Annotated in this window: 197 protein-coding genes, 4 tRNA genes, 3 rRNA genes and 2 riboswitches (1 of these 206 cut by a window edge); of the genes, 46 read left to right on the forward strand and 158 right to left on the reverse strand. The window is 32.5% G+C overall.

The genetic code is table 11. The features are described 5' to 3' along the window. Positions 1-423: 423 nt before the first annotated feature. The 3 genes from EQM05_RS13095 to EQM05_RS13105 all read right to left on the reverse strand — a co-directional run bounded on the left by EQM05_RS13095 (position 424) and on the right by EQM05_RS13105 (position 3,676). On the reverse strand, positions 424-1,359 hold the full coding sequence (locus EQM05_RS13095) for an SPFH domain-containing protein (RefSeq protein WP_128750442.1): 936 nt from the start codon (positions 1,357-1,359) through the stop codon (positions 424-426). A 15-nt stretch (positions 1,360-1,374) separates the two neighbouring features. Beyond that, positions 1,375-1,803 (reverse strand): NfeD family protein, encoded by a 429-nt coding sequence (locus EQM05_RS13100; RefSeq protein ID WP_128750443.1) that lies wholly within the window; start codon positions 1,801-1,803, stop codon positions 1,375-1,377. Positions 1,804-2,329: 526 nt separating this feature from the next. Then, entirely contained in the window at positions 2,330-3,676 is a 1,347-nt protein-coding gene (locus tag EQM05_RS13105) for an ISNCY family transposase (RefSeq protein WP_243108075.1), read from the reverse strand. 198 nt (positions 3,677-3,874) lie between these two features. Between EQM05_RS13105 and EQM05_RS13110 the strand changes: the two genes are divergently transcribed. After that, positions 3,875-5,806, forward strand: coding sequence for an NAD(+) synthase (locus tag EQM05_RS13110; protein ID WP_128750444.1), 1,932 nt, complete (start codon positions 3,875-3,877; stop codon positions 5,804-5,806). A 44-nt stretch (positions 5,807-5,850) separates the two neighbouring features. Here the strand turns inward: EQM05_RS13110 and EQM05_RS13115 are convergent, their stop codons facing one another. Both EQM05_RS13115 and EQM05_RS13120 read right to left on the reverse strand, forming a co-directional pair. Beyond that, the gene (locus tag EQM05_RS13115; protein WP_128750445.1) at positions 5,851-6,273 is read right to left on the reverse strand and encodes a YaaR family protein; all 423 of its coding nucleotides are present in this window, start codon (positions 6,271-6,273) and stop codon (positions 5,851-5,853) included. A 334-nt stretch (positions 6,274-6,607) separates the two neighbouring features. Then, on the reverse strand, positions 6,608-7,198 hold the full coding sequence (locus tag EQM05_RS13120; RefSeq protein ID WP_128750446.1) for a type II toxin-antitoxin system PemK/MazF family toxin: 591 nt from the start codon (positions 7,196-7,198) through the stop codon (positions 6,608-6,610). 403 nt (positions 7,199-7,601) lie between these two features. Here EQM05_RS13120 and EQM05_RS13125 point away from each other — a divergent pair, with 403 nt between their 5' ends. Continuing rightward, positions 7,602-10,268: a calcium-translocating P-type ATPase, PMCA-type gene (locus EQM05_RS13125; RefSeq protein WP_128750447.1), complete on the forward strand. Its 2,667-nt coding sequence runs from the start codon at positions 7,602-7,604 to the stop codon at positions 10,266-10,268. 57 nt (positions 10,269-10,325) lie between these two features. Here the strand turns inward: EQM05_RS13125 and EQM05_RS13130 are convergent, their stop codons facing one another. The 3 genes from EQM05_RS13130 to EQM05_RS13140 form a co-directional block, all read right to left on the reverse strand. Then, complete coding sequence (locus EQM05_RS13130; RefSeq protein ID WP_128750448.1) at positions 10,326-11,171, reverse strand: S1-like domain-containing RNA-binding protein; 846 nt, start codon at positions 11,169-11,171, stop codon at positions 10,326-10,328. 51 nt (positions 11,172-11,222) lie between these two features. Next, positions 11,223-11,726: a gamma carbonic anhydrase family protein gene (locus tag EQM05_RS13135; RefSeq protein ID WP_128750449.1), complete on the reverse strand. Its 504-nt coding sequence runs from the start codon at positions 11,724-11,726 to the stop codon at positions 11,223-11,225. Between the two features lie 106 nt (positions 11,727-11,832). Continuing rightward, positions 11,833-12,042 carry a (2Fe-2S)-binding protein gene (locus tag EQM05_RS13140; RefSeq protein WP_128750450.1) on the reverse strand — a complete coding sequence of 70 codons (210 nt, stop codon included), beginning with the start codon at positions 12,040-12,042 and terminating at the stop codon, positions 11,833-11,835. Between the two features lie 285 nt (positions 12,043-12,327). Between EQM05_RS13140 and EQM05_RS13145 the strand changes: the two genes are divergently transcribed. After that, on the forward strand, positions 12,328-15,399 hold the full coding sequence (locus tag EQM05_RS13145; protein ID WP_128750451.1) for a vitamin B12-dependent ribonucleotide reductase: 3,072 nt from the start codon (positions 12,328-12,330) through the stop codon (positions 15,397-15,399). Positions 15,400-15,718: 319 nt separating this feature from the next. Here EQM05_RS13145 and EQM05_RS13150 read toward each other — a convergent pair whose 3' ends face one another. Then, positions 15,719-16,234, reverse strand: a complete 516-nt coding sequence (locus EQM05_RS13150) for a hypothetical protein (RefSeq protein ID WP_128750452.1) — start codon at positions 16,232-16,234, stop codon at positions 15,719-15,721. Between the two features lie 654 nt (positions 16,235-16,888). Between EQM05_RS13150 and EQM05_RS16360 the strand changes: the two genes are divergently transcribed. Beyond that, entirely contained in the window at positions 16,889-17,020 is a 132-nt protein-coding gene (locus tag EQM05_RS16360) for a hypothetical protein (RefSeq protein WP_279222119.1), read from the forward strand. A gap of 105 nt (positions 17,021-17,125) precedes the next feature. Here EQM05_RS16360 and map read toward each other — a convergent pair whose 3' ends face one another. Both map and EQM05_RS13160 read right to left on the reverse strand, forming a co-directional pair. Further along, positions 17,126-17,875 (reverse strand): type I methionyl aminopeptidase, encoded by a 750-nt coding sequence (gene map, locus EQM05_RS13155; protein ID WP_128750453.1) that lies wholly within the window; start codon positions 17,873-17,875, stop codon positions 17,126-17,128. Between the two features lie 128 nt (positions 17,876-18,003). After that, the gene (locus EQM05_RS13160; protein WP_128750454.1) at positions 18,004-18,360 is read right to left on the reverse strand and encodes a hypothetical protein; all 357 of its coding nucleotides are present in this window, start codon (positions 18,358-18,360) and stop codon (positions 18,004-18,006) included. Positions 18,361-18,614: 254 nt separating this feature from the next. Here EQM05_RS13160 and EQM05_RS13165 point away from each other — a divergent pair, with 254 nt between their 5' ends. The 3 genes from EQM05_RS13165 (at position 18,615) to EQM05_RS13175 (ending at position 20,325) form a co-directional block, all read left to right on the forward strand. After that, positions 18,615-19,079: an Lrp/AsnC ligand binding domain-containing protein gene (locus EQM05_RS13165; RefSeq protein ID WP_128750455.1), complete on the forward strand. Its 465-nt coding sequence runs from the start codon at positions 18,615-18,617 to the stop codon at positions 19,077-19,079. A 145-nt stretch (positions 19,080-19,224) separates the two neighbouring features. Then, entirely contained in the window at positions 19,225-19,434 is a 210-nt protein-coding gene (locus EQM05_RS13170; protein ID WP_128750456.1) for a DUF378 domain-containing protein, read from the forward strand. Between the two features lie 135 nt (positions 19,435-19,569). Then, positions 19,570-20,325: a SagB/ThcOx family dehydrogenase gene (locus EQM05_RS13175; protein ID WP_128750457.1), complete on the forward strand. Its 756-nt coding sequence runs from the start codon at positions 19,570-19,572 to the stop codon at positions 20,323-20,325. A 41-nt stretch (positions 20,326-20,366) separates the two neighbouring features. Here EQM05_RS13175 and murQ read toward each other — a convergent pair whose 3' ends face one another. The 4 genes from murQ to EQM05_RS13195 form a co-directional block, all read right to left on the reverse strand. Further along, entirely contained in the window at positions 20,367-21,278 is a 912-nt protein-coding gene (murQ, locus tag EQM05_RS13180) for an N-acetylmuramic acid 6-phosphate etherase (RefSeq protein ID WP_128750458.1), read from the reverse strand. 71 nt (positions 21,279-21,349) lie between these two features. Then, entirely contained in the window at positions 21,350-22,438 is a 1,089-nt protein-coding gene (locus tag EQM05_RS13185) for a MupG family TIM beta-alpha barrel fold protein (RefSeq protein WP_128750459.1), read from the reverse strand. 96 nt (positions 22,439-22,534) lie between these two features. Beyond that, complete coding sequence (locus EQM05_RS13190; protein WP_128750460.1) at positions 22,535-23,890, reverse strand: PTS transporter subunit EIIC; 1,356 nt, start codon at positions 23,888-23,890, stop codon at positions 22,535-22,537. Between the two features lie 171 nt (positions 23,891-24,061). Beyond that, positions 24,062-24,901: a PRD domain-containing protein gene (locus EQM05_RS13195; protein WP_128750461.1), complete on the reverse strand. Its 840-nt coding sequence runs from the start codon at positions 24,899-24,901 to the stop codon at positions 24,062-24,064. A gap of 155 nt (positions 24,902-25,056) precedes the next feature. Here EQM05_RS13195 and EQM05_RS13200 point away from each other — a divergent pair, with 155 nt between their 5' ends. Together EQM05_RS13200 and EQM05_RS13205 are read left to right on the forward strand one after the other, a co-directional pair. Continuing rightward, on the forward strand, positions 25,057-26,526 hold the full coding sequence (locus EQM05_RS13200) for an aldehyde dehydrogenase family protein (protein ID WP_128751123.1): 1,470 nt from the start codon (positions 25,057-25,059) through the stop codon (positions 26,524-26,526). After that, on the forward strand, positions 26,513-27,370 hold the full coding sequence (locus EQM05_RS13205; RefSeq protein WP_128750462.1) for a ComEC/Rec2 family competence protein: 858 nt from the start codon (positions 26,513-26,515) through the stop codon (positions 27,368-27,370). Before EQM05_RS13200 ends, EQM05_RS13205 begins: the two co-directional genes overlap by 14 nt. Before the next feature lie 12 nt (positions 27,371-27,382). Here EQM05_RS13205 and EQM05_RS13210 read toward each other — a convergent pair. The 11 genes from EQM05_RS13210 to EQM05_RS13260 form a co-directional block, all read right to left on the reverse strand. Continuing rightward, a tRNA-Asn gene (locus EQM05_RS13210) sits at positions 27,383-27,457 on the reverse strand. Between the two features lie 33 nt (positions 27,458-27,490). Further along, positions 27,491-27,607, reverse strand: a 5S ribosomal RNA gene (rrf, locus tag EQM05_RS13215). Positions 27,608-27,666: 59 nt separating this feature from the next. Beyond that, positions 27,667-30,570: ribosomal RNA gene (locus EQM05_RS13220) — 23S ribosomal RNA — on the reverse strand. A 336-nt stretch (positions 30,571-30,906) separates the two neighbouring features. Next, positions 30,907-30,983 (reverse strand) — tRNA-Ile (locus EQM05_RS13225). A gap of 3 nt (positions 30,984-30,986) precedes the next feature. Beyond that, positions 30,987-31,062: transfer RNA gene (locus tag EQM05_RS13230), tRNA-Ala, on the reverse strand. 157 nt (positions 31,063-31,219) lie between these two features. After that, a 16S ribosomal RNA gene (locus EQM05_RS13235) occupies positions 31,220-32,731 on the reverse strand. Together the 16S, 23S and 5S rRNA genes with 3 tRNA genes alongside form the textbook arrangement of a ribosomal RNA operon. A 1,261-nt stretch (positions 32,732-33,992) precedes the next feature. Then, a complete protein-coding gene (locus tag EQM05_RS13240) occupies positions 33,993-34,835 on the reverse strand; it encodes an undecaprenyl-diphosphate phosphatase (protein WP_128750463.1) in 843 nt (280 codons plus the stop codon). 84 nt (positions 34,836-34,919) lie between these two features. Next, a complete protein-coding gene (locus EQM05_RS13245) occupies positions 34,920-35,765 on the reverse strand; it encodes an aromatic acid exporter family protein (protein WP_128750464.1) in 846 nt (281 codons plus the stop codon). Positions 35,766-35,920: 155 nt separating this feature from the next. Further along, complete coding sequence (gene pckA / locus EQM05_RS13250; RefSeq protein WP_128750465.1) at positions 35,921-37,492, reverse strand: phosphoenolpyruvate carboxykinase (ATP); 1,572 nt, start codon at positions 37,490-37,492, stop codon at positions 35,921-35,923. Between the two features lie 201 nt (positions 37,493-37,693). Then, positions 37,694-38,557: a DMT family transporter gene (locus tag EQM05_RS13255; RefSeq protein WP_128750466.1), complete on the reverse strand. Its 864-nt coding sequence runs from the start codon at positions 38,555-38,557 to the stop codon at positions 37,694-37,696. Positions 38,558-38,634: 77 nt separating this feature from the next. Further along, positions 38,635-40,353: a tetratricopeptide repeat protein gene (locus EQM05_RS13260; protein ID WP_128750467.1), complete on the reverse strand. Its 1,719-nt coding sequence runs from the start codon at positions 40,351-40,353 to the stop codon at positions 38,635-38,637. 257 nt (positions 40,354-40,610) lie between these two features. On the opposite strand from EQM05_RS13260, the gene EQM05_RS13265 reads away from it, so the two are divergent. Both EQM05_RS13265 and EQM05_RS13270 read left to right on the forward strand, forming a co-directional pair. Beyond that, positions 40,611-41,936, forward strand: coding sequence for a Mur ligase family protein (locus EQM05_RS13265; protein ID WP_243108177.1), 1,326 nt, complete (start codon positions 40,611-40,613; stop codon positions 41,934-41,936). Positions 41,937-41,960: 24 nt separating this feature from the next. Next, positions 41,961-42,689: a type 1 glutamine amidotransferase gene (locus EQM05_RS13270; RefSeq protein WP_128750469.1), complete on the forward strand. Its 729-nt coding sequence runs from the start codon at positions 41,961-41,963 to the stop codon at positions 42,687-42,689. Positions 42,690-42,715: 26 nt separating this feature from the next. Here the strand turns inward: EQM05_RS13270 and EQM05_RS13275 are convergent, their stop codons facing one another. The 7 genes from EQM05_RS13275 to EQM05_RS13305 all read right to left on the reverse strand — a co-directional run bounded on the left by EQM05_RS13275 (position 42,716) and on the right by EQM05_RS13305 (position 51,454). Next, a complete protein-coding gene (locus tag EQM05_RS13275; protein WP_128750470.1) occupies positions 42,716-43,573 on the reverse strand; it encodes a polysaccharide deacetylase family protein in 858 nt (285 codons plus the stop codon). Between the two features lie 109 nt (positions 43,574-43,682). Continuing rightward, positions 43,683-44,669, reverse strand: coding sequence for a UDP-glucose 4-epimerase GalE (galE, locus tag EQM05_RS13280; protein ID WP_128750471.1), 987 nt, complete (start codon positions 44,667-44,669; stop codon positions 43,683-43,685). A 52-nt stretch (positions 44,670-44,721) separates the two neighbouring features. Then, a complete protein-coding gene (gene clpB / locus EQM05_RS13285; RefSeq protein WP_128750472.1) occupies positions 44,722-47,322 on the reverse strand; it encodes an ATP-dependent chaperone ClpB in 2,601 nt (866 codons plus the stop codon). A gap of 151 nt (positions 47,323-47,473) precedes the next feature. Continuing rightward, positions 47,474-48,727, reverse strand: a complete 1,254-nt coding sequence (locus EQM05_RS13290) for a helix-turn-helix transcriptional regulator (RefSeq protein ID WP_128750473.1) — start codon at positions 48,725-48,727, stop codon at positions 47,474-47,476. A 20-nt stretch (positions 48,728-48,747) separates the two neighbouring features. Further along, entirely contained in the window at positions 48,748-50,052 is a 1,305-nt protein-coding gene (locus EQM05_RS13295; RefSeq protein ID WP_128750474.1) for a helix-turn-helix transcriptional regulator, read from the reverse strand. A 151-nt stretch (positions 50,053-50,203) separates the two neighbouring features. Then, the gene (locus tag EQM05_RS13300) at positions 50,204-50,380 is read right to left on the reverse strand and encodes a YtxH domain-containing protein (RefSeq protein ID WP_128750475.1); all 177 of its coding nucleotides are present in this window, start codon (positions 50,378-50,380) and stop codon (positions 50,204-50,206) included. 105 nt (positions 50,381-50,485) lie between these two features. Further along, complete coding sequence (locus EQM05_RS13305; protein WP_128750476.1) at positions 50,486-51,454, reverse strand: YkvA family protein; 969 nt, start codon at positions 51,452-51,454, stop codon at positions 50,486-50,488. Between the two features lie 234 nt (positions 51,455-51,688). Here EQM05_RS13305 and EQM05_RS13310 point away from each other — a divergent pair, with 234 nt between their 5' ends. Beyond that, positions 51,689-53,428 carry an FtsH/Yme1/Tma family ATP-dependent metallopeptidase gene (locus tag EQM05_RS13310; protein WP_128750477.1) on the forward strand — a complete coding sequence of 580 codons (1,740 nt, stop codon included), beginning with the start codon at positions 51,689-51,691 and terminating at the stop codon, positions 53,426-53,428. A gap of 456 nt (positions 53,429-53,884) precedes the next feature. Here EQM05_RS13310 and EQM05_RS13320 read toward each other — a convergent pair whose 3' ends face one another. The 3 genes from EQM05_RS13320 to EQM05_RS13330 form a co-directional block, all read right to left on the reverse strand. After that, entirely contained in the window at positions 53,885-54,868 is a 984-nt protein-coding gene (locus EQM05_RS13320; RefSeq protein ID WP_243108076.1) for a rhomboid family intramembrane serine protease, read from the reverse strand. Positions 54,869-55,014: 146 nt separating this feature from the next. Then, positions 55,015-56,073, reverse strand: coding sequence for an HD-GYP domain-containing protein (locus EQM05_RS13325; protein WP_128750480.1), 1,059 nt, complete (start codon positions 56,071-56,073; stop codon positions 55,015-55,017). Between the two features lie 231 nt (positions 56,074-56,304). Further along, positions 56,305-56,703: a DUF6762 family protein gene (locus tag EQM05_RS13330; RefSeq protein WP_128750481.1), complete on the reverse strand. Its 399-nt coding sequence runs from the start codon at positions 56,701-56,703 to the stop codon at positions 56,305-56,307. Between the two features lie 151 nt (positions 56,704-56,854). On the opposite strand from EQM05_RS13330, the gene EQM05_RS13335 reads away from it, so the two are divergent. Beyond that, positions 56,855-57,205, forward strand: a complete 351-nt coding sequence (locus EQM05_RS13335; protein WP_128750482.1) for a hypothetical protein — start codon at positions 56,855-56,857, stop codon at positions 57,203-57,205. A 15-nt stretch (positions 57,206-57,220) separates the two neighbouring features. Here EQM05_RS13335 and EQM05_RS13340 read toward each other — a convergent pair whose 3' ends face one another. From EQM05_RS13340 to EQM05_RS13395, 12 genes are all read right to left on the reverse strand, one after another. Continuing rightward, the gene (locus EQM05_RS13340) at positions 57,221-57,655 is read right to left on the reverse strand and encodes a Fur family transcriptional regulator (RefSeq protein WP_128750483.1); all 435 of its coding nucleotides are present in this window, start codon (positions 57,653-57,655) and stop codon (positions 57,221-57,223) included. 284 nt (positions 57,656-57,939) lie between these two features. Next, positions 57,940-58,491: a manganese efflux pump gene (locus tag EQM05_RS13345; protein ID WP_128750484.1), complete on the reverse strand. Its 552-nt coding sequence runs from the start codon at positions 58,489-58,491 to the stop codon at positions 57,940-57,942. Between the two features lie 21 nt (positions 58,492-58,512). Continuing rightward, a complete protein-coding gene (locus EQM05_RS13350) occupies positions 58,513-59,904 on the reverse strand; it encodes a hypothetical protein (protein ID WP_128750485.1) in 1,392 nt (463 codons plus the stop codon). A 6-nt stretch (positions 59,905-59,910) separates the two neighbouring features. Beyond that, complete coding sequence (locus tag EQM05_RS13355) at positions 59,911-60,459, reverse strand: prepilin-type N-terminal cleavage/methylation domain-containing protein (protein WP_128750486.1); 549 nt, start codon at positions 60,457-60,459, stop codon at positions 59,911-59,913. A 5-nt stretch (positions 60,460-60,464) separates the two neighbouring features. Next, positions 60,465-61,010 (reverse strand): prepilin-type N-terminal cleavage/methylation domain-containing protein, encoded by a 546-nt coding sequence (locus tag EQM05_RS13360; protein WP_164917301.1) that lies wholly within the window; start codon positions 61,008-61,010, stop codon positions 60,465-60,467. 16 nt (positions 61,011-61,026) lie between these two features. Beyond that, a complete protein-coding gene (pilO, locus tag EQM05_RS13365) occupies positions 61,027-61,692 on the reverse strand; it encodes a type 4a pilus biogenesis protein PilO (protein WP_128750488.1) in 666 nt (221 codons plus the stop codon). A gap of 30 nt (positions 61,693-61,722) precedes the next feature. Beyond that, entirely contained in the window at positions 61,723-62,262 is a 540-nt protein-coding gene (locus EQM05_RS13370; protein ID WP_128750489.1) for a PilN domain-containing protein, read from the reverse strand. Between the two features lie 3 nt (positions 62,263-62,265). Next, a complete protein-coding gene (pilM, locus tag EQM05_RS13375; RefSeq protein ID WP_128750490.1) occupies positions 62,266-63,294 on the reverse strand; it encodes a pilus assembly protein PilM in 1,029 nt (342 codons plus the stop codon). A 30-nt stretch (positions 63,295-63,324) separates the two neighbouring features. Further along, positions 63,325-64,080, reverse strand: coding sequence for an A24 family peptidase (locus tag EQM05_RS13380; protein ID WP_128750491.1), 756 nt, complete (start codon positions 64,078-64,080; stop codon positions 63,325-63,327). Between the two features lie 143 nt (positions 64,081-64,223). Then, positions 64,224-64,631, reverse strand: a complete 408-nt coding sequence (locus EQM05_RS13385) for a prepilin-type N-terminal cleavage/methylation domain-containing protein (RefSeq protein WP_205694141.1) — start codon at positions 64,629-64,631, stop codon at positions 64,224-64,226. Positions 64,632-64,746: 115 nt separating this feature from the next. Continuing rightward, entirely contained in the window at positions 64,747-65,949 is a 1,203-nt protein-coding gene (locus EQM05_RS13390; protein ID WP_128750493.1) for a type II secretion system F family protein, read from the reverse strand. A 16-nt stretch (positions 65,950-65,965) separates the two neighbouring features. Then, entirely contained in the window at positions 65,966-67,672 is a 1,707-nt protein-coding gene (locus EQM05_RS13395; RefSeq protein WP_128750494.1) for an ATPase, T2SS/T4P/T4SS family, read from the reverse strand. Between the two features lie 235 nt (positions 67,673-67,907). Here EQM05_RS13395 and EQM05_RS13400 point away from each other — a divergent pair, with 235 nt between their 5' ends. Both EQM05_RS13400 and EQM05_RS13405 read left to right on the forward strand, forming a co-directional pair. Continuing rightward, entirely contained in the window at positions 67,908-68,498 is a 591-nt protein-coding gene (locus tag EQM05_RS13400; RefSeq protein ID WP_243108077.1) for a class D sortase, read from the forward strand. Between the two features lie 131 nt (positions 68,499-68,629). Continuing rightward, positions 68,630-70,618: a fructose-1,6-bisphosphatase gene (locus EQM05_RS13405; protein WP_128750495.1), complete on the forward strand. Its 1,989-nt coding sequence runs from the start codon at positions 68,630-68,632 to the stop codon at positions 70,616-70,618. Positions 70,619-70,639: 21 nt separating this feature from the next. Here EQM05_RS13405 and EQM05_RS13410 read toward each other — a convergent pair whose 3' ends face one another. The 4 genes from EQM05_RS13410 to EQM05_RS13425 are packed head-to-tail and all read right to left on the reverse strand — an operon-like array spanning position 70,640 to position 74,665. Then, a complete protein-coding gene (locus tag EQM05_RS13410; RefSeq protein WP_164917302.1) occupies positions 70,640-71,371 on the reverse strand; it encodes a lysophospholipid acyltransferase family protein in 732 nt (243 codons plus the stop codon). A 54-nt stretch (positions 71,372-71,425) separates the two neighbouring features. Beyond that, complete coding sequence (locus EQM05_RS13415) at positions 71,426-72,790, reverse strand: VWA-like domain-containing protein (RefSeq protein WP_128750496.1); 1,365 nt, start codon at positions 72,788-72,790, stop codon at positions 71,426-71,428. Positions 72,791-72,808: 18 nt separating this feature from the next. Further along, on the reverse strand, positions 72,809-73,942 hold the full coding sequence (locus tag EQM05_RS13420; RefSeq protein WP_128750497.1) for an AAA family ATPase: 1,134 nt from the start codon (positions 73,940-73,942) through the stop codon (positions 72,809-72,811). A gap of 18 nt (positions 73,943-73,960) precedes the next feature. Next, a complete protein-coding gene (locus EQM05_RS13425; protein ID WP_128750498.1) occupies positions 73,961-74,665 on the reverse strand; it encodes a DUF4116 domain-containing protein in 705 nt (234 codons plus the stop codon). A 212-nt stretch (positions 74,666-74,877) separates the two neighbouring features. Here EQM05_RS13425 and EQM05_RS13430 point away from each other — a divergent pair, with 212 nt between their 5' ends. From EQM05_RS13430 to EQM05_RS13450, 6 genes are all read left to right on the forward strand, one after another. Then, entirely contained in the window at positions 74,878-75,582 is a 705-nt protein-coding gene (locus EQM05_RS13430) for a response regulator transcription factor (protein WP_128750499.1), read from the forward strand. A gap of 19 nt (positions 75,583-75,601) precedes the next feature. After that, positions 75,602-76,990, forward strand: coding sequence for an ATP-binding protein (locus EQM05_RS13435; RefSeq protein WP_128751126.1), 1,389 nt, complete (start codon positions 75,602-75,604; stop codon positions 76,988-76,990). Positions 76,991-77,002: 12 nt separating this feature from the next. Continuing rightward, positions 77,003-78,538 carry a hypothetical protein gene (locus EQM05_RS13440; RefSeq protein ID WP_128750500.1) on the forward strand — a complete coding sequence of 512 codons (1,536 nt, stop codon included), beginning with the start codon at positions 77,003-77,005 and terminating at the stop codon, positions 78,536-78,538. A gap of 118 nt (positions 78,539-78,656) precedes the next feature. Further along, entirely contained in the window at positions 78,657-79,532 is an 876-nt protein-coding gene (locus tag EQM05_RS13445) for an SDR family oxidoreductase (protein ID WP_128750501.1), read from the forward strand. 28 nt (positions 79,533-79,560) lie between these two features. Next, positions 79,561-79,704, forward strand: a complete 144-nt coding sequence (locus EQM05_RS15915) for a hypothetical protein (protein ID WP_164917303.1) — start codon at positions 79,561-79,563, stop codon at positions 79,702-79,704. Positions 79,705-79,880: 176 nt separating this feature from the next. Further along, positions 79,881-80,019: riboswitch (cyclic di-AMP (ydaO/yuaA leader) on the forward strand. A 3-nt stretch (positions 80,020-80,022) separates the two neighbouring features. Beyond that, complete coding sequence (locus EQM05_RS13450) at positions 80,023-80,793, forward strand: LysM peptidoglycan-binding domain-containing protein (protein ID WP_128750502.1); 771 nt, start codon at positions 80,023-80,025, stop codon at positions 80,791-80,793. Between the two features lie 350 nt (positions 80,794-81,143). On the opposite strand, the gene EQM05_RS13455 is transcribed toward EQM05_RS13450, so the two are convergent. Continuing rightward, positions 81,144-82,055 carry an IS1595 family transposase gene (locus EQM05_RS13455; protein WP_128750503.1) on the reverse strand — a complete coding sequence of 304 codons (912 nt, stop codon included), beginning with the start codon at positions 82,053-82,055 and terminating at the stop codon, positions 81,144-81,146. A gap of 357 nt (positions 82,056-82,412) precedes the next feature. Beyond that, positions 82,413-82,835: a hypothetical protein gene (locus tag EQM05_RS13460; protein WP_128750504.1), complete on the reverse strand. Its 423-nt coding sequence runs from the start codon at positions 82,833-82,835 to the stop codon at positions 82,413-82,415. 322 nt (positions 82,836-83,157) lie between these two features. Between EQM05_RS13460 and EQM05_RS13465 the strand changes: the two genes are divergently transcribed. Continuing rightward, positions 83,158-84,315, forward strand: a complete 1,158-nt coding sequence (locus tag EQM05_RS13465) for an MFS transporter (RefSeq protein ID WP_128750505.1) — start codon at positions 83,158-83,160, stop codon at positions 84,313-84,315. A 9-nt stretch (positions 84,316-84,324) separates the two neighbouring features. After that, entirely contained in the window at positions 84,325-84,597 is a 273-nt protein-coding gene (locus tag EQM05_RS13470) for an acylphosphatase (protein ID WP_128750506.1), read from the forward strand. On the opposite strand, the gene EQM05_RS13475 is transcribed toward EQM05_RS13470, so the two are convergent. The 14 genes from EQM05_RS13475 to EQM05_RS13540 form a co-directional block, all read right to left on the reverse strand. Further along, the gene (locus EQM05_RS13475; protein ID WP_128750507.1) at positions 84,587-85,948 is read right to left on the reverse strand and encodes an MATE family efflux transporter; all 1,362 of its coding nucleotides are present in this window, start codon (positions 85,946-85,948) and stop codon (positions 84,587-84,589) included. The two genes, EQM05_RS13470 and EQM05_RS13475, sit on opposite strands and share 11 nt — an antisense overlap. A gap of 49 nt (positions 85,949-85,997) precedes the next feature. Further along, a complete protein-coding gene (locus tag EQM05_RS13480) occupies positions 85,998-86,756 on the reverse strand; it encodes a hypothetical protein (protein ID WP_128750508.1) in 759 nt (252 codons plus the stop codon). Between the two features lie 78 nt (positions 86,757-86,834). After that, positions 86,835-87,455 carry a DNA-3-methyladenine glycosylase gene (locus EQM05_RS13485; RefSeq protein ID WP_128750509.1) on the reverse strand — a complete coding sequence of 207 codons (621 nt, stop codon included), beginning with the start codon at positions 87,453-87,455 and terminating at the stop codon, positions 86,835-86,837. 87 nt (positions 87,456-87,542) lie between these two features. Then, positions 87,543-88,436: an AraC family transcriptional regulator gene (locus EQM05_RS13490; RefSeq protein ID WP_128750510.1), complete on the reverse strand. Its 894-nt coding sequence runs from the start codon at positions 88,434-88,436 to the stop codon at positions 87,543-87,545. A gap of 1 nt (position 88,437) precedes the next feature. Then, the gene (gene hydE / locus EQM05_RS13495) at positions 88,438-89,490 is read right to left on the reverse strand and encodes a [FeFe] hydrogenase H-cluster radical SAM maturase HydE (RefSeq protein ID WP_128751127.1); all 1,053 of its coding nucleotides are present in this window, start codon (positions 89,488-89,490) and stop codon (positions 88,438-88,440) included. A gap of 315 nt (positions 89,491-89,805) precedes the next feature. Beyond that, complete coding sequence (locus tag EQM05_RS13500; protein WP_128750511.1) at positions 89,806-91,692, reverse strand: LTA synthase family protein; 1,887 nt, start codon at positions 91,690-91,692, stop codon at positions 89,806-89,808. Positions 91,693-91,907: 215 nt separating this feature from the next. Beyond that, a complete protein-coding gene (locus EQM05_RS13505; RefSeq protein ID WP_128750512.1) occupies positions 91,908-92,594 on the reverse strand; it encodes a response regulator transcription factor in 687 nt (228 codons plus the stop codon). A gap of 15 nt (positions 92,595-92,609) precedes the next feature. Further along, positions 92,610-94,082: a HAMP domain-containing sensor histidine kinase gene (locus tag EQM05_RS13510; RefSeq protein ID WP_128750513.1), complete on the reverse strand. Its 1,473-nt coding sequence runs from the start codon at positions 94,080-94,082 to the stop codon at positions 92,610-92,612. A 649-nt stretch (positions 94,083-94,731) separates the two neighbouring features. Continuing rightward, positions 94,732-95,736, reverse strand: coding sequence for an electron transfer flavoprotein subunit alpha/FixB family protein (locus EQM05_RS13515; RefSeq protein ID WP_128750514.1), 1,005 nt, complete (start codon positions 95,734-95,736; stop codon positions 94,732-94,734). 19 nt (positions 95,737-95,755) lie between these two features. Beyond that, positions 95,756-96,535, reverse strand: coding sequence for an electron transfer flavoprotein subunit beta/FixA family protein (locus EQM05_RS13520; RefSeq protein ID WP_128750515.1), 780 nt, complete (start codon positions 96,533-96,535; stop codon positions 95,756-95,758). A 14-nt stretch (positions 96,536-96,549) separates the two neighbouring features. After that, the gene (locus tag EQM05_RS13525) at positions 96,550-97,689 is read right to left on the reverse strand and encodes an acyl-CoA dehydrogenase (protein WP_128748660.1); all 1,140 of its coding nucleotides are present in this window, start codon (positions 97,687-97,689) and stop codon (positions 96,550-96,552) included. A 186-nt stretch (positions 97,690-97,875) separates the two neighbouring features. Further along, positions 97,876-99,051 carry an acetyl-CoA C-acetyltransferase gene (locus EQM05_RS13530; protein WP_128750516.1) on the reverse strand — a complete coding sequence of 392 codons (1,176 nt, stop codon included), beginning with the start codon at positions 99,049-99,051 and terminating at the stop codon, positions 97,876-97,878. A 17-nt stretch (positions 99,052-99,068) separates the two neighbouring features. Continuing rightward, positions 99,069-99,914 (reverse strand): 3-hydroxybutyryl-CoA dehydrogenase, encoded by an 846-nt coding sequence (locus EQM05_RS13535; protein ID WP_128750517.1) that lies wholly within the window; start codon positions 99,912-99,914, stop codon positions 99,069-99,071. 23 nt (positions 99,915-99,937) lie between these two features. Next, entirely contained in the window at positions 99,938-100,717 is a 780-nt protein-coding gene (locus EQM05_RS13540) for a short-chain-enoyl-CoA hydratase (RefSeq protein ID WP_128750518.1), read from the reverse strand. A 329-nt stretch (positions 100,718-101,046) separates the two neighbouring features. On the opposite strand from EQM05_RS13540, the gene EQM05_RS13545 reads away from it, so the two are divergent. From EQM05_RS13545 to EQM05_RS13555, 3 genes are all read left to right on the forward strand, one after another. Further along, positions 101,047-102,759, forward strand: coding sequence for a sigma 54-interacting transcriptional regulator (locus tag EQM05_RS13545; RefSeq protein WP_128750519.1), 1,713 nt, complete (start codon positions 101,047-101,049; stop codon positions 102,757-102,759). Positions 102,760-102,995: 236 nt separating this feature from the next. Further along, positions 102,996-103,712, forward strand: a complete 717-nt coding sequence (locus EQM05_RS13550; protein ID WP_128750520.1) for a CoA transferase subunit A — start codon at positions 102,996-102,998, stop codon at positions 103,710-103,712. A 15-nt stretch (positions 103,713-103,727) separates the two neighbouring features. Further along, the gene (locus tag EQM05_RS13555) at positions 103,728-104,381 is read left to right on the forward strand and encodes a 3-oxoacid CoA-transferase subunit B (protein WP_128750521.1); all 654 of its coding nucleotides are present in this window, start codon (positions 103,728-103,730) and stop codon (positions 104,379-104,381) included. 110 nt (positions 104,382-104,491) lie between these two features. Here the strand turns inward: EQM05_RS13555 and EQM05_RS13560 are convergent, their stop codons facing one another. The 3 genes from EQM05_RS13560 to EQM05_RS13570 all read right to left on the reverse strand — a co-directional run bounded on the left by EQM05_RS13560 (position 104,492) and on the right by EQM05_RS13570 (position 107,526). Further along, positions 104,492-104,701 (reverse strand): copper ion binding protein, encoded by a 210-nt coding sequence (locus EQM05_RS13560; RefSeq protein ID WP_128750522.1) that lies wholly within the window; start codon positions 104,699-104,701, stop codon positions 104,492-104,494. 91 nt (positions 104,702-104,792) lie between these two features. Further along, on the reverse strand, positions 104,793-107,237 hold the full coding sequence (locus EQM05_RS13565; RefSeq protein ID WP_128750523.1) for a heavy metal translocating P-type ATPase: 2,445 nt from the start codon (positions 107,235-107,237) through the stop codon (positions 104,793-104,795). Between the two features lie 19 nt (positions 107,238-107,256). Then, positions 107,257-107,526: a metal-sensing transcriptional repressor gene (locus EQM05_RS13570; protein ID WP_128750524.1), complete on the reverse strand. Its 270-nt coding sequence runs from the start codon at positions 107,524-107,526 to the stop codon at positions 107,257-107,259. 324 nt (positions 107,527-107,850) lie between these two features. On the opposite strand from EQM05_RS13570, the gene EQM05_RS13575 reads away from it, so the two are divergent. Continuing rightward, complete coding sequence (locus EQM05_RS13575; RefSeq protein ID WP_128750525.1) at positions 107,851-108,138, forward strand: hypothetical protein; 288 nt, start codon at positions 107,851-107,853, stop codon at positions 108,136-108,138. A gap of 434 nt (positions 108,139-108,572) precedes the next feature. Here the strand turns inward: EQM05_RS13575 and EQM05_RS13580 are convergent, their stop codons facing one another. From EQM05_RS13580 to EQM05_RS13610, 7 genes are all read right to left on the reverse strand, one after another. Next, the gene (locus EQM05_RS13580) at positions 108,573-108,845 is read right to left on the reverse strand and encodes a hypothetical protein (RefSeq protein ID WP_128750526.1); all 273 of its coding nucleotides are present in this window, start codon (positions 108,843-108,845) and stop codon (positions 108,573-108,575) included. Between the two features lie 268 nt (positions 108,846-109,113). Further along, positions 109,114-110,367, reverse strand: a complete 1,254-nt coding sequence (locus EQM05_RS16295) for a transposase (RefSeq protein WP_128750527.1) — start codon at positions 110,365-110,367, stop codon at positions 109,114-109,116. A gap of 324 nt (positions 110,368-110,691) precedes the next feature. Continuing rightward, positions 110,692-112,035 carry a PTS cellobiose transporter subunit IIC gene (gene celB / locus EQM05_RS13590; RefSeq protein WP_128750528.1) on the reverse strand — a complete coding sequence of 448 codons (1,344 nt, stop codon included), beginning with the start codon at positions 112,033-112,035 and terminating at the stop codon, positions 110,692-110,694. 24 nt (positions 112,036-112,059) lie between these two features. Beyond that, the gene (locus tag EQM05_RS13595) at positions 112,060-112,386 is read right to left on the reverse strand and encodes a PTS sugar transporter subunit IIB (protein ID WP_128750529.1); all 327 of its coding nucleotides are present in this window, start codon (positions 112,384-112,386) and stop codon (positions 112,060-112,062) included. A gap of 96 nt (positions 112,387-112,482) precedes the next feature. Further along, complete coding sequence (locus tag EQM05_RS13600) at positions 112,483-113,904, reverse strand: 6-phospho-beta-glucosidase (RefSeq protein ID WP_128750530.1); 1,422 nt, start codon at positions 113,902-113,904, stop codon at positions 112,483-112,485. 35 nt (positions 113,905-113,939) lie between these two features. Beyond that, the gene (locus EQM05_RS13605) at positions 113,940-114,470 is read right to left on the reverse strand and encodes a glycine/betaine/sarcosine/D-proline family reductase selenoprotein B (RefSeq protein ID WP_128750531.1); all 531 of its coding nucleotides are present in this window, start codon (positions 114,468-114,470) and stop codon (positions 113,940-113,942) included. Positions 114,471-114,485: 15 nt separating this feature from the next. Beyond that, the gene (locus EQM05_RS13610) at positions 114,486-114,734 is read right to left on the reverse strand and encodes a PTS lactose/cellobiose transporter subunit IIA (protein WP_128750532.1); all 249 of its coding nucleotides are present in this window, start codon (positions 114,732-114,734) and stop codon (positions 114,486-114,488) included. A 427-nt stretch (positions 114,735-115,161) separates the two neighbouring features. Between EQM05_RS13610 and EQM05_RS13615 the strand changes: the two genes are divergently transcribed. Further along, entirely contained in the window at positions 115,162-116,436 is a 1,275-nt protein-coding gene (locus EQM05_RS13615; RefSeq protein ID WP_128748367.1) for an IS110 family transposase, read from the forward strand. A gap of 106 nt (positions 116,437-116,542) precedes the next feature. Here the strand turns inward: EQM05_RS13615 and EQM05_RS16055 are convergent, their stop codons facing one another. From EQM05_RS16055 to citG, 3 genes are all read right to left on the reverse strand, one after another. Then, positions 116,543-116,665: a PTS lactose/cellobiose transporter subunit IIA gene (locus EQM05_RS16055; protein ID WP_205694142.1), complete on the reverse strand. Its 123-nt coding sequence runs from the start codon at positions 116,663-116,665 to the stop codon at positions 116,543-116,545. A gap of 365 nt (positions 116,666-117,030) precedes the next feature. After that, positions 117,031-119,751, reverse strand: a complete 2,721-nt coding sequence (locus tag EQM05_RS13620; protein ID WP_164917306.1) for a sigma-54-dependent transcriptional regulator — start codon at positions 119,749-119,751, stop codon at positions 117,031-117,033. Positions 119,752-119,828: 77 nt separating this feature from the next. Further along, positions 119,829-120,707: a triphosphoribosyl-dephospho-CoA synthase CitG gene (gene citG / locus EQM05_RS13625; protein ID WP_128750534.1), complete on the reverse strand. Its 879-nt coding sequence runs from the start codon at positions 120,705-120,707 to the stop codon at positions 119,829-119,831. A 202-nt stretch (positions 120,708-120,909) separates the two neighbouring features. Between citG and EQM05_RS13630 the strand changes: the two genes are divergently transcribed. Next, positions 120,910-121,896: a biotin--[acetyl-CoA-carboxylase] ligase gene (locus EQM05_RS13630; RefSeq protein WP_128750535.1), complete on the forward strand. Its 987-nt coding sequence runs from the start codon at positions 120,910-120,912 to the stop codon at positions 121,894-121,896. 40 nt (positions 121,897-121,936) lie between these two features. On the opposite strand, the gene EQM05_RS13635 is transcribed toward EQM05_RS13630, so the two are convergent. From EQM05_RS13635 to yeiL, 13 genes are all read right to left on the reverse strand, one after another. Next, positions 121,937-122,494, reverse strand: a complete 558-nt coding sequence (locus EQM05_RS13635) for a biotin transporter BioY (RefSeq protein WP_128750536.1) — start codon at positions 122,492-122,494, stop codon at positions 121,937-121,939. Positions 122,495-122,615: 121 nt separating this feature from the next. Beyond that, positions 122,616-123,491, reverse strand: a complete 876-nt coding sequence (locus tag EQM05_RS13640; protein WP_128750537.1) for a DMT family transporter — start codon at positions 123,489-123,491, stop codon at positions 122,616-122,618. A 50-nt stretch (positions 123,492-123,541) separates the two neighbouring features. Next, positions 123,542-124,537 (reverse strand): LacI family DNA-binding transcriptional regulator, encoded by a 996-nt coding sequence (locus tag EQM05_RS13645; protein WP_128750538.1) that lies wholly within the window; start codon positions 124,535-124,537, stop codon positions 123,542-123,544. A 173-nt stretch (positions 124,538-124,710) separates the two neighbouring features. Then, positions 124,711-125,637: a ribose ABC transporter substrate-binding protein RbsB gene (rbsB, locus tag EQM05_RS13650; RefSeq protein WP_164917307.1), complete on the reverse strand. Its 927-nt coding sequence runs from the start codon at positions 125,635-125,637 to the stop codon at positions 124,711-124,713. A gap of 19 nt (positions 125,638-125,656) precedes the next feature. Next, the gene (locus EQM05_RS13655) at positions 125,657-126,586 is read right to left on the reverse strand and encodes a ribose ABC transporter permease (RefSeq protein WP_128750540.1); all 930 of its coding nucleotides are present in this window, start codon (positions 126,584-126,586) and stop codon (positions 125,657-125,659) included. A 13-nt stretch (positions 126,587-126,599) separates the two neighbouring features. Continuing rightward, entirely contained in the window at positions 126,600-128,099 is a 1,500-nt protein-coding gene (locus EQM05_RS13660; protein WP_128750541.1) for a sugar ABC transporter ATP-binding protein, read from the reverse strand. A gap of 12 nt (positions 128,100-128,111) precedes the next feature. Then, entirely contained in the window at positions 128,112-128,507 is a 396-nt protein-coding gene (rbsD, locus tag EQM05_RS13665; protein ID WP_128750542.1) for a D-ribose pyranase, read from the reverse strand. Between the two features lie 2 nt (positions 128,508-128,509). Beyond that, positions 128,510-129,439, reverse strand: coding sequence for a ribokinase (gene rbsK / locus EQM05_RS13670; RefSeq protein WP_128750543.1), 930 nt, complete (start codon positions 129,437-129,439; stop codon positions 128,510-128,512). A 164-nt stretch (positions 129,440-129,603) separates the two neighbouring features. After that, positions 129,604-132,954 (reverse strand): FtsX-like permease family protein, encoded by a 3,351-nt coding sequence (locus EQM05_RS13675; RefSeq protein ID WP_128750544.1) that lies wholly within the window; start codon positions 132,952-132,954, stop codon positions 129,604-129,606. Positions 132,955-132,956: 2 nt separating this feature from the next. Continuing rightward, the gene (locus tag EQM05_RS13680) at positions 132,957-133,661 is read right to left on the reverse strand and encodes an ABC transporter ATP-binding protein (protein WP_128750545.1); all 705 of its coding nucleotides are present in this window, start codon (positions 133,659-133,661) and stop codon (positions 132,957-132,959) included. Between the two features lie 84 nt (positions 133,662-133,745). Beyond that, positions 133,746-134,348 carry a TetR/AcrR family transcriptional regulator gene (locus EQM05_RS13685; RefSeq protein WP_128750546.1) on the reverse strand — a complete coding sequence of 201 codons (603 nt, stop codon included), beginning with the start codon at positions 134,346-134,348 and terminating at the stop codon, positions 133,746-133,748. A gap of 146 nt (positions 134,349-134,494) precedes the next feature. Next, the gene (locus EQM05_RS13690; RefSeq protein ID WP_128750547.1) at positions 134,495-135,340 is read right to left on the reverse strand and encodes a patatin family protein; all 846 of its coding nucleotides are present in this window, start codon (positions 135,338-135,340) and stop codon (positions 134,495-134,497) included. 132 nt (positions 135,341-135,472) lie between these two features. Beyond that, complete coding sequence (gene yeiL, locus EQM05_RS13695) at positions 135,473-136,168, reverse strand: transcriptional regulator YeiL (RefSeq protein WP_128750548.1); 696 nt, start codon at positions 136,166-136,168, stop codon at positions 135,473-135,475. A 124-nt stretch (positions 136,169-136,292) separates the two neighbouring features. On the opposite strand from yeiL, the gene EQM05_RS13700 reads away from it, so the two are divergent. Both EQM05_RS13700 and EQM05_RS13705 read left to right on the forward strand, forming a co-directional pair. Next, the gene (locus EQM05_RS13700) at positions 136,293-136,715 is read left to right on the forward strand and encodes a DMT family transporter (RefSeq protein WP_128750549.1); all 423 of its coding nucleotides are present in this window, start codon (positions 136,293-136,295) and stop codon (positions 136,713-136,715) included. 12 nt (positions 136,716-136,727) lie between these two features. Then, on the forward strand, positions 136,728-137,186 hold the full coding sequence (locus EQM05_RS13705) for a DMT family transporter (protein WP_128750550.1): 459 nt from the start codon (positions 136,728-136,730) through the stop codon (positions 137,184-137,186). Between the two features lie 219 nt (positions 137,187-137,405). Here EQM05_RS13705 and EQM05_RS13710 read toward each other — a convergent pair whose 3' ends face one another. Together EQM05_RS13710 and EQM05_RS13715 are read right to left on the reverse strand one after the other, a co-directional pair. Further along, a complete protein-coding gene (locus tag EQM05_RS13710; protein WP_128751128.1) occupies positions 137,406-137,603 on the reverse strand; it encodes a PspC domain-containing protein in 198 nt (65 codons plus the stop codon). Positions 137,604-137,623: 20 nt separating this feature from the next. Next, positions 137,624-138,073 (reverse strand): GNAT family N-acetyltransferase, encoded by a 450-nt coding sequence (locus EQM05_RS13715; protein WP_128750551.1) that lies wholly within the window; start codon positions 138,071-138,073, stop codon positions 137,624-137,626. 234 nt (positions 138,074-138,307) lie between these two features. Here EQM05_RS13715 and EQM05_RS13720 point away from each other — a divergent pair, with 234 nt between their 5' ends. Beyond that, a complete protein-coding gene (locus EQM05_RS13720; RefSeq protein ID WP_128750552.1) occupies positions 138,308-140,455 on the forward strand; it encodes a bifunctional diguanylate cyclase/phosphodiesterase in 2,148 nt (715 codons plus the stop codon). A gap of 38 nt (positions 140,456-140,493) precedes the next feature. On the opposite strand, the gene EQM05_RS13725 is transcribed toward EQM05_RS13720, so the two are convergent. Further along, positions 140,494-141,675, reverse strand: a complete 1,182-nt coding sequence (locus EQM05_RS13725) for a DUF4317 family protein (RefSeq protein WP_128750553.1) — start codon at positions 141,673-141,675, stop codon at positions 140,494-140,496. 260 nt (positions 141,676-141,935) lie between these two features. Between EQM05_RS13725 and EQM05_RS13730 the strand changes: the two genes are divergently transcribed. After that, positions 141,936-142,982, forward strand: a complete 1,047-nt coding sequence (locus tag EQM05_RS13730) for a glyceraldehyde-3-phosphate dehydrogenase (protein WP_128750554.1) — start codon at positions 141,936-141,938, stop codon at positions 142,980-142,982. A gap of 68 nt (positions 142,983-143,050) precedes the next feature. Here the strand turns inward: EQM05_RS13730 and EQM05_RS13735 are convergent, their stop codons facing one another. From EQM05_RS13735 to EQM05_RS13905, 35 genes are all read right to left on the reverse strand, one after another. Continuing rightward, entirely contained in the window at positions 143,051-143,992 is a 942-nt protein-coding gene (locus EQM05_RS13735) for a ribonuclease Z (protein WP_128750555.1), read from the reverse strand. Between the two features lie 213 nt (positions 143,993-144,205). After that, positions 144,206-145,132, reverse strand: a complete 927-nt coding sequence (locus tag EQM05_RS13740; RefSeq protein ID WP_128751129.1) for a transposase — start codon at positions 145,130-145,132, stop codon at positions 144,206-144,208. Between the two features lie 109 nt (positions 145,133-145,241). Continuing rightward, on the reverse strand, positions 145,242-146,996 hold the full coding sequence (pyk, locus tag EQM05_RS13745; RefSeq protein ID WP_128750556.1) for a pyruvate kinase: 1,755 nt from the start codon (positions 146,994-146,996) through the stop codon (positions 145,242-145,244). Between the two features lie 63 nt (positions 146,997-147,059). Next, a complete protein-coding gene (gene pfkA / locus EQM05_RS13750) occupies positions 147,060-148,019 on the reverse strand; it encodes a 6-phosphofructokinase (RefSeq protein ID WP_128750557.1) in 960 nt (319 codons plus the stop codon). 225 nt (positions 148,020-148,244) lie between these two features. Further along, positions 148,245-151,733: a DNA polymerase III subunit alpha gene (locus EQM05_RS13755; RefSeq protein ID WP_128750558.1), complete on the reverse strand. Its 3,489-nt coding sequence runs from the start codon at positions 151,731-151,733 to the stop codon at positions 148,245-148,247. A gap of 33 nt (positions 151,734-151,766) precedes the next feature. Beyond that, positions 151,767-153,071: a DRTGG domain-containing protein gene (locus EQM05_RS13760; RefSeq protein ID WP_128750559.1), complete on the reverse strand. Its 1,305-nt coding sequence runs from the start codon at positions 153,069-153,071 to the stop codon at positions 151,767-151,769. A 10-nt stretch (positions 153,072-153,081) separates the two neighbouring features. Further along, entirely contained in the window at positions 153,082-154,035 is a 954-nt protein-coding gene (gene whiA / locus EQM05_RS13765) for a DNA-binding protein WhiA (RefSeq protein ID WP_128750560.1), read from the reverse strand. 2 nt (positions 154,036-154,037) lie between these two features. Beyond that, complete coding sequence (locus tag EQM05_RS13770; protein ID WP_128750561.1) at positions 154,038-155,375, reverse strand: gluconeogenesis factor YvcK family protein; 1,338 nt, start codon at positions 155,373-155,375, stop codon at positions 154,038-154,040. Continuing rightward, the gene (rapZ, locus tag EQM05_RS13775; RefSeq protein ID WP_128750562.1) at positions 155,372-156,256 is read right to left on the reverse strand and encodes an RNase adapter RapZ; all 885 of its coding nucleotides are present in this window, start codon (positions 156,254-156,256) and stop codon (positions 155,372-155,374) included. Before rapZ ends, EQM05_RS13770 begins: the two co-directional genes overlap by 4 nt. 164 nt (positions 156,257-156,420) lie before the next feature. Continuing rightward, a complete protein-coding gene (gene hisC / locus EQM05_RS13780) occupies positions 156,421-157,509 on the reverse strand; it encodes a histidinol-phosphate transaminase (protein WP_128750563.1) in 1,089 nt (362 codons plus the stop codon). A 158-nt stretch (positions 157,510-157,667) separates the two neighbouring features. Further along, entirely contained in the window at positions 157,668-158,579 is a 912-nt protein-coding gene (gene murB / locus EQM05_RS13785; protein ID WP_128750564.1) for a UDP-N-acetylmuramate dehydrogenase, read from the reverse strand. A 56-nt stretch (positions 158,580-158,635) separates the two neighbouring features. Then, positions 158,636-159,367, reverse strand: a complete 732-nt coding sequence (locus tag EQM05_RS13790) for a phosphatase (RefSeq protein WP_128750565.1) — start codon at positions 159,365-159,367, stop codon at positions 158,636-158,638. A gap of 23 nt (positions 159,368-159,390) precedes the next feature. Beyond that, positions 159,391-161,256 (reverse strand): excinuclease ABC subunit UvrC, encoded by a 1,866-nt coding sequence (gene uvrC / locus EQM05_RS13795; RefSeq protein WP_128750566.1) that lies wholly within the window; start codon positions 161,254-161,256, stop codon positions 159,391-159,393. Between the two features lie 14 nt (positions 161,257-161,270). Next, positions 161,271-161,873 carry a metal-dependent hydrolase gene (locus EQM05_RS13800; RefSeq protein WP_128750567.1) on the reverse strand — a complete coding sequence of 201 codons (603 nt, stop codon included), beginning with the start codon at positions 161,871-161,873 and terminating at the stop codon, positions 161,271-161,273. A gap of 140 nt (positions 161,874-162,013) precedes the next feature. Beyond that, positions 162,014-163,441, reverse strand: coding sequence for a penicillin-binding protein 2 (locus EQM05_RS13805; RefSeq protein ID WP_128750568.1), 1,428 nt, complete (start codon positions 163,439-163,441; stop codon positions 162,014-162,016). 1 nt (position 163,442) lies between these two features. Beyond that, positions 163,443-164,717 carry an FtsW/RodA/SpoVE family cell cycle protein gene (locus tag EQM05_RS13810; RefSeq protein ID WP_128750569.1) on the reverse strand — a complete coding sequence of 425 codons (1,275 nt, stop codon included), beginning with the start codon at positions 164,715-164,717 and terminating at the stop codon, positions 163,443-163,445. 12 nt (positions 164,718-164,729) lie between these two features. Beyond that, positions 164,730-165,161, reverse strand: coding sequence for an FHA domain-containing protein (locus EQM05_RS13815; RefSeq protein WP_128750570.1), 432 nt, complete (start codon positions 165,159-165,161; stop codon positions 164,730-164,732). Positions 165,162-165,251: 90 nt separating this feature from the next. After that, positions 165,252-168,074, reverse strand: a complete 2,823-nt coding sequence (gene uvrA / locus EQM05_RS13820; RefSeq protein WP_128750571.1) for an excinuclease ABC subunit UvrA — start codon at positions 168,072-168,074, stop codon at positions 165,252-165,254. Between the two features lie 39 nt (positions 168,075-168,113). Beyond that, positions 168,114-170,093: an excinuclease ABC subunit UvrB gene (gene uvrB, locus EQM05_RS13825; RefSeq protein ID WP_128750572.1), complete on the reverse strand. Its 1,980-nt coding sequence runs from the start codon at positions 170,091-170,093 to the stop codon at positions 168,114-168,116. Position 170,094: 1 nt separating this feature from the next. Next, complete coding sequence (locus EQM05_RS13830; protein WP_128750573.1) at positions 170,095-171,384, reverse strand: PDZ domain-containing protein; 1,290 nt, start codon at positions 171,382-171,384, stop codon at positions 170,095-170,097. Positions 171,385-171,427: 43 nt separating this feature from the next. Further along, a complete protein-coding gene (locus EQM05_RS13835; protein WP_128750574.1) occupies positions 171,428-172,633 on the reverse strand; it encodes a S41 family peptidase in 1,206 nt (401 codons plus the stop codon). A 287-nt stretch (positions 172,634-172,920) separates the two neighbouring features. Continuing rightward, on the reverse strand, positions 172,921-173,811 hold the full coding sequence (gene ftsX / locus EQM05_RS13840) for a permease-like cell division protein FtsX (RefSeq protein ID WP_128750575.1): 891 nt from the start codon (positions 173,809-173,811) through the stop codon (positions 172,921-172,923). After that, a complete protein-coding gene (gene ftsE / locus EQM05_RS13845) occupies positions 173,801-174,487 on the reverse strand; it encodes a cell division ATP-binding protein FtsE (protein ID WP_128750576.1) in 687 nt (228 codons plus the stop codon). The genes ftsX and ftsE overlap by 11 nt, the downstream gene beginning before the upstream one ends. Before the next feature lie 219 nt (positions 174,488-174,706). Next, positions 174,707-175,561 (reverse strand): YitT family protein, encoded by an 855-nt coding sequence (locus tag EQM05_RS13850; RefSeq protein WP_128750577.1) that lies wholly within the window; start codon positions 175,559-175,561, stop codon positions 174,707-174,709. A 53-nt stretch (positions 175,562-175,614) separates the two neighbouring features. After that, positions 175,615-175,962 carry a hypothetical protein gene (locus EQM05_RS13855; RefSeq protein WP_128750578.1) on the reverse strand — a complete coding sequence of 116 codons (348 nt, stop codon included), beginning with the start codon at positions 175,960-175,962 and terminating at the stop codon, positions 175,615-175,617. A gap of 178 nt (positions 175,963-176,140) precedes the next feature. Beyond that, positions 176,141-176,488: a type II toxin-antitoxin system PemK/MazF family toxin gene (locus EQM05_RS13860; protein ID WP_128750579.1), complete on the reverse strand. Its 348-nt coding sequence runs from the start codon at positions 176,486-176,488 to the stop codon at positions 176,141-176,143. Next, entirely contained in the window at positions 176,448-176,768 is a 321-nt protein-coding gene (locus EQM05_RS13865; RefSeq protein ID WP_128750580.1) for a CopG family transcriptional regulator, read from the reverse strand. Before EQM05_RS13865 ends, EQM05_RS13860 begins: the two co-directional genes overlap by 41 nt. A gap of 137 nt (positions 176,769-176,905) precedes the next feature. After that, positions 176,906-178,066, reverse strand: a complete 1,161-nt coding sequence (gene alr / locus EQM05_RS13870) for an alanine racemase (protein WP_128750581.1) — start codon at positions 178,064-178,066, stop codon at positions 176,906-176,908. A 60-nt stretch (positions 178,067-178,126) separates the two neighbouring features. Then, on the reverse strand, positions 178,127-178,732 hold the full coding sequence (locus EQM05_RS13875; protein WP_128750582.1) for a germination lipoprotein GerS-related protein: 606 nt from the start codon (positions 178,730-178,732) through the stop codon (positions 178,127-178,129). A 168-nt stretch (positions 178,733-178,900) separates the two neighbouring features. Then, positions 178,901-180,397, reverse strand: a complete 1,497-nt coding sequence (locus EQM05_RS13880) for an NAD(P)H-hydrate dehydratase (protein WP_128750583.1) — start codon at positions 180,395-180,397, stop codon at positions 178,901-178,903. A gap of 20 nt (positions 180,398-180,417) precedes the next feature. Further along, on the reverse strand, positions 180,418-180,789 hold the full coding sequence (locus tag EQM05_RS13885; protein ID WP_128750584.1) for a holo-ACP synthase: 372 nt from the start codon (positions 180,787-180,789) through the stop codon (positions 180,418-180,420). 79 nt (positions 180,790-180,868) lie between these two features. Continuing rightward, on the reverse strand, positions 180,869-181,216 hold the full coding sequence (locus tag EQM05_RS13890; RefSeq protein WP_128750585.1) for a DUF6514 family protein: 348 nt from the start codon (positions 181,214-181,216) through the stop codon (positions 180,869-180,871). Between the two features lie 356 nt (positions 181,217-181,572). Next, positions 181,573-182,811 carry a hypothetical protein gene (locus EQM05_RS13895; RefSeq protein ID WP_128750586.1) on the reverse strand — a complete coding sequence of 413 codons (1,239 nt, stop codon included), beginning with the start codon at positions 182,809-182,811 and terminating at the stop codon, positions 181,573-181,575. After that, positions 182,798-183,865 (reverse strand): DUF58 domain-containing protein, encoded by a 1,068-nt coding sequence (locus EQM05_RS13900; RefSeq protein WP_205694143.1) that lies wholly within the window; start codon positions 183,863-183,865, stop codon positions 182,798-182,800. The genes EQM05_RS13895 and EQM05_RS13900 overlap by 14 nt, the downstream gene beginning before the upstream one ends. Before the next feature lie 67 nt (positions 183,866-183,932). Beyond that, positions 183,933-184,883, reverse strand: a complete 951-nt coding sequence (locus EQM05_RS13905; RefSeq protein ID WP_128750588.1) for a MoxR family ATPase — start codon at positions 184,881-184,883, stop codon at positions 183,933-183,935. Positions 184,884-185,185: 302 nt separating this feature from the next. Between EQM05_RS13905 and pgmB the strand changes: the two genes are divergently transcribed. Both pgmB and EQM05_RS13915 read left to right on the forward strand, forming a co-directional pair. Beyond that, positions 185,186-185,827 carry a beta-phosphoglucomutase gene (gene pgmB, locus EQM05_RS13910; RefSeq protein ID WP_347560235.1) on the forward strand — a complete coding sequence of 214 codons (642 nt, stop codon included), beginning with the start codon at positions 185,186-185,188 and terminating at the stop codon, positions 185,825-185,827. A 109-nt stretch (positions 185,828-185,936) separates the two neighbouring features. Beyond that, positions 185,937-188,234, forward strand: coding sequence for a glycoside hydrolase family 65 protein (locus tag EQM05_RS13915; RefSeq protein WP_128750590.1), 2,298 nt, complete (start codon positions 185,937-185,939; stop codon positions 188,232-188,234). 76 nt (positions 188,235-188,310) lie between these two features. Here EQM05_RS13915 and cysS read toward each other — a convergent pair whose 3' ends face one another. Further along, the gene (gene cysS / locus EQM05_RS13920; RefSeq protein WP_128750591.1) at positions 188,311-189,720 is read right to left on the reverse strand and encodes a cysteine--tRNA ligase; all 1,410 of its coding nucleotides are present in this window, start codon (positions 189,718-189,720) and stop codon (positions 188,311-188,313) included. A gap of 365 nt (positions 189,721-190,085) precedes the next feature. On the opposite strand from cysS, the gene EQM05_RS13925 reads away from it, so the two are divergent. Next, positions 190,086-192,638: an FAD-dependent oxidoreductase gene (locus EQM05_RS13925; RefSeq protein WP_128750593.1), complete on the forward strand. Its 2,553-nt coding sequence runs from the start codon at positions 190,086-190,088 to the stop codon at positions 192,636-192,638. A gap of 38 nt (positions 192,639-192,676) precedes the next feature. On the opposite strand, the gene EQM05_RS13930 is transcribed toward EQM05_RS13925, so the two are convergent. Genes EQM05_RS13930 through EQM05_RS13940 form a run of 3 tightly spaced genes read right to left on the reverse strand, consistent with a single transcriptional unit; the run spans position 192,677 to position 195,708 of the window. Continuing rightward, positions 192,677-193,516: a YihY/virulence factor BrkB family protein gene (locus EQM05_RS13930; RefSeq protein WP_128750595.1), complete on the reverse strand. Its 840-nt coding sequence runs from the start codon at positions 193,514-193,516 to the stop codon at positions 192,677-192,679. 36 nt (positions 193,517-193,552) lie between these two features. After that, positions 193,553-195,034, reverse strand: a complete 1,482-nt coding sequence (locus EQM05_RS13935; RefSeq protein ID WP_128750596.1) for a HAMP domain-containing sensor histidine kinase — start codon at positions 195,032-195,034, stop codon at positions 193,553-193,555. Further along, positions 195,031-195,708: a response regulator transcription factor gene (locus EQM05_RS13940; protein WP_128750598.1), complete on the reverse strand. Its 678-nt coding sequence runs from the start codon at positions 195,706-195,708 to the stop codon at positions 195,031-195,033. Before EQM05_RS13940 ends, EQM05_RS13935 begins: the two co-directional genes overlap by 4 nt. 191 nt (positions 195,709-195,899) lie before the next feature. Between EQM05_RS13940 and EQM05_RS15920 the strand changes: the two genes are divergently transcribed. After that, positions 195,900-196,076 (forward strand): hypothetical protein, encoded by a 177-nt coding sequence (locus EQM05_RS15920; protein WP_164917308.1) that lies wholly within the window; start codon positions 195,900-195,902, stop codon positions 196,074-196,076. 97 nt (positions 196,077-196,173) lie between these two features. On the opposite strand, the gene EQM05_RS13945 is transcribed toward EQM05_RS15920, so the two are convergent. After that, the gene (locus EQM05_RS13945; protein ID WP_128750600.1) at positions 196,174-196,815 is read right to left on the reverse strand and encodes an undecaprenyl diphosphate synthase family protein; all 642 of its coding nucleotides are present in this window, start codon (positions 196,813-196,815) and stop codon (positions 196,174-196,176) included. A 177-nt stretch (positions 196,816-196,992) separates the two neighbouring features. Here EQM05_RS13945 and EQM05_RS13950 point away from each other — a divergent pair, with 177 nt between their 5' ends. Both EQM05_RS13950 and EQM05_RS13955 read left to right on the forward strand, forming a co-directional pair. Next, complete coding sequence (locus EQM05_RS13950; RefSeq protein WP_128750601.1) at positions 196,993-197,412, forward strand: DUF3842 family protein; 420 nt, start codon at positions 196,993-196,995, stop codon at positions 197,410-197,412. Positions 197,413-197,534: 122 nt separating this feature from the next. Next, entirely contained in the window at positions 197,535-197,864 is a 330-nt protein-coding gene (locus EQM05_RS13955) for a hypothetical protein (protein WP_243108078.1), read from the forward strand. 47 nt (positions 197,865-197,911) lie between these two features. On the opposite strand, the gene EQM05_RS13960 is transcribed toward EQM05_RS13955, so the two are convergent. Further along, positions 197,912-198,499: a DUF1836 domain-containing protein gene (locus tag EQM05_RS13960; protein ID WP_128750603.1), complete on the reverse strand. Its 588-nt coding sequence runs from the start codon at positions 198,497-198,499 to the stop codon at positions 197,912-197,914. A 279-nt stretch (positions 198,500-198,778) separates the two neighbouring features. Between EQM05_RS13960 and EQM05_RS13965 the strand changes: the two genes are divergently transcribed. Then, the gene (locus EQM05_RS13965; RefSeq protein WP_128750605.1) at positions 198,779-199,429 is read left to right on the forward strand and encodes a hemolysin III family protein; all 651 of its coding nucleotides are present in this window, start codon (positions 198,779-198,781) and stop codon (positions 199,427-199,429) included. Between the two features lie 36 nt (positions 199,430-199,465). On the opposite strand, the gene EQM05_RS13970 is transcribed toward EQM05_RS13965, so the two are convergent. The 10 genes from EQM05_RS13970 to EQM05_RS14015 all read right to left on the reverse strand — a co-directional run bounded on the left by EQM05_RS13970 (position 199,466) and on the right by EQM05_RS14015 (position 214,021). Beyond that, positions 199,466-202,744 (reverse strand): DEAD/DEAH box helicase, encoded by a 3,279-nt coding sequence (locus EQM05_RS13970; RefSeq protein ID WP_243108079.1) that lies wholly within the window; start codon positions 202,742-202,744, stop codon positions 199,466-199,468. A 168-nt stretch (positions 202,745-202,912) separates the two neighbouring features. Continuing rightward, positions 202,913-203,314 (reverse strand): hemerythrin domain-containing protein, encoded by a 402-nt coding sequence (locus EQM05_RS13975; protein WP_128750606.1) that lies wholly within the window; start codon positions 203,312-203,314, stop codon positions 202,913-202,915. A gap of 674 nt (positions 203,315-203,988) precedes the next feature. After that, a complete protein-coding gene (lgt, locus tag EQM05_RS13980) occupies positions 203,989-204,744 on the reverse strand; it encodes a prolipoprotein diacylglyceryl transferase (RefSeq protein ID WP_128750608.1) in 756 nt (251 codons plus the stop codon). Between the two features lie 91 nt (positions 204,745-204,835). Next, positions 204,836-205,753: a metal ABC transporter substrate-binding protein gene (locus tag EQM05_RS13985; RefSeq protein WP_128750610.1), complete on the reverse strand. Its 918-nt coding sequence runs from the start codon at positions 205,751-205,753 to the stop codon at positions 204,836-204,838. A 236-nt stretch (positions 205,754-205,989) separates the two neighbouring features. After that, on the reverse strand, positions 205,990-207,819 hold the full coding sequence (locus tag EQM05_RS13990) for an ABC transporter ATP-binding protein (protein ID WP_128750611.1): 1,830 nt from the start codon (positions 207,817-207,819) through the stop codon (positions 205,990-205,992). A gap of 21 nt (positions 207,820-207,840) precedes the next feature. After that, entirely contained in the window at positions 207,841-209,643 is a 1,803-nt protein-coding gene (locus EQM05_RS13995) for an ABC transporter ATP-binding protein (protein WP_128750613.1), read from the reverse strand. A 787-nt stretch (positions 209,644-210,430) separates the two neighbouring features. Then, positions 210,431-211,393 carry a transposase gene (locus tag EQM05_RS14000; RefSeq protein ID WP_128750614.1) on the reverse strand — a complete coding sequence of 321 codons (963 nt, stop codon included), beginning with the start codon at positions 211,391-211,393 and terminating at the stop codon, positions 210,431-210,433. A 173-nt stretch (positions 211,394-211,566) separates the two neighbouring features. Then, the gene (locus EQM05_RS14005; protein WP_128750616.1) at positions 211,567-212,361 is read right to left on the reverse strand and encodes a MetQ/NlpA family ABC transporter substrate-binding protein; all 795 of its coding nucleotides are present in this window, start codon (positions 212,359-212,361) and stop codon (positions 211,567-211,569) included. A gap of 45 nt (positions 212,362-212,406) precedes the next feature. After that, positions 212,407-213,063 carry a methionine ABC transporter permease gene (locus EQM05_RS14010; protein WP_128750618.1) on the reverse strand — a complete coding sequence of 219 codons (657 nt, stop codon included), beginning with the start codon at positions 213,061-213,063 and terminating at the stop codon, positions 212,407-212,409. Then, on the reverse strand, positions 213,056-214,021 hold the full coding sequence (locus EQM05_RS14015; RefSeq protein ID WP_128750620.1) for a methionine ABC transporter ATP-binding protein: 966 nt from the start codon (positions 214,019-214,021) through the stop codon (positions 213,056-213,058). Before EQM05_RS14015 ends, EQM05_RS14010 begins: the two co-directional genes overlap by 8 nt. 91 nt (positions 214,022-214,112) lie before the next feature. Further along, positions 214,113-214,217: riboswitch (SAM riboswitch) on the reverse strand. A gap of 194 nt (positions 214,218-214,411) precedes the next feature. Here EQM05_RS14015 and EQM05_RS14020 point away from each other — a divergent pair. Continuing rightward, positions 214,412-215,620 (forward strand): HD domain-containing phosphohydrolase, encoded by a 1,209-nt coding sequence (locus tag EQM05_RS14020; RefSeq protein WP_128750622.1) that lies wholly within the window; start codon positions 214,412-214,414, stop codon positions 215,618-215,620. 292 nt (positions 215,621-215,912) lie between these two features. Here EQM05_RS14020 and EQM05_RS14025 read toward each other — a convergent pair whose 3' ends face one another. Beyond that, the gene (locus EQM05_RS14025) at positions 215,913-217,295 is read right to left on the reverse strand and encodes a transposase (RefSeq protein WP_128749681.1); all 1,383 of its coding nucleotides are present in this window, start codon (positions 217,293-217,295) and stop codon (positions 215,913-215,915) included. A 75-nt stretch (positions 217,296-217,370) separates the two neighbouring features. Next, positions 217,371-217,595 carry a hypothetical protein gene (locus EQM05_RS16060; RefSeq protein WP_205694144.1) on the reverse strand — a complete coding sequence of 75 codons (225 nt, stop codon included), beginning with the start codon at positions 217,593-217,595 and terminating at the stop codon, positions 217,371-217,373. A 239-nt stretch (positions 217,596-217,834) separates the two neighbouring features. Between EQM05_RS16060 and EQM05_RS14030 the strand changes: the two genes are divergently transcribed. From EQM05_RS14030 to EQM05_RS14045, 4 genes are all read left to right on the forward strand, one after another. Next, positions 217,835-219,307 carry an IS66 family transposase gene (locus EQM05_RS14030; RefSeq protein ID WP_128750624.1) on the forward strand — a complete coding sequence of 491 codons (1,473 nt, stop codon included), beginning with the start codon at positions 217,835-217,837 and terminating at the stop codon, positions 219,305-219,307. A gap of 240 nt (positions 219,308-219,547) precedes the next feature. Next, a complete protein-coding gene (locus EQM05_RS14035; protein WP_128750626.1) occupies positions 219,548-221,041 on the forward strand; it encodes a spore germination protein in 1,494 nt (497 codons plus the stop codon). Next, complete coding sequence (locus EQM05_RS14040) at positions 221,022-222,107, forward strand: GerAB/ArcD/ProY family transporter (protein WP_128750628.1); 1,086 nt, start codon at positions 221,022-221,024, stop codon at positions 222,105-222,107. Before EQM05_RS14035 ends, EQM05_RS14040 begins: the two co-directional genes overlap by 20 nt. A 2-nt stretch (positions 222,108-222,109) precedes the next feature. Then, a complete protein-coding gene (locus EQM05_RS14045; RefSeq protein WP_128750630.1) occupies positions 222,110-223,228 on the forward strand; it encodes a Ger(x)C family spore germination protein in 1,119 nt (372 codons plus the stop codon). Between the two features lie 114 nt (positions 223,229-223,342). On the opposite strand, the gene EQM05_RS14050 is transcribed toward EQM05_RS14045, so the two are convergent. Both EQM05_RS14050 and EQM05_RS14055 read right to left on the reverse strand, forming a co-directional pair. Continuing rightward, positions 223,343-223,708, reverse strand: coding sequence for a phage holin family protein (locus EQM05_RS14050; RefSeq protein WP_128750632.1), 366 nt, complete (start codon positions 223,706-223,708; stop codon positions 223,343-223,345). 116 nt (positions 223,709-223,824) lie between these two features. Then, positions 223,825-225,156 carry an amino acid permease gene (locus EQM05_RS14055; protein WP_128750634.1) on the reverse strand — a complete coding sequence of 444 codons (1,332 nt, stop codon included), beginning with the start codon at positions 225,154-225,156 and terminating at the stop codon, positions 223,825-223,827. Between the two features lie 199 nt (positions 225,157-225,355). On the opposite strand from EQM05_RS14055, the gene EQM05_RS14060 reads away from it, so the two are divergent. Then, positions 225,356-225,432: transfer RNA gene (locus EQM05_RS14060), tRNA-Val, on the forward strand. Positions 225,433-225,594: 162 nt separating this feature from the next. Here EQM05_RS14060 and EQM05_RS14065 read toward each other — a convergent pair. The 6 genes from EQM05_RS14065 to EQM05_RS14090 all read right to left on the reverse strand — a co-directional run. After that, a complete protein-coding gene (locus EQM05_RS14065; protein ID WP_128750636.1) occupies positions 225,595-226,737 on the reverse strand; it encodes a serine/threonine-protein kinase in 1,143 nt (380 codons plus the stop codon). Positions 226,738-226,867: 130 nt separating this feature from the next. Continuing rightward, positions 226,868-227,536: a hypothetical protein gene (locus EQM05_RS16300; protein ID WP_243108080.1), complete on the reverse strand. Its 669-nt coding sequence runs from the start codon at positions 227,534-227,536 to the stop codon at positions 226,868-226,870. 173 nt (positions 227,537-227,709) lie between these two features. Beyond that, entirely contained in the window at positions 227,710-228,993 is a 1,284-nt protein-coding gene (locus EQM05_RS14075) for a zinc-binding dehydrogenase (protein WP_128750638.1), read from the reverse strand. Between the two features lie 19 nt (positions 228,994-229,012). Continuing rightward, positions 229,013-229,948 carry a 1-phosphofructokinase gene (gene pfkB, locus EQM05_RS14080; protein ID WP_128750640.1) on the reverse strand — a complete coding sequence of 312 codons (936 nt, stop codon included), beginning with the start codon at positions 229,946-229,948 and terminating at the stop codon, positions 229,013-229,015. Between the two features lie 11 nt (positions 229,949-229,959). Next, entirely contained in the window at positions 229,960-230,394 is a 435-nt protein-coding gene (locus tag EQM05_RS14085) for a PTS sugar transporter subunit IIA (RefSeq protein ID WP_128750641.1), read from the reverse strand. Then, positions 230,395-230,686 carry the final stretch of a BglG family transcription antiterminator gene (locus EQM05_RS14090; protein ID WP_128750643.1) on the reverse strand. Its footprint extends 1,763 nt past the window's final position, so the window shows 292 of its 2,055 coding nt (coding positions 1,764-2,055); its start codon lies beyond the right edge, outside the window; the stop codon is at positions 230,395-230,397. It abuts the gene before it with no gap.

Genomic DNA, 230,686 nt, shown 5'->3' on the forward strand with positions numbered 1-230,686 from the left:
TTATAAGTTTATATTTAAATCTCTAATAATATCTCCATATATCTAATATTATATTGAAGTTTTGTTTCTAATAGTGACATATTATGACTACTTTCTCCAATATTTTATATACTTTTTAGTTACATATTTACTTTTTTTGTTTTGTAAACGATGTAATCCTTTATTTGATTCTGAAACTTTATTTCATTTAGCTTTCAATATTTTAAGAAGTCCTGCTTTAAGAATATTGCCTAAAGGATTTTTGGGATTGCTGCGGTGATTAGATATTTACTTTCTATAGACATATGGCTCTTTTAAATAATAATGTTGATGTGAATAGGACTTTAGCAAAAGAACAAAGATTAAAGAAGGAGCCTTGCATCAGCAATTTTAACTGCTAATGCGAAAGCCCCTATTTATATCAGTATTTTATAGTGTATATAATTATTTCTTAAGCATTTCTCCTATTGCAGCTATGCTGCCAAGAGAAGAAAGAGTTTCATTTGGTAAAATTAATTTATTAGCTGGGTTCTTAGCCATTTCTTGTAGTGCCTCTACCTGCTTAAGGGCAATAACAGTTTCATTTGTTCCTGATTCCAATATAGCTTTATTAACCATTCTGATTGCCTGGGCCTGAGCTTCAGCTACAGCCTCAATAGCCTTAGCTTTACCTTCTGCTTCAAGGAGCTGAGATTCTTTTAAGCCTTCAGCATGTCTGATATTGGCTTCCTTTTCTCCTTCTGCCTGCAGTATTTTTGCCTGTTTTTCACCTTCGGCTCTGGTCATATCGCTCTGTTTTTCTCCTTCTGCCTGTAGTATAACGGCTCTCTTGTCTCTTTCTGCCCTCATCTGTTTCTCCATTGCCTGCTGAATTTCTGCAGGTGGAATAATATTCTTAATTTCAACTGAAAGTATCTTTATGCCATAAGCATCTGTTATTTCATCAACAACCAATAGTAATTCATTATTGATTTTATCTCTTCCTGACAAAACCTCATCCAGTGTCATGTTACCAACTATATTTCTCATATTTGTTATTGTAGAATAAATAATACCTGACTTAAAACTTTCAATATTATAAACTGCATCTTTTGCATTCATTACTTTGAAAAAGATAACATTATCTATGGATATCTTAACATTATCCTTTGTAATAACATTCTGAGGATCGATATCCAGGATCTGCTGCTTTGTTGAAACCCTTTTTCTTACAAAGTCTGCAAAAGGAATGGTAAAATGCCATCCTGGCTCCAGCACCTTGTAAAATTGCCCCAATCTCTCAAGAATAAAGACATAACCTGTGTTTACAACTTTAATACAAGATAATAGCATTAATAGAATAAAAACTAATAAGATTAAAAAGACTATTTTAGTAATCATAAATTTACCCCCTGATTATTTAATTTTTTTTATTAATAATTTATTTCCTTCAATATCGCAAATCTCAACAGAATCACCTTTTTTTACTGGTTCACCAATATTTTTTACAGTCCAGTATATACCATTTATTTTAATTATAGCTTTTTCCATTACTTCCTCATCTACTGTAACTTTTCTGCCAATATAACTTTGTTCCATAGTTGGAGTTTTCTTTACTGTTTTTTTTATGGTTTCTTTAATCAATGGATAACCTACAGCCATAAATACTGCACTTACTGATACAAAGGTTATCACCTGTACAGTGGTGGAATATCCTAATGACATTGCAATAATTGCTGCAATTGAACCAATGGTGAACCAGACAAATAAGAAAACACTTGTTATCAGATCAGCAACTAAGGCTACGGCACCAATAATAATCCATAAAATCAATGAATTGTTCATATATACCTCCCTCCTCCTAAATTAATCTGTTAAATCACCCTATTATAATTATACATCATAATAAGATGTATTAACACACTTTACTGCTAATATATTTAATATGCATTAATATATTGTAAGCTTACAAATTGATTTTATGAATATATATTATCCTATTTTTATGAAATAATAAAGTTTAATAATATTCCTTAAAACGTTAATTATTATCACATTAAGTATTTTACGTTATTCCATTATGTGTTATCTTATTGAATCTCTTATTTTCTTCAATATACACATTTGCAATTTTTATAATGATTGTCAAGCATTTTTGAAAATGTCCCAAAATATTTAAAACATTAGCACCAGTTTTCTGGTGCTTTTTAGTTAGGTTTTACTTCTAAAATAAATAATGAGGCTTTCCTGGATTTTGGGTATGCTTAATAAGCCTTCTGAGTTTTATACTTAAAAGGAGGAATAGTAATATTATGGCATTTACTTTTATGCTATATTTTCCTGCCTATGTTTCTGCTTTTTAAGATAACGTTCAAAAGAAGCTTGTTTCCAAGGATGACTCATTGGAGGAATATAACGTTTTTTTTGGTTGCCCCGCAGGAGCTGCAAGGTCAAAGCTTTTTGATGTAAGTTCATGTTCTGGTAATAGATCTAGAGCATATACCTTTTCATCAACACAAAAGAACATTCCACCATCAAAGGCTTGAATTACCATACCTGAAGTACCTTTTCGGTAATGTACAGCATATCCATTACAATCCATAGGGAGGTAATAACTTTTCTTGAATTTGATGCAGCTTCCGTTATCAACCTTCCTACTGGTTAATACGGCAAGTGTTAAATTTATTTTTTCAATATCTAGTTGTTTTTCAAAGACAGATTTGATATTATCAACTGGTAAAGCAAACTGGGCATTGAATTCTTTTATGTATGAGTTTAAGAATTCATTTGCTTGCTCAATTGTGCTGATACAAGCTAGCCTCATTTCTAAAGGGAGGCGTGATTGTAACGTCTGAAACATTCTTTCTACGCGCCCTTTAGCTTGGGCAACACTGCTTGTCTTAATTCCTATGCCTAACTGTTTACAGGCATAGCTAAACTGAGTGAAAGTATCCTCTTCAACTGAAGGGGACTTTTTCTTTTTGTATTCAAATACAGTACGTCTATCTGTAAATAACATATAAGGGATACCGTGTTCCGTGAGTACCTGGTGTAACACATGGTAATACCCGTTTAGGGTCTCTTGTGAGTCAAAATAAGCTCCCATAATAGCACCTGTAGCATCATCTACAGCAATGTGTAATTGGGTTTTATTCTTACCGAACCAAAGATGCTGTGAAGCATCCATCTGGAGCATCTCACCTATGTAAGCACATCTAGGGCGCCTCGGGTGTGCATCTTCAGCTGCAATAATTGCATTCTGAATGTTAGAAACCTCTTTTGGAGATTTGGCTACATTCTTCAATTCCTCTAATTGAGCTTTAACCTTTTTCCTTGTAGCACGCTTAGCCTTAGGAGACAGGATGAATTCCTGCATAAGGATTGAACGGATGGTGCTAATGGATACTTTGATATGCTCATGCTTCTCTAATAACTCAGAATAGTGGGTGAGATTAGCATCAGAGTATTTGGTACGATAAAGGTCAATAATTAATTGTCTTGTCTCATCATCAAGTGTATGGACTGGTTTTCTCCCATGATTACCATGAATAAAATAAGCCTTTCCCTGTTCCTGATATCCTTTGATCATTCTATTAATATGTCTAATAGAGCAGCTTAGATAAAGGGATGCCCTCTTCTTGTTTCCATTTGTTTCGACCAATTTCTTTATAGTTGTATATTTATCATTTTCTTTCATAGTTAAATTTACCTTTCTCATTATGTCCACCTCAATTCTCTTGAGGTATCATTATACTATATTTTTTGCATTTGGGACATAATCATATGTGGTATATTAAGACATTATCATAAATCAATCATATACACATTTGCAATTTTTATAATGATTTGACTTTTAGATTAAATTAAATGATAATTGCTTTATAAAACATAAAATTAATTTTATTTGGAGGTTGCCATGAATGAATTTAATTACATAAGAGTTTCAGCTGCATGTCCTCTAACAAATGTGGCTGATATAAGTTATAATTTAGAAAATATTAAATGCTGTATTGATGCAGCCATAGATCAGAAATCTAAGTTGGTAGTTTTTCCAGAGCTGTGCATTACTTCTTATACCTGTGGTGATTTATTTTCTCAGCAGCTTCTCATTGATGAAGCTTTAAATGGTATAAATAATTTATGTAAATATACAGAGGGAAAAGATATATTAGTTGCAGTAGGAGCACCTTTAGTTTATAACTCAATACTGTATAACTGCGCTTTTATATTGTTCAATGGTAAAATCTTAGGTATAGTTCCAAAAAGTTATATCCCAAATTACACAGAATTTTATGAAAAGCGCTGGTTCACTGAGGGCATTGGAGTGATAAACAGGAATACAGACTTATTTTTTCAAAATGACATCCCATTTGGAACGGATTTAATATTTCAATGCGGTAAATTTAAGTTTGGATTTGAGATCTGTGAAGATCTATGGGTGACAATTCCCCCAAGCAGTATTTTGTCGTTGGCAGGGGCAAATATTATTGGCAATCTTTCTGCATCCAATGAAGTTGTCAGCAAAACTGATTATAGAAGTGATTTAGTAAAATCACAAAGTGCAAGATGCATAAGCTCATACATATATTCATCTGCAGGAGTGTATGAATCCTCAACTGATTTAGTTTTCAGCGGTGATTTAATTATTGGAGAAAACGGAGCTATCTTAAAGTGCAATGACAGATTCCAAAGACATAATGAGGTAATATCTTCAATTATTGATGTAGATAAGCTGCAAAATGAAAGAATAAAAAATGTGAGCTTTAGAGATAGTGCAAAAATAGTACCTATAAACATAAGAACAGTCAATTTTAATTTTGCTTCCACTGAATATGGAACTTTTGACAGGTTTGTTGATAAGCATCCATTTGTTCCTTCAAATGAAAATTTAAGAGAAACAAGATGCCAGGAGATTTTTAATATACAAACCGCTGCACTTGCCAAGCGCTTTACCCATACAGCACTAAACAAAGCTGTTATTGGTATATCAGGTGGTTTAGACTCAACACTTGCACTTTTGGTTATTGTTAAAACATTTGATATGCTTAATATCCCCAGGGAAAATATAATAGCTGTTACTATGCCTGGCTTTGGAACAACAGACAGGACATATAACAATGCAGTTGACTTATGCAGAAATCTTGGCACAGAATTAAGGGAAATCAATATTACAGCTGCTTGTATACAACACTTTAAAGATATAAATCATCCTATAGAAAAACTTGATGTTACTTATGAAAATGTTCAGGCCAGGGAAAGAACTCAAATACTTATGGATATTGCAAATAAAGAAGGCGGACTTTTAATAGGCACAGGAGATTTGTCTGAGCTGGCGCTTGGATGGTGTACATATAATGGTGATCATATGTCCATGTACAGCGTTAACTGTTCCGTTCCTAAAACTCTGGTTAGATATTTAGTTCTTTATGTAGCGGAAAAGTTAGTGGATAAAACAGTGTCCTCCATACTTTTGGATATATTAGATACACCTGTAAGTCCGGAACTGCTTCCTAAGGATAAACAAGGAAACATAGCTCAAAAAACAGAAGATATAGTTGGCCCCTATGAGCTGCACGATTTCTTCCTATATCATTTTATAAGGGAAGGTGCAGCCCCTGAAAAGATTCTTTTCCTTGCTGCAGAGGCATTTAAAAATGATTATAACATAGAAGTAATAGAAAAATGGCTGAATAAGTTTATAACACGGTTCTTTTCACAGCAGTTTAAGCGTTCTGCACTGCCTGATGGACCTAAAGTAGGAACAATCAGCCTATCTCCAAGAGGAGATTGGAGAATGCCTTCAGATGCCAGCTGTAAGCTTTGGATGAATTCAAATAAACACATTTAAATATAAATAACCAAGGCTCTTCGTAATAAAAATTGAAGAGCCTTTTACTTATATATATCCACAATTAATCCTGTAATTTCATCAATAGTACTTGCTATATCCAGGTTTTCTTTTTCATCTTTGAGAAGCATTTCTGTAATCTCTTCTAATTTTTTGTCAACTGTATCCACAGTAATGAAATACTGAGTCTGCCAGAAACTTATGTCCTTATTTACGCTGTACATATAGTTCAATACAGATTTTAAATACTGCTGTATTAGCTTTTTATATGCCCTTACATCTGCATAACACTTTGTTATTGCCAGTCTATTTCCCTTTTTTCGTATATCTCCCATCATTTCTTTTAATTGTTCTTCTGATTTCTGCTGTCTTGCAAAGCTGAAATTTTGAGAAAAATCTTTTTTATTTGAGACTATTTTTTTTTCTGATGAAACAGGCATATTTCTTCCAAGTCTGTTAATCTCCAAAATTATCACCCTATTTTTAATATAATATATAACTATATTATAAACTAATTTATTATTTATGGATATCTAAATTATTTTTTATAGAAATTCAGGCAAAACAAAAAGGCTGACAAGTTCTGCCAGTCCCTCCACTTTGTTATGATATATTATCTCTCGACCATTGTCGAGTATGTTCGCAATAAAAAAAGCAGATATGAGATATGATCTCCTAACCTCTGCTAGGTATGTTTACCTCAGTTCCATAGATATTATAGCATTTAACTTTACGAAGTACAAGTAATAATCACTAAATTTCTTTAATTTGTTTAGTATTATGCCCATATTTTTAAAAAAATTATAAATCCAATGAAATTTTTATTTTAGAATCAAGAAGTTTCATAAACTTGTCGCTTAATGTTGCAACGTGTCTCCCTAATCTTGCTTTGGAAACCACTCTGATCTGCTCAGCTAATACAGTGCCTGTAATCTCCATTTTCTCACCCTCAACCAATATAAAATCCCCGCTTCTCAAAGCTATATGTACAGCTATCCTCTTTGGCCTGTTTGATATAGGCACAACAATAGTAGTTGGTGCGTTTACGTTACCTGTGTCATTTTGAAGTATAATTACAGGTCTGATTTTATTTTCTTCAGATCCAATGTTTTGTCCAAGCTCACAGGTCCATATCTCACCCCTTTTAGGTATAACTTTTGATCTGTTAGGCACATTATCATTCATTTTAATTGCTTCATTAGTCCATTCTACATATTTATATAGTTTTTTTATCATTAATGCCTGCTGAATCAATTCCTTTTTATTTTTTGTTTCATCTATTTTATTCTCAATTTTATCTATGTACTCTTTAGACAAATTACTGATACTTAATTTTGTCTCCTCTATGTATTCTTTTAATTCCTGCCCGCTCATGGTTTCTAGATTTTTCATATAATACATTCACCCCCCAGTGTATATAATACCAAATTTTGTGAGTTAAATAAAATCTAATAAATGATTAAGTGCTTATATATTAATTGATTAAATGCAATTATTCTGCAATTTACTGAATATTACATCATTTTAAGGGTATCATATTTATTTATTTTACACTGTTATATGAAAAAACTCAAATTCTTCTTGATATAAATGTTTTTATATGGTAGGATTTATTATATAAAGGGGAGTAGCATAAGTTATACGCTTTTAACTATTCGTCAGTACGGCTTTTGCCCGGATAGTTTACTCTTTAATGAGTTTGCAAGACCTTTGTCATTAATATGGCAAGGGTCTTTTTATATTCTAATGTAATAATAGGATTTTCTTTGTTAATAATATGAAAGAGGTGGTTTTAATGTGGTTTGACAAGGATATTGATTACACTATTAATGAATTTTCCGTTAATCCCAAAGCGGGATTATCATCTGAGGAAGCTGACAGAAGAAAAGAAAAATATGGTCCTAATAAACTGGCAGGTAAAAAACAAAAAAATATCTTTCAACTGATTTTTGAGCAGTTAAATGATGTGCTGATTTATATATTAATAGCAGCAGCTGTTGTTTCTGCCCTGCTTGGTGAAGTAAGTGATGCAATTATTATAGCCGTTGTAATTTTTATTAATGCATTTGTGGGAGTAGTTCAGGAGTCAAAAGCTGAAAAGTCCCTTGAAGCTTTAAAGAAACTTTCCACTCCAAAAGCAGTGGTTAAAAGAGATGGTGAATTAAAGGAAATTCCCTCTGAAGAAGTTGTTCCAGGTGATATTGTTATAATAGATGCGGGAAGATATATTCCCTGTGATCTAAGATTAATTGAAAGTGCTAATTTAAAAATTGAAGAATCTGCATTAACTGGTGAATCTGTTCCCTCTGAAAAGGATGCTCAATTAATTTTAGAAGGAGAAGATACAGCATTAGGTGATAGAAAGAACATGGCATTTATGTCCACTCTGTCAACCTATGGAAGAGGAGTAGGAGTTGCTGTTAGTACCGGTATGGATACAGAAATTGGTAAAATAGCTAAAATGCTTGATACTCAGGAGAGAGAATTAACACCGCTTCAGAAAAAACTTGAAGAGCTTGGAAAGGTTCTTGGGTTTGCAGCACTGGGAATTTGTGCCCTGATGTTTGTTGTAGCTGTAATTCAGAAAAGGGACATATTTGAAATGTTCTTAACTGCTATAACACTGGCTGTTGCTGCTATTCCTGAAGGACTTCCAGCCATAGTTACTATTGTTCTGGCTATGGGTGTTCAAAAGATGATAAAAGAAAATGCTATCATAAGAAAACTCCCTGCCGTGGAGACACTTGGCTCTGTAAATGTTATATGTTCAGATAAAACAGGAACATTAACACAAAACAAGATGACAGTTACAAAGTTCTACTGTGATAATTATTTGGGAAGCATAAATTCTCTGGATATAAAGAATCCATTTCATAAACTGCTTCTTGAAAACTTAGTACTGTGTAATGATGCTACTTTCAGTGAGGATTCAAAAACTGGTGATCCTACAGAAATAGCCCTGCTTGAGGCAGGAGTTTTATATAATATGTTTAAAAAAGAAACTGATGATTCGCATAAGAGAGTAAATGAAGTTCCATTTGATTCTGACAGAAAATTAATGACAACAGTAAACAAATATGAAAATCAATACTATGTAATGACTAAAGGTGCCATAGATAACCTGCTGAAGATTTGTTCCAAAGCTGTGGTAAATGGTAATGTAGTAAATTTAACTGATGAAATAAAGCATAATATTATGGAAGCTTCAAATTCCATGTCTGATGATGCTTTAAGAGTTCTTGGATCAGCATATAAAATAATTAATGATGAACATGTTGAAGTGGATTCACTGGAATGTGACCTGATTTTCATAGGATTAGTGGGTATGATCGATCCTCCAAGAGAAGAGGTCAAAGATTCCATAGCAGTGTGCAAAGCTTCAGGAATCAATACTATAATGATTACTGGTGATCATAAAAATACTGCTTATGCCATTGCAAAAGAACTTGGAATTGCAGAAAATGAATCACAGGCAGTTTTTGGTTATGAAATAGATAAAATGTCTGATGAAGAATTGTCTGATAAAATTGATAACCTTAGAGTTTTTGCAAGAGTTTCCCCTGAACATAAGGTTAAAATTGTTAAAGCTCTAAAGGCAAAGGGTAATATTGTTTCCATGACAGGTGATGGTGTTAATGATGCTCCTTCACTTAAAGCTGCAGATATTGGTGTGGCAATGGGAGTCACAGGAACAGATGTGGCAAAGGGTGCTTCTGATATGATTTTAACTGATGATAACTTTTCTACAATAGTAAAAGCCATTGAAGAAGGCAGAAATATATATAATAATATTAAAAAGTCCATAATATTTCTTTTATCCTGCAATACAGGTGAGATATTATCTCTATTTATGGCCATACTTTTAGGCTGGGCAGCTCCCCTGAAACCAATACATTTGTTATGGGTTAATTTGATTACAGATAGTTTTCCTGCCTTAGCATTAGGCGCTGATCCAGGTGATAAAGAAGTAATGAAGGAAAAGCCTCGTAATTCTTCGGATAGTCTGTTTGCACATGGAACAGGTGTCGCACTGATATTAAATGGAATTTTGATAGGATTTCTCACTCTTTGTGCATTTGTAGTTGGAGTAAAAGTTTATACAGGATCTACCACATTATTTCCTTTAATGCCTGAAAAACTTTCAAAAGATGCCTTAACTCATGCTCAGACAATGGCATTTGTGGTACTGAGTGTATCACAATTATTTCATGCACTTAACATGAGACACCCTGAAAAATCCATATTCCAATTAGGTTTATTCAGCAATAAATACCTAATTGCTGCTATACTGTTTGGAATATTCCTTCAGGATGCTATCATAACAGTCCCAGCTTTAAACTCTATATTTGAGGTATGGAATCTATCCATGAGAGACTGGGGATTTGTTGGAATTTTATCAGTAATGCCTTTGGTAATCAATGAAATTGTAAAAATATTTATCAGGGCTGGAAAAAAGCATTAAAAAGATTAAAAGAAGCAGTTTTGCATTTTAGCAAAACTGCTTCTTTTTTAAGCTTTTTTATTTAATGAGATATGTACCTGTTTCATCCTGTTTAATGAGCTGCTTTTTCATTAAACCTCCTAATGCATTTTTAAAATAGTTTTTACTTTCATGGAATACAGCTTTAATGTCTTCAGGAGAACTCTTATCATTATACTCCATAAATCCATTATGTTCTTTTAAATAATCCAATATATCATCTTGAAGCTGTGTTCTTTCTTCTTTTGGAGACTTTCTTGGAGTCAATCCTAATTTTCCATCCTCATCATATATTTTTTTAACCCTTAAGTTTAGCTTTTCACCAGGCACAACTCTTTCAAAGTATTCATTTTTTAAAACCACACCTCTGTACTTATCATCCACAGCAACCATTATACTGCCGTTAGTCTGGAATCCATACACCGTTGCGCTTACTTCATCTCCAATTGAGTATGGTGCATCATCCTCTAAATATCTGTCAATAAATGTTGTTGCTGCCAGTCTGTCTGTTTTGTCTACATAAATATAAAATAAATAACTGGCCCCTACTGTAATCATATAATTTTCTTCTTTTTTGGGCACCAGAACATCTCTTTCCAGGCCAATATCAATGAAGCTTCCAAAATCAGCTTCTCCAACTACCTTTAAATATGCCATTTCTCCTACCTGTGCTAAGGGAGCCCTTAATGTTGCTACAAGTCTATCCTTGGAATCCCTATAGATAAATGCATTTACTTCATCCTGTTCATTTAATTCCATACCGTTTAAATTGCCATTAGGAAGAAGTATATCATCACTCATATTTCCTGTACCGGCATCTAAAAACAATCCAAAATCAACTTCTCTGGCTACTTTCATTTTATTAAATTTTCCTATGTTTATCACTGTTATCACTCCTTATTGCTTTACTATATTATTACCAATTACAATACAATTTTATTTATATTCTTTAGATAGATGTACATAATGAATAGCATTATCCATATTTGCTTTAATTTCACCTTCAGTTAAGTTTCTTATTACTTTTGCAGGAGAACCCATACATAGAACACCTGATGGTATTTTTTTATTGTGTGTTACAAGGCTTCCTGCTCCTATAATTGTATTTTCTCCTATTTCTGCTCCATCTAAAATAATTGAACCCATGCCTATTAAACAATTATCATGAATTTTGCAGCCATGAAGAACCACATTATGACCTATTGTAACATTATCTCCTATGTCTGTGGCAGGACCGCTGCGATAAACATGAATTGTTGAATTATCCTGTATGTTAGTGCCCTTACCTATAAATATTTTGTTCACATCTGCTCTTACAACAGCACCAAACCATATGCTTGAATCCTCACCTAATGTTAAATCTCCTATAACCTGAGCATTTTCAGCTATGAAGCAGCTTTCGCTTATGCATGGCTTTTTTCCTTTAAAATTTATAATCATAAAAATTCACCTTATTATTTATTTATTTTATATCTGTATTATAAGTCTAATAGCAATAAATGACAATAAAAATAATGGTTACCGCATTTTGCAGTAACCATTATTTTTATAAAGAATTTTTTAATAGTTCTTCTATTTTAGGGGTGCATCTTCTCCCCTTGCAGGATCCTGACCCTGCACCTGTTGCTTTTCTTACCTGCTCTACTGTCCTTGCTCCGTTTTGTATAGCCTTTTTCATAGTTGCTCTTGATATTCCTCTGCATAAGCAGACTTTTGTCAATTTATCTAATACTTCATTATTTAAGTTTTGTTCCATTATTAAAATTTTCCTCCTATATATGGATTAATAATCATTCTACATTACATGGTAATATTTATTTTTTAAAAGTCAATACTTATTTTTTTCAATAATTAGTTGTATATTAGAAAGTAATGGTGTAAAAATTGAAAATATAGCTATTATGTGAAGGTTACTCAATATTACTACATATTGTAGTTTTAATATTTACACTGTACTACATATGGTAGTATAATTTACTTATGTTAATTATATACTTTAATAAAAACTAGATTTTGAATTATTTAATTTAGGAGGAAATGCATGAAATCGCTAGATAAATTATTTGTAAGATATTTTACAAAGGAATTGGAAAAGGACACATCTAAAACTGTATATGACTTATTTAAGTGGAAAACCGTAGACGTTTTTCTAAAGGATCATAAAACAGGTAAAGTACTTGTGGACATGAAGAACCTGGAGTTTCCGGAACACTATTCTCAAAATGCCTGTGATATTATTGCCTCAAAGTATTTTAGAAGAGCCGGGGTTCCAAATAAATTAGGTTATGAAAACAGTATGAAAATGCTTGCCCACAGAATGGTGGACTTTTGGGCAGCTTCCCTAATGGATGAAGGGCTTATAGAAAATGAAGATGAAAAGTCAATTTTTTATGACGAAATGGTATATGCATTATTAGCTCAAATGTATGCTCCTAACTCCCCACAATGGTTCAACACTGGCCTTAAAAGAAGCTATGATATCAAGGGAATGCCCCAAGGGAATTTTTATTATGATGAAAATCTAAAATCAGTTGTAGAAAGTAAGGATACATACTCAAGAACTCAGGCTTCAGCTTGTTTTATATTGTCCATTGAGGACAAATTATTAGGCCCTCATTCTATTTCTGAACAATTTATCACTGAAACAAAATTGTTTAAGGGTGGATCTGGTACTGGCTCTAATTTTTCAAATATAAGAGCAAAGGGAGAAAAACTTTCCGGCGGAGGGGTTTCTTCAGGTTTAATGAGCTTTTTAAAAGCTTTGGATAGGAATGCAGGGGCCATAAAGTCAGGTGGTACAACCAGACGTGCTGCCAAAATGGTCTGCCTGGACATTGATCACCCTGAAATAAAGGATTTTATAACCTGGAAGGCAAATGAAGAAAAAAAAGTAAGAGCTCTTGGAAAAATGGGCTATAATACTGATTTTGACGGTGAAGCTTATGAAACTGTATCAGGTCAGAACAGTAACAATTCCATAAGATTTTCTGATGAATTTATGAATAAAGTAGCTAATTTAGATAAAAATGAAGATGAAGAAATTGTTTTAAAAGGCAGAGTAGATAAAAAAGTTAATACATCAGTAAAGGTTAAAGATCTTTGGGATACATTTAATATTTCTGCATGGCAGTGCGCCGATCCTGCGCCTCAGTTCATAGATACATTCAATGCATGGCATACATGTCCTGCTGGAGAAGACGGCGTATATAATGCCAAATATAATAAAATAAACTCCACAAATCCATGCGGTGAATATGCATTTTTGGATGATACTTCATGTAATCTGGCTTCTATAAATGTTTATAAATTTTACAATTTTGCCGAAAAGTCCTTTGATGTAAAAGCATATCTGCACGTTATTGGATTAGTTCAGTTAATATTGGAAAGCTCAATACACTGGGGTCAGTTTCCAACCAAAGATATTGCACGTAAAACATATATGTTTAGAACAACAGGACTAGGTATCTCAAATTTAGCATCACTTTTTATGGTTATGGGATTCCCATATGATTCTGATGAAGCAAGAGCACTTGCAGCTTCACTTGCAGGTATTTTAACTGGATATTCATATTATGTATCTGCACTGATGGCAGAGAAAATCGGTACATTTGAAAAGTTTGAAACAAACAAGAAATATATGATGAGAGTTATAAGAAATCATGCAAGAGCTGCCGGCGTTACTTCAAGGGATGTTAAAAATATAATAAAAGGTTCTTTCCAAGATTCATTTGAGGGACTAAATTACAAGCCTATGACAGTTAATCATGATTTATTAAACAAACTAGGTCTTGGCGAAATTAGTGAAACATTGAAAAAAAGCTGGATAAACGCCTTGGACAATGGTGATAAATTTGGATATAGAAATGCTCAGGTAACTGTAATGGCTCCAACAGGAACCATATCATTTGCCATGGACTGTGGAGCAACTTCAATTGAACCTTTTTTCAGTCATATTGTTTATAAAAAACTATCTGGCGGTGGATTTATGACCATAATAAATCCTGTTATGGAATTAGCTTTAAAGAACTTAAACTATAGTGATGATGAAATAAGTGACATACTGGAATATGTTTTAAGAAAAGAAAAGGTAGAGGAAAACGGCTATGAATATGAGAAAGTAATAGACGGTAAATTAGAGGGTGCGCCACATTTAAAAAAAGAGCATCTTCCTATTTTTGATACGGCCAATAAATGTGGAACAGGTGAAAGATTTATTGCAGCTATGGGTCATGTATTAATGGTTGCTTCAATTACACCACTTATATCCGGAGCTGTTTCTAAAACTGTAAATCTGCCAAAAACAGCAACAGTGGATGATTTTAAGAAGGTGGTATTATCCTCATGGAAACTTGGCATAAAGGGAATAACTTTATATAGAGATGGTTCAAAGGCAAGTCAGCCTCTAAACATAAATTTATCAAATGATATTGATTTAAAGCTTGAGGATCTACCCTATGACAAGCTTTTAGCTAAAGCTAAGGAACTTCAGAAGGGTTACAAATATTCAGAAAGGGAGAAGCCTGTTGGTATTAGAAAAGGTACCACACATCCTGCACAAATTGAGGATGTTAAAATATACACTACAGTTAACAGAAGAGAAAATGGCGAGATTTCAGAAATTTATATAACTACTGACAGAGAAGGTACAATTATAACAGGACTGCTTAACTCACTTTCTAAAGCACTGTCAGTAATGCTTCAGTATCATGTTCCACCAAAAGACATTGCCAGAATGCTGCGGGGACAAAAGTATGAACCATATGGCTTTGTACAAAAGCATCCTTATATAAAGTATGTTTCTTCTATTTCAGACCTGGTAAGTAAAATTATTGATATAGAAACAGGAGATTACAGCAGATGCCAGGTAAAACCTGAAAACTACTGTGATCCCGATTCAGCCCCAGACCAGGCTGCTGCTATTGAAGAATCATTAGCCTCTGGTAACCAATTAAGCAAGGACATGGAGCCAATAAAAGTTGAAGATGTAGACAATAATATTAAAGGTGAACGGGTATATGGAAGTACATGCCCCAACTGCTCCTCCACAAGAATGGTAAGAAACGGAACCTGCATGGTATGCCTTGACTGCGGATCAACAACTGGATGCTCGTAAAACTATGCTGCATTTATTTAGTACATCTTTTGTGTGGAATGCAGCTGTTCTGCAGAGAGAACACAACTATAGATGTACTTTAAATGCAGCTTAGTTAGTATTTCGTCATGACTTATCGCCAGTACATCTTTTGTGTGGAATGCATCTTAGTTAGTATTTCGTCATGGTAAAATATAGTATAATTACAATTATAAGGGGCTGTTGCATTAGCAGTTAAAACTGCTGGTGCAATACTCCTCCTTTAATCTTTCCTTCTTTAGGTATATGGCTCTTTTATTCAATAGTGTTGATAAAGTAACAAACTCCCGTTAGGGACAGGCTAATTAAAACATATTTCAGCATTTCTCATATTTATATATGTATTTTCCATATTAATTTTACTTATTGCTTCTATAAATTTATTTATCGCAGATAAGATATTATTAAAATTACCGTTCTTTAATAATTTGAATAAGCTTAAATAATTATTTAAATACTTTGTTGCTACTCCTCTAAAACGGTACATCCATTCCATGCAGTCACATCTATATTTTACTGCTTCAGAGCTATTATCAAGGTATTTATTTATCTCCCTTATTTTCTTTCTCTTAAAGAACAAGGCAAAAAAGCTTTTCGGCCTTGAGATTGCCTGCCTATTTTTATTTAATATTTTTCCAATATAATTTTCCATATCCATTGCATTCATACGTCCTGTGCCAACTGCCCTGGAATAAATATTTTTATGTGAATCCAATGCTGTAATAACGCAGACTTTATTATTGCTGATATTAATGTAACTTACGCTTTGATCATGTACTCTTTTTTTATTATCTAATAAAACTATAATTGAAACCATTTTTAGTTATTAAAACTTATGATTCACTTAATCAATTGAGTTTTTGGTTTTTCTGCAAAGAAAAACTACCTTATTTAATCTTTGTTCTTTAATCTTTGTTCTTTTGCTAAAGTCCTATTCACATCAACATTATTATTTAAAAGAGCCATAGGTGTCTGTTAGAAAATAAATATCTAATCACCGCAGCAGTCCCAAAAATCCTTGAGGATTGGATATTTTAAATGATGTAACATACTTCTATATATTGAAATATATGACACCACATGGTAAAATACACATATATTTAGCTAAGTAAATTAAAAAAAATTGGAGGGAATTTAATTGAGAAAAAAACAAATAATTATCACAATTCTTTTCATGATAATTATTACGTGCCTTGCTTTATATTTTCAATGGGCGGAATTTTACAAAGGGTATAGTCTATCAAATTTTAATTATTTCATTTCAATAACATTTTTATTAATATGGGCAATATTTAGCTTCTATTGGGGACTAATTCAAGAAAAAAAATATAAGAGATTTATTATGATATATTGGGGCGGAAATATCATTATATCTATCATTATTTGGATTTTTGCTAGCAATAAACTCATTCAATCATTGTTATTTCCATTTTATATCTGGTACGTTGGACCATTATATGGGTTTAAACATATGCTGTTAAACATAGATGTACAAGAGTTAATACTAATAACATCACCATTAGGTATGTTATCCAGTTTTATAGGATATTGGCTTGGCAGCTGGGTATCAAAATTTTCCGAAAGTAAAATCTCCAATACATAACAAAAAGCATCATAAGAAAAAATACCCAATAGATCAATAAATACAAATTCATTTTATTATCTATTGGGTATTAGTAATTATATGACCTATTTAATACAGGATCTATTAATCCTGTTCGGTTAGAACCAATGGACCATCCTTAGTAATAGCAAGTGTATGCTCATATTGAGCTGACAGGCTTCCATCTAAAGTTCTGGCTGTCCATCCGTTATTATCAATTTTTAATCTAAAAGAACCAGCATTAATCATGGGTTCAATGGTGAATACCATTCCTTCACAGAGTTTTATTCCTCTGTTTGGAGAACCAAAGTGAAGTACCTCTGGGTCTTCATGCATACTTTGGCCTATACCATGTCCTGTGAAATCACGTACAACGGAAAATCCGTGAGACTCAGCGTGAACCTGAATTGCATGTGAAACATCACCAAGCCTGTTTCCAATAACAGCTTTCTCAATACCTATATAAAGACATTCTTTTGTTACCTTAAGGAGATCTTCAGCTTGTTTGGATATTTTACCTACTGGATAAGACCAGGCAGAATCAGCCATCCATCCATTGAGATTTACAACCATATCAATTGTAACAATATCACCCTCATGGAGATGAGTATGGCTTGGGAATCCATGGCATATTTCATCGTTCACAGATGCACAGGTTGCGTAGGGATATCCCTCAAAACCCTTTTGCTCTGCTATTGCTCCATGAGATCGTATAAAGTCATCTGCAAATTTATCAATTTGCAGAGTGGATATACCAGGACGGATTATCTTTCTAAGTTCTCTATGGCATGCAGTTAATATTTTACCTGCCTCAGCCATGTTATTAATTTGTTCTTGATTTTTAATTATAATCAATGTATATCACCCTTTGCATTTAAAAATTATATTTACATATATACTTTACCACTTCTGAATTATCAATTAAACATATTTCTTAATAGTGAAAAATGACCCCCATATTATAAAGGAATCATCTTCTTAATTTAATCTTTTTTATGTTGATTTTTAACTCTGTTTGGTTTTGCTTTTGGTTTAATAACATAATCGTCTTTTTTGTTTACTTTTCTGTTTCCTCCAAGCCCGGACAAATCCATAAACCATAAAAACAAGATAATAAAAACTCCTGATTGTATAACCTGCCAGATTGTACCCTCCATATTATATTTATAATATCCTGCAATAAGAGATGGTACAAAAAATATGGCTATACCAACAGCTAAAACAACCCATTTATTTGGTTTAAATCTGTAAAGTACATATTTTCTCAAAATATTATATGCAATTAGCAAAACTGTTGCATATATTACTACTCTTAAAACAAATGTTAACCAAGTAGGCATAATTATTTTTCCCCCTCATAACTTAATTTATCTATAGACATTTACTTTCTATATATTTATTATTATATATTTTATGTAATATATCAATACCTTATTTAATATCCATTTTTTGTTATATCAATTTAAAAATAATTGAATTATTATTATTTTGATAAAAAATTTGCTATTTAATTATAAGCATGATAAAATATACGTGTTGAAAACGTTTAGAAATGCTATCATGACAACTATACTTTATTTTAGGAGTGATTTTTATGAATTTATGCATAAGTGGATTAGATGAACTTGATCTTCAGATATTGGATATTTTAATTAAGGATTCCCGTACCCCATATTTAGAGATTGCCAGGAACTGCCACGTCAGCGGGGGAACTATACATGTAAGAATGAAAAAGATGCAGGATATGGGAATAATAAAGGGAACTAAACTTATTGTTGATAACTCTAAATTAGGATATGATATTTGCTGCTTTATAGGAATTTATTTAGATAAATCATCATCATTTACAAATGTCCTTGCTCATATGAAAGCAATTAAAGAAGTAGTTGAATTACATTATACCACTGGGGATTATTCATTATTTGTGAAAATACTATGTAAAAACATGTCTGATCTTCAAAACTTACTTATGACTAAAATACAGACTATTGATGGAATACAAAGAACAAATACATTCATTTCTTTATATCAGCCTATTGATAGAAATATTGAACTTTAAATTATATTTATACATAATAAAAGAGGGAAGCATATGTTTCCCTTTTTTATTATATATTTTTCTAAAATAATTTTACAAATTACTTATATTTTATATAAAAATGTCAATAATAATGGTATAAGCTTTGAAAGGAGATGTAATTTTAATGAAAGCATTAGATATTACCGCACTTGTATTAGTTATTATAGGCGCTATAAATTGGGGTCTTATTGGTTTTTTCCAGTTTGATTTAATAGCTACATTGTTTGGAAGTATGTCTGCATTCACAAGAATTGTATATGCTATTGTTGGCATAGCAGGATTATATGCCATTTCATTCCTTGGAAAAGATAGAGAAACAAGAGAAGTTAAATAGTAATTTAACATTACAAACCCCTGATATTATTATTGGGGGTTAATTTTATGCTGCATATATCTTAAAATAAATTTAGTGTTATAATTAAATTATATAATTTTAGTATATATTTTGATTTAAAAGGGGATGCATATTATGAACAAGAATGATAATTGCAGAGACTTTTTAAAAGCCAACGCATTTATTGACCTTGAAAGCATAGAAACAGATCAAAATAAGGAAATGCCTGAACCTCCCATTCAAAAGCAGTGTCCTGAAAATGTAAAGCTTATAGATTTAGTTTCTCCCGATTTGTTTACCTGTGGGCAGATGGACATTCTTTCTACATTGAGAAAAAGAAAAACCAGACATGCCTATAGCGATGTTCCTCTTACTTTAGAAGAATTTTCTTTTTTACTTTGGAGTGTACAGGGAATAAAAAAGATAGTTAAAAATGGTTATGCAACTTTGAGAACAGTTCCTTCAGCAGGTGCCAGACATTGTTTTGAAACTTATATTGCAGTATTTAATGTAGAAGGACTTAAAAAGGGGATTTACAGATATCTGCCTCTGGATCATAAAATATACTTTATAGACTGCCCTGACAATTTAGAAGAACTGCTAAGTGATGCCTGCTTAAAACAGGACTTTGTATCCAAGGGAGCAGTGACTTTTATATGGTCAGTAATTCCTTATAGAATGGAATGGAGATATGATATTGCATCATATAAACTGATCTGCCTGGATGCAGGACATTTATGCGAAAACTTATATTTAGCATCCGAGTCAATTGGAGCAGGTACCTCTGCAATAGCAGCCTATGACCAGAAAAAGATTGATAATTTACTTCATTTAGATGGTGAAGATGAATTCTGCATATATATAGCACCTGTTGGTAAGCTTCAGAAATAATAAATTGCAGGTGAGCCTTTATTAAAGTTCACCTGCATAATTTATTTATTAATGCTATCTATTGCCTTTTGTATATATCCATTATTATCATTTAATATTTTCTCTGCTTTTTCTTTATCTAAATTAGTCTGAATCATAAATATACTTAATTTAACATCATACTCAGTTTCTTTTAAATACTTTTCTGCTGTAGTAATATCCACTCCTGTAGCAAGCATGATTATTCTTTTAGCCCTTGTAATTAATTTCTCATTAGTAGACTGAACATCCACCATTAAATTTCCATATACTTTTCCAAGCTTAACCATAGTACCAGTAGTAAGCATATTTAAAACCATTTTTTGTGCAGTTCCTGCTTTCATTCTGGTAGAACCCATAATAACCTCAGGGCCTACTACTACAGATATTGGTACATCTGCAATTGCAGCCATTTCACTGTTTGGATTCATGGTAACACAAATAACAGCGGATCCAATGTCCTTACCATATTTCATTGCTCCAATTACATAAGGTGTTCTGCCAGATGCAGCTATTCCGCAGATTACATCATTTTTATTGATATTTCTGCTGATTAAATCTTTCTTCCCCAGTTCAGTATTGTCTTCTGCTCCTTCTACAGCCTTAAATATTGCAGTATTACCTCCTGCTATTATGCCCTGAACCAATTGGTCATCTACCCCGAAAGTTGGAGGACATTCTGATGCATCAACAATTCCAAGCCTTCCGCTGGTGCCTGCACCAACATATATAAGCCTTCCTCCATTTTTCAGTCTGTAAGCAATTACATCTACAGCTTTTGCAATATGGCTCTTTTCCTTTTCCACTGCAAAAGCCACTTTTTTATCCTCTTCATTTATCATAGTTATTATTTCTTCTGTAGATACACTGTCAATATTTAATGTATTTGGATTTCTTTCTTCCGTTACCAATGATTCTAATTTATTCAGATTCATAATGTCCTCCCCTGTATATAATTTTTAAAGCCTATAATTATATTAACATAAACTTTCATTAACTTCAATATCTAATGAAAGTTACTTTCAGATATAAATTTAAATTTTGTTTCATCTTTGATAAAATCCAATAGGAAAACTTCATCCTTACTAATATGTCCAACCACATTTACCCTTGGATCTGCAGGCAGGTCTTTTTTACATATCTGAACTTCACCACAATACCTTAAATATTTTTCATTATCAATAGTAACGCTTCCCTTAACCCTTTCAATATTGTTTCTTTGCTCTATTTTTCTTCCATTTAATGTTTCCCTGGACATGGTTGATCTAATAACATCTTCTGCAGGATCCGGCCTATTTTTATGGCTGCCTTTAAAAAGTATTTCTCTTTCTATTTCACTGCAGTTTAATTCTTCTATATTAAATTCTAATATATGTTCTTCTAATTTCCCCACGCTAATAAGCTCTTCATCTGAAGGTATGCTGTCTCCAAATATAACATTATCTAATCCCAGTGCAAATAAATGTTTGGCGCAAACTTCAGGCTTCATATTTCTATGGACTTCAAGTGTAGGCAGTGCTTCAAATATAGGTCCCCTTTTCCCTGATTTAGATGGAATGAAAGCTGATAATTTTATACCATATTTTTTTAACATATTATTTTTCTTTAACAAAGTTTCTTCAGAAATACCTGTATTCATTCTTGGATAGTAATTATGGCATGCCTGAAGCATTTTGTAATTAGGATTATGTTTATCGAATTCATTTAAAAATCTTTCGGTAACTGTTGATGCATTAATTTCAATTTTTAATCCATATTTATTATTAGTAAATTCAGCTATTTCCTTTGGTGAAAATCCAAAATCCACCCTTACACCATAAATATCCATATCCTTTAAAACACTTAAATCCTTTATACTTGCTCCTAAATATTTAAATGCTCTGGGAGATATATCAGCAATAATTTTCATGTGTAAATCTTTTGATAATTCAACTACTTTCTTGAAGTCTTCAATAATCTTACTGTAATCTGCCTCTGGAATATGAAGAGATGTAAAAACATTGTCAAATCCATATTCCTTAGCTTTCTTTATATATCTGATATTTTGTTCTATGGGGTAATTCATTCCTAAATATATTGAAATACCTTTGGACATAACAAAATCAGCTCCTTATAATTTTATTATTATGTAATTGTATGTAAAGTTAAAATTGAGAATCAGGATTTACATCCCAATTCTCAATTATTCATATTATACTTCCGGGTCCTCAAAACCTATGAACCAAGTTGCTATGAAGCCGCCTATATATGCTAACAGGACACCAGTTAAATAGAATAATACTGATCCTGGTTTAATTAATAATGCTAAAGGCAATCCTGAAAGTCCCATGCTTAAGCATGCAACCTTAGTAGCAGCATTAAATGCACCTCCTACGGCTCCTCCAATGCAGGCACCAATAAATGGCTTTCCAAGTGGTAATGTTACACCATATATTAATGGTTCTCCTACGCCAAGTATACCTACTGGTAAAGCTGACCAGATTGTCTTCTTTAATCTTTTGTTTTTTGTCTTTGCTAATACTGCTATGGCTGCTCCAACTTGTCCTGCACCAGCCATGGCTAATATTGGAAGAAGTAAATTCTGACCAGTTGTTTTAAGTAAATCTGCATGAATTGGAGTAAGTCCCTGATGAAGTCCTGTCATTACTAATGGAAGGAATGTTCCTCCTAAAATAAATCCAGTGAAAGCTCCTCCTGATTTAATTGATACTTTTACTGCTGATCCTATTGCATCAGATATCATTCCACCCAAAGGCTGCAGAACTAACAAAGCTACAAAACTGGAAATCAAAACTGTAAGTAAAGGTGTTATAAATAAATCCAAAACATCTGGAATTACCTTTCTTATGTTTTTTTCAACCCATGAGCTGAATGCAACTACAAGCAATACTGCAATTACACCGCCACGACCTGGTACCAGCGGCATTCCTCCAAACTTAACCTTTGCAAGATCAGGATGAGAAATTACTGCTGCCATAACTCCACCAAGCATTGGTGATCCGCCAAATTCCTTAGCAGCATTTACACCAACAAATAAACTTAAACCATAAAATACTGAATTACCAATAATTTTTAATATACCGCCGGTTGCTCCTGCTCCAAAACCCGGATTAAACTTTAAAACAATATTTAAAATTCCTGTTACAAGACCGCAGGCAATAAATGCTGGTATTAATGGAATGAAGATATTTGAAATTTTCTTCAGAACCAATTTAAATGGAGTAGCATTCTTTGCCTTAATTTCTTCCTTTCTTACTTTTGCCTCATCAAGCTCACCAACTTTAATGCCCGATATTTCCCCAAAAGCTGTAGCTACCTTAGCCACTCTTCCTGGTCCAAGAATAATTTGTAATTGTCCTCCTTGTTCAACCAGGCCAAGTACTCCTTCAATTTTCTTAATCTCCTCTTTACTTACTTTGCTGTCATCTACAATTCCCATTCTTAATCTGGTCATACAGTAAGCAACAGAAGAAACGTTTTCTTTTCCGCCAACCTTATCAAGTATGTTTTCTGCAATAACTTTAGGCGACAAATTTGAAGTAGACATAAATAATTCCTCCTTTAAAAATAATATATAAAAAAATAAGAGCCAAAAAAAACCTTTAGTTAGTTTTCTTTAGCTCATGCCTGCTTAAGCAGTAACACGCTTTAATATTTCTTTGTAATTTTATTTTATACTATTAATCTTTTTATGTCAATAACTTTCAAGAATATATTATTAATTATTCAATCTTATTTTCTCCAGATGAATGGCAAGGTATCCTATTTCATCTTCTGTAAATTCAATATTATAATCCTGCTTTATTTTATCTGCTAATTTTTTTGATACATTATATGATATTTTAAATTTTCTCTTTATACTGGATAAAAGCAGATTTTCAATGGGTATATGCTTTTCAGCTCTGTCTAATGCAAATCTTAAGTGTGTTATCAGCCTGGAATAATTTATGCTGTCAGAATTGATTTTTATCTCCAGAGTTTCCTCAATAAATTTAATCATTTCATTTATAATAGCAGCATTTAAACTTGTTTTTGAAATACTTCCATGGGTAAAAGCCGCGTGAATATGAAGCGCTATAAATCCTATTTCGTCCTCAGGTAAATCAATATTTAACCTGCTATTAATTATATTCAAGGCCTTTGATGCTAATTCATATTCCTCTGGATATAATGTTCTTTCTTCTACAATAAATGGATTTGCTATATTTATGCCGCTTCTGTGCCTCTCTATAGCAAAAGAAATATGATCTAATAAAGTTATATGGATTTTTTCGTCCAGTTTACCCTTTGATGAATTATGAATCATGGCAATAACTTCCTCTGTTACTCCAACAATATCCTTATCTATAGTCTTAGTCAGTCCCTTAAATTTATCCTTGTTTGCTTCATTAGATATATAAAATACCTTTTCGGCTTTTTTATTGTCTATAATATCATTTTCCTTTTTGCCAAACCCTATGCCCCTTCCAATTAAAATACACTCTTTTGATAATTCTCTATCTATACAAAAAACTACATTATGATTAAAAGTCTTTATAATTTTATATTGTTTCTCCAAATATACTGCACCTCTCCCCGATAAAATAATATGTAAAAAACATACTACTAGAATTATACCAAAGTTATAAAATTTTTAAAGTATACAAAATTCAACATTCAATGTGAATTGATATGCCAATAGATGACTATACTATGGATAAAGAAGGTGATAATATGTTTGAAAATATCAGGCAGCAAAATATTTATAAAAATCTATTAGATGGCAAATGGGTACAAAGCAGCAGCAATAAAAACATTAAAATCCATTCTCCCAGAAATAACTCCGTTGTTGGTATGATTCAGGCTATGACAAAGGAAGAGGTGGATCTTTCCATAGCAAGCTCTAATGCAGCTGCAAAGGTCTGGAGGGATGTACCTATTAATGAAAGAGCTGTAATTTTAAATAAAGCAGCTTTATTATTAGAAGAAAATATGCTTGAACTATATAAGGTACTCCAATATGAAATAGGCAAAGATAAAGAATCCTCTATTTCAGAAATCACAAGATCTGCTGATTTTATAAGGTTCACTGCAGATGAAGGAAAGCATATGGAGGGTAAGACAATATTAGGAGACAGTTTTCCTGGATTTAATAAGAATAAAATTTCCCTGGTTACAAGAGTTCCTCTGGGAACTGTGCTGGCCATTTCTCCCTTTAATTATCCAATTAATCTGTCTGTTTCAAAAATTGCACCTGCTTTAATTGCCGGCAATAGTGTTATTCTTAAGCCGCCAACATCAGGCTCTATTAGCGCTCTTCATATGGCAGAAATATTTAATAAAGCAGGACTGCCAAAAGGTGTATTAAATACCGTTACAGGTAAAGGAAGCGACATAGGAGATTATCTAGTTACACATAAGGGAATTGATTTTATCAACTTTACAGGAAGCACAGAAGTTGGCAGACATATTGCCTCTATGGCAGGCATGGTTCCCACTCTTTTAGAACTGGGAGGTAAGGATGCTGCATTGGTTTTAGATGATGCAGATCTGGATTTAGCAGCAAAAGAAATAGCTTCTGGTGCCTTTAGTTATTCAGGACAGAGATGTACAGCAATTAAACGTGTAATTGTTTTAAATAGTATTGCTCCAGCTTTAATATGCAAAATTAAGGCCATTGCAGAAAATTTAAGGGTTGATGCCCTTAGGGAGGATTGTGAAATAGTACCATTAATAAATATGAAAGCTGCAGATTTTGTTCAGGAATTAATTGACGATGCAATTAACAAAGGAGCTAACCTTATCTTAGGGAATAAGCGTATAGATAATTTAATTTATCCTACTATATTTGACAATGTTACCAGTGATATGAGAATTGCCTGGGAGGAGCCTTTTGGTCCAATACTTCCAATCATAAGAGTAAACAGCATGGAGGAAGCTGTAAAGGTTACTAACAGCTCAAAGTATGGTCTCCAAGCTTCTATTTTCACAAATAATATTAATAAGGCATTTTTTATTGCAGATAAACTTCAGGTTGGAACAGTTCAAATTAACGGAAAAACTGAAAGAAGCCCTGATCATTTTCCATTCTCAGGATTCAAATCCTCTGGAATGGGCACCCAGGGTATACGATATAGCATTGAAGCTATGAGCAAAATCAAAAGTATAGTACTGAACCTGGAGGATTTTAATGAAATTAAATAAAAAGTTTATTGGTATATTATCCTCTGCTGTTTTAATAATTATATTGTTAATACCATTATTTAATGTAAAATCAACTCACCCTGAAGCTGACAATAATAAAATTAAAATTCATTATATTGATGTTGGCCAGGGTGACAGCATTCTTGTGCAGGTTAACAATATAAACTTATTAATTGATGCTGGTCCATATGAAAATACGTCTAAATTAATTTCATATCTGAACAAGCAGCATATAAAAAAGCTTCATTACATAATTGCTACACACCCTCATGATGATCATATTGGGGCAATGTCAGAAGTTATAAAGAAATTTAATATTGGTGAATTCTATGCACCAAAGAAAGCTGAAAGTACAACAGCATTTCAGAATATGGTACTGGAATTAAAAAATAAGAATAAAAAAATAAATATTGCCAAGGCTGGAGTTTCTATAGATCTTGGAAACAAAGCAAATTGTGAAATACTTGCCCCAAATAATTCTGAATATAAGGAGACAAATAATTATTCTGCAGTTATTAAAATAACATATGGAAATTCAAAATTCATATTTACAGGGGATGCAGAAAAATTAAGTGAAAAAGAAATGCTGGAAAAGAATTATGACTTATCCAGTGAAGTTTTAAAAGTTGGTCATCATGGGAGCACCACCTCTTCTTCAACTGAATTTTTAGATAAAGTAAACCCTGAAATTGCAATAATCAGCTGTGGTAAAGGCAACATGTATGGTCACCCAAATAAAGGAACTATATTAAATCTTAAATATAGAAATATTCAAATTTACAGAACTGATATAGATGGGAATATAGTTATTGTAAGTAATGGAAATTCAATAGAAAAACAATAAAGCAAAAAAAAATGGCTCCGCGAAAAGGATTCGAACCTTCAACCCTTCGGTTAACAGCCGAATGCTCCACCGTTGAGCTATCGCGGAACAATTTGTTAGTTAAATAAAATATTTAACTGAACCTGGCAACTACCTACTCTCCCACAGAGCCTCCCCTGCAGTACCATCAGCGCAATAAAGCTTAACCTTCGTGTTCGGAATGGGAACGGGTGTTACCTTTACGCCATTATCACCAGATTTAAACTAAAGAACAAAGATTAAAATCTTGTTCTTTCAAAATTGCACAGTATAATTATTTGGTCAAGCCCTCGACCTATTAGTATTAGTCAGCTGAACATGTTGCCATGCTTACACCTCTAACCTATCAACCTAGTGTTCTTCTAGGGGTCTTACTAGCTTACGCTATGGGAAATCTAATCTTGAGGTGGGTTTCACGCTTAGATGCTTTCAGCGTTTATCCCGTCCCGACATAGCTACCCAGCCATGCTCCTGGCGGAACAACTGGTACACCAGAGGTCAGTCCATCCCGGTCCTCTCGTACTAAGGACAGCTCCTCTCAAATTTCCTACGCCCGCGACGGATAGGGACCGAACTGTCTCACGACGTTCTGAACCCAGCTCGCGTGCCGCTTTAATGGGCGAACAGCCCAACCCTTGGGACCTACTTCAGCCCCAGGATGCGACGAGCCGACATCGAGGTGCCAAACCTCCCCGTCGATGTGGACTCTTGGGGGAGATCAGCCTGTTATCCCCGAGGTAGCTTTTATCCGTTGAGCGATGGCCCTCCCACGAGGAACCACCGGATCACTAAGCCCGACTTTCGTCCCTGCTCCACTTGTATGTGTCGCAGTCAAGCTCCCTTCTGCCTTTGCACTCTTCGCGCGATTTCCAACCGCACTGAGGGAACTTTTGGGCGCCTCCGTTACATTTTAGGAGGCGACCGCCCCAGTCAAACTGCCCACCTAACAATGTCCCGTGACCAGTTTCATGGCCACCGGTTAGAATCTCAGTACTGTCAGGGTGGTATCCCAAGGGTGACTCCACAGAAGCTGACGCCCCTGCTTCGCAGTCTCCCACCTATCCTGTACAGACAATACCGAAACTCAATGCTAAGCTACAGTAAAGCTCTACGGGGTCTTTCCGTCCAATCGCGGGTAGCAAGCATCTTCACTTGCACTACAATTTCGCCGGATTTGTTGTCGAGACAGTGCCCAAGTCATTACGCCATTCGTGCGGGTCGGAACTTACCCGACAAGGAATTTCGCTACCTTAGGACCGTTATAGTTACGGCCGCCGTTTACTGGGGCTTAAGTTCACCGCTTCACTTACGTTAACGGATCCCCTTAACCTTCCAGCACCGGGCAGGCGTCAGCCCCTATACTTCAGCTTTCGCTTTAGCAGAGACCTGTGTTTTTGCTAAACAGTTGCTTGGGCCTATTCTCTGCGACCTCTTGCGAGGCACCCCTTCTCCCGAAGTTACGGGGTCAATTTGCCGAGTTCCTTGACAACAATTCTTCCGATGGTCTTAGGATTCTCTCCTCACCTACCTGTGTCGGTTTGCGGTACGGGCACCAACTTCCTCCATAGAGACTTTTCTCGGCAGCGTGGAATCGGATACTTCGCGACGATAATTTCGCTCCCCATGACACCTCATCATTGATCAGACGGATTTGCCTGTCTGACCTGACTAAGTGCTTAGACGCACATCCAATAGTGCGCACATCCTATCCTCCTGCGTCATCCCATTTGTAATAACGTCAGTTGGCGGTATCGGAATATCAACCGATTGTCCATCACCTACGCCTTTCGGCCTCGGCTTAGGTCCCGACTAACCCTGAGCGGACGAACCTTCCTCAGGAAACCTTAGGTTTTCGACCAATAAGATTCTCACTTATTTCTCGCTACTTATGCCAGCATACTCACTCCTGTACAGTCCACCGCTCCTTTCGGTACGACTTCAACCCATACAGGAAGCTCCTCTACCACGTACACGTAGTGTACATCCATAGCTTCGGTGGTAAGTTTTAGCCCCGGACATCTTCGGCGCAGGACCTCTCGACTAGTGAGCTATTACGCACTCTTTAAATGAGTGGCTGCTTCTAAGCCAACATCCTAGTTGTCTTAGAAATCCCACATCCTTTTCCACTTAACTTACACTTTGGGACCTTAGCTGATGATCTGGGCTGTTTCCCTTTTGACCACGGATCTTATCACTCGTAGTCTGACTGCTGAGATTCAAGTATATGGCATTCGGAGTTTGATAGGGTTCAGTAACTGTTGTCAGCCCCTAGCCCATTCAGTGCTCTACCTCCACTACTCATTCTCAACGCTAGCCCTAAAGCTATTTCGAGGAGAACCAGCTATCTCCGAGTTCGATTGGAATTTCTCCGCTATCCACAGCTCATCCCATGATTTTTCAACACCAATGTGGTTCGGTCCTCCACGGAATTTTACTTCCGCTTCAACCTGTCCATGGATAGGTCACCCGGTTTCGGGTCTACAGCATGCAACTAGTCGCCCTATTCAGACTCGGTTTCCCTTCGGCTCCGTACCTTAAGTACTTAACCTTGCTACATACCGTAACTCGCTGGCTCGTTCTACAAAAAGCACGTCATCACACGTTAAAGTGCTATGACCGGTTGTAGGCACACGGTTTCAGATTCTATTTCACTCCCCTTCCGGGGTTCTTTTCACCTTTCCCTCACGGTACTTCTTCACTATCGGTCACCAGTTAGTATTTAGCCTTGGGAGGTGGTCCTCCCTGCTTCCCACAAGGTTTCACGTGTCTCGTGGTACTCTGGAATAGATCTTTAAGACTTCCTTTTTCACTTACAGGACTGTTACCTTCTGCGGTGGTCCTTTCCAGAACCTTCAGTTAAATGATGTCTCACATAATGATCTATCCACAACCCCAGGAACAAGTTCCTGGTTTGGGCTCTTTCCCTTTCGCTCGCAGCTACTCAGAAAATCGATTTTTCTTTCTCTTCCTCCGGGTACTTAGATGTTTCAGTTCCCCGGGTCTAGCCCTATAAACCTATGAATTCAGTTTATAGTACATACCGTTAGGTATGTGGGTTTCCCCATTTGGAAATCTCCGGATCACAGGCTATTTGCGCCTACCCGAAGCTTATCGCAGCTTATCGCGTCCTTCTTCGCCTACTGGTGCCAAGGCATTCACCATGCGCCCTTTGTAGCTTGACCTTTAAAATCTCTATAAGCTTCGCACTACTGCGTCAGCTGCCTTCACTGCGGTGCTCATTTACCTTGAGTAAACTCTGCTCCTCGTTCAGTTGCTTCCTTGTATTGCTCGCTTCTACAGACTTTTAAAAAATCTCTATAAGCTTCGCATTACTTCTTCAGCGTCGTCGCTGCAGTGCTCATTTACCTTGAGTAAATTCCGCGCTTCGCTCCTAGCTTCATCGTACTGCTCGCTTCTATAGATTTTCCTTTAAATAAAGTAATCTTAATACAAAGGTATTTTTGTATACCTTAACTTTAATGTAAACTTTTTTATACTGTGCAATTTTCAAAGAACAATGGTGGGCTTAAATGGACTCGAACCATCGACCTCACGCTTATCAGGCGTGCGCTCTAACCAGCTGAGCTATAAGCCCTCTTGGTGGAGAATAAGGGATTCGAACCCTTGACCCCCTGCGTGCAAGGCAGGTGCTCTCCCAGCTGAGCTAATCCCCCACATAAAAAGAGAGACATTTTCCTGAGTAATTCTTTATACAAATCGCAGATTTGCTAAATTATTCATTAAATGCCTAAATGACATTTAATCTCTCAAAATTAAACAGAGAAATAAACCAAGCTGTATGTAAGTTATCCTTACATATCGACTCCTTAGAAAGGAGGTGATCCAGCCGCAGGTTCTCCTACGGCTACCTTGTTACGACTTCACCCCAATTACTAATCCCACCTTCGGCCGCTGACTCCTTACGGTTATCTCACGGACTTCGGGTGTTACCAGCTCTCATGGTGTGACGGGCGGTGTGTACAAGGCCCGGGAACGTATTCACCGCGACATTCTGATTCGCGATTACTAGCAACTCCAGCTTCATGTAGGCGAGTTTCAGCCTACAATCCGAACTGGGATGGGTTTTAGAGTTTGGCTCCACCTCGCGGTATTGCATCTCTCTGTACCCACCATTGTAGCACGTGTGTTGCCCTGGACATAAGGGGCATGATGATTTGACGTCATCCCCACCTTCCTCCCGGTTAACCCGGGCAGTCTCACTAGAGTGCTCAACTTAATGGTAGCAACTAATGATAAGGGTTGCGCTCGTTGCAGGACTTAACCTAACATCTCACGACACGAGCTGACGACAACCATGCACCACCTGTCTCCCTGCCCCGAAGGGCTTCGCCTATCTCTAGGTTATTCAGGGGATGTCAAGTCCAGGTAAGGTTCTTCGCGTTGCTTCGAATTAAACCACATGCTCCGCTGCTTGTGCGGGCCCCCGTCAATTCCTTTGAGTTTTAATCTTGCGATCGTACTCCCCAGGCGGAATACTTATTGTGTTAACTGCGGCACAGAAGGGGTCGATACCTCCTACACCTAGTATTCATCGTTTACGGCGTGGACTACCAGGGTATCTAATCCTGTTTGCTACCCACGCTTTCGTGCCTCAGCGTCAGTTACAGTCCAGAGAATCGCCTTCGCCACTGGTGTTCTTCCTAATCTCTACGCATTTCACCGCTACACTAGGAATTCCATTCTCCTCTCCTGCACTCTAGATATCCAGTTTGAAATGCAGTACCCAAGTTAAGCCCGGGTATTTCACATCTCACTTAAACATCCGCCTACGCACCCTTTACGCCCAGTAAATCCGGACAACGCTTGCCACCTACGTATTACCGCGGCTGCTGGCACGTAGTTAGCCGTGGCTTCCTCCTTTGGTACCGTCATTATCGTCCCAAAAGACAGAGCTTTACAATCCGAAGACCTTCATCACTCACGCGGCGTTGCTGCATCAGGGTTTCCCCCATTGTGCAATATTCCCCACTGCTGCCTCCCGTAGGAGTCTGGACCGTGTCTCAGTCCCAATGTGGCCGATCACCCTCTCAGGTCGGCTACGCATCGTTGCCTTGGTGAGCCGTTACCTCACCAACTAGCTAATGCGCCGCGGGCCCATCTCAAAGCGGATTACTCCTTTGATTAGAACATCATGTGATGCTCTAATGTTATGCGGTATTAATCTCCCTTTCGGGAGGCTATCCCCCTCTTTGAGGCAGGTTGCCCACGTGTTACTCACCCGTCCGCCGCTAATCCGTCCCCGAAGGGACTTCATCGCTCGACTTGCATGTGTTAAGCACGCCGCCAGCGTTCGTCCTGAGCCAGGATCAAACTCTCAATTTAAAAGTTTGATTGCTCATTACTTTATACTCTATAAAAGAATTGCTGGTTTATTTAACAAGTTTTTACCTGTTATCTTCTCTGTTTAATTTTCAAAGATCGAAATGTCAAATACTGACGTATTATATATTATCATTAACATATATAATTGTCAATAGCTTTGAATAAGCTTTGTTAATTTTTGTCGCATTCATAAGCGACATGTGTTATTCTATCACAATTATACTAATCAATATAAAGTTTTATCTTAATATATTTAAATTATTCCTTAATTACTCTCATTTACTTATTTTTTTTTATTTTTTCTTATAATGATACACCAGAACAAGTATACGTTGATATGTGTACTTTTTAACTGTTACCAAGTAATCTATGGCTCTTTTAAATAATAATGTTGATGCAAATAGGACTTTATCTAAAGATTAAAGATTAAAGAACAAAGATTAAATAAGGTAGTTTTTCTTTGCAGAAAAACCAAAAACTTAATTGATTAAGTGAATCATAGGTTTTAATAACTAAAAATGGTTTCAATTATAGTTTTATTAGATGGTAAAAAAAGATTTGTAAAAATCCTGTGCCAGTAGGCAGCCAATTAAATAGATTTCAAAGTAAAGCAACTATTCAAAACTGCATTGCACATCAAATTAGAAATTCTCCCGGACGGGACAGAAAAGCATTGAACATAATGAAAAGGGGGTTCATGATTAAAGCATAAGTTACATTAATATCAGCAATAATAAAGTCTACGCTATTACAACACTGGATTCACACAAAAATATTTATTCCAGAGCAGTTGGCACAGGACATATGAATGCAATGTATATGTAAAATACATATACAAATATGAGAAATACTGGAATATACTTTAATTGACTTGTCCCTAACGTGAACTTGTTAACGTATCAACACTATTGAATAAAAGAGCCATATACTTATACTAAAGCAGGAAAGATTAAAGAACAAATAACAAATATTGTTGTTTTGCCTCCTGGCAAAACTTAAATCTAAAGATTTTCTGCCAGGGCAGAAAATCTACATTATTTAATCTTTGTTCTTTAATCTTTAATCTTTGTTTTTAAAGGGCAGCCTACCGGCTTTGGATTTTTCAAATCCTTTTTTAATCCCACCTGGTAAACTATAATTGAAATCATCCTTGATTATTAAAACACATGATTCACTCAATCAATTAAATTTAAAGATTTTCTGCCAGAGCAGAAAATCCACATTATTTGTTCTTTATTCTCTAATCTTTAATCTTTGTTTTTTATAGTATCTTGAAGAATGCCAGCACTAATATAAGTAATCCAAATCCTAATCTATATACTGCAAAAATTCTCAGCGGTCTCTTCTTTAAAAATTTAATGAACTTATCAACAACAACAAGTGCTACTATAAAAGAAACAACAAATCCAACTGCCAGTGCAATAATTTCCGAAGTAGAACAGGTTGCTAATATATTGTGTTTAAATAAGGATACTCCTGATGCTCCTACCATAATAGGCATTGCCAGAAAAAATGAAAATTCTGCGCCAGCCACAGTTGATAATCCTGCAATCCATGCTCCTATAATAGTTGAAGCTGACCTAGACATACCCGGCCATAAAGCCAAGCACTGAAATGCTCCAATAATTATAGCTTGTTTAGCATTTATATCAAAAATACCACTTCTTGCCGAATTATTTCTGTATCTTTTTTCTGCATAGATCATCCATATGGCGCCTACTATTAAAGCTGCAGCCACTGGAACCGGATAGAATAATTTTGCTTCTATTTTATCCTGTAATGGCAGTCCTATTGCAGCCATTGGTATACATGCTATTATAACAATTATCCAAAATCTCAGGCCTGATTTTTTTGCAGGTAAATTTTTACTTGGAAAAAAGTTTTTCAATGTTAGCAATATTTTATCCCAATACAGCACAACTATTGATAATATTGCACCCAGCTGAATAACAACCATAAACATGTCAGTATATGGCTTTCTGTAAAAGCCGTTAAATTTAATGAGTTTGCCTATAACTATCATATGTCCTGTAGAGGAAATTGGTAAAAATTCAGTAATACCTTCTACAATGCCGACTATAATAGCTTTGATTATTAAAAGCATATCTTCACTCTCACTCTCTATTTATTATTACTATTTGATTATACTATCTTTTAATTTTCATAACAATTAAAATAGGATTAAAAATTATATCCTGTCTAATATCTGCTTTATAATATAATTATATATTATATTATTATTATTTATTTTCATGTCAATTTTAGTTTGAAATTTCTCTTCTATTATAATTGCATTATTATAGTCCGGCTCAACACTGCCCTCATAGTTATTCAGTAGCTTAAAACAGGAAAATATCATTTTATAATTTTCCAAATCAACAAGTATTTCTTTAATTACATCTTCATTAATTTCATCTTTCATTAATTCCTTAGATATTAATATTAATTTCTCCTCAAGCTTTAGTATTTTTTTATTAATCTCACCAAAATTAATAGCTTTATTGTTAATTAAATACTCCTTAATAGAAATTTTTATGCTGCTTTTTAACAAATTATTTTTTCTTTCTATATCTTCCATAATTTTGGGAGGAAAAATAAAGTAGTTAACAAATATGGCCACTACAATACCTAAAAGTGTATCAATAATTCTGTTTATGCTGTAAGACATGGGGCTTCTTCCATTAAGATTCAGCATTATTGCCATGAACACTATACATGCAATGGTTACGGACTTATTCCAGTTGAATGAATCACAAATATATACAACAACAATAAGGCCGGCAGCACATAGAAACGCATTCCCAGGCTGAATTAGTGCACATAAAAATCCTATAAATGCACCAACTATTGTTCCAAGTATTCTGTTTCTTCCAACTGTAAAGGACTCTACTACAGAACTCTGCATTGAAATAATTGCGGCAATTGCTGCATAAAAAGGATACTCAAACTTTAATGCCCAGGAAATAATTACGCATAAAAAAACTGCTATAGCTGTTTTTATATTTCTTAACCCGACTTTTTTTAGTTTAATCATTAAAATCACTCCACATTAAGTAGTAAATATTAAATAATTATGAATAATTCATTATGTATTGTCAAGTTTATAAATTCCCTTAAGACATTATTAAAACTTTTACATTTAATCATATAACTAAAAAAGAGCCTGAATTTATCAGACTCTTATATTAACTATGGAATAACAGGACCTGCACTTCTAATTGCATCATCCACATTTTTAAATTTCTTAAAGTTTTCATTGAATTTACCGGCCAGTTCATAAGCTTTAACGTCATAGGCTTCCTTATCATCCCAGGTATTTCTAGGATTCAGGAGTTCATCAGGTACATTTTTACAGTGAGCAGGCATTAAAACCTTAAATACAGGATGTTCTGTGTACTCTGCATTCTTTAGCTCTCCGCTAAGTGCTGCCTTAATCATTGCTCTTGTATATTTAAGCTGGATCCTGCTGCCTTTACCATAGCCTCCATATAGCCAGCCTGTGTTTACAAGATATACATCTGTGTTTTGCTGCAGAATCTTTTTTCCTAAAAGTTCAGCATATACAGATGGGTTCATCAGCATAAATGGTTCTCCAAAGCAGGCAGAAAAAGTGGCTTTAGGCTCAGTAATTCCTCTTTCTGTTCCTGCTACCTTACTTGTATACCCTGACATAAAATGATACATTGCAGCTTCCTTTGTTAACTTTGAGATAGGAGGCATAACTCCAAATGCATCTGCAGTTAAAAAAATCAAAGTATTTGGATTTCCGCCAACCCCTGACAATTCAGCATTCTCTATGAAATTAATAGGATATGCTGCTCTTGTATTTTCTGTATATCTTCCATCATCGTAATCTGCTTCTCTCTTTTCATTTAAAACTACATTTTCTAAAACGCAGCCAAATTTTATTGCATTATAAATTTCTTTTTCCTTTTCTTTATCCAATTTTATTGTTTTTGCATAGCAGCCGCCTTCAAAATTGAAAACTCCCTTATCACACCATCCATGCTCATCATCTCCAATAAGCTTTCTTTCAGGATCTGCTGATAATGTGGTTTTACCTGTTCCTGAAAGTCCGAAAAATACTGCTGTGTCACCAGCTTCACCAATATTTGCAGAGCAGTGCATTGGCATTATTCCCTTATCAGGCAGCAGGAAGTTCATAACAGAGAAAATAGATTTTTTTATTTCTCCTGAGTAGTGAGTTCCCCCAATTAAAATAATTTTTTTATCAAAGTTAATTATTATAAATGCTTCTGAATTTATTCCATCTTCAATTCCTTTTGCTTTAAATCCTGGTGCTGAAATAACATTAAATTCAGGTAGAAAATCCTGCAGATCACTATGTGAGGGTCTTATTAACATCTGATTTGAAAACAGTGCCTGAGAAGCATATTCACATATTACTCTTATTGGAAGAGTATATTTCTTCATTGCACCAACAAATCCATCGAAAACAAATAAATCTTTATTTTCAAGATAATTAATTACATCAGAATATAACTTATTGAAAACATTTTCATCGATTGGTAAGTTTATGCTTCCCCAATTTACCTTGTTATCTATACTTGATTGTTTAACTATGTATCTATCCTTTGGAGATCTTCCAGTATATTTCCCAGTATTTATTACTAAAGCTCCTGTACTTGATAATATGCCTTCATTTCTCATAATAGCTTTTTCTACTAATTCAGGTACTGGCAAATTTCTATAGAGTTTATTATATTTTTTAATTTTTAAATATTGTAAATCAATAGACATAAAAATCCCCCCCAAATGTTATACCTTAATTTTACACCTTTTTGTGTAAAATGCAATAAATATTTTATTTTTAGGGTAAAATGAATTTTTTTGAATAATATCCTGCAAAATTATATCACATTTATCTTATTATTAATTATTTGTGCTATATTAATATGTGCATTGTAAATATAACAGAATGCGGGAAAACTAAGAAGTATTTCAATCTCTCAGAAGGTATACTGCATAAATTATACACATTGCCCCAATTATCTGTATAATAGATACCTTTTCCTGCAAAAATAAAAATCCCACAATCATAGATGTTGGTATTTCCAAGTTACTAATTATAGAAACTTTCAGGGCACCAATATATGATATAGCCGCATACAAAAGAGTCAATGGTATGATTTCACAGAAAAATGCTAAGCACAATATATTTATTAATCCATTAACATGTATTTCTCCTCTGAACAAAAATGTTGGAAAGCTGTATATACATAATGAGATTAGAGAAAATAATGTAGAATATGCATTAATAGTTAACGGTTCCACATTGCTAAGCTTTTTTTCAGCAAAAATGTTCATAAATGCGTAGAAAACAGCACTTAACAACCCAATAATTATACCTTTGTATGAATAACTAAGTTTACCGCCTAATAAATTTAATGTTAAAATACAGCCTGTAAATGCAAGTAATAATGCCATTAGTTTTCTAGGTTTAACTTTGCGTTTATTAAACACCGTTGTATATATAAAAACCATTATTGGATAAGTGTATAAAAGCATTGTTACCATAGCCATTGGTAAATATTCAAAAGCCATATAGTAAAATACAGTCATAAATGTATTGCCTATAATGCCTAAAACAGCTAAATCTTTTAACTGTTTTTTAGATACCTTTAAAGTCTCTTTGTTCTTTATGAAAGCTACTATAAACATTAAAATTACAGCAAAAATATACTGCACTGTTAAAAGTGATACTGCACTTAGACCTGTTTCATAAGCAGATTTTATAAATAAACCTGCAGTGCCAAATAATATTGCTCCTATTATAGAATATATGTAACCCTTAGTATTTTTCATATTATCACCGCCAAAATTATTGGCGGTATAATCTGATTTTTACTGTAAAACCAGATATACCGCCATATTTTCATTAATTAATAAAACATAATAAAATCTGGAACCTTTAGAGTCTTTGAACTAGAACTTGTGTAATCATCATATAATTTTTTAGCCTTGTTATAATTTTCAGTAATAGTATCCTTAGTATATTTATCGGTATCTTTAGTGATACCTTCATAGGCTTTTTTCAGATTAAACATTCCACGGTCTAAATTGGCATCAACTGTTATATAATAACATCCTGCATTGTTAAGAGTTAAAATATCATTTTCATCTCCATTATATGCATATCTTATTTGCTGAAGTGCCTCTTTTGTATTACCCTTTAAAAAGTATACAGTTCCTAATGTCCTATGATATTCCGGCACTGCATCTGCTAATTTGATACATTCATTGAGAAGTTTTACTGCATCATCATCTTTTTTATTATTTAAGTCTATCAAAGCCATATTATATTTAATATCTGCATCATCAGGTTTAACAATTTCAGCCATTTTGAAATATTCCATTGCCTTATCAGTATTTTTATTAGTATACCAGTAAAAGTTGGCTATATTTAACATTATATTATAATTATAAGGTTCCTTCATCATGGCAGTTCTGAAATATGGTTCACCCTCTATACTTTTTCCTTCATCCTTTAATATTTCAGGCATTAAAAAGCCGTAATTATCAGGATAATCCCTATTCTTAAGTATAGATTCCTTACAGTACTTTTCAGCTTTATCATATTCCTTCTTATTTAGATAATACCACCCAGCTGTATGAAGTATAGTATAACTGTCTTTATTTTCTTTTATTAAGGTATTCATTAATTCATCAGCTTCTTTAGTTTTATTTGTATTTTGAAGAACTGATGCTTCAATGAGCTTAAATTCTATTTTCCCTATGTCTCTATCTTTTATGCTGTCTAAAATCTGACCTGCCTGATCCGCAGTTTCTTTTTGAAGAGAGTATATTTTGGCAAGCCACATCTTATATGCCGGCTCCTCTTTATTCTTGTCTGACAAGTTTGTTATAAGCTCTAAAATTTTATCCTTATTATATACGGATATCTGGGCCAGTACATCATAAACCTTATATTCATCTTTATTCTTATCCCATGCCAGCTTTAGATTTTTAAATCCATTATCCATATCGCCCTGAACCATGAGCATTCTCCCATACTCAGCCATATCGTAGGATGAATTTGAATCAACAGGATAAATGTTCATTAAAGATTTTGCCTTGTCCAACTCATTGTTAGCCATATAAACTGTAAACATGGTTTTAATGAGCTTTTTATCATGAGGATAATCCTTAAGAGCTTTTTCTCCATCTAAAAGAGCAGTTTTATAATCTTTATTCATAAATTCAGTAAAAATTATATAATTTAATAATTCTGCTGTTTTTCTATCACCTTTAGCCTTTGTAATATATTTTTTAGAATCTTCAATATCACCTTTAACAGAATATACTTCAGCAATTTTTACATTCAGTAAATTTGAGGTATTATCTATGTTTTGAATATTAATATACTCATTAATAGCATCATCATATTTTGCACTATAAAAGTATTCCTCAGCTTTGTTTGTTGTAATAGTTACCTTTGGCTGAGGCTGAACTCTTTCCCTAAAATAAATAATAGAACCTGTAATCACCAAAGCACCTGCAATGCCAATCAGTGAGGTTATACATCTATGTTTAAAAAACTTTTTATATCCTTTGCTTTTTAATTTAGTAAATTCATCTTTCTTCCAAAAATCGTTTACCATACTTTTTCTCCATTTCTAAATATAATAAAATATATTTATATTTTAACAAATAATACAAGAAAAAGCCAGGACTATACAGTTCTAAGTTAAGAGTTTTAAGTTAAGAGTCTGAGTTGGAAGTTTTGAGTTTTGAGTCTGAGTTGACAGTTTGCGGTTTTGCGGTTGACAGTTAAGGGGAGAGAGTTTATAGTTTAATATTATAGAAACTTTTAATATTCAAGGTGGTGTGAGAAATTAATATTAAGGCATTTTTCGGCATAATTATTTCAAAAGCTGTAATTAAAACCTCCCATTTTTTCAAAAAAGGAGGCAGCAATTTTCCTGGTAAAGTAGCTCTTAAAATAGCTCCTGAAATATTGAAAACTGTTGCAAAAGATTACAGCATTATTTTAGTTACAGGTACAAATGGGAAAACTACAACTACCAGCATGATATATAATATGATAAAAGATAATAAGAAGAAAGTAATTACAAATAATACAGGTGCTAACCTATTCCCAGGCATAGTAACCTGCTTTGTTGAAAATTATAAATTTAAAAACACTGCAGAGGATAAATATGCAGTAATTGAAGTTGATGAGGCAAATCTGAAGTTTATAACACAGCTTGTGTCTCCCAAAATTATTACAGTGACAAACCTATTTAGAGATCAGCTTGACAGATATGGTGAAGTTTATACCACCTTAAAGAAAATTCTGGAAGGAATACAAAAGGTTCCTGAAGCAGCATTAGTTTTAAATGGAGATGAATCTCTTCTTGGTGATTTAGGCTTAAAGAACAAAACATATTATTATGGTTTTACATGCTCATTAGAACAGTCTAAAACTGTAGATATAAATGCTGATGCAAAGTTTTGCAAAAAGTGTAAGGCACCATATAAATATAATTATTTAACATATAGTCATCTTGGAGATTATTACTGTGATAACTGCGGTTATAAACGTCCTGATCTGGACTACATTGTTAATGAAATTAAACAGGTTACCTCAGATGGATCACTTATATCTATTGATGGAAATGAGTATTATGTAAGCCAGCCTGGTACATACAATATCTATAATGCACTATGTGCATATTCTGTTGGAAAAACTTTAGGCATTGATAATTCTATTATTTTCAATTCTTTAAAGAGCCAGAAAAGTTCTTTTGGAAGACAGGAAATATTAAATATTGAAAATAAAGAAGTTAAAATCATTTTAGTTAAAAATCCAGCAGGTTATGATGAAGCAATTAATTCTGTAAAATTAGATAATAGAAAAGTTGATATATGTTTTATTCTTAATGATAATTATGCAGATGGACGAGATGTTTCATGGATATGGGATGTTAAATTTGAACAGCTTGCCAATCTTAATATAAATAAGGTAAATGTAGCTGGAATAAGGCTGTATGACATGGCAGTAAGATTAAAGGTAGCTGGACTTTCTGAAGATAAATTTACCTTTTCAAATACCTATGATGAACTTTTGCAGCAAATAAAGACATCGGATGAACAAATGATTTATGTTTTAGCAACCTATACTGCAATGATTGATTTTAGAAAGTTTCTGCAAAGCAAAGGATATATTAAGAAGTTCTGGTAATGCAAATATAAGGAGGGTGTAAGTATGGAGTTAAATATTTGTCATCTATATCCTGATCTGCTGAATGTATATGGGGATTTAGGTAATATATTAATTTTAAAGTATAGAGCTTTAAAGCGGGGTATCCATGTTAACATTTTTAACGTTTCACTTAGAGATCATTTTGAGGGCAGTAAATATGACATAACCTTTTTTGGCGGCGGTCAGGATTATGAGCAGTCTATAGTTTCTGATGATTTAACTGAAACTAAGAAATTTGCTATTACTGAATACATACAAAGTGGAAAAGTATTTCTTGCTATCTGCGGGGGATATCAGCTCCTTGGGAAATATTATACTACACCTGATGGAGAAAAACTTGATGGTTTAGGCATTCTGGATATATACACTACGGGGGGCAATAAGCGTTTTATTGGCAATACAGTAATCTTCAATGAAAAATACAATGAAACTTATGTTGGATTTGAAAATCATTCAGGAAGAACATACATAGGTAACCTGCAGCCTCTTGGCAAAGTGCTGGCTGGTTATGGAAATAATGGTGAAGATGGATATGAGGGCTGCATTTATAAAAATACATATTGCTCATATTTTCATGGATCTTTATTATCCAAAAATCCTGAGTTAGCTGATAGGCTTATTGAAACTGCTTTAAAAATAAAAAACCCTGATTATGTACTTCCTCCTCTGGACAGCAGCTTAGAAAATAAAGCTAAGGAATTTATTATTAATAGAGAAACTAAAAAAAAGTAAAAGACTGGAGTATATCTTCAGTCTTTTTAACCTGCTCTGTTTAATACCCCAATCTTTTTCATAATGTTTTCTTCTTTAGGGGTAACATTATCAAATGTTTTAAATTCGTATCCATTGTTCTTAAAAAAATCTATAATGAATGGAAGTGCTTCAACTGTGGTTTTTTTCATGTCGGAATCATGCATAAGCACTACAACAAGTTTACTGTTTTGGGATTGACTTATAATATTTTTTTCTATTGTTTCCTTTGATATTTTAGGCCCTGCGGCATCACCGCTGCTTACATTCCAATCAACATATCTTATATCCTGCTCACAGAGCTTTTTCCTGATTTCATTAAGGTTTTCTCTGGAAGTCACTTCATTGTCTGATCCCCCTGGAAGCCTTATATAATTTACTGGTTCCCTGCCTGTTACAGCTTTAATTGCACTGCTGCATTTATTTAAATCTTCAAAATAGGAATCAACACTTTTATATACTGTTTTGTATTGGTGTGTATAGGTGTGCGGCGCCAGACACATATTACTTTCAGCAAGCATTTTAGTTGTTTTAGGATACTGGGTTATTCTGTTCCCAACTAAAAAGAAAGTGGCCTTCACGCCCTTTGCTTTTAAAATATTTAATATTTCCATTGTGCTGCCAGCACTTGGGCCATCATCAAAAGTCAGAAAAACCTCTTTGATATTAGTTGGATCCTTTATGTATCTGCTCTTTACTTTTCTTCCATACAACTCCAAATCATAAGTTGAATTATTATTTACATTTATGGAAATTTCACAGCATTTAGCCATAACAGTTGTATTACAGAAAAGAATAAAACAAATTACAGGCAAAAAAAGAAAATAAGTGAAAGCTCCTATAGTAGTGTTACATAATTTCGTCATTTTCAGCACCTCTTGACAGAATTCTATGTTTTTCTACTATATAGCTTAACCCTTATTTTCTAAATAATTAGAGTTAATTTTTATGATTTAATCCAGTATTTATAATAAGCTATTTTCCATATCCATTTTCATGATTTTTATGCCAATTCCACGCACTTTGGATAATAGTTTCCAGAGAATCAAATTTAGGATTCCAATTTAATTCCTTCTTTGCCTTTTCTGAGGATGCAATAAGAATTGCTGGATCCCCGGCTCTCCTTTTATCAACTTGTGCTTTAATATTAACTCCGGTTACTTTTCTTGTAACATCAATTACTTCTTTAACTGAGAATCCCTTGCCATTTCCAAGATTATATATTCTGCTTTCGCCGCCATTTTTTAATCTTTGTAATGCTAATAAATGAGCACTTGCAAGATCTGTAACATGAATATAATCTCTTACGCATGTTCCATCTGGAGTATTATAGTCATCACCATATATCATAATTTTTTCTCTCTGTCCAAGAGCTACCTGTAGAATTATTGGGATTAAGTGTGATTCCGGTCTGTGATCTTCTCCTATTTTCCCACTTACATGTGCACCAGCAGCGTTAAAATACCTAAGTGCAGTGTATTTAATACCATAGGCTTTGTCACACCATTTAAGCATTTTTTCTACCATTAATTTTGACTCACCATATGGATTTGTAGGGAATGTTTTATCCTGTTCCAATATTGGAATATTCTCAGGTTCACCGTAAGTTGCTGCAGTTGATGAGAAAACTATATATTTTGTTCCATATTCTTTCATAGCCTTAAGAAGACATAATGTAGAATAAACATTATTTTCAAAATACTTTAGTGGTTCTTCAACACTTTCTCCAACCAGAGAAAACGCAGCAAAGTCAATAACTGAATCAATTTTGTTTTCAGTAAATACTCTGCGTAAAATTTCTTTGTCCCTTAAATCACCTGTATATATTTTCCCTCCAAGCACTGCTTCCTTATGTCCCTTTACAAAGCTGTCAAGAATTATAACATCTTCACCATTTTCTAAAAGCTCAGCCACCATGTGACTCCCTATATACCCTGCGCCTCCGCAAACTAAAATACTCAAAATAATCCCTGCTTTCTTCTTAATAAATTATGGTAATGGCTATTTTCAAAAATTATACAACCTTTTCTATTATAAGTTCATTATTTACCTCATTAACTCCTATAGTTGAGCCGCTGGTTACCTCTCCCGATATTATCATCCTGGCCACTGAAGTTTCCAATGTATTCTCAATGTATCTCTTTAAAGGTCGTGCTCCATACACTGGATCGTATCCTTCTTCTGCCATTAGTTTCTTTGCATTTTCAGTAATTTTTAAATCTATGTTCTTCTCTTTTAATCTATTTTTTATGTCCTCTATAAATATATCAATAATTTTTTCTATTTCATCTGTAGAAAGAGGCTTAAACATAATAATATCATCAAGTCTGTTTAAAAATTCAGGCTTAAATCGTGATTTTAATTCATTCATTACTCTGTCTCTGATATTAGAATCAATGCCGGTAGTGCTTACATTACTTAAAAGATAATTACTTCCAATGTTTGATGTCATAATAATAATTGTGTTTTTAAAATCTATTATTTTACCTTTATTATCTGTAAGTCTTCCATCATCAAGTATCTGCAAAAATATATTAAATACATCATCATTAGCTTTTTCTATTTCGTCAAATAGAACTATGCTATATGGTTTTCTTCTTACAGCTTCAGTAAGCTGACCCCCCTCCTCATATCCTACATATCCTGGAGGTGCTCCAATGAGCCTTGATACAGAATACTTCTCCATATATTCTGACATATCGATCCTTATTATATTATCCTCACTGTCAAATAATGTACTTGCTAAGGTCTTAGCTAATTGTGTTTTACCTACACCAGTTGGCCCAAGGAAAATAAATGAACCTATTGGCCTTTTAGGATCCTTCATTCCTGCCCTTGCTCTTAATACTGCATTTGATACAGCTTTTACTGCCTCATCCTGTCCTATTACCCTTTTAGATAATTCCTCATCCATTCTAAGCAGCTTTTTTCTTTCTCCTTCAACCAGTCTGGAAACTGGTATTCCAGTCCACTTGGAAACTATCTGAGAAATCTCATTTTCAGTAACTTCTTCTTTTAACATGGCATTTTCATTATGTGCTCTCAGCTTTTCTTCCTTTTCCTTAATTTTAGCTTCAAGGTCAGGAATTACTCCATATTTTAATTCAGCAATTTTATTTAAGTCGTATTCCCTTTCGGCCTTTTCCATTTTGCCTCTTGTTTCATCTAACTGCTGCTTTAAATTCCTCACTTCGGTAATCTGAGATTTTTCTTTTTCGTATTTTGCACTCATTTCTTTGTCTTTTTCATTAAGATTGCTTAATTCTTTTTCCAACTCATTTAATCTTTCAATAGATGCAGCATCTTTTTCTTTTGACAAAGCCTTTTTTTCAATTTTCAACTGAAATATTTTTCTCTTTAACGAATCCATTTCAGAAGGCATACTATCTATATCTGATCTTATCATTGCACATGCCTCATCTATTAAATCAATTGCCTTATCTGGAAGATATCTGTTTGTTATATATCTGCTTGAAAGTTTAACTGCAGCAACTATTGATGAGTCATGTATCCTTATTCCATGATAAATTTCGAATTTTTCCTTAAGACCTCTTAAAATTGATATACTATCCTCAATAGTAGGCTCATTAATAATAACAGGCTGAAACCTTCTTTCAAGTGCTTTATCTTTTTCAAAGTACTTCCTGTATTCATCAAATGTGGTAGCTCCTATACAGTGAAGCTCTCCTCTGGCAAGCATTGGCTTTATTATATTACCAACATCCATTGAGCCTTCAGTTTTTCCGGCACCAACTATGGTATGAATTTCATCAATAAATAATATTACTTTTCCTTCACTTTTTTCTACTTCTTTTAATACAGCTTTTAATCTTTCTTCAAATTCACCTCTGAATTTTGCTCCAGCTATAAGTGATCCCATATCAAGAGAGAAAATAATTCTATTTTTTAATCCTTCAGGAACATCTCCCCTGACTATTCTCTCTGCCAAGCCCTCAACTATGGCAGTTTTTCCAACTCCCGGTTCACCAATAAGAACAGGATTATTCTTAGTTCTTCTGGAAAGTATTCTTATAACTCTTCTTATTTCTTCATCTCTTCCTATAACTGGATCCAGTTTATGTTTTTTAGCTTCTTCTACTAAATTTCTTCCATACTTTATTAAAGCTTCATAAGTGCCTTCAGGGTCTTGAGTTTCTACTCTTTGATTTCCTCTTACCTGAGCTAATGCTTCTAAGAAATTATTCCTTTTTATATTGAACCTGTCTAAAATATCATTAACATCACTGCTGTTTACATCCATAATGCCCAGCATTACATGTTCTACGCTGATATAAGAATCTTTGAATTTTTTTGTTTCACTTTCAGCCTTTATAAAAACCTCTTCAAATCGTCTTGTAGCATATACACCACCAGATTCGGCACCCTCACCTGTGACCTTTGGGTACCTTTGAAGAACTTCATTCGTATAATTATTTAACTTGTTTACATCTACACCCATTTTGCTGAATATATTTGGAATCAGTCCATCCTGCTGATTTAAAAGTGAACTAAACAAATGAATTACATCTAACTGCTGGTTATTATTTTTTACTGCTATAACCTGAGCATCGTTAATGGCTTGTTGTACTTTTATGGTTAATTTTTCAATATCCATAATAACCCTCCTTTGTTAACTTTAAATATACTCTTATTATATCCAACTGATTAGTCTGTACAACAGCTGGCAAAATTAATTAACACATTATTAAAAAATACCCTAGGAAGCCCTAAAGTATCTATAAAACAAATAATGCCTAAATAAACTTTTATAATTTTTTTTCAAGTTTTATGGCTAAATTAAAATACTTTAGGGAATCATATGTATCTCCAAGCTTATAATATAAATCTCCAAGCTTTAAATATCTTTTATAAATATCCTGATTGTTTCCAAACTTTCTAAGTGCATCAAAAGATAAATTCATGTACATTTCTGCCATATCATAGCTTTCCTGCTTCTCTAAAATAATTGACTTGAAATAATATGCCCTTTCTACCAGCTTTAAGTTGTCTAATTTAATAGCATAATTCAGAGCATCATCACATACACTTTGAGATAAATCCAATATATTATTTTCAACCAGTTCCCCTATTACCAAAATCATAAATCGCACATATTTTTCTTCGTCATTTCTTGGATAGGTTTGTAAAGCTCTATTTATATACTCCAGTGCTTTTTCAGTTGAACCAACTTCAAACATTACTGCGGCATAATTATAAATTGCCAATGCCTTGTGTGCAGCATCATCCTTATAAAGCTCATAAGACTTAGCCTCATATTCCTCAAATTTGCCTTTATCCATCCTGATTGACAATAAAGCCAGCATGTGATAGGCCTCAGCTTTATGCAGATCAGAGTCCATATAATCACACAAATCAATGAGCCTGACAGATATTTCATAGGCTCTTTCATAATCTTCAAGCATTACATAACATGCTGACTCATTATATGTAGCTTTAGCAAGTATCATATTATTACCGTTTTTTCTTGATGATTTTCTCACATTGTTGTAGTAATTTGCCGCCTGAGCAAATTCTGAAGTAGTAAAAAAATACCTGGCCACATCCATATAATAATCAGTTGCATTTTTTTCTATATCTGACTTCTGCCAATAGTCATAGTATTTTGATGTATTTATCTGAAGTTTTTCTAACTTGCCTGAGTCCAGATAGTAATTGAAAAGCCTGTGCATTACTTCAAAAGCCAGATCAAAATATGAGTATTCCTCTGCATATTTAAGATTGTATTCCAATAAGTTTTCATAATCATGTCTTTTCTTTGAATTCTCAAGTACCTTTAAATTATTGGTAATTTGTTCTTTTACTCCCTCTTTAAGATAATCACTTTTGAGAGAAAGCTTTCCTGAAATTAATTCCAATACCTCATCATCGGGCTTAATTTTATCATTTTCGATACAGCTCATTTTAGAAACTGATATTTTGTTATCACATATATCCTTTAAAGTAAGCCCTTTATAAATTCTTGCCCTTTTAATTTTTTGTCCAGTTGAAAGTATTTCCATAATTACCACCTATCCATATCTCAAGACTCTTTTATAACACCAATCTTCTTAAAGTTTTCAACACCTTCATTTAAATATTCTGCTGCCTCTTTATCTTTACCGCAATCCAGATAGAATTTACCGATTATTATTGAGATTTCTGCAGTTTCCTTTACATAATCCATATTTACAACAAAATTTAATGCCAGTAATAGTGTATTTTCTACTTCTTTAGTATTGGACTCCAAAAGTTCTACTTTATATTTTAATAAATAATATTGAATTAATGCCTTATCACTTCCATCATCAATAGCTTGTATTATTTCATTTAATGTTAATTTTGCCTTTTCAATATCCTTTAATTTTATAAAGTTTTCACAAATATTTATTAAGGTATTAACTAACTTTTTGTCTTTATTCCTAATTCTTATTTCTTTAGCTTTATTAAGGTGAATAAAAGATTCCTCTAGATTTTCAAATTCATAAAAGAGTTTTCCTAAATTATTTTCAATTTCTGCAATAAGCTGTCCATCTTCAATTTCCTTATATACATCTAATGTTTTTTTAGAATACTTTATGGCATTATTCAAATCTCCCTGCTTGCTGTATTGCTCTGAAAGCAGTAAAAGTGCTTTTGCGTATTCCTTTTTATCATCCAATTGTCTGAATTTTTCCTTTGCAAGAAATGAATAATCCATTGCCTTATCAGAATTTTCAAGTTTAAAATAAGTATAAGCAATATAATAATAAATTTCTCCAAGCAGGAAGTCATTCCCTATGTCATTATCGCTATAAACCTTTTCAGCCTGTTGGAAATAGCTGCATGAGGAATGGTATGCCTTTAGATCCAATGTAATTTTCCCAAGATTAAGAAATGTATTAACTGTTTCTTCATGATAATTGTTCTTTATAAAAATCACATTTGCAGATAAAAAAAACTGTTGAGCTAAAGCTGTTTCTTCCTTTTTCATATAAACAACCCCTCTCAAATAGAGGTTCTTAGCTTTTCTATACTCCAAATTATATTTTTCTGCATAATACAAAGCCTTTTCAATATACTGCTCAGCGTTGTTTAAGGATTCACCTATTATATATGACTCTGCCATATTTTCAAAATAACAGCAGACTTTTTCAGCTTGTGATTCCTCTGATTCCATTAAATATTCTATAGAAGTATTTAATGCTTCAGCTAAGTATTCCAGCAGATCCATACTGGGATTTGATTTTCCTGATTCCACTAAGCTGATCTGTCCTGGTGTTATTCTATCACCTGCTAAATCTTTTAGAGTCATATTTAGTTCTTTTCTCGTTCTTTTTATCTTTTCACCTAAAGATAATATCTCCATAGCTCACTCATCCTTTACTCGCATCATCAGCTAATTTTAATTATATTTAATATTTCGTTCATAATTAAATATATTATAGCATATTTTTATACATAATATGAAAACTTTAAAAAAATAAACCCGGAAAAACTCCAGGTTTACTTGCTTTAATTTATCTCATCCAATCTTTCATGTTACAATATGCATCTCCTGCTGTACTTCTCACAATCCTTGCAGTCCTTTTAAGTTTCTTTTTTGTACCTCTGTCAAGCTGAGGCACCACTAACATACTAGCTGCAAAACCAAGCATTGCTCCGGTTGTCATTCCTCTGAAAAATCTACTTTGCATATTCATTTCCTCCTTAAGCTATGTTTTAATAATAGAATATGCATTTTTATATAAATTAAACATGGTTTATCATAAATAAACAACTTTCGCTATATTTCATCCATTCTACATTTCCTGATATTCTTTTTTGGAATCTTCTTCATTGCTTTTTTTTATACGAAATCCTTTTATAAAATTAACAAGTTTTTCTACATTCTTTACCCCTACAATGGAAGATATATACTTGACTCCTTCTTTAACCGTTAAGATTATATTCTTTTCACCCTGCCAGTTTTCTAAGATTATATTTTCAGGCACCTCATTAATTATTGTATTCAATCCAAAAAAGGCAATAGCTATATCATCTATCTGCCCTATAAATGGTATAAAATCAGGCAGTATATCTATTGGACTTACCAAATAAGCAGTTATTCCGCCAATTAGCAGCTTATTTTTTATTCCAATCCTTTTATCACGGAATAATCTATAAAATAATGCTATTATATCAGGAACAATCATAGCATATTCGGCTAACTTTTCATATTTATCCGGAATCTTCTTTTTCATTTTATGTCTTAGTTTTGAATATTTATCCTTAGTAAAATCTTTTGTTTCTTTTTTATTTTTTTCAAATTTCACTGTATCCTTATTCTTTGCATAAATAACCTGTTCTAATTCTACTTCTATAGCATCCATTTTAATATTTATTTTATCTAATTTAAAATAAACATATGGTATAAGTTTTGAAATAGCTCCCAGATTAACTGCAATATTGTCTTTATCAACCTTTATACCTATATCATAAAAATCCTTCAATGATTTTTTTAGTGCCAGATTTTTTAATGAACTTAACACTCCTATTTTCATTACATTTATATTAAATATTTTAAGATTTACAGTGTTCTCCATTATATTTCCAATACCAATCTGCGCTTTAAATGGAATAGTAATTCCTTTTTTATAGCTTCCATATATAGTGATAAGTTCATTTATTTCAATTTTATCAAATTTTAATCCATCCACAACCACGTATTCCTTTAGTATTCCCAATAAATCCTGGCTGGTTAATATAGCTTTTACGGCAGTTATCTTCATTTTTTTACCCTCCCATTTCCTATGCATATAATGCAAAGCCAAATATTTCAATCTTAATACATTATATACAATAAAGTATACATTAAATTTACAATTCTGCAATGAAATTTTTAGCCATGGTATAAATTACATTAGTAAATTTTATGATTTTCATTAGACTTTGTCTATATTTTATTATAATATCGAAATAGCGTAAAACAGATAATTTGGTTATATATCAGAAAGGGTGATTGCATGAACAAGATAAAGAAAAAGTATATATATGTTCCAATTGTAACTGCCATACTATCATTGCTTATGCTTTTAATATTGAATTTTACTTCTTCAGCACATAAATATAAGTCTTATTCTGACTTTATTAAGGATCTTTCTATTAATAAAGTCAGTACAGTTTATATTACTGCTTCTCCTAAAATTACAGTTAAGTTAAAGGACGGCACCCAATATGAAAGTGATAATCCACGGGCAGACAATTTTAAAGAAGATCTGCTGAAGAAAAATGTACAAGTTCTTGAACAGGGTCCTGCTAATCTTAAAGAGATAGTTCCAATTATCTTTTTAATTACTTCTTTAGCTGCAATTGGCGTTATGGCTTTTAAAAGTTCCAGCATATCATCCAGAAGAATGAATTCTGTTGATGCTATGGATGCAAACGCAATGGAAAATGTAAAATATAATTTCTCAAGTGTAGCAGGCAACGAAGAAGCTAAGGAAAGTGTTAAAGATATTGTAGACTTTCTCAGCAATCCTGAAAAGTACACTTCCTATGGCGCCAGAATGCCTAAGGGAATAATACTTTACGGGGAGCCTGGTACAGGGAAAACCTTACTTGCAAAAGCAGTGGCAGGAGAAGCAGGCGTACCCTTCTATGCTGTGTCAGGTTCTGATTTCGTACAGGTATATGTAGGGGTAGGAGCAAGCCGTATAAGACAGTTATTTAAAAAGGCAAAAAGCCACGGCAAAGCAGTTATCTTTATTGATGAAATCGATGCTATAGGTAAAAAAAGAGATGCATCTCGAACTGGCGGATCTGACGAAAGAGATCAGACTCTTAATGCATTATTAACAGAAATGTCAGGATTTAATGAAAAAGAAGGAATTGTAGTTATTGCTGCAACAAACAGGCTGGATATGCTGGACTCAGCTTTGCTTAGACCAGGCAGATTCGACAGACATATAGAAATTATGCTTCCTGACATAGATGCAAGGGAGAAAATACTATCACTGCATTTAAAAAATAAACCTGTGAGGAATATATGTATAAATGACTGGGCTCATAAAACAGCTTATTTTTCAGGAGCAAAAATTGAAAGTTTCGTAAATGAGGCTGCTATACTTGCATGTAAGGAAAATAGTAAATTCATAGAAGAAAAACATATGGATACAGCATTTTCCATAATACTTGCAGGATATGAAAAGAAGAATAGAAGCTATATAAAAGATTCAGACAGAAATATTACTGCTTTTCATGAGGCAGGACATGCATTGGTATCTATGAAGGTACTTCCCAATGAAAAAGTATCAAAAGTTACCATAATTCCAAGTACAAAAGGCGCAGGAGGCTATACATTAAGTATTCCTGAAAGCAGAATGTATCAGCACAAAGAATATCTAAAAAACAGAATAATGGTATTACTTGGGGGAAGGGCTTCTGAAGAAATTATGTTTGGCAGTGACCATATAACTACTGGTGCTCATAATGATTTGAAGCAAAGTACAAAAATAGCATTAAGTATGGTAGCAGAATATGGTATGGGTGATAGTTTAGGCCTTCTGAATATTAATGAACTTGCAAATTTAAATATAAGTGAAAATAAAATTGTAGAAGAATGCAGAAATTTGGTGGACAAACTTTATGAAGACACCAAGAATATATTATTAGATAATAAGGATAAATTAATAAATATATCAGATAAGTTAGTTGAAAAAGAAACCTTATATTCGGAAGAACTTACAAAAATGGTTTTGTCATAGGACAAAACCATTTTTAAAGAATAAAGATTAAAGAAAAAAGAACAAATAATGTAGATTTTCTGCTTTGGCAGAAAATCTACTAATTTATAATGGTTATGGGTAATACTAAAAAAGAATTTCTAATTTGATGTACAATGCAGTTTTGAATAGTTGCTTCTGGAAAAGAAACCTTCAATGTTTCCGGCAATCCATTTACGTTCTTTATGCTATATAATTTCATTTAGTAAAGCGCTATTTAAGCAAGCAAAAATACTGGTGTTTCTACAGTTTTTTGAAAAGCTGCATAGCTGATTTACTTTAAAATCTATTTAATTGGCTGCCTACCGGCACAGGATTTTTGCAAATCCTTTTTTGTCATCTAATAAAACTATAATTGAAACCATTTTTAGTTATTAAAACCTATGATTCACTTAATCAATTGAGTTTTGGTTTTTCTGCAAAGAAAAACTACCTTATTTAATCTTTAATCTTTGTTATTTTGAATAAAAGGCTTGTAATAGTTCCTCCAATTAGTCCACCTAAGTGCCCAAAGTTATCCACATTGGGGATAGAAAATCCTATAATAAGGTTGATAACTATTACGGAAAAAATGCTTCTTAAAAATTCTTTACCTATATTTTTTCTCATTTTAATTCCAAATACTAATGCTGCCCCAAGTAATGCAAAGATTGCGCCTGATGCTCCAATGGATACTGATGGAGAAAATAAATAGCTGAATAACGATGCTGTTATTCCTCCTATAAAATATATTAAAGTGAATTTTATTTTACCATACAGTTTTTCTATTAATGGTCCTATAATATATAAGGAATACATATTTAAGGCTAGATGTATAATTCCCCCATGGAGGAACATACTTGTTATAAGTCTGTAATATTCACCATCTTTTATAAGGGAATTTACCTTGGCACCTAAAAATATCAGCACATTAATATCACTGTTGATAATATGTCCAGGACCTGATATGATCACTGTAATCAAATACATAATTACATTAATAATTATAAGAGTTAAAGTAACAGGCGTAACATTTATTTTCTTTGAATTTGAATTTTCTCTGATTTTTAAAATGCATGTAGATAATTCTTTTTCCAGATCTGACAATTCATTGTTGTATTTTAATATAACATTTTGTTTATAATCCAGAAGGACATAATTAATGCTGCCTAAATTATTTGACAAAATATCAGTTAATTCTTCTTTATTCTTTATTTTACTCTGATCTAATAATGCTATGTTTGATAAATTGATATTGCCTTCATAATTTTCTTTATGTCTAAACTGTTGTATAACCCATTGAGCTTCATCATTTATAATTAATTTTGAAGAAAAAACTATTAAATCAGCACATTTACCTTTTTCTTTTACTAAACACCATGAACTTATATTCTTATTTGAAGAACTTAATTCATCTATTTTATATCCATGGTATTGACTCATTAATTCTATAATCCTGTGTATATATTTATCTATTATTATCACTCCTAAAAAAACAATACATTGTGCCTGGCAGAATATCCAATGAAGAACTATGTTTTAAAGAGCATAATGTAATATGTTTTTTGAAAGTCTGTAATTATATTTTATTAAACTAATTTTTCTATTACAATATTTGAGTATTGTAATAAATTAATTTCAAAAATGTTCCTTGGTTTTTTTGTAATGCTGTCATAAATAACCCTTATTATGGGCCTGTCAGGAAATCCTTTGTTCTGTCTTACTACATATCCCTCTTCGCCATTTGAAAGTCTTACACATGCACCAAGGGGATATATAGCAAATGTATTTTTAAAGTTATCTACCACATGTTCATCAAAAATGCTTCCGCTTCCTGCCAATATTAATTCATATGCATCATTAGGACTGAACTTCCTCCTATAGCATCTGTCATTACTTACTGCATCATATACGTCAGACACACATACTATTTTTGCAAATTTTGATATCTGATTTGCAGTAAGTCCAAAAGGATATCCTTTTCCATCTATTCTTTCATGGTGCTGTTCTACTATCTTTATAACCGGGTCAGGGATTCTGTAATTTTTCCTTAATATTTCTGAGCCGTACAAAGTATGCTTTTTTATTTCCATAAATTCATCATCAGTTAATTTACCCTGTTTGCTGATGATTCTGTGAGGTACTTTGGTTTTTCCTACATCGTGGAGTATGGCGCCTATTCCTAAATTTTTTAATTCCTGATCACCGTATCCACTGCTAATGCCTAAAAATGTAGACATAATACAAGTGTCCAGGCTATGTACATATGTATAGTTATCATAGGTTTTTATGTCATACAGACTTTTATTCACATCCCCTACTTCTATAATATACTCTATGAGATCCTCTACATTATCCAATGATTCCTTAACAGCTTTACCATTAAAATCATGTACATTATTTACTATTTTGCTCATGCTTTTCATAGTTTCCTGTTTCAGATGTGTCAATTGTTCATCTTCAACCTCCACGTCATCAAATCTTTCATCTTCAAGATAGATATAGAATACTCCCTGATTCTTCAACCTTCTTATATAGCTGTTTGTTATCTTCACACCTGCTCTTAATAATATCTTCCCATCGTTAGTTAAAATACTTTTACCTAGTATATCGTTTTCTTTAACTCTGTTTATAAACTCCAGCCTCATTACAACACCTCAAAACTTTATGAAAATAATTCTTTTCTCTCATATTCCTATAAATAATATCATATTTAAAAATAAATTAAAATACTATATCAAATTAAGAAAGTTATATGTGGTTTTTCTTTAATACTTTACATCATATGTCAAAATAAGTCAATATGCTGCTAATTGTCCACATATCGACTTATTCTGCAAGTTTATTTTTTAACATATTTTTTATTTTACATCAATTAATTATATGTATTCATCCTTTTTTCCTTTAATATCTTCAAATACCTTTGTCATTGCCTTATCCAATAAACTGCATATGAATTTAAGCTTTTCCTCCATTGCCTCATGATCATCAATATAATCAAATTTTAACTTCCATGTAGGATTATATTCATCATCTATATCTTCAACATTAAATCCATTATCCTTAAAAATATCATATGGGAACAGCTGAAAAATTGCAGAGTATTCCCATTCCTCTACATCCCTTTGTGTATCAAAGATAACATTGACTTTGTCTCCATCATAATAAAGCTTTGTTATGTATTCTGCACCATCAGTAATTTCATAGCTTCCAATTTCCCTTACAAAAATATTAGTATCTTTTTCTCTTTCCATTAAAACCAATGAAGAAAAATCCAAAATTAAACACCATCCTTAAATTTTTATAGATATAATATCTCACACTTTATAATTTTTTACAATAAACAGGCTTATGTAATAATATTATACCCACATAAAGTAATATAATATTATATAAATGTTTTTCAGTAATTTTTTATTAGGAGTTTAAATGAAAAAAATTATTGCCATATTTATAGCATTTGTTTTAGTGGCAGCAATAATAAACACTGGATATACAAGAAGTAAAAGCAAAGAGATAACCTATGCAGCTGAACGCAACCTGACTACCGGCATTTTTAATCCTCATAGGCTGTACTCTGTAAGTAATTTCAATTTAACATTTTCTGATAGCTGTATAGCTGTTATGCAGGTTGAAGGTATTGAAAGGAAAGCTCCTCATGATAAAGTTTATTATGATGTGGTGCTTGAAAAACATTCAAATGGAACCTGGAAAGTAAAAAAGGTTTATCTAATTAAGAAGCTGCCAACCCAAAATAACTTAATAAAACAGCAGTTCTAAAAAAGAACTGCTGCTCTACTTTTTTTCTTCTTCCTTACTGCATTTACTGCATAATCCCTCAATAGTGTTATTAACAAATATATCTTTATCTGCAAAAGTAAATCCTGTTTTATTTCTGATTATTTCTTCCAGCTGCTTCATTGGGCAGTCAATTTCTACTTCTTTATGGCATACCCTGCACTGGATTATATGTTTATGATGGCTGGTTTTAACTTTATAAGTAAACTTTCCATCTCCAAAACTAAATTTATCCACTATTTCTTTCTCTTCTAATAGCTCTAAGGTTCTATATACAGTTGACAAATCTATAAAAACTTCATATTCCCTGCATGATTTATAGATTTGTTCAACACTCAAAGGTTCATCACTTAACATAAGAACATGTAATATAGTAAGTCTTCCCTTAGTTACCTTTATGTGATTTTCCTTTAGTAAACTTTCTATTTCCATTTTTCTCACCTTGATATTTATTTCTAACTTATTATAACACAGTTTTAGAGCTTTTTTATAAATTTTTGTTATTATTCACAATAGTTAAACATGCCAATTTAGCATATAATCTTTAAGTGAGAGAGAAAATATAATTAAAAAAATTAAGCACAACTTCTGCTGATAATTCATATGCTATATAGAAAGTAATAAGCTATGTGAATTAACCAGCCAACTAAATTTTAAGTCCCCTTTTATATATAATACTTACTTTAAGGTCTGGAGCTTATGCCCCAGACCTGCTTTTATAAAAACATCATTTTTAATCCAAAAATAAGCAATATTATTCCGCCAATATAATCCGCATATTTCCCCACTACTGATATCTTTTTTAAATATCTTGCCATGTAGAAACCAATGCATGAAATTACAAAAGTCACTATTCCTATAAAAATGGTATCGTAAAGAATTATTATGTTGCTGCTTATGTTATCTAAAGCTGTAAAGCCAATCACCATGGCATCAATACTTACAGAAATACCAAGTATTAAAGTCATTCCAGGTTTAAGATAGGGGCACTTTCCGTTGTTCTCAAAGCCTTCCTTTATCATTAGGATTCCAACTAATGCAATTAATATTCCACCTATTATCTCTGGCACCGAAACTATGTATCTGTTAAAAAAGAATCCAGCATAAGCTCCTAAAAATGAAAATAAAAATTGAAAAAATCCAAAGGAGCATGCAAAAAGAAGTTTATTTTTAAATTTTATTATATTGTTCAAGCCTATACACAATGCCACCCCAAAAGCATCTAATGAAAGTGCCACTGCTATAAAAAACAGTGAGTAAAAGCTCATGATATTCCTCCATATTTAAATTTACTGCTCAATATATTTGTTAAGTTTATATGTTGTAGAAGCTGGTGTTCCTTTACTTCCGCCAGTGGAATAATAACTATAATAATCTTCAAATACCTTTTTCATAATATTTAATGTATCATTATCCATTTTAGAAAAAGACATACTATCTATATTTTTAAATGAAATACCTTTGGCATAAATTGAGGACTTATTAAAATTAATATTATTGACACGCTGATTTTCATTATTGCTGTTATTTGTAGTAATACTGAATTTACCTGTACAGTATATAATCATGTTATTAAGATTTATATTTCTATCTTTATTTCCTGGATTTACTCTTAATGTACAATCCCCATCAATAAATATTATTTTGTTACTGGATGTATCTGAATTAAAGGCTTCGGCAGCCTTACTGTTAAATTCAGGGTCTGTATTTCCTTTTATAGTGTATATTTTCACTGAATCTGACTGATCCGGTGGTGTTCCGCTCCCCTTAAAATTAATTGGATTTATTGTCTTTGGAGCTATAATTTGTTTTGTTTCCACTTTAGTAATCTGTCTCCCTGAATTGTTATTTACATTTTTAACATTCATTGTAGAACTGCCATTAAAATTATAATTCCCACCGTCGATATTTAGGGTATCAGCCTGAAGATACATACCATTTGTTGAAAAACTATTATTATTATCTTTCTTCTTCTTATTATTATTATTATCATTATTAATAGTAGTATTAAAACTAATTGTCTTATCGGCAATTATTGAAAGCTTATTAAGATTAGTATTATTTGATAAAAAGCTTACATTTTCCCCCAACATAGTAATCTTATCACTAGAGGTAAAGCCTTCATTATCTTTAAAAAACAGGTTGCTTCCCTGAAAATACATTGGCGCAGAACTATTGACACTAGCTGTTCCATTAAATATGTCATCATCTGTTTCTGAATTAGGATCCATATCCCCCACCATAGTTATGCAATTATTACTTATGTCTGCAAAAACAGATTCTGCATCAGTTGAAGGTTTTTCAGGAGTTGTTATTTTATCTAATACAGCTATTATAGTTTTACTCTTTGAATTTCCATTTGCTGTGGAGGTTACTGTGCATTTATCCTTAGCATTGTTATCTTTTGTAATATAATTATAGTTATCTTCAACTGTAACTGAACAATTTATTTTACCATCTGAACTATTAAATGTAAAACCAGTTAAGTCACCGCTGTTTATTCTGCCCATGGCTTTTTCAATACCTGATTCAGCCATAAGTCTGACATTGTCTAAATTATTATATACTGATGTGAGTTTTTTAGTACTTACAGCTACAGGTAAAAGGGATGTAGTTAATACCGTTAGTAACATAACTATACATAAAGTTATAATTAAGGCAACTCCCTTTTTCTTCTTCATATTACATTAACTCCTTTTTCTTAATGATGCTGTTGTAACATAAGTATTGGTTTTATTTTTGTAAGATACTTGTGCTGTAATTTCAAATGATGATTTATTATTTTGAGGCCTTACCACTATGTCGTTTACATTAATTGAAATGCTATTATCTATACTGCTGTTATTATTTACATATGTAAATTTGTGCAGCTCTTTTTTATGTCCATTTTCAACTATGGCATATAAATAACAGCTGGAGTTATCCTGTTCTAAATATATTAATGGTTTAACTAAGTTATTAACCTTTATTATCTTATTGGAGCCGTTAGAATCAAAAATATTAATATTGTTTCCAGATTCAATATTAAAACTTAATGATGCATATGATGCCTTTTTTATATTTTGTGAAATTTCCTCAGTAATTACCTTACCAGAAGTCTCAATTGTATTATCAGTATATTCATTGGTATATATTTTATTATAGGAATTAAAAATAAAATATACAGTTGTAAGAACAATTGATAATATTGCCATAACTGCAATTAACTCAACCAGAGTAAAACCTTTTTTTTTCATTAATCTCACCTGCTAATATACATTTCCCGGGTTATTTCATTTCCATTTGAACCCTTTAAATTCCAGACTATAATCTTCATATAATATGTATTATCTGAAGTACTGTCATCTTCAATTATTAAATAAGCACCATATTTATTTTTGTTAGTATTATGTGCAGTACATTTATTAAACAAATTTTTATCATGATTGTTATTATCATCCTCTGACACAGTTCCAGTAACCTTATCACTGCTGTTAAACCATGCATTAAAATTTGAGTACTTTATGGAAGAATCCATACTTGTAGAAAAATTTAAAAGTTTGTCATCAAAATATAAAAAGCAAGACACAGGGCTGTTGGTGCCTGCCTTAGAATCTAAAGATGATTTACCGCCACCCTTAAAAGTCTCAATTATACTTTCTGCATAATTTTCATTATCCATTTTTAAATTATTGTCCCCATTTAATTTAACTGTTGTTAACATTGCCGAGGAAATAGCAGTTAATGCAATTGCCATTATAGCTATAGCAGCTATTAACTCAACAAGAGTAAATCCCCTTTTTTTCATAAATATCACCCTATATCTAATTAAATAGATTATCCTTGCCTGCGGAAGGATCTTTAAATTCATAAATTTGTTTTGAATTCTCACTATTTATATAATAATATTTTAAGCTTATATCCCCAGTTATGGAATTACTTTTATCAGTACTTTTACTTAATTTCACATCCTGAATTTCTGCAATTCTCTTTCCCTTTTCAACAGCATTTATGAAATTAATTAAAGCTTTATAATCTCCATTTACCTGAAGCTTAACAGGTAATACCATAAGCAAATCCTCATTATTGTTTTTTTTGCTGGCAACTGTATTTTCACCTGCAGTTTTTGAATCTGCCTTTGAATACTGAGTCTCTTTTCCAAATTCAATAGAAATTATGCTTGTATTATTAGAATCAGCAGCTTTTTTTAATTCATATGGAATTTCAGGATTTCTCTCCCCATTAGGCAGTTCCTTTAAAGATTCATTATACTTAAGTTTTATTTTTTCTAATTTAGCTTTATTAATTTTATTTTCTGTTTTAAGCTTATCAATATCAAGCAGTGCAATACTTTTTGCATTTATTGAAGCATTTTTTTCGCTTATTTTTTTCATTATGGGGCTTAAGAAAAAACTTGTATATACATAACCTATTAATAATACTGCTAATATAATCAGCAAAAATTTTTCACGTTTTTCAAGAGAATTCACTTAAATGCCTCCTCCAAAATAAAAAGATTATTAAAATTTAATGTTTATTGTAAACTGAAAATTACCCTGACTGCCATTTAAAGAACTGTCTGTTTTATTAATTAAATTAATTTTAGCATTACTGTACTGCTGGCTCATTTCCAAATTGGCAGCAAAAACATTTATAGAATTAAAATCTGATGCTGTTCCATTAATAGTAATTACCCCTTCAGAATAATTCAGATCTGAAAAATAAATATCCTTTGGAATATACTTTTCTAAATTTTGAATTTTATCTTTAATCAGCGGCTTTTCCTTAATAAGCTTTTGAACTTTATTATTATAGGAAGTATATTGCTGTATTTCATTATCCATTTTTGTTTTTTCATCCACTATATCTTTATTAGATGAAATTTTGGCATTAATTAAACTTTCTTTATTGTCAAGAAATTGTAAATATGCCTTAGGTACTAATATTCCTAATAATAACACAGCTGCACATATGGTAATAATTGAAATTATCTTCAGCTGTTTTGATTTTTTCTGCTTTTTAGCTTTCAATTCATATGGAATCAAATTTAATTCGGCCATAATCTACTCCTTCCTTAACAATAAACCTAATGTGCTTATATAAAATCTATGTTCACAATTTGAAGGAAGCTTTGTTTTAAGCCCTAGATCAGATACAGAATTCACCATATTTACCGGGCAGTTAAAATAATTGCCTGCATATTCACTTAATCCTGGTATATTACTTCCACCGCCTATTAAGTATATTTGGTGTAAACTTCTTTTGGATTTTCCAATAACATAAAATTGGATTACTTTCTCAAAAGATGAAAAAGCATTTTCCAGTAACATCATTATTCTTTTTTCCGTATCAGTTCCTTCTTCATTTCCTGTAAGGCTAAAATTTTCAGTAAAATATTTATATGCCTCATGAGAGTTAATATTTTCCCTTTTCACTATTTCCTTTAAAATGTTGCTTATTCCAAATGGTATTTCTCTTTCAATAAAAAGCTTTCCTTTATCAATAATTGTAAAATTAGAATTTTTATTTCCAATATCAATAATTCCAATACTTTCAATGGATTTATCTGAATTATACACATTTTTAAAAACACGGCATGCACAGTTAGCCGTAATGTCTATAGATTGCAGCTCTAAATTCAGCATATTTGCTATTTTTAAATATTGATTAATCTTCACTTTAGGCACAGCAACCACTAAAAGTTTAAAAATCTTTTTATCAGGTGAGCTTACTCTGTCAATTATCTCGTAATCTATATAGTAATCTTCTCCATCCTTAGGAAGATTTTGAGAAGCATCCCATTGCACAGAGTTCATTACTCCCTTTTCATCCATAATAGGTACTTCTGTATGTCTTATGGAGATATCCTGGCCATGTACAGAAAATGAAATTCCTTTTGCTTTAATATTATTTGTTGATAAATATTCTGAAATGGCAGTTTTAACTGCTTCCGCATTAATAATCTTATCATCCATAACGCTGTTTTCCGGAGTTTTTATTAATCCGCAGTTAGTAACACTTTTTTTATTTCCCACCATGATTTTTATGTATGTTGAACCAATATCTAATGCTATAACATCCTTCAAAAACATATGAACACCTCGCCTGTTAAACGTCTGTAATTATAAAATGCCTAAATACCATGCTATTGCACTATTTCCAATAAAAATAGAAATAGCTGCAGCTATGGATATATATGGGCCAAAGGGTATATAATCCTTTCTGGACTTTTTCTTGGTTATTAAAAGAATAATGCCTATTAATCCGCCTAATGTAAATGAAATAAAAAGCATAAAAATAGTTAACTTCCATCCTAAAAATAAGCCGCACATTCCGCAGATCTCTGCATCTCCCCAGCCCATGCCATGTGTCAGCAGAATAATCAATGCAATTACAGAAAAGCCAATAGCTCCTCCTATTAAAAAATCCAAAACTCCCCCTGAAAAATATATAAAATTAATTATTAATAAAATAATTCCAAAAACAATACCTGAATAAGTAGTTTTGGAATACACATCTGTTGTATCAAAGTCTATAATACCAATTACCAATAAAAAGCATATTAGTATGGCAGATTTAACAAAGTCAATGCTTAAACCAAATTTCATATAAAGTGCTAAAAACATGATGCCAGTTGTCAATTCTATTAATGGATATCTAAAAGAGATCCTTTCTTTGCAATATCTGCATTTTCCTCTTAAAATCAAATAACTAAATACTGGTATCAAATCATACCACTTTATTCTGTTTCCACAATTGGTACAATGTGATGGAGGAAATGATATGGACTCCTCCCTGGGTATTCTATATATGCATACATTTAAAAAGCTTCCTATAATGAGACCAATAATGAAAATGTAAATTTTTATGATAAGCATAAAACCTCCTAATTACAGTTAAGAGTTAAGAGTTAAAAGTTAAAAGTTAAGGATGGTTTTTCTCCCGGTGGGAGAAAAACCTTAATAATTGTATATGTTATTTTTGTTAATTTAAAATACAATTATCACTTTGACTATTTATCTTATTGTGTTACTGTAACTGTATAAATACCACCTTTTTTTGCTACTTTAAAATCTGCTTCAGCTCCACCGGCAATTTTCTCCAGATCTGCTACAGACTTATCTTTTAAATAAGTAGGAACTGCTACTGCGCTTGATAGCTTTGTTATAGATGCATCATCTACTTTAGTAATCTGCTCATCGGTTCCCTTGTCTGCATTGTATGATTGTACTGCGGTTAATACAGTTTTTGCATCTGCCTGAACTTTTGACCTGTCTGCCTTATCTGTGTATCCTGTAACCTTTGGGACAATAATAGCTGCTAAAATGGCTAATATAGCTATAACTGCAATAAGTTCAACCAATGTAAATCCCTTTTTCTTTTTTTTGCTTAAGAGTTGTTTTTTTTCTCTTAAAATTAATTCACTCATTTTCTCTTCCTCCATTAAATTTATAATTATATGTTTACACTGAAGCTTTACCTTCAGTAAATATATACCAACTTAAAACTTCCAACTGCAACTTTAAACTTTTAACTTTGAACTGTTAACTGAAGGAGTTGTACATACTGAATACAGGTAATATTATTGATAAAATTATAAACCCTACTATTACAGATAATAGAATTATAATTGCCGGTTCAATTAAAGAGGTTAATTGGGCTGTAGCTGTTTCAACTTCTGTATCGTAAAATTCTGCAGTCTTTTTAAGTATATTATCAAGGCTTCCAGACTCCTCACCAATTTTCATCATCTGAGTGAGCATAATTGGAAATATCTTTCTTGATTCCAATGTTTCACCTAAGCCTGCTCCCTTTTTTACTTCTTCTTTTAGAGACATCATAATATCATAAACAGTTTTGCTCTCTAATACATCTGCACAAATATCAATGCACTCAATTAACGGAACTCCGCTTCCCATTAAAATACCAAAGGTTCTTGCAAATCTTGCAGTAATTATTTTTTTGTATATAGGTCCAAATATAGGTATTTTCATTAAATATTTATCACTTTTAAGTTTATTAGCTTTATTGTTTGAGAGATATTTTAACAATATAGCAGAAAATATAATCAAAGCTAAAACAAAAAGTCCTTTTGTTTTAATGAAATCACTTATTCCCATTACTATTCTTGTGGGCATAGGTACTTGTCCACCTAGACTGGATATCATATTGGTAAAAATGGGAACAACCTTTGTTACCAGCATTGTTACAACAATTATAGCAAATATAGAAATAACAGCAGGGTATGTTAAGGCCTGTTTTATTTTTTGCTGCTGCTTATATTCCTTATCATAATAAGCTGCCATGGTATCCAGTATTTTATCCAGTGTACCGCTGGTTTCACCAACAGTTATCATATTTACCAGCATATTGGGAATATCTTTATGTTCACCCATTGCTTCTGACAAAGATTTCCCTTTTTGAACATCATCATATATAAAGTTCAGTATTTTTTTAAATTTAATATTTTCAGTTTGTTCTTTAACAATTTCTAAAGCTTTAACTATGCTGATACCAGCTGAAATTATAACAGCAAACTGTCTGCAGAATATGGATATATCCTTTAAAGTTAACTTCTTATAATCGTTGAAATCAATGTTCATGGCATTGCTATAAGGTTTGATTTTTACAGGAAAATAATTTTTTTCTCTAAGGGATGTAGTTAGTGCATTCATGTCAACAGCATCTATTTTCCCTTTAACTGTAATGCCCTGAAGATTCTTAGCTTCATAAACAAAAACAGGCAACTTACCACCTCATTTATTACTCTTTTAAATAAGCTATTTTAATTAATTCTTCTACTGTAGTTTGTCCACTTAAAACAAGTTCCTTACAGGACATTTTCATGGTTTTCATACCATTATTAACACTTAAATCTCTTAATTTATCAGTGCTGTAATTTTTTATTATGTACTCCCTGTGTTCTTTTGTAATTTCCATTATCTCATAGACACCAATTCTTCCAATATATCCTGTATTACCGCAGAAATTACATCCCTGTCCTTTATATAAAGTTAATTTTGTATTTACATCAATATCTAAAACTTCTTTTTCATAATTTGATGCTTCATATTCTTTTTTGCAATATGGACAGATTTTTCTTACCAGTCTCTGTGCAACGATTCCGCTTATAGATGTGGCTATTAAATAAGGTTCAATGCCCATATCAGCTAATCTTACCACTGCCGAGGCAGAATCATTGGTGTGAATTGTACTTAGAACTACATGGCCTGTTATAGCTGATCTTATTGCAATTTCTGCAGTTTCACTGTCTCTTATTTCACCAATCATTATAATATCAGGGTCCTGTCTTAATATTGATCTAAGCCCTGAAGCAAATGTAAGCCCGGCTTTTTGATTTACATTTACCTGATTAATTCCATCCATAATATATTCCACAGGGTCCTCTATAGTAACAATATTTGTATTATTTTTATTCAAATCATTTAATATGGCATATAATGTTGTAGATTTTCCGCTTCCTGTAGGCCCTGTTATTAATATAAGTCCATATGGGTTTTTTACGATTCTGTCTAATTTTTCAAGATCTTCTGCTTTCATTCCCAATTTACTTTTATTGATTAAAAAATTATGTCTGTCCAATACTCTGATTGCTACCTTTTCACCATGAACAGTTGGCAATATTGATACTCTCAGATCAAATTCACTTTTATCCATGGTCATAAGTATTCTGCCATCCTGTGGCAGCCTTTTTTCAGCAATGTTCATATTTGCTAAAATTTTTATTCTTGTTACCAGTGCACCTAATGTTTCTTTGGGAGACTTAAGTACTTCTATTAGCTGCCCGTCAACTCTGTACCTGATTTTTATGTAATCTTCAAAAGGCTCTATATGAATATCACTTGCCCTGGCTTTAATGGCGTTCTTAACTAAAGAGTCCACCAGTCGTACTGCAGGGGCATTTTTAATATCATCAATATCATTGCTTACATCATTATCTTCATACTGACTGCTTTTGGAATCGCTCTGGTTTTGTTCCTTTATAAGTTCATCTGCTGCTTTTTTAACATATTGAGTTGAATAGTATTTGTCGATTGCCTTTAATATTGAGTGACCAGGAGCTATAAGTGGATACACTTCATATCCTGATGCAATTTTTACATCATCCAATGCAAAAATGTTTAAAGGATCTGACATTACTACTTCAATTTTATTTTCATGAAAGCCTACTGGAATAAGAATATACTTTTGAGCCAGGCTCTCAGATATGGATTTTACTGCTTCCATATCTACATTTATGCCTTCTAAATTAACTCTCATTATTCCAAGCTGTACTTCAAGTACATCAATTATGTCATCTTCTGTTAAAACTTCATCCTCAACTAATAATTCGCCAAGTCTTTTACCAGAAATCCTCTGTTTCTTTAATTCGGCCTGAAGCTGTCCTTCTGTAATCTTTTTAGATTCGACTAAAATATCTCCTAATCTTTTCTTGTTATTGGATTTCAACTCATCACCCCTAAGCCAAAGTAAAAAATAAATAAATTTAATACAATAATTATATAATTTTAACTATAAATTTACAATAGAATATACCATTTAACCAGTTATTATTTAAAACTTAATCTAATTAATTTTTATATAAAAATCCTTTATTTCATTAAATTGACTTAATATGAATTAAAATAATTGTGATATAATAATAATCGTTATCATATTTTATTTTATACAGGAGGATTATGCTTTGAAGGCTAAAAAATACATTGGTATAAGTTTAATCATTATTGGTGTTTCAATAATAACAGCTGCACTTGGTGTGAAATATTGGGCTTATAAAAGACAGCAGGCAATGATAAATGCATTCCAGAAAACCATTCAGCAGGCAGATACCAAAGATAGTTCAAGTGAGGAAAAATCATCAGATAAAAAGTCCCCTGCACTGAATCAGGGTGCCATTGGTATAATGATTATACCTAAAATAAATCTAAATGTAGCCATAGGTGAAGGTGTGGATCTGGACACTTTAAAATATACTGTTGGACATTTTCCTGGTACTGGTCAGCCTGGAAAGCCTGGCAACTTTTGTGTTGCAGGCCACAGAAGCTATACTTATAGTGAATACTTTAATAGATTAAACGAAGTTACAAGTGGAGATGAAATAATAATTAAGACAAAAAAAGGGGAATACAAATATAAAGTATATAATTCATTTGTAGTTGAACCATCCCAGGTTAGTGTGCTGAATCCAACAAAGAATGCTGAATTAACACTGGTAACCTGCACTCCTATAAGAGTTGCCAGCCACAGATTAATAGTAAAAGCCAGATTGGAATAAATAGTTTTTAATGTATACTAATATCATAAATCCTTTAAAAAAGTATATACTATTTAATAAGTATGTTGTATATTATTATTGTATATAATTTTTTATTTGTACATAAAGCTTATATAAGGGAGGAAATTACAATGGCCTTCTATACGGATAAAGATATTGACAAAATTGAGAAGGATTTACGTTACTTAAATCTATTAGCTAAACAATACCCAACTATTTCTGCAGCAGGCACAGAAATAATTAATCTTCAGTCTATTTTAAATCTGCCAAAAGCCACTGAACATTTTATCAGTGATATTCATGGCGAATATGAATCCTTTACACATATGCTGAAAAATGCTTCAGGTGTCATAAAGAGAAAAATCGATGATGTGTTTGGTAACTCCTTAATGGAAAAGGAAAAAACAAGGCTTGCTACATTAATTTATTATCCTGAACAAAAACTTGAAATAATCAAACAAACAGAAGAAAATTTAGATGACTGGTACAGAATAACCATGTATCAGCTCATTCAGTTATGCAAAAATGTTTCATCAAAGTATACAAGATCTAAAGTCAGGAAAGCACTTCCTAAAGATTTTTCATATATAATAGAGGAACTGCTTCATGAACAGGGAGATAAAATAGATAAACATGATTACTATGAGGAAATAATAAAGACTTTAATTGACATTGATATTGCTGATGAATTCATAATAGCAATTTCAAAGGTTATTCAGAAACTGGTAGTAGACAGACTTCATATTATAGGAGATATATACGACAGAGGACCTGGAGCAGAAATTATTATGGATGCCCTTATGAATCATCATTCAATAGATATTCAATGGGGAAATCATGACATTATATGGATGGCTGCTGCAGCAGGTTCAAAAGCATGTATAGCTAATGTACTGAGGATATCTTTAAGGTATGCCAATTTAAATACTATAGAGGATGGTTATGGTATAAACTTACTTCCGCTGGCTACCTTTGCCATTGATCATTATAGTGACGATCAGTGTAAAAGTTTTAAACCTAAAACTATTGATAAAACATTGAGTAAAAATGATATTAACCTGATAGCAAAGATGCACAAAGCCATTTCAGTTATTCAATTTAAATTAGAAGGACAGATTATAAAATCTCATCCCGAATTTAACATGGATAATAGATTACTTTTAGATAAAATTGATTATGAAAAGGGTACCATAAATTTATATGGTAAAGTATATACTCTAAACGATAATAAATTTCCAACAGTAAATAAGGAAAATCCATATGAATTAACCCCTGAGGAAACGGATTTAGTAGAAAAATTAACCCGTTCTTTTACAAACAGTGACAAGCTTCAAAGGCATATTAAATTTTTATATAGTAAGGGCAGTATGTACTTAGTTTTCAATTCAAATCTGCTTTACCACGGCTGCATTCCATTAAATGAAGATGGAAGCTTTACTAAGATAAAAATAGGAAATGTATTTTACAGCGGGAAATCTCTTCTTGACCGCCTTGACAGAATTGCAAGAGATTCATACTTTTCAAAAAAAGGTTCTAAAGCTAAAAAATTCGGCATGGATATGATGTGGTACCTATGGTGCGGGCCTGATTCCCCTATGTTTGGCAAGGATAAAATGACAACCTTTGAAAGATACTTTATAAACGATAAGGAAACTCATATAGAGAATAGAAACCCCTATTACAAATACAGGGATGACGTTGATTTAAGCATAAGGATATTAAAAGAGTTTTCACTTGATCCTGAAACTTCACATATAATAAATGGACATATACCAGTAAAGACTAAGGAAGGAGAAAGTCCAATTAAAGCTAATGGCAAGCTATTAGTAATAGATGGAGGCTTTTGCAGAGCCTATCAGCCTGAAACAGGTATTGCCGGCTACACTTTAATATACAATTCCTATGGACTTCTTCTTATTTCCCATGAGCCATTTGAATCCACAGAAAAGGCTATTGTAGATGAAAAAGATATCCTGTCTTCATCTACAATACTTGAACAGGCAGTTAAAAGAAAAACTGTAGGCGACACTGATATAGGAAAAGATTTAAAAAAGCAGATCTCAGATTTAAAAATGCTGCTCATTGCATATAGAAAAGGTCTTATTAAAGAAAATGTGTAGGAAGAACCCATGTGGTTCTTCCTACACATTTTTATTTTCATCTAAAATTTTATTCAGCTCAGTTTCTATAATATCATGAACAGTTACAGCAAAATTTGATTTTTCCTCTTTTGATAATTTTGTTACGTCAATAGGTTTATGTATAACCATATGAAGTTTATTCCCTGTAACATGGTTTCCAGTTTCAAGTACCTTGTATGTTCCCTCTATTGTAACCGGCACCACAGGTACACCTGCATTAAAGGCCAGTTTCATGCTTCCTCTTTTAAATTCCTTCATCTTTCCGCCCAGGCTTCTGGTACCTTCCGGGAAAATTATCATGGAATATCCTCTCTTAACATTTTCCACTCCTGCATTTATAGCTTTAACAGACTCTCTTATATTTTCTCTGTCTATAAAAACAGTATGAAGCATTTCCAGCCATCCTGAAATCAGAGGAAGTTTTTTTATTTCCTTCTTTGCAATGAATCCAATAGGTTTGTTTATGAATCCAAAAAACAGGAATCCATCAAAAATACCCTGATGATTTGATATAAATACACATGGTCCCTGTGGTATATTTTCAATGCCAGTAATCTTTGTAGCAGTTTTAGTTTTTTTCAATATAAAGTTAGACATTTGTACAGTTTTACTGTAAAGATATCTTTCTGCTTCCTCAGCTGACTTTTTCTTCAACATTTTATACTTTATTTTATACACAGTTGTGTATATCATGTAACCTGCAAAATAAGCGTACCATAATTTTTTGTTCATTTTGTGTACCTCCACACATATTATACCTTATTCTATAAAAAACAAAAGCTTAGTCTATCTTGCCCATTCAGCTCTTATTTCTTTTAATTCATTTTTTGCATAAAAAATATCCGGTTCTTCATACTCTACATTTGATAATCTTAATACCCTGCCATAGGAATGCTTTATAGATAGTTCCTTCCCTTTTCCTGTTAATACCCAGATTATGCGGTAATTTTTTGGTTTTATCTTAAGCTCTTTTTCACCAAGGCCGTCTGTAAAATATAAAAGTATGCTGCTCATGTTTCCATGCATATTCATATATTCAATTACAGGTGAAAAAGCTGTTGCACCTCTGGTGTTTACTTTTTCCTTAACCTGCCTTACATTTCTAACCTTATATATTCTTTTTATTTCACTATCACATTCAATTATAGTTATTTCATGATTCTGGTTTTTTATAATTGAAAATACTTCTCTGATGCTTTGATAAAATTCATTCTGGCTAATGCTGCCGCTGATATCTATGGCTATGGTTATTTCTGTTACTTTTCTAGATAGAGTCCCAGGCAGATCAAGCCTGTCAGGCTGCCTTCTATTTCTTCTGGTAGTGGTTTTTCTGCGGCCTTCAGGCATTGTACCTGCTATCTTTTTTAAATAATCCTGCCATCTGATGTGAGGCTCTTTTCCTGCATCCTTTATATATTTATCTATCTGCTGAGGAACACTTCCTTTTGCAGACTGAAGTGCAGTTTTTTTTGTTAATGCATCAATTTCATCCTCTGTCATATTACTCCATGACTTATGCCAAATATCATGCAATTGTTCATTGATCTGTGGGTTATGATCTGTAATGTTCAAAGCCTCAGTTTTTATTTTTTTATCCTTAAGCAGGTTAATTGCCCCATCTATATCATATGCATATTCTTCCATGGTCTTACCAACCTTTAAATCCACATTATAAGCCATTCCAACAGTTTCCAAAGTATTACTCCAAGGTGGAATATTTTTTATATATTGATTTATGCTTACATCCATAGCTAAATTTACAGCCAGCTTGCTGTATTTTTTTCTAAGAGCTTTTTCCCTTTTATAGTGCTGATTTATTATATGATATATCTCATGTTTTATGATTGCATCCATCTGCAGAACAGAACATGAAAGAAAGATCTTTGGATTAAAAAACATTTCAAATCCTGAAATATTGGAAATTGTGCCTGCAGCTGCAGGTAAATCTAATTTTATATGTTTGCTTACATTCATCATAAAGTATGCAAAAAAATTATCCTCTCCACTCATCATAGATAAAGTACATAGTTCAATAAGCTTTAAAAACTTTCTTTTAAACTGTTCATTTATCTCTTCCTCTGGTTTCACCCAGGATACTGCTTCACTATATAATTCTCTTCTTAATGCTTCAAAATTAAGGTTTTCCTCCATAAATTCACCTGCTTAAAATTAGTCTTCAAAATTTTTATACATGTCAAAATAGCCATTAATAAATTCATCCTGATCCAAAAATTCCTTATATAACTTTTCAGGATATTTGTTTTTAATTTCCTTCATTATAGCCATTTTAAGATCATTAGAATAAAGATTAAGTACTTTGCAGAAAATTAAAATTTCTTTTTTTCTCTCCTGTAATTCATTAATGTAATTCAATGCATTTTTACTCATTAAATATAACCTGGAAGGCGTCTCACTTTGGATTTTATCCCGCAGCTCACTGGAAATTTCCTCCCCTTTTAACAGTTCCTGCGGTTCAATCATAGGATTATTATAGTTTTTAATAAAATTCATAAAATCCTGCGCAATATTTTGTCCCACATTACCTTTTATTACATTAAACAATATTCTTCCTGGAACATGCTCTTTATCATTTAAATAAACCTCATATGCATTTGAAACCCTTTCCCAGCTTCTTGGTGTAGCCTTTATACTGCTTTCTGCATAAGGTGTATGTAAATATTCCGGAAATGCTGCAATAAACTCCAATACCTGATTATTTATTTTCCCTTCATCCATGCCCCATTGAATCCACGCCTTAACATCAGTGTCCATTTCAACCCATACAAATCTATCTTCCTGGGCAGGGTCCATGTCTACCACCTGATAGTCAGTACTGGAAAACCCATCATTATTAGCAGAAGGATTCATTGCAGCTATTACATGTACATTTTCAGGCAGTACATATCCATTTATTTCCCTGTTTAATATAATATTCATTAACTCCTGCTGAACACTATGTTCACATCTATTCAGCTCATCTATAAAAAGCAGTATTTCCCTTTTAGAGTCCAGTTCAATTACATTGTTTATGTCCAGAAATTTGCTGTGAATTGCATAAGTGGTTACCTTCCTTTTAACCTTAGTGTTACCAATTATCATATCATGTTCTTCCACAGTAGGCAGACCGCCTATTTCACCTTCTTTAAGCATATTTCCATCAATATTTACATAATAATAATTATTTCTTTTTGCTAATTCTTTAGCCAAAGCTGTTTTACCAATTCCGCTTTCCCCTACTATCATTGGAACTGCTTTGCTTTTTAGAACCAGCTCCACTGTCATTAGTACATCGTTAAAATTCATTTTTTTTCTCCTTGCCATTTAATACTCTAAATTACAGTCTACAAAAATTCTTTTGGCCTTTTTGCTTGCATATAATCTAATAAACTTATTTTTGTTAAATGTAATTGTTTTGCTTTCAATATAATCTGATATATACTTTTTATTTATTTTTTCATCTATAAACTTTTTCTTTAATATTCTCTTTATGTCACCTTCACTTACGGAGCCTCCAACATATTTTAATACCTTTATATTTAAATAAATAAAATTTTCAATTTTACTTTGGTTTAGTTCATTAATATAATTAACTGCTTCTTCATTCTTACAAACAGCTGAATTTTCCACTTCTTCATCAGCATTTTCAATATATTTTATTGCATGCCAGTTTTTATTCACTGCTAATAATTGTATATCCTTGTCTGGCTTTTTTATAAACTTAATAGAATCCCAATCCTTTTCTATAGCCATTCTTTGAATTTCCTGTGATGGATCATTAACAAATTGTATAGCCCAGCCCTTTGAATTCACTGCTTTAACTATAACATCATAGGATGGATCTTTAATTACCTTTAAAATGTTCCAGGCTTTTTCTACAGCATAAAGGCACATTTCTTCATCAGGATTTTTTATGTATTCAAAGGACCATACATTGGATTTCAAAGCTTCCATGATTATTTCCTTTGATGGATTTTTTATATATTTTAATAAAGCACCGTTTTTTTTCACAGCTTCCATATCTTCCATAACAATACCTCTTTTCAGGCTAATTTTAGCATAAATTAAAAAATATTAAAATGGAAAATCATTATTCATGTATGTAACACTTTTGTAACATAAATTACAGCTGCGTAACCAATTGCAGAAAATTAAAGTATACACTATAATTAGGATAATTAAATACACTTTACAATGGGTCTGTGCCTATTCTTTTGTACCCATTATTAAGGGGGAAGATTATGAATAATGAACAAAATAAAACTATATTGTTAGTTGAAGATGAGAAATCAATTAGAGGATTTATAAAAATAAATTTACAGAGAAATGACTTTTTAGTAATTGAAGCAGCAAGCGGTGAAGAAGCTTTAAGTAAAATGCACACTCAGAAAATAGATTTGGCCATTCTTGATGTTATGCTTCCTGGAATAGATGGTTATCATGTTTGTAAAGAAATAAGGGAAGCCTATCCACAAGTGGGCATTATAATGCTTACAGCTAAGAGCCAGGATATGGATAAGATTATAGGTCTTGAATTTGGTGCTGATGACTATATGATTAAGCCTTTTAATCCACTGGAGCTTGTACTTAGAGTAAAAGCACTAATAAGACGTACAGGTAATACTACAGATAACAGCAGTGAAAATATTTTAATCCATGGTCCTTTTAAAATTGAAGTAGATGCTCAAAGAGCATATAAAAATGACATAGAGCTTGACCTCACTCCTAAGGAATATATGCTTTTAAAAATATTTATTGAAAATGCAGGCAAAGCTTTAAAAAGGGATGATCTGCTGGATATGGCATGGGGATATAATTTTATGGGTGATTCAAAGTTAGTTGACGTAAATATAAGAAGATTAAGATCTAAAATTGAAGATGATGCCTCAAACCCAACCTTTATTGAAACTGTATGGGGAACTGGTTACAGATGGCATAAGAATTAACTTTAAGGATGGTTTTATAATGAAAAGCATTAAAACCCGTTTAGTGGGAAACTTTATGTTATTGATAGTTGTAACTATTGCAGTTTTAGAAATACTTTTGCTTAATGCAGTAAAATATTACTATTACAACAACATAGAGGATATCCTTACAAATCAGATTAAAATATCATCAGATTTTTATTCAAGATATTTCAGCAGTTCTACACTGCAGGAAAATTTAATAGACAACGTGGATGTATTTTGGGAACAAACTCCTGCTGAAGTACAGATAGCCGATACTGAAGGAAATGTGTTAATGGATTCCATAGGAGTACTGCCTAAGGAAAAAATTCAGACTGATGATTTTAAAAAAGCTTTAAAGGGTTCAAAGGGCTTGTGGGTGGGCTCTGTAAGCTATGATAAATATAAGGTAATGACAGTTTCTTATCCATTAAAATCCAATGATAAGATTATAGGAGTATTAAGATTTACTTCCAGTTTAAAGGATGTTGAAAAGCTAATAGAAAAAGTTACATTTGTTTTTATTGCTGCTGGTATAATTGTCATAATTCTTGCTGGCTTACTTGGAGTATTTCTTTCAAATACAATAACGGAGCCATTAAAAGAAGTAACGGATTCAGCCCAGAAAATGGCGGGAGGAAACTTTACTGCAAGAGTTCCAAGAAAATATGATGATGAAATTGGTAAGCTATCTGATACTTTAAACTATATGGCAGATGAAGTATTAAAAAGAGAACAGCTGAAAAATGATTTTATATCCTCTGTATCCCATGAGCTTAGGACTCCCCTTACCTCAATTCGGGGCTGGGCTATAACTTTAAAAAGCGGTGATCTGTCAGATAAAGATATGATTTCTGACGGCCTCAATATTATTGATGAAGAGGGTGAAAGGCTTTCCGGTATGGTTGAAGAGCTATTAGATTTTTCAAAGCTCATATCTGGAAAAACAAAATTAAAAATTCAGCAGTGCAATATTATTGACATAATTAATAAAGTACACAAGCAGCTTACTCCAAGAGCAGAAAGAGAGAATATTAATTTTACAGTAAGCTATGACCCTGATCTGCCCTATATAAATATTGATAAAAACAGAATTATTCAGGTATTAATTAATGTATTGGATAATGCCTTCAAATTTGTTGGTAAAGATGCAAAGGTTACGCTAACTGCTACTTATGATAGCAGCTATATAATTATTGTCATAGAAGATAATGGATGCGGAATTTCAAAAGAAGAACTGCCAAAAGTAAAAGAAAAATTCTATAAGGGTAAAAGCAGTAAATCACAAAACGGCATAGGTCTATCCATTTGCGATGAAATAATAAGTCAGCATAATGGCATACTGCAGATTGACAGTGAATTAAATGTTGGAACTAAAGTCAGCATTTGCTTACCACTAGAGAATTGAGGTGGACATAAAATGAAAAAGTTTATTTTATTTTGCTTACTTTTTATATTTCCATTAAATTTTATATTAACAGGATGTACCCCTATAAATTTGTATGAATCCACTGAAAAGATATTAACTCCCGGAAATAATTCCATACCAATAGAAGGTAAATGGAAAATTACCAGATCCATAATACCCGGCAATGTGAATAAATCAAAGCTGGAAGTGGACAAATTAATTGGTAAAACAGCAGAATTCAGCAGATCAATGGCTGTTGTAGGGGATGAAGTGTGTAAAAATCCAAGATATAAAGTTAAAGTTGTAAATTCCAACAGCTACTTTGTTTACCAGTACAAACTAAGAGCCAGTGATATTGGACTAAAATCAGATAAAGTGCAGATTATATCTGTATTTAATGATAATAATCTTTTTTACAGCTTCGTTAAGGATAAAGATAATCATATTATGCTTTATGTAGATGGAATATTTTATTGTTTAAATAAAATTTCAGATAAAGGTGACTTTGTTCAGGATGATGATGCGGATTCAACTATTAATAACAAGCTTACAAATGATTCTAAAGTATTAAAAACCGGAATTCTGCTTGGTCTAAGATATACAAAGAGTTCAAAATATGATATCCCCGGTGCTAGTGAAAAAGAACAGACAGAAACTGATTATAGAACTTTGTGGATAAGCTCTAATAATAAATCCATTAACGATGTTTATGAAACAAATGATTTATTTGTACCAAGAAAAAATGGCTTTTGGAAAGTAGGAGTTAAAAGAGAGGTTACTAGTCAGTATGTGCAGGATAATTTATTTGCATATCCTGTAGAAACTCAGCCTCTTACAAAGGCTTTGCCCTGGGATGATGGCAATGGATTTTTAGCAAAAACTATATTATTTGTGGGCAATGATTATGTATCCACGGAATGGAATGGCAGCGGCTATATACAGTCCACAGACAAATCCTGGAGGACTGATGCCCTTAAGGTATTGCCTATTGACAATCTAAATGTTACAAATGGTATAAAATTAACTGATTTAATAGGCCCTACAGGAAAAGATGTAATGAAAGAATCCAGTGAAAATATTTATAATTCTCAAAACAATCAGATAAAAAGTACAATAGAAAAAACTGCCAGGGAGGATAGCTTTGCTATGGTAAGGCGTAATGGCCACTGGGTACTGCGGGGAAGACTTAACAGTATAAATGACTCTCCAAACAGTCCATATGTTGACTTTAATATAACTACTTCTCCCACTTCAAAATTTGTTACCTATGATGAACTTCAGGTTCCCTGGAGTGCTGTAAAAAAGGCTATACCAGATGCTGTGGATGCTTATACTTCGCCAAATAAAGATATTGCACTGATAATTGCCAAAGATACACTATACATTTATACCTTAACCAATAATGAGCTTTCAAAAGCTCCTGTTAAAAAGTATAAATTAAATCCTGGTGAATCTGTTGTCATGGCTGAATGGGTTTTAGGAAGCTATGTAGGAAAATGGCAGCAGAGTTTTGAAAGAAATGATATAAACAAATTAGATTCAAACTAAATAATAAACAGGCTGATTTCACTTAACTGGAATAGCCTGTTTATTTTTTATTTATATTTTTAGAATGAATTTATAAAAAAGACTAATAATAATTTTATAATAATTAAGGAGGTAGCCTATGGATTTTGAATTTACAAATAGCTTTTTAAAAAAAATGCCCCCACAGACTCAAAATGTTCATCCAGGACTAGAGAAACTTATGGACCCACTACCTGTATTTGATGATCCGGGATATATTTCTTCAAATAAATTAAAGGGAAAGACAGCCTTAATAACTGGTGGTGACAGCGGTATTGGAAGGGCTGTAGCCTGTGCCTATGCCAAGGAAGGTGCAGATATCTCCATTATTTATTTTAATGAACATGAAGATGCCAATGAAACCAAAAGTATTGTGGAAAGCCTTGGGAGAAAGTGTGTCCTTATTCCTGGAGATATAAGCGACGAGGATTTTTGCAAAGCTGCTGTTCAGCAGACAATAAATAAATTTAAAAAATTAGATATTCTTGTAAACAATGCCGCTGTACAGTACGTTCAAAACAGTATAGAGGATATAACAGCAGCTCAGCTGGAGAAAACATTCAAAACAAATGTCTTCAGCATGTTTTATTTATGCAAGGCAGCCATTCCCAGTTTGAAGGCTGGATCTGCAATTATTAATACAGCTTCAATAACAGCATATAAAGGTGAAAAAACTTTAATTGATTATTCTTCTGCAAAAGGCGCCATTGTAACTTTTACAAGATCCCTGGCTTTAAGTTTATGCCCTAAACACATCAGAGTAAATGCAGTAGCACCTGGTCCAATTTGGACTCCATTGATTCCATCAAGCTGTACTGCTGAAGAAGTGTCTCAATTTGGAACAACTTCACCTATTGGAAGGCCTGGGCAGCCGGTAGAGCTTGCGCCTGCATATGTGTATCTTGCTTCTAAAGACTCATCCTATGTAAATGGTTCTGTAATACATGTTAATGGGGGAAGCTTTATGAGCAATTAGAAATATATTATAAGGAAGGAGTAATTGTATGAGTAAAAATAAAAATATAAAATCTCAGAATCAAAGTAAATCAGATAACTCAGAAAACAGCAGAAATGCTAAAAATGGTTTTATGTTCAGGGGAAATGCCAGCAAAATTGCAGCAGATCAGGGAACCAGAAATAAAAACTAGTTAAAATTTCATATCTGTTAATTTCAAGGAGGCTATTTATAAAATGGTCTCCTTAATTTTTTATCCCTTCATTCCATAAATTATCTTCAATTTTTTTATTTTCCTTAATTACCTCAAATTTTGCATAGTATCATGAAAATTACTCTGTTACAATGTTACATATAGCTTAAACGCATAAGTTATAAATGCCGAATCTCAATTATGAGTACGGAGGAATTACAAATGGGGTGAATCTCCTCACTTATTTCAGGGGGAGTAGGGTACCTTTAACCCAAACCCGTCAACTAACTTCGGAGGCTGATTAAAGGAGGAAAACACATGTTAAAATTAAACAAATTTAAAACTATTATTGCTGCTGCAGCTTTTACTTTTATGGCTGCAACTTCCGTCAAAGCTGCATCATATCAGGTTGTTTCTGGTGATTCGCTATATTACATCGGCAAGACTTTTAATACTAATGTACAAGCTCTTATGAATGACAATGGACTGTCTGGTTATTCCATATACCCCGGGCAGATATTGAATGTTCCTGGTATTGATTATACTGTTAAATCTGGTGATTCATTATATTTTATTGCTAAAAGATATGGTATATCTGTTAACCTTTTGAAACTGGCAAATAACAAATGGGCAGATATGATTTATACCGGTGAAAAACTGGTTATTCCAGCAGGCGGTAACTGGACAAGTAGTCAGACAGCCGCATCAAAAGGTGTTATCAGCTATACTTCATCAGATGTGGATCTGTTAGCAAGATTAATTACTGCAGAAGCTGGCGGAGAAAGCTATAATGCCATGGTTTCCGTTGGTGCAGTAATTGTGAACAGAGTTAAGAGTGCTGAATTCCCAAATACCATAAGCGGGGTAATTTATGATGAGCCAGGTGGATATTACCAGTTTACTCCTGTTTTAAATGGCATGATTAATAAACCTGCGTCTCAAGCTGCCATAAATGCAGCATATGATGCACTAAAAGGTACCGACCCAACCAATGGTGCTCTTTACTTCTACGACACTACAGCTACTAACAGCTGGTTAAGATCAAAACCAGTTGCTGCAAGCATTGGCGGTTTAGTATTTGCTTATTAAAATAGGGGCTGCCGCATTAGCAGTTAAAACTGCTGATGCAAGGCTCATTTTTTATTGAAGGCTGAAACTAAAGATTAAAGATTAAATAACAAAGAACAAATAATGTTGATTTTCTTACAGAAAATCTTAAAATTCAATTTGCTGAGTGAATCATGCGTTTTAAGAACCAAGGATGGCTCTAATTACAGTTTAACTAATAGAGTTAAAAAAGGATTTGAAAAATCCAGAGCCGATAGGCTGCCCCTTAAAACCCAAAGATTAAAGTCTGTTCTTTAATCTTTCCTGCTTTAGATATATGGCTCTTTTATTAAATAGTGTTGATAAAGTAACAAGTTCCCGTTAGGGACAGGCTAATTAAAACATATTTTAGCATTCCTCATATTTATATATGTATTTTCAATATTAATTTTACTTATTGCTTCTATAAATATATTTATTGTAGATGAAATATTATTAAAATTAGAACTCTTTAAAAATTTGAATAGGCTTAAATAATTATTTAAATACTTTGTTGCTACTCCTCTAAAACGGTACATCCATTCCATGCAGTCACGTCTATATTTTACTGCTTCAGAGCTATTATCAAGATATTTATTGATCTCCATTACCTTTTTTCTTTTAAAGAACATGGCAAAAAAGCTTTTCGGTCTTGAGATTACATGTTTATTTTTATTTAATAATTTTCCAATATGATTTTCCATATCCATTGCATTCATACGTCCCATTCCCACTGCTCTGGAATAAATATTTTTATGTGAATCCAGTGCTGTAATAACGCAGACTTTATTATTGCTGATATTAATGTAACTTACGCTTTGATCATGAACTCTCTTTTCATCATGTTCAATGCCTTTCTGTCCCTTCCGGGAGAATTTTAAGAAAAAATTTTCAAGTTCAAACTTTCCCTGCATCTTATTTTGTTTAACCATTTTTAAAGCAGAGAGCAGCTTGTGCCTCCAGTAAAATAGTGTTACATAAGAAACGCCAATTTCCCTGGCTGCCGCCTTAAGGGATAAGCCCTCAATGGTACACTTAATGAATGCCTCCCACTTTTCAGGGAAATGAGTCCTTGCAATTGGCGTGTTTGTAAAATCATTAAAGGTTTTTTTGCAGCTTTTGCATATATATCTTTGTTTACCATTGTATTTTCCATATAGCACTGTATGGGTGCAGCCACAGTATGGGCATTTTCTTTCAGAATCATGTCTTAATGAAGCAAAATAAGATAATATATTTATATCAGTACATTTTTTATTCTCCATGGTAATCCAATCCTTTCAGTAATATGTAGGTATCTTAATTATTACCATTAAAGGATTGTCCTATTCACATCAACATTATTATTTAAAAGAGCCATAGGTGTCTATAGAAAGTAAATATCTAAACACCACAATATATTGCATGTAAATTCATTAGTGCGACAGCCCCAAGGCTCCTTCTTTAACCAAAGATTAAGGATTAAATAACAAAGAACAAATAAGGATTTGAAAAATCCAAAGCCGGTAGGCTGCCCTTTGAAACCAAAGATTAAAGTCTGTTCTTTAATCTTTCTTGCTTTAGATATATGGCTCTTTTATTCAATAGTGTTGATAAAGTAACAAATTCCCGTTAGGGACAAGTCAATTAAAACTGACTTTAGCATTTCTCATATTTATATATGTATTTTGGGCAGTAATTTTACTTATTTGTTCTATAAATTTATTTATTGCAAATGAGCCATTATTAAAATTGGAACTTTTTAAGAATTTGAATAAGCTCAAATAATTATTTAAGTACTTTGTTGCTACTCCCCTAAAACGATACATCCATTCCATGCAATCGCATCTGTATTTTACTGCTTCAGGGCTATTATCAAGATATTCATTAATCTCCCTTATGTTCTTTCTTTTAAAGAACAAGGCAAAAAAACTTTTTGGTCTTGAGATTGCCTGCTTATTTTTATTTAATATTTTTCCAATATAATTTTCCATATCCGTTGCATTCATACGTCCTGTGCCCACTGCTCTGGAATAAATATTATTATGCAAATCTTTTTTTATCATCTAATAAAACTATAATTGAAACCATTTTTAGTTATTAAAACTTATGATTCACTTAATCAATTGAGTTTTTGGTTTTTCTGCAAAGAAAAACTACCTTATTTAATCTTTGTTCTTTGATCTTTGTTCTTTTGATGAAGTCCTATTCACATCAACATTATTATTTAAAAGAGCCATAGGTGTCTATAGAAAGTAAATATCTAAACACCGTAGCAGTCCCATGTAAACTATATGTAAACTTCTCTTTAATTAGTATGCGTAAAAGTTGCCTTTCTAAGTCCATATGTAATATAATGATGTAAGCATAAATTATAAGGAGAAGATTATGAAAAAAAATTATACACAAATGGTTATGGTCTTTATAGGCTTATTTTTAGTCTCATCGTTTTCAAATACTTTAGCCCCTTTTATTACTACCATTAAAAGTTCCTATAATGTTAACAGTGAATTAATTGCTATACTTCCTTCAGTAGTATTCATTGCCGCCTCTATCATGAATGTACTTGGCTTTAAGCTTATATCCTTTCTGGGCTTAAAGAAAGGACTTATTGTATCAATAGCAACATGCATAACTTCAAGCATTATTATATTTTTTTCAAAATCATTTTATATTTTATTAATAGGCTATTTCATATCAGGTCTTGGTATTGGAATGAGCTATTTATTTTTAAGTACCATACTTTCTCTTCTCCCAAAGGAGTATCAAAAATTCAGTTTGTTCAATGCTTTCTTTGGTCTGGGAGGAATATTAAGTCTTCCTGTTGCAAGATTAATTATATTGAATCATGTACCATTTAATTATACATATTTAATTCATATAACTACTTTATCAATATATTTAATATTTGTTTTCAAACTAGAAAATACTCCAAAAGTAAACAGCAAATTTGCATGGAGTGACTTTGGCAGTGTTCTTAAAAATCCACTGGTTCTTTATTTTGCTTTTGCAATTTTCTTTTATGTTGGTGCAGAAACCTCTACAACAAACTGGACGGGCAGTTTCCTGGAAAGATATTATGGTATAAGTACTGCAGAAGTACCTAATATTCTGCTTGGCTTCTGGATTCTGTTTACCACTGGAAGAGTATTTGGTGATTCCTTTATTAATAAAATAGGTCATCTGAAGCTTCTTATTATTTCATCTTTTGGTGCAGTATGCGGAATTGCAATAATCCTTACAGGTTCTTTGAAAATACAGGCATTCATAGGTATTGCCTTAATTGGCATAATGATTTCAATAATGTACCCTGCAATTCAAAGTTATATGGTTCAAAGTGTATCTATAGATGATGTGCCTGCTACTTCTGCCATGATAGGAGTATTTAATAGTTTGGGATCAATGATTTTGACATATGTAATAGGAATCTGCGGAAACATAAAGGTAAGTTATGTTTTTATAATACAAATATTTTTCTATGCTTATATAGCCTTTGTATCATCAAAATTTTTGATTAAGCATTATGACAAAGAAAATCAGAGGTGATAGAATTTCATGAAAAGATATTTCATTCAGGTTATGGGATCAGTTCAAGGTGTTGGTTTCAGATATTTTGTAAGCTATACTGCAAAACTTTATAATATTACCGGATGGGTAAGAAATTGTGACGATGGCTCCGTGGAAATAGAGGCACAAGGTCACAATGAAATACTAGATAAATTTATAAAAAAATTAAAAATAGGAAATAGATTTGCTGAAGTAGAGAATATAAATATAACGCCATTACCTTTAGATGATAAAGAATCTTCATTTAGGGTTAAATATTAGCATGTTTTATTCTTTGACCTTTTAAAACTATAATAAACCATATTGTTATTACAATTCCCTTTAATATACTGCTTAAGCTTATACTCCACCATACTCCATTTAAACCTAGAATATTTGGTTTTGACAATATAATGGCTGCCGGAATTCTAAGTCCGGTAAGTATTATACCATTCAGTGCCGGCGGTATGGTTCTGCCTATGCCGTTAAAGGCTCCTGCAGTGGTTATTTCAATGCACATAAAAAGCTGAGAACATCCTAGAATTCTTAGATAATCAACTCCATATGGTATTACTTTTTCATCAGGTATAAACAGAGCAAACAAAGGTCTTGCTCCAAATACTAATAATAGTGTAGCGAATATTCCAATGCAGCTCATTGCAAGTAATGATGTAAAGTATCCTTTATATATCCTATCCCACTTTTTTGCACCATAATTTTGTCCAACGAATGCACTTACAGCAGTAGAAAATCCTCCTGCAGTCATCCAGGAAATTGCTTCTATTTGTGAACCAACCTTTTGTACTGCAACAGGTACCTCACCAAATGAAGCAACAATTCTTGCTATAAACATGCCTATTATACAAAAAAATCCATTTTGAAGTGCAACAGGAGTTCCTAATTTAAATATCCTTTTAATATAAAACTTGTCCATTTTTTTTAATAAACTTATGTTATCTAGTAATTTAGTTTTCTTTTTTATTTCATATAAGAATAATGCATCTGCAGCAGCCTGAGATACTATTGTACCTATTGCAGCACCAACCACTTCAAGCCTTGGGAATGGTCCAATTCCGAAAATTAAAAATGGATCCATTATCATATTCATTAAAATTCCAATAGTATTAATTTTAAATGGTGTTTTACTGTCCCCATATCCATTAAAAATTCCTGTAAATACAGGAGTTATAAGATAAAAAACCATACCTAAGGATATTATCAGTAAATAATTCTCAGCCATATTAACTACATATTCACTATTCAGTTTAAAGAAGCCTATTAATTGCTTTCTTAATACTATCATTACAATTCCATAAATAAAGCCTAAAACTACATCAAGCTGTATGGTATTTTTAACGTATCCCTTAATATCTTTATTATTTTTCCTTCCAATAGACTGAGAAATTCCAATTTCAGCCCCGGTCTTTGGAATAAATGCAAATGCATTTGCAAGCCATGTAAAAAAGCCAGCTGTTCCTATGGCGGCCACCGCACTGCTGCTGACTCTTCCAAGATATATCATGTTAACAAGATTATAAGACATCTGTATAAATGAAGTGCCCATTATGGGCATGGCTAATTTAATCAGCTTGTTTAATATATTTCCCTGTGTTAAATCAATTTTGTCATTCATAAATGTTGTAACCTCCGTGCGCTTAATCCATGCTATTTCTTAATTATATTTATAAACTTAAATATTTACCTATATTTTTATCAACTGCAAGCAGTAATTCCTCTTCTGAAAATCCAATGCTTTTCATAAGGTTTCCAATTGTGCCATAGGATAAAATATTTTTGTATATCATATCCTCTGCACTTTTAATAAACTCTCTGCTATTAAATAAATTTAATATGGAATCTGCCAGTGCCTTAACCATATGGTTTTTCCCATCATATGGAATATAATTCAGTACCTGGCTGATTGGCTTATTACCTGCATCATCTATCTTACTGTTTAAAAACATAACGATATTCATCATATTATCCTTGTTGTCAATAAAAGAATTAAGTGAGTTCATAATTTTAGCTTGTATACTTTCTCCATTAATGAATTTTGCAACCATGGGGTTTAAACTTACCAGAAGCTTATTAACTTCATTTTTAACCATGGTTTTAAACTTTATATCATTTATATAAAGTTTAATGGATGCTGCTATCTCTGGGCTTTTATTATACACCAAAACCTTCAGGCTGTTTTCAAAACCCTGTGGTAAAATACTATTAAATGTTTTCCCGCTCTTTTCATTTTCATGTAAAGTCTTTTCAGCTAAACTATAGACAATATCCCTGAAATCTTTTGAATTTAAAAATGCAGAAATTTTCTTTTCTAATACCTTTCTTAAATCATGATAAAAATCAGATTTTAAGAAAAATCTGATATCCTTATTTAAATTCCATTTTACCCAGTCTGATATAAACTTTCTAATTTCATTATTATCCATATAAACCCCCCCAAAAATAAAGTATACAACAATAAATATCTATATAGTACAATTTTAACAAAAGTCAAAATAAAATAATCATTTTTTTGATACATAAGGATTATCTTTTATATAATACCTCCACAAAAAATCCTTTGCTTCTTCTGCATAGTCAATGCCGATTCTTTTTGTATGAACAATCTCAAATTTATTATTTGGATCTTCATTTTTGTCATATTCTATATAAAGTTTATCCCCGCAGAGATCTTCCATATTATTTTCCTTTGTAATATTTAAAGCCATACATAATTTGGAAGGCCCAGAGGTTAAATTCTTCACCTGAAGCCTAGTAAGTTTATCATAGCTTGTTTTGAACCTGAGTCTGGCTATTTCATCAAGACCATCTACAGGTTCTAATGCTCTTACTAAAACTCCTTCAGCTGATTCTTCCTTTTTTGTAATTACATTAAAGCAATAATAAAGACCATAAATGGAAAAAACATAAGAAATTCCAGGCTTACCATAAAGTGCTTCATTCCTTGCCGTTCTCCTGCCACCATATGCATGAGAAGCCTTATCCAGATCAGCTATATATGCTTCTGTTTCGACTATCCTGCCCTTTAACTTTATGCCATTAATATCATGTACCAGTATTTTGCCAAGTAAATCTATTGATACTTCCCTGGCATCCCGACTATAAAATTTTCTTGATAGCTTCATATATTTCTACCTTCTAACTTATTAAAATTTCATAAAATACATATGTTGTAATATTATCTGCAATTATGAGCAATTAAATGTATTTATCTAAATAATATCCATGTTATTTGAACTTTCAATTTCCATGAAGGTTCTATAATATTTTTTAGGAGATACGCCAAAGGTATTTCTGAAAGCTCTCAAAAAATTCGAATAGTCCTTAAAGCCGCACTTAATACAAATGTCCATTACGCTTGTTCCTTTCTTCGCCAGTGCTGCTGCAAGCATAAGTCTTTTTTGCATAATATAACTATGCAGTGTATATCCTGTCTGCAATTTAAACTTATGCATTAAATAATATTTGTTCATGTAAAAAGCGGAAGAAATACTATCTATGGATAAGTCCTTATTTATATTTTCGTTTATATAATTAATGATGGAATTTATTGTTTCATCATATTCTACTTCTGAGCTGTCAACTCTGTTTTCAATATTTAAACAAAGCCTGTTGATTAACACCATGAATTGCAAAAATAAAGAATTCTTCAATACTTTACTTCCAAATTCCTTATCCTGACAAGCATCCTGAAGTTTAAAAAGTGTATATTCAAAACCTGCCGGGAAATGAGTGTTCAATCTGATTAAGTTTGACTTATTGCTTGAAACAATTTTAAAGCAATTCAGCAAATCACAGTCTCTGCTTTGCTTTTCTAAAAATTTTGAGTTTACCCAGATTATAATTCTTTCATAATCACAGTTTGAATTAATAACCGGTTTATGAATCTCATTACTATTTACAAGAAGTATATCCCATGGTTTAAGTTTATATGCCTTGCCCTCTATTAAATAAGTAACATCTCCGGAAATAAAAATTATAATTTTATTAAAGTCATGGTAATGAAATTCAAATTCCAGGTTACTTTTGTCCTTTAAGTGGAAAAGTTTAAAATCGTCCCATAAATATCCTCTCTTAATTTTTTCCTCAAAGCTTTCATTGCTCATATTAAAATCCCTTATTTCTCCAGGTTATATTGTCTCCTCTTCCCATGTCCACAGCATACCCTGCTCTGTTAATTCTGCCCTCAATACACATTCTGCATTCAGCAGCTTCATCCCCTGTACATATCTTTCCATCATAAAGTGAATATTTTTTTCGCACAGTTACTGGTGAAAGATTTGGCATTACTACATTTCCTCCAGCCTTTAAGCCCCTTTCCCTTCCAACAGGATCTATGGTACCCAGGGCTGTAGTAGCAGGAAGTAATACATCAGGTAAAAATAACCTGATTATTGCCAGCATGATTATAGTTTTCTCTACAGTACCACCCTTTTCCCTGCCTAAAGGTGTATCTTTATGAGGAATAAATGGTCCTATTCCCACCATGTGCGGCTGCAGCTCCTTAATAAACATTATGTCCTTAACCAGATCCTCATTTGTTTGTCCTGGAAGTCCTACCATGAACCCGGCTCCTACCTGATATCCTATGTGTTTCAAATTCCACAGACATGAAATTCTGTTTTCAAAGCTCATATTCTTATGAAGCTTCTCGTAAAGCTCCTTTGATGCGGTTTCGTGCCTTAAAAGATACCTTTCTGCTCCTGCATCAAAATATCTTTTATATGATTCATATGATTTCTCTCCTATAGATAAAGTTATAGCACAATCAGGATATTTATTTTTAATATTCTTTACTATTTCTACAATTTTATCATCTGTAAAGTAATCATCCTCTCCGCCCTGGAGTACGAATGTCCTATATCCTAATTTATATCCCTGATCACAAGTTGAAAGTATTTCTTCTTCAGTTAATCTATATCTGTCTGCCTTACTGTTCATAGCTCTTATGCCGCAATAAGCGCAGGATCTCTTACAGTAGTTAGTAAATTCTATTAAGCCTCTCATAAATACTTTATTGCCATACCTGCTTATTCTTATTTCATTTGCCTTCTCAATAAGATATTTCTCTTCATCTTTGGTTAAATTATCAAGTAAAAATAATAATTCACTATTATCTATATAATTTGTTTCATATAACCTGTCAATTAATTCAATTATTCTTGAATTACTCATATTAATCCCTTTTCCTTTTCAAAGTTTATTGTGATTATATTCTATCATGTGAACTTTGACTTTGTCTAATGGCAAAAAATAAACAGCCCTCCTGCGGAAAGCAGAAAGGCCTGTTTTAATGTAATAATTATTATATGTAGATTAATAATATCCTTAATCAAATAATAATTTAATAAAAACACATAGGCTAGTTATTACAAAGGCATTCTTAGATAACCATATAAACTTTTCAGTATCAAAGTTTTTTTCTTGCTTAAAAAAATTGTTAATCATTGTTCATGCCTCCAAGATAAAGTTTCTTTATTTCATTGTCTTTAATAGATTATGATTTAATAAATCATCTGAATACTGAAGCTCGCTTAGGTATTGTTCCTTCTTTTCCTTTAATTCAGCGGTTTCAGGTATCTTTTGCCCTGTTGAAATATCATAATAAGTGTTAGTCCAGGATATATAGAATACCTTGCCGTCAGTAAATGATCCATTTCTAAATATTACCTTTTGTTCCTTGCTGTTTAATATATCGTTGCCAAACATATTTTTTTCAGGAAGATTTAATAAATTAGCCAGTGTAGGATACAAATCCATCTGCCCGCAATAGGCTGAATTTACACCTTTATATTCATCATTAGGGAAATGAATAATCAGCGGCACTTTCTGATACTGATACCATTGTAAATCATTCTTATTAGTTACATTTTCAAATTTATAAAGTTCATCCGCATTTTCCTTTGGTATCGCAAAATGATCTCCATATAAAACTATTAGGGAATCCTTATCCATCCCTTTATCATGTAACTGCTGCAAAAACATTCCCAATTGTTCATCTGTATAATGAATAGCCTTTAAATAATTTCCAAGCAGTGTACCCTCATATTCCCCTACATTAAATTCACCATAACCTTTAGTGTCGTTATATGGGAAATGGCTGCTTAGTGTAACCAAAAATGAATAATATGGCTTCTTAAACTGGCTCATTTTTTCAACAGATTGTGTTAAAAATGATTTATCACTTAACCCAAGCCCTACATTTTCATCTAATGTAAAACTTCTCTGGCCATAAAAGTCATCAAATCCCTCAGCTTTATACATTACATTTCTATTCCAAAACCCTTCAGAATTGCCGTGTAAAGCTGCAGTATAATAATTTTTGCTTTTAAGGCTTTGTGCTAAGGAATTGTAGGTATTACCACTGTATATATAATAAGCTGCACCTGATTCTGCAGGATAAAGAGAGTTATTGCTCATAAATTCAGCGTCTGATGTATTTCCTCCTGCAACCTGATAAAAATAATTATTAAAATAAAGGCTGCTTTTCAGCCACTTATTAAGATTTGGGGTTATTTCCTGTCCATTGATGCTTTTGTCTATTACAAATTGCTGCAAAGCCTCAACCTGGATTACTATTAAATTTTTACCTTCTGCCACTCCTTTTAAATTTTTCTGCTGAACTGTAACTCCATTATTGGATGATAAAAATGTCTCAATACTTTTTTCCTTTTCTGCTGGCAGTGGTTTTGAATTTTTTATTTTATTTGTGGCTGTATTGTATATGTCTACTGCATGCAGATTTAAATTGCCAATTAATTTAGTCAGATAAATCCTGTTGCTCATTGAAGTTAATAAAGTTGGCTGTTCAATGGATACTTTATATAGTGACATTCCATTAATAGCTACACCTATAGCTAGTATTACAGCAAACTTTGCTGATCTTAATAAAAGTTTCTGCTTATTTAATTTTGCAATTTTATTTACATATAGTCTTTTTATTGGTCTCATTAGTATGATATCTGCCAAAAACAGAAAATCCTGCAATTTAATTAATCCTTTTACGCTGGAAGTCACACCTGTAAGAAGTTTTGCATTTCTCAATAAGGAAATGGTTAAAATATCCTTATAATAACGAAAATACATTAAATCAGCTATGAGTATTACACTTATTACTATATCCATTATGTATAATACTTTTACTCTTTTCTCACCATTAAATAATAACGCTATACTCAATAGTATTAATATTGACCCTATTATTGGAATATATACACCTTTGTCAAAATAATCAGGTGATATTTCCTTACCATACACTGCGAATTTAATGAAAAATATAATGAAAAATATTAAAATATCACTATTATTTAATAGAATATTTAAAGGTTTTTTTAATTTTTCGCCTATCGTTTTTAATAACAATGTCTACACCACCAAAATAATTAATTTATTTTAACTTTTATATACACTTTGAAACTTATTTATACTTTATTATAATAACTCAAACTTATTAACTTGTAATAAACAAATATTAAACTTTTATAAACTAAATATTATCAATTTAAATTTAAAGCCCTCCAGCTGTGCTGAAAGGCGTATTTAACCTGACCTGCTTAACTTTTATTTAATAAATTATTTTAACCTTTAAATCTATAACCTGCACCCCATACTGTTTCAATATATTCTGGGTTTGAAGTGTCTTTTTCAATTTTTTCCCTTATTTTTCTTATATGCACAGTTACAGTGGATACTTCACCATAGGAGTCTATACCCCAAAGTTTATCAAACAATTCATCCTTACTGAAAACTCTGTTTGGATTTTCTGCAAGAAATATTAATAAATCCAATTCCTTTGTTGTAAAGTTAATTTCCTTGTCATTAATATACACTCGTCTGGAAGCCTTATCAATTCGCAGGCCTCTAACCACTATTTCTTCTTTTTTATTTTCATTTCCTACTAATCTTTCATACCTTGTGAGATGAGATTTTACCCTGGCAACTAACTCACTAGGGCTAAAGGGTTTGGTAATGTAATCATCTGCTCCCAATCCAAGCCCCCTGATTTTATCGATATCCTCTTTTTTTGCAGATACCATTAATATTGGTATATCCATGTTTTTTCTGATTTCTTTACATATATCAAAGCCATCCATTCTAGGCAGCATTACATCTAAGATAATAAGATTGTACTTATTCTCCTTGGCTTTCTTTAGTCCTGTATCGCCGTTAGTTTCTATATCAACACTAAAACCGCTGAGCTCTAAATAATCCTTTTCCAGCTCTGCAATAGTAACTTCATCCTCAATAATAAGTATTTTCTTCATAAAAAATCTTCCTTTCTATATTACCTCTTTTAGTATGAAAGTAATGCTGGCTCCATGATCTTCTGAGCTATCGGCCCATATCTTTCCATTATGTTCCTCAATAATTTTCATACATATAGCAAGACCAAGGCCGCTGCCTCCAGTAACAGTATTTCTTGAAGAATCAGCCCTGTAAAATCTATCAAATATAAAAGGTATATCATCCTTTGGTATGCCTTTACCATTGTCTTTAACATTAACCATTACATCATTGTCACTTTTACTTAATTTAACCTTTATCTTACCATTTGGTTTATCCATATATTTTATTGAATTTCCAATTATATTTGTCATTACCCTATTAATTTTTTGTCTGTCTATTAACACTTTAGCTGTTTTTCCTGCCACATTAATAAATTCTATATCTATATTTTTCTTTTCCAGATCAAATTGAAATTCCTCAACAATATCAGACAAATATGGAACAATATTTACTACTTCAAAATCATAGGTAATTTTATTTAAATCCAGCTTTGAATACAAAAATAACTCGTCAATTAACTTATCCATGCTTATGGCCTTGCTATATATTGTATTTATATATTTATTCATCTTTTCAGGTGTATCAGGTACTCCATCCTTAATACCTTCCACATAGCCTTTAATTGAAGTAATAGGCGTCTTAAGATCATGAGATATATTTGAGATTAATTCTTTTCTGTTATTCTCATACTGTGCCTGAACTTCTATGGACTCTTTAAGCTTTTTTCTCATATCATCAAATGCAAGGCATAGTTCTCCTATTTCATCACCTGAAGTAGCTTTAACTTCAAAATCAAGGTCACCATCTTTTATTTTTTTTGTTCCTATTTTTAATGAATCCAGGGGCTTAATTATGGATCTTGAAGTAAAGAAAGTAAAAATACCGCTTATAGCCGAAATAACTATGATTAAAGAAACTATAGAAAATACTAAGTACTCTCTCACAATTTTATAAAAATAACTGGTATCCGTAATGATAAATACAGTTCCCTGAGTGTTATCCTTATATAAGAAATCCATCTGTTTTATTATTAAATCATTATTATCTACAATTACTCCGCTGCCTCTATCCGACATATTAAAATTAAACTCGGGAAGCTTGTTTATCAAATCGCTTATTCCGTCCTGTCCTTGAAAAATAATATTATTTCCTTCCCTGACAACAATAAAACTGTTACCTTTTTTGAACAGCTGATTTAATCCAATTAAATAATTATTATTCTTTAGTAAGTCCGGATTTCTGGAAATTGCCAATTTTATCTCATTAAAATTTTTCATATTTATAGCTTTAAGCTGTAAATATGGATTGCCAAACATATCATTTCTCTTTTGAGTGTCCAGGTTATATGATATTTCTATCTTTTTGGTAAAATGATTCCCGATAAGGGCCATAAGCATGGCAGATAATACTACCGAGATTATTACCATAGCTATATTAGACATTATCAATTTTATTTTTATAGGCATAATGCACCTCAATTCAGTAAATTACATTATCATTAGTATACAATTTTATTTTACATCATATTTATAAAGTTGTAATAAATTATTTCTTAAAATTTCATAAAAAGTTCACACATTTTCGTTACATATAGAAAGTAATAAATATCTTCACCGTAGCTGTCCAAAATATTCAATCCTCAAGGATTTTTGGATTGCTGCGATGATTAGATATTTACTCTATAGACATATGGCTCTTTTAAATAATAATGTTGATGTGAATAGGACTTCATCAAAAGAATAAAGATTAAAGAACAAAGATTAAATAAGGTAGTTTTTCTTTGCAGAAAAACCAAAAACTCAATTGATTAAGTGAATCATAAGTTTTAATAACTAAAAATGGTTAAACAAAATAAAATGCAGGGGAAGTTTGAAATCGAAAATCTTTTCTTAAAATTCTCCCGGAAGGGACAGAAAAGCAACGTATGAATGCAATGGATATGGAAAATTAATAAAGAGCCATATACCTAAATAGCAAAGATTAAAGACAGAGAACAAAGATTATTGTTTTGCCTTTGGGCAAAACTTAAATTTCAGATTTTCTGCAAAAGCAGAAAATCTACATTATTTGATCTTTAATCTTTAATCTTTAATCTTTAGTTTTAAGGTATGTATCTTAATTTTTAGCAGCCTTAATCTGTGCTATTAACTCAGGTACTACTTTCCTGTAGTCTCCTACTATGCCAAGGTCTGCTATCTGCATTATTGCAGCACTTTCATCCTTGTTTATAGCTATTATATAATCACTGTCCTGCATTCCTGCCAAATGCTGAATTGCTCCTGAAATTCCTACTGCTATATATACATTAGGTCTTACAGTCTTACCTGTCTGTCCTACCTGATATGCTTTATCTATCCATCCATTATCTATGGCTGCTCTCGAGCCTGCTATTGTTCCATCCATTACATCTGCAAGTTCCTTTAAAAGGTCAAAGCCTTCCTTGCTTCCAAGTCCTCTGCCTCCTGAAACTATTACCTTTGCTTCTCCTATATCTGCTACATCCTTTGCAAGCTTAACAACATCTTCTACTTTTGTTCTTATATCACTGTCTTTTAAGTCTGCATGTATCTTTTCTATTTCACCTTTTCTTGAAGTATCCTTTGCAAGCTTTTCAAATACTCCAGGTCTTACTGTGGACATCTGTGGTCTGTGATCTCCGCATACTATTGTTGCCATAAGATTTCCGCCGAAGGCTGGTCTTGTCATAAGAAGATTCTTTGTTTCAGAATCAACATCAAGTGATGTACAGTCTGCTGTCAATCCTGTCTTTAATCTTGCAGATACTCTTGGTCCCAGATCTCTTCCTACAAATGTTGCTCCTACAAGTATGACTTCAGGTTTTCTTTCATTTACAAGATCACATATGACCTTTGCATATCCATCTGTTGTATAATGCTTTAATAAAGGATTATCTGCATATATTACCTTATCAGCACCATAGGCTATAAGCGTTTCTGCCATATCATCTGCCTGGCTTCCAAGCAGCAGTGCTGTAAGCTGTACTCCTAATTTATCTGCTAAATCTTTTCCTTTTCCAAGTAACTCTAAAGATACCTTCTGCAGCTTTCCGTCTCTTTGCTCTGCAAATACCCATACACCTTTATAATCTGCTATATTCATTCTAAATCCCTCCTATATATTAGATATAGTGTTTCTCTTTTAATTTTGAAACTGCATATGCTGCTGCTTCTTTAGCCGGCATATTTATCTTTTCTCCTGCACCTTTTGCTTCTTTTGTAGCTGATTTCTTTACTTTTGTTGGTGATCCAGCTAAACCAAGAAGGGATCTGTCTACATCTATATCATTTGCAGACCAAACTTTTACTTCCTTCTTAAAGGTTTCAAATATGTTTGCCATATGCATATATCTAGGTACATTTAATTCCTTTATTGCTGTTAAAAGGACAGGTGTCTTTACTGCTATTACTTCATATCCATCTTCCCATGCTCTTCTAACCTTTAATTTATCTCCCTGTACTTCTACTTTCTCTACATAAGTTATCTGTGGGATATTTAAATGTTCTGCTAATTCTGGTCCAACCTGTGCTGTATCTCCATCTATTGCCTGTCTTCCTGCAAATACAATATCGTAATCAAGTTTTCTTAATGCTCCTGCAAGGGCATTTGACGTTGCCAGTGTATCTGCTCCTGCAAAGGCTCTGTCAGATATGAGAATAGCCCCATCGGCTCCCATTGCAAGTGATTCCCTTAATGCAGATTCTGCCTGTGGTGGTCCCATGCTTATTACTGTTACTTTGGCACCATATTGCTCTTTAAGCACTAATGCTTCTTCAAGTGCATTTTTATCATCAGGGTTGATTATTGATGGAACACCTTCTCTTATAAGAGTTCCTGTTTTTGGATCTATCTTAACTTCATTTGTATCTGGAACCTGTTTTAAGCAAACAACTATGTTCATTGTATAAGTCCTCCTTATTTAAATATATGGCCTGAAATTACTAATTTTTGAACCTGTGAAGTTCCTTCATAGATTTCAGTTATCTTAGCATCTCTCATCATTCTCTCTACTGGGTAATCCTTTGTATATCCATATCCGCCGAATATCTGAACTGCTTTAGTTGTAACATCCATTGCCACATTTGCTGCTATAAGCTTTGCTCTTGCAGCATCAACAGTATATGGAATTCCTTTGTCCTTATTGCATGCAGCCTTGTACACAAGATATCTTGCAGATTCTATTTCAACATCCATGTCAGCCATCATCCATGATAAGCCCTGGAACTTGCTTAATGGTCTTCCAAATTGTTTTCTTTCCTTCATATAATCTCTGGCTTCTTCAAATGCGCCTTCGGCTATTCCAAGTGCCTGAGCTGCTATACCAATTCTTCCTCCATCAAGGGTAGACATTGCTATACCAAATCCTTTTCCTTCTTTTCCAACAAGGTTCTCTACAGGTACTTCCACATCTTCAAAAATAAGCTCTGTGGTTGAAGATGCTCTTATTCCCATTTTATCCTCAACTTTTCCTATTGAAAAGCCTTTCATTCCCTTTTCAAGTATAAATCCGGATATTCCTTTAACGCCTTTGCTCCTGTCTGTCATTGCAAATACAACAAATATATCAGCAACTCCGCCGTTTGTTATGAATATCTTTGAACCATTAAGTACATAATGGTCGCCCTTTAATACAGCAAGGCTCTGCTGTCCAGCTGCATCTGTTCCTGCATTAGGCTCTGTTAAGCCAAATGCACCTAATTTTTCTCCTTTAGCAAGTGGGATTAAATATTTCTGTTTTTGTGCTTCTGTGCCGTATTTATCAAGTAATGATGCACACAAAGATGTATGAGCTGATAAGATTACTCCTGTTGAGGCGCATACCTTTGACAGTTCTTCAACAGCAAGTATGTATGACAGTGTGTCTCCGCCTGCTCCGCCGTACTCTTTTGAAAATGGTATTCCCATCATACCGTATTTAGCCATTTTTTCTACTGTTTCCTTTGGAAATCTTTCTGTGGCATCTATATCTGCTGCTATTGGCTTAACTTCATTTTCAGCAAATTCCCTTACCATCTTCTGTACAAATTCCTGTTCTCTAGTCAATTGAAAATCCATTATACGTAGCCTCCTAAAATTATATTTAGTTTTAGAATTATTATAGTACATGTCCATAAAAATAATGGCAGAACAATATTAAAATTGATTTCAAAATGTTCTACCATTTTTCTATATTTTATAAAGAGTTTAAGTCCCCAGCCTATTGCAGGTCCACAGCTTATAGTAACTCCTTATTATCAGATTTTACCTTTTAATTACCAATGCAGTACCCTGTCCTCCGCCAATGCATAAAGTTGCAAGTCCTATTTTAGAGTCTCTTTTTAACATTTCATAAATCAGAGTTACAAGTATTCTTGCTCCAGATGCCCCTAGTGGATGTCCAAGAGCTATTGCACCTCCATTAACATTTACTTTGCTCATATCAAATTTCAAATCCCTGGTCACAGCCACGCTTTGAGCAGCAAATGCTTCATTTACTTCTATTAAGTCTAAATCCTCTACTTTTAAGTCAGCCCTCTGCAATGCCTCTCTGGTTGCAGCAACTGGACCATATCCCATAATTGCAGGATCTAGACCTTTTGATCCAAATGAAACAATTTTAGCCAAAGGCTTTAATCCAAGGCTTTTTGCTTTTTCAGAGTCCATTACTATAATAGCAGCTGCTCCGTCATTTATACCTGATGCATTGCCTGCTGTAACAGTTCCGTCCTTTTTAAATGCAGGCCTTAACTTAGCTAGAACCTCAAGCTTGCTTCCAAACCTAGGGAACTCATCCTGATCAAATATAATATCCCCTTTTTTATTTTTTATAGTTATTGGAACTATTTCATCTTTAAATCTGCCCCCCTTTATTGCCTTTTCAGCTTTCTGCTGAGAATTTAATGCAAATTCATCCTGCATTTCTCTTGTTATTCCCCATCTTTCTGCAACATTCTCAGCGGTAATCCCCATGTGATAATTATTAAATGCATCAAAAAGACCATCTTTTAACATTCCGTCCTCTAGTACACCATTCCCCATTCTTTGTCCCCATCTTGCGCCAGTTAATAGATATGGTGCCATTGACATATTCTCCATACCCCCGGCAACTATAATATCATCATAACCTGATAAAATCATTTGATATGCAAGACTTACTGATCTTAACCCTGATCCGCAGAGCTTGTTAATAGTAAATGAAGGCACTTCATATGGTATCCCTGCCTTTACAGCAGCCTGTCTTACAGGATTCTGCCCCAATCCTGCCTGTAAAACATTTCCCATAACTACTTCATCTATAAGTTCTGGTTTAAGATTTATTCTGTTTATTGCTTCTTTTATAACTGCAGCCCCTAAATCAACTGCTGATGTAGTTTTCAAAGCTCCTCCAAATGATCCTACAGCTGTTCTTACAGCACTTACTATAACTACTTCTCTCATCTAAAAATCCTCCAAATTTATTTAGTGTAATTATAAAATCCTTTTCCTGTCTTTCTGCCAAGCAATTTCCCTTTTACCATTTTTCTTAACAATGGATGAGGTCTGTATTTTGAATCTCCAAAGCCTTCATATAAAACTTCCATAATTGAAAGGCACACATCATTTCCAATTAAATCTGCCAATTCAAGAGGTCCCATTGGATGGTTGGCTCCAAGCTTCATAGCCTTATCAATATCTTCTGCACTTGCAACACCCTCAGATAAAATTCCAACAGCCTCATTTATCATTGGTATTAACATTCTGTTTACAACAAATCCTGGTGCTTCTTCTACTTCAATTGGATCTTTGCCAAGCTTTTTCCCTATTTCAATTACTTTATTTTTTGTTTCATCAGAAGTGGATATTCCCTTTATTACCTCTATAAGCTTCATGACAGGTACCGGATTAAAGAAATGCATTCCGATAACTTTGTCAGGCCTGTTAGTAGCACTTGCTACCTCAGTTATAGATAATGATGATGTATTTGTTGCCAGTATTGTCTCTGGTTTGCATAGTCCATCTAGCTCTTTAAATATCTTTTTCTTTATGTCCATATTTTCTATGGCAGCTTCAACTACAAAATCAGCATCTTTTACCAAATTAATATCAGTAGTTGGCAGAATTCTTGATAATATGCCATTCTTTTCTTCCTCAGTTAATCTGCCTTTTTTAACGCTCTTTTCCAAATTTTTAGTTATTACCCGCATTCCTCTATTTACAAAGCTATCTTCAATGTCTCTCATAGTAACATTATACCCAGCTTTGGCAAATGTCTGAACAATGCCGGATCCCATAGTTCCTGCTCCTAATACAAATACCTTCATGTTCATTCCTCCAAAATTTTAATTTATTCCAGTTTGAAATCTGCTTTTCTTTTTTCTAAAAATGCTGACATTCCCTCTTTTTGATCTTTTGTTGCAAAGCATAAAGCAAATAGCTGCTTTTCCATTTCAATACCAGTTTCTATATCTGTTTCAATACCTCTGTTTATTGATGTTTTTGCATACCTTACTGCCAATTGAGCCTTTGAAATGATTTTATTGGTTATATTCAAAGCTTCAGTCATAAGCTCTTCTGGTTTAACTACTTTGTTTACAAGGCCTATTCTTTCTGCTTCATCAGCCTTAATTAAATCTGCAGTAAATATCAATTCCTTAGCTTTTCCTATTCCTACAAGCCTTGAAAGCCTCTGAGTACCTGAAAATCCAGGTGTAATGCCAAGGCCTGTCTCTGGCTGGCCAAACTTTGCTTTTTCAGATGCTATACGAATATCACAGCTCATGGCAAGCTCACACCCGCCACCCAGTGCAAATCCGTTAACTGCAGCAATTACGGGCTTTTCCATTAATTCAATTTTCCTAAATACTTTTGACCCAAGCTCTGCAAACTGCCTTGCTTCATCTGGCGTTTTATGAATCATTTCTGAAATGTCTGCTCCTGCAACAAAAGCTTTTCCATTTCCCGTAATTATGACAGCATAAATTTCTTTGTCATTTTTAACAGTTTCCAATTTTTCATCTAATTCATGAAGAACCTCAGTATTTAATGCATTCATAACCTGAGGCCTGTTAAACTTTAAAATGGCAATATTATTTTGTTTTTCCAGATAAACGTTTTCGTTATCCAATTCTATCCCTCCTGTCTTCATAATAATTATCCAAAGCAAATATCATACCAATAAAAATTTATTATTTTATACGGTTTAATGCCATAATTTTTAATATTTTATTGTATAAAAAGTATACATGATTATAACTTATACATTTTATTAGTTAATATTAATACTCCCTTCTCCAATGTTCTGCAAATTCTAACTTTATTGAATATTAAATAAACAAATTTAAACAAATTTCTTAAAAATAAATGTATTTTTAGTACACATATAGTATAATTAATATTAGCTACTAGTAAATACTAAATAAATAATATTATTAAATTTATTTTAGGAGTGGTTGTATGCTTATACACAATGCTTTCGGATTATTAATTGAAAATATTAATGAATCTGTAATTGGCATAAACAAAGAAGGAAGGCTTATTATAATCAACAAAGCAGCAGAGAAATCACTTGGACTTAATATAAAAGAAGATATTGGAAAAAACGTCAAACAAGCTATACCTGAAACTCAGCTTCTAAGAATATTAAGAACAGGTCAAAGCGAATATAATCAAAACTTTAATTCTAAAAGCAGAGAATTTATAACAAACAGAATACCTTTGACATCTGAAGGAGTTACATTAGGTGCCATTGCAATATTTCAGGATGTCACTGCTTGTAACAAGCTTAAAAACCAGATGGAGACAGAAAAGTCATACATTAATATTTTAAATACAGTAATAAATACAGTTAATGAATGTATAGTGGTTGTTGATAAAAATGGAATTATTACAATGATGAGTGAAGCTTATAAAGAGTTTATTGACAACAAACACCCGGAAGGCATGGACGTAGAAGAAGTAATAGAAAATTCAAAATTAAAAAGGGTACTGGAAACTGGGAAAGTTGAAATTGGTGAGCTTCAAAAAATCAGAGGGAATACCATGGTATCAATGAGGGTGCCAATAATAAAAGATAATGAAGTAATAGGTGCTGTTGGCAAAATTATGTTTAAGGATGTGAGGGACTTATATTCGCTGTTTAAAAAAGTTAATGTTCTTCAAAAAGAAGTTCAGTTTTATAAAAATGAATTAAATGAGCAAAGTAAAGCCGCTTACTCCTTTTCTAATATCATAGGGGATTCTCCAAAGACAAAATATTCAAAGGAAATAGCAAAACGTGCAGCAAATACTGATTCTAATGTATTAATACTTGGTGAAAGCGGCACAGGCAAGGAACTATTTGCCAATGCCATTCACAATGCAAGTAAACGTTATTTAAAACCTTTTGTAAAAATTAACTGCGCCGCTATTCCCCATGAACTGCTGGAATCAGAATTATTCGGTTATGTGGAGGGTGCTTTTACAGGTGCAAGAAAGAGCGGTAAAAAAGGTAAATTTGAATTAGCTGATGGAGGTACTTTACTCCTTGATGAAATTGGTGATATGCCCATGGACATGCAGGTTAAGTTACTGAGAGTATTACAGGAAAGAGAAATTGAACCCATAGGAAGTACAGTGTCTAAGAAAATAGATGTAAGAATTATAGCCGCTACAAATATAGATATTGAGGAATGCATTAATAAAGGGTGTTTTAGAAAAGATCTTTATTACAGGCTAAATGTTATGAAAGTAGTTCTTCCTCCTCTAAGAGAAAGAAAAGAAGATATTCCAGAGCTTGCAAATGAACTTAGAATTAAGATAGCTGACAGGCTTGGAATATATGTAGAAGGCATATCAAAGGAAGCAATAAAATACTTAACAAATTATGACTGGCCGGGAAATATACGTGAGCTGGAAAATGTTATAGAAAGGGCAATAAACTTTTTAGATTCTGACTTAATTATAAAACCTAAACATCTCCCCGAGAAACTCTTAAAAAATAATACAAAAGGCTCATATGAATTAAAAGACGGTTCCCTGAAAAGTACCATTCAGGATATGGAAAAGGGCATAATTTATGATGTACTTAAGAAAAATGGATGGAATAAAAATAAAACTGCAAAGATTCTTGGAATCAGCAGAGCAGGATTATATAAAAAAATAGATGAGTATAATTTTAATAATGTATAAAATATATACATGGAAATAAAAAATGCATCATTGTGAACTAATCAATAATATTAATCAACTAATAACATATCCTCAGCACATGTGTATATAAAATATACATTTTATACAGCAGTTGATTCTTTGTAATAAAGCAATCAATTCTATAAATATGCGTATTAACGCAGAATATATTTCTTTGGCACAGAAATTGCTAGTTGTTATAGCATAACTTATAATTTTTGGAGGTGTATTATAACATGGCAGTAATTGAAACAAAAAATCAAGCTGTTAAGAGAATTAAAAATGGTATGTCTATAATGGTTGGAGGTTTTTTAGGAGTAGGTTCCCCTTTAAATATGCTGGAGGAACTAAGTAAATCAGGCACTAATAATTTAACATTAATCCTTCCTGTGGCTTCATATCCAGGGGGCAATCACGATATTGATAAATTAATATTGAATAAGCAGGTTAAAAAATTTATAGGATCTCATATAGGTACAGATCCAGAACTGGTAAAGCAATATAATGATAAAGAGCTGGAAATTGAATTTAACCCAATGGGAACATTAATAGAAAGAATAAGGGCTGCAGGTGCAGGTCTTGGCGCAATTGTTACACCAACAGGAGTTGGCACGGAAATCGAAGAAGGAAGAATGAAAATGACCATTGATAATAAAAAATATCTGGTTTATCCTCCTTTAAAAGCCGATGTTGCTATTATAAAAGGCTTTAAGGCTGATAGAGCAGGAAATATTCAATATAGAGGTACCTCTAAAGCTGCAAATCCTATTATGGCTTCTGCCGCAGATTTAGTAATAGCAGAAGTTGATGAGATTGTAGATGTAGGTGAAATTCCTTATGACAGAGTTGGTACACCTGGTATTTTTGTTGATGTTATTGTTCAGGGAAGTTCTTTAGAGGATAGGCAGAAACATTATGAAGACTTGTGGACTAGAGATAAAAAAATAGTTTAATAAAGGAGTAAGGATATGGATAAGAGAGAATTTATAGCACGCAGAGTGGCTAAAGAATTTAAATCAGGAATGGTTGTTAATTTAGGTTTTGGCATACCTACACTTTCCTCAAATTATATACCAAAGGGTATTAATGTAATACTTGAAACTGAAAATGGCGGTTTATCTTTTGGCTCAGCACCTAAAAAAGGTCAGTCTGATCCTGATCTTGGCAATGCAGGCGGCGAACCAATTACAATGCTTCCAGGTGGCTCCACATTTGATCTTGCAACATCTTTTGGCATTATTAGAGGTGGACATGTTGATATGACTGTACTTGGAGCACTTGAATTAGATCAGGAAGGTAATATTGCAAACTGGAAGATCCCAGGAGCTTTTGTACCTGGAATGGGTGGTGCAATGGATCTTTTAGTTGGTGCAAAAAAAGTAATAGCAGCTCTCACTCACACTGACAAAAAAGGTAACCCTAAAATATTAAAAAAATGTACTTTACCATTATCTGCTTCAAAGGTGGTAAATACTATAATAACTGAAATGGCAGTAATGGACGTTACCAAGGATGGTCTTGTACTAAAAGAAGTTGCACCAGGATTAACAGTTGATGATGTTATAAAAGCTACAGATGCTGACTTGATAATACCAGATGATATAAGGCAAATAGCAGTGTAACTACAGTTATGAGTTATGAGTTAATAGGTAAGAAGTAAGAAGTAAGAGGTTAATAAATAAGGCTTTTCTGCGAGGCAGAAAAGCCTTATTTATTCCTTTAATTTTATATTTTATAAAATGTTTACTACTTCATATCCAGCATCTTCAATAGCTGCTTTTATAGCTTCATCTTTTACTTTGTCATCTGCTTCAATAGTAGCTGATTTTGTATCTAAGCTTACATTAACATTGCTTACGCCATCAATTTCATTTAATGCATCTGTAACATGCTTTACACAATGCATGCAGCTCATTCCCTCAATTGATATTTTTTTAACCATTTATGATTACCCCTTTCAATAATGTTATTTTATAATATTAAACAGATAAGCTATATTTAAATTTTAAATCTCACCTATCTGAAAAACTTATCTAATCTACAGGCTTAAATCTCTTAAGTCTAAGTGCATTAGTAAGTACTGATACTGAGCTGAAGCTCATTGCTGCTGCTGCTATCATTGGATTTAATAATGGTCCTCCGAATAAATACAATACACCCATGGCAACTGGTATGCCTAATGAATTATAGCCAAATGCCCAGAAGAGATTTTCTTTTATATTTTTAATGGTTTTTTTACTTAACTGAATTGCTGTGGGCACATCCATTAGGTCACTTCTCATAAGCACAATATCAGCAGATTCAATTGCTACATCAGTACCTGAACCTATGGCAATACCAATGTCCGACTGTGCCAATGCAGGAGCATCATTTATTCCATCTCCAACCATAGCAACTTTTCTGCCTTCTAACTGTATTTTTTTAACCTCATTTGCCTTATCCTGTGGAAGGACCTCTGCCAAAACTCTGTCTATTCCAACCTGCTTTGCTATTGCTTCTGCTGTTCTCCTATTATCACCTGTAATCATTGCTACCTCTATACCCATTTTATGGAGCTTATCAATAGCTTTTTTACTATTTTCTTTTACTGTATCAGCAACAGCAATAATCCCGGCAATATTGCCATCCACTGAGATATACATAGGTGTTTTGCCCTGCTTTGCTAGCTCATGAGAGCTTTCTTCCATTGACTTTATTTCAACATTACTTTTTTCCATAAGCTTTCTATTCCCAAGAAGAATATCACTGCCATCTATTTTAACTTCTATTCCTTCACCTGGAATTGCTTTAAAGTAATCCAGCTTTTTAATTTCCACACCTTTTTCTGCGGCTTCTTTAACTATAGCTTCTCCAAGAGGATGCTCAGAGCCCTTTTCTGCTGATGCAGCAAGCTGTAATAGATAATCCTTGTGCAGATTATTGGTTGTTATTATATCTGTAACCTTTGGATTTCCTTCAGTAATTGTACCCGTTTTATCAAAAACAATGGTCTGTATTTTATGAGTAGTTTCTAATGCTGCCCCGCTTTTTATAAGCACTCCATGTTCTGCACCTTTTCCAGTTCCCACCATTATAGCTGTTGGCGTAGCTAATCCTAGTGCACAGGGACAGGCAATTACAAGAACAGAAATAAATATTGTTAAAGAAAACACTGTATCTTTACCTGAAAAATACCATGCTAAACTTGATATAACAGCTAATGATATTACAACTGGTACAAAATATCCTGCAATAATATCTGCAAGCTTAGCTATAGGGGCCTTTGATCCTTGTGCATCCTCAACTAACTTAATAATCTGGGCTAAAGCCGTATCCTTTCCTACTTTTGTGGCTCTGTACTTAATCATTCCATTTTTATTGATGCTTGCACCAATTACTTTATCTCCTATATTCTTTTCCACAGGTATACTTTCCCCTGTAAGCATTGATTCATCAACAGAGGTGCTTCCTTCAACTACTTCACCATCTACTGCCAGCCTTTCACCAGGTTTTGCAATAACAATATCTCCAGCTTCAACTTCATCAATTGAAATTTCAACTTCTTTTCCATTATTAATAATTATTGCGGTTTTTGGAGTTAATCCCATAAGCTTTTTTATTGCCTCTGAGGTTTTTCCCTTAGTAACTGACTCTAAATACTTGCCAAGTGTTATAAGAGTTATTATTGTTGCAGCTGATTCAAAATATAAATCATGAACATACTGAGTATTTCCGCTGATAATTTCAAATACCGCATATAATCCATAAAGGAATGCTGCAGATGTTCCTATGGCAACTAAGGAATCCATATTTGGACTTCCCTTTATCAATGTTTTAAATCCAACTTTATAAAATCTGCTGCCAGCTATAATTACTGGAATAACCAGCGCTAATTGAATTACTGCAAAGGATAAAGGGTGCATCATAGGATCAATTGCTGCCGGAAGTTTAAGTCCAAACATATGCCCCATAGATATAGTTAATAAAGGTACTGTAAATATTAAGGAAAAAATAAATTTTTTCCACAGCAGATTCGACTCCTGCAGTTTCTTTTCTTTATCCTCATCTACTGAAATTTCCTGGTCTAAGGCTTTATACCCTGCTGCTTCCACTGCTTTTTTTATATCAGATACTCTAACCTTGGATGGTTCATAGGTTATATTCATATTTTCTGTTGCCAGATTAACATTGGACTCTACAACTCCATCAATTTTTCTTGTTGCCCTTTCTACTGCCCTTACACAGGATGCGCAGGTCATACCCTCTATCTTAAATGTTTTGCCAACGGCTTCAACTACAGCCTTATATCCTGCCTTTTCCACAGCATTTTGAATTTTATTTACATCCACCTTGGACTCATCATATTCAATGTTTAACTTTTCAGTGGCCAGATTAACATTTGCATCTGAAACCCCGTCAATCTTCTGAGATGCTTTTTCTACTGCCCTTGCACATGCTGCGCAGGTCATACCCTCTATTTTAAATGTTTTATTAACCATAATACCCTCCATAAATTTATTAAATTAACTTCTCAAGCAGGGATATAATTTCCTGTATTTTCTCTTCCCCGCTTTCTTCACTTCCATCCCTTATGGCAGTCTTAACACAATGCTGTATATGCTGTTTTAAAATTAAAATATTTGCTTTCTTTAACAAGGACTGTGCTGCCATGATTTGATTTGACACATCCATACAGTACCGCTCATCTTCTATCATTTTTATAATTCCCTCTATCTGTCCCTTTGAGGTTTTTAATGCCTGTATAGCCTTAACTTTTTCACTATTCATTACTATCGCCCCCTATTTATTAATATTATAAACTCCCTCCCCCACCTGGGGGGTCCCTTAACTGAATAATATTACTAAATTTTATATTTGTCAATAGAGATGAATTTTATTTAATCTATAATCTTTATTCTTTGGTTAAGCTCTATCCTTCTTTAGTCATATTAACTAAACACCTATGGCTCTTTTAAATAATAATGTTGATGTGAATAGGACTTCATCAAAAGAACAAAGATTAAAGAACAAAGATTAAATAAGGTAGTTTTTCTTTGCAGAAAAACCAAAAACTCAATTGATTAAGTGGATTATAGGTTTTAATAACTAAAAATGGTTTCAATTATAGTTTTATTAGATGATAAAAAAAGATTTGCAAAAATCCTATGCCGGCAGGCAGCCAGGGAAATTAGCGTTTCTTATGTAACACTATTTTACTGGAGGCACAAGCTGCTCTCTGCTTTAAAAATGGTTAAACAAAATAAAATGCAGGGGAAGTTTGAAATCGAGAATTTTTTCTTAAAATTCTCCCGAAAGGGACAGAAAAGCATTGAACATAATAAAAAAAGAGTTCATGATCAAAGCGTAAGTTACATTAATATCAGCAATAATAAAGTCTGAGTTATTACAGCACTGGATTCACATAAAAATATTTATTCCAGAGCAGTGGGCACAGGACGTATGAATGCAATGGATATGGATATATTTATAGAACAAATAAGTAAAATTAATATTGAAAATACATATACAAATATGAGAAATGCTAAAATATGTTTTAATTAGCCTGTCCCTAACGGGAACTTGTTACTTTATCAACACTATTTAATAAAAGAGCCATATATCTAAAGCAGGAAAGATTAAAGAACAGACTTTAATCTTTGGGTTTTAAGGGGCAGCCTATCGGCTCTGGATTTTTCAAATCCTTTTTTAACTCTATTAGTTAAACTGTAATTAGAGCCATCCTTGGTTCTTAAAACGCATGATTCACTCAGCAAATTGAATTTTAAGATTTTCTGTAAGAAAATCAACATTATTTGTTCTTTGTTCTTTAATCTTTAATCTTTGTTTTTATCTAGTTCCTCAATTACAAATTTATCAAAATCAATTGTTTCTATAAAGTTATTTTCATTAAAAGATGTTTTTCCTCTTTTATTATATTCATCTAAATTTGAAGGAAGCCAATATGGTTTTTCAATGTCAAGCTTATAGCATAGCTCTAAAATACATTGCTTTAAATTATCCTGATAACTTCCATCCTTATCACAGCTTACCACATAATCCATTATTATTTTATTATTCTTCATAATCTTTCCCCAAATTCTAAGCATAAAGATCCTCCTAAGATATTTATTTTCTGTTAGTAAAATAATTTTTAATTAAGTCTAGCACATATAAATATACTTTGTAAAATGTAATTATTTGTAGGCAGAGATTTCGCATCTAAATTCCAGTAAAAGATTTACTTTTACTGGAATTGTATTTTATTGTACTTTCTTACATGGCTGGTAAATCAACAGACCGATATGTCGAAAAAATAGTTATAATTACCCTTACCCTAAGAAATTTTAATAATCGATTTCCAATTTTATTTTTATATTAAGTCTTTTTAAATATTGGATTATTCCATTTGTCATCTATAGTAAATCTTTCATCTTTTATATCTTCAATAATATCTATTTGAAGCATCCGTTTCTTTCTAAAACCTCTGATACATCTAAAAAAATATAACTGCATCAGATTAAACGCTATAATTATAAACATCAGTACTGTCTCTACGCCCGTAGGGCTATGAAGAAAGCAATGATCTAAATGCCATTCTGTTTTAAGCTGATGAAAGGCATTATTTTCTATATCCCACCTCTTGTGCATTATCTTCCACAAGGTTTCTACTGAGGCAAATTTGTCTGTTGTTATAATCCAGCCTTCTTTAATTTCTACCTTATCTCCAGTATGAATTTCTTCTATAAACCTTATAAATCTAACTTTGATAGTCGGATCTGATATTTCAAAATTATCTTCATCCCAAGCTTTAATTTTGGTATAGTCTTTACTTCCCTGCTTTACAATCCATTTCTTATCAGCCTCACGGCGCTTAAATAGAGCTAATGCATCCTTTACAATGAGAAGACGCTCATCTTTAACTCTTACTACTGCATTCATTCCTATTGAAAGGACTTCTTTTATCCAAGTAGATTTACAATATAAAGCATCAGCTACTATAATATCGGCAAAATGGTGATATTTACGATATAATTTTTTTATTAATCTTATACCTCCGGTGATTTCACCTTCATCTTTATTCGAACTATCTTTCTTAGGTTCAAGCATTTCTTGTCCTAAAATAACATGGGGATCCGAACCTACGGTAATACAAACTACAGATCTGTGGAAATGACGAGTAGTGCCATCCTTATTCTTTCGTGAAAGACATTTGTCACAAAATTTTTTAGCACTTTCAAATAATTCTACACCATCTACAGCAACTACCTTTAAGCCATCTATGGTACCATTTCTAAATATCTTATTTTTTATCGTAGTTCTAATTATACTATCATGAATATTTTTCAAACCATTCAAATCAAAATCACTTAAGCAGCGCCTAACGGCATCAATGTGAATCATTTTAGTGTTTTTAGGTAATACTTTTTTAAATTTACCTTTTTTAAGCCAATGCTCTAACCTGTTGAAACTTCTTATTTGAAGCATAAATCCAAACAAAACTACAAAGGTGATTGTTGAAATTTTTACTAGAGATTTTATCTTTTTATCCTCTAAGGTATTGATTTTTTCACCTATATCGTATACTTTATTAATATAGGTGAGCATTTGTTTTAAATAACTTTTATTCATCTTAAGGCATCCTTTCTATTGTGTTGTGCAAAACTATTATAAAAAGGATGCTTTTATTATGCAAATTTTTTTTATAATTTCCAGTAGAAATCGGATTTTACAATGTTTTTATTAAATACTAGCAAATCAATATAAATCAGCGGGCTGCGCCCTAAAACTTTTTTAGGTGCTAAACTTCTGATTTGTAGGTAACTTAAGCTAAAGATTCCATTGTATTAAAAATATATAATATTTATAATTATTATATGTGGAGCAATTTGGAGATAATGAAGCAAAATTGGCTGCCAGAAATTATGGCAGCCAATGATATTTTCAATAATTTTTTCAGCTTAAAACAGCATTCTCATCTTTAGTATCTGCTGTTTCATATGATTTTTCCTGATCACAATATTGTTTGTCTACAATTTTTATAAAAGGCAGATAAGTGAAAAATGAAATTATCAATTCAACAATCTGAAGAATTGCTCCTCTTATGCCTGAGATAAAGAAACCGCCTATTATAACGGGGGTAGTCCATGGAATCAATACACCATTAGGTTTTGGAACCAGCCCAGTAGCCATAGCTGCATAACATACAATACATAAAATCATTGGTGTTAATATAAAAGGTATAAGCATTATTGGATTAAGCACTATAGGCAGTCCAAATATTATAGGTTCATTTATGTTGAAAAGCCCAGGAAGTATTGCTAATTTTCCAAGCTTTTTACATTGCTGCGATTTGCAGAAAAACATCATTGTAACACACAAAGCTAAGGTAGCACCTGAACCTCCTATCCAAAGATATATCTGGTTAAACTGCTGGGTTATAATATGAGGAACAACTTTCCCTGCCTGGAATGCAGCAAGGTTTTCTCCGGATAATGCAATCCATATTGGATTCATAACAGACTGCACTATATCTGCACCATGAATACCAAAGGACCAGAAGAAACCAACAAAGAAATTTGCAATCATATTAGCTCCAAAAGTAGCACCAAGCGAAGTTAGTGGTACCTGCAGCAAAGTATATATTAGTTTGTGTATATTTCCAAAAGGAGTAAATGCGAAAATCAGTCTTATTACATCGAATAACACAATAGTTATAGCACCTGGTATAAGTGATGAAAATGCTTTTGAAACTGTAGGCGGAACTCCTGCAGGCATTTTTACTACCCATCCTTTTTTAACAACGAACCTAACTATTTCTGTTGCAAGAATAGCCGATATCATTCCAACAAACAGTCCTTTTGCACCCATCCAGTCTAGTGGTATAATGCCGTCAACTTTAATTGCGGCTTTTGCTCCTTTAGGAATAAAATCAGTAGTAAACGGTGTCAATATAAAAAACGAAACAAGTGATATAATTGCGGTATTTATACCATCCAGTTCATAGCTTTCAGCCAGACTTTTTGACACACCTATGACAACAAATATACTCATTAATGACATAGTAACCTGATTTGGTATATCAAAAAATGTCTTCCAGCCTGGTCCAAATACGCTTGTCATGAAATCTAAGAACCCTTTTACTGGAAAATTAGCAATAAGGCATGACATAGCTCCAATTATAAGCAGCGGCATAGCAAGAGCAAAGCCATCACGTATTGCAAGTAAAAATCTATTATTGGCAAACTTATCAGCTATGGGCATTACCTTTTCTTCAATTGAGTCCATCTTTTTACCCATATTAAACCCTCCCCTTAATAATATCTATTTTTCTTTGTTTTCATTGTCTTGTATCATTTTTAATGCTTGTGCAAGTACTTTTTCGCCATTCATCATTCCATAATCAGTGGGACTTATTACGTCAACGGGAATTCCCTTTTCACTGCAGAGTTTTCTGGATCTTTGCAGTGCATATCTTATTTGTGGTCCCAAAAGTACTGCATCTACACCATCAATATGTTTTTTCATTTCAGCTTCAGGAAAAGCATCAATTGATACTTCTATTCCCTTTTGTGAAGCTGCTTTCTGCATTTTTGTAACAAGCAGACTTGTTGACATTCCTGCCGAGCAAAATAAAGCTATCCTTTTCATAAAAATTACCTCCTCTTTCTTATATATAAGTTTATAGAAGATTGCTGCATTAGAAGATTTTGCATGCAATTTATCCCTGATGCAGCAGCTCCTTACTTACTCTAAATCCATTCCATTAGTACTAATGACTTTCTTGTACCAGTAAAAAGACCTTTTTCTGATCCTTGTTAAATTTCCTTTACCATTATTGTCCCTGTCAACATATATAAAACCATATCTCTTTTTCATTTCTCCAGTGCCCAGACTTACAAGGTCAATACAGCTCCATGGTGTATATCCTATAACATCCACACCATCTTCATCTACAGCCTTTCTCATCTGCTCAATATGTGCCCTTAAGTAATCAATACGATAATCATCATTGATACTTCCGTCACTTTCTATTTTATCTGCAGCTCCTAAACCATTTTCTGCAACAAACAAAGGAATCTGATATCTGTCATATAGGTTATTAAGTGCAAGTCTAAGTCCAACAGGATCAATCTGCCAGCCCCATGCACTGACTTTCAGGTATGGATTTTTGAGTCCCCTAATTATGTTCCCTTCTCCAATGTTTTTGCGTTCAGGGTTGCTGGATGCAACCGCACTCATATAATAACTGAATCCAATATAATCAACTTTTCCCAAGCTAAGAACTTTTTCATCATCTGGTTCCATTTGGATAGAAATGTTATTCTTTTCAAAATACTTTTTTGCTTTTCTTGAATAATATCCACGTACCTGCACATCTGAAAACATATAATGCAAGTCCATTTTCTCCATAGCAGCAATAACATCATCAGGATTACAAGTATCTGGATATGTTTGGGGATAAAGCATCATCATTCCTATTTTAAAATCCGGATTTATTTTATGTCCAAGAGCTACTGCCTTTGCACTTGCAACAAGCTGATGATGAGCAGCCTGGAATATAATCTGATTTCTATTTTCTTCTTTTGAAATGCGCATTCCGGCAGAAACATTTGGTTCCGCTACTATACAGTTGATTTCATTAAATGTCATCCAGTATTTTACCTTATCTTTATATCTTGTAAAAATAGTTTCACAAAACCTCAAATAAAAGTCTATCATTTTACGATTTTTCCAGGAACCATATTTTTTAACAAGGCCATATGGGGTTTCATTATGAGATATTGTAATCACAGGTTCAATTTTATATTTCAGGCACTCATCGAAAACTCTGTCATAGAACTCTAATCCAGCTTCATTTGGTTCTGTTTCATCTCCATTTGGGAAAATACGTGTCCAATTTATTGAAGTTCTAAAACATTTAAGTCCCATGTCTGCAAATAATTTAATATCATCTTTATAATTGTGATAAAAATCAATAGCTTCATGGTTAGGATAATATTTTCCTTCTACTATTCCATCTGTATATTCTCTGGGTATTTTTAACGCTCCTGCTGTCATGCAGTCAGCAGAGCTTATTCCTTTGCCATCAACATTCCAGGCACCTTCATACTGGTTGGCAGCTACAGCTCCTCCCCATAAAAAATCTTTTTTAAATATGGTTTTCATAATTATTTTCCTCCTGCGTACATATTAAATCCTCATTATTCCCTTGCAAAATAACCTTCTTCTTTTGAACTGCCTATGGTTTTTCCTTCAGCCAATTTAACAGCAAAGCCTGCAATTTTCCTAAGTGAATTGTTTAAGCCTGTCCCTCCTCTTTTAGGTGTTTCTATAATATATACTTTTTTTCTGAAAAGTTCAGTGCCTGTACTTTCCTTTGACATAGCTGCAAATGCTGGAATATTAAGCTTATTTTCAATGGCCTCTACAAGATAGCCACAGCATTCTCCATATCTTTTATAATCTAGTGCAGGTCCACATACAACTACATCTGCCTTAAATTTTTCAATCATCTTTAATATCTCTTCAATTGCCTCTTCTTTATTTTGAAGAAAATAATTATCACCACATACTATGGTTCCAATAATATCAGCACCATTTCTCATAAGCATAGTCTTTAAAAGCATTCCCATACCTACTGCACCGTTTTGAGCCTGGGGCTTTATATCCATTCTTTCATCTTCGCCTAAACCTGCCTGTACCTGATTTAGAAATTGAACAACTCTTATCATATAATTTCTTCCTCTCTATTTATTTGTTTTTTTCTTTAGATCATTTATCTCTTTTTGCATAAATATCATGTTTTTAACCATATCCTTTGCTAAAAGAGTAGTCATAAGCTGATCCTGAGCATGAACCATAAGAAGGCTTAACTCAGTATGAACTCCCTGTGCTTCTTTCTGTATAAGAGTGGTTTGTACATTGTGAGCTTCGATTATTGATTCATCTGCTTTTTCCAGCACTTTTCCAGCTTCTTCATATTCTCCTCGTATAATAAGTTTATAGTCAGTTAAATGACTGCTATAAACTTATTTATTTTTATATTTTAGTATAGATAAGAAAGTATCTATGTTTTTCTGTGGGGATTCCCCCAATTCATTATTGCTATCTATTTTACATTCCTATCTATACAACTTACATTAACTATTTATAAAGGAATTTCCTAATGCTAAAATAGTCCTAACGGACTTTAGCGAAGGTTACTGCTGTATTCTCCTGCAAAACATATTGTTATTGCCTAGAAAGCTTGCAGCCTGACCAGAGTATCAAATTCTGCTTACACAAATGTTGCATCTCCATTCGTAGCCACCAGCAAGGTATTTCGCTTGGTTGAATGCTGATTACGCGAGGTTGCAGTCAGTACTCTGGATTAGGATAATTCCTTTTCTAATTTCCTCATTACTTTCGAAAGGTGGTGATTTCATGAAGAAAGTAGATTACTTATCAACTCTATTTGTTGGTATCGATATTGGTGCGAGACAAAATGTTGTCTCTGCAATTAACTTTGAACAGGAATTTTTTATTAAAATGAAACCTGTTCCTAATACACAATCTGGTGCAGAACAACTAGAATCCATGCTCGTCAAGATACTAGAAAATAATATATTTAAGGTTACTATTATTGGTCTTGAGTCTACTTCATTTTATGGCGTGCATATAGCTAATTTTTTATCTGCAAGTGAAAAACTTGTGCCATATAAACCCTACGTCTACTGTTTGAATCCTAAGGAAGTTGCTAACTACAAAGATTCCTTTAATGCTCTTAACAAAAATGATGGCATTGACTCTTTTGTTATTGCTGATTTTGCAAGAGTCGGCAGGATTCATACTGAGCCTTGGCGTGGTTCTCAATACCTTGCCCTACAAAGGCTTACAAGACACAGGCTTCATATAGTTGAATGCTTAACCAGGGAGAAGACATATATGCTATCAAATGTATTTCTCAAGTTTAGCGAATTTGCTTTGTTAGATGGTGAAGAACATCCTTTTTCTAATAAATATGGTGCCACTGCTTCCTCTATCCTGACGGATTTTTTATCTTCTGAAGACATTGCAAATGCTTCCATAGAAGAACTTGTTGAATTCATCAATACAAAGAGTCGAAAGAGAATTTCTGATCCACAGATGACTGCTAAAATTCTTCAACAAGCTGCTCGTAATTCATATCGCCTTGATAAATGTTTGTATGAGCCATTAACGACTTCAATTGCATGCTCTTTTAACTGTATTCAGGCTTTTGAAAAAGAACTGAGTACTATTAATAAAGCCATTGAGAAAGCGGTTATGGGAATGAATCCTGTGGAATATCAAATTCTCATGTCAATCCCTGGTTTTGGCCCTGTTTATTCCAGTGGTATTCTTGCCGAATTAGGCAGTGTGCATGCATTCCCTAATAATGATGCTATTGCTAAATATGCTGGCATCGTATGGAAAGAAAATCAATCTGGTGATTTCAAGGCTGAAAATACGCCAATGAACAAAGCAGGTAACCGTTATTTACGTTATTATCTGATAGAAGCCGCTGGTAGTGTCATAAGACACGTTCCTGAATATCAAGCTTTCTACCAGAAGAAATTTGCTGAAGTGACTACACATCAGCATAAACGAGCACTCGCGCTAACTTCTCGTAAATTAATCCGTTTGATTTTTGGATTGCTGGCTAAAAATCAACTCTACTCTTCAAATAGAGTAGATTAATTATATAAGACACACGAACATACATTCTGATTTGACTGTATGTTTATTAGGGTTACCCTTTTTTTGAAGAATCATTTCATTTTCTTTTTATTTTGTTCTTGACATATTACCAAATTGCTTTTGTAACTAATTCAAATGCTTCATATATATTACTTTTTGCATCTCCTGAGAAACTAATTATCTTAAAAATAGTTTTTTCATTTATTTCACTATTAGTATCTTCTGCCATGGCAATTCCTCCATTTATAGTAATTTATTTAGTAACTAATTGTATTAATTTTAACAATATTATATTTAGCAATAATCATGCCAAACCGTTTTCAATAAGCAGATATACGCAAAACAGATGGGTTTGAATTACCATAAGCATATATATTTATACAGTTGTTATACACTTCTTAAATATAGAATCATATACATTTATACAGTTGTTATACACTTATTGTATATAGTGCAAATACTTATACACTTTTTATACACTTTTGTTAAAATAGTTAAAAAATAAACCAAGTGAATTGGTTAATCCAGAATACCCTTTATTAGATTAACCAACTCGCCTGGCTATACAAAATTTAAATATTTATATGTAGTTTTTCAAATCATCATTATATTTTTTAAAATAAAACATATTTCATCATTACTAAAGTTTATATTAAAAGCTTTTTCAATTTTTTCAAGGCTGCTTTTTATTACTTTAAATTCCTGTGTATACTTTTGTATTAGCGTATCTTTTGCATAACAGCTAGGAGTATTCTCACCCATAACAAGTTTACTTATACAGCAGGCCATATGTACCATAAGTCCTATCTTAGAATTAAAATCTAAATTTTTTGCTATTTTCATCTGTATATTATCTACAAATTCTCTATATAACTCTTGAAATTCATCTAAATCTATATTAGTAATATCATTCTTTAAGGCTTCTATAAATGAATTATACTCAAGTGTTTCATTCATATTAAACATTATTTTACTATTTTCCAATATTCCTTTTATCTTACTGCAATCTTTATCCGTAAATACCTCATATGTTGATATATATGGAATCCCATATATGTCTGGATTCATAGTACCAACTATGGCAAGTATATTTTTTTCTTTAGACAGATTATTTATAATGTTATACATATGCTGCTTATTATTAGATGCTATAGGAAATACCTGCACATTACTATTATTAATGCATACTTTTTCTTCGATATAATTTTTGAGTTTCAGCGCGCTTCCCTCTCCTGTTGTGCACATAGTTATTATTATATTATCTTTTTCAGGTATAAATTTGTCTGAGACTTTAAGTGTATAGGGTGAATAGCAGGACATCTCATTTTTAATATCCTCATATATTGTGTTAATATCTGGTTCTATTACTGCTTTTCTTGAACATTCAATGGCAATTGGAGTAGAAACCATATCTATTACTTTTATATCTATACCTGTATTCTTACTTATAAGCTCTCCATAAATGCCAAGTGAGCCCATATCAGAAAGTAAGATTACTCCATGCCCCTTGTGATTTTTTACTATAATGCTTTTTAACTCCTCATATGCTGCTTCTGACTTTTTATTAAGATTCATATCATATGCATAAACATTATTGCCCCTGACTAAAGTATTAACTACTTCAGCCATGGAAGAAGCTGTAGATCTTCCATGCATTGCTATGACAACTATGGGCCTGTCTTCTACACATTTACATCCAGTTTCATCCACAGATAAAAACATTGATATATACCCTATTTCATCTTCAGAAGCATTAATATTGTAAGTTTTCTCTAGTATAGTAACTAATTCTTTTGAAAGTGCAAATTCTTCTTTATTATTTTCTTTAATATTCTTCAAGTTATAATTAACAATTTTTTTATTGTTTCTAAGCCTTTTTATACTTGAATCTACATGTAAGCACAGCCCGTAAAATACCTTATCAGGAAATATCCTCTGAAGCTTATGTGATGCCATTTTTAAAAAATTTTCTACTATGGATATTATATTTTTATCTACTATTTTGGATAATTCCTCTTTATTGATTCCATTTCCAAAATTTCTAATAAAATGCTTAAAATAATTTTCTATATCAAGCCCCATTATGAGCTTTAAATCATTATCGCTGGTACCTCTCTGCTTAAGTTCCTGTATCCTCCTTTCTATTAACTCGTAGAAATTTTCAGGTAAAGAATAGTCTCCTTCCGGCACATAATTTTCCTGTCCACTTGAAGTAAAACAAATTATCTCACCTTCTGATATTATTTTATCTATATCTTTAGAATAATTTTTATATATTATAAGCCCCTGGTTTACACAAGGAGTGAAATCAGTACAATGAACTTCAACATATTTAAGACCTTTTGAAATTGAATTCAAAAAAGCATTAGCGCATCCAAGCTGTATATCACTTTTAAGTTGTCCTACATTTCCCGGACAATCATACAAAAGTAACTGCCTGATTGTATTAGTAGAAACCGTAATCTTCTTTTTTATTCTAGATGCTTCTACTTTAAAAAATTCACAAATAAGTCCGAACCTTTCGTCAAGGCTTCTTTCGGCTAAAGCTGGTATTTTTATACTCATAGGTATTCTTCTTGTAAAAGTAGTCAATAGTGAAGCATCTATATTCTCTGTAGTGGCACATATTATAAGAAGTTCACTTTTCTTCCTGGTATCATCCCCCAAAGGAGTGTATAATCCCTTATCAATTAAATAGAAAAGCATTTCCTGTCCTTCAGGTGGAAGTCTGTGAATCTCATCAAGAAAAAGTACCCCTCCATCAGCCTTAGCAACTATTCCTTTTCTGTCTTTATCTGCTCCTGTAAAAGCACCTTTTTTACATCCAAACATATGAGTAAGCAGCAGCTGCGGGTTATTTGCATAATCTGCACAGTTAAAAACTTCAAAGGGTGCGTTAGTATCAAATACATTATTTTCAATGGCAAACTTATACATTAGCTCAGCAAACATAGATTTTCCCACTCCACTTGGACCTACTATAAGGGTATGAAGCCCATTAGGAGGATAAAGTATTGCAGCTTTTGCCTGCTGAATGCACTTCTTAAGACTTTTATCACTACCTATAAGCAAATCAAAATTATTTTTTTCCTCTTGAGAAACTTCATCGCATTTTTTAATAACGTTTAAAGTATAACGAACAGGTTTTCCTTTTATCTTAAGAAGTACTCCGCTCTTGTATAAATCATTTAAAATTGCACTGGCATTACTTCTTTGCATATTAAGTTCTTCAGAAATTTCTTCTGCGCATGTCCCTTTTTTACCGGCTTTTATTTCATTCTTTATAAATTCTAATACTAATTCCTTTTTATTCATGCCCATAAGTATACATCATCCCCAGATATTAATTATAATCCCATTATATCTGGGGCATAGACTCTTGACAAGTTATGTTATTTAATTATTCCTTCCATGATTCCAAGAAAAATTGCAACTGCCAGCAAATCAGCAGTGCCCCCTGGACTTATATTTCTTTTTACAAATTCCAAATTCATATTATTTAGTTTTACTACTGCATCAGGCTGATTCATGCCTCCTGATTTAATAAATTCCTTTGAAATTGCTTTAATATAGGAATAGTTTTCTACTCCTCCTCTTATTATCACATTTGTATCTTGGCTTTCTGACATTAGCTTCAATAATATTTGTAAAAAAAGATTATTCAAAGAAAAGTTTTTATTTTCTTTCCACATTCTAAGTACAGGTACTGCGTTTGTCAGTACTGTATTAAATCCGCTTTCTACCTCTCCCCGAATGCCTTTATAACCATACTTTTTATATATGCTTTCCCCATGGGTAAGTTTTTCTTTTTTTGCAACTCCTTTAAGATCTCTTTCGGTTAGCCCTTTGCAAATGTTTTTTACTTCATTTAAAATCATTTCAGCCATCATATAATTAAGCCCATTTTGTTTATACAGTTTCCCAACTGCTGCACAGAGAATTCCCATTGAGAAGATTATACCCTTATGAGTATTAACCCCACTGGTAGCTTGAAACATGGACTTTTCACAATGGATCCCCGGCTCCCTTATTTTTGAAAGAAGCTTTGTTTCATCATCTCCCGTAAAGGAATAACCTTCTGATACACAATCATATAATCCTTTATACAATGCAGAGCTGCTTGCCATAAATGTAAAAAAGTCCATATCATTATGAGCTCCTGTGTTCCAGCGATCCACCAATCCCGGCTTAGGTGTAGTACTTACCTCATATAAAATTGCTCTTTGAGCTAATGAGGCAATAAAATGTGCGTATTCCTCTTTGGTTTTCAAAAGTTTACCTCCTAAAATCCTGCTTATTTGTATAACAAATCTGCTCTTCAATTTATATTTTCACTTTAATTATAATATTAATAATGTAATAGGCAAATAGCTAACCATTATGTGCTATTGTACTTTTCTGTATAATCATGTTATAACTAAAATATTGGCAAAGCATTATATAGATTTTAATCAAAGTAAGGATGTGGCTAACTTGAAAAGAGAAATTTTAAATTTTCTAAAGGAAAATAAATTCAGCTTTATATCTGGTCAGGATATAAGCAATAAACTGGGGGTTACCCGAACATCAATATGGAAGTATATAAACCAGTTAAAAGAGGATGGTTATGAAATAGAGTCAGTGTCAAAAAAAGGCTATAGATTTATTTCCTCTCCCGACATTCTAACTTTTGATGAAATAGAACCTTATTTAAATACAAAAATAATTGGAAGAAATATATTTCACTTTGATTCCATTGGTTCAACAAATACTAAAGCAAAAGAACTGGCAGATGCAGATAAAAGCCATGGCAGTATTGTAATTTCTGAGGAGCAAATTTCTGGAAGAGGAAGGCTTGGCAGAAGCTGGGTATCACCTAAATATAAGGGTATATGGATGTCAATAATACTGAATCCGGACTTAAGCCCCATTGATGCGTCTAAATTAACCCAGACTGCTGCAGCTGCAGTTGTTAATGCCACTGAAGAACTGGGACTAAAAGCCTGTGTTAAATGGCCTAATGATATTGTAGTAAATCATAAAAAAGTATGCGGGATTTTAACAGAAATGAGCGCCGAACTAACTAGAATTAATTATGTAATAGTAGGTATAGGTGTTAATGTTAACATTGATGAAGGTGATTTCCCTGAAGATATAAAACAAATAGCAAGTTCCTTAAAAATAGAAACAAAATCAAAGATTAACCGTCAGGAGTTAGTAGGTAAAATTTTAAACAACTTTGAAATTTTATATAATAAATTTGTAGATGATAATGATATAAAAGCATCTATTGATATCTGCAGAGATAATTCCGCTGTAATTGGCAAAAATATATTTGTTGTGAATCATGGTAAAAACATAAAAGCTAAAGTGTTAGACATTGATGAGGAAGGAAGATTAGTAATAGAATACGAGAATGGTGCCAGGGAAAATTTAATTTCTGGTGAGGTTTCCATAAGAAGTAATGGAAACTATATATAACATAAAGGAGCTCTGCCATTTAACAGGACTCCTTTTTCAATTAATAAGCTGCTGATTTTTGAACTGCAGGGACTACTTTCACACCAAGTGCTGATGCTGCAGCGCATTTCAATAAATCACCAGGAATAAAAATAAAAAATCCTGTTTTTAGTGCTGCAGCAAATGTCATATCTTTACCCATTAAATTTTTTACTATTAAATATAAATATGGAACTCCAATTAGATAAACTACCATTACACCAATAAATGAAGCTAATAATAATCCAGCAAAACCAGGTTTTTTGTTTCCTTCAGTTAATTTACCAACAACATATGCACACAAAATAAAGCCTATGACATATCCAAAGCTCGGATTAAGGACTGAAGAAAATCCTCCTGTCCCCCCAGCAAAAACAGGCACTCCAAAAAGTCCTATTGCAACATATACAAGCTGTGATAAAGCTCCTAGTTTTGAACCAAGCATTATTCCTGCTAATATAGTAAATAAAAGCTGAAGAGTAATTGGCACTGTTCCTATTGGAATTTGAATAAATGCTCCTACAGCTGTTAATGCTGCAAATAATCCTGTTAAGATCATTTGCCTTGTGTTTATTTTCACTCTTGTTTCCTCCATTATGTAAATTTATATTTATTGTCAACTCTAAATATAATGTAAGTTTACAATATGGATATGAAATTGTCAACCAAAATATTTAAGTTGGTTGACAATATGTTCTTTATTAATTTGATATGTTATTAAATAAACTTTTTAAATCCACTTCTCCAAGCAGAACACCTGCTAATAAGATGACAGCTCCAAAATATCCTCTCACGGTGAGGACCTCTCCTGCAAAAAAGAAAGCAATAACTGCAGAAAATACAGGCTCTAAAGTAAATATAAGCCCAGTATGTGATGCACTGGTATATTGCTGTGATGTAGTTTGTACAACAAAAGCAAATGCAGTACAGAATATACTCAATACAATTACAGAAATCCAACACTTGAAATTTGGCGGCAATGTGGGTGTTTCAAAAATGAAACTAAATATTGTACTGTAAAGCCCTACAAAGCCTAGCTGCAAAACTCCAAGGCTTACTGAGTCTGCTCCCTTAGTTAGTTTTCCTGTGATGATTATGTGAGCAGCATAAAGCACAGCATTCAGCATACACATAAGATCTCCAAATCCCATCTGAAATCTGCCATTTATAGTTAACAGTCCTATTCCAATAGTGCACAAAAAAATACCTAACATAACCTGTTTCTCAGGTTTCTGCTTAAGAAACACAGCTGACAGCACTGGTATGAAAATTACTGTAAGACTATTTATAAATCCAGCATTGGTTATAGAAGAATACTTGATTCCATAATTTAAAATTATATAATCCACAAATAATATTGATGATAAAATCATGGCATACTTAACTGTTTTGAAATCCACCTTTAGTATTCTTTTATAAAATATAATAAATGATAAAATAAATCCAATAGAAAATCTTAAGGCAACTAAATTTATTTCCCCCATATAATCAAGAGAAATTTTTATTAACAGATATGATGCTCCCCAAAATAAAGTAACAATAAACAGCATAAGGTCAGCCTGCTTTTGTTTATTCATAATAGCCCTCTCTTATAATTTGATTATTTTGATATTTTATAATTGGATTCTTATGCTGTTCCTCTTATGATAAGCTGAGTATAAAAACATATCTGTTTCTCATTTACCCGGCCATTTATTATATCTATAAGCATTTCACAAGCTTTCTGCCCCATTTCATATATTGGCTGGCCAATTGTAGTTAGTTCAGGTTCAACAAACTTGGTCAGCTTGATATTATCAAATCCCATAATACTAATATCTTCAGGTATCCTATAACCCTCTCTTATAAGAAGTTTCATTCCTCCTAATGCCATCATATCATTAGAATACAAGATTGCATCTACTCCCTTAAAATTATCTAATATCTCCCTGGTAGCCTGCATACCACCTTCCATAGTAAGGTTTGATTTGAAAACCCAATTATCATTATATAAGTTGTATTTATACATTGCTTCCTTGTATCCCTTTAGCCTTTGCATTGAAACATGTATATTACTGGGCCCCATTACATATGCTATTTTTCTCTTACCCCTTCCATAAAGATAATTTACTCCATCTATAACTCCTTCTCTGTTATGGCAGTATACTCCATAGCTTTCCTCATGTCCCTCTATATATCTATCTATGAGTACAAAAGGAATATTATTATTGCTGAGAAAATTTACGCTATTATCACTTTTCCCTCCCGCAGCAAAAATGACTCCATCTACCAGCTTTCCAATAAGTAATTTTATATATTTTTCTTCCTTATCCATATCATTATCAGTATTACAGAAAATAACGTTATATTCCATATGGCTGGCGGCATCTTCTATTGCCCTTGAAATTTCAGAAAAAAAAGGGTTAAGAATGTCAGGAATTACAATGCCAATAGTACCTGTCCTTTTAGTGCTTAGGCCCCTTGCTAAGGAATTTGGAATGTACCCCAATTCCTTAGAAATATTTATTACCCTTTTTTTAGTCTCCATGCTAATATTACAATCCTTTTTATTTAAAACCATTGATACTGTAGCCTTAGAAACTCCTGCTTTTTTCGCAATATCCATCATGGTTATTTTTTTCATTTTGGGCCTCCATTCATTGTCCTTATTTTTACCATCTTGATATTTTAAACATTATCACTTTTATTACAATTCTATCATAAAATATTCCAGTTGAATAATCATATATCTAATAATATATTTTTATTTTTCAAAAATAATCCGGGTAATAGAACCCGGATTAAAATTATATAAATCTATTTTTTTATATATAATTGTAAATCAACTGGTATTTCCTTAGGCACGCTTTCCCCTTTGATTACCTTTACTGCATTTTCAACAGCTAAAGATCCCATTAAGTCAGGCTGCTGCGCAATTGTAGCACTCATCTCACCATTATTAACAGCATTTTTAGCATCTTCTCCGCCATCAAAGCCAACTACTATTACATTTTTATTAGCAGCCTTTAAAGCTTTTAAAGCACCTAAAGCCATTTCGTCATTGTGAGCAAACACAGCATCAAAGTTTGGTGTAGCCTGAATTATATTTTCCATAACAGATAAACCCTTTTGTCTATCAAAATCAGCTGCCTGACTTGCAACAACTTTTACTCCGGCTTTTCCATCAATACCTTTATGGAACCCTGTCCCTCTGTCACGGGTAGCAGAAGCTCCAGGGACTCCTTGAAGTTCAACTATATTACCTTTTCCGTTTAGTTTCTTTAATATAAATTCAGCTGCCATTTGTCCTCCCTTAACATTGTCAGAGGCTATATGAGATATAACCTGCCCTCCATTTGCCTTTCTGTCAACAGTTAAAACTGGAATTTTTGCATCATTAGCAACACCTATAGAATTAGCTACTGCATCACTGTCTGTTGGATTTATTATTAAAGCTCCCACTCCTTTTTGAACCAAATCCTCCACATTAGATCTTTCCTTAGCTGCATCGTTTCCTGAATCTACAACGATTAAATCATACCCCAATTCCTTTGCTTTCTTTTCTGCTCCCTGCTTCATGCTAACGAAGAATGGATTATTCTGTGTAGAAATAACCATACCTATTTTTTTATTACCTGAAGTTGAAGTTTTACCGCCTTGTTCCTTACCTGCGCATCCCACTAAAGCTCCTGCCATAATTACACCAGTTAACACTAAAGATAAAACTTTGCACTTTTTTTTCATGATTAAATCCTCCCTTTAATTATTTATTTTTTTTATCTAAAAGCACAGCTAATAGGATTACTCCACCTTTTACAATCAGCTGATAAAAAGGTGATACATTTAGTAAATTCAGTCCGTTATTAAGCACTCCAATAATAACCGCACCTATTATTGTTCCCGAAATCTGCCCTTCACCACCAGCAAGACTTGTCCCGCCAAGTACCACTGCAGCAATAGCATCCAGTTCAAAGCCCGTCCCTGCATTTGGAGATGCTGAACCAATTCTGCTTGTTACTATTATTCCACTAATTGCTGCGGTTATGCCTGAAATCATATAAACGTAGTTTTTAATTTTTTTTGTATTTATTCCTGAAAGCCTTGCTGAATCCTCATTTCCTCCAATAGCATATACATATCTTCCAAACTTCGTTTGACTAACTATATAAGCACCGATTAACACTACAACAGCCATTATTATTACAGGCAGTGGTATTCCGGCAGCTTTTTTATTTCCAAGTGCCATAAAACTTTTACCAAGGCCTGAAATAGGATTACCCTGAGTATATACATAGGTTACTCCTCTAAATATAGTTACTGTAGCTAATGTCGCAATAAATGCCTGAATATTACACTTTGCTATGATAAAACCATTTATATATCCGATAATTGCTCCAATTACTAAAGCTACTAAAATAATTATGGCTACATTAAAATGTGCTTTATCTAGAGATGCAGCTACTGCACCAGTTATAGCTAATATTGAACCCACAGATAAATCTATTCCTCCAGTGAGTATAACGAAAGTCATACCTACAGCAATAATTGCATTTACTGATACCTGAGTGAGTACATTAGTAATATTTCCTACAGTTAAAAATCTTGGAGCAATTACCGATACTATTATGCAAAGTACCAATAAGATGATTAATGTCTTAAATTTAACCAGAAGGCCTTTAAAATCAACATTCATATTTATCTCTCCTTTACACTCCTACAGCATATTTCATTATATTTTCCTGAGTTGCTTCTTTCCTTGGTATTTCTCCGCTAATTTTTCCTTCGTGCATTACAATAATTCTATCGCTTATTCCTAAAACCTCAGGCATGTCAGAGGAAATCATAATAATTGCTTTACCAGAACTTTTCAGTTCATTAAGTACATCATAAATTTCCTTCTTAGCTCCTACATCAATGCCTCTGGTTGGTTCATCAATAATGAGTACCTTTGGGGATTTCATAAGCCACTTAGCTAATATAACCTTCTGCTGATTGCCCCCGCTGAGATTTTTTACCTTCTGATCTTGATTAGGAGTTTTTATAGAAAGCTTTTTAATAAATTTATCAACTTCAAGCTTTTCTGCCTTTTTATCAATAGTCTTAACCTTATTTGTATAATGTTCCAGATTACATAATGTAATATTTTCTCTTACAGACATTCCTAATATTAATCCCTCTTTTTTTCTGTCTTCCGACATATAGCATATTCCTTTTGTAATTGCATCTTTAGGGGATCTTATTAATACTTCTTTTCCTTCGATTAAAACCTTTCCTCCAGTTTTTTTATATTCTCCAAAAATAGTTTTTGCAAGCTCAGTCCTCCCAGCTCCCATAAGACCTGCTATGCCTAATATTTCTCCTGACTTTACTTCAAAGGATATGGGTCCTAAAATACCCTTTAATTCTAAATTCTCAACAGTCATTATAGTGTTTTTTTCATTAACTTTTTTATATGGAAACTGCTCTTCAAGTTTTCTTCCCACCATCATTGTGATCAAATCATCCTTTGTTACCTTGGAAGTTTCAGTTTCTCCAACATATTTCCCATCTCTTAAAACTGTTATTCTATCGCATATTTTAAATATTTCGTCTAATCGGTGTGAAATATATACTATGGAAATTCCTTTTTCCTTCAATTTCCCAATTACTTTAAACAGTTTTTCTGTTTCAACATCTGTAAGTGCTGTTGTAGGTTCATCCATTACTATTACTCTTGAATTTTTTGAAATTGCCTTTACAATTTCAATCATCTGCATTTCTCCAACACTTACATTTTTAACTAAAGTATCCGGGTCCACAGCACATCCTATTTGTTCAAGAAAACCTTTACATCGTTCCTTCATTATTTTTTTATTAATTCTGCATGATATTCTGTTAGTCTTTTCATTACCCAAAAACAAGTTTTCAGTAACAGTTAGATTTGGAAGTATACTGAGTTCCTGATGAATTATAGAGATTCCTAAGGATTCTGCACATTTAATTCCTTTTATTTCAACATCCTGCCCATCAATAATTATTTCACCCTGGTCCTTAGTATAAACCCCTCCTAAAATTTTCATCAATGTGGATTTCCCGGCTCCATTTTCTCCTAACAGTGCCATTGCCTCACCTTGAAATATTTTTAAATTTACATTATCCAGAGCTTTTACACCAGGAAAGGACTTACTTATATTTTTCATTTCCAATAGAGGTTTTTTTTCATTCATATTAATTCCCCCTTAGAATACAACTCCTGATTTTAATATGATATTTGCATAGGGTGTTTGTTCTCCAGTACGAATTACAGCTTTGCAATTCTTAAGGTTCTCTTTTAGTTTTTCATGATTTATCCATGTAATTTTAACATTCCCTATGGCTTCCTGTATTTGTTTAAACAATGCAGGACTTACTTCTTTTGTTTCAACGGCAATAAATACCTCTTCAATTTGCAATTCCATAATTACGGCCTTCAATGTGTCAATAAAGCCAGGTATATTTTTTATAAGTGCAATGTCAATTCTCTCCGTTTCTCTAGGTATTGGCAGACCGCAATCTCCTATAGCCAGCATATCAGTATGTCCCATTTTAGATATTACTTCTGAAATTTGAGAATTTAATAATGCTGTTTTTCTCATAATTAAGCCTCCTTGTATATTTTCATAACTTCATCTATAGTAGGGATTGAGGGTTGTGCTCCTTCTCTTTGTACTGCTATGGATGAAACTTTATTACCAAAAACTACCGCTGACCTTAAATTATTATAATTAAGATCAGAGCTTTCCAATTTACTAGCTAATGCTCCTATAAAGCTATCCCCTGCCGCAGTTGTATCAGCTACCGGTACCTTATAAGCTGGTATTATTTCGCATCCTTCGTCACCTATAAGAGCTGCTCCCTTTTCTCCCATTGTAATTATTACATATTTCACACCCTTTTTAAGAAAAATCTTTGCTGATTCTTTTGCTGTTTTTAGATCATTTACCTGTACTTTTGTTAATTCATAAGCTTCAGTCTCATTTGGAACGATTACATCAGTATACTGTAAAAGCTCATCTGGGACTTGTTTCGCAGGTGCAGGATTAAGGATGGTTATAACGCCATATTTTTTTGCAGTTTTGAATGCTTTTACTATTATATCCATATTAATTTCAAATTGAGTAACAAGTATATTGCATGATTTAATAGCTTCCATGGCCATATTAAGTTCCTGAGGGGTGATTTTCATATTAGCTCCAGGCACAACTATGATAGAATTATTACCAATTTCATCAACAGTAATTATTGCTGTTCCTGTTGGTTTATTCTCATCTTTATATATATGATCCACATTAATATTATCTTTCTTAAGCTCTTCTATTAATCTATTCCCATTACTGTCCAGTCCAACCTTCCCAAGCATATATACAAATGCTCCGGATCTTTTTGCTGCAACTGCCTGATTTGCACCTTTCCCTCCAGGTATATTCATTAAATTATTTCCAATAATGGTTTCACCTACTTTAGGCATTGAATTTACCTTTACCATAATATCCATATTTAAGCTTCCAAGTATGCAGATTTTATTCATGTTCACACCCCTTCCTGGTAATTTAACCGGTTTACTTAACCGGTTAAACATATTATATATTGTTCTGTAAACCTTGTCAATAAAAATCTGATAATTATTTATTTCACAAAAAAACTCTGTAATGAGTATATTATTTACTCATTACAGAGTTAATTAGTATATGGTTATTCTGCACTCTTAAGAGATTCTATCATGTCTATTTTATCGAATCTTCTGTACATCACCAGATTCACAATTGCAGAGAACAGTATTGTAAGTGCAACAGAATATAAGAAATAAATTGGTTTTATTGTTCTTAAGAACATCATCACATTTGTTTCTGCAGAAATTATTATAAAATTATTCATCACTATTCCTACAGCTATTCCAAGTAAGCTTCCAATAATTGTTAGCACAACATTCTCCTTATATATATAAGATGCTAATTCATTATTATAAAAGCCTAGCAGTTTTATTGTTGCTAATTCTCTTTTTCTCTCGTTTATGTTTATATTAGTAAGATTGTAGATTACAACAAAGGCCAATACTCCTGCAGATACAATTAAGATCAATACAACAGAATTAATGCTGTCTACACTTTTATTGTAATCAACATGACTTCTATTTTTAAAGCTTACTGAATTAATTCCGTTTATGGAGGTCAGTGACTTTAAAGTATTGTTCTCTGAGCTGTCTGAAACACTATTCAGCAATCCATAAAATCCATTGAAGAGTATCTTATCACCAGTTATTTTTGTATAATAAGCAGGGCTTATATAAATGTAATGCTGAACATACTGCTCAGTAATATCAGAAATTTTAGCTTTTACTGTTTTATCATTAATTGTAAGTTCAATAGTATCTCCAGCTTTTTTATTTATAAGCTTTGCCAGCTTCTGACTTACTATTATTCCATTATCGCTTAAATTCAGACTATTATTTTTCATGGTGAGATCTATATATTTGTTAATATCATTTTTATTTTCCGGCACAACCACATAGGCATCTTCTGTGCCAGCATCCTTTTTAATTGTGCCATTCTTCATATAGGCAAACATCGCTGATTTTACATTAGAATCCTTAACTATCTTATTTTTCATAGCATCTTTTTCATCAATGCTGATTTCATTTTTAAGGGTAGCATGCATGTCAAATCTATATATGGTATTAAATTGTTTTTCAACAGCACCTATTATACCGCCTTTTAGACCAAACCCTGTTATCATTAAACCTGTACATGCTGCTATTCCAAAAATTGTCATGAAAAGTCTTTGCTTATATCTAAATATATTTCTAGCTGTAACCTTATTTGTAAAACTTAGTCTTTTCCATATAAATGTAATCTTCTCAAGAAGTATTGTCTTACCTGACTTTGGCGGCTTCGGCCTCATTAAAGCTGCTGGAACCTCCTTAAGTTCTTCCATAGTAGCAGCAATAGAAGCAGACACAGTAAACAATATTGCTAATATAGATGCCTTAAAAGCAACACCGCCATTAAATGGAGTTACCCTTGTGGGGATTGTGTATAGTGCTGTGTAAGCATTCATTATAAGGGGTGGAAACAGTCTATACCCAAAAGAAACACCTATTATACTTCCAATGACACTTGCAGCTAAGGAATAAAAAAGGTAATGGAACACTATTGAAGTGCTGGAATACCCTAAAGCTTTAAAGGTCCCAATTTCAGTTCTGTTTTCCTGAACCATTCTTGTCATAGTAGTAAGGCTCACTAAAGCTGCAACTAAGAAAAATATCAGGGGAAATGCCTTTCCTATATTGTCAATTCTGTCACTATCCTGTCTGTAGGTTTCATATCCTACATTATCTGATCTTCCAAGAACATACCATTTTGCATTTTTTATGTCCTTGAGTTTATTCTTATTCTCATTTATTTCATTCTCTGCTTTTTCAAATTCAGTATTTGCCTTTTCTTCCTCTGAGGATAATTTTTCTGCATTGTCATCAACTTGTTTTTGTGCTGCAGACAATTTAGCCTTTCCCTGACTTAGCTTGTTTAATCCCTCATTTTTTGACTGATTCAGCTTTATCTCAGCATTAGCTATACTGTTTTTACTTGCTTCTAGTTTTTCTTTACCAGCAGCTAATTCTTTTTCACCAGCTTCAATGGATTTTTCATTTTCAGCAATTTTCTGTTTCCCAGCATTAATATTGTTTTGGGCATTATCAAAATTACTTTTCATGGTTTCCAAATCAAAGAAGCTGTTTATCTGACTTAAGGCTCCATCAGCCTTCAATGAATCATATATGGAATCAAAGCTTTTCCCTGAAATATCCTTTTTGTATATATTATCCATAGTGTGGTATTGATAAAAGTATTCTTTATTATTTGGATCCGTTTCCAGCTGCTTTTTGGCTTCCAGTACTTTTCCTTCCACAGCAGATGATATACCTTCTGCTGCCTGCTGCTTTCCTGAATTAAGCTTGTTTTCGCTGGCTGATATATTATTTTTACCCTGGGTAATCTGCATTTTTGCACTTTCAACATCCTTAGCTTTTGAATTCAGTTCATTTTGACCTGCCTGAATGCTGCTTTTGCTCTGAGCTATCTGTTTTTCTCCCTCAGCCATGCTTTTATTAAAAGTATCCTGATTCTGAGAAAGCTTTTCAGAGTTTACAGCTATTTCTCCTCTGGCATTATCTAATTGTTTATGTGCATCAGCAAATTTAGCTGCTGCCTGTTCTTTAGAAGTTCTTAATTTATCTTCAGCTTCTGAAATTTTTTCACTGCTGTTTTTTATTACATCATTATATCTTATACTGCTTCTTACTATTCCAAGATCCTTTAAACTATTTTCAGTACTTTTTATGGTTTTAGAATAACTTTCATTATCCAAAAGGCTGTTTTCTGATTCCTTATTATTTGCTTTTACATATATTTCTGTATAAACATCACTTTTAAATACTGATGGTAATATATATACAAATCCACTTACAGATCCATTTCCAACAGAACTAAGCTGTCTCTGAGCAGATACATAAAGCGGTGATTCACAGGAACCTGTTATTTTAAATTCACTATTATTAAGGCTGTCACTTAAATTTGTATCATTACCAGAACTAAGCACAATTTTATCCCCGATTTTATAATTATTCTCTTTCAGGAATCTGTCTTCAACCACTGCTTCATTATTATTTTTAGGCAGCGTGCCCTTTGTAACTATTATTTTGTTTATTCCGTTTTCATCAGGCAGTGAATTCACGTTAAGAACAAAAGATTTATTGTCCTTTTCAACTACAGCGTCAATAGAATGTGAACCCTCTGCTTTTGCTACACCATTTAACTGTCCTACTTTTACTAAGTCATCCTTAGTAAGTCCAAGGGTCGATATCAATTTAAAATCCATTAGATTGTTTTTATTGAAATAATTATCCCCGGACATTTTCATATCAGGGCTTGTGGCTCTCACACCGGCATAAAAAGATACTCCAACTGCAATAATTATAACTATGGATAAAAATCTGGAAAGTGTTTTTTTAATATCCCTGAATAAATTCTTTATAAAAGTCTTTTTCATAATTACCACTCTATGCTTTCTATAGGCACTGGATCATCATTCTTTTTAATATCCTCAACTTTACCGCTTTTTACTGTAATTACAGTATCAGCTATTGGGGCTATTGCAGAATTATGGGTAATGACGATAACTGTCATATTATATACTTTTGAAGTATCTGCTAATAGTTTTAAAATAGATTTTCCTGTATTATAATCCAATGCTCCTGTTGGTTCATCACAAAGAAGTAATTTAGGATTTTTAGCAAGGGCTCTGGCAATGGAAACCCTTTGCTGCTCTCCTCCTGACAACTGACATGGGAAGTTTTGAATTCTATTTTCAAGGCCTACATCTTTAAGCACTTCCACAGGATCCATTGGATTTTTACATATCTCTACTGCCAGTTCAACATTTTCCAGAGCATTTAAATTTTGAACTAAATTATAAAATTGAAATACAAATCCTATATCTTCTCTTCTGTATTTGGTAAGCATCTTTTTATTATAACTGCTGATTTCGTTTCCATCTACAAAAATGCTTCCCCCGGATACCTGATCCATTCCGCCTAATAGATTTAGTATTGTAGTTTTTCCTGCTCCGCTTGCTCCAAGAATTACAACAAATTCTCCTTTGTCTATGGAGAACGAAATATCATCCACTGCCTTAATTGTTACCTCACCCATAGTATAATTCTTTTTAACATTCTTCAGCTCTATGAAACTTTTCACTACTATTTCCTCCACTTTATTTTTGTGAACGCTGGTTCTCTTTTGCTTTAAAAAATAATGTTACTTTTTGAAGTAACAGAGAATTTAAATGTTTTCACAATCTAATTTATCTAATATATTATTAAAGAAAATGTCAATTATATCAAGTATGAGCTTTCTTATCCTGTCTCCGTCTTCCTGCTGATTTAAAATAACGGCCATATCTTCTACAAGATTGCATGAAAGAAGATATATAATAAAATTATTTTTAAGCCTCATGCCTTTTAAATGTAATTCATATTCCATAGTTTGAGAAACTATTCTTGTAATAAAATCTGCAAATGTGCTTTTGCAGTTTTCATATTTAGAGCCTTCACTTTTGTTTAGGAGTATGGCAAGTTCTATGCTGTTTTCCTTAAAAATTTCCATTATCTTATTAAGTAAGTTATAAAATATATGTTCTGCTTCATCATTAATCTTAACTGAATTAATTTCACTTATATAATCCATAAGCCTTTTATACACAGAACCAATGAGATTTTCATATAAATCTTCCTTGCTGCTGAAATATTTATATAGATTTCCCACAGAAGTATTGGAACTATTGGCAATAATTCTTATTGAAGCACCCTTGTAGCCTTTATTTTTGAATTCTCTCAGTGCTTCGTACACTATTCTATTCCTAACTTCGTCTTTTAAATACTGCATAAAACCTCCAATTACCATGTGAAGCCGTGATCTTTACCTATACTATGTATTAGAAAACCGTTGTTCTCTTTTAAAATTCTACTTTAGTTTATACACTATGTCAATATTAATTCAGATATTTTTTAATATAAAAGCTGATATCAGCATTAAATAATAAAATCCTTAATTTTTTCGTAGGAATTTCTAGCATCTTCATAACCTTCATTATATATATTAAGAAGCTTATCTGAATCTCTTTCAAGCCGTCCTACCTCTAATGGTTCTGAATGTCTTATTACAATTGCCTTTCCCTGCATCTCCAATTGATCAATATAATCCAGTGTTTCATTATACATCTTATATCTGTTAAGCAATGCATTTACAAGCTTAGGGTATTTTTTATACTTTATTTTTGCCAGTTTTGCATGCCTCATTGGAGTTTTGCGGTATCCCTTATGCCTTGTTAAAACAATTATATTTTTGCTGTTGCCATCCTTTATGGATTTAGCAATGGGAATGGAATCAGTAATTCCTCCGTCTAAAAGTTCATGTCCCTTAAGCCTGACAATAGGAGATATAAATGGCAGTGATGAAGTTGCTCTTAATGCATAAAATCCATCACTTATATCATCCTTATTAAAATACATTGGTGACCCGGTATTACAATCTGTAACTCCCACCAAAAACTTACATGGTGCCTTGGAAAATGTTTCAAAATCAAATTTAACATGTTTATTTGGTATTTCATCAAAAATAAAATTCATGCCGATAAATGATTTCTCTTTTATGAAATTTCTAAAGCTCATATATCTCCAGTTATTATTAAAATCAATATTTACTTTTTTATTTCTTCCCTTTTGCCTTGATATATATGAAACTGCATTACAGGCTCCTGCTGACACACCTATAATGTAGTTAAAATATAAATCCTTTTCCATAAAAAAGTCCAAAACTCCACTGGTATACAGTCCTCTCATACCTCCACCTTCAAGTACAAGTCCTACATTGTCCATAACTGCCTTATCCTCCGTTTTATGTTTATATAAATACTTTTATATTTAATTATACACTAACAAACATTTGTATAATATAAAATATCCAGCTTTTATTCTTTATTTACATATTGTTTTCAATTTATTAAATATTTATTGATATAGATCTGCTGCAAGTTCCTTCATCACTTTTTCATTTTTAACAACATAATAAGAATGTTCTTTTAATAAAGCTCCTTTGCTGCATAAAGTATTTAATGTTCTAAGAAGATGCCTATAGCTGGCTCCCAGCAATTCTGATATTTCAGTTAAATTTTCATTAAACCGTATTACAGTTATTCCATTACTGTAAATTCTTTCTCCAGCAGCAATTATGTAGCTTGCCAATCTGTTCTCCAAAGGATATAGCAGGTTTATAGAACTATTCTTTGAGCATCTGTTTAACTTTTCTCCAATTGAAATACAAAGATATTTTAAAAACTTTGCATCCTTTAATAATGATAATCTTAGTTTTTCAACCGGTATTCCAATGCAATATGTATCCTCTATTGCCTGTACATTGTTATAAGCATTCTCTCCATTTGGGAATTCTACATCTCCCAGCATTTTAAAGCTATTATAAAAGCACAATAATAGTGATTTACCATTGCTTAAAGTAGCATATACCTTTGCTTTACCTGAAATAAAAAAATAAAGATAACTGAGCTTTTCATTTTCTCTGCAGATATATTCATTTTTTTTAAATAATATTAATTCCGCAAATGGCTTAACATCATGAGAAAAAAAGCTGTTAATCTTATATTCTTCAATATACTTGTCCTTCATTTTAACATTATCTATTTTCTCCATAATCTTTTCTCCATAAAATTTATATTTATTTAATAACTATGACATATGTCATAGTTATTTTCAACTGTTTAATGATAAATTAAAATTGATATCATTAATTTAGAAGAATTTAGGGGGAAAAAATATGTACAATTTTTTATCAGCTTTTATGGGTGCACTAATTGCTGTTATGATTTTGTTTAATGGCACATTATCAGGTTCAGCAGGAAATTATTTTTCCACTATACTAATCCATTTAGTGGGCCTTTTTTCAATAATATTAGTTCTTATAATTAGTAAATCCAAGCTTCAGTTTAATAAAAAACTTCCACTATACCTTTACAGCGGTGGTGCCATTGGAGTTTTTACTGTTTTATTTAATAATTTAAGCTTTACAGCATTGGGGGTTTCTTTAACTCTTGCTTTAGGTCTTTTAGGACAGACTGTTTCATCTATTATTATAGATCAATTCGGTCTATTGGATATGAAAGTTATTCCTTTTAGGAAGGATAAAATAATTGGATTATTATTAGTGGTACTTGGAATATTCGTTATGGCTGTTTTTTAGGAGGTAATTTGAATGTTGTATATAGTCATTTCTATACTGGCTGGAGTTTCAGTAGTAGTATCCAGAATTATAAATTCTAATTTGGCAAAGGAAATTGGAATTTTTCAAAGCACATTTTATAACTACATAGTTGGATTATTTTTTTCAGTTATATTTTTTATATTGAGCAGGGAAAAAATTAATTTATCTGATATAAAGTCTGGAGACGTGCCGTTTTGGGCTTACCTGGGGGGTGTTGCAGGAGTTCTGTTAATAGTATTATCAAATTACATTACACCTAGAATATCCTCATTTTATTTAACACTATTAATATTTGTAGGTCAGCTCTTTACAGGTATCATCATCGATTATTTTGTTAAAGGTAATATATCAAGCGGTAAGCTTATTGGCGGATTATTGGTACTGGCCGGATTAATTTATAACTTAGTTATTGATAAAAAATCACGACAAAATTCGGGTGCTACCTGGTAGCATTCGACATTTTTCGGGTGTTGCCTGGTTACATTCGACAAAATAAATAAAGCCAGGAAATATAATTATCTCCTGGCATCAAGATTAGTGAACGTATGGAAACTTTGAAATTATTTTCGGACTAACCTTAAATAATTGTCATTTAAATCTTTTCCCATGGCTAATCACCTCTCTATGAAAATAGTATGTGCATATTATAATAATATATTCACTTTTTTATTATATTTCACAGTCAGGTTTATGAGGCATTACCAATGCGCAGATAAAATAAGCAATAATTCCGCTGCCCCAGCAAAGTCCTAACACTATCCAGATTACTCTCACTACAGTGGAGTCTATTCCAAAGTATTCAGCCATTCCACCACATACGCCGCATATTTTTTTATCTGTATTGGATAAATACAACTTTTTTTCTATGATAACCACCCCTTAAATAATTAATGGTTTTTTGTGTATAACATTTCAATGTGCGGTATATTATCTTCTAAAAATACCTCTGAAGTCTGTTTAAATCCCAAGGACTTATAAAAATCAATTAAATATGCCTGTGCCTCTATTCTTATACTAGTTTCATTAAGCTGATTATTAATATATCCAATGGCCTTTTTCATCATATCCCTGGCTAATCCTTTTCCGCGGTATTTAGAGTTCACCAATACCCTTCCAATTGATATTTCATTATATGAGATCCCTTTTTCAATTATTCTCAAATAAGCCGCAATTTCATTATTATTCTCCAAAAATAAATGATATGAATTTATATCCCTGCCATCGCAGTCTAAGTATGGGCACTGCTGTTCAACTATAAATACCTGATTTCTTATATTTAATATTTTGTATATTTCTTCAGCATTTAATTCATTAAATTTTTTAATTTTCCACACCATTATATGCATATCCCCCAGCATAATCTACTTAAGTTATTATATAATTTTATTTTACCATGTTAAGTATATATATCAAATTTTCTTTTGTAATAAATTTCTACAAATTTTTCTATATTAATACTGATTTTTTATTGATAAATATTATCATCAGCATTATTATATAATTAATATAACATATTTTTAATAATTATGGTTAGAGATTAAAGCTGTTATATTTTAAATCGAGGTGTGGAAATGGAATATAATAAAAAGCCTATCCATGAATTATTTGAAGATTTAATCAAATGTAAAATTGGTAATGAAAACTCATGTGAAGCTAGAAACTTCTTATTAAACGTCATTGATAATGCAAGTATTATCATAGACGTTTGGTATCCTAATGGTGATTTAATAAAATTCAATAAGTATGCCCAAAAGGTCACTGGTTTTTCTGAAGATGAGGTACTTGGTCAGGAGTGGAGACACACCATAGCTGATGAATCAATTAATTTATGTATGGACTCATTTTTTATTATGATGAATGAAGGTGCTGTTGGAGGAGAACAGGAAGATGTGCTGCGATGCAAGGACGGAAGTTATATAAATGTACTATGGTCAAACTGTTTAGTGCATGATGATAAGGGCAACTTAATCTATTGTATATCAATGGGCATGAATATAACCCAATTAAAAAATATGGAAAAGGATCTGAGTGTAAGCGAGGAACGCTATAGGCTTGCCTTTGAAGGTGCAAATGACGGACTATGGGATATGAACCTATTAACTCTGGAATTTTATACCTCGAAACAATTTAAAGGAATACTGGATTTAAATGAAGATGAAATAATCAGTTATTCAGATTTTTTAAATCTGCTTTACTACCATAAGGACTTATTATCATTTAAAAGGGCTTTAAATGAGCATATAAGTCGAAAAACATCATTTTTTTCATATGAATGCAGAATAAAAACTAAACCTGGTAACTTTAAGTGGATTTTGATTAGGGGAAAAGCTGTTTATAATTCATTTGGCAGCCCAGTAAGAATTGCAGGATCCATTACTGATGTGACTAAAAAAAAGAATGATGATGAAGTAATAAAGAAAATGGCATACTATGATCAGCTCACTGGCATGCCAAACAAATCCTTAATGGAAAAGACTGTAGAAAATCAAATACTTAAATGCAAAGGTAAAAATAAGGGATTTGCTTTGTTTTTTATGGATATTGACAATTTTAAATCAGTTAATGACACATATGGTCATAATATTGGTGATGCATTATTAAAAGAAATAAGTAATTTAATAAAAAATAAGATAAGCATTTTAAATGATTGTTCAAGATTTGGCGGAGATCAGTTCATTTTTTTACAGAGAAATACTTTTTATATGGAGGACATAGTAAATAATGCTGAAAAAATACTAAATCTTTTTAAATATCCAATAAATATTAAAGGAAAAGAAATTTCAGTTTCTGCCAGCATTGGCATTGCACTTTATCCAAAAGACGGCTGCAATTTTAATGAACTTCTTAAAAATGCTGATATAGCTGTGTATTACGCTAAAGAAAAGGGTAAAAAAAGATATCTATTTTACTCAAAAGAAATGAATATAAAAATGTCTAAAAAATTAAAAATGGAAAGAGATTTAATTAAAGGTATTAAAAATGATGAATTTTTAGTGTATTATCAGCCTCAGATAGATTTATCCTCCGGGAAGCTAACCGGCATGGAGGCACTGGTAAGGTGGAATCACCCAAAAAAAGGCATTATTCTTCCATTAGAATTTATTCCTTTGGCTGAAGAAACTGGGCTTATAATGGAAATTGGCAAAAAAGTATTATATGATGCCTGTAAACAAAATGCTCAGTGGCAGAAAATAGGATATGATCCTCTTAGAGTATCAGTAAATCTTTCCGCAAAGCAGTTTGAACAGGAAAATCTGGTTGATATAATTCAGGAAATACTTTCAGAAACTGGATTAGATCCTAAATGGCTTAATGTAGAAATAACAGAAAGTATAGTTATGCTTGATTTTAATTTTTCCATAAAAATGCTTAATAAGTTGAGAAATATGGGCATTCATGTCTCTTTAGACGATTTTGGCACAGGATATTCATCACTTAATTATTTAAAGTTATTTCCAATAGATGTTCTTAAAATTGACAAATCATTTTTAAATAATGTTATTGAAGATTCTACTGAAGAAATAATTGCTAGGGCCATCATTGAATTAGCACACAAACTAAATCTTTATATTATTGCAGAAGGTGTAGAAAACATTGATCAGCTGAATTATCTTAAAAGGCATAATTGTCAAATGGCTCAAGGCTTTCTGTTTAGCGAGCCAGTACCAAAAGATGAATTTGAAAAATTGTTAAAGGATCCAGGTGCGGTTTTGAGGTAGATTACAAACCGTACCTGTAATATTAATTTATTAAATATTTATATAACCTCTACTTCTTCCGTTTCTAATTTAAGTCCGTTTATTTCTACATCATCTTTTAACTCAATTAGAAGACACTTAATACCGTTTTTATTTCTAATTTGTTTTATAGAGCGCAGATCTCCTGGAGTTATTGTTATATTGGTTTTTTCATTTTCTATTTTTATTGATCTGCTTTTAAAATCAGGCACAATGTTTCTGACCTTAAATTCATAATCCTTACCGCATACTTCCTCAAATGCAAGCTTTACAGCGTCTGTATTTTCAACTCCGCTTTCCTCTAAAACTTTTTCTATATCATTCATATTTACCTTTGGTTCATCCTCATCTTCTTTATCCTCTTCAACTTCAAGCTTGTCATTTATCCTTTCATATATTTCCTGCATAGTATCTGGTTTAATTGTACCACCAACTACAGTGTTTATAATTGCATTAAAGCTTTCCTTTTCCTCTATGGCCGTTGGCTTAACCATGCAGTTTAAAACACTTTCCACAAAAACAGAATTTATTTGCTTTGATTTTGATGAATAATAGATAATCTTGTTTACATCTACAGATTGTGAAGAAATACCTGGAAACATAAATCCATCCAAAGGGGAATTTAAATTAATTACAAAATCCAATGCAGAATTAGGTTTAAATTTCATTTCAGAATAATCGAATTTTAAAACCTTTTTTGGTGCATCCACCTTGTTTATGGTACATAATATAATATCTATAGCTTGTACATAATCGTTTATGGAATCTTCTCCTTCAGTACTTTTCTTCTTATTTCCTTTAATGTACTCTGCCTTAACAAAATTTATAACAATATCAGTATCATATGTATAATTCTTTGATATTTTGTCTACTATCTGGTCGCCGCAGTTAACTATGCTTTCGTCATTACTTAAAGCTTTGTATAAAATCTGCTGGGTATTTTTAGAACTATCATCATTATTTTCGCACTGGAAATCCAACTCAAATATTTTAGAATCTATTGTTCCTGTCAGAACCTTTTTGAAGTTACCCAAATATAGTTCCCTTTTTTCAATATCCATCATTTCAAATTGATTTAATTCCTTTGTTATTATCTGAGCATTATCTTTTTTTAAGTACACACTATATACTTCTTTTATTGAAAGATTGTAGCTCCCAATTTTAAATTCTTTCCTTATATCAGCCAAATCTTTTTTGTTCATGTTTTTTACCCCCAAAATTTATCATGGTATGATTTCTTTATTATTTTAACATTAGTGAATATATATTTCAAAATATTTAGTAATTAGGAATATTCTACTGTTAAATTAAGCTAATTTAATTTAATTGGCCTATAAACAAGGTTGACATATATGAGTATTATTGATATAAATAATGTATCACATATATGAATAATTACATATTATATGTAGTATATATTATATATATTACTCATATTAATAAAAATACGGGGGGAAATCACATGTCTATTAAAGTAGCTATTAATGGGTTTGGAAGAATTGGGAGAACGGTGCTTAGAACTGCTCAAAACAGGCTTGGAGAAAATGTAGAAATTGTTGCTATAAATGCCAGAGGTGATAGTAAGACTTTGGCACATCTTTTTAAATATGACTCATGTTATGGTAAATTTCAGGGAGATGTTGAAGCCAAGGAAGATATGATTATTGTAAATGGCAAAAGCATAAAAGTGCTGAGAGAAAAAGATCCTGAAAATCTGCCATGGGAAGCTATGGATGTTGATATAGTTGTGGAGTCTACAGGGGCTTTTAAAGATAAGAAAAGTCTAATGAAGCATATTAAAGCCGGGGCTAAAAAGGTTATATTAACTGCTCCAGGGAAAGATGAAGATATAACTATAGTAATGGGTGTAAATGAAGAATGCTTAGACGTGGATAAACATGTTATAATATCTAATGCTTCCTGCACAACAAATTGCCTGGCTCCTTTTGCAAAGGTATTGGATGATAAATTTGGAATAATAAAAGGCTTAATGACAACCATACATTCCTATACCAATGATCAGCGATTATTAGATAAAAATCATAAAGATTTAAGAAGAGCAAGAGCTGCCGGCGAATCCATAATTCCTACCACCACCGGAGCTGCAAAAGCTGTGGGCAAAGTACTGCCAAATCTTAATGGTAAGTTAAACGGTTTCTCAGTTAGAATACCTACGCCTACAGTATCTCTTACAGATTTAGTATGTGAGGTTTCCAAAAATGTTACAGTAAAGGAAGTTAACAATGCATTTAAAGAAGCTGCCAATGGGTGCATGAAGGGAATTCTTGGTTACTCAGAAGAGCCCCTTGTTTCAATAGATTACAAAGGTGATGAGCGTTCCTCCATAGTAGACGGTCTTTCAACTATGGTAATGGAAGGCAATATGGTTAAGGTTGTTTCCTGGTATGACAATGAATGGGGTTATTCCTGCAGAACAGTAGATCTTGTAAACTATACTGCTGCACAAATGGAAAAGCAATCAGAAAATAAAATGGGTTTGGCTGTTTAAAGCAAATTTTAAAGGATATGGTCGTATCGACTATATCCTTTAAAATTCGGGTGCTGCCTGGTAGCATCTTACATATTCCGGGTGCTGCCTGGTAGCATTCGACAAGTATCATCATTAAATGATAAAATCTTAACAAGCCTGTCTCTACCTATTATAGTATTCTGAAAAATGTTTACAGCATTTATTTTGTACAGTTCAGGATCAGTCATGGCAGGACTAAAATGAGTAAGTAAAAGTTCATGAACATCACCTTCCAGAGCAAGTTTTGCTGCTTCACTAAATGTCATATGTTTATTTTTTTCAGCCTTTTCTATATCCGAATCATTGCCATAGGTACCTTCACATATAAATAAATCGCTGTGAAAAATAAACTGAGGTATTTTATCAGTGGGTCTTGTATCTGTAATAAAGCTGAGTTTTATACCCTTTCTTTCACTTCCAAGCACCATTTCAGGCTTATACTCTCTATTCTTATAATTAATATTTTCTCCCTTTTGAAGCCTGCTCCATAGAATCTTTGGTACCATGTTTGAATTTGCCATTTCTACGTCAAATTTCGGCTTTCTTTTTATATAAAAGCTATATCCTATGCAGGGTGATGAATGGTCAAGCTCTATTGTAGATATTATAATGTCATCTTCCTCCACGATGCGTTTTGGAGATTCAATTATATTAATTTCATAAGGTAAATATGGAACAATTACCCTAAGTCCCTTTATAATATTCTCAATACCTTCAGGTCCTATAATTGTAATTGGCTCTGTTCTTCCACTGTTGCCGATAGTTGCAAGCAACCCGGGAAGCCCAACAATATGATCACCATGGGCATGGGTTATACATATTACATCAATAGATTTAAATCCCCAGCCAAGCATTTTCATTGACACCTGAGTTCCTTCACCGCAATCTATAAGAATCTTTTTACCTTTAAAATTAATAAGCAGAGAGGACAAAAACCTTTCAGGCATTGGCATACCTCCACCACAGCCAAGTAGAGCTATATCAACCATTAATATCGACCTCCTTTAGGGGACGGTTAATTTTTTATAATTATCTATTTATATTATAATATTAATTGTTTAAGCTGATTTTATTTTATTAATTTTTTGCTTTAAATCCTTATTTAGGATTGTACATAATAATTAAATGTATGCAAATAAAACCTTATATTAATATTTAAAAAAATTAAGGTTTATAAAAATATAATTTAAATTGTTTTGATTTTATTGAGATGCTTGCTGAATAATAAATTTGTTTACAATATCCTTATACCTATCCGCCGTTGATATTAATTCAACTCCAATAGAACAGAGCTTTGATACTCTTGACTCAGTTATATTACCAAGGATTTCGCATATATGCTTCATTTTAAAATTACAGAGACTCCTCATTAATAATACTGCTAATGCCCTTGCAGACTTATTATTTCTGTTATTTTTAACATATAGCATAACTTTATTTATTCCTGTTTCTTCTGATATGAATTGTAATATTTTCTCAGGATTAAAGTTTCTTGCTAATATTTTTCTTTCGCTTCTATACTCAGTTTTTTCATCTTCAAATTCTATTTCCTTCTTTAATTTCTCTTTGTCACACATATATACAAGCTTGAGATAGTTTTCCCTTGCTTTATTTACATTTGGCCCCAACATTTGCATTATGTATGCTTCATCTAAGAGACCTATTTTATCTTTTTCAATACCTAAATATACACTTAAGCTTGAATATTTATATTTTTCCGGGCATGTTTCATAACCCTTTATTTTCAGTGGATTATTGTGGATATAAGCTGATAAAGTGATTAAGTATCTGTCTGTGTCTACTATTTTACTCTTAAACCTATCCTGAAACACATGACCATGTCTATCATGAATTCGGTTGAATGTTATTGCATATTTAAAATTTAACCCATGCATTATTTTTGATATGTCCGCCCCATTGGAATCTATTATAAAATGAGCATGGTTGCTCATCATACAATATGCATAAACCTTAAATCCATATATTATTTGGTAATTTTTCATCTGATTCAAATATTTTTCCTTGTCATCATCATTCTTAAACAATGGGACTTCCGTTATACTTCTAACCATCACATGATATATTGCATCTTCAAATTTTATTCTTTCAGTTCTTGGCAAAAAAAGCACCTCACTTTTGTTAATTTCTACTATTTTAATAGTATTGACCTTAAGTGAGGTACCTATACCCATAGGTTCCAGAAACTAGTTAGTTATTAACCGTCCCTTAAACTTAAAATTACATAATGTTTGCTCTTCCGTTGTAAACAATACCTCTTGACACATCCATGGTTACAAAAGATCCTGTCTTTAATATGTCTAATGCACCACCTGCACCGCATATTAATGGAATTTCATTTGAAATACATTCTATTGCCAGATGGGATGTTAATCCACCTTCCTCTGCAATAACTCCTGATACTCTGTTAAGTACAGATAGATAGTCCCTGTCTAAATTCTTTACTACAAGAATATCTCCATCCTCCAGGATTTCATCTGCTTCTTTTGCATTTTTAACAATTTTAACTGTTCCATATCCAGGGTTAACTCCTGCACCTCTTCCCTGAACAAGAATATCTCCAACTACATGAACTTTTAACATATTTGTTGTTCCGGAATAAGACACTGGTATTCCTGCAGCTATAACTACAAGGTCACCCTTTTTAACATAACCTGATTTTAAAGCAATATCCACTGACTTTTCAATTAATTCATCAGTTGATTTCATTTTTGAAGTAACAATAGAATAAACTCCCCAGTTTAATGCTAACCTTCTAGCTACTACTTCACTAGTGGTAACTGCAATAACCGGGCATTCTGAACGATACTTTGAAACCATTTTTGCAGTATAACCGCTTTGTGTTGCTGTAATAATTGCTGATGCATTAAGTTCTGAAGCTGTTGTACATGTTGCCACACTTATAGCATTGGCAACACTTAATACATGAGATTCTCTCTTTTTCTTCAAAATGGAAGCATAATTTAGCTTTGATTCTGCAGCCTGTGCTATCCTTGCCATAGTTTGTGCAGCTTCAACAGGCCATTTACCATTAGCTGACTCTCCGCTTAGCATTATAGCATCAGTCCCATCAAATATTGCATTTGCAATATCTGAAGCTTCTGCTCTGGTTGGTCTAGGATTTCTTTCCATAGAATCAAGCATCTGCGTAGCTGTTACAACAAATTTGCCAGCTTTATTACATTTCTCTATTATTAATTTCTGTATTAATGGTACCTTCTCAATTGGAATTTCTGATCCCATATCACCTCTGGCAACCATTATACCATCAGAAAACTTTATTATTTCATCAATATTGTCAACGCCCTCTTGGTTTTCGATTTTTGATATTATCTGTATATCATGTCCACCAAACTTCTCTAATAACTTTCTTATGGCGAGAACGTCAGAAGCCTTTCTTATGAAGGAAGCTGCAATATAGTCTACTCCCATGTCACATCCAAATTTTAAATCATCCACATCCTTATCTGTAAAAGATGGAAGATTTGTTTTTACATTTGGAACATTAACATTCTTCTTTGTACTTATAGCTCCGCTGTTTTTAACTTCACAAAGTATATCTGTTCCTTTTACTTCTTTAACCTGAAGCCCTACAAGTCCGTCTGCCATTAATATCATATCTCCAGGTTTAACATCATTATATAACCCTCTATAGCTAAGATTACATTTTGTTGCATCTCCCTCAACATCTTCTCCGCAAACTATGGTGAAGTTAGTACCTTCAACCAGTTCAACCTTCTCAGGGAAATAGCCTGTTCTTATTTCAGGTCCTTTTGTATCAAGTATTATTCCAATCTGCTTATTGTATTTTTTCCTTAGTTTTTTTACTAAGTTTATTCTTACAGCATGCTCTTCATGATCTCCATGTGAAAAATTATGTCTTGAACAACTCATCCCTGCTTCAATAAGCTTAGATAAAACTTCCTCACTTTCACTGGCAGGACCTATTGTAAAAATCATTTTTGTTTTTTGCATACTTCTTTCTCCTTATATTTTATTTTTTCATTTTTAACCTTATTTATTAATTATATAATCAAATTAGCGTGAAAGTACATTTGCAATATTATATAAATTTTCATCAAATCTTCTTGGTAAGCTTAGGGCCTCATCAATATCATCGTCTACAATCTGGCCATTCCTCATACCTACAACTCTTGAAGATTTTCCTTCAATAAGCAGTTCAACAGCTCTGTATCCTAATCTTGAAGCCAAAACTCTGTCAAAGCATGATGGACTTCCACCTCTTTGAATATGGCCAAGTATTGTTGCTCTTGTTTCTATTCCTGTTATTTCCTCAACCTTTGTAGCTAGCTTGCCTGCGCCGCCAACACCTTCAGCAAGGATTATTAAGCTGTGCATTTTACCTCTCAGCTTTCCTTGAAGGATAGTTTTGCATAATTCATCTTCACTAAATTCTTTCTCTGGAACTATTATTTCTTCTGCACCTCCTGCTATGCCTGCATAGAGTGCTATATCGCCGCAATTTCTTCCCATTACCTCAACTATACTTACTCTTTCATGTGATGTTGATGTATCTCTCAATTTATTTATTGCATCCAAAACTGTGTTAATTGCAGTATCAAATCCAATTGTGTAGTCAGTATAAGATAAATCATTATCTATTGTTCCTGGCAGTCCAATGGTAGCAATTCCAAGTTTTGATAGAAGCTGGGCTCCATGAAATGAACCGTCCCCTCCAATTACAACCAATCCATCAATGCCAAAGGCTTTTAAAATGCTGGCTCCTCTTTTTCTGCCCTCTTCTGTTTTAAATTCCTCACATCTGGCAGTTCTTAATATTGTGCCGCCTCTTTGAATGATGTCAGAAACACTGTGTCTGTCCATTTCAAAAATTTCTCCATTAATAAGACCACTGTATCCCCTTTGAATACCCATTACTTTAATGCCATTTTCAACGCCGGTTCTAACCACTGCTCTAATAGCAGCATTCATTCCTGGAGCGTCTCCGCCACTTGTTAATACAGCTATTGTTTTCATAATATACCTCCTACGTCCATATGGGACATATTATGTCCCAGCTACATTGTAGCATACTTGTTATCAATCTTTATTAATTATTATAGCATAATATGCTATTTTTTTCACTTCAATATACGTTAATTTTATTAGATTCTATATAATTATTCAATGCTTTACGAAAAAAATAAAAAAATTAGAGAAGTTTACAATCCTTCTCTAATATTTTGCATTAAAGTACAAAAATTATACTGTTTTGAAGTTTTGGTCACCAATTTTTTTTCTTAATTCGCTTAGTATATCAATGCTTCCATCAACCCAGAATTCCTTATCAATTAAATACTTTTTTCTCTCTTTTTTAGTACAGATATAAATTGGTATATCTCCTTTATACTCCCTTAATAACGGTTTTAGCTCCTCCAGGGTAATTCTAACCATCTTATTCTCTTCTACAAGTATATATATACTCTGAAAGTTGGATTTAATTAATGGACGTATTTCCTCACATAGTATTTTGGGCTGTTCTTCCTCCCTTATACTTACTCTGCCTGTAATTAAAACTATTCCATCTTCAACTAGAAGTGATTTGTATCTTTCAAATACCTTAGGAAATACAACAACCTCAATACTTGAATACAGATCCTCCACCACTATAAAAGCCATCATATCATTTTTCCTGGTTACTTTTTTGCTAACTGAAGATATTATACCGCCTATTATAACCTTACTTCCGTCCTTAATTCTGGAATTCAGCTCAGTATTTCCATCTTCTAAAGATTGCGTTGTAACCAGGTCTATTATGCTTGTAGACACAGCCCTTTTTAAAACATCCTCATATTCTTCAAGGGGGTGTCCTGAAATGTACAAACCTGTCATTTCTTTTTCCATAGATAATATATATTTTTTATCAAATTCTTTTATTTCAGGATATTTAATTTCTATGCTGTTAAATTCAGCACTGTTGCCAAAATCCGTGAATAAATTTATTTGTCCTTTTATATTTTTTTTTCTGTCACTAGAAATTGAATCTAATACTTTTTCATAAACAGCAAGCATTCTTGAACGATAAACATTAAAACAGTCATAAGCTCCTGCTTTTATCAGACTTTCCACAACTCTTTTATTTATACAGCTGATATCTATCTTATTGCAGAAATCAACCAGATCTTTGAACTTTCCTTTTTGCTGTCTTGACATTACTATACTGTCTATAACATTTTTGCCTACATTTTTAACAGCAGCTAATCCAAACCTTATTTTGTCACGCTTAACAGTGAATTTAGCATAGCTTTCATTTATATCAGGAGGCAATACCTGAATTCCGCACTCATTAGCAAATCTTATATAATATGCTACCTTTTCACTGTCACCCATTACACTGTTAAGCATAGCTGCTATAAACTCAGTGGGGTAGTAACACATTAAGTATGCGGTTTGAAAACCTATTACAGCATAAGCTGCTGCATGGGATTTGTTAAAAGCATAACTGGCAAAGTCCATCATCTGATCAAATATTTTATTTGCGGCATCTTCGCTGATGCCGTTTCTTATACATCCTGGGACTGTAACTTCACCATTTTCATCTGTTATGCCATATATAAAATTATGTCTTTCTTCTTCCATAACATGATGTTTCTTTTTTGACATTGCACGCCTTACTAAATCGCTTCTTCCCATGGAATATCCAGCCAGGTCACGTACAATCTGCATTACCTGTTCCTGGTAAACCATGCATCCGTAGGTAACTGAAAGAATAGGTTCCAGTTCAGGTGTAATGTATCGAATTTCCTCAGGATTATATTTGTTCTTAACATACTTAGGTATTTCAGCCATAGGGCCTGGTCTGTAAAGGCTGATACCTGCTATAATATCCTCCAGGTTATCAGGCTTTAATTCTTTCATAAAGGATGTCATACCAGGTGACTCCAGCTGGAATACACCTACAGTTTTTCCCTCTCCAATCATTTTATATACATTTTTATCATCAAAGTCCAATTTATCTAAATCTATAGTTATGCCCTTATTTTCTTTTATAAATGCTACTGCATCCCTTAGTACCGTAAGTGTTCTTAGTCCAAGGAAATCCATTTTCAAAAGTCCAAGCTCTTCAAGGGTTCCCATGGTAAACTGAGTTACAATATTATCTTCATTCTTTTGAAGGGGCACATAATTTACCAGAGGCTTTGATGCAATTACAACTCCTGCTGCATGAGTAGATGTATGCCTTGGCAGACCCTCCAGTGATCTTGCCACATCAATTAAATCTTTAGTTCTTTCTTCATCATCATAGGCCTTTTTCAATTCAGGATTAATCTCAAGTGCCTTGTCAATAGTTATGTTAAGCATAGTTGGTATCATTTTAGCTATTCTGTCAACTTCAGCATATGGATAACTCATAGCTCTTCCAACATCCCTTATACATGCTCTTGCAGCCATAGTTCCAAATGTTATTATTTGTGATACATTGTCCTTACCATACTTTTGTACTACATAATCAATAACTTCCTGACGCCTTTCATAGCAAAAATCACTATCAATATCCGGCATGGACACACGTTCAGGATTTAAAAACCGCTCAAATATTAAATTGTATTTTATTGGATCTATCTTTGTAATTCCCAGTGTGTAAGCCACTATGGAGCCTGCTCCGGATCCTCTTCCAGGGCCAGTCATAATCCCATTGTCTTTTGCAAACTTTATAAAATCCCAGACAATTAGGAAATAATCTACATAGCCCATTTGGTTAATAATATTTAATTCATATTCCAGCCTTTTTTTCAAATCATCAGTTACATCCGGGTACCTTTCCCTGATTCCCTTATAACACAAGCTCCTTAGATATTCATAAGGATCTGTGCCTTCAGGCAGGGGAAATTTAGGCAGCTTTGAAACATGAAACTCATAATCGAAATTACACTGCTCAGCTATTTTAACTGTATTTTCAAGTGCCTCAGGTATGTATGAAAAAGTTTTATACATCTCCTCTGGTGATTTAAGATAAAATTCATCTGAAGGATATCTCATCCTGTCTTCATCATCTACTGTTTTTCCAGTTTGAATGCAAAGAAGAATATCATGTGCTTTGTAGTCTTCTTTTTTAATATAATGCACATCATTAGTTGCAACCAGCGGCACATCTATTTCCCTTGAAAGTTTTATAAGAAGTTCATTTACCTTCAGCTGCTCTTCTATTCCATGATATTGAAGCTCTAAATAAAATCCGTCTTTAAAGGTTTCTTTATAAAACAGCGCCGTTTCCTTGGCTTTTTCATAGTTATCATTTAGAAGATATGATTGAATTTCGCCTCCAAGACAGGCACTTAAAGCAATAATTCCACTGCTGTGCTGCTTAATGTATTCATGATCCGTCCTGGGTTTATAGTAAAATCCCTCAATAGAAGCATCAGAAACAATCCTCATTAAATTATTATAACCAGTTTGGTTCTTCACCAAAAGTACAAGATGATGAGTTTCATTTCCTCCATCAGTGCTTTTTATAAGCCTTGATTTAGATGCTACATATACTTCACATCCAATTATTGGTTTTATACCTTTTGCCTTGGCCTCCTTATAAAATTCAACACAGCCATACATAACTCCGTGGTCAGTAATAGCAATACTGTCCATGCCTAGTTCCACAGCTCTGTCAATTATTTGCGGTATTTTGCCGGAACCATCTAATAAAGAATAGCCTGTATGCTGATGCAGACTGACCCACTTTACCTTATTATCCAATAAAAAATCACCTTCTTCCTAAGTATGAATTATTTATTTTCTAAAGACCTTAACTGACATTATTGTTTTTGCAATAGATTCCTTATTTTTGTCGTACATATTAACCTCAATTTTTGAGAAATTTCTTCCCATATCGAGGATATCGGTATAAATATCTATTACGCTGTCTATCTGCACCGGTCTCATGAAATAGGTGGCTATACTGTCAACAGAAATATTTATATTATTTTTCTGCCTCAAAGATATAATTCCAACAGCCGAAAGCATCATGTTCAATGAGCTCCAGGAAGCTGTCCCAATTGGATCCAGCATTTCAGGAACGATTTTACCATAAAAGTGCATTCTTCCATTATCATATTTAAAATCTAAATTTTTTAAAATTAAATCCTCAATGGTCTCTCCTGCCTGAGGCTGTTTTACAATATACTGCAGTGCCTTTATAACATCCTGTCTTGTTATAACTCCAATAAGTTTTTTGCCCTTAACTACAGGGCATAGTTCAATTCCTTCCCATCCCATAATATGAGCTGTATATGCCACTGTAGTATTTGGAGTTACTGTTATTGGGTCTTTTATCATTATTTTTCCTATAACATCATCTAATTTAGTATTGCTTTTATTTTCCTTAAGAGTGATTATACCAACTATCTTCATATCATTGTCCACAACAGGATATCTTTCATGCTGGGTGCTTTCCATTAGTTCTTTCCATCTTTCCACCGTATCATCAGCTTTAAGATAATATGGGTTACCTTCCATAATATCTTCAACCAGAACTATATCCTTTTTTATAAGGCTTTCTGAAATTGCCTTATTTATCATGCTTGCAATGGTAAATGTATCATAGGAAGAAGATATTATAGGCAGGCATCTTTCGTTGGCTAAGCCTTTTATTTCATCTGAACAGCCAAATCCTCCTGTAATAAGAACTCCTGAATTATTCATAAGTGCAAGCCTTTGAGCTTCCTCCCTGTTTCCAACAATGACCAAGCATCCTGGAGTAATATACCTGACCATGGCATCAATAGTCATAGCACCTATTACAAATTTATTTAATGTTTTATGTATACCATCTTTTCCCCCAAGTAAAGTACCATCAATTATATTTATAACCTCGCCGTAGGTTAATGCCTCAATGCTTTTTTTTTCAACTTTTTCTATTCTTACTGTTCCAATTCTTGGCATTGTTGTTACAATTCCCATGTTCTCGCTATCCTTTATGGCCCTGTAAGCTGTCCCTTCACTGACTCCCAAATCATTTGCTACACTTCTTACAGATATTTTAGTTCCTACCTCCAGTGAAAGTATATGGCTTATAATATCATCATGTTTCGACATAATATCCCCCCTATCTGCCTTCTCTTTTTAGTTCTCCTGCTATTTTTTCAATTCTTCTAAGTCTGTGATTTACTCCGGATTTTCCTACAGCAGGTATAAGCATTTCTCCTAATTCCTTTAATGACTCATCAGGGTAAGCTAGTCTTAATTCTGCAATTTCCCTTAAATTCTTAGGAAGTCTTTTAAGTCCTATTTCCCTTTCAATGAGCTTAATGCTTTCCACCTGCCTTACTGCTGCATTTACAGTTTTGCTTAAATTTGCAGTTTCGCAATTTACCAATCTGTTTACATTGTTTCTCATTTCCTTCATTATCCTGACATTCTCAAGCTCCAGCAAAGATGTATGAGCCCCTATTATATTTAGCAGATCAACAATTTGTTCTCCCTCTTTTATATAGACTACATAACTGCTCTTCCTTTGAATCACCTTGGAAGCCAACCCGAAACTGTTTATAAGATTACTTAATGATGCAGCATATGTTTCATCGTGAGTAACAAATTCAAGATGATAAGTTTTCTCAGGATTGCTCACACTTCCCCCGCCTAAAAAGGCTCCCCTTATATATAATCTTTTACATTTCTCATTTTTTACAATTTTATCTGAAATGCTGTAATCAATGGCTATGAAGCTATCATCTTCTTTAAGTACTCCAACCTGCATCAATAATTGCTTTACGCCGGCTTCTTCATTGATTAGTATAAGGTAAACGTTGTTTTTCTTTAAAGAATTGCTTTTTTTAACAAGTATCTTTGAGTGTATATTAAATTTTTCTTTTAATAATTTGAAAACAAGTCTGGCTATGGCAGGGTTCTCTGTTGTTACTCTAAAGCCTATATGTCTGTTTGTACCAAGTGTTAATGTGCCGCTTACTTTCATAATTGCCGAAAGCAATGCTATAGCTTCATCTTTTTCTAATTCAGTATATCTGCAGATTTCATTTTTTACCTTTAATGAAAATGACATATTTATTGCTCCCTATTTTTTTTCTTTTCTTTTAAACGTTCTGATAAGTAGAAATACTCAATGATTTTCTTTTTATCATAAAGAAGCTTTTTCTCCATTATTGTCTCTATGAGCACAGAAGAAAGTTTTTCTGCGTTATGCCTTACAAGACCATTAGTAACTTTTATAAAATCACCTTTTAATATTTCAATTCCCTTATCTTTAATTTTATCTTCTCCTATAGAAACCATACAGGAACCTTCATCCTTATATTTTTTCTCAAGTTCCTTATCCATCTTTCCTACATTAACAGCTACACAGTCAACTATATCACCTGCATGCTTCACAATAGCATTAATATGATCTGCAACAGTATAATTATCACTTTCACCAGGCTGTGTCATAATGTTAGCTACATAAATAACAATTGCCTTAGTCTTTTTTAGTGCACTGGCTATATCTTTAACTAAAAGGTTTGGAATAACACTTGTATATATACTTCCAGGGCCGAGAATTACTGCATCTGCTTCCATAATTGCATCTACTGATTCCTTAAGAGCCTTTGCATCACCAGGATCTATAAAGACTCTGTCTATTGGACTGTCTTGCTTTAATGCCTCTTCCGGTATATTGGACTCTCCTTCCACAACATTTCCATTTTTCAGCCTGGCTTTTAAAATCACATTGTCCAGTGTAACAGGAATGACTTTACCGGTTACAGCCAGTACAGAGCTCATTTTTTGCACTGCTTCCTCAAAATTATTTGATATACCATCCATTGCAGCTAAAAAAAGATTTCCAAAACTTTGATTCTTAAGCCTGCCGTCTTTAAATCTGTATTGCAGGAGCTCTTCCATCAATGGCTCAGTATCTGACAATGCCATTATACAGTTTCTTATATCTCCAGGAGGAAGAATTCCCAAATCCTCTCTTAAATCACCTGATCCACCGCCATCATCAGCTACAGTAACAACAGCTGTAATATTAGATGTATAGTATTTAAGTCCTCTAAGCATTGTAGAAAGGCCTGTTCCTCCGCCTATAGTAACAATCTTTGGTCCCTTAACCAATAATCTTTTTTCATAAATAAGGTTTTCCAATCTCTTTGAATCTAATGATATGGACAGATAACCTCTATTAATCAATGCTATTATAGATCTCATACCTTTTGTAACTGAAACATAAAGTACAAATATACCTGAAAAAACCAGGAATATATAAAATGCTATATAATACGGGCTATAGATTCTATGCCTGACAAATTCCAACATACCAAAAACTATAAGCAATATACCCATTGTGCCAAGCAATATCCATCTTTTCACCTTTATTCCGGGTCTCAGCCAATCCACTATCTTCATAGTTTTTTATCACCTCTATGAACATCCTCATTGATATCTCTATGTTCAATATTGACCTTATAATTTTTGTCTTTTAATTTTTCATAGATTACATTGGCTATTGTAACAGATCTGTGTCTTCCCCCTGTGCAGCCTATAGAAACAATGAGTTGTCTTTTCCCTTCATTTAAATAATTTGGTATTAAAAATTCCAGCATATCTTCAAGTTTATCAATAAATACATTGGTCTCTTTAAAATTCATAACATAATCCCTAACAGGCTTATCGTTTCCTGAATAATTCTTTAATTCCGGGATATAAAATGGATTTGTTATAAATCTTACATCAAAAACTAAATCCGAATCAACAGGGATACCATATTTGAAACCAAATGAAACAACTGTTATTATAAGCTGATTCTCAATCTGTCCTTCTTCTGCGTAGACCTTACTTATTTCTTCCCTCAGCTCTCTTGGGGACAATTTAGATGTATCAATAATATTATCAGCCCTATCCTTTATTTCCCTGAGTTTATTTCTTTCCAGCTGTATACCTCTCAGCACTCTGCCGTCAGGTGCCAGGGGATGTTTCCTCCTGGATTCTTTAAATCTCTTAATAAGCACCTCATCAGCAGCATCAAGGAATAATATTTCATATTTATAGTTCTCTTTCTCTAAATATTTTAAGGTTTCAAACAGATCATTGAAAAATTCTCCACCTCTGATATCTATAACTAATGCTATTTTATCTATTCTTCCATCCGTTTGGAAACAAGCTTCCGCAAACTTAGGAATTAATGTAGGAGGCAGGTTATCAACACAAAAATATCCTAAATCTTCTAAACTTCTTATTGCCTGAGTCTTTCCCGCTCCTGAAAGACCTGTTACTATAACAAATCTCATATTAAATCCTCCTATATCATATTTTCAAATGTAAAAACACAATGTGTATTAGTACAGTTTTATATTTAACATTATAACACATAGAAAATCAATATTAAATAAAGCTGATCAGAAAGCAAAAGATCCTCCTTAGTGGCACCAAAGAGAATCTTAACTTTAAATATTTAACATAAAACTTTTGTTAAAGCACTAATAAATTTTTCATTTTGCTCCTGTGTTCCAATTGTTACTCTAAGCCATCCTTTCATGCCCAGTAAATAGCCTGGTCTTATGATAATACCTAATTTCAACAGCTCCTGAAAAACAGTTTCATCATCTGTTTTTACATTTACCATTATAAAATTAGTATTGGTTTTTATATATGGCAGATTAAGTTTATCAAATTCAGCATATAAATAATCTCTTCCATTTATATTGGTATCGTGAACTAATTTTATAAAATCCTTGTCCTTTAGTGCAGCAAATGCAGCCTTTTGCGCAAATAAGCTTACATCAAAGGGTCCAATTACTGAATTTAAGTACTTAACCAACTCTTCATTTGCAATTCCATAGCCTACCCTTAAGCCGGCAAGTCCATAAGCTTTGGAAAATGTCCTAAGAATTATCACATTAGGATGATTTCTCATTAACTTTATGGAATCAGGAAATTCCGGGTTTGTTACATATTCTATATATGCTTCATCCATAATAACCATTACATTTTCTGGTATACGGCTGAAAACCCTATCCAAGTCACTGGCTGTAAATATTGTCCCTGTTGGGTTATTGGGATTACAAAGCCATATAATCTTTGTTTTATCAGTAATACAATTTACCATGGCATCAATATCCAATGCATTATCCTTCATGGGAACAAAAATGCTCCTGCCTCCCATAAGCTTTACTGCTGAGTCATATCTTGCAAATGTGACTTCAGCCATTATTGCTTCATCTCCCTCATTCAAAAAGGCAGATGCTAAAACTTTTATTAAAGCATCAGATCCAGTGCTGCAAAATATGTTCCCAGCATTAACATTAAGTACACTGGCAAGCTCACTTTTCAGCTCATAATTGGATGCATCAGGGTACATTTGTGTTTCATTAACCAAATCCATAAGCACCTTTTTCACACTTGGTGAACATCCCAATGGATTTTCGTTAGATGCAAGCTTTATTACCTGTTTAAGTCCCAGTTCTCTTTTTACCTCACTGATTGGTTTTCCTGCTTTATAGGCAGGTAAGTTTAATATTTCCTTTCTTAAACAATAACCCATGATTATTACTACTTTATTTTAAATAAAGTAGTTTCCCCCCTTCACATATTAATTTTAGAGAATTAAATTTATATATTTATATATATACTTTGAATTAAATCTGCAAAGTATATAATTCTCTAACTATATAATTTCATTTAACAGCACAAAAGCAGATGTTATTCCCCAATAATTCTTACTTCAGTCTGAAGTTCAACATTAAACTTTTCTTTAACGGTTTTCTGCACGTAGGCTATTAAATCCAAAATGTCCTTAGCAGTAGCTTCTCCTTTATTTATAATAAATCCAGAATGCTTTGAAGACACCTGAGCACCTCCAATTGAAACGCCCTTTAATCCACTGTCCTCTACAAGCTTACCAGTATAATATCCCTCTGGTCTTTTAAATGTACTTCCTGCAGATGGATACTCAAGAGGCTGCCTTTCACGCCTTCTTCTATTTAAATCATTAACTCTTTTTTCAATATCATCATGATTCCCATTTTTCAATTTAAATACTGCCTGAAGCACAGTATACTTGTACTTCTGAATAGCACTTATCCTGTATCCAAGTTCCAGCTCATGGTATCCTAAAGTCCTCATTTCACAATTCTCATCTAATATTAAAGCACTTTCGATAATATGGCATATTTCTCCGCCATATGCACCTGCATTCATAGTAACTGCTCCGCCTACACTGCCTGGTATGCCACAGGCAAATTCTATACCTGTAAGGCTTTCTTCCACAGCTCTTTTTGAAACATCCTTTAGCTCAGCACCGCTTTGTACTATTATTTTTTCACCTTCAACGGTAATATCATTTAATTTGGCGAGTTTTATTACAACTCCCCTGATCCCGCCATCCTTAACCAGAAGATTAGATCCATTGCCGATTATATAAAAATCAGTATTATTTTTTATACATAATTTTATTGCCCTTTGAACCTGTTCATAGTTTTCAGGAGTAACTAAAATATCAGCAGGTCCTCCTACTTTAAATGATGTATGATTTTTCATTGGTTCATTTATAAAAATATTACTTTCATCAATAAATTCGCAGAATTTATTATATAAATTATTGTCATGATTCATAAAAACATTCTCCTTGAAATACTAAAGATATAAATAGTATAATGTATGTATTTTGGTTAATCAAGTTCTAAGTCTTTAAGCTTACCCTTTTTTTTCAAGTAACTAATTAATTTAAGCTCATCAGTATTCATAATTAAATCTTCAGATATATTCAGCTTATTTATGAGGCTTTCTGCCTTTTGAAATCTGCCAATCTGAAAACAGGTATGAGCATCACTTCCAAGTATGAGTTTAACTCCATTTTCCTTGCAGAGCTTTGCAATTTTATAGCAGTTTTCTTCACTTCCAGCCCTTGATCCGAAAGAACCGTTATTTATTTCTATTAAAATATTTTTATCTTTTGCTTTTTTTACTACCTTCTCTTCCCATATAGGAAAGATGGGATTACCTGAATGGCCTATTATATCTATATACGGATTATCCATTACATTAAGCAGGGCCTCAGTGTTCTCATCCCTGCTGCCAGGCTTAATGCACACATCATAAAGACTAGCTATAATTATATCCAGATTCCTGCATATTAATTCAGGTATATCAATATTTCCTTTATAGTCAGTGATATTAGCCTCGCAGCCCCTAAGCAAAGTTACATTATCAATTTTCCTTGGCCAGGCCTTCATATTGGAAAAATAAAACAAGTGGGGTCCTCCCGGCATATTGGGGCCATGATCTGTTGTTCCTAATAATTTAATTCCCTGTTTTGAAGCTTCTTTTACATTCTCTAATAGTGTGGTATATGCATGACCGCTTACAATTGTATGTGTATGTGTATCAACTACATACTTCATTTTATCACTCTCCATATCAAATGTTACTTATTTGCTTTAAAATAATTTATTATACTGTTTGCAGCTTTTTCATCAATAGACTCCGTACTTATTAATTCTTCAAAACTTGCTGCCTTAATTTTATCTATACTTCCAAATTTTCTTAAAAGTTCTTTTCTTCTTTTATCACCTATGTTAGGTATATCCTCAAGTATTGAATGAAGTACTCTTCTGTCCCTTAAGCTTCTATGATATGTAATTGCAAACCTGTGTACTTCATCCTGAATTCTTGTTATCAGCTTCATTACATTAGAATGAGAATTTATGGGCTGCTCCTGATTATTAAAAATAAGGCCTCTGGTTTTATGTTTATCGTCCTTTACCATTCCACATACAGGTATATCAATATTAAATTCCTGCAGTACTTCCAAGGCAACATTTACCTGGCCCCTGCCTCCATCCATCATGATTAGATCAGGGAATACGCAGAACTTTCCGTTACTTAATGAAAGATTTCTTTCCTGTATGGACTTAATTTCATTAAGTCCATGCTGAAATCTTCTCCTGAGAATTTCCCTAAGGCTTTCATAATCATTGGCCCCTTTTACTGTATTTATCTTAAATCTTCTGTAATCACTGTTTTTAGGCCTTCCATCTTCAAATACAACCATTGATCCAACAGAATCAACTCCCTGAATATTTGAAATATCATAGGACTCAATTCTCTTTGGAAGTTCATTCAGATTCAATATTGCAGTAAGTTCCTGCAGCGCTGTCTTATTAATTTCACTATCCTGGAGATATTTTATTTTAAAGTTTTCCAATGTTATTTTAGCATTTTTATATACCAGATCCAAAGTGGATTTTTTTTCACCCTTTTGTGGAATCTTTAAGTAAACTTTACTTCCTCTTCTTAAAGTAAGCCATTGCTCTAATAGTTCTGCCTCATCTGTCTCAGGTACATAAATATTTTTAGGTATAAATGCTGTTCCCCCATAAAAGCTTTTAATAAAATTAGAAATAACTTCACTTACATCTGTTCCAAGTGTATTTTCAATAATAAAATGCTCTCTTCCGGTTATTTTACCATCTCTCAGGAAAAACACCTGTACGCAGCTATCCTTTTCATCACTATATACACCTAAGAAATCCTCATTTTCAAAATTACCTGTAATGATTTTTTGTTTTTCAGTTATTTTATCTATTGCATAAATTTTATCTCTCAAAGCTGCTGCCTTTTCGAATTCAAGATTTTCTGAGGCTTTATTCATATCATTTTTTAATCTGGTTACAATTTCCTTATCTTTCCCGTTTAAAAGATCCATAACATCCTGCACAATTTTATTATAATCCTTTTTATTTATATATGCACTACATGGCGCCTTACAGAGACCAATATGATAATACAGGCATGGTCTTGTTTTAGGTCCTTTTTCCGTAATATACCTTTTGCAGTTTCTTAGCGGAAATGTTTTCCGCACCAATTCAATAGTTTCATTTACTGCTGACACATCTGGGTAAGGGCCAAAATATTTAGCTCCATCCTTAGCCATCATTCTCGTAACAAATATCCTTGGGAAATCCTCGTTAATTGTGATCTTTATGAATGGATAATGTTTGTCATCCTTTAGCAGGATATTATATCTTGGAGTATATTTTTTTATTAAATTGCATTCAAGTATAAGTGCTTCCATCTCTGAATCTGTTACTATATATTCAAATTCAGCAATATTGCTCACCATTGCCTTAACCTTTTCTGTATGGCTTGAAGAGTTTTGGAAGTATTGCCTTACCCTGTTTTTAAGTATCTTGGCTTTTCCTACATATATTACCTCACTAAGTGAGTTCCTCATTATATAAACGCCTGGTTTTTCAGGCAGATTTTTTAAGTGATATTCCAAATCAAACATTAAAATTCTCCTATTCAAAACAATTTAGGAAGTTCCATCACTATATATAATAATCCTACAATCATAATTAGTTCCTCAACAAAATTGCCAGCTTTAGAACTTGTTTTATAGGTTATGGGCCACTTTACATTTTTGCTTTTAAAGGGATAAAAAAGAGGTATGCCTCTATCCGTCATCATGTCACAAATTAAATGCATTCCATAACCAGCTATAAAAGAATATATTAAAAACTGTTTATTATACATATTACCTATAAATCCAACAATTAATCCAAACATTATCATACCTGTAATGCTGTGTGTCAAGCCTTTTCTATGAGATGACAGAGCAATAATAAAAAACATTATTGCAATTGCTTTCAAAACAGGCTGATGGGCATAAATATAATCATACCATAAAATAATTATACCACTGCAAGTATAAAGTACAATTTTTGTCATTTTGTTTTTAAATGGCAGTATATATTTATTTACAATGCTCTTTGGATGATCAATGTCTGGAAGCAGTGACGAAAATATTGCTGTAGCAGCCCCAAGATAGCTGAATTTCCCAGGTAATTGACTGCATATTGCTATATAAGTAATCATCCCTATTCCTGCATGAGTTTTGCCTTTCATATTTTTCTCCTCAAATTAATATTATGTAAACATACGTTCTCAATAATATTATATCATTTAAATGAAAGGTTTTTGTACTTTATCATAAGAAAAAATAAGAAGCTGCATTTTCAAAAGAAATATGCAACTTCCATTAAACACTATTTGCCAAATGCTGCAGACATAGTCATTCTGGCAACCCTTGCTGCAGCAATTCCGCCCTGGCCTCCATCTTCTACAATAACAGCCACGGCAATTTGAGGATTATCATATGGAGCAAATCCTATAAACCAGGAGTGTGGCGGCGCCTGTGATCCCTCATCATAATGATCAGCTGTACCTGTCTTACCACAAACCTGAATTCCAGGTATGCTTGCATTAACCCCTGTGCCCTGTTCCACAACAGTTCTCATAAAATCCTTCATTACAGCTGAAGTATCCTTTGAAACAATCTGTCCAAGAGCTTCAGGAGCTATAGTCTTCACTGCCGCACCTTTATTGGTTGTTACCTGCTGTACTAAATATGGCTTCATCATTACTCCGTCATTTGCAATGGTGCTGGCTACTAAAGCCATTTCCATAGGACTTGCCAATACAGTACCCTGACCGATGGCACTTTGTGCAATATTACCCTTTTCATAATTTTTCAATGTTGGAAACTGGCTTTTTGCTATTGCAATTCCATCTGCAGGAATAGATTTATTAAAATAGAATTTTTCTGCTGTACTTTTCAATTTATCATTTCCAAGATCAAGACCTAATGTTCCAAATACCACATTGCTGGAATGAACATAAGCATCCTTAAATCCTATATCTCCAAATGATTCACCATTAAAATTGCTTAATGACTCCTTAGAATTAAATACCAATTTACCATTGTCAGTAAATGTTCTGTTTTGTATTCCATTGAAATTTTCCAAAGCACTAATAGCTGTTATGGTTTTAAAAGTAGATCCTGGAGGATATAGTCCCGATGTAGCTCTGTTAATCAATGGTTTATTTTTATCCTGATTTAGGCTCTGCCATATGTTCTCTAAATTATTTGGATCATAGGAAGGCTTTGATACTACTGCCAGTATCTCTCCAGTCTTAGGATTTAAGGCCACTGCAGCACCTTTATTGTCACCTAGTGCATCATAAGCAGCCTTTTGAATATTATAATCCAAGGTTGTCTGCAGATTATCACCTATCTTAGCTTCTGTTTTCCCTTTATTTTTAACAAAACTTTCAACGGTATCCTTAATATCTGTAGACATTAATTCAGTATCATATTTATTTTCTAATCCTGTTATTCCATACTTTATATTTACATAACCAAGTACATGAGCAAATAAAGGTCCATCAGTGTATGTTCTTTTTTGAGTTTCAGCATTCACTTTTGTACTTGTAGTTAAAGGTTTTTTATTTCTGTCATATATGGTTCCCCTAAGCACTTCATTTCTTTTAACCCATAACCTTTTGTTATTGGCATTATTTACTATATTAGGTCCCACAAAAATTTCAAAATATGTTATATAAATAAAAAGCCCTATAAAACAAAGTAAGAATACAAGTAATACCCTTTTTATGTTTTTAGATATATCATTCATATTATCTACCCTCTTCTGATATCTTCTGGATTATTGCTAAAGCAAAAAAGGTAATCATCATAGAGCTTCCTCCATAGCTTACCAAAGGCAATGTAATTCCAGTTAAAGGAATCATGTTTATAACTCCTCCTACTATAACCAGTACCTGTGCTGCAATCATGGAACTATAACCAACTGCTACTAATCTTGAAAATTCATTTTCTACATATACTGCTGCCCTCATACATCTGTAGAATAGTAAGAAAAATATTATAAGTATAGCAAACCCAACAAGGATGCCCATTTCCTCACAAATTGATGAAAATATAAAATCCGTAGCATTTACAGGAACATATTCAGGATGCCCTAAACCCAGCCCTGTTCCTGTAAGTCCCCCTGATGCAATTTGTAACATAGATTGAACTATCTGATAACCCTTGTCATTGGCATAAGGCCATGGATTCTGCCATATGAGAACTCTAAGCCTTACATGATCAAAAAGCTTGTAGCTTATCACAGAACCTACTGCAAATAATATAAAACATGTAAAGACATATTTAAACTTAGATGTTGCAATATACAGCATTGTTATGGATATTGCAAAAAATATAAGGGCTGATCCCAAATCCTTTTGAAGTACCATAAACCCAAGAGTTATCATTACAACTATAGCTGGTTCTATAAGCTGCTTAAAGTTTTTGTAATTATTTAAAGCCGAGGCTAAATAAGCTACTAAAAACAGTTTCGCAAATTCCGAGGGCTGAAAACTTACCCCGCCTATATACACCCAGTTTTTTGATCCATAAACTTCAGTACCTATTAACATAGACATACTAGCAAAAATCAATGTGAATACAAGATAAACATATTTGTACTTAACAAAACCTTTAAAGCTTGGTAGCAGTACAACTATAAGTATGTATCCTGTAACTCCCAGTGCAAACCAAACTATCTGTTTTATTGCATATGAAGTTGCAGGTCTTGGATATTTTGCTTTATTCATTACATCTGTTCTGTGAAGCAGATCATTTAAAATATCCAGTCTGTAAAGCATAACTAAGCCAAGCACTGCTAAAATACATGCAAATAAAAATATGTACTTATCTCCATCTGGGAAGAATCTTCTAATTACAAAAAAAGAATATCCTATGAGGACACATATAATTACACCAAGTACAATGGCTCTTTTATCAAATGTCTGCTTATCATTAATAAAAGCCAGATTTAAAAAGCATACCATACACAATAAAAAGGTAAGAAAAAGAAGTTTTAATTCATCCCTTTTGGTATCATACATAAAATCACTATCCTATCCTATTACTTTAAATGTAGTGCTTCCAACTTTAATTTCATCTCCGCTGTTGATCAATGCAGTACCTGAAATTCTTTTGTTATTAATTAGTGTCCCATTAGTACTGCCCAGATCCTCAACGAATATTTCTCCATTTCTATGAAATATTTTCAAATGATGAGAGGATACATATGGATCATCTAAAATTATGAGATTATCCTGTTTTCTGCCTATGGTAATGTCTCCTTGAATAGGAACTACTCCGCCCTTTTTCAGGTTTGAAGGGGTTTCACAATATAATATTTCAAGTCCCAGTGTTTTTCTTCTAATCTTTCTTCTTCCTCCGTTTTTTACATCTTTATACATAATTCTAAGTGCTGTAAGAATAATTATATAAACAATACCGATAATTATTATTTTGAAAATTAGACTTAGTTTACTTAAATCCATTTAACCACCTACTCATCCAAATTATTTATGTACAAATAATAATCATTTAAAAGACTAGCATATTTTTACTTTATGCTAGTCTACAAACAATTATAACATCTTTTTTAAATATTGTCCTGTGTATGACTTTTTATTTTTTGCTATTTGTTCCGGAGTACCAGTACATATAATATTCCCTCCATTTTCTCCGCCTTCAGGGCCTAAGTCTATTATATTATCCGCACATTTTATTACATCCAGATTGTGTTCAATTACAACCACTGTGTTTCCTGCATCAACTAGTCTTTGAAGTATTCCAATGAGTCTGTTTACATCATCAGAGTGAAGTCCTGTGGTAGGTTCATCTAAAATGTAAAAAGTTCTTCCAGTACTTCTCTTAGACAGCTCATAGGCTAGTTTTATTCTTTGTGCTTCTCCTCCTGAAAGCTGTGTAGATGGCTGACCTAGTTTTACATATCCAAGTCCAACATCCAGAAGAGTCTGAAGCTTATTTTTTATTCTTGGAAGGTTCTCAAAGAATTTACATGCTTCTTCTACAGTCATATTCAGAACTTCATCAATATTTTTACCTTTGTATTTTACCTCTAAAGTTTCTCTGTTATACCTTTTTCCTTTACAAACTTCACAAGGCACATATACATCTGAAAGAAACTGCATTTCTATTTTAATAATGCCGTCTCCTCTGCAGGCCTCACATCTCCCTCCTTTTACATTAAAACTGAATCTTCCGGGCTTATAGCCTCTCATCTTTGATTCTACAGTTGAGGCAAATACTTCTCTTATTAAATCAAAAACCCCGGTATATGTAGCTGGATTTGATCTGGGAGTTCTTCCAATAGGGCTTTGATTTATATCAATAATTTTATCAATATTTTCAATTCCCTTAATTTCCTTATGTGCTCCAGGGTTGTCTCTTGATCCATTAAGCTTTTTATTTAAACCCTTATACAAAATTCCATTTACTAAAGTACTTTTACCTGAGCCTGACACTCCTGTTACACAATTGAAAACACCCATTGGAAATTTTACGGATATATTCTTTAAGTTATTTTCTTTGGCACCTATTACTTCTATAAATTTATCACCAATTTTTCTTCTTTCCTTTGGTACTTCAATTTTTTTTGCACCGCTGAGATATTGTCCTGTAATAGAGTTTTTATTTTTTATAATATCCTCCAGAGGACCTGCTGCAACAACTTCTCCGCCATGTTCTCCAGCCCCGGGGCCAATATCTACAATATAATCTGCTGCTCTCATAGTGTCTTCATCATGTTCAACTACTATAAGGGAATTTCCAAGATCCCTAAGATGTTTTAATGTGGCTATAAGTTTATCATTATCTCTTTGATGAAGTCCAATGCTTGGTTCATCTAAAATATACAAAACCCCTACCAAACTAGAGCCTATCTGTGTGGCAAGTCTTATTCTTTGGGCTTCTCCTCCTGATAATGTTCCTGCTGTCCTTGAAAGGTTTAAATAATCCAGTCCTACATCAATTAAAAATTTTAATCTGCTTTCTATTTCCTTTAATATCTGTGAGCTTATTATTTTGTTCTTTTCTGACAGGTGGATTTTCTTTAAATATTCATATTCATCTCTTACACTCATACTGCAGAATTCAAATATGTTTTTATCACCAACAGTAACTGCTAAAACTTCTGGTTTTAGTCTGGCACCTTTACACTTTGGGCATGGATTATTACTCATATAATTTTCAATTTCAGCTTTAATATAATCTGAATTTGTTTCCATATATCTTCTTTTTAAACTATTTATAATTCCTTCAAAAGCATGGTCAAATTCCATGGTACCGCCTTCACGAGAATAATTAACCCTGATTTTCTCACCTTTTAGTCCATATAAAAGCATGTCTATAATTTCAGGCTTAAGCTTTTTTATAGGAGTATTCAAGCTGAATTTATATTTCTTAGATAATGCTTTTAGTATGCTGAATGTCCAGGAATCTTCGTTTTGTACAGTATTTGCCCATGGTATTATTGCACCCTCTGATATACTTTTACTCCTATCTGGAATAATTAATTTTTCATCAATTTCAAGCAAAGTTCCCAGTCCATCACAGGTATCACATTTTCCAAATGGAGTGTTAAAAGAAAACATCCTTGGAGTAAGCTCCTCAATGCTTATGCCACAGTCCGGACATGCAAACTTTTCACTGAAGATCATATCATTCCCATCAATTACGTTAACTACTACAGTGCCATCAGCTAATTTTAATGCAGCTTCTAAGGAATCTGCTATTCTCCCTCTGATGTCAGGCTTTACTGCAATTCTGTCAACTACTGCTTCAATAGTATGTTTTTTATTTTTCTCAAGTGATATTTCATCTTCATCAAAGTCTATGATTTCTCCATCAATTCTGGCTCTTACATACCCATTTTTTCTTATACTTTCTAATACCTTTGTATGCTCCCCTTTTCTTTGTCTTACAATAGGAGCAAGAATCTGAATTTTAGTTCTTTCCGGCAGCATTAATATACGATCTACCATTTGGTCCACAGTCTGCTGCTTAATTTCTTTGCCGCACTTAGGACAATGTGGTATTCCAATCCTGGCATACAGCAATCTTAAATAGTCATATATTTCTGTAACAGTTCCAACAGTAGATCTTGGATTTCTGCTGGTTGTTTTTTGGTCAATAGATATTGCTGGAGACAATCCATCAATGGAATCCACATCAGGTTTATTCATTTGTCCTAAAAACTGTCTTGCATAAGCTGACAGTGATTCCATATATCTTCTTTGCCCCTCTGCATATAATGTGTCAAAGGCCAAAGATGATTTGCCTGAACCTGAAAGTCCTGTAAATACAACGAACTTATCTCTTGGTATTTCCAGACTTACATTTTTTAAGTTGTGGACCCTTGCACCTTTTATTACGATTTTATCCCTCATTAATTCTCATTTCACTCCTTCGTATTTATGCAATTATATTTATTTAAGTTTCTTTTTTAATTTAAAAATCATGTCCCTCAGTTCTCCAGCCCTCTCAAATTGGAGATCCTTGGCTGCCTGTTTCATTTCTTCTTCGTATTTATTTATTAAAGCCTGTATATCATTAGTATTGGCTTTAATTGCCTCTTCTAAACTATCATACCGCTCAGTATTTTCCTCAACCTTCAATGGCTCTATTACATCCCTGATTTCTTTTACAATTGTCTTTGGAGTAATGTTGTGTTCTTTATTATACTGCATTTGAATTTTTCTTCTTCTGTTTGTCTCCCTTATGGCCTTATCCATGGATTTTGTTATATTATCTCCATACATTATAACCTTGCTCTCAGAGTTTCTTGCAGCTCTTCCTATAGTTTGTATTAATGAAGTTTCCGATCTTAAAAAGCCTTCTTTATCAGCGTCTAATATTGCTACAAGAGCTACTTCAGGAATATCAAGTCCCTCTCTTAAAAGGTTTATACCTATAAGAATATCAAACTTGCCCTTTCTTAAATCCTTTATTATTTTCATTCTTTCAATGGTATCTATATCCGAATGCAGATATGCAGCCTTTAGGTTCATTTCTTTAAAATAACTGGTTAGATCCTCTGCCATTTTTTTCGTCAGTGTAGTAACTAAAATTCTAAAGCCCTTTTTTATTGTTTCATTTATCTGAGCATATAAATCATCAATCTGCCCCTTTACAGGTTTAACAATTATTTCAGGATCAAGCAGTCCTGTAGGCCTTATTATCTGCTGCGCAATATTTGTTGAATGATCAAGTTCATATGGACCAGGTGTGGCACTTACAAACAGAACCTGATTAATCTTTCCCTCAAATTCATTAAATTTTAAAGGCCTATTATCATAAGCAGAAGGTAATCTAAACCCATATTCAACTAAAGAATCCTTTCTTGATCTGTCCCCGGCAAACATTGCCCTTACCTGGGGCAGTGTAACATGGCTTTCATCTATGAATAAAAGAAAATCCTTTGGAAAATAGTCTATTAAAGTTTGGGGAGGAGATCCAGGTTCCCTTCCGTCTAATATTCTGGAATAATTCTCAATTCCACTGCAGTACCCTACTTCTCTTATCATTTCAATATCAAAATTTGTTCTCTGTTTTAATCTTTGAGCCTCTAAAAGTTTATCTTGAGAAGTTAGCTCTCTTACTCTGTATTCTAATTCCTCTTCTATTTTTGTAATAGCAGCCTCCAGCTTTTCCTTAGAAGTTGCAAAGTGAGATGCAGGAGTTATTAAAGCATGTTCCCTAATGCCTAATATTTTTCCTGTTAGGACATCAAACTCTTTAATTTTATCAATTTCATCTCCAAAAAACTCCACCCTTATAGCTGTACTGGAAGATGAAGCAGGAAAAATGTCAAGTACATCCCCTCTTACTCTGAAAGTACCTCTTACAAAATTAATGTCATTTCTTTCATACTGTATTTCTACTAATCTTTTTACTATCTTATCTCTGTCCTTTACCATTCCCCGCCTTAGAGAAATGGTAAGCTTTTTATATTCTTCAGGGTTACCTAATCCATATATACATGAAACTGAAGCTACAACAATCACATCATTTCTTTCAAGCAGGGCTGATGTGGCTGAATGTCTCAGTTTATCTATTTCATCATTAATTGAGGCATCTTTTTCTATATAAGTATCAGTTTGAGCAACATAAGCTTCGGGCTGATAGTAATCATAATAAGAAACAAAATATTCTACACAATTTTCAGGGAAAAACTCTCTGAATTCTGAGCACAGCTGAGCAGCTAAAGTTTTATTATGTGCTAATACTAATGTCGGCTTTTGAACTTTTTCAATAATATTTGCCATGGTAAAGGTCTTCCCTGAACCAGTTACGCCTAATAAGGTCTGAAATTTATTCCCATTTAAAAAGCCATTTGAAATATTGTCAATTGCCTCAGGCTGATCTCCAGTTGGTTTATATTGTGAATGTATCTTAAATACTCCCATATTAATCATCCTTATTTTTCTTTTTTATTTTATCCAGAATATCCTGAAATTTATTGTTTTCCAGTTTAACAACGGTACTTCCCTTAGGAAGATTTCTAGGCACAAATACAATGCCTAATCTTTTAGTATTATTTAAGTGGTTATAGTTTAAATCTTTTATAATATTGTTACTTTTTTTAACCTTTAATTCCACAAAGTTTGTAAAATCCCTTAGCTGATTCATAATTTCGTCATCTTCATAAATTTCTCTGCCATTTATTCCGAGTATCTTGTCCCCGCTTTCCAAACCCATTTCAGATGCAGGAGATTTGGGTATTACATCCAGAACAACTATTCCTTCATCATCACTTACATATTTAGATTTTCTTGTAAACTCCAGTGAACTCTCATAGTTCAGCATAATCTCATGGGCTGTTGGTGCAAAAATAAGAACAAGCAGCTTAAAATAAATATTTATCACTGACAATTGAGCCAGAATAAACAAAACAATACTATAAATAATTATTGAAATTCCAGAAGAAGTCACTTTTTCAGTTTTTGTTTTAGTAAAAGTTATACTTGAATACCCTATGACCCCGTAAAAAGGTATCAGTATTTCAACAGCATCCCTAAGTACGCTGCCTGGAACTGATGTATTTATCAATGGCCACCAGGATGGCATTGGTGCAGTAGTTCCCCCTGCTATGGATTTGCTGCTGAGCATAATAATTAAAGCTATAGGCATAATCCAATACCTTTGAAAAGCAAATCCTCCTATAATTTTATTATCTCTGCTTGTAAATACAGGTATATATCCAGTGTCTCCATCAATAATTACTAAAAACCCTTCAATAAAATGCAGTACTGCAACCATTGTCATTAACGCAGTGACATCTATTTTTAGAAAATCTAAATTTGGAATTTTTAAAATTACTGACAGCTGGCTTAAAATAAGGCTCAGAAGTCCAATAGAAGCTCCCGAATATGCAAAGCACATAAATCTCGGGCTTACAAACATGAAGATAATAGAAATCAGAAAAATTAAGTCTACAGATGAATTTTCATCAAAAACTATACCTAAGTAAGACATAATTATACTGGCAGCTGTTCCGGCAAATATTCCTATTACAACTTGAGATATTGTCAATTCAAAGGGAGAGATTAAACTCTCTCCCATTATCATCCTCTGCATTGTCGTTGTCTTTTTATTTTGTCTATAAAGCATAAAGGCTAAAATTGCAAGAAATAGAACTAAATAGGGCTCAGTTAATGCATATGCTATAGACTTTAACGTATATACTAATATATTCATTAAAAATATTCCCCTCTCTGCCCTGTATGTGATAAACAAACACTTATTTAACTTTTTCCCTTGCTAATTGTAGTGCTTTAGTAAATTGAGGATCTGTACTTCTATCGTATGGTTTCTTTAGCAGTTCTTCCGGGTAAGCTACTTCCACATCAGGCTTTATGCCTATATGATGTATGTTTTCTCCATTTGGAGTATAGTATTTTGATATTGTAACCTTAAGTGCAGTTCCATTTCCTGTATCTATAATAGTCTGGACAACGCCTTTCCCAAAGGTTTTTGTTCCAACCAAAGTTCCAATTTTATAGTCCCTTACAGCACCTGAGAATATCTCTGATGCACTGGCAGTACCTTCATTAGTTAATACTACCAATGGAAGATTGGTATAGTCTCCTCCCTTTGAGTTATATTCCTTTTTATTATTATATTTATCTATAGTAGAAACTATAACTTTTCCTTTTGGAACAAAATTTGATACCATATCAACGCATTCATCCAGTAGTCCGCCTGGATTGCCCCTCAAATCTACAATAAGGGTTTTCATTCCCTTACCCTTTAACTCCTTGAGTTTATCAGAGAAATTCTTTGCTGTGTTATCATCAAACATTGATACATTTATATATCCTATATTATTTTCCAGCATCTCGCCTTTAACTGTAACCATATTTATCTTGGCTCTCTTTAATTTCTTATCAAAAGTTCCCTCAGCAGCCCTGTAAATTGTTAATGTAACATCAGTGCCATCCTGTCCTTTCATCATAGTTACTGCCTTATCCAGTTCTTTACCAGTAACGTCCTTACCATTAACTTTCACAATTTCATCTTTTGGAAGTATTCCGGCCTTTTTAGCTGGAGAATCCTCAAATACATCAACTACAAGTATTTTATCATCCTTAGCCTGAACCTGAAGTCCTACTCCGCTGTAATTTCCTTCAGTCTGAGAATTAAAATCCTGAAATTCCTTTTTATTCATAAATGTAGTATATGGATCATTTAAAGCAGCTGTCATTCCCTTTACAGCTCCCTCTTCCAAAGCTGTATCATCGATTTTGCCATCGTAATATTTATTCAGCAGATCTTTTACCTGATACATTTTCTGAAATTTTAATATATCTGCGTACTGCTGCTGCCCTATAATAACCTTTCCATTAGGAAGATACAATGATATAGCGTTACTTACTACAAATGTTAAAATATTGGTTATTAAAACTATTACCACTGTCCAAGCAATCCATTTTTTCTTTTTACCCAATTGATACACCTCTTTAATTTTATCTATAGAGGTTTTAATCAGAATGCAAATTTAAAACCCTATATTATTATTTCTTCAAATCTTAAATAATTATAACATTAAAAAAATATTTTTCCAAAATAATTTATTTTAATAATATGTTACTTTTATTTAAAAATAATTCATGGGTTTTAATAGGAATTATATCATAATTATATTTAATTTGCAAACATATGTTCTTACCTTATAAGCAAAAAAATTCCAGCAGCCATCCCCACTGGAATTTTAATATTCACTTTATATAAACTCTAAACTGCTAAGAACTTTCTAATTGAAAGTATACTTCCTGCAGCTCCTATGATTACACCAGTTAAAAGGAATAATCCTAAAATATTTGTAAAAATATATCCTGGCTGCACCATCTGCATAGCAATAAAAGAATTAGAAAACTTTATAAATACAGCCCTGTATGCATAATATAGCAAAACTACAGAAACCAAGGATCCTATAAATCCTATGACCATACCTTCCATTAAGAAAGGCCACCTGATAAACCAGTCCGTTGCACCAATAAATTTCATTATTCCAATTTCTCTTCTTCTTGAATAAACAGTTATCTTTATTGTATTTCCTATTAGGAATAATGAAACGCCGATTAATATTAAAAATAGTGTAATACCAACCCACTTTATGCCATTAGTGACTTTTACAAGTTTGTCCACTGCTTCCCTTCCATCTTTAATGGTTTCTATTCCAGGCATATTTTTGATTCCAGCCACAACTCCGGAAAGCATAGAAGGTTCCTTAACTTTTACAGTATAAGAAGTTGGCATTGGATTATCCTTTTCCATTCCAGCAACCAGTCCTTTATTCTCAGGGCCAAGCTGTTCCTTGAATTTATCCATGGCCTGTGATTTACTCTCATAAGTTACTTCTGTAACACCATCGCTGTTTTTAAGCTTATTTTCCAAATCATTCTGCTGTGATGTAGTAATGTTATTGTTAAGATAAATTTTAGCCTCTACCTTAGATTCTACATCCTTAACGCCCTGGTTTATATTTAAAATAGCCAGAACGAATATTCCTAAAATAAATAAAGTTGCTGCTACAGTTGCTGCTGCTGCAATGCTGACAGTTCTATTTCTCTTTAGTCCCTTTAAGGAGTCTGAAACAAAAAATTTATATGTATTAATCTTCATAACCGTATGCACCCCTTTGCTCGTCTCTTACTAGAACACCCTTTTCAAGAGCTACAACTCTTTTCCTCATTTTGTTTACTATATCTTTAGCATGAGTGGCCATAAGAATAGTTGTACCCGCATGATTAATATCATTTAGTATGTCCATAATATCCATGGATGTGTCAGGGTCCAGATTACCTGTAGGTTCATCTGCAATAAGCAGAGTAGGGTTATTTACTATTGCCCTGGCCAGAGCCACTCTTTGCTGCTCTCCTCCTGACAGTTCAGATGGAAAGGCCTTATATTTGCTGGATAATCCAACTAATGATAAGACAATTGGTACTTTTTTTCTTATTTCTTTATGGGGAGTTTCTATTACTCTCATGGCAAATGCCACATTTTCATATACATTTAAAGTTGGTATCAATCTGAAATCCTGAAAAACAACTCCTATTTTTCTTCTATAATAAGGTATTTCTCTTCTCTTTAACTTGGTTATATCTGTATCATTTACAATAACTGTACCGCTGGTAGGGTCAATTTCCTTCAACAAAGTTTTTACAAAAGTAGACTTTCCAGCTCCACTTGGCCCTACAAGAAATACGAATTCTCCTCTTTCTATGGTCAGGCTGATATTAGAAAGTGCGTACACATGATTATCATAAACTTTATTGACATTTTTGAATTCTATCATAAATACATCTCCTTGAATATTACTGTAATCGCTAAAATATAAGTATATTAAAATAATTATAACATAATAAGACATTAAGTTATAATTTAATTTGTATTAAATTTTTATAAATAAATATATATGTTTCCATAAAAAGAATTTTATATATTTTTTTCTTTAGATTTTATCATAATAATTAACAGAACCCCAAATATCTTATATATCTGGGGTTTATTTTATTTAGTTTTCTCCAATTAGATCCTTGAAACCTTCTCCCAATACTTCATGGGCATCACTAACTGTTATAAATGCTTTTGGATCTACGATTTTAATATAATCCCTAAGCTTGATAAACTCTTTTCTATCCATTACAGTATATAATATGTATGTATCCGTCTTTGTATATCCGCCATGACCATGAAATACAGTACAGCTTCTTTCCAATTCCTCAATTATAAATTTACTGATTAAATTATTATTTCTGCTCACTACCATAATCTGTTTTGATACATTTAATCCTTCAATAACACTATCAATAACAAATCCGTTTAGTATGACACATAAAAGTGCGTACATTCCAATATTAGCCCCAAATGAAAGTGCTGCAAATATTGTTACAATAAAATCCACAGACAGCAATGCTTTTCCAATATCAATATGTACAAACTTATTAATAATTTTAGCAAATATATCCGTTCCTCCTGTAGATGCGTTTTGATTAAAAACAATTCCCATGCCTATGCCCGAAATAAAGGTTCCAAAAATTGAGGCCAGGAGTAGATCCTTTGTTACTACCATATCAGGAGTTACAACCTTATCCAATATCCATATTATCCCTGATAATGTTAAGCTTGAATAAATAGTTTTAGCCCCAAATTTATTGCCGATAATTATAAATGCAATTATAAATAAAATACCATTCATAATGAGCATTAATAAACCTATAGGCATGGCAGGAATAAAGTGGTTAATGATAATAGCAATTCCTATTACTCCGCCTGCAGCAATATTATTTGGTGCAAGAAAAAATTCTGTACCTATAGCAACAAAAATTACGCCCAGTGTAATTAAAAAATATTGTTTAAATACCTTCATAATTTTTACCCCCAAAGTTATTATATTTATATAGAAAGAAATTTATTTTACACCTATGTAAAATAAATTTCTATTACATATGAATATATAGCAATGAATATTGATATAAAAAACAGTACATGGGCTAAGTTGAATTTTTTAAAATAAGTTTCCCACACATCCTGATAATTCAAAGGCCTCATAAATTTTGGCTTTATGAATGCTATACCAGCTATGCCAAGTCCCATAGCACTTACCCACTGAACAAATCTGCTTCCCCATGATAATATCTCCTTTATATTAGGGCCATGCATAATCATTCCAGCAATCATACCCAATATAAATGGTATAAAGAAGATGCCTACAGATAACTTTAAGCAGTATAATAAATCTTTAATAAAATCTTTTATAGAAGAACTCATATATTTACCCCCTTGCATTTAAACTAAATTATAAACTAATAGGGCGGTGCACAATTAATTGTATACCGCCAGTAATGCTCAGAATTATTTTATCATAAAATGTACTTTAATACTATGAAATAAAAGTAAGGGCTATAATGATAACCCTTACAAAAAATAGTTTTATATTCTCATATGCTTATAAACCAATACTTATCAGTAGTGCTTCATCAACTTTCTTCATATCTTCAACAGTCATGTGTCCTATTTTATCTTTTAATCTTTTCTTATCAAGAGTTCTTATCTGTTCCAAAAGGACCACTGAATCTTTGTTGAGTCCATATTCCTCAGAAGAAATCTCAACATGAGTTGGTAGCTTCGCTTTGTTTATCTGAGATGTAATAGCAGCAACTATTACTGTTGGACTATATCTGTTACCGATATCATTTTGAATAATAATTACCGGCCTGACTCCGCCCTGTTCCGATCCGACAACCGGGCTTAAATCAGCATAAAATATATCTCCTCTTTTCATCATCATTGTCATGTGGTAAATCACTCTCCGAAAGCTTTGCTTCATATTCTTTAAAATCTTTTATATCACTTGTAAAGCCAACTTCCGAAATTTCAAGGTTAATTTCACCCATTTCACAGTATCCTTTTTTCATCTGCTCTATGAGTTTTAACCTTTTTTTCTCCTCAATATATAATATTATAGCTTCCCGAATAAATTCACTTCTTTTTTTACTATCTTCATTTAAAGCTTCATCAAAGTCCTTGAAAAGCGCCTCAGATATATTAACTACTAATCTTTTTGTTCCTGACATGAATGAATTCACCCTCCTAGAGTTTTACAGCAACAATTTCAGCTATAAATTTACATATCTTTTATGTCATGACAATTTTCTGCATTATAATTAATTTAATTATATTCTATGAAAACTTTGGTGTCAAAAGATATTTATTAAACATAATTTCTGACCTTAATTACTTTTCCATTTTTAAAATACACTCTGGGTACTCTTCTGCTTATCATACAGGTTACTTCATAATTTATAGTTCCCATAAGTTCGGCTATATCATCTGCAGAAATTTTCAATCCATTCTGTTCACCTATGAGGACAACTTCATCCCCTACTTTGACTCCAGGAATATCAGTTATATCAATCATACATTGATCCATGCATATTCTTCCCACAACTTTTGCAAATTGTCCATTTACAATTACCTTTGCCTTATTGAACAATGATCTTGAATATCCATCAGCATATCCAACTGGCAATGTGGCAATTATACTTTCTTTCTCAGTTTTAAATTTCCTTCCATAGCTTATGCTTGTTCCTGCAGGCACTTTTTTTACATGAACGATATTTGTTTTTAATGACAATACAGGTTTTAAATTAATATTTTCTTTTTTAACTTCATTTGAAGGATAGCATCCATACAGTATTATTCCCGGCCTTACAGCATCATAATGGCTTTCAGGTAAATCCATAATTGCAGCACTATTGCCAATATGTCTTATATTAACATTTACATTGTTTTCTTTTAGATTTTCATAAAACCAGTTATATTTTTTAATTTGATAAAAAGTATAATCCTTATCAGCCTCATCAGCAGCTGCAAAATGTGTAAATAATCCCTCAATCACTATATTTGGCAATTTACTGATTTTATATACTTGTTTTATACTATCTTCATCAGGTAAGAAACCTATCCTCCCCATACCCGTATCTACAGCAATATGTATCTTAGCTGTTTTGTTTCTTTTTACTGCCGCTTTGGATATTTCTTCTGCTAATTCATAGGAATAAACTGTCTGCTCAATATCATTTTCAATTAATGTATCTACAAGGCTTGGAGGCGTAAATCCTAATATCATTATAGGACAGTGTATTCCTCCATTTCTTAATTCCACAGCCTCGCTAAGTACAGCTACAGCCAGCCTGGTTGCACCATTTTCTAAAAGCACTGGTGCCACATCCAAAGCGCCATGTCCATAAGCATCAGCTTTTACCACTGCTATTATTTCTTTACTTTTTGATATTCTTCTTATTTCCTTCATATTATTTTCAAGATTATCCAAATCTATTTCAGCCCATACAGGTCTTATATGCCTAAACATTGTTCCCCCACCTTTCATCAAAAACCACCAAATCATCTGGCAGCAGTTAAATTTATATATCTACATAGTAAAAAGCTTACTGTCCATCTGCACATTTGGTTTAAAATCTGTATATACAAATCTTAATACTTCCTTATAATCCGAGTCATACACAATCATCCACTGCGGCAGATAATCCCTAGCACTTACATATAAGGCAGCTCTTTGAATATTTAAATTATCCCCTGGTATTTCTAATTCAATAATTTCATATTCTTTCTCATCCAGCTTCTTAAAGTATGTTTTAATGCTTTCATTACTATAAATTAAATCTGTAAAATTTTTTATAAAACTCAGTTTATATGTTTTATCGTAACTTTCATCAGTTGTGTACTGACTGTTATTTTTTAAGTCTTTCACAAATATATTATTGCCCTTATAAACTAATACTCTGTCATCGCCCAGCTCAAATCTTGTACCATTTTTACCATCATAATATAATTTCCCTTCATAATTTAAGCTTTGTCTGTCATTTTTAGTTCTTATCTCTATATTACATTTATAACTTTTTAAGCTTTTTAAATAGTCAATTGCCTCTTCAGGATTTTTCTTATTCCCGCAGCCAGATAAAAAAATGCACATTGCTGATAATACAATAACATATAAAGCTGATAATTTATTTTTCATTTATTCCCCCAAATATTCATTGTTCATTATCAATATTATTCAACTTCTTAATATGTTATTCTATTTTTATTTGCTAAGTATATATTCTCACATTAAAATAAAATTTAGTAGTTCCACTGCTATATTTTAATAAATCATTGTTGGCACTATATTAGCTGGAGTCTTCCTTTACTGAAGTTCCTTTAAAGAGTATGGTATCTCATTTAATATATCGCTTGCAGTAACATTATACATATTCTGTGAAAGCTTTTCACCAGAGTAGCCATGTACATATGCTGCAAGACAGCTGGCACTTAGTGGATCATATCCCTGTGCAATAAAGGATGCTATCATTCCAGTTAAGCAGTCTCCAACTCCTCCAGATGCCATGGCACTGTTGCCTGTAGGATTAATTATAGTTGTACTTCCGTCTGTTATTACCGTATTATATCCTTTTAAAAGCACTATGATTTGATTTTCTTTTGCAAAGTCTTTTGCAACCTGAATCCTGTTATCTCTTATATAATCAATTGAATACCCAGTTAATCTGCTCATTTCTCCAAAGTGAGGGGTAATAACAATCCTGTTTTTCTTATTTTTTAGTAAATCCAGATTGTTTTTTAACACATTTATTCCATCAGCATCAATAACAACGCCGCAGCTGCTCATTTGTAATACTTTTTTTAAAATATCCAGTGTTCTTTCATTATTTCCCATGCCTGGTCCTATAGCAACTGCATTACTTTTGATTATCAATTCATTTATTTTTTTTTCATCTTCATAGTCAGCTGTCATAGCTTCACATAACTTTGCACTTAGAATATTTAATAGATCCTTTTCCGAAGCTAATGTTACCAATCCTGCTCCGCTTCTTACAGCAGCTTCAGTGGAAATAAATGCTGCACCTGAAAATCCCTTTGATCCTGCAAATAGTAGGACTCTTCCATAATCCCCCTTGTATGAATATTTACTTCTAACCATTATTAACTTTTTTATCATTGGTCTGTCAATAATAAGATAATTTTCATTAAATTTATCCTGAACTTCTTTAGGTACACCTATATCACAAATAACAATGCTGCCTGTATATCTGTCACTTCCATAATTTAAAAAGCCTTGTTTATACATTTGAAATGATATAGTCTTATCTGCCCTTATACAATTTCCCATAGGGACTCCCTTATCTGAATTAAATCCAGATGGAACATCTATTGAAATAGTATAACTGCTGTTTTCATTAATTATAGTTATTACTGTGTCATATATTTCCTGAATCTGCCTGTTTAAGCCTGTACCAAATATTGCATCTATTGTAATCTGACTTTTTTCGATACTATCTCTTAGTTCATATGCATCCTCAAGATTCTTTACAGATTTAATGTTTATATTCATATTTTTTAATATATTAAAGTTAGTTTTACAATCATTACTTAACTTTTCCTCTGAGCCAATTAGAAAAACTTGTACAGTTTTTCCCTTTAATAACAAGTGCCTGGCAACTGCAAATCCATCTCCGCCATTATTCCCTATACCGCAAACCACAGTAAAACTGCGGAGTTTTTCCAATTGTATATTTTCTATAACCTTTATTGCTGCATTCTCCATTAAAATAATTCCTGGAATCCTTAATGTGTTTATGCAGTAACTATCCATATTCCTCATAATTAAGCTTGTTGCAACTCTCATAAGATCTCCTCCTAAAATATTTATATCTCAATAATTACATAGGCCACTGCTATCTCCAATTCATGAGAAATGCTTAAATGAATTTTATAATCTCCTTGTTGTTTTAAAACTTTATCTGCCTTTTCCTTAAGTATTACCATTGGTTTTCCTGCTTTATTTTTATCTATTTCAATATCTTTAAAGGAAAACCCTCCAAAGCCTGTACCTATGGCCTTTGCCACTGCCTCTTTTGCGGCAAATCTGGCTGCAATAAATTCCGGTCTGTATTTTTTACTTTTTAAGTATTCAATTTCTAAATCAGAAAATAACTTATGGATAAAATTAGGATGTCTTATAACAGCACTTTTAATTCTAGACACATTTACTATATCAACGCCAATACCTAAAATCAAAAAATCACCCCCATGTACATCATAATTCAAAATTATTTTTTTTGAAAGAAAAAAGAGGTCTAACCCTCTTTTTAATCCGCTAATTTGCTGCGCTTTCTAATTTTTCATCAAAATCTATTACATACTTGTCTATATATTCTCCAAGAACCTCAATTAGATGTACTGGAGATACTTCATTGTCATAAAGCAGTTTAAGAAGATTATGTACTTTGAATCTGTAAGGGCTGATACTTTTTATACTGTCAACTGAAACCTCTCTTACCGCACCATTGACAATATTATGCCTTTCCACCTCTATTCCATATGACTGCACTTCCATGGTGTCATTTCCATATGACAGTGAAACATTGTTCTTAAGCATTCTATAATAATACTCATATATCCTGCCGCCAATGGTTTCACTTTTCACCATACTTTCTACTATCATATTAAGATTCCCCCTTAATTAACTTTATTAATATGTTATCATTTTCTCAAAAAAAAAGATGTCGTTTTGTGATACACTAAAATTATTAGTTGTCGCATAATAGCGACAAAATAGTCTATTGGGGGACATATTGTATTTGTCAATATCATTAAACAATAAAATATACTATTCTTTATGGGTGCAATTTTGTCGATATTCTAAATATTCTGACTATAATTTTAGAAAATTATTTTATTTAAAGTTTTCTGGAATATGTCCACATTTATTCCCAGGTACTTGCAAATATCTTCTATAATCAATATTGATATGAATATTATGGGTAAATCCTCTCCCTTATAGCTTTCCATCATGGCTTATTATAATTGTTTCTTTATACTTTTATAGCTGTCTTTCATTTCAGTTAAATTTTCTTCATTGGAGCTGTGCTCTGAGAACTTAGTTTCATTATAAAGGTCTGTAATTGCATTAAGAGCATCCTTTTCATTTACAAAAGTTCCTGCGTGATTTTTAAGCTGAGTGGCAGTCATGTATTTTTTAAAAAATCCTTTTTTGTCAGCCCTTATTTGAAATGCTCTATATACAGCTAATATTTGAGTTTTAATATCCTTATTTCTAAACATATTCCTAATAGTATCTGCGAATCTTGTTTTTGATGAGCTGTTGTCATTCTTAATTATTTTTTCGATTTCAACTTCCTCTGTTTCATCTAAAAGTCTTACTTTATATCTTCTCCTTAAAATAAATTTATAAATTAAAATTAAACCTGCTATGATGATTATAATCTTAACTGCCAATATTACATTACCTGGAATACCAGTATAGGCCTTATTTAATATAACTTTTTTAGTCTTGGAATCTTGTTGAATTAGTTTAGCATTATTCCAGGAACGCCTATTAAAGAAGGCAATTAAAGGTATACTGACTATATTGGCAAAGGCTTCAAGCAGCTTACTAAGAGCAGGCTCCACAAATGAGAATATAATTTTAATAAAGCTTATTATTTTAGCTAATATATTTACAAGAAAAATATAGGTTTTCTCCGAAGAAAGCAGTAAAACAGACAATATAATAGCAATGTCATATGTGAAAGATTTTTTGGATTTTACTTTAATTACCACATTTCTGCTTTCTCTTAACAAAAAAATCGCTAAAATGAAAAACAATATATAAAATCTAAATATATTTTTGTTATTATTACTGTTGAGCATAGGATAAACTAATCCTATTATTGAAATTGTCAGCATAAATACTTTGATTTTATCTGAAATGTAATAAAAATTAATATCCTCCTCATATACCTTTTCAAGAGTTAATAAAATAAAGACTGTATATATGAGATTCAGGCTGAATGAACCATTTAAAATAAAATATGATAATACTGTGCTTATTGAAAGTGCAATGGCTATTCTTATGAATTTACTGCTTACTTTTGACCTTAAAAAATATAGAATAAGCAAACCAATTACATTTACTATGAATAATTTATAGTCCACATTAGCATGTATAAAAAATTCACAAAAAATACTCCATAATATAAACCCGAATAAGTTCACACAAATACCATATATTATATCTATTGTCTTATGCACATTCATTATTATTCCCCCTATACCATAATTTTTCCAGTCCAGCTATAGAAGGAACTGTCCCTTTTTCCGATATATCAATAATTAAAATAATATATCCCTGTCTTTTCAATTTCAAAATAATGTTTAAACTATCATTATCCAGAAAAGGTGTAACAAATACATAAGTGGAATTAATACTAAATTTTGTGCTGTACTCGTTTATAACACTGCCAAGTGTATTTCTTGGGATATAATCCATCCTGGCACAGCTTTCCAGAATACTTTGAAAGGACTTTATAGATGGTGTGATAAAACAGCTTCCTGATTTGGAGTTATTAATAATGTATCCATTTGTTAAAAAGCCTACTGCTACTCCGGTTCTAGCTGCCTTATTAGCAAGTGAGCATACTATATCAATTCCTTTATCAACTACTTTTTCGTTTGTAAAACACCAGTATGGTTCTCCGCACTGCACATTCAAAATAAATGTAACTTCCCTGTCACAGGTATAATCATATTCCTTAACCATTAATTTATTCATTTTAAGGCTGGATTTCCAATGAATATCCTTCATTCTGTCCTCCACGTTATACTCCCTGATGCCTTTAATATATTGCGGATCTTTATAAAGCCACCTTTTTATCAAATTATCTCCTTGAATGCTGGTGGAATGAAATGTAATATCCTTGGCATCAATTATCTTTGGATAAACAACTACTTCTATATAATCATCAACGGTTTTACTTATTGAAGAAAAACCAAAAAAATCTCCTATGGACAGTTCATAACCTTTAAGTAAGTAGGCACCTCTTTTATTCCATTTAATATAGTAACTTCTTCTTTGTCTTTCATAAGAATACATTCCAAAAACACTGGTTCTGTAACTTTTTATATCTCCATCTTCACTCTCACATCTGCTGATCAAAGCTGGGATGGTTTCCTTAATCATGACAAATGATACAGGGAGTAATTTATTATTTTCTATTATAGTAGTTATTTTTACACTTTCACCTATTATGATTCTGCTTTTATTGGCGGCTCTTTTAATAGTCAGCTTATTAAATCCTGACTTTTTTACCATTTCTGCTAATATAATAAAGGTAAAGGATATAAATATAAAAATATAATAATACCGCATAACTTCACCCCTATATTTTTTCTAAAGGCGTTTCAACTGTTTCGAGGATTTCCTTAATTGCGTTTTCACTGCTATCCTTATCTTCGCTTATCTGGCTTCTTAATTTAATTCTATGGCTTAAAACTGGAATGCACATTTCTTTAACATCCTCTGGTATGACGTAATCTCTCCCTCTCACAGCTGCTAAAGCCTGACATGCTTTCATGAAAGCCAGAGATGCTCTTGGGCTTGCCCCTAAAGAAATACCCGAATTACTTCTGGTAGCCCTTATTATTTCAATAATATAGTTTTTGATTTCATCGCTTACATGAGTATAAATATAGTTATTCTGAACATATTCTATATCTTCCATTGACACTACGCTTTCCAGCTTGGTCAAAGGATCACTTTCAATATATGTATTTAATATGTTTATTTCCTCGTTATATTCAGGATATCCCATGGATAATCTTATAAAAAATCTATCCAGCTGAGCCTCCGGTAATGGAAAAGTACCAAACTGCTCCACAGGATTTTCAGTTGCTATTACAAAAAATGGAGAGCTTAATTTTACAGTTTCCCCTTCAACTGTAATTTGTCTTTCCTCCATACATTCAAGAAGAGCTGATTGTGTCCTGGGTGTAGCTCTGTTTATTTCATCTGCTAAAACAATATTGCTAAGCAAAGGACCTTTCCTGAATTGAAATTCATTAATCTTTTGATTATAAAAATATATCCCTGTTAGATCCGATGGCAGTAAATCAGGAGTAAACTGAATTCTTTTAAAACTGCAGTTCAGAGATGATGACAATGACTTAGCTAATTTTGTTTTTCCCAGTCCAGGTACATCCTCCAGTAAAACATGTCCCCCACAAATAAATGCAACAATTATTTTTTCAATTTTGCTTTCCTTGCCTATAATTACTTTCGATACATTGTCACTTATCTTGTTTTTAAATTCCATGAATTTTGATAAATCCATACAATAACCCCTTTCTTCAGTTAACAGTTAACAGTTATAAGTTAAGAGTTCTTAGTTCTTACTTCTTACTTCTTACTTCTTACTTCTTAGTTATATTATACCTATTAAAAGTAGTAAAGTACATAAATGGAAATTTTAAATTAGAGTAAGACACAAATTTTAACTCAAACATTTATGAAATTTTCTTATTAATTTTTTAACCTTAATATGATATACTAATATCATTATATAGATAATGTATTTTTATTTAGTAATTAATAACATTTACAGTGATTCGTAAAGGAGGAATAAATTTGGCAGATGTGAGATGTTGCCTTTTTGATTTAGATGGTGTCATTGTTGACACTGCAAAATATCATTATTTAGCATGGAGACAGCTTGCTGATGAACTTGGTTTTGAGTTTACAAAAAATGATAATGAAAGACTCAAAGGCGTAAGCAGAATGAAATCATTGGAAATCTTATTGGAAATTGGCGGTTTAAGCTTTGATGAAAGCACAAAGTTAAAGCTTGCTGATAAAAAGAATAAATGGTATGTACAATACATATCAAAAATGACACCCGATGAAATATTACCTGGTGTTAAAAACTTTATTGATGATATAAAGAGCAGAGGTATAAAAACTACTATAGGTTCTGTAAGTAAAAATACAATGACAATATTAAATAATGTGGGACTTACATCTTACTTTGATGTGATAATAGATGGCACAAAAATTACCCATGCAAAACCAAATCCTGAAGTATTTTTAAAAGGTGCTGAAGAGCTTAATATTGATCCTAAAAATTGTGTTGTATTTGAAGATGCAAAGGCTGGTATTGAGGCCGCAATTAACGCAGGTATGTATAGCATAGGTATAGGTTCACCTGAAGTATTAAGTAAAGCAGATATAGTAATATCAGGCTTTGAAGAAATGTCCTTTGATAAATTAAAAAGTTTATAAATACATTATAAAGATAGATGTAAAATAAATCATAAAGTTAGCATTGCCAACTTTAATTTTAGCCCAGATGTGCAAACGATTGCCCAGTTTATAGTAAAGGAGAATTAATATGAAGCAGTATTTAAAATTAGATCCCTGGTGCATTATTGAGGAAGGATTTAATCCGGAAGACAATAGAGTTTCTGAGGGAATATTCAGTTTAGGAAATGGTCATATGGGACAAAGAGCTAACTTTGAAGAGGAGTATAGTGGTGATACACTGCAGGGTAATTATTTAGCTGGAGTTTACTATCCAGACAAAACAAGAGTAGGATGGTGGAAAAATGGGTATCCTGAATACTTTGCAAAGGTATTAAACTCAACAAACTGGATAGGAATAAATTTTCAGTTTGATGGTGAAAGTTTAGATATTTCCAAGTGTGATGTTAAGGGTTTCACAAGGAAATTAAATATGAAAGAAGGTTTTCTTGAAAGGTCCTTTACAGCTGTACTAAAAGATGGAAAAGAAGTTAGAGTTAATTCCAAAAGATTTTTAAGTATAGTACGACCAGAGGTATGTGCCATAAGATACAGCATAACTCCTGTAAATTTCAGCGGTAACGTTACAATTGAACCTTACCTTGACGGCGACATAAAAAATGAAGATTCAAACTATGATGAGAAGTTCTGGAATGAAGTTTCAAAACAAGTTTCACTAGGTTCGGCTTCACTTGCCATGGTAACAAAAAAACTAGATTTTAACATATGCTCTTCCATGAAATACAGCATTGAAAAAAATAATAAAACAGTAGACCTGCTGGGGGATATAGTGGAAGGCTGCAAATATGTATCTAATGTAATAACATTAGACTTTAAGCAAAATGATGAAATTGTGGTGTATAAGTATGTTGCTAATACTACCTCAAGGGACTATTCAAAGGATGAAGTTTTATCAAGGTCAGAACTCACTGCTGCTGAAGCTTTTGAGTGTGGCTTTGATAAACTGTTTGATGAACAAAAGAATGCCTGGTATAAAAAGTGGATGGAAAGTGATATCGTCATTAATGGTGATGTTGCTGCCCAGCAGGCTATAAGGTTTAACATATTTCAGTTAAATCAAACCTACACAGGTAAAGATGACAGATTAAATATTGGTCCTAAAGGTTTTACTGGTGAAAAATATGGTGGAAGTACCTACTGGGATACTGAAGCTTACTGCATCCCATTTTTCCTAAGCACAGCTGATGAAAAAATTGCCAGGAACCTATTGATTTATAGATATAAACATCTTGAAAAAGCAAAGGAAAATGCCAGAAAGCTTGGTTTCAAAAAAGGCGCATTGTACCCTATGGTTACAATGAATGGCGAAGAATGTCATAATGAATGGGAAATCACCTTTGAGGAAATTCACAGAAATGGCGCAATAGCCTATGCAATATATAATTATGTAAATTATACAGGTGATAAGAAATATTTGGCACAGTATGGTCTGGAAGTATTGGTAGAAATATCAAGGTTCTGGGAAGAGAGAGTTAACTTTTCAAAGGATAAAAATAAATATGTTATTCTTGGTGTTACTGGTCCAAATGAATATGAAAATAATGTAAATAACAACTGGTATACCAACAGAATGGCATGCTGGACCATGGAGTACACTTTAGATGCAATAAAATATGTAAAGGAAAATAACCCTATTAGATACAAGGAATTGAAGGAAAAACTTGGTTTATTAACCGAGGAAACAGATAAATGGACAAATATTATTAAAAATATGTATTATCCAGAAGATAAGAATTTGGGAATATTCCTCCAGCAGGATGGCTATTTGGATAAAGAACAAATTCTTGTGAAGGATTTAGACCCTTCACAATTACCAATAAATCAGCATTGGTCATGGGATAGGATACTGAGATCATGCTTTATTAAACAGGCAGATGTTCTTCAGGGTCTATACTTCCTGGAGGATAAATATGATTTAGATACTATTAGGAGAAATTTTGATTTTTATGAGCCAAGAACAGTTCATGAATCCTCATTATCTCCATGTGTACATTCAATTCTTGCCTCAAGACTTGGCAAGGAAGAAAAAGCCTATGAAATGTATTTGAGAACAGCTCGTTTAGATTTGGACAATTATAATAATGATACCAGTGACGGATGTCATATAACAAGTATGGCAGGAACATGGATGTCAATAGTACAAGGCTTTGGAGGTATGAGAGTAATAAATGGTAAATTAACTTTAAATCCATTTATTCCAAAGCAGTGGGATTCCTATTCATTTAAAATAATGTTCAGAAATATACTACTTAATATTGAAGTTTCAAAACATAAAGTGAAAGTTACAAATGAAAGCAGCTCCAAATTAACATTAGAAATTAAGGGAACTGAATACAATTTGGAAGGCAATGCTGCTGTAGAAATTTAATAATGCATTAAAATCCCCTATTAATAAAAGATGTTCTCCAAACTCTATATAAATAGTTTTTGAAGAACATCTTGTTTTATCTTCTCTTCCAGGTAGTGCCTTCTTTTGTATCCAGCAGCTCAATATTCATTTCATTCAGCTTATTTCTTATTTCATCAGCTTTTGCCCACTGCTTATTATTTCTTGCTTCAAATCTTTCAGCAATAAGCTTTTCAATTAAATCTATATTTTCATTGTCTTCTTCAGATTTATCTTCCTTTAATAAATCCAATGAAAGTACTTTGTCAAAGTCCTCAATAATAAATAGTTTTTCTCTGTTTGTTAATTTATTATCTTTAATTACTTCCCAAAGTACAGTAATTGCATTTGCTATATTTAAATCATCGTTTATTTCTTTAGAAAACTTTGTTCTGTAATCATTTACTAGATCTAAGTCAAACCTGTCATGTTCAGAACTTCCCTTTAATATACTCAAGGTTTTGCTTTTCAGCTTTTTTAGAGAATTTTGTGCATCTTTTAAGCTGTCAAAACTGAATAAAAGCTGCTTTCTGTATTTTGAATTTAAGCAGAAATATCTATAATCCAATGGGCTGAACCCCTCATCTATTAATTTTGAGAGAGTTAAAAAATCCCCAGATGACTTTGACATTTTGCCTCCATCCATTACTAAAAATTCTCCATGCATCCAATAATTTACCCATTTATGCCCAAGATAACTTTCTGATTGTGCTATTTCGTTAGTATGATGTACAGGTATGTGATCAACACCTCCGCAGTGAATGTCTATAACTTCTCCCAAATATTTAATAGATAGTGTGGAGCATTCAAGATGCCAGCCTGGGAAGCCTCTGCCCCATGGTGAATCCCATTGCATTATTTGATTTTTAAACTTTGAATTAGTAAACCAAAGTACAAAGTCTAATGGATTTTTCTTATTAATATCTATTTGCACTCTTCTTCCTGCCTGTAATTCCTCCATTGAAAGGTTTGCAAGTTTGTTATAATCCTTAAATTTATCTATTTCAAAATATACATTCCCATTTGCAGCATAAGTATATCCTTTTTCCTCTAATCCCTTTATTAAATTAATCATATCATCAATATGCTCTGTAGCCCTGCAGCTAACTGTAGGTTTTTCAATATTTAATTTTTCGCAGTCATCATAAAAAGCCTTCTCATAAAATCTGGCTATTTCCCATGGAGTTTTGTTTTCCCTTTTAGCTCCAAGGGCCATTTTATCCTCACCTTCATCTCCATCAGACTGCAGATGCCCCACATCGGTTATATTCATAACATGCTTAACTTTAAATCCATTATATTTTAAAGCCTTTTTTAAAGTATCTTCAAAAATATATGTCCTAAGGTTTCCTATATGAGCATAATTGTATACTGTGGGTCCACAGGTATACATCCCAATCCGGCCTTCCCTGTAAGGAATTAATTTTTCTTTATTTCTTGTAAGAGTATTATAAACATAAAAATCCATTTTAACACCAACCTTTATTCAGTTTTGAGTTTTGAGTTTTAAGTTTTGAGTCCTTTATTCAGTTTTGAGTTTTGAGTTAAGAGTCACTTGATACAACATTCTGCTGTGTATTACCAAAAAGGCTGCAGTTTTTCTGCAGCTTTAAATATTCTTACCATAATAGTAAACCAACAAAAACTTTGTTTATGTCTATATTTTATCATAAAAATATAAAAGTTCAATGTTTAGGTTTACATTGTTTTTTGTGAAGTTTTTGTGAAATTTCGTTAATTAATTAACTGAATTTGTTGCTTTTATTTAGACTTAATATTATAATTATATTATTAATAATAGTTATTAATTAATAATACTTGGAGGGATATATTATGAAAGCTATGGAAGTTAAAAAGGACATTTATTGGATTGGAGCTCTTGATCCAAATTTGAGAACATTTGATATTGTTATGCATACACCATATGGCACAACATACAATTCTTATATTGTAAAAGGAAGCGAAAAAACTGCTGTTGTTGAAACTGTAAAAGAGAAATTCTTTGATCAATATATTGACAGATTAAATTCATTAAATATTGACCCTTCTAAGATAGATTATATAATAGTTGATCATACTGAACCTGATCATGCAGGATCTATTGCAAAACTGCTGGACATAGCCAAAAATGCAGTAGTTGTAGGATCTGCTGCTGCAATAAAATTTTCAAAAGCTATAGCAAACAGAGACTTTAAGTCCCTCGTGGTAAATAATGGTGATACACTGAGTCTTGGAAATAAAACTTTAAAGTTCATTTCTGCGCCAATGCTGCATTGGCCTGATACAATTTATACTTATGCAGAAGAGGACAAGTTACTTTTTACATGTGATTCCTTCGGTGCACATTACTGTAATGAAAATGTATTTAATGACTTAAATCCAAGTCAAAAGGATTATAATGAAGCATTAAAACATTATTTTGACTGCATTATCTCACCCTTTAAGCCTTATGTATTAAAGGCAATAGATAAAATTAAGGATCTTGATATAGATATGATTTGCACTGGACATGGCCCTATACTTAGGGAAAATCCATGGAAAGTTGTTAATCTGTATAAGGAATGGAGCCTTCCTAAACAAAAGGACAATAATGATGGCAATATAGTAATGTGCTACGTTTCAGCTTATGGCTATACAGAATCCATAGCCAATAAGATTGAAGAGGGTGTCAAATCAGCTGGCAATTTTAATTTTAAAAAATATGATGTGGAACATAATGAAATACCTGACATAATAGAAAAAATAAATGATGCAGACGGGTTATTATTTGGCTCACCTACAATGTTAGGCGATGCACTAAAGCCAATTTGGGAAGTTTTATACTCTCTTAATCCTATAATACACGGAGGCAAGATTGCTGCTGTTTTTGGATCCTATGGCTGGAGCGGCGAAGCAGTAAGAAACATGGAAGAAAGATTAAAACAGTTAAGGATGAACATAATTAAACCTGGTCTCAGGATAAACTTTAAACCAACAGAAGATGAACTTAAGCAGGCATATAATTTTGGACAAAGTTTTGCAAAAAAAATTCAGGAAAAACTGAGCAAGGGTGTAAAACCAAGTAAGCCTGCAACTCTTAAAAAATGGAAATGCTTAATCTGCGGTGAGATTTTTGAAGGTGCTGAGCCGCCAAAAATTTGCCCTGTCTGTGGAGCTACACAAGACCAATTTATTGAGGTTCAGGACAGCGTTAAAACATTTGCCAATGATACTGATGAAAAGTTTGTTATCATAGGCAATGGTGCAGCTGGATATTATGCTGCTGAAAGTATCAGAAGCAGAAATAAAAAAGCAGGTATCCAGTTTATCAGCGGAGAAAGCAAACCATGCTATTACAGACCTGTATTATCAGATTACCTGAATTCTGAAATTGAAGATAAGGATTTTTATGTAACCAATAAAGATTGGTACAATGATAACAATATAAAGCTTACTTTAAATTCCTTTGTAAATAAAATTGATACTAAAAATAAGAAAGTATTTTTGAACAATGGAGCTGAAGCAGAATATGATAAACTTATTCTTGCAAATGGCAGTTCCAACTTTATCCCTCCAATTCCCGGAAACACAAAGGAAGGTGTATTTACTTTAAAATATCTAAGTGATGCAGATAAAATTAAAGCTTACTTTACCAAGGTTAAAAAGGCAGTTGTTATCGGCGGCGGTTTATTAGGCCTGGAAGCTGCCTGGGAAATGAAAAAAGCAGGATTGGACGTTACTGTAGTAGAATTCTTTGACAGACTTCTTCCAAGACAGCTTGATAAAGAAGGAGCTGAAATATTTAAGAAGATAGTTGATAACTCAGGTGTGAAAATAATATTAGGCAGCTCAGCAGTTGAAATATTAGGTGACAGTAATGTAACAGGTATAAAATTAAACAATGGTGAAACTTTAGACTGCGAAATGGTTCTGTTTTCCGTTGGAATACGTCCTAATAAAGCATTAGCTGAAGCAGCTGGAATAAAATGCGATAAGGGTATTTTAGTAAACGACAAAATGATGACTAATATTGACTCCGTTTATGCCTGCGGTGATGTTGCACAGATTAATGGAAGAGTATACGGTAACTGGCCAGCTGCCGTAGGAATGGGCAAAGTAGCTGGAGCCAATGCCTGTGGTGATGAATCATATTTTAATGATTTTGTTTCATCTGTTGTATTTTCATCGATGAATGCAGATTTATTTTCCTGCGGGTCCTTTGATGAAGGATGTGAAGAACTTGCAGTTAAAGATGCTTCAAAGGGTATATATAAAAAATTATTCTTTAAAAATGACAAGCTTGTTGGAGCAATGCTCATAGGTGATACAAAGAAATCAGGCAAAATTACATTAGCCATCCAAAGTGGTAAAACCTTTAATGATGTATTAACAGAAAATCTTCTTTAAAAAGAATTCCCAGAAGTGTGATGCTTCTGGGAATATTTTTATTTATGAAACTTTTCAATGCCTTCTCTGTCAAATGCCAAAACAGCATTTATTTCTCCTCCTAAGATAATAATTATAGAAGTAATAAAAAGCCATGTTAATAATATTATCACAGCACCTATGCTGCCATATAACATAGAATAATTTCCGAAGTGATTTACATAAAATGCAAAACCAAATGAAGCAATAAGCCATCCTGCTGTAGAAAATAGTGCTCCAGGCATTATATCTTTCCAATTCAGCCTTCTGCTTGGAGTAAAGTGATATAGTGCTGCAAATATGAATACCATGGACAGCATTATTATTATATATCTGATTAAATCCCATAAATATTTTAATTCTGTAGAAAAGCCAAGCCACTTTATTCCAGCTGTCCATATGGTTTCCCCAAATACAAGAAGAATTACGGTTAAAATTATTATAAATGTCAGTGCTATAGTACATAAGACTGCCACAAGCTGTACCCTAAAATAAGATCTCTTTTCATTCTCATCATAGGCTTTATTTAATCCTTTTATTACTGCATTAAAACCGCTGGAGGCAGTCCAGATTGTTATAATTAAACTTAATGACAATAGATTTGTATTTTTTGTATCAAAAACCTCAATTATTGTATTTTGAATTAATGCAAATGCATTTATTGGTAGTATGTCCTTAAGTACAGAAAGCACATCAGATCCGCTGATAGGACTAAAACCTGCCAGTGTAAGTAAAAATATTAAAAAAGGGAAAAAGGCAAGCAGTAAACTATATGAAAGTTGAGATGCTAATGCTAAAACATCATCTGCTGAAAATCTCTTAGCCAGATTAACCAGATCTTTTACTATTTGATGCTTCATTTTTTCAGCTCCCTTAGAATCCTTACTTTGTATTTATTATATGCTTTTTAGTTTAAAATAAAACATTGCGCCCTTTTCTGTATTATTAACACCATATTCACTTTGATGAAGTTCCAATATATTCTTAACTATAGCAAGTCCAATACCTGTGCCTCCAAGCTTTCTGTTTCTTGATTTATCAATTTTATAAAAGTTATCCCATATTCTTTTCTGCTCTTCTTCTGGTATATGTTTACCGCTGTTTTCAACCTCCACTATAACCCATTTACCATCCTTTTTCATTTCTATTTTTATAAAGCCATTGTCATCAACATGTCTTATTGCATTTGTTAACAGATTGTTTAAAACCTGTTCTATTCTGTCCCAATCCGCATCTACCTTCTGATTTTTCAGCAGATTTACCCGTAAATCTATATTTTTTTCTGAAATTATTGCAGAAAACTTCCTGACTATTTGTGATATAAGCTCATCAATATAAAATTTCTCTTTTATGAGCTTAAAATTTCCAGACTCTAACTGGGATAAATCCAGCATATCACATACTAAATTACTCATTCTTCTGGATTCATCTATAATAACATCCAAATAGTAATCTCTATCTTCATCTACCACCACATTATCCTTCAGTGCCTCCGCATACCCGTCTATTAAGCTTATTGGAGTCTTTAATTCATGAGAAACTGCAGCAGTAAATTCCTTTCTCATTTTTTCCAATGTTCTTTCATGCTTTATATCATTTTCTAACCTTTCATTTGCCCCTCTTAGTGATGTTAATGCATTATCCAGGTTTTCAGATAAGAAGTTCAATGATGAGGCAAGATTTCCTATCTCATCTTCACTTTTTATATTGCATCTTTCTGAGAAATCAAGTTTGGCCATTTTGGATGCAGTTGAATTTATTTTTATCAGTGGTTTAGATATCATATTAGAATAAACAAATGAAAGTATTACTATGAGGAAAACTGCTCCTATATAAAAGTAAAGATAAAATTCTTTAATTACAATAGCAGCCTCATTTACTGGCTGCAGGGATGATATTACAAATACGAATTCTTTTTTACTGCTGTCTGCGGAAAAGCAAACAACATTTTTCGTTTCAAATTCCTTTGTATCAGTTATAATTGTATTTACTTCATCGTCCATATTACTAAATGCACTTACATTGATATTAAGCTGTCTTATTACCTCATTTATAATTCTGATTTTCCCTGCATCACTTTTTTCATTTCCTGACTTTATTGTAAATTTCAGCTGGCCATATCTATCTAATATTGCAACTTTAGCACTGTTCTCTTCCTCAAAATTTTTAATTAATTCTGTAGTTTTATTCAAATCATTAGTTTTATTGTACTCTGTCATAAACTTTACAAGATTATTCTTCAGATTACTTTTCTTTTTACTTATATAAAACTTTTCAAAAAATACTGATTGAATCACAAGAGTAGTGCTTAGAAATGCAATAAATACCACAGTAGTTATGAGAAAAAGCTTGGCTGTGATACTTTTTTTTATTTTCATCTTTTCACCTCAAATTTATACCCGCTTCCCCTTACTGTGGAAATCAAATATGCCTTATCTCCAAGCTTTTCTCTTAGTCTTTTTATATGAGTATCAACAGTTCTTAAGTCTCCAAAATAATCCATGCCCCAGACTGCATTTAATATTTTCTCTCTGCTTAAAGAAATATCCTTATTTCTTATAAAATATGTTAACAGTTCAAATTCTTTAGGTGATAAATATATTTCATTTTTATCTATAGTAACAATATGGGCTTCTTCGTCAACTGTGAGCCCATCAAAATTATCTCTTAAATTATCAACTTTAGTAAAATACACTCTTTTAATTAATGCATTTATCTTAGCTACCAAAACTTTAGGGCTAAAGGGTTTAGTTTCATAATTGTCTGTGCCCAGCTGAAAGCCAAGTAATTTATCATCGTCTTCTCCTTTAGCTGTCAGCATCAGTATAGGAACATCTGATTTTTTTCTAAGTTCGCTGCATGTAGTCCATCCGTCCATAACAGGCATCATTACATCCAAAACTACTAAATGTACTTTATTTGCAGCAAATATCTTTAGAGCCTGTTCACCATTTTCAGCCTCAATAATATTATAGCCTTCTCTCTTTAAATATAATCCAATGAGAGATCTCATTCTTTCTTCATCATCAACAATTAAAATTGTTTCACCCATATTCATCTCTCCATTTTATAATTAATTAAAATCTTAAAATAATGCATATTTAGATATTTTTATATTAAATGTACCTAGTTACACTTGTATGTCAAATTTGTTAATAACTTATTAACAAATTAGGGTTGAATAAAAAGTCATCTGACAATATAATGTATATATGTAATATCTTATTAAAGGAGGATGGTATTTTGAATAATGATCCACATAACCATACCTATGATAACTTTTTTAAAGTTAAGAGTCCTGACTTTAATCCAGAAGGTATAAAGGAAAATAAAATAAAGCCTGCTGGTAAATTTCACTTCCTGCAATTTATACCAGTAGCATTAATTATAGCTGCTATACTATATTTTGTATTCAGGTAATTATGTGTTTTATTTTTTATTATTAATAAAACTACAGCTGCGCCTTATTAATATGCAGGCACAGCTTTATACACTATAAAAGGTATACTAATACATCTTAACCGCCTAATGTAACATCCTGCGTACTATACCAGCCCAGTGCATTTAAAAAATGTTCCGGCTTAAAATCAGGCCAGTAATCATCAACAACATAGAAATCCGAATAAATAGACTGTACAGGTAAGAAACCGCTTAATCTTCTCCTTCCGCCCCACCTGATAATCAGATCCACCCTTGATATATCTGAGGAATTAATATTGTTAATTATATTTTTTTTTGATCTATCTGCCATTTTCAGATTATTTAAGTCCCATTCCCATCCGTAATTTACAAGAAAATTAACTTTCAATCCACCTTTCCCAAAATTCTTTCTTTTTGTATATGGCAGCAATTCCGCCGGAAACATAGGTGAATCAGTATTCCCTACCACAAGAAGTGAGGCATCTTCTTTAGAAAGTATTTTAACTGCACCAATACAGGCCTTTGTAAATGCTTCCCTTTGCTTTACAGGTCGTTTAGTATTATCTGTAGTAAATCCATAATATGTAATCTCCTTAATTCCAGCCTGCTGACACAGCTTAAAAAGTTCCAGCCCTGGGCCTAATCCCAGTTCGTATCCTTTTTCCTTTGACATACCATTTGATTCAGCCCATCTTCTATTTCCATCTGGTATTATTCCAATGTGATTTGGTATTCTCATATTATTCACCCCTGATCCTATTATAATTTTTCATTTTAAACATATATTTTAGAATAGTATTTGCATAAATATGTTAAAAATACACAATTAAATTGTTAACTCTATATTTATTTTATGTATTAAATTATAATAAATATATTATATTAAATATTTTAAAAATATGCTGGAGGTTCTAAAATGAATATTGCTGTAATTGATGCCCAAGGCGGCGGTATTGGGCAGACAGTTGTAAAAAGGCTGCGCAGAGAATTTAAATCACAAATTAATATATTTGCATTAGGCACAAACAGCACTGCAGCATCAAATATGCTTAAAGCAGGCTCAGACTATGGTTTTACTGGAGAAGACTCTATAATATCATTTTGCCACACTAAGAAAGTAAATGCAATAATAGGCCCTATTGGAATCATGGCCAGCGGTGGAATAAATGGTGAAATCACTGCAGAAATATCTAAAAGCATATTTGAAATGGAATGTACTAAATATATTATTCCTCTTAGAAAGCATGGCATCTATATACCTGGTACCAGGAATCTGGAAATAAGGGAAATAATTGATGAAATAATTGAAGATATAAAATTAAAATTTTATGTTTAACAATTTCAATGCTTTTATCATATTATAAAATGTAATCTTTAATAGGAGTGTTTTGTAATATGTTCTATGATAACTACGATCTTTGGAGAGGCGACATTTATGAGGATGAAGATTTTGATTTTATGCCTCCTCAAGCATTTTGTCCATTAGGATTCAGGCAGTTTAATCAGGCACCACCCATTGGTTCTCCGCAAGGTTTTATGCCTCCAAGTGGTCCTCCTCCATTAGCAGTCCCTCAAGAAAATCTGTACCAAATGAAAGCCGTATCTCCTGCATCACTTGGTCCATGCAGAAGAAGATTAGCATACCTGTGGTTAAATAATGGCAGATCTTTTTGGGCATGGATTGCCAACGTTGATAGAAGAAATGTTTCCGGATGGAGATGGAATGGAAGATCATGGGTTAGATTTACAATGGATTTAAGAAGAATAAGACATTTTGCTTGTTTTTAGTGCTGTAATAAGGCGGGCTTTAAAGAGCCTGCCTTATTTTTATAAAACTATTTAAAGTACTTGTCTATTATTTTTTCTGCCATTCTTTTTTGAGTATTTGCACTGTTAATAAGGGATAGTACTATTAACAGTAACTTCTCATACTCATGCTGATCTTTAAAAATAAAATCTGTTTTTTCATCTATAAAATTTATTTTTTTCTCCATTGACTGCTGAAATTCTTCTGTATTGCATTTCTTTATAGCTAAGAAGCCTTCATATATTTTCTCTAGTTCAATAGATTCTTCATTATCCTTTTCAAAACTTTTTACTATTTTATCCATTAAAACTTTTATATCATTAATAGATAAACTCTGTTTTAGATTGTAAATCAATATCATCATTATTATATGATTCTTAGAATACTTTTTATTTTTAATAGGAATCAGTATTTTGTCCTTTGAATAATTATTTATCATGGTTTTTGTAAGTATCTTGTCCTGTTCACTTCGCTTAGATCCCTTTAAACCATTTTCAAATAAGGTTATTACCTGATCCATATATAAATCCAGATTTGGTATGTCACTTAAAAGTATGTCCTCCTGTAAATTCAATTCACTAATTGTATTAATTAATTCATCATTTAAATTATCCATATTATCACTCCATTGTTTAAGAATAAATTTTATAAAATAAGAAAAAATAATATAAATTCGTTACATAGTTACAATAACTACATGTGGCTATGTATATATTTAATTTTAATAGTATTCTATAGCATTTTCAAGAAAATTATTAAAAAATCCTAAAATTATCTGCAATTTTGCATTAAAATGGGTATTGATTTTTATCTGTACAGATATATAATAGACATATAGTTTTGAAAACTACGTAATGCAATGTTAATATAATCGAATGTGCTGGGAGGTATATATATGAAATATGTTTTTAGGGAAAAGGTAAGTGGGTTTACTCATCTTTTTGGAGCTGTGGTTTCCTTGGTTGGATTAATTTCCATGATTGCAAAAGTGCTACTATCGGGATCACCAACCAATTTAGAGCTCACTGGAGTAATAATTTTTGGACTAAGCTTAATCTTTTTATATACTGCAAGCTCAGTTTATCATCTTGTTAATTCCACGGAAAAAGTAATTAATTTCTTAAGAAGATTGGATCACTCAATGATATTTGTACTAATTGCAGGCACTTATACGCCAATTTGTTTAATTGCTTTAACAGGCAGGCTTAGATGGGTATTGCTTATAACTGTTTGGTCTTTGGCCGCAGCAGGAATATTAATAAAAATGATTTGGTTCAACCTGCCAAGATGGGTTTCAACATCTTTTTATATATTTTTAGGGTGGATTGCAATCTTTGTCATATCACCCCTATCCAAAGCGATTTCATGGAAGGGAATTGCATGGCTTTTACTGGGGGGCATTTTCTATACTATTGGAGGTATAATTTATGCCACTAAATGGCCAAAACTTAATTTTAAATCTTTCGGATTCCATGAAATATTCCATATCTTTGTTCTGCTTGGAAGCTTTAGTCATTACATTCTTGTAATGAATTATGTAATTTAATCTTTAGGATTCTATGAAAGTTAAACTCACCTCGGGTTAATCTGAGGTGAGCAATAAATCTTTCAGTTCTTCTTCGGTTAAGCTTGTAACCATTAGATCTTCATTTCTATTTTCATCTATTACACTATTGATTAATTCTTTTTTCTTCTGCTGTAAATCGTAAATCTTTTCCTCAATAGTTCCACGAGATATAAGTTTAATAACCTCTACTGTCTTCTTCTGACCTATTCTGTGAGCTCTGTCAGAAGCTTGTTCTTCAACTGCAGGATTCCACCATGGGTCAAAATGAATAACTAAATCCGCACCTGTTAAATTTAATCCTGTTCCTCCTGCTTTTAATGAAATGAGAAAAACACTTCCTTTACCATCATTAAAATCCTTTACTATTCTGCCTCTTTCATTTGCGGGGGTACTGCCGTCTAAATACATATAATCAATATTATTTTCCTTCAGCATATTTTCAATAATCTTTAATGCAGAAGTAAATTGTGAAAATAATAAAATTCTATGTCCTTCGTTAATGCTTTCACTTAAGATTTCATCCAGGGCAATGATTTTTCCGCTGCCTCCATTATAATTTTCCATAAACATGGAAGGATCGCAGCAAATCTGCCTTAGTCTTGTTAATGCCGATAATATTTGAAATTTACTTTTATTAAATCCCTTTTCTGCAAGTTCTGACTGTATTTCATCCCTGACAGCAGCCATATAAGCAGCATACAGCTTTTTTTGCCCCTTTGTCATTTCCACTACTACTTTATGCTCTATTTTGGGAGGGAGTTCCGAAATCACTTCTTTTTTAAGTCTTCTCAGTATAAAAGGTTTTATGTGTTTATTGAGCTCTGCCAGAGCCTCTTTGTTATTGCTTTTAATAATGGGAATTTCGTATTTTTTAGAAAACTTCCCCTGTGTTAAAAGATATCCCGGCATAATATAATCAAAAATCGACCACAACTCCATAATGGTATTTTCCAAAGGTGTTCCTGTTAAAGCAAAATATCCATCTGCCTTTAATTCCTTTACGCTTTGAGCACTAATTGATGCAGGATTCTTAATCTGCTGGGCTTCATCAAGTATGCAATAGGCAAAATCTATAGATTTATACTTTTCTATATCTCTTCTTATTAATGCATATGATGTTATTACAATGTTACTTTCGCCCATATGTTTTAATAATAGCTCTCTTTCACTTTTATCTCCGGAAACAACCAGGCTGCTTAATTGAGGGGCAAACCTTTTTATCTCACTTTCCCAGTTATATACCAGAGATGTTGGTGCTATTACTAAAGAAGGCTTATTTAAGCTCCCTCTTTCTTCAACATCGGAAGCCAAAAATGCAATAGTTTGTAAAGTCTTACCTAGGCCCATTTCATCTGCAAGTATACCGCCAAAACCACAGCTAGATAATGTCTTAAGCCATTTAAATCCGGTTTTTTGATATGGTCTCATAATAGTTGTCAGATTTAAAGGAACATTATATTCCATCTCCTGCACATCTCTAACACTGTTTACCAAATCCCTGAAACGTTTATTTCTTTCTATAAATGACATATTATTTTGTTTTAAATTTTCATCTATATATAAAGCGTTATATTTTGGAAGAATAATTTTGTCCTTTTGTAAATCCTTATCTTTAATATTTAAATAATCAATAAGGTTTGCCACATCAATTATTTCTTTATTAATCAGAGATACAAAATCTCCTCCTTTAAGCCTATAATATCTTTTCTTTTCTTTAACTGCTTTAAATATATCAATGAGTTCCTTCCTGTCTACTCCTTCAATATCAAAAGAAAATTCCAGCAGGTCATCATTATTCAGCCTTATGCTTGATTTCATAGATGAAGAGGTATGTATCTTCATGTTTTTAAATTCCTGAGAATAATAAATATCAGCAATATCTTTAAGTTTATCAAGCTTCTCAGTTAAAAAATCTATTAATTTATCCTGGTCATTTAGTTGAAATTCATTATTTACAATTTGAAATCCTGAAGATTTTAAAATATCCATTATTTTAAATTCACCTTCAACATCTCTAATTAAAATTTTATTGTTATTATACTGCTGATTTTTCTCAAATGGCGATATTTCAATATCACCATATTTAAATACTGGTTTAGCCGTAGCAACTTCATTATTTTTATCCAGATATAGTAAAGTATTCAAAGGCTCTTCATAAAAGCATTCTGTAAGTCTGCTGTCAATTTTAACTTCTTTGCTTATTTTCTTTAAATTAGGCACAATAAATGATGCTATATTCTGCCTGTCCTCCATAGAAAATGTAATTCTATTATGTTTAGACGCTGCTATCTCACTTTGATAAGGGCGAAGCAGTCTTATCTGCTGCTGAGTGGGCTTATAAATTTTATTTTTAAAGAAAAAATAATCTCCCGTATTTGATAATGGAAATGGAATTTCCTCTAATTCCAAATAAATCTTATTGCTGTTTATATTAAAATTAAATTCCAAAGGCATATCATCTTCAACTATTGATACTTCGCTATACTTCACACCATTTATAACAACTTCTATTCTCTTATGCTTTACTGCATTAAAAAATCTTTTTAGCTGACTATCTGTGATATAGGCTTTTTTCCTGGATAAAAACTTCATCATGGAATTATATCCTCTATATCCATTATAATTGCCAAGTCTTTCATCATTTTCATAAATTTCAATAAGCAGATTTATTAGCTGCTGATCATCTTCTTCAAATTCATAATATAAAGGATCAAAAGTAAATTCTTTTCCATATTCAATACTTTCATTTTTATATTTAACCGCACAGATAAAATCTTTCATATTTTTAACTACATATGTTTTATCCTCACCAATCTTCAGTTCTATTGAGGATTCCTTTGAAAACATATTTGAAAATTCATATTTTACTTCCAGCTTTGCTTTCTTCTTTTCTCCGCTGACTGCTCTCATGTTTTTCTTAATAGCATCCACAAATTTATCGGAGCTGGACGTGTTTCCCATGTAGTTTTTGCTTTCTTTGGAGTACTTTAATAACACCGCAGCTATATGCTTACATATCCTGCTGCCGCCATAATGCTGAAAAAATGCCTCGCATTCACAGCTATAGTCTAAAATACCACTTTGAGAACTCAAGGTAATTTCAACTGGAAACTCCCAGGAGTTTAATGAACTTACCTCTGCATATATTTCTGTTATTCTTTCTCCAGTTTTTTTATTATCTTTGTATTTTACATCCATATAGCTTATTTTCCTTTGAAAATAATCCAGCATTGCCCTATTAAATGTAACATCATTACAATAACTTTTTATTATTTTTTCATTTACTTCAAACATTTTACACCCCAAAACATGTACAAACTCTTCATAATTTATGTGAACACACTTTACTTTACTATAAATAGTAACCTTTTTCAAATTATCTATACAATAAAAAAGCAATAAAAAAACTGTTTAAAATAAATATTATATTAACATTTATTTTAAACAGAGCAATTAGTACTATTATACTAAGGGATATAACTCTCTATCTTCTTTATCCAATCTTTTCTCCAATAAGCCTAGAACCTTTTTAGTTTCATTTATAATTTCAGTTGAGTTATCTATTATTTTACTTTTTGTATTATATTTGTTTTTGTATAATTCAAATTCGCTGCTTACATTACTCATTTCTGATATGTAGCTTTTTGCTAGATCTCTTAATTTTAAATTGTTACTCTGCAATAACTTAGGATAAAGGTATTTATCTTCAGATTGAAGATGTATTTTTAGCTTGCCTGCCATAAAACTTATTTCCTTAGCCATTTCAAAGCTGTTTGAAACAACATCATTGGAAATAAATGATTTTAATTTATTCATTTCATCTCTAATTTCACTATGCTGTCTTTTTAATCCGCTAATATCCATTAATCAGCACCTCTTTTATATTTACTATAATTATATACTATAATGAGTACTTATTCAGTAACTTATGTTACCGTTATTGTTGTTGATTGGTGTTGTGTTGGGGACGGTGTTGGGGACGGTTCATTTAAAATGCAAATTGTTATTCCTTGGTCCTTGGGGGCCCTTGGGGACGGTTCATTTAAAATCAACATACTTAGCTGATGAAATAGCATTATCATGAAAAACAATAGAAATTGTAAATAAACCAATGTAGCTTGTCCTATTTAATTAAAATCGCATAAAATGAGTATATTTTACTATAATCAAAATGTTGACCTAATTTTCTGAATAATGTATAATCAAAACATAAAATGAATCACTTTAATATTTAAAATATACACTGGAGAGAGGTGAGTCCACCAGGACAATTACATCGTAACATATTATAATCTCCATTGATATTCCTCTTTGCAAAGGGTTTATATAAATTTGCTGAAATTAAATAATTCAGCAGAAAGAGAGAATATAGGATGGACAGTTCTCTTTCAAGAAATGAAGGGAGTGTTGCTTAAAATTGCAAGATAGCGTTCCCCCAAATAATAAAGGGAAGTTAGAATGAAACCTGCTTTATGTTAATTGCAAATCATTCTAACTTCCTTTTTTCTTGGTTTTTATAAAAAAGTTGTGAACCGTCCCTAATCTTTTATCTTATAATATATCAAAGCAGAAACCCATAACAGGATTCCGCATAAGCTCACAACCTGGGCAATTCTTAAGGGTCCCAGCATCAAACTGTCCGTTCTCAACCCCTCTATAAAAAATCTTCCTACAGAATACATGCCTATGTATGTAAAGAAGACTATGCCTATCTTTTTAGATTTTCTCAATAAATATAATAAAAATATACATACCAACACATCCCAGATAGATTCATAAAGGAAAGTGGGCTGGTAATATACTCCTCCTATAAGCATTCCCTTTTGAATAAACAGGGGAAAGTGCTTAATAAAGTTATAAGATACCTCACCGCCATGAGCTTCTCCATTGAAAAAGTTGCCCCATCTTCCTATAGCTTGGGCTAAAATAATTGAAGGTGCGGCTACATCAAATATTTTTAAAAAGCTTAATTTCCTATATCTTGTATAAAAATACATTGTAATTATTGCAAATAAAATGCCTCCATGTATGGCTAACCCGCCTTGTCTTATATTTAATATCTGAGAAGGGTTATCTTTATAATAGCTAAACTCGAATAAAACATAATATAGCCTGGCCCCAAGTATGCTAAATGGTAATGTAATTAAAAATCCATCTAACAGATAATCAAAGTTTACATCTCTCCATTTTGCATTATAATTGGCCAGTATAAGTGCTACCATCATTCCACCAGCAATAATTATCCCGTACCATCTGATATCCAGCCCAAAAATAGTAAACGCAATTGGATTCATACATACACATCCTCTTCTAATGTATTTCAAATAAACTATATCTTTTCTTGTGTATTTAATAATATATATTTATCATTAATTATGCAATAACTTATTTTAAACTTTCATATACTTTGCTAAGATTATCCTTCATACTTTCTATATAGTCCTTGTTGTCTTCCGAGCTTTCAATAGTATATATTCTCTCTACCTTTGCATTTACTTCCCTTGCCAGTGTCTGAGAAACCTTTGGACTTGCCAGTTCCTCAGAAAAAATAACTTTTATTTTATTTGCTTTGCAATAATCAACCAGTTCCTTAAGTTTTTGTGCTGTAGGTTCACCTTCTGCAAATACATCCTCAGCACTATTTTGTTTTAATCCAAAGTCTCTGCAAAAATATGCGAAGGCGGCGTGTCCGGTAACAAAATTTTTATTTTGCAAAGTGCTGAATTTATTGGAATAGTCATTATATAAATTATCTATTTGAACTGCAAAATCTGCATAATTCTTTTCATAGTAATCCTTATTGGATGGATCAACTTTTATCAAAGCATCCTTTATATTGTTTGCTTCAATTTTTGCCTCTTTCAGGCCAAGCCATGTGTGTGGATCATATTGCCCATGGTCCTCTGAACCAGCAGCATTATTATTTTTTACTGGAGTAATACCTTTAGATGCCGCCACTGTCACCAGCTTTTTATTATCTAATGTCTGCAAAACTTTGTCAGTCCAGCTCTCCATTCCCATTCCATTATATACAAAAATATCAGCATTATTAATTGTCTCCATATCCCTTGGCTTTGGTTCAAAGTCATGAGGCTCGGTCCCATCTGGTACAATAGTGTGAACTTCTATTTTATCTTTACCAACTGCCTGTGCAAACTCTTTTAAAGGATTAAATGACACAGCCACCTGTATCTTACCATTTTTATTTACGCTTTTATTCCCGCTAACCTGTTTACTGCCACATGCAGTAAATAATATCATAATAGACATCAACAAAACAAAACTACTAATTTTTTTAAACATTTTTCCACTCCTCGAGAAATTGTTGCAAATAACTTGCATTTACATATTTAATATAATACTTCTATTACAATTTCCTGTCAATAAGCTATTTATTTCATTTTTACACATAGAACAGCCATGAAATAAACTTCATTTCATGGCCTGCAATTCTTACTATAGATGAGCCTATACAGTGAGAAATAGCGCTTAAGATCCGCCATCTTCACACTGTATAAGTTGATTTTGTGTTTTGCTGTCTATACTATATTTGCACTTTCAATTTCCTTTTCCTGAAGAAGCTGATTTGTATAAAGTCTGAAATAGTAGCCTTTATTCCTCAATAATTCCTTATGTGTGCCAGATTCTGTAATTCTACCTTTTTTAATTACAAGAATTTTATCAGCTGAAACTATAGTTGACAGTCTATGCGCCACTACAAAACTTGTTCTTCCTGAAAGAACTTTTCCTATGGCACTTTGAATCATTTTCTCTGTTTCAGTGTCAATGGACGATGTGGCTTCATCCAAAACAAATATGGCAGGATTTGAAACTATTGCTCTGGCAAAAGAAATAAGCTGTTTCTCACCAGTGGAGAGATTTCCCCCGTCTTCTCCAACCTGTGATTCATATCCATTGTCCATTTTCATAATAAATTCATGAGCATTTACTAGTTTTGCAGCTCTTTCTATTTCCTCCTGTGATGCATCAAGTTTCCCATATCTGATGTTGTCCCTAATGGTGCCGCTAAACAAATGCGGGCTTTGCAGTACATAGCCTATATTTGATTGAAGCCATAAAAGGGATCTTTCCCTGTAATCCTTCCCATCAATCAATATTTCTCCACTGCTTGGCTCATAAAATCTGCATATTAAATTTACAATAGTACTTTTCCCTGAGCCTGTTTCTCCGACAAGAGCTATTGTCTCTCCTTTTTTTACTTTTAAATTAAAGTTATCCAACACCTTTTCTCCATTTTTATATGAAAAACATACATTCTTAAATTCTATGTCGCCATGCATTTCTTCCCAGTTTTCTTTTTTCCCATTAAATAAATCTCCATACTTTTCTATTACATCTTTTCTGTCCCATATATCAGGTTCAGTTTCTATAAGGGAAATAATTCTTTCTGCAGAAGCTTGTGCCTGCTGAAGTTCTGCAATAGTTCCAGCCAGCTGGCTTACCGGGTCAAAAAATTGTATCGTGTATGAAATAAACATGACAAAGGTACCATAAGTTAATGTTTTAGTCATAACTTCATTTCCGCCAAACCATAGTGCAAAGCCTGTTCCTATGCTTCCCATAGTAATTACGATAGGAAGAAATAATGAAGAAAAGATTACAGCTCTTATTGCCGAATTTCTCATATTATCAGCATCCTGTTTAAATTCATTAAGATTTTCATCCTCACGAACCAATGTCTTTGTTGTTTTTGCACCAGATACCTCTTCACTAAAATCTGCAGTAAGCTGTGAATTCAGCTTTCTGACCTTTCTATAGGATTTTAATATTTTCTTTTGAAAAAATACTCCGACTAGAAACAATGGAGGTACAACGCACATACTAACTAAAGTAAGTTTTACATCGTAATAAAGCATTATACAAATAAAACCAATCATCATTACTACAGCCCAAACCATATCAATAAGTCCCCATGAAATGATTTCGCTTAACCTGGCTACGTCTGAGGTCATTCTTGCCATAAGCCAGCCTACAGAAGAATTATCATAATATGAGAATGACAACTGCTGTAATCTTTTGAAGCCTAGCTGCCTTATATGATAGGCAAGGTGGGTCTCAATTTTACCAGCCTGCCTGATAAATAACCTTACATTGAATGCTTGGAATGAAAAAATACAAAAGTAGACCACCCCAAACTTTACAAGTCCACTGGTAGTTTTTTTTACTACAAAATTATCTATGGCATATCTTGTCATTAAAGGCATTATTGAATCTATACCTGCTACTATAGTCATTAAAAGCGCTAATAATATAAGCCCTTTCTTAAATTTCGTCAAATACTTAAAAAGCCTTCTCCATATTCCAATATCTAGTTTTTCCGTTGCATTATAATCATCTATCCTGCTCATATCTGTTCACCCCCTGTTATGCTATTCATTGCATGCCTTTTCATGTTCATCAGTCCTATCAGAAGAATTTTGTATATCCCATATTCTTTTGTAAATTCCTTCTTTTCTGATAAGCTGCTGATGATTTCCTATTTGCTCAATCTTTCCATGGTTAAGAACTATTATTTTATCTGCATCCATCACTGTCGAAATTCTATGAGATATTATAAATGTAGTAACACCTTTACTTCTTTTTTTAAGTTGTTCCCTTATTATCCTATCAGTTTCAGCATCCACTGCACTTAAAGAATCGTCAAAAATCAATATTGGCATATTTTTTATGAGAGTTCTTGCTATGGCAACTCTTTGTCTCTGTCCACCGGACAATGTGACACCTTTTTCTCCCACAATGGTATCATATCCTTTTTCAAATGACGAGATAACATTATGCACTGCAGCCATTGAAGCAGCCTTTTTAACTTCATTGTCATCAGCCATAATTTTGGCAATTTTAATGTTCTCTTTTATTGTTCTTGAATAAAGAAATGGCTCTTGAAGCACTATACCTATATTGCTTCTTATCCACTTCCTTTTTATATCCTTAAGTTCTACTCCATCTATTTTTATAGATCCCTTATTATAATCATAAAGTCTCATTAAAAGATGCACCATGGAAGACTTCCCAGAGCCGGTAGGGCCCACTATTGCCACTGTCTCACCTTTTTTAACATTAAAGCTTATATCATTTAGAACAGGAGTATCATTATCATATCCGAAACTGACATTTTCAAAGTTGATCTCACCTTTGATCTCAGGCTCTAACCCCTTTCCGTTTTCACATTCTACTGGTGTTTCTAAAATATTATTTATTCTTCCTAAAGAAACTGTCATTTTCCCCATGTCAGATAAGATTCTTCCAAGCTGTCTTACGGGCCAAAGCAGCATTCCTTCATAGGTATTAAAAACAACCAAAGTGCCCAGGCTTATATCTCCTCTTACAGCAAAATATATACCTGAAAGCAAAACCAGTCCAATTTGAAGCATACATAGAAAATCTGAAGTTCCCCAATAATCTGCAAGTATTTTTGTTATATTATAGTTTAAATCCCTGTACTTCTTATTCTGTTCTTCATACTTTTCAATTTCAAAGCTTTCTCTTCCAAATGCCTTTACTACTCTTACTCCATTTAAATTTTCCTGTAGTATAGATGTGAGAACTGCTTCCTGTTCATCTGCTTTCTGAAAAGTATCTTTAATTTTATTGAAAAATACAAATGAAAAAGCAAAAATTATAGGTACGATTACCATAGAAATAAGAGTCATCTTTCTGTTTAGAGAAAGCATCATTATTATAGCAAACAGCACTATAAAAAATGCTCTTCCTATTTCAACCATTTGCATTGCGAAAAATCTTCTTACAGTATCAACATCAGATGTACATCTTTGAATTAAATCTCCGGATTCTGCATTTACATGATATTTATAAGGTAAATTTTGAATGCGATCATATAATTTCACTCTTAATTTTCTAGCAATATTTTCAGCTGCTTCAGCGGAAAGTTTGCCTTTAAAATATAAAAATATGCCTCTTATGCTTGTTAATGCAATTAAGCATAGTGCACATATCCATAAATTTCTTTGTAAAACATCTCTGCCGCCAATTTTAATTATAATATTTTCAATTGCTTTAGGGACACTTAGCGGCTTATCACCTATAATGGAATCTATAGTAATTTTCACCACCATAGGCTCTATCATAGCAATTAATGTAGCAACTCCGATAGATAATATTGCTGAGATGTATAACAATCTATTGCCTTTAGTTAGTTGTATCAATTTCTTCATTTAAATAGTCCCCCCATCGTACATAATATAATCTTTACACTGTCAGGAATAAAATGTAGAATCATAGCATTTAATCCTTCTAAAAGTTTCTTTTTTACTCATTTTTACCACTCCCTGCTTTTGCGGGTTTTCCCCACTAAAATTATAGATTTATTTGCCATTCACCAATACATAACTACCAGTAAAAAAGCAATATAAAAAGGCCATTGAGCATAATATTCTCCGGCCTTTTAATCACATAAATATCTTCATAATAAACAATCAGTATAAACTAATCAGTATAATTAAAAAAGCCACGGGCACCTACCTATGGCTAATTATTTTCATAAACAGCTTAATTATAAAAAGCAATGAATAATTTAAAAATAAATACCAAGATGGTGCATAAATATTAATTTTTCTCTATTATCATAATTGTCCGCAAATATGCCGTTAAATCTAACATTCATATTCATTAACATTTATACAACCTCCTTACCTAAATTAAATGTAAATTATGCACTGTTAATTATTGTTATATGTATTATTTTATACCTTAGTTATTAGAATTACAATAGTTTAGGTAAAAAAATTGGGGACGGTTAACAATTATTTTATATAAATAAAAAAACTTTGGGACGGTTAACAACAATTTTAAAATTATAATCAACCATTTTTAAATATAATACTTATTAAATTATCTAAGCTTGTCCAATATTGTTTTAAATTTATACTATAAGCAATTTATATTCATTTTATTTCAGCTTAAATAAAGCGCAGATAAATAATACCAAAATTATATAGATTCTTATCTGACAATAATTTCATCTAAAATTCCTATATATTTTTCTTCTGAATTTACTAACTTCACTCCAATATTGCATAACATTGACACCCTTGATTGAGTAATGTTACCTATTACCTTACATATATCCTTATATTTGAAGTTGCATAAACTTCTCATTAATAACACAAATATTGCCCTTTTTTCTGTGGCTGATCTACAATTTTTCATTCTGAGAATACTTTCTGATATTTGATATCTTTCATTTAAAAATTTCAATATATCGTCAACTGTAAAATGTCTTGTAATTATTTTTCTTTGACTTAAATACACGGTTTTTTCTTTTTTAAATTCAATATTTTCGCTAACGCTGTTATTGGTAATTCTTCTTATAAAATCCAAATATGTTTTCTTTGCATTTATTTCGTTATTGCTGAAATGACCAAGAATAAACTCCTTATCTATTAAGCCAAATCTATCATTCATTGTCCCTAAGTAGATTCCAAGGCTTGAAAACTTGTATTTTTCTAACTTATTGCTATATTTCTTTATAGACATTGGATTGGAATGTATATAGGCTGATAATGTTAAAAGGTATTTATCATTATCAACAATTTTACTTTTAAATCTGTCTTGAAAAACGTGTCCATGCCTTTTATATTTTTTGTTATAATATTGTGCATAACTTTGATTTATACCATGCATTATTTTTGAAATGTCAGCTCCATTTGAATCTATAATAAAGTGATTTATACCATGCATTATTTTTGAAATGTCAGCTCCATTTGAATCTATAATAAAGTGATTATGTGTATTCATAATACAATATCCATAAACTTTAAACTTAAAAATATTCTTATACTTTTTCATTATTTCAATATACTTTTCCTTATCCTCAACACCCCTATATAAGTTAAATTCACTTATACTTCTACTCATAATATGGTAAATTGAATTTTCACCTTTTATTCTTGCAGCTCTTGGCATAAAAATACCTCCATTAATTTTATTTTTAAATATAAAAGATATATGTTAATTGAAGTATTGCCCAACCCCATACTATTTACACAATTTTATAAAAAAATATCCACATAGTTGAACTTATTTTATTCAACAGTGTGGATATTTTTTAGATTTTTATTTATTGTGAACCGTCCCCATTAGAACGCTGGAACTACGGCTCCTCCAAATTTGTCTTCAATAAACTTTTTGATTTCCGGAGAAGTTATTGCTTTATCTAAAGCCTTTATTTTTTCATCATTTTCATGGCCCTTTTTAACAGCTATAACATTAGCATAAGGTGAGTTAGAATCTTCAGTAAGCAATGCATCTTTTACAGGATTTAGTTTTCCTTCAAGTGCATAGTTGGAATTTATAACTGATAATGTAACATCCTGCAGTGTGTTAGTAAGCTGCTTTGCGTCAACTTCAGTTATTTTTAATTTTTTAGGATTGTCCTTAATATCTCCTACCGCAAGAACCTCTTTGTCTGGTACAGTGAAAAGTCCTGCTTTGGCAAGTAACTTTAAAGCTCTTGAACCATTAGATGGATCTGCAGGAATTGTTATTTCTGCTCCATCTGGAACGTCCTTTATATTTTTAATCTTTTTAGAATATACTCCCATAGGCTCTATATGAACCTTTTGAACTGCCACTAAATCAGTACCCTTGCTCTTGTTGAATTCCTGAAGATATGGAACGTGCTGGAAGAAGTTTGCATCTAAATCGCCCTTGTCTAGTGCCGGGTTCAGCAGTGCATAATCATCAAATTCTTTTATTTCTAATGTGTATCCTTCCTTTGCCAAAATAGGTTTAACCTGTTCTAGTATAATAGCATGAGGATTTGATGTAGCTCCTATGGTTATTGTCTTACTGTTTTTTGATGAATTACCGCATCCAGTTAATAGTACTGATCCAGCTAATAGTGTTGTTAATAGTGTTGCTAATTTTTTCATAATTAATAGCCTCCCTAAACTTCATATTTTTTAATTTATATATCCTTATTTTAGTTTTTTGTATATCCAATCCCCAAAAATCTGAATGGCCTCAACTAAAATAATTAAAATAATTACTGTATAAAGTATCATTTCATTATTAAATCTCTGATAGCCTATTGATATAGCCACATATCCAAGGCCTTGAGCTCCGAGTGCCCCTGCCATAGCCGTATACCCAATGATTAATATTAATGATAGCGTTATTCCTCTAATAATAGAGGGTACAGCTTCTTTTATCATAACTTTGAAAATTATCTGCATATCACTGGCACCAAATGATTTTGCAGCTTCAATGATTCCCTTGTCCACTTCTTTTAGTGAACTCTCTATTACTCTTGCAACAAATGGTGCTGATCCTATAGTTAATGGAACAATAGCTGCAGTATTCCCTATGCTTTTTCCAACAATCAGCCTTGTAAGCGGCATTACAGCAAGAATTAATATGATAAATGGAAATGATCTAAAAACATTTACTATGATATCTAAAACTCTATAAATTACTTTATTAGGTCTAAGGCCATTTTTATCAGTTAATATTAATGCAATTGCCAGTATAAAACCAATTATAACTGAAAAAAATGTGGACCATCCTACCATATAAACTGTATCTATTATCCCCTGTAATAAATATTTGTTCCAGGCTTCTGCAAAACTAATCATTTTTTATTACCTCCCAGCAGACTTTTCTTTTATTAAGGTAATCAGAAACTGATTTATACTTGCTGTCCTCAATATTTATTACAAGACTCCCAAGCACATCATCTCTAAACCTTTCAAGTTTACCCCATACTATAGAGAAATCTATATTTAAATTCCTTGCCATGGAAGTTATAATACTTTGCTCAGACATTTCCTTTGGAAAATATATTCTTATGTTAGTACCTTCTGATGGAAGTATTTCTTCTTCTGAAATTAATTTTCTCAAAGCCTTAGGCTGTTTCAAAAACAGTTCATTAACTTCACCCTGAGCTGCAATAGCCCCTGCATCTAAAATAGCCATCCTGCTGCATATTTCTCTGACTACTTCCATTTGATGAGTTACAATTACAATAGTAATTCCTAGGTTCTCATTAATTTCCCTTAAAAGTGTTAAAATTGATTTTGTAGTGTTAGGATCTAATGCTGAGGTTGCCTCATCGCATAACAGTATCTTTGGTTCTAATGCCAAAGCCCTGGCAATAGCTACCCTTTGCTTTTGCCCGCCGCTTAATTCTTTTGGCCTTGAAAAAATCTTGTCCTCTAAGTGAACTATTTTTAAAAGTTTTTCTACTATTTCTTTTATTTGTTTTTTATCATAACCCCATACCTGTAAAGGAAGGGCAATGTTATCATATACATTTTTCCTCTCTAAGAGACTGAAATGCTGAAAAATCATTCCTAGATCCTTCCTGAATTCTCTAAGTTCCCTGTTTTTAAGTGTATTAACTTCCTTTCCCATAACCATAACGCTTCCGCTGTCATAGCTTTCAAGACCGTTTATACATCTTAACAATGTGGATTTGCCTGCTCCGCTATGCCCAATTAATCCAAAAATTTCGCCCTGTTTTATTTCGAGATTTACAGACTTTAAAATATGCTCATTTGAAAAAAACTTATCTACATTTGTTATGCTGATCAAACCTTTACCCCCTCTTTTAAAATACTGAAATATGAATATTACGCTAAAAAAAATAAACCCCAAGGAAACCTGGGGTTAAAACGCAATTGGTTCCTCATCTTTCAGCCTTCGCTGCTGGATTTAGCACCGCTATACAAATATATGTATCGGTTGCTGGGTTTCATAGGGCCAGTCCCTCCGCCACTCTTGATAAGTTGAAAAATATTAACTTTAGAAAATATAATATCAAAACTTTACTAATGTGTCAATACTTTTATTAAATATTTATTAATTTCATTGATTATGCTTATATAATACCATAAAATTATAATTGAAAATAGCTATTAACTAAGTATTAGTGTTAAAATATAATAATGTACTTTGCAAATCATTTAATTTTGGAGGTAAAAAATGTTACTTAATTTAAACGAATTTTTAACATCAGTTTCCTTTGCGCTGGATTTTGTAGAAATGGACATTTTAGGTATGACTTCAAACCATGGCAAGAGAACTGCTTATATAAGTATTAAAATTGCAGAACAGCTAAATTTTGGAACAGATGAACTTAAGGATATTTCTGCTCTTGCAATTTTACATGATAATGGAATAAGTTACAGTGGTCTAGGTGATGATCTGTCCAATATGGACTCTCAAAACTTAGATATGTTTGAAAAAAACAAATGGCATTGCATTGTAGGAGAGAAGAACATCATTACATATCCTTTTAATACAAATGTTACTAATGTTATAAAATATCATCATGAAAAATATGATGGTACTGGATTCTTCAAATTGAAGGGGAATGAAATTCCTTTAATGTCACAAATTATAGCATTGGCTGATAGAATTGAAAGCAGATTTGATATTAAAAACAATGAGCTTAATATGCAGAAAGATATTTTATCATTTGCAGAATCTAAAAAGGAAAAGGATTTTTCTTCAAAAATAGTAGATGCCTTTTTAAGGGTTACTGAGAATAAGAAATTTTGGGAGGATCTGAAAGACCCATGCATTAATACTGTATTAAGGGAAAGCCTTCCTGATAATACTTTGGATTTAACCTTTAACCAAATACATGAAATTACAAAAGTTTTCTCAGAAATAATAGATTCAAAGTCACGATATACAAGACGTCATTCAAAAGATTTGTCAATAAAGGCAGGTATTATGGCAGACTTTTATAAATATAAGCCTGAGGAAAAGATGAAGCTTATTATAGCAGCAGATCTTCACGATATTGGAAAGCTTGCAGTTCCAAACACCATTTTAGATAGTCCAAACAAACTTAGTGATGGTGAGTTTCAAGTAGTTAAAAAGCATCCTTACTATACAAGAGTTGTTCTTGAGCAGATTAAGGGCTTCGAAGAAATTACAAACTGGGCTGCTAATCATCATGAAAAGCTAAATGGCATGGGATATCCTTACGGACTTACCGCAAAGGATCTGGATTTTAATTCACGATTAATGGGCTGCCTTGATATATATGAAGCACTTACAGAAGAGCGTCCATACAGAAAATCTCTTTCTCATAAGGAAGCAATGGACATACTCTATGATATGAGTCATAATGGCTTTGTTGATGAATCTATAACTAAAGATATAGATAAAGCGTTAATATAATTGGGACGGTATAAGGTATAATGGGGACGGTTCACATCTTTATCGCATTTACGGTATACGGTGCGGTGTGGTGCGGTGTGATGGGGACGGTTCTCAATTTTATTACATTTAAGCCCGGCTAATATTAAAAGCGGCGTTTTACTAAAAAACGCCGCTTTCTTTAGTTTGCATGAATCTGTCTTTTCATCTTCTCCCAAATTTTTATTAAGAACACCGCAATTAGCATTAAAGCTATGCCTATAATAGATAATGTATCTTCAATTCGTAATTTGGGCGTAGCCCTCCAACCCTGCTATACTAAAGCCAAGGTTGGATCAAGAAGTTTCCTTACCTCTGCGGAGCAGCCAGCATACAATTGAATAAATTCAATAAAGGAAAATACGCCAAAATATTGACCAGAATATATTATAACTGACTTTTGCTTATCTTCTTTATAATTCTTAATAATTACAGGGAGGGACTTGCCTGAATACTTATTTCCCTCCTCCATGTTTTTGAATAGTTGAAAATACATGTAGCCAATGAGTGTCATAACTATATGAAAAGTTATAAAATTATATTTTGTACTCTTAAAATCTTCTAATTTCCAAAAGTCTTTTATTTGTCTATAGTCTTCTTCAATTTCTGGTCTTAGTTCATAAGTATTTATTATTTGTTTTGCAGTTTTATTTGTGTCTGTGGTTAAAAATACATAGTATTCATTATCTTTTTTATCATGAACGACACAGGCACACAAGTCAACATCTTTATCTGGTGTATTACTTTGCCACATCATACCTAGATCCTTAACCAGGTGTATTTCTTGAGTTTTCCTTTTCTTGTTAGGGTGTTTTTGCCACTTGTCTTCGGAGATTGCTATTTTTACAGCTTCTTGGTATATTGTCATGTTCTTTTTTGCAGGTACATATGTATCCACTTGCTTTTCAAGCTTCAAAATATTAATAACATCACGAGAAATAAATCCCCTGTCATTTATGAGAATATCTCCACTTTTTAAACATTTACTTTTTAAAATCATATTTCTACAAAGTTCTAAATCATGAGGCTTTATAGAATCAAAAACTATCTCTTCTATAATTCCGGAATCATCCATAAGACCTCTTAATGTTCCCATTTTATAACCACGAAGCACCTTTCCATCATCTTTTATAGTTTCAGAATTCTCATAATTTACATTATCTAAATTCACATGTATTTTAGTGCAATCAAGAATATGTATAGATGGAGCTATGTTAAGAGATGGCATAACTACATTTTGGACATAATTGTTATAAGACTCTATAAATTCCTCAGCATCATATTTTTGAATTAAATTTCTCATAACGCCTTCGGCGAATAACCCTTCTTCAAGGTTTTTATTGGTATCCCACATATTCCATCCTAGTTCAGATAATAACTCACCATCAGTCACAGCAAAGGCGACATCTGTCAGGCTGGTTTTAAGTTTCATCTTTGCTGTAATTGCTAACGCAATAAGTATATGAAATGGAATATGCTTATTTTGTTTTCTTTTATCTTTAAAACTTTCAGCCAATTTATCTATAAGTCCTATATTTTTCATTTTTAATACTATTGTATCTATAAGATTAGGGAAACTTACGTCAGCAGCATCAATCCTACCTTCTTTTATAGCTTCCAACACCTTATCTTTATCGTTTTTGCTTAATTGTAACATACAAACTATCTCCTTTTAATTATCATTAGTCTATATATATAATTCTATAAAAGATCTTAAAATCATTTTTAAAAGCTAAATATTATAGTACTTATTTTTAGAAATTTTCATATTACTTATTGAAGATAATGTATATAAACTATTGCTAAATCCTTTCCCCACATAACTATAAATTAGTACCAGTGGCGCATTAACAGATATTACAGTTGTAATATACTTTCTATATCTAATTCCCATGTAAGTGGAAAAGTAACATATTACATCTGTTGGGGCAATTGGGCATACAATCCATAAAAACAATATACCTTTTCCGAAATTTCATGTTTCACCTCTCCAATATATTTCCTTTGCTCTATTTTATTATATAAGTATTAAATAAATATCATGATAATTATTAACAATTGTAACTATTCAGCTATTAAAATAATTTAAATTTACTGTTATTATTAATTTATTGAAAAAAAGCCTTCCATTTATCATTATTTTTTGGTATCATAAAGCCTGTCTTGCAAAAACTAATGATAAGGTGGTGACACATCGTGAGTGAAGGCCAAATCATCGAGATTTACAATCAAGGTGTATCTCAGGTTATAGGTGTTATTAAAGAATTATCAAATCAAATTAAAGAACTACAATCTCAAGTAGAAACACTTTCTAAAGAGAATAAGGCTCTAAACGAGCGTGTAAAATCATTAGAAAGCCAAGTCAACAAAAACAGTAGTAATAGCAGTAAACCTCCATCGTCAGATGGCTTTAAAAAGAAGACTAAAAGTTTAAGAACAAAATCAGGTAAAAAACCTGGCGGTCAAAGGGGTCATGAGGGAACAACATTGTGTTTACATGATACTCCTGATGAAATTGAAATTCACAATGTTGAATTCTGTACTGAATGCGGAGCATCCCTAAAGGATGTACCTCCTGAAAGATATATTGTTCGTCAAATTATAGATATACCAGATGTAAAAGTTAAAATTGTAGAGCATAGAGCAGAAGTTAAAATATGTCCTCATTGTAAAAGTAAAAATACAGCTGCTTTCCCAGAAGAAATAAAGAATACAGTTCAATATGGAGAACGCCTGAAAGCGATAGCTGTTTACTTAACTCAATATCAGTTGATTCCGTATAAACGTGCTGTTGAACTCATTGAGGATTTATTTAACCATCATTTAAGTCAAGGTAGTATGGTAACCTTCAATCAAGACTGTCATGATAATTTACAAGCTATAACAAATAGGATTAGAAATAGCCTTACCTCATCTACAGGAGCAGTTCATTTTGATGAAACTGGTATTTATATAGATAAAAAACGCCAGTGGCTTCATGTTGCTTCTAATAAAAATCTTACATATTATGAATGCCATGAAAAGCGTGGTAAAAAGGCTATTGATGATATTACAATACTTCCAAACTTTACTGGGACGGCAGTCCATGATGGTTTTAAAACTTATTTTAAGTATACTAACTGCAATCATGCTCTATGTAATGCTCATATATTAAGAGAACTTAATAGTATAACTGAATTACAAGGTCAAAACTGGGCAAAGCCAATGAAAAATCTATTGTTAGATATAAAAAAAGAAGTAGATTTAGCTAATAACAAACAAAATGCTTTACCTTTAGATAAAATTCAGGATTTTGAATCTAAGTATGATAAAATACTTAAAGCTGGCATTGACGAAGACTATGCTAAAAACATTGAATTATATTCTAAAAAGAAGGTAAAGAAAAGTGCCAGTCTTAATTTACTCAATAGATTAAATGGCTATAAGGAACAAATACTTGCTTTCATGTATGACTTTGATATACCTTTTGATAATAACTTAGCAGAACGTGATTTACGTATGGCTAAAGTTAAGCAAAAGATTTCAGGCACCTTTAGAAGTTCTGCTGGAGCTAACGCTTTTACTAGAATCCGTGGATATGTATCTACTGTAAGAAAACAAGGCAAAAATGCCTTGGATTGCATAAAATCAACATTTACAGTGAATCAATTTGATCCAACTTTGACGTAAAAGCTCCGCTTAAAAAGGAACGAAGTACCTCTTTTTGGTGAACCTAAAATTAATATTAACACCTTACTGTCAGATGCATAAGAATTTGAAAGTAAGGTGCTTTTTTATATACTTTTTAGGGTAACTGAATAGTTATTAACAATTATTAATAGTTATTAATTTACAGTAAATAAAATTTTATATAGATTAACTTAACACTATTCCGGGTATATTAACTTATATATGGAAGGGTGATTCATAATGAGCTTAACCATTAAGATTGATAGAATTATTCAGAAATGCGGCGGAAGCAACAGGGTAATTGTAAGAAGGATAAGCATTGGTAGGGGAACTCCAGTTGAAGCAGCCATAGTTTATATTACTGGATTTGTTGACCAGAACATTATCAATAGGGATATACTAAACCCCCTGTTATTTAAAATTAAGGAAGATTTGCACGATATTAAGCAGGTTAGCAATTACATATGCAGTAAATATATTTCCATGTCTGACATTGTCATTGAAAATGATGTTAATAATGTTGTGAAAGAAATTAAAAGAGGTAAAACTGCAATTGTTATAGACACTGCTTATAATTATATTATTGCTAATACGGCAGATGGTGAGCATAGAAACATTTCAGAGCCTAAGGACGAGCAAGGGGTTAGAGGCTCAAGGGAGGGTTTCATAGAAAACCTGGATATAAATATAAGCCTGTTAAAAAGAGGGATAAAGGATAATAACTTAGTAGTAGAAAATTTTATTGTTGGCAGGCGTTCACAAAAAGATTTAGCCATAGTGTATGTTGATGATATAGTTGATAAGGACCTATTAAAAGATATAAAAGCCAGGATTCAAGCAATAGATGTTGATGCTGTAACTAATATCGGCATGATAGAACAGTTTATTGAAAGTTATCCATACACTGTATTTCCTCAGGTTTATACTACTCAAAGGCCGGACACTGTGCAGCAGAACTTAATGGAAGGCAGAATAGCAATATTACTTGATGGCTCACCTTTTGCCATAACACTACCTGCATTGCTTGTGGAATTTTTTCAGGCTGTGGAAGATTATGCCCAAAGAACTGTTGTAACTGATTTTAATAGATTTATCAGAATACTTGGTACAATTTTGGTTGTCACAATGCCCTCAATATATTTATCATTGGTTAGATTCAATGCAGAATTAATTCCAATTAAGTTTGTACTGCCATTAATTCAGTCCAGAAAAGACATTGCTCTGTCCCCATTTCTTGAAATACTGTCCATGGATATTGTTATAGAATTTTTGAGAGAGGGCGGGCTTAGGCTTCCCAGTAAAATCGGTCAAACACTAAGTATAGTAGGAGGATTCATAATTGGAAGTGCTGCCCTTCAGGCACATTTAGTAAGTCCGGATACTTTAGTTGTAGTAGGAGCTTCAACTATAGGTACTTTTATTATTCCAAATTATGATATGGCAAGTTCCGTAAGATTGCTTAGATTCCCTTTACTTTTTTTAACTAACTTTTTAGGTGCTTTTGGTTTAATCGCAGGATTATATTTATTATCAGTTCATATTCTATCTCTGGACAGTTTTGGTGTGCCATATTTTACTCCGGATAAATACAGCGACTTGAAAGATACCCTTATGAGAGCTCCATTATGGAAAATGAATAAGAGACCGGAAGGCATTCCAAACAACAATCCAATAAGACAAAGCGATTTTAGAAAAAAGTTCTGGAGGAATAAAAATGAAAAGGATAAAAAGTGATACTATAACCTCCGGCGAATTAACCTTTATGCTTATAGGATCAATGATTGGCATAGGAATTTTATCTCTTCCAAACAGTTTGATTTCAAAAGCTAAACAGGACTCCTGGATATCTGCTGCACTTGGTGCCCTTTACCCATTATATATGGTGCTGGCAGCAGCTATAATTTATAAAAAAAGCCCCAATAATAATATATTGGTATTAAGTAAAAAATGTTTTGGCAAAATTATAGGCACCATTTTAAATGTAATTTTACTATGTTTTTTCATATTTAATGTTTTTACATTAAGCGCAGGTCTAAGTATTGTTCTAAGGACTTTAATAGTGAGCTTTGTAAGTTCAATAAAGATACTGATTTTTATTGTTTTTTTATCAGCCTTTACTGCCTATAAAGGGCTAAAGGTTTTGGCAAGAGTTAATCATTTAACATTTTACTACACCACCATATTAACTTTAATGTTATTTGCTGCACTGGTCAAAGGAACATACTTAAATGTATGCCCTATACTTGGTTCAGGAATTGTAAATATATTAAATGCCAGCAAATCTTCAGCTTTTGCTTATGGCGGCATTGAAATATTGTTCCTGTTATATCCTTTAGTGATTAACTCAAACGAAAAAATCATTGTTAAATCATCACTGCTGGGAGTTTTTATAACATGTGTTTTCTATACCTGGGCAGTTTTTATAACCATTTACTTTCTGGGTATAGACAATATTCCAAAAGCAGAATGGTCCGTAAGTCTTACCACAAAAAGTGTATATATTCCTATAATTAATAATTTTAGATTTGTTTTTCTAATATTGTGGGCTGCTATAATATTTAAAACAATATCAAATAATTATTATGCAGCAGCTATGATTATAAATAGCTTTTTTAAAAATGCACAAAATAAAATTATAATATGCATTATTTTCCCCATGATGGTGTACTTATCAACAATTCCTAAAAATAATGCAATTATGTTATCTATATTAAATTACTTTATACCTAAATTTACATTATTCAACATAATTTACGTAACATTAATAGCTGTAATATTATACATAAAGAAGGTTAAATAATTATGCGAAGAACACTATGGAAATATATTCTTATCTCAATTTCATGTATTGTCATTGCTGCTTTTTTCGGTTCTGAAACAAAGGGGCAGCAGCCTATAGAAGAATTAGATATTGTTTCGGGATTGGGCTGTGATGCTGAAAAACAAGGTTCTGAAACAAAATACTGTATTCCAATGTCGGTATATGTATTTAACAATGATAATATTGTAAATTCAATGCTAAAAAAGGGAGATGCTCTGACCATAGGACAAACAAGGCAAACAAGGGCATTAGCAGATGATAAGCAAAACATGTTAGGTCTTGAAAAAGTATATATTATAAGTGAAGAGCATGCAACAGCCGGCATGAGAAATTTGATAGAAATATTATATAGAAATCCCAGTTTAAATGATACTGGTTATGTTACTATCTGCAGGGGTAAATCTGAAGATTTACTTAAATATCAAATAAATGGATATCCAAGCTCTTCGGATTATATTGAGGGCTTAATAAAAAATTCTTATTTTTATAACTTCTTTTCTGATGAATATAAAATAACCAATATGTTTCTGCAAGTAGATGCTGAGGGAACCAATGCAGTGCTTCCTTACATTGAGCTTACCAAAGAAGGAATAAAAATTACCGGCATGGCTGTTTTCAATAAGGACAAAATGTTGCTGAAAATGAATATGGATGATGCCAGAGTTATGAATATGTTAAGAGGGAATAGTGGGAAGGGAATTATATCGGTACAAAAAGGTTCAAACGATTATGTTGATTATTATGCCACTTCAAAAAGAAAGGTAACCTGTACTAAGGAAGGAGACAAATATAAGTTTGTAATAAATTTATATTTGAAAGGCGATATAATTTCAAATTTATCCTATAAAAATATAAGTAAAGATTCCAAAATAGATAACCAATTTGAAGAAGATATGTGCCAATATGTAAAAAAGATGTGCAATAATTTTATAACTAAAATGAAATGTGAGTATAAGGTTGACTGTTTGCAGCTTGGTCAAGTAGCTGCAGCTAAATATGGGAGACATACTGGTTCAGATTGGAATATTATAGTTCCCAATTCTGAAATTATTGTAAACGTAAAAGTTCATATTGATAAAACAGGACGTGGAGATTTTTAAATATTACCAAATTATAAAAATTCAATTTAAAACATTATATTTTGCAAAAAATAGACCTGTAGTAAAATACTACAGATCGCTCATATGTTTCAATTACTTTATAGCTTCTCCAGATTACATTGCTCTGCCTGGAAATACTGCATCTAATATTCCTATAACCAGAGCTGCCAGAATAGCTCCTATTATAGACACCTTCATGTTAGGTACTAAAAATTGAGCTAAATATATTATTATTGCGGCTATTACAAATCCCTTTAATCCCTTTCCAAATGGGGATGCATCTACTCCCATAAGGGATTCAACAAAATAGTCCAATGCAGTTATTACTACTGCGGCTATTATATATGACCACAATCCAACAATAGTAAATCCAGGTGTTAAAAATGATGTTATTCCTAAAATAACAGCCACTAATACTAATCTTCCTATCCATCCAAGGAAGCTGTTTCCACCTGAAGTTTCTCTTTTTTCATTTGCCATGAATATATCACTCCTTCAAAAGTTAAGTATATATGTTTTTATATTCATAGTGTGCTCATATTCATAAATAATATTATACAATTTTCAGCATTGTATTTTAACTTTTTAAAATTTTATTAATCAATTGATGATTTTGGCTTTACTTTCATGTACAAATAGAATGGAACTCCGAATAAAATCAGAAGGAATCCATACATAACAGTTTCCGCTCCCGATCCATATATTGTCCATACAGCATAAGCAAATCCTAGCAGTGGAATAATGGATTTTTTTATAAACTTCCACACATTAACCTTGCCATCAATTTTAACCAGCAGAATAATCTCAGCTGCAGCTGTAGTTGCGTACATTGGTAAGTATGCCAATGTTGCTAAAAGTATCATAAAATTAAAGGCCGAAAGTAATGAATGACTATAGTTCATTGCTAGTAAAATATTTGCAAGTACTGCACTTATAATTAGTGATGCATATGGTGTATTATATTTTGGATGTACCAAAGCAAAAACTTCCGGAAATACTTTGTCCTTTCCAGCTGCATAAGACATACGTGCTGTAGCAAGAATCCAACCCACTGTTGTACCTAAAACGCTTATTACTGAGGCTACTAAAATTACATTTGAGACTCCCTTGCCAAGAAACTGCGAAAGAATATCCACTATTGGTGCTGAACTTTTTGCCAGCATATCCTGAGGCATTGCACCCATAGCAAAGAAATTAATTGCCATATACATTATAATTGCAATTGACATTCCCAATATAGTACTTATTCTTATATTTTTCTCCGGATTTTTAATTTCACCTGCTGCTACCGAAGCTGTTTCAAAACCGATAAATGCCCATAATGTTGAGGCTGCTGCTGCAGGTATAGTTTCAATACCCTTGTTTTTAGGAAACATATCCTTCACAAATGAAGGATTAAAATGTGCCGCTGCAACTGCGATAAAAAAAATAAATAATAATAATTCAAAAATAGTAATAACAGTTTGCGTTATTCCTGCTTTTTTTGCGCCCAGTATGTTTATTATTGTAAATATCCAGAGTATTGCGCTTGTATATAAAAATGCAACCAGATGGTTACTGTTTATTATTGGAATTAATGTGCCTGTATAACTTGCTATAGCCGTAATTATTGCAGCATTTCCTATCCATGAACCGTTCCAGTATAACCAGGCGTTTTCAAAGCCCATAAAATCACCAAATGCCAGTTTTGCATATTCATATGGTCCTCCTGTTTTAGGTATTTTTGATCCCAGATTGGCAAAAGAAAGTGCCAAAAGAATAGATCCTGCTCCTGTTAATAGCCAAGCCATCATAACAGGACCTGGACCAGCCTTTGATGCCAAAGTTGCAGGAAGCATAAATATACCTGATCCCATCATATTACCAACAACCAGCGCAGTTGCAATAACAATTCCTAATTCCTTTCTTAAATTAGCTTCATTTGACATTTATAAATTACGCCTCCTTAATTGAAATTATCACTTTATTAATTTACCATGATAAAGTATCATTGTCAACAATATTCGACAAAAGTTGTAAATTACTATTTTCCAAGTTAGTGTAAAGCAGCCCTAGGGAAATGAAATTTTCCAGTATAGGTTTGATTTTCATTTAAATTTGTGTATAATATAAATGTAAGATATATATGGGGAATTAACTCAGCTGGTTAGAGTGCCACCTTCACATGGTGGAAGTCGTAGGTTCAAGTCCTATATTCCCTACCAGACTTACTTTATCTTCTTTTTATGTAAAACGCTTGTCACTAATTTTCCTAAAAAATATCCACACACCTGCATTGATAATATGCTTGTGTGTGGGTATTTTATTTACTTTTAAAAATTCTATTAAAAAAACCAGGTCTGGATACCATAAATCCAAGCCTGGTTCTACTTTTTCTTCTTTCCCTTTTCCTTCCCTTTGTGCTGTTTTAAATATGGCTCCGAGGTATTAACCTGATTAGCTGCATTGTTGTCCTTGGTTATGCTGCTGTCATTATTTGTAGCTTTATCCTTTGAAGGCTGCTTTGTATCTTCTCCCTGCTGCACACTATTAATTGTATTATCAGTTTTTGGAGCATCTACAGTGGTATTGTCATTATATTTAGGCACATTGCCATAAAAGTGATACAGCATTGTTAAAACAATAGCCGTTAACATGGCAGATACAAGTATATTTCTTATTAAACCATGACTGTTTTTTTTAGCTTCTTGTTTTATGGAAGCTTCATTAATTACCACAGTCTTCTCAATATCTAAATTGTTTTGGCATTTTGCAATTTCATATTCTAATTCACTTATAGATTCATATCTTTCATTAATATTGCTTTTAACACATCTCTGTATTATTGATTTCAAATTATCATTTACATTATTATAATTTTCATCATTGAAGGGTTCTGTATCCTCCAATGCCGCCTTTCCATTAACCATATAATACATAACCATACCTATTCCAAATATATCCGTTTGTTTACAACTCCTGCCTGCACCTTTCTGTTCAGGTGCAGCATATCCAATTGACCCTAGTGCTGCAGTATCATTATATTTATTAGTTTTATCAATCTTTGAAATTCCAAAATCCACAAGCATAATATTTCCGCTGTGATTTATCATAATATTTGATGGCTTTAAATCTCTGTAAATAATGGAAGGGTTCATATTATGCAGATAACCGACAATATTACATATCTTTAATGTTATACTGCATATCTCTTCTGCTGCCAGTTTTTCTTTCTTTTGAACATATTCTTTTAATGTTTGTCCTTCTATGTAATCCTCAACCATGTATAAATTATCATCTTTATAAAATATATCTACAATCCTTGGAATACCCGGATAATTTAATTCTTTCAGAATATTAGGCTCAGTTAAAATATCTATATTAAAACCATTATCCTTTTTTATTTCTTTTATGGCCCACATATTTTCAAGGTTAATATTTTTACATAAATAAACTGTTCCCATGCCGCCTTTACCCAATATTTTTATTACTTCATATTTATTATCCAAAATATATCCTTTTTGCAGCATAATCCACCTCTATAAAAAACTTATACTAATTAATATACGTTTTTTATATACATATTCAGGGGGTTATTATATAGAAAAATATCCACATTAATACATAAAAATAATGCACAAATGTGGATATAAACAATTATCATAACTTCTGAACTGTCTTCATATATTTAACAATAAGCTTGTCCAAGTATTCACTTATGAGCAGCTTCTCCTTGTCATTTTCATCACTTTCAGATGTACAGCTTACTTCATTAAGGATATCCCTTATTTGATTTATGTTTTCCTTTAGCTCTGATAATTCAATATTCTTTATATAAAGCTGCAGTTTATTTTCATTAGATTCCCTAGATGATAATAAACCCTTCTTCACTTTCTCCTTGGATATTGCATTTTTATCACAATCCTCAACATATTTGTCATTTATTGCGGTAATTAAATTTTCTAAATTAGCCTTTCCCCTGCTATTTTGACTGGATATGCTATTATTTTCAGAGATAATCTTTATAATTTCTGCCACATAAATTTTATTTTCAAAATTAACAGGAGCAGCAGTAATTAAAAATACTTTCCCATCAGTGCTGTACTCTACCTTTGTAAAAGTATCATTATACTTATACGCTCTCATAGAAATGCAGTTTTTACAGAAGGAATCCTTTTTAAAAATATTGTAACACACAGCATCCTTGTGTTTTAAATTTTCTCCTTCTATAAATTTTACTTTTTTATTTATTGGGTCAACTACTCTTATCATATCGTACATATTTTTGAATATAGATAATCTTTCCTTAATGTCACTTATTATATCCATATTATTCACACCAATTCAATATATTTTTATACTTTGAGAAAAACTTTACATTTTTCCAAAGTAAAATGTAAAGTTTTTCATTGAAAGTATTAGGCTAACAAAATTATACATTAAATCCAAGAAAATTTCCATCACTTTATTAGTAATAATCATTGGCATGAAGTAATTAAATATTATATTTCTGGCTTTACACCATCTACTGCTGGTAATTTATTCAGTAAATACTTTTCAGCCTCTTGGCACCAAAGTCCTCCGTTTCTCTTAACTATTCCTGCTAATTCAGCAAACAAAGGATCATTTTTTCCCTTTTCTTCAAAGTCATCAATAGCTGTAAGCTCCATATCAATATTGGTATATATAAGCTTTTTGCCGCCAGGTAGTTTTGGTAAATTCAGTGTAGCTTCAGCAGCACTGTTTAACCCTCCAATATGTGTTATCATAACTGCAGGATTTATACTACCTGCTTCTGTCATTTTAAGACTCTCAATTAGATCATTAGTATTTCCCCCTGTAGTCCCAATTACATGAGTTGATCCATAGTGAACATTATAGTAATTTAATTCACCTGAGAACTTTTTATCTGTTGGACCTGCAAAGAAGTTTAAGCACCCGTCTCTTGCAAGTATTTTATCAGCTTGTTCCACTACAGGCTTTACTGGTGCAAAAACATACACATCATTAAAACCTGTGCCCTCAGATATTTCCCTTAGATATGCCGGAACATCTTCTATATCTTTTGTATTTACAAATACAATTTTAACCCCTTTTTCTTTGGTCTTTTCCTCTGTAAATATGCTTTTAGCTTTTGCAATCCTAGCATCATCTATATCAGTTACAACCAATAATGAAGGTCTTCTGTCACAATTTATGATATATTCAATTGCTCCAAGTCCCATTGGGCCTGTGGCTGCCAATAAAGCCATTTTCCCGCCTTTTACGATTCCCATATCATGAACATAGGATCCCATTTTTGTGTGAAAACTTGCATGAAAGCCTCCGATTATACATGACATTGGTTCTGCCAAAGATGCTTCATAATAGGCCTCTCCATTATAGTTTATAAGACATCCAAGCTCCATAACTTCATGAGGAATAATTATATAAGTTGCATCTCCTCCGAAATATTTATATGAATATCCTGGTGAATCCATACTTCCCTTATAATTTAAAGCCGGCTGCTGTGCAAATTTCTGCCCCTCTTTGAACTGGTCCTTCCACTTTGCCCCAACTTTTACTATATTGCCTGCAAACTCATGTCCAACAATTACAGGATTTTTATCAACATCTTTAGGCACTCTCTTATGGTCAGGTCCTTGAATAGCTGCCTTATAAGTTGACATGCATATACTGTCTGATATTACCTTAACTAATATCTCATCATCTTTTATTTCAGGAAGTTCAAACTCCTCCAGTCTTAAATCATTCTTTCCATATAGTCTAACTGCTCTTGTTTTCATAATATACAGCTCCTTTGTATTATAAATTTATATATTCATATTTAACTTGTTTTTCAAAGCTTAATACAGTTTCAAGGTCCGCAGCCTGAGTGCCTGATGTAGTTACATTTGCTGTACCGCATGCCACGGAAAGCTTTATGGACTTTTCAAAATCATAGTTTTTATCTATTGCCACAGCCAATGCAGCTACCATGGAGTCTCCTGCTCCCACAGTGCTTTGAACCTGTACCTTTATTCCACTCACAGAAACTGCAGCATCTTTCTTTATAAAAAGTGCTCCATGAGCTCCTAAAGAAATTACTATAATTTTGATACCATATTTAAATAGTTCCCTGGAAAGTCTTACTGCTTCTTCTTTAGTGCTTATATTTTGCGAGAAAAACTCTTCCAGCTCGTGAATATTTGGTTTTATTAAATATGGGCCAGCCTTTATTCCCTGCTTAAAAAGCTCTCCATCTGCATCTAATATAGTTTTCGCACCATTTTTTTTAGCCTCTTTTATCCAATCCATGTATATATTCCTGCTTACATTTTTAGGTATGCTTCCTGAAAATACTACAACAGAATTCTCATTTAGCCCTTTACAGAATTCTTTATTTACCTTGTGAAGATCCTCCTCTGAAACTAAGGGTCCGCATTCATTTATATCTGTATTTGTATGATTTATTTTGTCAACTATTTTTGTATTGGTTCTTGTATCTCCTTTTGTTATTATAAAGTGGTTTTCAATATTTTCTGAATCCAGATATTCTTTTATAAAGCTTCCACTTTTCCCTGAAAGTATTCCAACAGCTCTGCTGCTACTGCCAAGGCTCTTAATAACCTTAGATACATTAATTCCTTTTCCACCTGCATCAAGTCTTACGGAACTAACTCTATTAACTGTTCCAATTTGAAAATTATCAATTTCAATGGTCTTATCAACTGCAGGATTTAATGTAACAGTTGTAATCATTTTATTACTCCTTACTCTTCTAAAATTATTTTAATTATCTCCTGTTTATCTTTGGATTTTATAAGCTTCTTTACATTTTCCTCATACTGGCATGTAATAGCTATCTTGGATAGTATGGACATATGATCGTCATTTTTACCTGCTATACCAATAACTAAGTAAGCTGTATTCCCCTCACCGAAATCCACTCCACGGGGATATTGAGCAATGACAATTCCTGAGTGCTTAATGTATTTAACATATTCATTCATTCCATGAGGGATAGCTATGCCATTTCCTATATATGTTGTTATATCCTGCTCCCTTTTCATCATTCCTTTTATATAGCCTTCTTCAACATAACCATTTTCCACAAGCATCCTTCCAACCCTTTTAATTGCCTCATCTTTTGTCTCACTGTTAACATTTAATAATATATTCTTATCACAAAGAACCTCTGGCTCCATTTAAATGTCCTCCTCATTAAGAATTTTTACTATTGACCTTCTTATATCTTTAATATCTCCTAGCCTTAAATTATCAGTAAAGTCCTTTTTTTCAATTAAGGATATACTTATTTTCCCCATTTGCTCCAGTATATAAGGATTTTCTGTTTTCCTTGCAAGCAAAACAATAAAGGTTTTCACATTTTCATCTGAAAAGCCTACACTCTTTAATCTCATGGAATCCTTTAACCTATATACCCCAACAAATGGGCTTATTACAGAATCGGATCTGGTATGAAGAAGTGCCACAGAT

Source organism: Clostridium sp. JN-9 (assembly GCF_004103695.1).
Classification (GTDB): Bacteria; Bacillota; Clostridia; order Clostridiales; family Clostridiaceae; genus JN-9.

Coding starts and splice junctions, on each gene's coding strand:
- EQM05_RS13875 (WP_128750582.1), bottom strand. CDS start 178,732: ATGAAAAATAAATTATCAGCTTTATATGTTATTGTATTATCAGCAATG.
- EQM05_RS13960 (WP_128750603.1), bottom strand. CDS start 198,499: ATGGATAATTTAAATGATGAATTAATTAATACAATTAGTGAATTGAAT.
- rbsD (WP_128750542.1), bottom strand. CDS start 128,507: ATGAGAAAAACAGCATTATTAAATTCTCAAATTTCAGAAGTAATATCT.
- EQM05_RS13430 (WP_128750499.1), top strand. CDS start 74,878: ATGAATAATGAACAAAATAAAACTATATTGTTAGTTGAAGATGAGAAA.
- EQM05_RS13150 (WP_128750452.1), bottom strand. CDS start 16,234: ATGGTTTCAATTATAGTTTTATTAGATAATAAAAAAAGAGTACATGAT.
- EQM05_RS13900 (WP_205694143.1), bottom strand. CDS start 183,865: ATGGTAAAAAAGTCAGGATTTAATAAGCTGACTATTAAAAGAGCCGCC.
- EQM05_RS13460 (WP_128750504.1), bottom strand. CDS start 82,835: ATGATAAAAAAAGATTTGCATAATAATATTTATTCCAGAGCAGTGGGC.
- rapZ (WP_128750562.1), bottom strand. CDS start 156,256: ATGAGATTTGTTATAGTAACAGGTCTTTCAGGAGCGGGAAAGACTCAG.
- EQM05_RS13425 (WP_128750498.1), bottom strand. CDS start 74,665: ATGGAAGATATGGAAGCTGTGAAAAAAAACGGTGCTTTATTAAAATAT.
- cysS (WP_128750591.1), bottom strand. CDS start 189,720: ATGGATTTTTATGTTTATAATACTCTTACAAGAAATAAAGAAAAATTA.
- EQM05_RS13995 (WP_128750613.1), bottom strand. CDS start 209,643: ATGAAGAAATTGATACAACTAACTAAAGGCAATAGATTGTTATACATC.
- EQM05_RS13450 (WP_128750502.1), top strand. CDS start 80,023: ATGTTAAAATTAAACAAATTTAAAACTATTATTGCTGCTGCAGCTTTT.
- EQM05_RS13970 (WP_243108079.1), bottom strand. CDS start 202,744: ATGTTTGAAGTAAATGAAAAAATAATAAAAAGTTATTGTAATGATGTT.
- murQ (WP_128750458.1), bottom strand. CDS start 21,278: ATGAATCTGAATAAATTAGAATCATTGGTAACGGAAGAAAGAAATCCA.
- EQM05_RS13945 (WP_128750600.1), bottom strand. CDS start 196,815: ATGAGAATACCAAATCACATTGGAATAATACCAGATGGAAATAGAAGA.
- EQM05_RS13575 (WP_128750525.1), top strand. CDS start 107,851: ATGGTTTCAATTATAGTTTTATTAGATGATAAAAAAAGATTTGCAAAA.
- EQM05_RS13100 (WP_128750443.1), bottom strand. CDS start 1,803: ATGAACAATTCATTGATTTTATGGATTATTATTGGTGCCGTAGCCTTA.
- EQM05_RS13290 (WP_128750473.1), bottom strand. CDS start 48,727: ATGGAAATACTTTCAACTGGACAAAAAATTAAAAGGGCAAGAATTTAT.
- uvrA (WP_128750571.1), bottom strand. CDS start 168,074: ATGAGGGATAAAATCGTAATAAAAGGTGCAAGGGTCCACAACTTAAAA.
- EQM05_RS13510 (WP_128750513.1), bottom strand. CDS start 94,082: ATGCCTATAAAAATAAAATTGATAATGTCTAATATAGCTATGGTAATA.
- EQM05_RS14025 (WP_128749681.1), bottom strand. CDS start 217,295: ATGTTACAATTAAGCAAAAACGATAAAGATAAGGTGTTGGAAGCTATA.
- EQM05_RS13470 (WP_128750506.1), top strand. CDS start 84,325: ATGAAAAGATATTTCATTCAGGTTATGGGATCAGTTCAAGGTGTTGGT.
- EQM05_RS13490 (WP_128750510.1), bottom strand. CDS start 88,436: ATGAGCAATGAAAGCTTTGAGGAAAAAATTAAGAGAGGATATTTATGG.
- EQM05_RS13850 (WP_128750577.1), bottom strand. CDS start 175,561: ATGAAGGTATTTAAACAATATTTTTTAATTACACTGGGCGTAATTTTT.
- EQM05_RS13675 (WP_128750544.1), bottom strand. CDS start 132,954: ATGAAAAAGACTTTTATAAAGAATTTATTCAGGGATATTAAAAAAACA.
- EQM05_RS13485 (WP_128750509.1), bottom strand. CDS start 87,455: ATGAAGCTATCAAGAAAATTTTATAGTCGGGATGCCAGGGAAGTATCA.
- EQM05_RS13360 (WP_164917301.1), bottom strand. CDS start 61,010: ATGAAAAAAAGGGGATTTACTCTTGTTGAGTTAATAGCTGCTATAGCT.
- EQM05_RS13890 (WP_128750585.1), bottom strand. CDS start 181,216: ATGATAGTAGAAAGTATGGTGAAAAGTGAAACCATTGGCGGCAGGATA.
- EQM05_RS13505 (WP_128750512.1), bottom strand. CDS start 92,594: ATGAAGAAAATACTTATTATTGAGGATGAAGTTACTATTGCAGAGCTG.
- EQM05_RS13940 (WP_128750598.1), bottom strand. CDS start 195,708: ATGGGTGAAACAATTTTAATTGTTGATGATGAAGAAAGAATGAGATCT.
- EQM05_RS13615 (WP_128748367.1), top strand. CDS start 115,162: ATGAAGAAAGTAGATTACTTATCAACTCTATTTGTTGGTATCGATATT.
- lgt (WP_128750608.1), bottom strand. CDS start 204,744: ATGAATCCAATTGCGTTTACTATTTTTGGGCTGGATATCAGATGGTAC.
- EQM05_RS13240 (WP_128750463.1), bottom strand. CDS start 34,835: ATGCTTTTAATAATCAAAGCTATTATAGTCGGCATTGTAGAAGGTATT.
- EQM05_RS13120 (WP_128750446.1), bottom strand. CDS start 7,198: ATGAAAAATCTAGAAACCATGAGCGGGCAGGAATTAAAAGAATACATA.
- EQM05_RS14045 (WP_128750630.1), top strand. CDS start 222,110: ATGCGAAGAACACTATGGAAATATATTCTTATCTCAATTTCATGTATT.
- EQM05_RS13310 (WP_128750477.1), top strand. CDS start 51,689: ATGAACAAGATAAAGAAAAAGTATATATATGTTCCAATTGTAACTGCC.
- EQM05_RS13655 (WP_128750540.1), bottom strand. CDS start 126,586: ATGAATGTTGATTTTAAAGGCCTTCTGGTTAAATTTAAGACATTAATC.
- EQM05_RS14010 (WP_128750618.1), bottom strand. CDS start 213,063: ATGATTAGTTTTGCAGAAGCCTGGAACAAATATTTATTACAGGGGATA.
- EQM05_RS13560 (WP_128750522.1), bottom strand. CDS start 104,701: ATGGTTAAAAAAATATCAATTGAGGGAATGAGCTGCATGCATTGTGTA.
- EQM05_RS13300 (WP_128750475.1), bottom strand. CDS start 50,380: ATGCAAAGTAGATTTTTCAGAGGAATGACAACCGGAGCAATGCTTGGT.
- EQM05_RS14005 (WP_128750616.1), bottom strand. CDS start 212,361: ATGAAAAAATTAGCAACACTATTAACAACACTATTAGCTGGATCAGTA.
- pfkA (WP_128750557.1), bottom strand. CDS start 148,019: ATGAAAACAATAGCTGTATTAACAAGTGGCGGAGACGCTCCAGGAATG.
- alr (WP_128750581.1), bottom strand. CDS start 178,066: ATGTTTAGGCATATAAGACCTGTATGGGCTGAAATAGATTTGGATAAT.
- EQM05_RS13685 (WP_128750546.1), bottom strand. CDS start 134,348: ATGCAGTATTTAAAAGACGAAGTTAGGAATAGAATAGTGTACGAAGCA.
- EQM05_RS13245 (WP_128750464.1), bottom strand. CDS start 35,765: ATGATTAAACTAAAAAAAGTCGGGTTAAGAAATATAAAAACAGCTATA.
- EQM05_RS13735 (WP_128750555.1), bottom strand. CDS start 143,992: ATGGTTGATATAGCTCTACTTGGCTGTGGTGGAGGTATGCCAATGCCT.
- EQM05_RS13620 (WP_164917306.1), bottom strand. CDS start 119,751: ATGAATAAAAAGGAATTAGTATTAGAATTTATAAAGAATGAAATAAAA.
- celB (WP_128750528.1), bottom strand. CDS start 112,035: ATGGGTAAAAAGATGGACTCAATTGAAGAAAAGGTAATGCCCATAGCT.
- EQM05_RS13295 (WP_128750474.1), bottom strand. CDS start 50,052: ATGGAGATATTATCTTTAGGTGAAAAGATAAAAAGAACGAGAAAAGAA.
- EQM05_RS15915 (WP_164917303.1), top strand. CDS start 79,561: ATGAGTAAAAATAAAAATATAAAATCTCAGAATCAAAGTAAATCAGAT.
- EQM05_RS13135 (WP_128750449.1), bottom strand. CDS start 11,726: ATGATTATAAATTTTAAAGGAAAAAAGCCATGCATAAGCGAAAGCTGC.
- EQM05_RS13830 (WP_128750573.1), bottom strand. CDS start 171,384: ATGAATATATTAGTATATACGTTAAAGTCTATAGCATATGCATTAACT.
- EQM05_RS14065 (WP_128750636.1), bottom strand. CDS start 226,737: ATGCTGCAAAAAGGATATATTTTGGATAATAAATATGAAGTAATAAAA.
- uvrB (WP_128750572.1), bottom strand. CDS start 170,093: ATGGGAGTATTTAAGATACATTCACAATATAAACCAACTGGAGATCAG.
- EQM05_RS13420 (WP_128750497.1), bottom strand. CDS start 73,942: ATGAATTTTAACGATGTACTAATGACAGTGGAGCTGGTTCTAAAAAGC.
- EQM05_RS13125 (WP_128750447.1), top strand. CDS start 7,602: ATGTGGTTTGACAAGGATATTGATTACACTATTAATGAATTTTCCGTT.
- EQM05_RS13190 (WP_128750460.1), bottom strand. CDS start 23,890: ATGTCTACTTCAAATTTGTCGCCTAAAGTTATTGCAGAAAACATACTT.
- EQM05_RS13905 (WP_128750588.1), bottom strand. CDS start 184,883: ATGGATTTATCAAAATTCATGGAATTTAAAAACAAGATAAGTGACAAT.
- EQM05_RS13930 (WP_128750595.1), bottom strand. CDS start 193,516: ATGAAGCATCAAATAGTAAAAGATCTGGTTAATCTGGCTAAGAGATTT.
- EQM05_RS13345 (WP_128750484.1), bottom strand. CDS start 58,491: ATGAGCTTTTACTCACTGTTTTTTATAGCAGTGGCACTTTCATTAGAT.
- EQM05_RS13860 (WP_128750579.1), bottom strand. CDS start 176,488: ATGACAATGATGATGAAAAGAGGAGATATATTTTATGCTGATTTAAGC.
- EQM05_RS13545 (WP_128750519.1), top strand. CDS start 101,047: ATGCTTATACACAATGCTTTCGGATTATTAATTGAAAATATTAATGAA.
- EQM05_RS13175 (WP_128750457.1), top strand. CDS start 19,570: ATGAACAAGAATGATAATTGCAGAGACTTTTTAAAAGCCAACGCATTT.
- EQM05_RS14035 (WP_128750626.1), top strand. CDS start 219,548: ATGAGCTTAACCATTAAGATTGATAGAATTATTCAGAAATGCGGCGGA.
- EQM05_RS14075 (WP_128750638.1), bottom strand. CDS start 228,993: ATGAAAACAAGAGCAGTTAGACTATATGGAAAGAATGATTTAAGACTG.
- EQM05_RS13110 (WP_128750444.1), top strand. CDS start 3,875: ATGAATGAATTTAATTACATAAGAGTTTCAGCTGCATGTCCTCTAACA.
- pyk (WP_128750556.1), bottom strand. CDS start 146,996: ATGCAAAAAACAAAAATGATTTTTACAATAGGTCCTGCCAGTGAAAGT.
- EQM05_RS14050 (WP_128750632.1), bottom strand. CDS start 223,708: ATGGCAAATGAAAAAAGAGAAACTTCAGGTGGAAACAGCTTCCTTGGA.
- EQM05_RS13305 (WP_128750476.1), bottom strand. CDS start 51,454: ATGAAGATAACTGCCGTAAAAGCTATATTAACCAGCCAGGATTTATTG.
- EQM05_RS13335 (WP_128750482.1), top strand. CDS start 56,855: ATGAAAAAAATTATTGCCATATTTATAGCATTTGTTTTAGTGGCAGCA.
- EQM05_RS13660 (WP_128750541.1), bottom strand. CDS start 128,099: ATGAATGAAAAAAAACCTCTATTGGAAATGAAAAATATAAGTAAGTCC.
- hisC (WP_128750563.1), bottom strand. CDS start 157,509: ATGGGTTATTGTTTAAGAAAGGAAATATTAAACTTACCTGCCTATAAA.
- EQM05_RS13965 (WP_128750605.1), top strand. CDS start 198,779: ATGAAATATGTTTTTAGGGAAAAGGTAAGTGGGTTTACTCATCTTTTT.
- EQM05_RS13990 (WP_128750611.1), bottom strand. CDS start 207,819: ATGAGCAGGATAGATGATTATAATGCAACGGAAAAACTAGATATTGGA.
- EQM05_RS13810 (WP_128750569.1), bottom strand. CDS start 164,717: ATGTATGATACCAAAAGGGATGAATTAAAACTTCTTTTTCTTACCTTT.
- EQM05_RS13185 (WP_128750459.1), bottom strand. CDS start 22,438: ATGTCCAAAGGTATTTCAATATATTTAGGAATGAATTACCCCATAGAA.
- ftsE (WP_128750576.1), bottom strand. CDS start 174,487: ATGATAGAATTCAAAAATGTCAATAAAGTTTATGATAATCATGTGTAC.
- pilM (WP_128750490.1), bottom strand. CDS start 63,294: ATGTTTTTGAAGGATGTTATAGCATTAGATATTGGTTCAACATACATA.
- EQM05_RS14085 (WP_128750641.1), bottom strand. CDS start 230,394: ATGGAGCCAGAGGTTCTTTGTGATAAGAATATATTATTAAATGTTAAC.
- EQM05_RS14020 (WP_128750622.1), top strand. CDS start 214,412: ATGTTACTTAATTTAAACGAATTTTTAACATCAGTTTCCTTTGCGCTG.
- EQM05_RS16360 (WP_279222119.1), top strand. CDS start 16,889: ATGCTGTTAAACATAGATGTACAAGAGTTAATACTAATAACATCACCA.
- EQM05_RS13690 (WP_128750547.1), bottom strand. CDS start 135,340: ATGGACAATGTAGGACTTGTACTTGAAGGTGGAGGTATGAGAGGACTG.
- EQM05_RS13370 (WP_128750489.1), bottom strand. CDS start 62,262: ATGGCCGAATTAAATTTGATTCCATATGAATTGAAAGCTAAAAAGCAG.
- EQM05_RS13790 (WP_128750565.1), bottom strand. CDS start 159,367: ATGAAGTATGTAGTTGATACACATACACATACAATTGTAAGCGGTCAT.
- EQM05_RS13525 (WP_128748660.1), bottom strand. CDS start 97,689: ATGGATTTTCAATTGACTAGAGAACAGGAATTTGTACAGAAGATGGTA.
- EQM05_RS13355 (WP_128750486.1), bottom strand. CDS start 60,459: ATGAAAAAAAAAGGTTTTACTCTGGTTGAGTTAATTGCAGTTATGGCA.
- EQM05_RS13705 (WP_128750550.1), top strand. CDS start 136,728: ATGTTGTATATAGTCATTTCTATACTGGCTGGAGTTTCAGTAGTAGTA.
- EQM05_RS13725 (WP_128750553.1), bottom strand. CDS start 141,675: ATGAACAAAAAAGATTTGGCTGATATAAGGAAAGAATTTAAAATTGGG.
- EQM05_RS13105 (WP_243108075.1), bottom strand. CDS start 3,676: ATGAGAAAGGTAAATTTAACTATGAAAGAAAATGATAAATATACAACT.
- EQM05_RS13140 (WP_128750450.1), bottom strand. CDS start 12,042: ATGGAACAAAACTTAAATAATGAAGTATTAGATAAATTGACAAAAGTC.
- EQM05_RS13260 (WP_128750467.1), bottom strand. CDS start 40,353: ATGGTAAACGATTTTTGGAAGAAAGATGAATTTACTAAATTAAAAAGC.
- clpB (WP_128750472.1), bottom strand. CDS start 47,322: ATGGATATTGAAAAATTAACCATAAAAGTACAACAAGCCATTAACGAT.
- EQM05_RS13595 (WP_128750529.1), bottom strand. CDS start 112,386: ATGAAAAGGATAGCTTTATTTTGCTCGGCAGGAATGTCAACAAGTCTG.
- EQM05_RS13975 (WP_128750606.1), bottom strand. CDS start 203,314: ATGGATATTAGCGGATTAAAAAGACAGCATAGTGAAATTAGAGATGAA.
- EQM05_RS13340 (WP_128750483.1), bottom strand. CDS start 57,655: ATGGAAATAGAAAGTTTACTAAAGGAAAATCACATAAAGGTAACTAAG.
- EQM05_RS13095 (WP_128750442.1), bottom strand. CDS start 1,359: ATGATTACTAAAATAGTCTTTTTAATCTTATTAGTTTTTATTCTATTA.
- EQM05_RS13435 (WP_128751126.1), top strand. CDS start 75,602: ATGAAAAGCATTAAAACCCGTTTAGTGGGAAACTTTATGTTATTGATA.
- EQM05_RS13700 (WP_128750549.1), top strand. CDS start 136,293: ATGTACAATTTTTTATCAGCTTTTATGGGTGCACTAATTGCTGTTATG.
- EQM05_RS13600 (WP_128750530.1), bottom strand. CDS start 113,904: ATGAAAACCATATTTAAAAAAGATTTTTTATGGGGAGGAGCTGTAGCT.
- uvrC (WP_128750566.1), bottom strand. CDS start 161,256: ATGTTTGATTTGGAATATCACTTAAAAAATCTGCCTGAAAAACCAGGC.
- EQM05_RS13580 (WP_128750526.1), bottom strand. CDS start 108,845: ATGCTTAGAATTTGGGGAAAGATTATGAAGAATAATAAAATAATAATG.
- pckA (WP_128750465.1), bottom strand. CDS start 37,492: ATGTCTATTGATTTACAATATTTAAAAATTAAAAAATATAATAAACTC.
- EQM05_RS13385 (WP_205694141.1), bottom strand. CDS start 64,631: ATGAGTGAATTAATTTTAAGAGAAAAAAAACAACTCTTAAGCAAAAAA.
- EQM05_RS13565 (WP_128750523.1), bottom strand. CDS start 107,237: ATGGTTAATAAAACATTTAAAATAGAGGGTATGACCTGCGCAGCATGT.
- EQM05_RS13405 (WP_128750495.1), top strand. CDS start 68,630: ATGGCCTTCTATACGGATAAAGATATTGACAAAATTGAGAAGGATTTA.
- EQM05_RS13880 (WP_128750583.1), bottom strand. CDS start 180,397: ATGAGAGTTGCAACAAGCTTAATTATGAGGAATATGGATAGTTACTGC.
- EQM05_RS13770 (WP_128750561.1), bottom strand. CDS start 155,375: ATGAAGATAGTGGATTGGCTGAGACCCGGAATAAAGGTGAAAAGATGG.
- EQM05_RS13935 (WP_128750596.1), bottom strand. CDS start 195,034: ATGAAAATAAAAAAAAGTATCACAGCCAAGCTTTTTCTCATAACTACT.
- EQM05_RS13165 (WP_128750455.1), top strand. CDS start 18,615: ATGAATTTATGCATAAGTGGATTAGATGAACTTGATCTTCAGATATTG.
- EQM05_RS13950 (WP_128750601.1), top strand. CDS start 196,993: ATGAATATTGCTGTAATTGATGCCCAAGGCGGCGGTATTGGGCAGACA.
- whiA (WP_128750560.1), bottom strand. CDS start 154,035: ATGTCATTTTCATTAAAGGTAAAAAATGAAATCTGCAGATATACTGAA.
- EQM05_RS13815 (WP_128750570.1), bottom strand. CDS start 165,161: ATGGATTTAAGTAAACTAAGTCTAATTTTCAAAATAATAATTATCGGT.
- EQM05_RS13455 (WP_128750503.1), bottom strand. CDS start 82,055: ATGGAGAATAAAAAATGTACTGATATAAATATATTATCTTATTTTGCT.
- EQM05_RS13985 (WP_128750610.1), bottom strand. CDS start 205,753: ATGTTTAAAAAAATTAGTAGTTTTGTTTTGTTGATGTCTATTATGATA.
- rbsB (WP_164917307.1), bottom strand. CDS start 125,637: ATGAAAAAAAAGTGCAAAGTTTTATCTTTAGTGTTAACTGGTGTAATT.
- EQM05_RS13320 (WP_243108076.1), bottom strand. CDS start 54,868: ATGAGTCAATACCATGGATATAAAATAGATGAATTAAGTTCTTCAAAT.
- EQM05_RS13570 (WP_128750524.1), bottom strand. CDS start 107,526: ATGAATAGTGAAAAAGTTAAGGCTATACAGGCATTAAAAACCTCAAAG.
- EQM05_RS13480 (WP_128750508.1), bottom strand. CDS start 86,756: ATGGATAATAATGAAATTAGAAAGTTTATATCAGACTGGGTAAAATGG.
- EQM05_RS13520 (WP_128750515.1), bottom strand. CDS start 96,535: ATGAACATAGTTGTTTGCTTAAAACAGGTTCCAGATACAAATGAAGTT.
- rbsK (WP_128750543.1), bottom strand. CDS start 129,439: ATGAATAAAATCTGCATACTTGGAAGCTTAAATATGGATATTATGGTA.
- EQM05_RS13255 (WP_128750466.1), bottom strand. CDS start 38,557: ATGAAAAATACTAAGGGTTACATATATTCTATAATAGGAGCAATATTA.
- EQM05_RS13640 (WP_128750537.1), bottom strand. CDS start 123,491: ATGAATAAACAAAAGCAGGCTGACCTTATGCTGTTTATTGTTACTTTA.
- EQM05_RS14000 (WP_128750614.1), bottom strand. CDS start 211,393: ATGCCAAGAGCTGCAAGAATAAAAGGTGAAAATTCAATTTACCATATT.
- EQM05_RS13605 (WP_128750531.1), bottom strand. CDS start 114,470: ATGATAAGAGTTGTTCAATTTCTAAATCAGGTACAGGCAGGTTTAGGC.
- EQM05_RS13645 (WP_128750538.1), bottom strand. CDS start 124,537: ATGAAAAAAATAACCATGATGGATATTGCGAAAAAAGCAGGAGTTTCT.
- EQM05_RS13550 (WP_128750520.1), top strand. CDS start 102,996: ATGGCAGTAATTGAAACAAAAAATCAAGCTGTTAAGAGAATTAAAAAT.
- EQM05_RS16300 (WP_243108080.1), bottom strand. CDS start 227,536: ATGGATATAATAAGTGACATTAAGGAAAGATTATCTATATTCAAAAAT.
- EQM05_RS13465 (WP_128750505.1), top strand. CDS start 83,158: ATGAAAAAAAATTATACACAAATGGTTATGGTCTTTATAGGCTTATTT.
- EQM05_RS13160 (WP_128750454.1), bottom strand. CDS start 18,360: ATGCCTACTTGGTTAACATTTGTTTTAAGAGTAGTAATATATGCAACA.
- EQM05_RS13760 (WP_128750559.1), bottom strand. CDS start 153,071: ATGTCGAAACATGATGATATTATAAGCCATATACTTTCACTGGAGGTA.
- EQM05_RS14040 (WP_128750628.1), top strand. CDS start 221,022: ATGAAAAGGATAAAAAGTGATACTATAACCTCCGGCGAATTAACCTTT.
- EQM05_RS13730 (WP_128750554.1), top strand. CDS start 141,936: ATGTCTATTAAAGTAGCTATTAATGGGTTTGGAAGAATTGGGAGAACG.
- EQM05_RS13440 (WP_128750500.1), top strand. CDS start 77,003: ATGAAAAAGTTTATTTTATTTTGCTTACTTTTTATATTTCCATTAAAT.
- EQM05_RS13350 (WP_128750485.1), bottom strand. CDS start 59,904: ATGAAGAAGAAAAAGGGAGTTGCCTTAATTATAACTTTATGTATAGTT.
- EQM05_RS13915 (WP_128750590.1), top strand. CDS start 185,937: ATGAAGCAGTATTTAAAATTAGATCCCTGGTGCATTATTGAGGAAGGA.
- EQM05_RS13800 (WP_128750567.1), bottom strand. CDS start 161,873: ATGAAAGGCAAAACTCATGCAGGAATAGGGATGATTACTTATATAGCA.
- EQM05_RS14055 (WP_128750634.1), bottom strand. CDS start 225,156: ATGTCAAATGAAGCTAATTTAAGAAAGGAATTAGGAATTGTTATTGCA.
- yeiL (WP_128750548.1), bottom strand. CDS start 136,168: ATGGAGAAAATAGATAATGTTAAAATGAAGGACAAGTATATTGAAGAA.
- EQM05_RS13475 (WP_128750507.1), bottom strand. CDS start 85,948: ATGAATGACAAAATTGATTTAACACAGGGAAATATATTAAACAAGCTG.
- EQM05_RS13955 (WP_243108078.1), top strand. CDS start 197,535: ATGCCTCCTCAAGCATTTTGTCCATTAGGATTCAGGCAGTTTAATCAG.
- EQM05_RS13515 (WP_128750514.1), bottom strand. CDS start 95,736: ATGAATATAGCAGATTATAAAGGTGTATGGGTATTTGCAGAGCAAAGA.
- EQM05_RS16295 (WP_128750527.1), bottom strand. CDS start 110,367: ATGAATAAAAGTTATTTAAAACAAATGCTCACCTATATTAATAAAGTA.
- murB (WP_128750564.1), bottom strand. CDS start 158,579: ATGAATCATGACAATAATTTATATAATAAATTCTGCGAATTTATTGAT.
- EQM05_RS13445 (WP_128750501.1), top strand. CDS start 78,657: ATGGATTTTGAATTTACAAATAGCTTTTTAAAAAAAATGCCCCCACAG.
- EQM05_RS13380 (WP_128750491.1), bottom strand. CDS start 64,080: ATGCTTATCATAAAAATTTACATTTTCATTATTGGTCTCATTATAGGA.
- EQM05_RS13895 (WP_128750586.1), bottom strand. CDS start 182,811: ATGAATGTGCATAAGACAATAGATATAATATATGGTATTTGTGTGAAC.
- EQM05_RS13720 (WP_128750552.1), top strand. CDS start 138,308: ATGGAATATAATAAAAAGCCTATCCATGAATTATTTGAAGATTTAATC.
- EQM05_RS13200 (WP_128751123.1), top strand. CDS start 25,057: ATGTTTGAAAATATCAGGCAGCAAAATATTTATAAAAATCTATTAGAT.
- ftsX (WP_128750575.1), bottom strand. CDS start 173,811: ATGAAGATTAATACATATAAATTTTTTGTTTCAGACTCCTTAAAGGGA.
- EQM05_RS13270 (WP_128750469.1), top strand. CDS start 41,961: ATGGAGTTAAATATTTGTCATCTATATCCTGATCTGCTGAATGTATAT.
- EQM05_RS13325 (WP_128750480.1), bottom strand. CDS start 56,073: ATGAGGCTGGAGTTTATAAACAGAGTTAAAGAAAACGATATACTAGGT.
- EQM05_RS13535 (WP_128750517.1), bottom strand. CDS start 99,914: ATGAAGGTATTTGTATTAGGAGCAGGAACTATGGGATCCGGCATTGTT.
- EQM05_RS13925 (WP_128750593.1), top strand. CDS start 190,086: ATGAAAGCTATGGAAGTTAAAAAGGACATTTATTGGATTGGAGCTCTT.
- EQM05_RS13555 (WP_128750521.1), top strand. CDS start 103,728: ATGGATAAGAGAGAATTTATAGCACGCAGAGTGGCTAAAGAATTTAAA.
- EQM05_RS13530 (WP_128750516.1), bottom strand. CDS start 99,051: ATGAGAGAAGTAGTTATAGTAAGTGCTGTAAGAACAGCTGTAGGATCA.
- EQM05_RS13715 (WP_128750551.1), bottom strand. CDS start 138,073: ATGGTGTGGAAAATTAAAAAATTTAATGAATTAAATGCTGAAGAAATA.
- EQM05_RS13275 (WP_128750470.1), bottom strand. CDS start 43,573: ATGACGAAATTATGTAACACTACTATAGGAGCTTTCACTTATTTTCTT.
- EQM05_RS13170 (WP_128750456.1), top strand. CDS start 19,225: ATGAAAGCATTAGATATTACCGCACTTGTATTAGTTATTATAGGCGCT.
- EQM05_RS16055 (WP_205694142.1), bottom strand. CDS start 116,665: ATGGCAGAAGATACTAATAGTGAAATAAATGAAAAAACTATTTTTAAG.
- EQM05_RS13415 (WP_128750496.1), bottom strand. CDS start 72,790: ATGGAGGAAAACCTTAATTTTGAAGCATTAAGAAGAGAATTATATAGT.
- EQM05_RS13145 (WP_128750451.1), top strand. CDS start 12,328: ATGAAATCGCTAGATAAATTATTTGTAAGATATTTTACAAAGGAATTG.
- EQM05_RS13865 (WP_128750580.1), bottom strand. CDS start 176,768: ATGTCAGGAACAAAAAGATTAGTAGTTAATATATCTGAGGCGCTTTTC.
- pfkB (WP_128750640.1), bottom strand. CDS start 229,948: ATGATTACAACTGTTACATTAAATCCTGCAGTTGATAAGACCATTGAA.
- EQM05_RS13855 (WP_128750578.1), bottom strand. CDS start 175,962: ATGAGTTCTTCTATAAAAGATTTTATTAAAGATTTATTATACTGCTTA.
- EQM05_RS13805 (WP_128750568.1), bottom strand. CDS start 163,441: ATGAATGATATATCTAAAAACATAAAAAGGGTATTACTTGTATTCTTA.
- EQM05_RS13205 (WP_128750462.1), top strand. CDS start 26,513: ATGAAATTAAATAAAAAGTTTATTGGTATATTATCCTCTGCTGTTTTA.
- EQM05_RS13410 (WP_164917302.1), bottom strand. CDS start 71,371: ATGAACAAAAAATTATGGTACGCTTATTTTGCAGGTTACATGATATAC.